Origin of the sequence: Gulosibacter sp. GYB002, assembly GCF_036577665.1 — a bacterium.
Taxonomy (GTDB): Bacteria; Actinomycetota; Actinomycetes; order Actinomycetales; family Microbacteriaceae; genus Gulosibacter; species Gulosibacter hominis.
The window spans coordinates 1-168,332 of record NZ_JARBDD010000011.1 but is presented as its reverse complement, the minus strand read 5'-3'; the positions used below and the strand labels follow the sequence as shown (position 1 = coordinate 168,332).

Genomic DNA, 168,332 nt, shown 5'->3' with positions numbered 1-168,332 from the left:
AGCTCAGAAACCCAACGCGTCGAGGCCTTCGATTCCTGGCTGCATCACTACAATCACCACCGAGCCCACACAGCACTCAAGGGACAACCCCCATCCGCTCGCGTGACCAACCTCTCCGGTCAGTACACCTAGGTCACAATTGGCCGATACGGCCCGCTGCCGACTAGGATGTCAAGATGTGTCCTTGCGGCACTCTGGAGGATTCGCCTAGTGGCCTATGGCGCACGCTTGGAAAGCGTGTTGGGTTAACGCCCTCAGGGGTTCGAATCCCCTATCCTCCGCGTTGGCTTGTTCCCCGGCCGTGTGCCGGGGAACAAGCCATTTTGGTGGGGTATGAGAACCCCTGGGTTGTGGGCCCCCGCTGCTGGAGGCTCGTCGTTCCGTTTGCGGAACGATGAGGGGCAGTTTGGGCCCCCGCTGCTGGAGGCTCGTCGTTCCGTTTGCGGAACGATGAGGGGCAGTTTGGGCCCCCGCTGCTGGAGGCTCGTCGTTCCGTTTGCGGAACGATGAGGGGCAGTAGGGGACTATCCTCCGCGTTGGCTTGTTCCCCGGCCGTGTGCCGGGGAACAAGCCATTTTGGTGGGGTATGAGAACCCCTGGGTTGTGGGCCCCCGCTGCTGGAGGCTCGTCGTCGAATCAACCAGCGTTTTCGATAGCCATCATCCTCGAGGATGATGGCCCTCAGTCTGTTAACCGAACTTTTACTAGGAGTAGACGGCGGGGCTGTCTGTGTGGGCTAGGCTCACCGACATGAGCGACCAGATGAACTCAAACCAGCCTCCGGCGAACCAGAATTTCGGAGGCCAGCACCAGGACTTCGGTGCGAATGCTCAGCATCCGCCGCAGGGTGCTCCCGCGCAGCAGCAGTACGGCAATATGAACCCGCAGCAGCCGCACTACGGCGCCCAGCAGCAGCCGCACTATGGTGGTCAGCAGCGGGGCCAGTTTGGTGCAATGGGCGCCAACCCCTATGGTGCCGCCCCCGGCCAGAGCGAGACCAAGCAGCTTCCTCAGCAGCTGCGCAGCATCGGCATGTCAGCCATCGGTATCGGTGTACTGCTCGCGATCTGGAACATTGTCAATGGTCTGAGCCTGCTCCCGTACATGAGCTTCTTTGAAGCCTTTTTCGTTGTCGAAAGCCCGATCCACTTCATCCAGGCCTACGGCAGTATCATCTGCATCGTCGTTGGTATTGGTCTGCTTATTGCGAGCGCATCCATCAAAAAGAAGTAACACCACCAGCCTCTCGCAAACTAGTGCGCGATACCATCGTGGTATCAGTGGACTAGTTTGCGAGAGCACCCAAAACGAAGGGGTTCGATCATGGGTTTTATCCAGGCAGCAGTAGGTGCGATTGGCGGAACGCTCGCGGATCAGTGGGTTGAATTCCTGGCGCCGCCCGAGCAGCTCGCTCCTACGGCCGCGATCTTCCCCGCCGTGGCATACGGCCAGAATCAGGGACGTGGTTCGAACACTCGCGGCTCTGCCAACATCATTACCGATGGCAGCAAAATCATCGTGCCCGAGGGATACGCTCTGCTCACGTTCCAGGAAGGGCGCATTACCGGCATTGTTACCGAGCCGGGTGCCTATGTGTTCGCACCGAACGATGCGAACTCGAAGTCGATTTTCACCGGCGGCGGTTTTGTCGACTCGCTCGTTAAGCAGTCGTGGGATCGTTTTAAGCACGGCGGCCAGCCGGCAGCGCAGCACCTGGCTTTTTACGTGAACCTGAAAGAGATTCCGAACAACCGTTTCGGTACGCAGTCGGAAATTTATTGGGATGACGCTTACCTGGGCGCGCAGGTTGGTGCGCTTACTCGCGGTACCTATTCGCTGCGCATCGTGAACCCCATCCTGTTCACTCAGCAGTTCGTGCCCTACACCTATCTCGGCCCGAACGCTTCAGTGTTTGATTTCTCCGACCTCGACAATGATGCGGCCTCACAGCTGTTCAACGAGGTTGTTTCGAGCCTCGCACCGGCGTTCTCGAACTACACGAATGACCCCAGTAAGGGCAACCGTATGGCCCGCATCCAGGGCGATTCGATCGGGTTCGCCCAGTCGCTTTCGAAGGCTGTCGAGGATGCCTACCAGTGGAATAGTGCTCGCGGTCTAGAAATTGTGAGCGTGGCGATCCAGTCGATCGAGTACGACGAAGACACTCGCGCGCTGCTCAGCGATGCCAAGAAGGCGGATGCACTTTCGGGCAGCCGTGGTCAGTCGTTCTTGCAGCAGTCGATGGCACGCGGCTTTGAAGCTGCCGGCGAGCACGGCGGTAGCGGTATTGCCATGATGGGAATGGGCGTCAACTCGGCCGGGTCGGCAGTGAACTTCCAGCAGCAGGGTCAGAACGCGCCCTACCAGAATCCGTTCCAGCAGCAGGCGCCTCAGCAGCAACAGCAGCAGGCGCCTCAGCAGCAGGCGCCGCAGCAGCAAGCGCCCGAGTCAAACGGTGTGGCGAAGCTCGCCGAGTTTAAGCAGATGCTTGACCAGGGGCTGATCACGCAGGAAGACTACGACGCTGCCAAGCGTCGCGCGCTCGGCCTCGAATAGGAGCGGCCATGTTTCCCGGAGCAAATGAACTGGGACGCTACATACGCCGCTTCGCGCAGGAACAGTTTGAACGTGGTGGGGTGACCAATAATCAGGGGTCACAGCAGCCGTACGGCAACCAGCCTTTACCGCCGTATGGCGTACCCGAGGCCGCGGGCGGGATCCCGCCGCAAGGCGGGCCCGACACTCAGAAGGCAGGTCCTCAACCGTCGCCGTTTGTAGAGGGCGGCGAGGTGAAATACATCGACACCTCGTCCGATAAAGCGCAGGGCATCAGCCGGTGCCCGCGCTGTGGCTCCACTGAAATATCGATGCGCGCTGCCACCGGCAAGCTCATTTGCCACTATTGCCGACACGAATGGCATGAGGGCTCGATGGAGCAGAGCTTTGGCCTCGACACCCCTGTCAGCGAGCTGCGCGGCACGGTGATCGCCTCGGGTGCCTCGAACATTCACGAATCAACCGAAGACGTGTTGACGCTGAAATGCCAGGCCTGCGGCGCCGAGGTGGTTGTCAACACGCAAGAAGCACTGCACGCTCGCTGCCACTGGTGCCGCAACACGCTGACCATTAATGCGCAGCTGCCCAATGGTGCGGTGCCCGACGGCATCCTGCCGTTTTCAATCACCCGCCAAGACGCAATTGCCCGCATTACCGAGTTCGTGAAAAAGCGTCGCTTCTTTGCGCATCCGCAATTTACCCGGCAGTTCGCACCCGAAGAAGTGGTGGGTGTGTATCTGCCCTATTTGACGATGGATGCGAACGCCCGCGTCACGGTAGAGGGCGAGGGTGAAATTCAGACCCGCAAATATCAGGTGAAAGTCGGGGACGATTGGGAAACCCGCTATGACGCCGACCGCTACCGCCTCGGCCGCGACTTCAACCTCTATGTGGACGATGTGACCATCGAGTCTTCGGCCGACCGTGCCAATATCGACCCCTCGCGCAACACGAACAACATCATCAACACCATCCTGCCGTTCGATACCAAGAACGCGGTGACCTATAACGCCAACTATCTGCGCGGTTTTACTTCCGAAAAGCGCGACGTAAACCTGGACGGAATTTCCCGGGATGCGTATGAGCGCGTGCTGTCGATCGGGCGGGCGCGCGCGAATGAGCTGATTCGCTCGTACGACCGTGGCGTGCGCTGGCAGTTTGAACGGTTGCGAGTGCGCGGAACGCGCTGGGTTTCGCTCTATCTGCCGGTGTGGTTGTACAGCTACTACGAGGAGCGGACCGGCTTGAAGCACTATGTTGCGGTGAACGGTCGCACGGGAGAGACCATGGGTTCGGTGCCGGTGCGCAAAGCGAAGCTGCTGGCGATATCGGGAATTATTGGTGTGGTTGGTCTTGCGCTCAGCTGCGCCGCGATCTGGTTCGTGGTGATGACATGATGTGGCTTGAGGCGTACCCAGTGCTGATGAGTGCCGCCGCGGTGCTCGCCGACTCGAGCGATAGCGACAGCGATGTGTTCTATCTGCTGGCGATTGGGCCGGCAGCAGCGGTGTTTTTTTACACGACCGTATACATGCGCTACCGCAACACCGACAAGCGGCACGAGTATGAGCGTGAAACGAGTTCTGAGATCGCGGATGTGCAGGGCTACGACACGAAAATTGATCACCTCACCGGGCTGCGAAATCGGCGGATGCGGGGAAGTAACGAACACACCCCGATTGAGCGTCTGGGTGCCAATACGACGATCGAACGCGAAGTCGACTAGCCGCGCGAGCCAGGGGTAGACCCCGGCGAGAGCCGTGCAGGGCTGCAGGATCCGGTAGTGTGCGGTCGCGAGGCATAAGAAAAGACCCCTCACGCACCCGCCAGAGCCCGGTTACCCTTGCTTCGTTTCCGACCTGGGGGAGTTGGCCTGGATGGCGCCACGTGAGGGGCCGTCTCTTAGTGTACCCGAGCGCGCGCGTCGCCGCGAAGCGTGCTAGGCGCTGTGCTCTTCAATCCACGACGCCACAAAATCGACGTCCTTGTCACCGCGGCCCGAAAGGTTGGCGACGATGATTGCATCCTGTGGCAGCTTGGGCGCGAGCTCATTGACCCAGGCGAGCGCGTGCGACGATTCGAGCGCGGGCAGGATGCCCTCGGTGCGCGCAAGCCGCTGGAAAGCGGCGATGGTTTGGGCGTCATCGGCCGCCACATATTCCACCCGGCCAATCGAGCGCAGGTAGGCATGCTGTGGGCCAACGCCGGGGTAGTCGAGTCCCGAGGCAATCGAGTGCACCGGTGCCGGCGCGCCCTCGGCATCTTGCAGCACCACAGTGCGCATACCGTGCAGCGTGCCCGGCTCACCGAGCGACATGGTTGCCGCGTGGCGCTGGGTGTGCAGCCCCTCACCGGCTGGCTCGACGCCGTAGATTTTCACCGATTCGTCGGCAAGGAACTCGGTGAACAGGCCCATCGCGTTCGAGCCGCCGCCGACCGCGGCGACCAGCGCATCCGGCAAGCGACCCTCGGCCTCGAGGATCTGTTCGCGCGCCTCACGGCCAACCACCGACTGGAAGTCGCGGACCATCGAGGGGAACGGGTCGGGTCCCACCACCGAACCGATCGCGAAAAAGTACTCGTCGTAGTTTTCGGCGTACACGGCGAAGGCCGAGTCGACCGCCTCTTTCAGCGACCGGCCACCCTCATCGACGGTGACGACCTTGGCACCCAGCAGCTGCATCCGCACCACATTGGAGTGTTGCTTGACGACATCGATCGAGCCCATGTGAATCTCACACTTCAGGCCCACCAGCGCTGCTGCGGTGGCGAGGGCAACACCGTGCTGACCGGCACCGGTTTCAGCGATCAGCGTGGTTTTGCCCATGCGCTTGGCGAGCAGTGCCTCGCCGAGGCAGTGGTTGATCTTGTGCGAACCGGTGTGGTTGAGATCTTCACGCTTGAGATACACCTTGGCGCCGCCGAGCGACCTGGTGAGGTTTTCGGCGAAGTACAGCGGCGAGGGACGCCCCACGTACTTTTTCAGCAGCTGTTCGTACTCGCGCAGATACTCGGGGTCGCGCCGCGCCTCAGCATAGGCGCGGCGCACCTCGGCCATGGGTTCAACCAGGAACGGAGGTAGTTCGGCGCCACCATACTCACCAAAAAAACCGTTGTCGTCGGCTTCAAATTCAGCTGGGATGGGGGCAAAACCGGTCATTATTCGTTCCTTGTTGATTTGGGTTGGTCATCCGCTGCGCGCGGAGTGTCGCTGGCGTTCGAAGATCCGTGTCGCATTGTTTCTACTTCGAGGCCGGGGCCAACGGTAATGATGTCACCGTCTGCGTCAATTACCTTGTTGAAACCCGTGACGGGTTCGTTCTCGTCGAAGCTGGCGATGGGCTTGCGGAACGCGCGGGTGAGCACCAGCAGGTAGATGGCGCCGGCGGCCATCCAGATGAGACCGCCAATGAGTGCCTCTTCGTGCAGGTTGAGCCACAGCACGGCGGTCATGAACACACCGATCGCGGGCATCACGATGTAGTTGAACACATCGGCGAAGGTCTTGCGGCGACCCTGACGGATCGCAAACCAGGCAATTACCGAGGCGTTCACGGCCGTGAAGGCGATCAGTGCACCGAAGTTGATGAAGGCCGAGATGAGCTCGAGCGAGAACGACATTGCGGCCAGCGAGACGATACCCACGAGCACGACGTTAAAGGTGGGGGTGTGGGTGCGGGGGCTCACGTAGCCAAACACGCGCTTGGGCAGCACCGAGTTGCGGCCCATCACCAGCAGCATTCGCGAAACGGATGCGTGCGAGGCGAGACCGGATGCCACGGTGGCGGTAAAACCTGCCGCAACGAAGATGGTCTGGAACACTTCGCCACCGACGATCAGACCGATCTGCGGGAGCGGGTCGTCAACGTAGTCGCCGAACGGGGTGTTGTCGGGGAAGCGCAGCTGCGCGAAGTAGCTGGCGATCAGGAAGATCGCGCCACCAATGATCACCGTGACGAGGATGGCGCGGGGCATGATCTTGGGGCTGCGCACTTCTTCGGAGTACATGGTGATGGCGTCGAAGCCGATGAACGAGAAGCACACCACGGTGGCTGCCATCAGCAACGATTCGGTGTTCATACCCTCGTGGATGAACGGGCGCGAGCTGAACACGGTGCCCAGGCCCTCGCCATTAACGAGCTGGTTGCATACGAGCACGATGAACACGATGATGACGGCCACCGAAAAACACAGCAGCAGCGCGTTGACGCGCGAAGTGCCGCGCATCGAGATGTATACGACTGTGGTCACAGCGGCGACGTACAGCACCACCCAGATCACCGGCGACACATCCGGGAAAATCTGTTCCAAATAGAGCCGGATGATCAGCGCGTTCACCATCGGTAGCAGTAGGTAGTCGAGCAGCGAAGTCCAACCAACAAAAAAACCGACGTTCGGGTGTATCGACCGGTGGGCGTAGGTGTAGGCCGAACCGGCGCTGGGGATGGCGCCGGCCATCTTGCCGTAGCTCACGGCAGTGAACATCATCACGACGAGCGCCACGATGTAGGCCATCGGCACGGCGCCGTCGGTGATGCCCGACACGATACCGAAGGTGTCGAATACAACGGTCGGCGTCATGTATCCCAGGCCGAGGCCGACTACGGCCCAGAGGCCGAGGTTGCGGCTCAGCGAGCCGGATACACGTGGGACTTTGGGTGTGGAGACATTCATTGGCTTGAACCCCTGGTCGGGCCCGCTGCTGCGGGCGGCGTGCAGCGACTTTGCTGTCCTTAGGGAGTATAGAGCATGGCGCGCGCTCTAGAGAAATCGCGGCCCGCGCATCCCGGCAGCGACGCCTCGGGATGCGGTATCTCGCAACCCGTCAGGCAGCTGTTTGCCTACAGCCAGTACCATGACCCCGTGACGACCAGCATCTACCTCACGGCATCCGAAGGTTTCTCTGGCAAATCGACCGTTGCGCTTGGCGTGCTCGAAACGCTCACCAAGCGCGTCGGGCGAGTGGGGGTGTTTCGCCCCATCGTGCAGGCACCCGAGCATGACGAACTGCTCGATATTTTGCTCGAACGCGTCGACCCCTCGCTGCAACTCGACACCGCCGAGTGCGCCGGGGTTACTTATGAGGCGGTGCACGAAAACACCGCGGCCGCGCTCGCCGAAATTATTGAGCGCTATGGGCGTCTCGCCCGCAAATGTGAGGCCGTGGTGATCGTTGGCAGCGACTTCACTGATATCGGCAACCCCGCCGAGCTCGGTATTAATGCCCGCATTGCCGCCAATCTCGGTGCCCCGGTGATGCTGGTGATTTCGGGCCGCGGCCACGATCTTTCGGCACGCAACCCCGAACAGCTCGCCTCGGCGGCGGCGCTCGCGGTTCCCGAGCTGGTTGCCGAACATGCCGATCTGCTCGCCTGCGTGGTGAACCGGGTTGAGCCGGCGGCGCTGGCTGCCGCGGCGAGCGCGGTTAGCGAATCGCTTTCGGAGGTGGGTAGCGAAGTGCCGGTTTGGGCGCTACCCGAAAACGCGCTGCTTTCGGCACCGACGGTGGGTGAATTGATCGGCTCGGTGCATGGCGAACTGCACTCGGGTGACGAGTCGCTGCTTGAGCGCGAAGTGCTCGGTGTGACGGTTGCGGGTATGGGGATGGAGCACGTCCTTGAGCGCACCTTTGAGTCGGGTGTGGTGGTGGTTGCTGCCGACCGCACCGAGACGCTGCTGGCGCTTTTGCTGGCACAGCGGGCCGAATCATTCCCAACGCTCGCGGCAATCGTGGTGAACGGGCCGTTCGAATTTTCTCCGGTTATTCGCCGTCTGCTTGAGGGCATCGACTCGAACCTGCCGATTTTGCGCACCCAGTTGGGCACCTTCGACACGGCGCAGCGCATCCTGGGCGCTCGCGGCGCGTTCACCACCCGCAGCGAACGCAAAATTGCCGCGGCGCTCGTTGATTTCACCACCCACATTGATGCTGATGCGCTCGTTGGCCTGCTCGATGTGCCCGAGCCGACGGCGGTGACGCCGCTGATGTTTGAATACCAGCTGCTCGACCGGGCCCGCGCCGACCGCAAACACATCGTGCTCCCCGAGGGAGATGACGACCGCATCCTCACCGCTGCCGCCACGCTGCTGGCACGCGAGGTTGCCGATCTCACGATTCTCGGCGAGGAGGATGCGGTACGCCGGCGGGCATCCGAACTGGGGCTGGATATTTCAAAGGCTCGGGTGCGTTCGACGAACGACCCCGAGCTGCTGGATGAATTTGCTGCCGAATATGCGCGGCTGCGGGTCCACAAGGGGGTCACGGTCGAGCAGGCTCGCGAAAAAGTGCAGGATGTGTCGTATTTCGGCACGCTGATGGTGCATCTCGGGTATGCCGACGGGATGGTTTCGGGTGCCGCGCACACGACCGCGCACACCATCAAACCGAGCTTTGAAATTGTGAAAACCAAGCCGGGCGTTTCGATCGTGTCGAGCGTGTTTTTGATGGCGCTGTCTGACCGGGTGCTCGTGTATGGCGACTGTGCCGTGAATCCCGACCCAACCGCCGAACAGCTCGCCGATATTGCGGTTTCGTCGGCGGAAACCGCAACCCAGTTCCGCATCGAACCGCGGGTGGCCATGCTGAGCTATTCGACCGGTGAGTCGGGTCACGGCGCTGATGTCGACAAGGTGCGCACCGCGACCGAGCTTGTGCGTGAGCGCGCGCCGCAGCTCGCGGTGGCGGGGCCGATGCAGTACGATGCCGCCACCGACGCCGCCGTTGCCGCAAAAAAGATGCCGGGTAGTGATGTTGCCGGTCGCGCCACCGTGTTTGTGTTCCCCGATCTCAACACCGGAAACAACACGTATAAAGCGGTGCAGCGCTCGGCTGGGGCGGTGGCGATTGGTCCGGTGCTGCAGGGGCTGAACAAGCCGATCAATGATCTGTCGCGCGGTGCACTGGTGAGTGACATCATCAACACCGTGGCGATCACCGCGATTCAGGCGCAGTCGTAGGCGGCGTTATTCTGCGGCTCGTGTTTCTGCGCGGGGATTTTGCGGCTCCAGGAGGGTGGATAGCTCCTCCTGGAGCCGTTTTTCCCTGAAGCAAACACCACCGCTGATGTATGACTTGCCGTAGTTTCAGGTTTGCGGCTACGAATGTGTGGCTAAAATCGGCTCACATGGCTGGCCGCTTCTCGATCGCGCGCGTAACCGTGGTGTTGGCGCTGATCACGGCGCTCGTCGCGGTGCGGCTACTCACCCCCGAGAGCGCCTTCGCCGGCCTCGACGCCCTCACCCGCGATGCGATCACCCTTGGCATCAGCGTCTTTGTCGAGTCGTTCCCCTTCGTGGTGCTCGGCGTGATCGTGTCGACCATCGTCGCGGTGTGGCTGCCGCAGAACGTGCTCGAGCACATCCTGCCGCGCAACCCGTGGCTGCGGCGCATGGTGATTAGCTGCTTCGGCGTGCTGTTGCCGGTGTGTGAGTGCGGCAATGTGCCGCTATCGCGCGGGTTGCTGCAGCGCGGATTTTCGGTGGGGGATGCGCTCACCTTCCTGTTGGCGGCGCCGATCCTCAACCCCGTCACCATCATCACCACCTATCAGGCGTTCGGTTTCGACGACGGCATCCTGCTCGGCCGCATCATCGGCGGTTTCGTGATCGCCAACCTCGTGGGGTGGCTGTTCGCGAGGCAGTCTGAGTCGACGCTCTTTCTCACGCCGGGGTTTGCGGCGAGCTGTCAGGCCGCGTCCCCGAGCCGCACGACGCGCTGGGGACGCAGCCTCGACCAGTTCGCCACCGAGATGACGGTGATGCTCCCGGCCCTCATGGTCGGCGCCGCGCTCGCCGCCGCGATCCAGACCGGGGTGTCGCGCAACCTCCTCATCGAACTCGGTGCCAACCCGATCTGGTCGGTGCTCGCACTGGCGGCTCTCGCCTTCGTGGTGTCGATTTGCTCGACCGTCGACGCCTTCTTCATCCTCTCGCTCAGCTCGCTCTTCCTACCCGGTGCTACCGTCACCTTCCTGGTGCTCGGCGCGATGATCGACATCAAGATGCTGGCGCTGCTGCGCACCACCTTCCGCGCCCGCACGCTCATCGTGGTGACGGCGGTGGTGGTGCTGGCATCGCTCGTGCTCGGATTCGGGGTGAACCTCATTGTCTAGCCGCTGGCGCCGCTGGTGGAGCGGCCTCGTACTCACCACGATCGCGACGATTGCGGTGCTGATGCTCGCCGCGCGCGGGAAGCTCGAGTACTACGTGCATCCCCGCTATGTCTGGTTTGAGATCGCCCTGGCGGCGATCGCCGGCGTGCTCGCGCTCGCGGCCCTGATCGCACCGGCAACCAGGCAACGCGACCACGGTCATGACGACCACGGCCATGACCACGGCCGCCCGCCGGGTTTCATCGCACAGCTCGGCGGCGTGATCATGGTGGCGGCCCTCGGCGCGACGCTACTGGCGCTGCCTCCGGCGCCCCTCTCATCCGCCACCGCCCAGCAGCGCAGCATCAACTCGAACATCCCCCTGCAAGACGAGGTGGTGTTCGCCAGCGGCGACGATAGCCTGCTCACCATCAAAGACTGGGCCGCGCTGCTGCGGCTGCAGGGCACCGATTTCTTCCTCGATCGCCAGCCGGTGCTCGAGGGCTTCGTGGTCGCCGACCCCGAGCGGGCGGATGTGTTCTATGTCAGCCGCTTTGTGGTCACCTGCTGTGCTGTGGATGCGCAGCCGGTGGGTGTGCCGGTGCGGCTACCGGGATGGGCTGGGGAATATCCCGTTGATAGCTGGGTGCGGGTGACCGGCGATTTCGTGCCGGCCGATGGCGCCCCCGAACCGGTGGTGGTTGAGCCCGAGTCGATTGAGAGGATCGAGCAGCCAGATGCGCCCTACCTCGAATAGCGCTCAGCGGCACGCGGCGGCGCAGACCGTGGCAGTGCGGGGTGAGATGGCTCAGGCTCAGGCCGACCGCCGCGCTGCCCGCGTCGGCATCCGTGCCACCGTCACGATCGCGCTACTGGCACTGCTGGCCGCGATGCTCGGCGCGGTGTCGGCGGCGTGCGGGCCGCAGCTGCGCGATATCAGCATCGACCTCGCTGCCGCCAGCACATCCCCGCGACAGCGCCTGCTCATCCGCACCGACCAGCTGCTGGCGCCGGTAACCGAAGCCGATGTGCGCATCGAACCGACCGCTGCCGCTCAGGTGAGCGTCGTCGACAACACCGTCGTGGTCGAGTTCTCGCGGGCGCTCGCAAGCGGCACCGAATACCGGGTGAGCTTTGCGGCGGTGGGGGAGCGCACCGGGCACACCACCGACATAAAGACCTCGTTCACCACACCACCGGCGGCACTCACGATGCTGCGCCGCGACGACAAGGGCTTCGACACCGTGGTGCAGGCCGAGATCGGCGCCGATGGTGCCGCCGAGCAGACACTGCTGGCCGCCCCACGGCTGCAGGAGTACGCCGTGGCCGGCACGAAGGTCATCGCCGTCTCGCTCGATGCTGCCGGCCGCGGCACGCTCGTCGAGTCGACTGGTGCCGGCGGATTCCAGGCGCGGGCGGATGCGCCGAGGGCACAGCGGTATCGCACCCTGCGTGGCAATCTCGAGGGCACCGCGCTCGGCTTTGTGGCCGATGGCGGTAACGACGACGAGAATGGCCGGCTGTACCTCATCGACGCCGAAACCAATGAGCTGTTCGAGGTCGAGAACCTGGGCGGCACGCACTCGGCGGTGGTCGAGTGGTCGTTCGTGCCGGGCACGCGCGCGGTGCTGGTGCAGGCCGCGAATCGGCAGGTGACGCTCGTCGACCCGATCGGCGGACGGGGGCCGGTACCGCTTGGTGAATACGACACCATCCTGGGCTTTTTCGCCGACGAAACCAGCGTGCTGCTGCAGACCGCCAGCGAATTCACCCGCATCAACCTGCGCACCGGCGAGCGCACGCCCATCGAGGTGCCCGACGCGGTTGCCGACCCCGCGGCATCCGAGGGACAGCTGCTGCCGCTGACGAACGACCTGTATGTGCGGCAATTCCAGACCGTCGATAACGCTGCCGGTGTGCAGCGCACCCAGCTCTACCGGTTGAGCGCCAGCGATGCCACGCTGCTTGCCGCGCCAGAGGACGACTGGATTGGCAATGTGTGCCGCTCGCCGAACGCCGAGTTCCTGGCGCTGCTGCGGGTGCCCGACCACCCCTCGATCGACTCGTATCCGCTGCAGCCGGGGTTTATTGGCAGCCAGCTCGAGATTGTCCGCGTCGATGACGGTTCGAGCGTGGCGACTTTTGATGGGCTGCAGGCCAATTGGTGCGGTTGGTAAGGGCGCGTTGCCGGGGCGCCTGCCAACCCTGTTAACCGTTTACGAGCCGAGCGTGAACGCCAACTAGGCTGAAAGACGCCGTAATTGAAGTCCATCCGCATGTCTGTCGATATTCCCTAACCGAAAGCCACCCAGGTCATGAGTGTTGTTCTCGTAGTCAACTCGGGCTCGTCGTCGCTGAAATATCAGCTCATCGACATGTCGGATGAAACCAAGCTCGCCTCCGGCAAGGTTGAGCGCATCGGTGAGTCGACGGGCATCGTGACCCACCGCACGGCGGATGGCGGCCACGAGACTGAAACTCCGGTTGCCGATCACGACGCCGCGTTTGAACAAATGCTGCGCGGTTTTGCCGAGTACGGCCCCTCGCTTGACGAGGTTCCGCCCGCGGTGGTCGGTCACCGCATCGTGCAGGGCGCGCGCCGCTTTTTTGGCCCGACGCTCATCGACGACAGTGTCGAGACCGATATTGAAGAGCTCATCCCGCTGGCACCGCTCCACAACGCCGCCAATCTGGCCGGTATCCGCAGCGCACGACGGCTGTTCGCCGACACCCCGCATGTGGCCGTATTTGATACCGCCTTCCACACCACGATGCCGGATGCGACCAGTCTTTATGCCATCGATCGCGAGGTGGCCGATAAATACCGCATCCGCAAATATGGTGCCCACGGCACGAGCCACAAATATGTTGCCGAGCAGGCTGCCGCATATCTCGGACAGCCGCTTACAGAGCTGCGCATCGTCGTGCTGCATATCGGTAACGGTGCCTCGGCCTGCGCGGTCGAGGGCGGTAAATCGGTCGATACCTCGATGGGGATGACCCCGCTGGAGGGGCTCGTGATGGGCACCCGCTCGGGCAACATTGACCCGGCGGTGCTGTTCCACCTGCACCGCAAGGCTGGCTACACGGTTGATGAGCTCGACACGCTGCTCAATCGACGCTCGGGGCTGCTCGGGCTGACCGGAACGAACGATATGCGCGATATTGTGGCGCGAGTTGAGGCCGGTGATGAGCGAGCCAGGGTGGGGCTAGACGTATATGTGCAGCGCCTGCGCCACTATCTCGGTGCCTACCTGGTGCAGCTCGGTGGTGGCGATGTCATTGTTTGGACAGCCGGAGTGGGCGAAAACTCGGCCGAGGTACGCCGCCGCGCCTGCGAGCGGCTGGAGTGGTTGGGTGTTGAGCTCGACCTTGAAAAAAATGCTGCCGCCGGCGGTGACGAGATCCAGGAGATTTCGACGGCGCGCTCGCGGGTGCGGGTGCTGGTGGTGCCCACCAACGAAGAGCTCGAAATTGCTCGCCAGGCGCTTGCCACGGTGGGAGGCGAGTAGTGCCTGGCTGGCGGCGGCTGCTCAGCTGCGCACCGCCTAGGATATGAGGCATGGTCGCAGCTCTCTACCGCCGGTATCGGCCCGAGAATTTTGCCGAGATGATCGGTCAGCAGCAGGTCACCGAGCCGCTGATGACCGCGCTGCGAACTGGGCGCATCAACCACGCCTACCTGTTTTCGGGGCCGCGCGGCTGCGGTAAAACCTCATCGGCCCGCATCCTCGCGCGCTGTCTGAACTGTGCGCAGGGCCCCACGCCGATGCCCTGCGGCGAATGTGATTCGTGCCGCGAGCTTGGCCGTGACGGCGGCGGTTCACTCGACGTCATCGAGATTGACGCGGCCAGCCACGGTGGTGTGGATGACGCCCGCGAACTGCGTGAACGCGCGGTAACAGCTCCTGCCCGCGACCGCTACAAGATTTTCATCATTGACGAGGCCCACATGGTGACCTCGCAGGGCTTCAACGCGCTGCTCAAGGTGGTGGAGGAGCCGCCCGAGCAGGTGCTGTTTATTTTTGCGACGACCGAACCCGAAAAGGTGATCGGCACCATCCGTTCGCGAACGCATCACTACCCGTTCCGGTTGATCGCGCCGGCGACCATGCTTGCCTATCTCGGTGAGATCTGTGAGCACGAAAATGTGGCCGCCGAATCGGGCGTGCTGCCGCTGGTGGTGCGTGCGGGTGGCGGTTCGGCGCGTGACACGCTTTCGCTGCTCGACCAGCTGATCGCCGGCACCGAGGGCAGCCAGATGCAGTACGAGATGGCTTCGCAGCTGCTCGGATTCACCGCATCCGGGCTGCTGGATGCGACGATCACGGCGTTCGCCGATGGTGACGCCGCCGAAGCCTACGGCGCAATTGATGATGTGATTCAGTCGGGTCAAGATCCGCGCCGCTTCGTTGAAGACCTGCTCGAACGGGTGCGCGATCTGATTGTTGCCAAGGCCACCGGCGATAGTGCCGGATCGGTGCTGCGCGGTGTGTCGGATGCCGATCTCAATCGGTTGCGCGACTCAGCGGCCCGGTTCCAGCCCGCACAGCTGAGTGCAATTGCGGATGCGGTGAACGTGACCCTGACCGAGATGGTTGGGGTGACAGCGCCGCGCCTGCAGCTTGAACTCATGGTGGCGCGCATCCTGGTGGCACTGCGGGCACGCTTTGCTGACACCGAAGGCGATGCTGATGCGGCGCTAGAACCCGGCGCAGGATCGAGCGGCCGGGTGGCGGCCGCATCCCGCGAGGCGAGCAAGCCCGCAGCCGCACCGCAGCAGCGCGGTGATTGGGCGGCGCCGGAACAGCCGGTAGCTGCCGCGCCGCAGGCTGAGCCATCGCAGCAGAGTGGGCCAGCGCAGCAGCAGGGTGGGACCGTGCAGCAGGGCGGGCCCTCGCAGTCGCCACAGCCCGCGCCGGCGCAGTCGAGTGAGCCCGCGCGCAAGCCGGCGCCCGCCGAGCCGGCGCCGAAGCTGAACGCCGCCGAGCAGGCGACTTCGGCCTGGGCGGCTGCAGCCACGCCGACAGACACCGCACCCGGCGAAACCTCGCCGCAACAAAACCGACCCACCGAGAGCTCACCACAGGAATCGACCGATGGCTCGACCCAGCCGACCGCATCCGGTTCACCCGCCGATGTGGATCTGCGCCGCGTGCGTGATGCCTGGCCCGATGTGCTCGAGCGGGTGCTCGAAACCGCGGGACGTTCGGCGTGGGCCGTTGTCGAACGGGTTGAACCGGTGGCGTGGCAGGGTAATTCGCTGCGGGTGGAGGTGCCGAACCGTGGCCTGTTTGAACAATTCAAACGTAAGGATGCCAGCGGGATGGCGCCGGGTCACCACCTGAAAGCGGCGCTGAGCCAGACATTTGGTTTTGAGGTGCTCATCTATCCGCGCGTGCTTGCCGATGGAACACCGCGCCACGACGGGCCCGCCGGTGATAGCTCCGCGGCCGGTCGCGATGATGCGGAGGGCGACCGATCTCGGCAGGTAGCTGAGAGCGCATCCCCGAGCCCGGCACCCGCGCCGAAGCAGCCAGCGAAAGCGCCCGCACGGCAGGCGCCAGAAACGCGGTCCGGTGCAATCACTTGGGATGTGGCCGAAATCCCGTCGGGTGCCGCCGAAGACGGCCCCGGTTCGGGGTGGGATGGCCTGGCTGCCGCAGACGATGGCCCGGCAGCCGAGGCGCCAGTGGCGGAGTCTGGTGCCGAGACTCCCGCACAGAACCCCGCCGAGCCTTCTGCAGAGAATGCCGCCGAGTCGGTGGCCGAGCCTGCCGTTGTGCCTGCCCCCGAGCCTGTCACCGAAACTGAACAGTCGACCGAACCGGCAGCTGAACCGGCGGCCGAGGAACGCATCCCCGAAGTCATCGCCGCCCGCGAGGCGATCGAAATGGAACGTGCCACCGCACCGCAGGCTCCGGTGATTCCGCCTCCGGCATCCCCCACGTGGGAGGTTGCCGAACTCGGTGGTGAGACCGAGCCGACACCCGAGCCCGAACCCGAAGTCGAGCCCGAGCCGGAGCGCCACCGACACCCGGCGCAGGCCGACCGCTACGGTGAATCGGTAGTTCGCGAATTGCTCAGCGCCCGATTCGTGGGTGAAGAAGCACTGCCCGAGCCGTCACCGTTCGGAGCGGGATCGGCGGCGGCCCCCGACGGGCCAAGCGACGCGGACGCGCCGGATGATTTTGAAGCACCACCTGAGGAGCGATAGTCGTGTACGAGGGCATCGTCCAAGACCTCATTGATGAACTCGGTCGGCTGCCCGGTGTGGGGCCAAAGTCGGCGCAGCGCATCGCTTTTCACATCGTGCAGACCCAAAACTTTGATGTGTCGCGGCTGGCAAACGTGCTGTTGCAGGTGCGCGACCGCGTCAAGTTCTGCCAGGTGTGCGGTAATGTTGCCGAGTCGGAACTGTGTCAGCTGTGTGGCGACCCCGACCGCGACCCGAGCTTGATTTGCGTCGTCGAAGAGCCAAAAGATGTGGCTGCGATCGAACGCACCGGTGAGTTCAATGGCCGCTATCACGTGCTCGGTGGGGCAATTTCGCCGATCGACGGTATTGGCCCCGACCAGCTCAATATCCGTTCGCTGATGCCGCGGCTCGAATCGGGGGAGGTGGCTGAGGTGATTATCGCTACCGACCCGAACCTCGAGGGCGACGCCACCGCCAGCTATCTTTCGCGGCTACTGGTGTCGATGGGAGTGAAAACCTCGCGGTTGGCGTCGGGGCTGCCGGTGGGCGGCGACCTCGAATACGCCGACGAAATTACGCTCGGACGAGCCTTTGCGGGCCGCCGCGTCATCGGCCAATAGCGCGACTAGCCGCTTTGAGCCATACCTTGACGCAGTGCAACGCAGCGAACTTCGACCGCATATTGCGGCGAGACTCTCGCGTGTAGTTAGATTCCCCTGAGTCACAGTTCGCAGTCTTTTCATAAAGGGTGACAGAATATGGCCGACCTATCGATTTCTGAAGCCGAGCTACTAGGCACCAGCCGCGATGTTGGCGATACCGGTGCCGAACTCTCCGGCTCTCACCTTTCGGCCTGCTATTAAGCCGAAACGCTGGCGATGCCCGGTGGTAATGAGGCCGATCTTGAATCAGTCACAACTGAGCTGGAGCGATTTATCCGCACTCTGGCGGAACGAGCTGAAGAAGCGAGTGATGCCTGCCATCGTGCCGCTACCGATTTTGCCGACGCTGATATTGACTATGCCGAAATCTTCAACACGATCCGAACGGGACAGCCATGACCACTTGGGCTGATCTGAGGCGTTGGAGTGATGCGCCGCTTGAAGATGCATTCCAAGAAGCGAAGCACCTGCAGGCCAAACTCGAGGGTGCCGGTGATGATCTCCACAGAGCTATGAAGGGCGTCACCAGTGAGGGTCACACCGCAGATGCGTTACGGGGTGCGCTCTACTCGCTGACCCACGATGAGGACGTCGCCGAGTCTGCATTGACACGGCTCATGCAAGCGCTCAATACCGCCGCAGAAGCGGTGGAGCAGATCGCGCTCGAAGTGGAGGCGACCGATGCGCGCATCACCGCGAACTATTTGGTGATCGATGAGATTGGCACCGTTTCGATTAGCCAGTACGCTCGTGATGCGCTCAGTGCCTCGGCGCCCACAGACCACGACGTAATGACCCAGAGTGGTCACCCCTACATAGTTGCAGGTGTCACACTTCCCATTCTGCAATCCGATGTAGATCGCATCCTGGCCGCGGCACGTGAGACTCGCCAGACATTGAAGCGCGACCTCGCCACGGTCGTAAAAATCTGCAGTGACCGCACTGTCGACGCTGAAGCTTCGGGAACGAGTGACTCACCTGTCTCGCGGCGTGATGTTGAACAATGGGCGAACAGGGATCCTGCAGCCGTTCGAGCGGCATGGGAGTCGCTCAGCAAGTCGCAGCAAGATCAGCTGCTCGAAAATTACCCAGATCTCATCGGAAATCTAGCTGGCATTCCATTCACAGTCCGAAAACTTGCTAACGATCAGAACATGCAGGCTTTTGTTGATGAAGCCTCTCAGCAGCTGAAGGAGGTCGATGCAGAAATCGCACAAATTAAGGATGATGCAGCTGCCAAGCAGACGAAAGACCCGTCCGGCACAGTCTGGCTACCTCGCTCTGTTCCGGTTTACACACCGGAGCAAAAGAATCGGTTATTCGAATTGGAGCGCGCCCGCGAGGATCTGCTTGCCCAGCGCGGAGCTGCCGAGCGACTGCTGGCAGGCGACGGTGCTGTAAAGTTCGACCCCGCCAATGACAGCATCATCGCCGTGAACGGTGATCTCACCAAGAACCCTGACATTGTGATTAGCTACGCTCCCGGAACTGACACAGATTTCGGAAGCTTCGCTAACGGAATTACCGACTTTCCACAGGCAATTGTGGAATGGCTCGAGCGAGCTGATGAATCGGCTCTGGAGTTCACCGTCAAGGACGGACAGTGGTCCACCTGGGGTGGCGAGGGTGCCAATTGGTCGTCAGCTGAAATGGCAGAACGCGGAGCGAAAGTATTCGAGTTCCAAAAACTCATCCAGATGGAGGACTATGCGGGTGATGTCACTACCGTGGCTAAAGGGCATAGCGCCGGTGTAACGAAGCTTACGGCAGCTGAGGCGCAGGGCATGGTGGTTGACAAAATGATTTCTGAGGCTGGGTCATACTTGCACCGTGATTGGATACCAAACCCAGGAACAGACTATACACATATACAATATGAGAACGATGGAATCAATTTTCTTGACAATTTCACACGAACTCCGCACGATAGCGATGCATTTGAGAATATAACCCTCGAACTGCCCGACGAAGACGGTGGGCCTGGAGGGCATAGGCGAATCGCTCAGGGTTCAGAAACTAATATGCCTGGAATTCGAGCTACCGTTCGGCAGCTTAAAGACTGAATGATGATAGGGCCTCCTTCGTGCTTGTGAAAAATGCCTCTCCAAAATTTCTATTGCCCGTAATTGCACCCCTGTTGGCAGTAGTTTTGCTCGTGGGTTGTGTGAACTCCGCTCATGATTCGCTCCGAGCCAGGCAAGTCGATGATCCGTCTCAGATGAAAGTAAGATCCATTGAGATTCAACAAGCGATCGCTGATATGATCCCCGATCGGTATACACACGCGAACGATCTTGCGGGGCCGTATGATGAGGATCAGAAAGCAAGTCTTCTCAAGTGCAAGCCGATTCTTTCGAGTGATTACTGGAATTTGGAGGATGAGGGGGAGGGAGTGCAGTACGCGGGTGGTTTCGCAGTTCGGTTGGATGAAGGTGCGCCGGCTGAAGATATCGTCGATCAAGTCTATACCGAAATCGTCGACTCGCCTAAGATTGGTATTGATAGACGATCGATACCAGGTAGTTTAACATCTGACACTATACTTTATACGACCGATGGTTATCAGGTCTCCGTTGGTTACTTTCTATCCAAGAAGGGTGGCCAATACCTCGTTGATGTTTATGTCTGGAGTCCTTGTTTTATCCCGGAAACCATGCCGCCGAGCCGTAAAATCTAGAGGTAGTTTTGGTGGTTGTGGATTGTTGGCGAGATGTGCTTGCTTGCTATTGGTGTCGCGTAATGGTGAACAGTATAGATACTGTGAGTGTGGGCATTCGCGGTAAGTCGTACGAGAGACCGGGAATTAATGCTGCAGTTAAAGAGATCAAAGACTAAGCCCATGCCCCACCATACGCGCCTTCCATCACCCCGGCCCACGCAAGCTGCCAGAAAACTGGTACTCATGGCGCCGCTACTGGTCGCACTACTCGCCGGCTGCGATAGCGCCGCCCGCACACCAGTGGCGACTACGCCGGTTGCTGACGCATACGACATGAAAGACCGATCACTGGAAATCCAGCGGCAGATTGCTGAACGTTTCCCTGACGAGTACACGACCAAGAACGAACTTGAAGGTCCAGATGAAGACTTCAAAATGACCCTTCTCAAATGTAAGCCGATCCTTTCCGAGGAATATTGGAGCTCAGAAGAGGATAACGACGGCGTTCAATACACAGGTGGATTCACGGTGCGACTTGACGACGGGGCACCTGTTGCGCAAATTGTTGATCAAGTCTATCAAGACATCATCCACTCGCCAGATATCGATATCGTAGAGGAACTCATCCCCGAAAATCCAACCGAAGACGACACTCTCTACACGGCCGATGGGTACGAGATCATGCTGAGTTACGTGCTCCCAGAAGAAAGCAGTAGACATATCGTTCTGATTTATGTCTGGAGTCCCTGTTTTATTCCGGAAACTATTCCGCCGAGCCACGAAATCTAGAGGACCGTTTCGGGAGTCGTGGAATGTTTACGAGATGCGCTTTGCTGCCATTTGATGTTGCGCAATGACAACGGCCACAGATGCTGTGAGTATGGGCATTCGCGGTCAGTCGTACGAGAGGCTGGGAATTAGTGTCACCGTTGAAGAGAGCGAGGACTGAGACTGTGCATTGCTATACGAATCTTTCGCCGCGGCGATCGGTGCAAGGGGTAGTGATGTTGGTATTCCTGGTGGCGCTAGTGTCGGTACTGCTTGCGGGTTGTGGTGGTGCTCATGCTCCAGTTGTGACCGCGTCGGTTGCGGATGCACATGAGGTGAAGGCTCGGTCGCAACAAATTCAGCGGCAAATTGCTGAACTTTTCCCTACGGAGTACACGACCAAGAACGAACTCGACGGGCCGGATGAGAGCTTCGAGCGCCTTCTGCTGAAATGCAAGCCGATTCTTTCCGATGAGTATTGGAATTCAGAGGACAAACAGGAGGGTGTTCAATACACGGGGTCGTTCGCGGTGCGGTTAGATGAGGGGGCGCCGGTTGCGGCCATTGTTGATCAAATTTATCAAGACATTATTCATTCGCCGGACATCGATATCGTAGAAGAGTTTATCCCCGAGAATCCCACCGAAGACGACACCCTGTATACAGCCGACGGGTACGAGATCATGCTGAGCTACGTACTCCCAGAAAAGCGCAACAGATACACCGTCCGGGTTTACGTCTGGAGTCCCTGCTTCATCCCAGAAACCATGCCGCCGAGCCGTAAAATCTAATTGAAGTTGAGGACTCGAACGTGCCCATCTGGTAGCCGTCTCGTAGTTGCTGAGCTGCTGCGATGCGGCTGGCACGTTGCTCGGTGCCTGTAGGTGTTCGAGCGGCAACCCCTGCGGGCCGCCGCATCATCGGCCAATAGCGCGACTAGAATTGCTGCAGGCACGCAATGCCGTGCGCCGTGACGAAGGGGAGATACGTGGCTCTGATTGTGCAGAAGTACGGTGGCTCATCGGTTGCCGACGCTGACAGCATCCGCCGTGTCGCAAAACGAATTGTCGACACCAAGCGGGCGGGGAACGAGGTAGTTGTCACCGTCTCGGCGATGGGCGACACGACCGACGAACTCATCGACCTCGCCCACGAAATCACCCCCATTCCCGACCCCCGCGAGTTCGACATGCTCGTCACCACCGGCGAACGCGTGTCGATGGCGCTGCTGGCGATGGCCATCAAATCAATGGGGTACGACGCTCGCTCGTACACCGGCAGTCAGGCCGGCATGATCACCACCGCCGCCCACGGTGACGCTCGTATCGTCGACGTCACACCGGTGCGCGTCCGCGAAGCGCTCGATGAGGGTGCGATCGCGATCGTTGCGGGTTTTCAGGGATTCAACCGCGACACTCGCGACATCACCACCCTCGGCCGCGGCGGTTCAGACACCACCGCAGTGGCGCTCGCCGCCGCGCTGGGAGCAGACAAGTGCGAGATCTACACCGACGTCGACGGTATTTTTAGCGCCGACCCGCGCCTGGTGCCGCTGGCCCACAAAATCGATGCGATCTCGAGCGAAGAGATGCTCGAACTGGCCGGCTCGGGCGCAAAAGTTGTGCACATTCGCGCCGTCGAATACGCCCGCCGGCAGGGAATGACGCTGGTGGTGCGGTCATCCTTTTCAAACGACCCCGGCACGATCATCTACGACGCCGAATCGGCAGAGGAGTACAACGTGGAAAATGCAATGATCACTGGTGTGGCGCACGACCTCAGCCAGGCAAAAATTACCGTTGTCGGCGTGCCCGATGTACCCGGATCGGCAGCCAAGCTCTTCGGCATCGTCGCCGAACAGGGCGCCAACATCGACATGATCGTGCAGAACGTGCAAACCCAAAACGACGGCGTCACCGACATTTCGTTCACAATGCCGCAGGTGATGGCAGATGCGGTGCTCACCGCGCTGCACAACGCCGAGGCCGAGCTCGGGTATGAGTCGATCCGCTTCGACGACCAGATCGGCAAGGTGTCGCTGGTTGGTTCGGGGATGCGCACCAACATTGGTGTTTCGGCGACACTATTCGACGCCCTCAGCAAAGCCGGCATCAATATCGACATGATTTCGACCAGCGAGATTCGCATCTCGATCATTGTTCGCGCCGATGTGGTGCCCGAAGCAACCCGGGCCATCCACAGTGCATTCGGCCTCGACGGCGAATCGGAAGCGGTCGTCTACGCTGGCACCGGACGCTAGCGGTTGCGGCGACTGAATCTCGAGGAGGAAACGTGACCAAGAAGTTCACCATTGCCGTGGTCGGCGCCACCGGACAGGTGGGTGGTGTGATGCTCAACCTGCTGGCCGAACGCAATCTGCCGGTGAGCACGCTGCGCTTGTTCGCGTCAGAACGTTCTGCCGGCAAACAGATTGAGTTTGCTGGCGAGACGATCACTGTTGAGGATGTGGCCACCGCCGATCTCAGCGGGATTGATGTGGCGCTCTTCTCGGCCGGTGGGGCCACCTCACGCGCCCAGGCTGAGCGCTTTGCCGCAGCGGGCGCCGTGGTCATCGACAACTCGTCGGCCTGGCGACTCGACCCGGACGTGCCGCTGGTGGTGAGCGAGGTCAACCCCGAAGATCTGCGCAACCGCCCCAAGGGCATCATCGCCAACCCCAACTGCACCACTATGGCCGCCATGCCGGTGCTGAAAGTGCTGCACGACGAGGCTGGTTTGAAGCGCCTGGTTGTTTCGACCTTCCAGGCGGTTTCAGGTTCTGGGCTCGCCGGCGCCAAAGAACTCTCTAGTCAGGTGATGGCTGCCGCCGAGCAGGGCGAGGATGCGCTGCTCGGGCTCGTTCATGACGGTAACGCCATCAAATTCCCCGAACCGGTGAAATACGTGCATCCGATCGCGTTTAACGTGGTGGCGCAGGCCGGCGACTTTGTGGATGACGGCAGCGGCGAAACCGACGAAGAACAAAAACTGCGCAACGAGTCGCGCAAAATCTTGCACATCCCTGACCTGCTCGTGAGCGGCACCTGCGTGCGCGTACCGGTGTTTACCGGCCACTCGCTCAGCATCCACGCCGAATTTGAGTGCGATATCACTCCCGAGCAGGCCACCGAGCTGCTCTCGCAGGCGCCGGGAGTGGCGCTCGCCGACGTGCCAAGCCCGCAGCTGGCCGCCGGTATCGATCCGAGCATCGTCGGCCGTATTCGCCGTGACCAGGCAGCCCCCGAAGGCAAGGGACTGGTGCTGTTCATCTCGAACGACAATCTGCGTAAGGGCGCGGCGCTCAACACCGTGCAGCTTGCCGAGCTCGTGCTCGATGAGCTCGCCGGCACCGATCACTAACGGCACCGTTCTATGGCCAACGTGAGCGGCTCATCCGATCGCGATTAATTGGGCGGGGATGCGCCGCCCGCCGCCGGTTTGCTTGTATGCATCCCATATTGAATTTGGTGCTTACCACAGCGTTTTCATGAAAGCTGTTCATTTTTCGGTGATCTAAGGTTTCGGGCGTAGACTGGAGACATGTCGAACCCGAAGATCTACGACGCCGTACTCATCGGTGGCGGCATTATGTCGGCCACCCTTGCATCGCTCATCCAGCAGCTCGAACCCAGCTGGTCGATCAAGATTATTGAGCGCCTCGATGATGTCGCTCAAGAATCGTCGAACCCCTGGAACAACGCCGGTACCGGTCACTCGGCACTGTGCGAGCTGAACTACACCCCCGAAAAAGACGGCAAGCTCAACGTCACCAAGGCAATTGCCATCAACGAGCAGTTCCAGGTATCACGCCAGTACTGGACCTCGCTGCTCGAGCAGGGTCTGCTCAAGGACGCAGCCGAGTTCATCAACCCGGTTCCGCACATGACCTTCGTGCGCGGTGAAGAAAACGTCGAATTCCTCCGCCGCCGCTACGAGGCGCTCAAGGATGAACCGCTGTTCGCCACCATGGAGTTCAGCGACGACCCGGCCAAGATTTTTGAATGGGCACCAACCCTGGTGGTTGGCCGCGACAAGAGTGAACCCATCGCCGCCACCTACGTCAAGCAGGGAAGCGACGTCGACTTCGGCGCGCTCACCCGCAAGCTCATCCAGTCGAGCATCGACAATGGCGCCGTCGTGCGCCTCGGCACCGAAGTGATCGACCTGCGCCGTCGCCCCGACGGTATCTGGCAGATCGCAACCCGCGTGCGTTCGGGAGCAAACCGCGGCCGCAAGAACGTGACCCAGGCCCGCTTCGTATTCGTCGGCGCCGGTGGTGGCGCACTGCCGCTGCTGCAGAAGTCGGGCATCCCCGAAGTCAACGGCTACGGCGGGTTCCCGATCTCGGGTGTGTTCCTGCGCACCGACAACCCCGCCGTTGTCGCCCAGCACCAGGCAAAGGTGTACGGCAAGGCCTCAGTGGGTGCGCCTCCGATGTCGGTGCCGCACCTCGACACCCGCGTGGTTGATGGCAAAAAGTCGCTCATGTTTGGCCCCTACGCCGGGTTCAACACCAAATACCTCAAAAACGGCACGCTGTTCGACTTCTTCAGCACGCTGCGCCTCGGCAACATCCCCACCTACATCTCGGCCGGGCTTAAGAACCTCGACCTCGTGGTGTACCTCGTTAAAGAGGTTTTCGCCTCGAAGAAGAAGCGCTTCGAACAGCTGCAGCAGTTCTACCCCGAAGCCAAGATGGAAGACTGGCGCCTTATCACCGCTGGCCAGCGCGTGCAGGTGATGAAGCGCGGACCCGAAGGCAAGGGCGGTGTGCTCGAGATGGGCACCGAGGTTGTGGCCCACTCGGACGGTTCAATCGCTGGTCTGCTCGGTGCTTCACCGGGCGCCTCGGTTGCCGTGCCCGTGATGATCGACCTGCTGCAGAAGTGCTTCCCCGAGCAGTACCGCGGTTGGGAACCCAAGCTGAAGGAACTTATCCCCAGCCTCGGTGAAGACCTCAACGCCAGCAGCGATGAGGCCGACAAATCACAAAACACCACCGCTGACGCGCTCGGCCTCGACAAGGTTTCGTAGTCGATTACCAGCCAGCAAAGCTAACCGGATGCGCCGTTTGCCCTCGGGCGGCGGCGCATCCGTTTTACTATCGAATGATGGCGGATGAGCGGGTACATTCCGCAACGACGAAAGTGAGTAGCCGTGACGTATGTGGTGGGAATTGCCGGCGGTACCGGAAGCGGAAAAACTGAACTCACCCGCATCCTGCACAGCAAATTTGCACCCGATGCGAGCCGGATGACGCACGACAACTACTACCGCCGTCAAGACAACCTCAGCTACGAAGAACGCTGCCAGGTGAACTACGACCACCCGGATGCGTTCGACAATGACCTGCTGGTTGAGCACCTCGACCAGCTGCTGGCCGGCAACCCAATAGACTCACCGCGATACGACTTTGCCAACCACAACCGCGCCGACGAAGTCGAACGCGTCGAACCCGCACCGGTGCTATTCATCGAGGGGCTGCTGCTATTCGCCGACCCGCGCCTGCGCGACCGCTGCCAGCTGAAAATCTACGTCGACACCGACGCCGATGTGCGCATCCTGCGGCGTGCAAAACGCGATGTGATCGAGCGCGGACGCACCTTTGAATCAGTGGAACGGCAGTATCTCGCCACGGTGAAACCGATGCACGAGCAATTTGTTGAAGCTACCAAGCAGTACGCTGACATCATCATCCCCGAAGGCGCGCACAATCTCGCCGCCATCGAAATCGTCGCGGGTGGGTTGGCAAATATGATCGCGCAAAAAACACAGCCGCAGCTGCCGCTGCTCTAGTTATGTGCGCCGCGTGAGGCGTCATTTCGGGCGCGCCGCAACTCGGCGATACCGCGCACCAAAAAACCAGCCCCGAACATCGCAATACCACCGAGCAGCGACTGCCAAGGGAGCGTAAACACCAGCAGCGCACACAGCACCATCCCCAGCACCTGCATCCAGCGCGGATAGCGACGATTGTCCGACTGCTGCGTGAACGCCGCTAGGTTGGCCACGAAATAGTAGGTCAGCACCCCTGCCGAAGAAAACCCGATGACCTCGCGCACATCACCCACCAAAATAAGCAGCGCAACCACCACGCCGAGCACGATCGTGGCGATATGCGGGACACCAAATTTTGGATGCACCGCGGCCAGCACCGGCGGCAGGTCATGATTGCGGGCCATCGCCAACGCCGTACGAGTGACGCCGGCAATACCCGCGAGCAACGCACCCAGCGCGGCGATAGCGGCCGTAATACGCACCAGCACGGCTGCCCAGGGAGCCGTACCCGCCGCATCCGCTGCATCCGCCAGGGGCGCATCACTCACCGCGATGCCGCCGGCGCCGAGCTTGGCGAGCAGTGTTAGCGCGACGACGGCATAGATCGCACCAACCACGAGCAGCGTGGTGATAATTGCGCGCGGAATATTGCGCTGCGGATCCCGCACCTCCTCACCGAGAGTGGCGATGCGGGCATAGCCGGCGAACGCAAAAAACAGCAGCCCCGCCGACTGCAGCACGCCATACCAACCGGATGCGGTGCTCAGGCGGGTGCCGATGCCAGCAAACATCGCTTCAAAGCCGGTGGGCGCGTTCGGGCCGGTCGAAAGCCACGCCGCCACCAGCACGACGGCAAGACCGGTGAGCACCAGCGCCACGATGATGCGAGCCGCCTGCGCGGTGCGGGTGACGCCCACAAGGTTCAGCACCACCATCACCACGAGCGCTGCCAACGCCACGGGTTTCAGCCAGGCTGCGGGGGCCGCATAGGCCGCGACCGTGAGCGCCATAGCAGCCGCCGAAGCCGACTTACCGACGACGAACCCCCATCCGGCCATGAAGCCCCACCACTCGCCGAGCCGCTCGCGCCCGTAAACATACGAACCGCCCGAGGTGGGATACTGGGCGGCCAATTGCGCGGTCGAGGTGGCATTGCAGGCGGCCACCACAAACGCGATCAACAGGCCCACCAGCAGCGCCGAACCGGCGGCTGCGGTAGCCGGGCCAAACGCCGAAAACAGGCCGGCGCCGATCATTGACGAAAGGCCGATCGCGATGGCGCCACCGAGTGTCAACTCGCGGCGAAGGCCCGGGCTTGACTGAGTGGGTGCGGTCACGGCGCCATGTTAACCAAGCGAAGCGACTAGCATCGAAACTCGGTTGCCAATAACAAGCCGAGAGGAAAAATCGCGTGGCCAAGCTGTACTTCCGCTACGGGGCGATGAACTCGGGCAAATCAACCATGCTGCTACAGACCGCTTTCAACTATGAAGAGCGCGGTCACCGGGTGTTGCTGGCCAAGCCCGAGATCGACACCAAGGGCGCCAACCAGGTGTCGTCTCGACTGGGCATGTCACGCGAGGTTGATCTGCTGCTGAGTGGCGACGATCATCCCCGCGATGAATTCGCGCGCTGCAATGCCGAGGGAACGGTATCGTGCCTGCTGGTCGACGAAGCGCAGTTTCTTAGCGAAGCGCAGATTGACGAGCTGTTTCAGATCGCCGTGCTCGATGATGTGCCGGTACTGTGCTACGGCATCCGCACCGACTTTCAAACGGCTGCGTTTCCGGGGTCGCGACGGCTGCTCGAGATTGCGCACTCGATTGAAGAGCTAAAAACCATTTGCCGGTGTGGGCGCAAAGCGATCTTTAATGGCCGCCGAATCGATGACCGGTTCGTGTTTGACGGCGACCAGGTGGCCATAGACGGTAATTCGGTGACCTACGAATCGATGTGCGGCCGCTGCTACCTGCTGGAATCGGGCGGCAGGCTGGCAAGTCACCTTTAGTGCTGGCCAGTCGCCGGTAATGTTTACAAGTTGCCGGTAATGTTGGCCGCCATTCACGCAGATGCGGTGGAATAGTCGCATGTCACGCTTAACGGGTGCGTGGCCGGGTGATTGGAGTGGCAAATGGTCGAAGGCTTCGAGCGCGTGAGCGCCGAGAACGTGACACTTGAGGGGCGCACCCTCACGGTGGGGCGCCTGATTCATGCGCCCGCAGAGGACATCTTTGCGCTGCTGGCCGACCCGAATCAGCAGGTGGAAGCCGACGGGATGGACATGGTGCGCGGGCCGGTGGCGGGAACCGAGCCTGTGACGAAGGTCGGCGACGTGTTCACGATGAATATGTACGCCGAAAAAATGGGTGGCGATTACCAGATGGAGAATCACGTCACTCGTTTTGAAGCCGACCGCGCTATCGGATGGATGCCGGCGCGTCCCGGAAGCGAACCGCACGGTGTGCAGTGGACCTGGGTGCTCGAACCCGAGAGCGACGACAGCACCTATGTGTCGCTGGTGTACGACTGGGATGCGGTTACGAACGAGAAGATGCTCGCCGGGAAGTTTCCACCGTTCCCGGTTGACGCATATCTCGAGTCGCTGCATGCGCTTGCTGACGCGGTGGAAGACGCGGACGACTGGGACGGCGAAGACGACGCGTTTGACGCGTTCGACGACTAGCGCTGTGCTGTCTGGGCTCGGGCTCGCGCCGGGCTCGCCCGCCCCGGGCTCGCCCGCCTGCCCCGCGCCCGCCTGCCCCGCGCCCTCCCTTCCGGCAAGTGACCCTCTAACTGCGAAGTGACCCTGTTATAGCAGGGTCATTTGCTGGCAACAGGGTCACTTGGTCTAGGTGTCGGCGTGGGGTTGGGCTTGATGCGGTGGCGGGGCTGAATCCAGATGCCGCGGGGACTGCGGAATTTTGTTTCCTGTGATCAGAATTTTGGCTGCAGAAAATGCATTTTGGGCCGAGAATCGGCCCAAAACCGGAGTTTTGCAGTCAGGAAACAAAAATCCGCATTGGGATGCAGTCAGGAAACAAAAATCCGCATTGGGATGCAGCCAGGAAACAAATTTCTGCAGAGGGGAAGAGGGCAGGCGGCGGGATGCGCGGGCTGCGTGGGGCAGCCAGCACCTGGGCAGTCCGGCGAGAAGGCGAGAAGGCGAGAAGGCGAGAAGGCGAGAAGGCGAGAAGGCGAGAAGGCGAGAAGGCGAGAAGGCGAGAAGGCGAGAAGGCGGGGAGGGGCAGCCGGGCGAGGATGAAAGCGCGCGGGCAGCAGAAAAGCGCGCGGGCAGCAGAAAAGCGCGCGGGCAGCAAAAAGGAGCCACCTCGCGGTGGCTCCTTGCTCAGTCGGGGTGACAGGATTTGAACCTGCGACCTCGTCGTCCCGAACGACGCGCGCTACCAAACTGCGCCACACCCCGTGATGCCTTTAACGGCAACTGAACCACTATATCGCATCCTGTGCCTGCATTGTGATCAACGATGCCTCCGGGGCGCAGAAGGTGCGTACAGGTGCATAAATCGAGGTGCCCAGGCCGCGCGAAACGTGCAGCGGCACACCGCGCCAATCATTGAGCCCGCCGGCATACTCTGGCGGTAGATCACAGTTCGACACAATCGCTCGACCTCCAGGCAGACACACCTGGCCACCGTGCGTGTGCCCGGCGAGCATCAGCGCCATACCGTCGAGCCCGGCGTATGCATCCAGAATGTGCTGGTAGGGGGCGTGCACGAGCCCCAGCACAATATCGGCTGGATGCGCCTGCAGTTCACTAAAGTGCTCCAGCGCCGTGGCGAGTCGGTCGCGCTTGATGTGGGGGTCATCCACCCCGATCGCGCGAATCCGACGCCCGGCCGCGGTGACCTCGACCGCGGTGTTGGTAAGGTCGCGCCAACCGAATTGATCGAATAGCAGCCAGCGCAGCTCATCGGTGTTGAGCTTTGGCTGTGTCGCGGGTTTGCGCTCGCCGGGGAATACATAGGTGAGCGGATTTTTCAGCACCGGTTCGTAGTAGTCGTTTGACCCGAACACCGAAATTCCTGGCACGTCACGGAAAGGTGCCAGGATTTCGACCAGCTCGGGGAATGCATCCCGGTGGCCGTAATTGTCGCCGGTGAGCACGACCAGATCGGGTGCGAGATCGGCGAGCTGCCGCACAAAACGGATCTTTTTTCGCTGCCCGGGGGCCAGATGAAAATCGGCCAGGTGCAGGATGCGCAGCGGTTCCGACCCTGCCGGAAGCGCCGGAATCTGATAGTTGCGCAGCACAAAACGGCGGCGTTCAATACCCGCGGCCCACCCGGTAACGGCGAGGCCGCCTCCAAAGATGGCGGCGGCCCCAATGCCGAGCGGACGGATGATTTTATTGACCGACATAGATGGTGATCTTCGCATCCTTCGTGAGCATCGACCCGGCGGGTGGGTCGGTGCGAGTGACCTTACCCGGCTGACCATTGCGGTCGGTGGCCTGGTACCAGTTGTTACCGCCGTTCACAAAGCCAGCGCTGCGGAGCGCCGACTGTGCTTCGTCGAGTGTCATACCGGTGACATCCGGCATGGCGTGGTCGCCGGCCGAGGGCTGTTGCCGCTGGTTGGGTTTGCGGCCGTTCGAGGGTGAAATCGTCACCTCGCTGCCCTTCGGAACGCTGGTGTTGGCAGCGGGGCTGGTCTTTGCCACCGTGTTCGCAGGCTGGCTGGAATCAACCGAGCTACCAACGGTTACCGCGAATCCGGCCTCTTCGAGCGCCGTGGTGGCGGCCTCGATGCTCATGCCGGTGACGTCGGGAACATTCGCCTTCGGGGTCTGTAGCGCCTCGGGGTTTGGTTCAGGCCAGTCGTTCGCGCCGTACTTCGGGATGGCGTAGGCGAGAATGTCGTGCGCGATGTAGTGACGGGCCTGCGTGCCACTCACGCCATTGAAACCAACGTTGTAGAGCGAAACCCAGTCGTAGTGCTTGTCGCCCGCATCATCGGTGTACATGTACTGCTTATCGGTGTTGCCAACCCACACCGCCAGTGAGATCCCGGTGCTGGACATGATGCTCCAGGTGTCACGGGCGTTGTCGCTGGTACCAGTCTTGCCGATAAGCGGGCCCATACCCGGGTTCGATGCGGTGCTGAAGCCTGAGGTGGTCACCTGTTTAAGCACGTAGTTAACGGCGTTGGCGACGTCCTTGCTGATGACCTGCTTACACTTCGACTCGGGTGGGGCGATCTCGGTGCCATCGCGGAGCGAAATCGATTCGATGGCCACCGGCGAGCATGACTCGCCCTGATTTGCGAAACCGGCGTAAGCCGTGGCCATCGACATCGGCGCGATTTCGTTGGTGCCGAGAATATCCGAGGGGTAGGAGCCGCTTTCTTGCCCGTCGGCGCGGTGCGCGCCCATACCAACGGCAATATCGCGCGTTACGCACTGGTCGAGTTGCTCGGCCATTGCAGCATATGCGGTGTTAATCGACTGTATCGTGGCTTGAACGGCCGATACCGTGCCAAACCGCTGGTTGCCGTCGTTGTTCACATCCCAGCCGCCGCCATAGGGCGCATCCTTACCGCAGGAGTCTTGGAAGTTTGCCTGGTCAAAAACACGATTTCGTGCGTTCACGGTTTCGTTCACCGAGTGCCCGGATTGAATCCAGTTGGCGAGTGTGAAGACCTTGTAGGTTGACCCCGGTGGGAAGCCTCCCGACTGGCCGTACTTTTTGTCGGCGTTGTAGTTCACCGAGGTAGCGTTCGGGTTTTTGGCGGCTTCGCTGGTTTCGTCAAAGTCTTTGTTTTGGGCCATGGCCAGGATGCGGCCGGTTCCCGGCTCGACAGCAGACACTGCGGCCCCGAGTTTCATATAGTCGACCGATTTCGGCACATACTGGTTGAGCACATTCGTGACTTGATCCTGCAGCTCGAGGTCGAGCGTGGTGTGGATCTGGTAGCCCTTTGACTGGAAGTTAAACAGTCGCTCTTCATAAGTGGCACCGAACGCGGGGTCGTTTTCGATGACCTTGCGCACATAGTCACAGAAGAACTGCGTGTTGTTTGTTGCGTTCATGCAGCCGTGACGGGCGGGCGTGATCTTCGGTTCGATCGCGGAGTCACGGGCCTGTTCGTACTCGTCCTTTTTGATCTTGCCTTCTTCATACATGCGGCGAAGCACATAGTTGCGGCGGTCGGTTGCAGCCGGGATGTTTTCTTCGTCGTCGATGCGGAAAGCGTTGGGTTCCTGCACCATGCCACCGATCAGCGCGGCTTCGGCCAGGGTCAGATCTTTCGCGGGCTTACCGAAGTAGTACTGGGCTGCCGACTCGACCCCGTAGATCTGGCCACCGAAAAGCGCGATGTTCAGGTACCCCTCGAGGATCTGGTCTTTTGAGTACTGCTTCTCAACACCGATGGCCAGGCGCATCTCCTGCAGCTTACGGCCGGCCGAACGTTCGGTCGCCTCGTTGAACGCCTGCTGGCGCTCCACCGGATCGAGGAGCGCTTCGGCGGCCTGTACGCGCTGGTTACGCACGTACTGCATCGTGATGGTCGACGCACCGCTACCGCTATCGCTCACAACTGACTCGAGCACCGCACGTGTCGCCGACATCACATCCACACCACCGTGCTCATAAAAGCGCGGGTCTTCGGTGGCGATGACTGCATCCTGCAGGTAGGGCGACATCTGGTCGAGCGGAACCTCAACGCGGTTCTGTGAGTAGAACTCGGCGATCTTCTCTTCCTTGTCGCCACGCTTCGCGTACAGCTCAGTTTTTTGCTGCAGCGGCGTGATTTCAAGGTAGTCGGGAAGTGATTCGAACAACGTGATCGTAGAGTTCGCGGTCACACCGGCGACAGCCAGAATTGGCGTCATCATCGCGGCCACGAGTACACCGGCGATCCCGCTCATGCCGAGCAGCCCAAGCACTGAGGCTAGGACATTGCGCTTCGGCGCAGTTGATGAGTTGGAAGGCATGACCTCTAGAGTAGTGGGGAACCGGTGTTTCGGACAGAAATCTTTGCTATCTCCAACCAGAGGCTGGTCAGCAAAGACCCAGTTCTACTGTCGCGAACCGCTGTAAAGACCGCGTCCACCAGCAGAAAAGGAATGACATGCAGAAGTGGGAGTACTTCATCACACCGCTGCCGCTGCACACTCCCGGAGCGATCCTCAATAACTGGGGAGCCAAGGGCTGGGAGCTCGTGCAGATCATCGTGAACGAGCAGGGAGGCACTGTCGCCTACCTGAAGCGTCCGCTAAGTGACGAGAGTGAGCAAAACGCATGAGCAAGATCGAAACCCGTCTCGCCGAACTCGGCATGGAGCTTCCCCAGGTAGCCGCTCCAGTTGCCGCCTATGTGCCGGCGATCGCAAAAAACGGCCGCGCCATCACATCTGGCCAGCTACCGTTCGTTGCCGGGCAACTGCCGGCAACCGGCAAGCTCGGTGCTGAAATTTCGCTCGAGCAGGCACAGGAATTTGCCGCCACCTCGGTGCTCAACGCGCTCGCTGCCATCAAAGCGGAAATCGGTGATCTCGACCGCATTACCCGCGTGGTGAAAGTGGTGGTGTTTGTCGCATCCGATCCGCAGTTCACGCAGCAGCCGCTGGTGGCCAACGGCGCCAGTGAACTGCTCGGCAAAATTTTTGGTGATCGCGGCCAGCATGTGCGTTCGGCCGTTGGCGTGGCGGTGCTGCCGCTGGATGCGCCGGTCGAGCTCGAGCTCGAGGTCGACTACCACTAGGGCGGTTGAGTCGCCAAAGACTTAGTTCTCGAAAAACGCTGCGCGCCCGTGGCAAAGCCGGGCGCGCAGCGTTTTATGCGGCTCTGGTTATGCGATGGCGCGATCGTCCGCAATCAGTTGCACGATCGCATCCATTACCGATGCATCAGTCAGCGTTGAAGTGTCACCAACCGGCTCATTGTCGGCGGCGTTGCGCAGCAACCGGCGCATGATTTTTCCAGAGCGTGTCTTTGGCAGCTCATCAACGACGTAAAGGTTGCGCGGGCGGGCGATTTTGCCGATGCGCTTGGCCACATATTCGCGCAGTTCTTGCGGTACATCCACACCGCTCGCGGCTTCCAGCTGCGACTGCTTGAGCACGACAAAAGCCACCACGGCCTGCCCGGTGGTTTCATCGCTGGCCCCGACCACGGCAGCCTCAGCGGTGAGCGGATGCTCGACCAGCACGCCCTCAATTTCGGTGGTCGACAGTCGGTGCCCCGAAACGTTCATGACGTCATCGACGCGGCCTAGCAGCCACAGGTCACCGTCGAGGTCGACTCCGGCACCATCGCCCGCAAAATAGCGGCCCGGGAACTGCGACCAGTAGGTTTCGATGAATCGCTCATCATCGCCCCAAATGCCGCGCGCCATCGACGGCCATGGCTCGGTGATGGTGAGCAGCCCCATCTCACCCGGGTCGACTCGCTCGCCCTGCTCGTTCACGACCTCAATTTCCACACCGGGAACGGGGCGCTGGGCAGCGCCTGCCTTGAGTGCATCCTGGGTGGGGATTGGGGCGATCATGTGTGCGCCGGTTTCGGTCTGCCACCAGGTGTCGGCAATCGGACAGCGCCCGCCGCCGATGACCTCGTGATACCACTGCCAGGCCTCGGGGTTGATGGGTTCGCCAACCGATCCGAGCAGACGCAGGCTCGATAGGTCGTGGCGAGCGGGGATGGTGCGTCCGGCGCGCATGAATCCGCGGATTGCGGTGGGCGCGGCATAAAAAATGGTGACCCCGTACTCTTCGATGATTTCGAACCAGCGGTCAAGGGAGGGGTAGTCGTGCGAGCCCTCGTACATCACCTGGGTGGCGCCGTTGAGCAGCGGGCCGTATACGAGGTAGCTGTGGCCGGTGATCCAGCCAACATCGGCGGTGGCCCAGTACACATCGTCGTCGCGCAGGTCGAAGCTGGTGCGGGTGGTGAAAGCGACCTGGGTGAGGTAGCCACCGGTTGAGTGCCACAGGCCTTTTGCTTTGCCGGTGGTGCCGGAGGTGTACAGGATGAATAGCGGATGCTCGGCAGGGAACGCTTCGGGGGTGTGTTCGGGGCTGGCCTTGGCGAACTCATCGTGCCACCACAGATCGCGGCCCTCGACCATGTTGACCTCGTGGTCAGGACGGCGCAGCACGAGAACGCGCTCAACCGAGTGGCCGGGTGTCTCGAGGGCGGTGTCGACGGCTTCTTTGAGCGGGAAAACTCGGCCCTTGCGGTTAGAGCCGTTGGCGGTGATCACAAATTTGACGTCGGCATCATCGAGGCGCTGGCGGATTGCTTCGGGTGAAAAACCACCGAAAATCACCGAGTGGGTGGCGCCGATTCGCGCGCAGGCGAGCATCGCCACCACCGTTTCGGGCACCATCGGAAGGTAGAGGGCGACGACATCGCCGGCTCGTACCCCCAGGTTCAGCAGCATATTGGCGGCCTGCTGCACATCGCGGTGGAGGTCGGAGTAGGTGATCGTGCGGGTGTCGCCAGGCTCCCCGATCCAGTGGATCGCAACCCGGTCACCGTTGCCGGCGGCGACGTGGCGGTCAACACAGTTCACGCTGGCGTTCAGAGTGCCATCGGCAAACCATTTCGCAAACGGTGGATTTGTCCAGTCGAGTGTCTCGGTGAAGGGTGTTTCCCACTTGAGTTCGCGTGCGCGCTCGGCCCAGAACTCGAGTCGATCGGCCTGCGCCTGGTTGCGGATATCACCGGGGATGTGGGTGCCGGCGATGAATTCATCCGCGGGCGGGTGCGATGCAATCGGGTTGGTGAGTTTTGCAATGCGCTCTTCAGCTTTTGTCAACTTCGGCTCCTTTGGCGAGATCGTGCGACCGAGTGTATACCCGCACTTTTTGTGGCGGATGATCGTGTCGCGAAATTACGGCGGTAGCGATTGGGGTGCGTGTGCGCGGCCGCCCGGGAGGGCTGGGGAAACCGGTTATCCACAGAGACCCCGTAGCCCGGGGCGGGTGGGGGACAGCTGCCGCTACCTTTGCCGCCATGAATGCCACAGCCGCAACACTTGACCGCTTTGTTGTCCAGCCCGCCGCCGACCGCCCAGCCAGCGTCGATCTGGCGCCGATTCCGGGACGCAGCGCCGACGAGCGCCCGCGCCGCCAGCTCACCCGCGGGCAGGCCGAGGCGTTCGGTCCACTGGCCGGTTTTATCTCGGATGCAGAAATAACCGACCTGTTCGTGAACGCAATGGACGGGCTGTGGATTGACCGCGGTGCCGGAGCGGTGCGAGTGGAGGGCTGGCAGGCGCCGCACGAGCGAGCAATTCGCGAATTGGCGGTGCGGTTAGTGGCGCTGGGTGGGCGGCACCTGGACGACGCCAACCCGGCTGTCGACGTGCGGGTGGGAGACGGCATCCGCGTGCACGCCGTGCTGCCGCCGGTGTCGGTGCGTGGCACGCTGCTGTCGATCCGGGCGCCTGGTGCCACCCGTCCAGATCTGCAGCAGCTCATCCGCTCGGGATATTTTTACGAGGGCGCGGCTGAGATCGTGCAGCGGGCCGTTGCCGACCGGGCAAATATTCTCATCACCGGCGCCGGCGGTTCGGGTAAAACCACGCTGTTGGGCGCGGTGCTGGCATCGGCCCCGGCGAGTGAACGCATCGTGGTGATCGAAGATGTCGCCGAGCTGCGCATCAACCACCCGCATGTGGTGAGTCTTGAGGCTCGCCAGGCCAATATTGAGGGCGCGGGCGAGGTGACGCTGGCCAGACTGGTGCGGGAATCACTACGGATGCGCCCCGACCGGCTGGTACTGGGAGAGTGCCGCGGAGCTGAGCTGCGTGAACTATTGGCCGCGTTGAACACCGGTCACGATGGCGGTGCCGGCACCCTGCACGCCAACTCACTGGCGGATGTGCCGGCTCGGCTCGAGGCACTCGGCGCCCTGGCAAATATGTCGGCAACCGCGGTGGCACGGCAAACGGTTTCGGCAATCGACCTTGTGATGCACGTGGAGCGCCGCGACGGACTGCGGCAGCTGGTGGATATGGGCGAGTTTTGGGTCGACGATGCCGGGCGGCTGCGGATCACCAGCGTGCGCAGCGGCAGCAGGATGGAGCGGGGCTGATGGCGGTCGCGCGATACCCGGCCGAACAGGTGGCGGTGGTGGTTGAGCGGCTGGCGACGCTATTGGCCGGTGGCGGTCCACCGGCGGATGCGTGGGCGCGGCTCGCGGCGTTCACCGAACACGAGCCCGAATCGCGCCCGCGGCGTCGGCGAGCCGCAGCCACCGTACCGATGGAGCAGCGGCTCGCGCGGGCCGTGGCGCAGGGTGAAGATCCAGCGAGCTTTTTGCGACAGGACGACCACGAGGCGTGGCGCGCACTCGGTGCGCTATGGCAGCTCACCGAACGAACCGGTGCACCGCTGGGCGCATCGCTACGACAGCTGGCCGCAGGATTTCGCGACCTCGGTGCATCCGAGCGCGAAATCGCCGTTGCCCTGGCAGGACCAGCAGCTACCGCGCGGCTGGTGATGGTGCTGCCATTTATCGGGATCGCTCTCGGCGGCGTGCTGGGCTTTGACACCTTCGGCGTGCTTTTTGGCGGGATCGTCGGCTGGGTGCTGCTGGCGACAGGACTGCTGTTGCTGCTGGCGGCCTGGTGGTGGAACCGGGTGCTCGTGCGTCGAGCCTCGCGGCATCCACGCACCCCCGGCTTCGGCCTCGATCTTGTCGCAACCGGAATGAGCTCGGGAAACGATGCCCGGCAGGTGCTGACCGAAACGGCGCACACACTGCGAGATTTTCAATTGGAACGTTCGGGGCTTGAACGGGCACAGCCAATCATTGAACTCGCCGCAGCGGCCGGGGTCGCCGCAGGCGAACTGCTGCGCGGTGAAGCCGCGCTGGAGCGGCGGCAGGCACGCACCGAAGCCGCGCAATCGGCGGCGCGGCTGGGAACTGCGCTGATGCTGCCGCTTGGTGCCTGCATCCTGCCCGCATTTTTGGCGCTGGGAGTGGCGCCGGTGCTCATCGCGGTGCTGCAGCACTCGATGGCCAAATAACTGCTGACCAAAGTCGTGCCGTGTCGTGATTCAGAAAGGAACCAAATGAACACCCAAAACGAATTCGAAACCGGCAATGCCGAAAACACCACGCCCGCTGTCGCGCGTTTGCTGCGGCCGCTGCAACGACTGCAGTGCGAAGAAGACGGTGCCGCCACCGCCGAGTACGCGATCGTGATCACCGCCGCGGTGGCGCTTGCTTCGGTGCTGGTGCTCGTGGCGCAGTCGGAGCCGGTGAAACAAATCATCGAAGACCTGCTGATCGGAGCGTTCGGCGGTTAGGGGCTGTGTGCCAACACGACGCAAAACCGGCCAGATAAGGAGGTAGCGAGGTGGTGCGAGTGCGGCAGCGGCGGTGGTCAACGTCGGTTCGCTGGTGCGCGCGGCGGGATGCGTTGCGGCACCAGCGGGGGTCGGTTTCGGCCGAGTTCGCTGTGGCGATGCCGGCTGTCGCGCTCGTACTCACCCTCTGCGCCGGTGCGGTCGTGGCGGTGGCGACACAGGTGGCAGTGCAGGATGCAGCCGGGGAAGCTGCCCGGTTGGCAGCGCGCGGTGATGAACCCGCGCTCGCGGTCAACCAACTTGATGGCGGGGCACTGGATGTATGGGATAGTGGCGAGCTTCGCTGCGCCAGGGTCAGTGTGGCGGTCACGCTCGCGGGTATTCCCACTGCCGCGCGGGCGCAGGCACAATCGTGCGCGCTGCGCGATATCGAATAGGCGGCGCAAGATGAGCAGTGCAGATCATGCGTTCGGTGCGGGCAGGCGAGCGATGCAGCTGCGCCAGTGGTATCGAGCTGAGCACGGCAGCGGCACGGTGCTCGCGCTGGCGATTATTGGCGTGGTGGTGACGACCACCCTCAGTGCGGTGCTGGTCGGGCAGTCGCTGGTGTCACTGGCTCGTGCTCGAGTGGCGGCGGATGCGGCCGCGCTCGCGGCAGCCGATACCGTGTCGGGGCGAGTGCGGGGGCCTGACCCGTGTCAGCGGGCGGCGCAGGTGGCGCAGGCACATGACGTAGTGCTCGAAGACTGCGAGGCGGCCGCCGCCCGAACACGCGTGGTTGTGCGGGCGAATGACCCCCTGCTCGAGATCCGGATCGAATCGGTTGCGGGTCCGCCGCCTTAGGTCTGGCTCCAGTGTCGGGCCCAATTAATGCGCGCATCCCAAACCGCCTCGTTGCGATCGGGGGTAGCGGCCTCGCCGTCCAAAAAAGCGACCACGAGGTCGCCGCAGTGTCGGCCGTACTCATAGGGCATGAGATCAAATGCGGTGATGTGTGGTGATGAGAGCTCGGTGATGGGGTCGCCGGCGGTTGACACCAGCCAGGGTACGGATGAATCGGGCTCGCCAAGCTGCAGATAGAGATTGGCAATACCGGCCCAGCGCTCGCCGGTGGAAACCAAAAGATCCGGCTGCTCGCGGTCGATGAGCGACTTGATCGCCGCGGCCACCTCATTGGCGGGGGTTCCGATCGCCAGATCAACGTGCGCGAGCGGTATGCCGTGGGCGGTGCAGGCAGCCTCGAGGGTCGTGTGTACGTCTCGCTGCCAGGCGACTCCGGGTAGCGAGCTCGACGACAGTAGTGCGGCTTTGCGCGCCCCCGCGGCAATCGCCCGCTTGGCGATTTCGGCGGTGAGGGCGGCATAGTTCGTTGAAAGAACCTTTGTCGCCGGTGCATCCGGTGAGGGGATGCCGTCAACGGCAAAGATTGGGATGCCCGCCTTGGCAAGTTGGTCGGGCGTGCGAAGATCGCTGCTCCAGTCGACAACGATGGCTGCATCCACCAGCGTGAGTGGGTTGGCGCGTGAATGTTCGTGGTCGAGCAATACGTCATAGCCTTCGCGGGAAACAACCGAACTCAATCCGAATGCGAAGTTCATGTAGAACTGCAGGTCGGAAGTGTTGGCTGGTAGATGCAGGCTGAGGATGCCGGTGCGGCCTCGGCGCAGCGCGGCGGCCGAGCGGTTGTGGAGGTACCCGAGACGTGCGGCGGCCTCGTGTACACGCTTGCGAGTGGCCTCGGCAACCGATGGCTTATTGTTCAACGCGCTCGAAACGGTGCCCACAGATAGGCCGAGTTCTGCGGCCAGCTGTGGAATCGTCATCCGTGATTGCGGCATGGGGTCCATCTAATCAGGTGTCACCTTGACTGGCATATCGACACGTGGCAGCATGTTGAAACGTTTCAAATCTGTACAGGTTGCAAGGATGCGGAATGAGGTCAACGTTGACAAACACAGTGGAAACCACATCGGATCGGGCGATTATCTACCGCGCGGCTACGGTGCTGCACGACGGGTTGCAAGAAGCCACCGCGATGCTCGTACGCGACGGCCGAGTTGCCGAGGTGGGGGATGCGACAGCTCTGACTACGCAGCATGGCAACGCTCAGGTGGTCGATTTTGGTGACGCCACCATTACCCCGGGCCTGATTGACGGCCACATCCACGCCATCTGGGGTGTTGCTCTCGCGCGCGGCGCCAATCTCGCCAACTGCACCTCCCTCGACGAAGTGAAGGATGCACTCCGCGCCGAAGCTGAGCGGATCGGTGCAGATGAATGGGTGTTCGGCTACGGCTTTGAACCGCACCTGCTGGGCGATGCCCCGGTGACCAACGACTTCATCCACGACGCGGTCGGCGCTGAACGGCCCGCGTATATCACCATGTTTGATGCTCACTCGGCAATTCTTTCGGCCGCCGCGCTGACGCTCTGCGGTGTTACCGAGCCGGCCACATTTACTGACGGCGGCGGTTTCACCGAGCGTGCAGATGCGGAAGACAAGCAGCTGGCAGGCGTTGGCCGCCTCACCGGACACGTGCTCGAATGGGTGGCGCTCGACCGGGTGCAAAAGCACGTGCCGCGCATCCCGGTGGCCGAACAAGCTGACACTATCTATGGCAACCTGCTCGAAATGGCGCGCACGGGGCTGGTTGGCGGCTATGTGCCCGACAATCAGAATCCGGATGCGTTCGCGGTGCTCGAAGCTATCGAATCCGACCGGGAGCTGCCGTTGCGTTTGCGCATCTCGCCCTGGTGTACACCGGCTATGTCGGAAGCCGAGGTCGACGCCCTCGCAGATATGAAACAGCATCGCGGCCGGCGCTGGGAGGTGGAGGGCGTGAAGCTTTTCATCGATGGCACGATCGACGGCGGCACGGCCTGGCTCGAAGAACCGGATGCGTTCGGTGAGGGAACCCGCGGATTCTGGCACGACCCCGAACAGTATGCGCGCAACCTTCGTCGCCTCAACGAACTCGGCGTGCCAACCATCACTCACGCGATCGGTGACCGCGGGGTGCGTTTTGTGGCCGAGACCATCGCCAGCCTGCCCAATAACGGCACTCGCCACCGCATCGACCACCTCGAACTCGTGGCCGATGAGGTCATCGAATTTATTGGCGAACACGACATCAGCGTCTGTGTGCAGCCAAACCACTGCACGCTGTTCATGCACGGCGACGGCACCGACACCTGGTCGAAGCGCCTGGGTGAGCCCCGCAATAAGCAGGGCTGGAAGACCCGCAGCTACCTCGAACACGGAATCACCGAAGCGCTCGCGAGTGACTGGCCGGTGGCGCCGTTCGACCCGCGCTCGATCATCGCCGATGCTCAGCTGCGTCACCCGCATGACCGCAACACCCCGCCCATTCACCCTGAACAGGCACTCACCGCCAGCGAAGCATTGACGGGCTACACCGAATCAGTACCCGCATCGGTGGGGCGAAGCGGTGCCGCGCTGCGCGTTGGTGAACCGGCCGATTTTACTGTTTGGGCCCGCAACCCCCTCGAAACCCCCGCGTCCGAGCTGGCCGATGTTGCCATCGTGGCAACCGCCATCGACGGATCACTCGTATTCAACGATCACCGCTGATCGCTTTACACGAACGGAGAATCACAATGCCAACCCCTCAAGGAATTGCCTCGCCCCGACTGCAGCGCGTGCTGGGAGTGCCTTCGCTGCTGTTTTTCGGGCTCGCCTACATGGTGCCGCTCACGGTGTTCAGCACCTACGGCATCGTTACCGATGTGACCGGCGGGCACCTCGCCGGTGCCTATGTCATCACCACCATCGCAATGCTGTTTACGGCGCTCAGCTACGCGAGTATCGTGCGGGCCGAACCCACCGCCGGTAGCGCCTACGCCTACGCCAAAAAGGCCTTCGGCCCCGGCGTCGGTTTCACCACCGGTTGGGCGCTGATGATCGACTACGCGCTACTGCCGATGATCAACTACATGCTGCTCGGGCTCTATATCAACGCGCAGTTCCCGGCCATCCCGGCCTGGATTGTGATTCTGGCGGCAATCATCATCGTCACCGCGCTCAACCTTTTCGGTATCTCGGTGGTGAAAAACGCCAACGCATTCCTGGTGGTGTTCCAGCTCGTATTCGTCGTCGCATTCCTGGTGGCGGCGTTCGGCAAGATGCAGCCGGAGGTGGCCGTCACTGACCCGTTCTGGTCGGGAAACGCCAGCCTGGGCGGGCTGATGGCCGGTGCTTCAATTCTGGCGCTGTCGTTCCTCGGCTTTGACGCGGTTTCGGCGATGGCTGAAGAAGCGAAAGACCCGCGCCGCACCGTGCCGCGCGCGGTGGTGCTCACCGTGCTCGTGGGTGGTTTGCTGTTCACCGTGATCACCTGGGCGGGTCAGCGAGTGTGGCCCGACTTCACCACCTTCACGTCGCTCGACACCGCATCCCTCGAGCTCATCAGCCACCTCGGCGGTGCCTTCTTCGAGGCATTCTTCCTCTCGGCCTACCTCATTGGTGCTTCAGCGAGTGCGATGACCTCACAGGCCGCCACCGCGCGCGTGCTCTACTCGATGGGGCGCGATGAACTGCTGCCCAAACGGGTGTTCGGGGTGCTGAGCCCGCGGTTCAAGACCCCGCGCAACGCGATCCTCGTGATTGCCGGGATCTCGCTGTTTGCACTCGTAGCACCGCTGGAAATTATCATCTCGATCATTAGCTTTGGCGCGCTCGCGGCGTTCTCGATGGTGAACCTTGCGGTGATCAAATACTTCATCATCGACCAGCGCAAGCGTGAGCCGCTCCAACTGCTGCGCTACGGGCTGCTGCCGGGTATCGGTCTGGCGCTGTGCGTGTGGCTGTGGTTCTCGCTGCACTGGACCGCGCTCGCGGTGGGCCTTGGTTGGGTGCTCATCGGCATTGTTTACCTGGCCTTTATCAGTCGCGGGTTCTCGAAGATGCCCAAGACCGTGGTGATCAATCTGGACGACGTCGAGTAATTGATAGGGAGCGGATGCGGGGCTGCGGCCCCGTATCCGCGTTCTGTGCTCTGCTGCCTGTAGGATCCTGCATCCTGCATCCTGCATCCTGCATCCTGCATCCTGGTGTGCGGATTTTTGTTTCCTGAAATCAGAAAATTGGCTGCAATTTGCTGCTTTTCGGGTGTTCTGGCACCCAAAAACGCTGTTTTGCAGCCAGGAAACAATTCTCAGCTGCGAACTGATGTCAGGAAACAATTTTCTGAGGGGAAGGCGGGGCCGGCCGGGAAGGCGGGGCCGGCTGGGCAGGGGGGCTGGCCGGGAAGGCGGGGCCGGCTGGGCAGGGGGGGGCTGGCCGGGAAGGCGGGCCGGCCGGGACGCGGGCCTGGATGCGGGCGCGGAAGGCGAGCCGGAGCTCGGCTTCCTGCGGTTCGCCGATAGCGGATGCATGGCTTCCAGAGGGCGCAGCAATGCGCCGTGGTATAGATTGTCCGGACACGGGCCAATCTGAACTGTCTTCCAACGCGAATGAGGAATCTCAACCTTGACCGGCAAAAAACTAGTGATCGTTGAGTCACCCACCAAGGTGAAAAGCATCTCGAAGTACCTCGGCGACGAGTACGTTGTCATGGCTTCAGTAGGGCACATCCGCGACCTGATCGAGCCCAAAAACCTTCCGGCCGAGCAGAAAAAGGGTTCGCTCGGCAAGTTCTCGGTCGACGTTGAAAACGGTTTCGAGCCCTACTACGTCGTTGCCGACAACAAGAAAAAAACCGTTACCGAGCTGCGTAGCGCCCTCAAAACGGCCGACGAACTCATCCTCGCAACCGATGAAGACCGCGAGGGAGAGGCTATCGCCTGGCACCTGCTCGAAGTGCTCAAACCGAAAGTGCCGGTCAAGCGCATGGTGTTCCATGAGATCACCCGCGAAGCGATCGAGGCCGCTAAAGACCAGACCCGCGACATCGACGAACACCTGGTGGATGCACAAGAAACGCGCCGCATCCTCGACCGGCTTTATGGCTACGAAATTTCGCCGGTGCTGTGGCGCAAGGTTGGTTCGGGACTGTCGGCGGGCCGCGTGCAATCGGCCGCAACCCGGCTCATTGTGGAGCGTGAACGCGAACGGCTCGCGTTCGTGGCGGCCAGCTACTGGGGTGTTGAAGCCACTTTCAGCGCCAAAGACCAGCCTTTCGAGGTGCGGCTCACCAAACTTGCCGGTGAGCGCGTAGCCACCGGCCGCGATTTCAACGACCACGGTGAACTGACCTCGGATGCAACCGTGCTCGGTGAGACGACCGCGACCGCACTCTCGGATGCGCTCACCGCCGGCGGTATCGAAGTCACCGTCGCCTCGGTTGAATCAAAGCCCTACACCCGCCGACCCGCCGCACCGTTCACCACGTCGACACTGCAGCAGGAAGCATCCCGCAAACTGCGTTTTTCGGCGCGGCAAACCATGTCGGTGGCGCAGTCGCTGTATGAAAACGGGCACATCACCTATATGCGTACCGATTCGCCGAACCTTTCGCAGCAGGCGATTAATGCCGCCCGCGGGCAGGCTCGCGAGCTGTACGGAGCCGACTCGGTTCCCGAAAAACCCCGCTACTACGGCTCGAAGTCGAAAAACGCGCAGGAGGCGCACGAGGCGATCCGTCCCGCCGGTTCTGAATTCAAGCATCCCCGCGAATTGACCGGCGTTGATGACCGCGAACGCAAACTCTACGAGCTGATCTGGAAGCGCACCGTCGCTTCGCAGATGGCTGATGCCAAAGGTCACACCGCCACGGTCGTGCTCAACGGTGCGCCCGTCGAGCTGCCAGATGCGAACGGCACGTTCGCGTCGATGAGCACCGAATACCAGGCCTCGGGTACGGTCATCACCTTCCGCGGGTTCCTCGCCGCCTATGAAGAGGGTAGGGATGAACAGCGGTCCGATAGCGGTGCCAGTAAAGACTCGAAACTCCCACCGCTCGAGCAGGGCGAAACGGTTGCCGTGGCTGAAGCCGAGGCAAAACCTCACGAGACCACGCCACCGCCGCGCTACACCGAAGCGAGCCTGGTGAAGATGCTCGACGAGCTCGGTATCGGTCGCCCATCGACCTACGCGTCAATCATCGCCACCATCCAAGACCGCGGCTACGTCACGCATCGAGGCACGGCGCTTGTGCCCAGCTGGACCGCGTTCTCGGTGGTGCGGCTGCTCGAACAGCACTTCCACGAACTGGTCGAATACGACTTCACCGCGCAGATGGAAGCCGACCTCGACCACATCGCCGCCGGCGATCAAGACCGCGTGGCGTGGCTGCACGACTTCTACTTTGGTTCGGCAGATCACCCGGGCCTGCGCGGTGTGGTCGACAACCTCGGCGAGATCGATGCGCGCGCACTCAACTCAACAAAACTCACCGATACCGCGACCCTGCGCATCGGCCGATACGGCCCATATATCGAGGTGATCGACCCCGAGCATCCCGATGCCGACCCGCGTCGCGTGAACGTGCCCGAAGATCTCGCTCCCGACGAGCTCACCGCTGAAAAAGCGCAGGAGCTCATTGATGCGCCGGTGGCGGGCGATCGCGTGCTGGGTCAGGATCCCGAAACCGGTCACGATATTGTCGTGAAAGACGGCCGCTTCGGTCCGTATGTTTCGGAAGTACTTCCCGAACCCGAAGCCCCCGCCAAGGGCGAAAAACCCAAGCGCCGCAAGGCCGCACCCAAGCCGCGCACCGCATCCCTGTTCAAATCGATGTCACCCGACACCGTCACCTTCGAGCAGGCCATGCAGCTGCTGTCGCTGCCGCGCGTGGTGGGTGTGGATGAAGAATCAGGCAACGAAATCACGGCCCAGAACGGCCGCTACGGTGCCTATCTCAAAAAAGGCACCGACACCCGATCGCTGCCAGACGAAGAGTCGATTTTCACGATCGATCTTGCCGGGGCGCAGGAGCTGTTTGCACAGCCAAAATATGCGAACCGGCAGTCGAAGTCGGTGCTGCTCGACTTTGAAAAGCCCGACCCTGTTTCGGGTAAGGGCGTGAAGGTGAAAGATGGCCGCTGGGGCCCCTACATCACCGATGGCGAAACGAATGTGACGGTGCCGCGCGGCACCGATCCGGCCACACTCACCTTCGAGCGGGCGGTCGAGCTGATCGCCGAAAAACGGGCTAAGGGGCCGGCGAAAAAGCGCACCACCGCGCGGAAGACCACGGCCAAAAAGACCAGCACCGCGAAAAAGGCCACGGCAACCAAGAAAGCCAGCACTGCCAAGAAGGCCACGGCAGCCAAAAAGACCAGCACCGCGAAGTCTGGCGCCGAGGAGTAGCCAGTGAGCGCATCGACCAGCACGGGCCTGTTCATCACCTTTGAAGGCGGCGACGGCACCGGCAAATCGACACACGCGATCCGGGTCGTCGAATATCTCCGCGAACTCGGGCACGAAGTGCTACACACGCGCGAACCCGGCGGCACGGATGTGGGGCAGCAGATTCGCAACATCGTGCTGCACTACGACGGTGATATCGACCCGCGTGCCGAAGCACTGCTGTTCGCGGCCGACCGCGCCCACCACATCGCCACCGTCGTGCGCCCAGCGCTGACCGCCGGCAAGACCGTCATCCAAGACCGCTATATCGATTCATCCGTCGCCTACCAGGGTTCGGGACGTGACCTCGGCGCGGATGAAGTGCGCGAACTGTCACTGTGGGGCACGCGCGGGCTGCTGCCCGACCTCGTGGTGCTGCTCGACCTCGACCCCGACATTGCACAGCAGCGGATGCGGACGGTGCGCGACGGCCTTGACCGGCTCGAACGAGAGGCGAGCGACTACCATCGTCGCGTCCGCGAACAGTTTTTGCGGCAGGCCGAGGCCGACCCCGAACGGTACGCCGTGGTGGATGCAAACCGTCCCCACGAACAGGTTGCCGACGAAATTCGCGCCCGTATCGACAAACTATTGGCAGCGCGGGCACAGTAATGACCAGCGCCAGCAGCACCGGTGGGGGAGTGTGGGCCGAAATCTTCGGCCAAACCCGCAGCGTCGAAACCCTTAAACGCGCGGTGGCAGCAGCGCATCCCGATGCCGAACACCGCGAGTGGTTCACCAATTCGTGGCTCATCACCGGCCCACCGGGATCGGGACGTTCCAATTGCGCCTACGCGTTCGCGGCAGCACTGCTGTGCCCCGATAACGGCTGCGGCACCTGCCCGAGCTGTCGGCAGGTGGCTGCCCGCACGCATCCCGATCTCACCGCGGTGGCGACCGAAACCGCCATCATCAATATTGGCACCGCCCGCAGCCTCGTCGAACGCGCCTGGCTCGCCCCAACCGTGATCGACTACCGAGTGATCGTGGTGGAAGACGCCGACCGCATGGTTCAACGCACCTCGAACACCCTGCTAAAAGCTATCGAAGAACCAGCATCAACCACCGTGTGGGTGATGTGCGCTCCCAGCAGAGCCGACCTTTTGCCGACAATTCGCTCGCGAGTGCGCGAGGTGTCGCTCACCACGCCCAGCCCCGAAGAGGTGGCGCAGCTGCTGGTGTCGAGGCACGGCGGCAGCCCCGAACGGGCACTGCGCGCTGCGGAAGAAGCACAGAGCCACGTCGGCATGGCATCGCGGCTCGTGACAACACCCGAAGCCTGGTCGCGACGAGATCGCGCACTGCAGGGCGTGCTGACACTATCGGGCGTGGGGGATGCGGTACGCAAAGCAGCTGACTGGGTGGCGATTGCTGAAGAAGACGGCAAAGCCGCCGCCGCAGACCGCGACGCGAAAGAACGCGCCGAAACCTTCCGCGCCCTGGGACTTGAACCGGATGCGACGATCCCGCGCCAGCTGCGTGGCATCTTCCGCGAACTCGAAACTCACCAAAAGCGTCGAGCCAAACGCGCCACGCTCGACGGTGTTGACCGTATCCTCACCGATGTGTCATCGCTGTGGCGCGACGTGCTGGTGACCGCCCTAGGTACATCCCAGCGACTGATCAACGAACGCCGCCGCCCCGAAATCGAAAGTGTTGCCGCATCCAGCAGCCCGGCACACATTCTCGCTAATATCGAGGCCGTTGCTGTCGCACGGCAGCGACTCGCCGCCAACGTGCCGCCGGCACTGGCGCTGGAAGAATTGCTCGTAGGAACGGTGATCGGGCACCAGGCCACAGGCAAAACCACAAGCTAATCCAACACATCGCGACTGACGAAGAACCGAGGACCTGCCAGTGAACCGACGAAGCGCACAACGCCTGCTTGCCGCCACCACTGCCGCTGTGGCCGCGATCTCACTGAGCGGATGCACGCTCATCCAGACGCTGCAAAACGGCGGTGGCCAGGTCGATCCGGCCGAAATCATCGACGCCGACCTCGCACCCGAGCTGCGGGAGTATTACGCGCAGGAACTCGAGTGGGGCCCGTGCCCCGATGATTCGGGAGCAGACAAAAAGGCCGAATGTGCAACCGCGCTCGCCCCGATGGACTGGGACAACCCCGATCAGGGCGAACCCGTTGAACTCGCGCTTGTTCGACAGCCCGCAACCGGCGACAACCCGCAGGGTTCGCTGTTTTCGAACCCCGGCGGCCCAGGCGCCAGCGGCTTCGACTTCGTGGCGCAGTCATACGGGTTCTTCTCGTCTGACCTGCGCGAAAACTTCGACCTCGTGGGCTGGGACCCGCGCGGTGTCGGTCGATCATCCGCGGTGCAGTGCCGCGACGACGCCGGGATGGACGAGTACTTCTACGGGGTGCCTGATAACTACGCGCAGATGACCCCCGAACAGCAACTTGAATGGACCGTGGCGAAATCACAGCGCTTTGGCGCCGACTGCATGGCCGGCACCGGTGAGCTGCTTGGCTATGTCGACACGAACTCAACCGTGCACGACCTCGACCTGCTGCGCGCACTCGTTGGTGACCCAAAACTGTTCTACTTCGGGCTGTCGTACGGCACCGATATTGGCGCCAAATACATCGACCAGTTCCCCGAACGAGTGGGCCGAGTGGTGCTCGACGGTGCCACCGACCCTACGGTGCCCGGCTTTGAAGTGGTGATCGACCAGCAAGAAAAATTTGCCGATTCGGTGCGCAGCTACCTGCAAGACTGCATCGAAGGACCCGAGTGCCCGTTCCAGGCGAGCACGGTTGAAGAGGCTGAAAAAGAGCTGCGGCAGATCGCCGAGGATGCCGACGAGACGCTCATGAAAAATGCCGACGGGCGAGTCTTTACCTCGAGCGTGCTGCAAATGGCCGTGATCGCCGCGATGTACGACCAGTCGACGTGGCAGTATTTGACGATTGCTTTTGACCAGTATCTCAACGCGAACGATCCTTCGACGCTGTTCTTGCTTGCCGACTCGTACTACGGCCGTGACCCGCAGGGCCACTACGACTCGAACATGTTCCAGGCTTTCACCGCCATCAACTGCCTCGACTACCCGCGCGAAACCGACCCCGCCAAGATTAAGGCGTTTAACCAACGGTTGAACCAGGTGTCGATCTTCCCCAGCGCGAGCACTCCCGAAGAGATGGAGATTGGTGACCTCGCCTGTGAAAACTGGCCGGTTGACACGAAGGTCGACAAGCTTGAGCCGGTGACTGGGGCGGGTGCCGACCCGGTGCTGGTGGTTGCCACCACGAATGACCCGGCGACCCCATTGAAGTGGGCGCGTGCGGTGGCCGAACAGCTCGAGTCGGCGCAGCTGCTCGAGTACGAAGGTGAGGGGCACATCGCCTACGACGAGCAAGATCAGTGTGTCAACAGCTACGTCGACAACTACCTGATCACCGGCGAGCTGGAGGATGCTGGCGAGACGAAGCACTGCTAGTTGCTAGGTGCCTGGTTTTGCACCAGGTTGTGCCTGCGGGGTGTCCGGCCTTGGGTCGGGCACCCCGTTCTTGTTGTGTTGCCTGCTTTCGCATCCCGGCCTTGAAGATTTTTGTTTCCTGGCTGCATCCCAGAGCTGAATTTTGTTTCCTGGCTGCAAAACCGGGGTTTTAGGCCGGTTTTGGGCTCAAAACACCGGTTTTGCAGCCAAAATTCTGATCGCAGGAAACAAAAATCTGCAGCAAGTGATCTGCAGCAAGTGATTTGCAGGGGATGCAGTGCAGGGGCGGATACGGCGCGTGGCGGTGCGGGGCGGCCCGGTCGGATACAGCGTTGGATGCAGCTCTGGGGGCAGCTAGGGACGCGAGGGAGGGGGCACGGGATGCGTCGGTGGGCTGGCGGTGAGGATCTGCGGTCGAAACGAGTCGCCCTCCGGAGCGCAGTGGGGTAAGCTTGGCTGGTCGCCCTCGTGCGGCAGGCCACCTTAGCTCAGTCGGCAGAGCGATTCACTCGTAATGAATAGGTCGCGGGTTCGATTCCCGCAGGTGGCTCAGATACGTCGACGGCGCAGTTATTGCACTCCGCTCGAGTTCTCGTCCGAAAGCGTTCTCTGAGCTGGTCATTGTTACCTGATTTCGTGCAGGCAGTGAGTGCAGCGGAAGATTTCCGTTCCAGGATGCATCCACACGCATCCTGCCCACAAAATCTTCCGCTGAACTCATCCTGATCCCGCAGTAATCGCACTCGGTCAGCTGGCGCAGCTACCCCAACGCCCTGAGGCACGACAGCTACTGAACGAGCTCACGACGCCGTTGCGAGCTGGCAAGCAGGTAGTACACGACCGCTGTCACGACGAACCCGGTGAGCCAGGCAATGTCAATTCCCTGCACGAACGAGGCGAGCGGCCCGGTGAAAAGCGGAGTAATCATGAACGGAATCTGCGCCACAATTCCAATTGCGTAGCACCAAAGCCCCACCGCGTTCCAGCGACCATAACGCCCACCGTCCTTGCGGAACATGTCATCCAGCGAGTAGTCACCGTGCCGCAGGGCGAAATAGTCAACGAGGTTGATGGCCGACCACGGAATCAGAACGTAGAGCAGCAGCGTCAGGAAGCTCTCGAAGTTCGCCATGAAATCACCCTGTCCAATGACAGCAATTATCGTGGCGATCGAACCCGAGATTACGGTAGTCCAGATGCGGACTCGGCTCGAAATGACGATGCCGAAATTCGATTGCATCACTGTCAACGCATTCATGACTGCCGAATAGAGCTCGACGCCGTTGATCAATGCAGAACTCACGGCAAAAATGAGGAGCACTATCAACCCAAATGTGCCCAAGTGTTCGCCGAGGGCAGCCAACGGATTTGACGCGTTGGCAGCGCCGAGTAGCACTCCGAGCATCATCACGAATACTGAGCTACCAACCAGGCCGATGTAGGTGGTCCAAAACGCGGTCTTTGGTCCGGTTTCTCGCGGGAGATAGCGAGTGTAATCCGACACATACGGAGCGTAAGCGAGCTGCCAGACAACACCGATGGCGAGCATCGCAAAGAACCCCTCGATGTTGAAGGCTGCATCTGCACGTACCGTGGTGATTTCCGACTTCGTCCACAGCAAGAACATGGATGCAGCAACGGCAATACCGATCAGTATTGAGAGCCACACCATCGTACTGCGAAGCAATTCGTATCCGTAAACACACAGTCCGATACCGAGGGCGGCGAATACCAGAATCACTACTGTCCCGTTTAATTCGGGGAATACTGCGAGCAGCGAGTCTTTAGCCACGATGAGGATGCTCGCAAAGAACCCCATAAACATGATGAAGGCAATGAGCGCGAACAGACTCGCACCGAGATACCCGAACTGGGCGCGAGCCTGCAGCATTTGTGGAACACCGAGATTGGGGCCCTGCGAGGCGTGCAGTGCCGCACCAAATGCGCCCACCACGTTACCGATGAGAATCGCGACAATACTCCAGCCGATCGGGAGCCCATAGGTGCCGCTCGCGACCGCGCCGGTTACGACCGCGAGCGGCATCATATTGAGCCCCACCCAGATCGCTATTTGTGACCAGGGATTTCCGGTTCGTTCGGTTTCTGGAATGGGCAAAATATGTTGCTGCTCAAAGCGCAGAAATGATGTTGTGACTGTGGGAGGCTCTCGACGCATTGGTGCACTCCTTTGTGCTCAGCCTGCAATATGGAGACCTCATATTGAGGCCTACAGGGTTTTGGGTTGTTAACTAGCGGCTGAGTTGCGCGCTATCGGCTGCGATTGTGAATGCCTTATCAAGCAGGCCTGCGATCTCGTCAATATCTTCGCGGGTGGACACGAGGGGCGGTGAGAGCTGCACGAGCGGATTCCCCTCGGCATCAATTGCCACCCGGCAAAGCAACCCAACCTCGTCCAGCGCAGGGTTGAGATGATTGTTGACAAAATCACCGGCGCTTACTCTCTCACTGTCCCAACGCCGGCTGTCATGGTTTGTTGACAACTCAAATGAGCGGTGAAGCCCATCACCACGATGATCGCCAACGATGTTCGAGTGGCGCTGCGCAACACGGTCAAGAGCTTCAGCAAAATACGGCGCGACGTCGGCCACATGCTCGACAACACCGAGGCGCTCCATGATTTCGAGATTCTTCAATGCTGCAGCACATGCGGCGGGGTGTCCGCTATAAGTGAGTGCGTGGTTAAACATTCCGACCGGGCCGTCAAGCACCGTCTCGATGATGTGGTCGCTCGCCACGAAGCCACCGAGGGGTACGTGAGCGGACGCAATTCCTTTCGCGAACGTGATGATGTCGGGCTGGAAACCGTAGTGGATTGAACCGAACCAGGAACCGAGCCGGCCAAACCCGGTGATCACCTCATCCGCAATGAACAAGATGCCGTATTTGTCACACAGCGCGCGCACCCTGGGGAAATAATCCGCAGTCGGTGGTGTGAGACTACCGCCGGCATTCTGCAGCGGCTCCATAAAGATTCCGGCAATCGTGTCTGGGCCCTCCTGAATAATCAACGACTCGAGTTCGTTGAGCAGGAAATCGGTGGTCTGTTGCGGAGTTTCGTTACGGGGACGACGGTAACGCTTGGTGTTGTGCGTGTGGCGCACCCCGTACATGAGTGGCTCGAACATTTTGCGCACATCCGTCATACCGTTCAGCGACATGGCCCCGAAACTGGTGCCGTGATAAGCGACGCGGCGAGCAATGAACTTCATCCGCGCACCCTCACCGCGGGTCACATGGTATTGGCGAGCCAGTTTGATCGCCGCCTCATTTGATTCACCACCGCCTGAAGCGAAAAAAACTCGATTCAGGTCCCCCGGGGCGAGCTGCGCAATTTTTTGTGCGAGCAGTGCGGCGGCAGGATGCGCCATACTCCAAGTGGTCTGGTAGGGGAGTTCAGCGAGCTGGTCGCGTACGGCTTGGCCGATTTCCGCGCCGTGGGAGTAACCGAGCTGCACGCAAAAAAGCCCTGCCAGCCCATCCACATAGCGCTTTCCGGTGTCGGTGAAGAGCGAAATGTGTTCGCCGCGAACGAAGACCGGAAGTTCCGCATCCCGATATTTATCGGCAGGAGTGAAATTCATCACCAGGTGACGTTTCGCCACATCGGTGAGCTGCGCCGTTGCAGCTGGATCGGCCGCGGTGTCGAAGTTCGTCGTCATTTCCTGTTGGAGCACCATGATCTATTTCTCTTTCTGTATGAACCTGCGTGAGTGAACGGATGCGCTGCGCAGCGACGAATTCAGCCCCACTGCATCCATGTGGTCTTTAAGTCGGTGTAGTTTTCGAGCGCGTGAATCGACAGGTCGCGTCCGAACCCCGACTGTTTAAACCCGCCAAAGGGGGTGGTGAAACCAAGCGCATCAACCGTGTTGACCGAAACCGTGCCGGCCACGAGGCGCTCAGACACTCGGTGCGCGCGCGATAGGCTCCCGGTCCACACGGATGCAGCCAGGCCATACTCAGTTTCATTTGCGCGTGTGATGGCTTCTTCTTCGTCGTCGAATGCATCGATAACGACTACCGGGCCGAAGATTTCGCGCGTGTGCAGCTCATGATCGGCGGGAACGCCGGTGATGATCGTTGGCTCGATGAACGCACGCGAACCGTTGATCTCGGGTCGCGACCCGCCACAGACGACCGTGCCTGTTTCGCGGGCCCGCTCGATAGTGTCCCAAACCGCATCCGCGTGCTGCGTTGAAACCAGCGACCCGATACCCGTATTCGGATCGAGTGGATCACCGGGTGCATATGCCTTAGCTGCCGCTACATAATACTCAAGGAACTCGTCGAGCACGCTGCGTTCGACCAGCACTCGAGAATTAGCCGAGCACACTTCACCCTGGTTGTAAAAGCTGCCGAAAGCTGCCTTCTGTGCAGCGAGTTCGAGATCTTCGCAATCGGCAAAAATCAGGTTGGCGCTCTTACCTCCAGCCTCGAGCGCGAGGCGTTTCATATTGGAGCGACCGGCATATTCTTGCAGCCGCTTGGCCGTCTCGGTCGACCCGGTAAAAGCGATCATGTCGATGTCTTCATGGAGGCCAAGCGCGGCGCCGGTGACAGATCCGGGGCCGGTGACGACATTGAAAACCCCCGGGGGGATGCCCGCCTCGACGGCCAGCTCGGCAAGACGCAGTGTTGAGTGTGGTGCCTCGACGGGCGGCTTCACGACCACCGAGTTGCCCGTGGCCAGCGCGGGCGCGATCTTCCAGGTGGCGATTTCAAGCGGATAGTTCCAGGGAACGATGATGCCGATGACGCCGAGCGGTTCGCGGGTGACAAGTGCGGTTGATCCCGGTGGCGTAACCGGAATGCGGTCTTCAAGTTTTTCGATGGCTTCGGCATAGAAGCGCATCAGTGCCGCCGATCCCGGCGCGTCAATACTGATTGCCTCACGGATTGGTTTACCCATATCAAGCGAATCGGCGAGCGCCAGCTCTTCTGTGTGTTGTTCCATCAGCTTCGCGAGCTCAAGAAGTCGTTCGCGTCGGAATCCGGCACCGGCCCTCGACCATTCGCCCGAGTTGTAGGCCTGTCGGGCTGAGGCGACCGCAGCGTCGACATCGCTGGGTTCGCAGTGATGCAGCTGTGACAGTTGTTCGCCGGTGGCCGGGTTGGTGGTGTTGATTGTTTTGCCAGAAGAGGCGTTGACACGCTCGCCGTGCCAGAAGGGCCGCCCGTCGAAGCGGATGGATTGTGCCGCGGATTTCCAGTATTCGTAGTCCTTCACCACGTGGCATCTCCTTCAGGGTTGTGCTGCCGGTGTAGCTGTGCACCGGGTCGGCGGTGTTTTGGGTCGACCGACTCGTGAGATGCAGCGGTGTACCTCAGGTCGGCTTCGGTCATGTTCGAATTGGAGCTCTTCGTTGAGCTGTCGCTTTTGACGAGGTGTGACCCAGTATTGAGGGCCTGAGGCCATCTGTAAAATAGTAAAAAGTGGATCGCACGATCACTCTTATTGATCTTGTTGCGATTGTCCTGGTGGATTGTGATGTCGAGGCCGTGCCCAGTCTGCTCGCTGGGCGGCCTTGTGTGTGGTTTAGCGGGATCTGTGTGTGTTCTGCCACATACAAATCCCGCTAAGGCACACACAAAGGCGCTGGTTCGCGGTGAAGGACGCGGAGAGTGGCGGAGCTGCGGCGAGGGATGCGGCGGCGTAGCGCTCGGTGCCACTGCTATGCAGCTTGCAGCCGTGCGGCTGTACTCTGGCACCCAGCCATCCACGAAGGAGTGCTGTCATGGTTACTGACTCGAAGCTCTCGCAAAATCGCCCCTATCAGCGGCTGCTCGTCGCGAAAGTCAGTAATGAGCTTTCGTCGGCAATTAGTTTGGTCGCGCTGCCACTGGCGATAGTCGCCGTCACACAGGATGTGGTGCTCGCCGGTGCGGTTGTGGCGATAACTTCAGGGGCACTCGTGCTTTCGCAAGCACTTACTGGTGCAGCTGTCGACCGATGGGGAGCATCTTTTTCGCTGCGAGTCTCGTCGGCGCTTCAAGCCTTGGGGTGGCTTCTGGTGCTGGTCGGAAGCTTTCAGACGAGTGTGTTTTTGATGTTTTTCGGTGCGCTGATTGCTGGCGCAGCTTCGGGAATAGACGGGCCCGCCGAACAGCGGCTCATGAAACTGGTGGTTGCACCTGCGCAGATGGGGCGGGCCAGCGCGGTGGGGCAGGGGCGCGAAGCGGCTGCAGAACTGCTTGGAGGCCAATTCGCTGGTTGGCTTTTCGCGATACAAGCGCACACGCCGTTTTTGGCGCAGATCATCTTGAACACCCTGGCAGCGTTCGCAACTCCGAAAGCAAAAGAGAAAGTAACTGTTCAGGGGGGGAGCTATTGGGTGGAACTTGCCGAGGGGTTTAAACATGTATTCGCTGACGGCGCACTGCGCGGTATCGCCCTGATCTCTGGCATCGCGAATTTAGCGATGGCGCTCACGCCACTCACCCTAATTTTCGAGTATCAACAATCAGGAATACCCGCACCGCTCATCGGCGCGCTCTCAACATTCTTTGGTGCCGGAGTGATTTTGGGTGCGCTTATGGCCGGATGGATGGTTGAACGGTTTTCGCTCGGGGCCCTTGGGATTGTGGCATTGAGCGGCTTCGCGCTCGCGCAGGCCGCGATTGCGTTCGGGTACCAAAATTTCTGGTTCACCTGCGCGATCTTTACGCTCTCAGCCGTACTGCTGCCACCGTTCAACGCATCCGTTGTCACCTACATGAACGTCACAAGTGACGAGAAGATTCTTGGCCGAGTGACGTCAGCAACCGGGGTGCCGGGGATGATTCTCATGCCCATCGGGTCGCTACTGGCGGGCCTGCTTTTTGAGTGGTCTGGTGCAGCTCCTGCACTCTATGTCAGTGCAATCGCGGCAATGATTGCCGCTATTTTCATGGGCATCGAGCCGCAGCTTCGTCGGATGCCGAAGCTGAGCGAGCTGTGCCCGGATGAGTAATCGCTCAGTCGCGGGCAGTGTGTGTCTTAGCGGCTTTTGTACGTGGTCTGCCACATACAAAAGCCGCTAAGGCACACACATGGGAAGGTGGCGGTGTCGGGAGGCGCGGACAGGGTCGGCGGGATGCGGTGAGCGGCGGGAAGCGGCGGGAAGCGGCGGGATGGTGCAGAGGCACAGCGGCAAATGCTGCACGGGCGCGCCGCGCCGCACGGGCACGCCATCACGGCAGATAGGATGCGTTCGGGGAAAGGACGTTGATGGCTGATGCGCGGATGATGCGCTGGTTCGGCGGCGCGGCAGCGCTGATTACCGGGCTGTTGCTCGGCGCCGCATCCACTCTGATCGTCCCGGCCACCAGTGCCGAAAATGTCAGCACCACATCCCCAACCCCTACACCGACGCCGGAACCCGCATCACTGCAGCGGGCCGATTTCCGCCAGTGCTCGTTGCAGACAGCAATTGACGCAGCCGGCGACCTCACAGTCCACGCCACATTCACCGATGATGCCACCGGGCAGCTGCTCGCCGAATTCCATGACGACGAACCGGTGCCAACCGCATCCGTCATGAAACTCGTCACCGCAGCCACCGCATATGAAGTGCTCGGTTCCGACTATCGCCTCACCACTCAGGTCGTACCCGGAGCGCAACCCGGCACCGTCGTGCTTGTCGGCGGCGGCGACCCGACCCTGCGCTCGGGTGACAACAGTTATTTCCCCGGCACCACCGCATCCATCGCCGACCTTGCTGCGCAGCTCGGCAATCAACGCATCGCCGCCGTTGGAATCGACACGCGCCGTTACACCGGGCCGCAATGGCATCCATCCTGGGAACCTGAAGACCGCACCCTTGGATATATGTCGCCCATCTCGGCGCTGATGGTCGACGGCGGGCGAGCCGACCCGGCGGCGCAAGAATCGCCGCGCAGCGAAGACCCCGCTTCCGATGCTGCCGCTGTGTTTGCGGCACAGACTGGTGCGTCGTTCGATCCCGCGCTCAAGCCGGCACCCGGGGGCCCGCCGCTGGCAACTGTCGAATCTCCCACGGTTGCCGAGCTCGTTGATCTGATGCTGCTTGAAAGCGACAACGTTATTGCTGAAGTGCTCGCCCGTGAGGTGGCGATCAAGCTCGGCACCGGCACCGATTTTGATGCGATCAATCAGGCGCAGCGCCGGGCATTGCTGTGGCTTGGGGTGGACGTGACCGGGTTCGTTGGCGCAGATGGGTCGGGTTTGTCGCGCGACAATCGTGCATCCGCTGAAATGATTGATGGTCTGCTGCGGGTGGTCAACACGCATGATGAGCTGGCGCCGCTGCTTGCGGGGTTGCCCGAAAGCCAGCGCTCCGGAACCCTCGAGCGGCGCTTTCCTGATCTGGCTGATGGTGCCGTGAATGCGAAAACCGGGCAGATTACCGAGTCGCTCGGGCTGGCCGGATGGATTGATGTCGACGGCGGGCGCGTGCGCATGGTGGTGATGGTCACCCGCCCTGTTGGTGGCGAAAATGCGCCGGTTTCGGTGGGCGTTGATCGGCCGCTGCTTGACAGTGTGGTGGCTCGCGCGCAGGAGTGTGGGCTGCAGCTTTCTGGTCTGTAGCCCTGCTGTTTTTGTGTGAGCTGCGGTGTGCTGCGGTGTCCTGCGGATTTTTGTTTCCTGCGATCAGAATTTTGACTGCAAAACCGGTGTTTTCGGCCCAAAACCGGCCTAAAACCCCCGTTTTGCAGTCAGGAAACAAAATTCAGTTCCGGGATGCAGTCAGGAAACAAATTTCTGCAGGGGGATGCAGGCGGATGCGGGGAGCTGGTGGGCTCTGGCTGCAGGTGGATGCGTGTGCTGCGGATTTTTGTTTCCTGGAATCAGAATTTTGGCTGCAAAACCGGTGTTTTCGGCCCAAAACCGGCCTAAAACCTCCGTTTTGCAGTCAGGAAACAAAATTCAGCTTCGGGATGCAGTCAGGAAACAGATTTCTGCAGGGGGATGCAAGGGGATGCAGGGGGATGCAAGAGGATGCAGGGGATGCAAGGGGATGCAGGGGGATGCAAGAGGATGCAGGGGGATGCAAGAGGATGCAGGCGGGGGCTCTGGATGCAGGGGGATAGAGGGATGCAGGGTGCAGGGCGCTGACTGCAGCGGACGCGGCGTGCTGGCCGCAGCGCACCAGCGCACCAGCGCACCAGCGCACCAGTGCACCAGCCCGCAGCGCACCAGCGCACCAGTGCACCAGTGCACCAGCGCACCAGTGCACCAGCCCGCAGCGCACCAGCGCACCAGCGCCGCAGCGCGCCGGCACGCGGGGAGGGGCGCACCCCTCCCCGCCCGCACCTACAGCTGGTTGCCGAGTTTGTAGCCCTGCGCGGTGTCGCCCTTGCGCGTGTATGAGAATCCATCGGCGCCGATGGTCTGCTCCATCTCAGAGTCGTCGGTGCGAGCCACCACCTCTTTGACGTTGCCGTCGAGATCGAGCACGAGCGACGCATCCGTGTACCACGACGGCACCACCGGGTTACCCCACCAGTCGCGGCGCTGGTTGTCGTGCACATCCCAGCTGACCACCGGGTTGTCGGGGTCGCCGGTGTAGTAGTCCTGCGTGTAGATTTCGACGCGGTGCCCGTCGGGGTCGCGCAGATACAGGTAGAACGCGTTCGAAACGCCGTGCCGTCCTGGCCCGCGCTCGATCATGTCAGAAATGCGCAGTGCCCCAAGCTTGTCGCAAATGTAGATGATGTTGTGTTTTTCGTGGGTGGCGAAGGCGACGTGGTGCATCCGTGGGCCGTCGCCGCCGGTCATCGCGGTGTCGTGCACGGTGGGTTTGCGGCGCATCCAGGCCGCGTATTCGGTGCCGTTTTCGTCGACGATGTTTTCGGTGACGCGGAAGCCGAGCGATTCCATATAGCGGGTGGCGCGCGGCACATCCGGGGTCACCTGGTTGAAGTGGTCGAGCCGCACGAGTGCCCCGGCACCGCACAGTTCGTAGCTCCAGGCGAGGCGCTCAACGTGCTCGGTTTCGTAAAAGAACTCGAGCGGGAATCCGATCGGGTCTTCGACGCGCACCGAGTCGCCGATGCCCTTCGTGAAGCCCTCGGCACGACGCTCAACGCGACAGCCGAGTTCTTCGTAGAACGCCTGCGCCCGGTCGACATCTTCGGGCGAGCGCACCCGGTACGAAAACGCGGCAACGGCGGCGACGTCACCCTTGCGCAGCACCAGGTTGTGGTGGATGAATTCCTCAAAGCTGCGCAGGTAGATGCTGTTTTCGTCCTCTTCGGTGACGACCAGGCCGAGCACATCCACATAGAACCAGCGTGATTTTTCGAGGTCGGTGACCACGAGTTCCATGTAGGCGCAGCGCAGAATATCGGGGGCGGGAGCAGCCGGGATCGGGATAGGAGTGCTGTTCATCGTTGAACTTTCTCTGAGCAAATGGATGGGTTACTGGGGCACCGCAAACGGATGGGTTACCGGGCACCGCAAATGGATGGGTTACTGGGCACCGCAAATGGGCGCCACGGACAAGTGGGTTAGTTGGCGCCAAAGCGCGCGGTGTGCACGTCGCCGAGGGTGATGTGCACCGCCTGCTGGTCGGTGTAGAAGTCGATCGAGCGGTAGCCGCCCTCTTGGCCGAGGCCGGATGCCTTCACGCCGCCGAAGGGCGAGCGCAGATCGCGCACATTGTGCGAGTTGAGCCACACCATGCCGGCGTTGATGTTTTGGGCGAAGTTGTGGCCGCGCTTGAGGTTTTCGGTCCACACATAGGCGGCGAGTCCGTAGCGGGTGTTGTTGGCCAATTCGAGGGCTTCGTCTTCGGTGTCGAAGGGTGTGATTGCGACGACGGGGCCGAAAACTTCTTCCTGGAAGATACGGGCGGTGGGTTCGACGTCGACGAACACGGTTGGCGCCACCCAGTTGCCTTCGGCGGGTGCGTCTTCGGGGCGGCCGCCGCCGGCAACACAGCGGCCCTCGTCCTTACCGATTTCGAGGTACGACATGACTTTTTCGTAGTGTTCGGGATGCACGAGCGCGCCCACTTCGGTGGCCGGGTCAAATGCATCCCCAACTTTGACGTTGCGTGCGCGGGCGGCATAGCGGTCGATGAATTCATTGTAGATGGTGCGCTGTACGAGGATGCGGCTGCCGGCGGTGCAGCGTTCACCGTTGAGCGAGAATACGCCGAACAGTGTTGAGTCGATGGCGGCGTCGAGGTCGGCGTCATCGAAGACGATGGCGGGCGATTTGCCCCCGAGCTCCATCGACATGCCTTTGAGGTTGGCGGCGCAATTGGCGTAGATGATCTGGCCGGTGCGCGATTCGCCGGTGAACGAGATGAGTGGCACATCCGGGTGTTTTACGAGCGCGTCGCCGGCGGTTTCACCGAAACCGTTGACGAGGTTGAACACACCTTTGGGTAGGCCCGCATCCTCGAAAATTCCGGCCCACAGCTGCGCGGATGCGGGCGTGAATTCGGCGGGTTTCAGCACCACGGTGCATCCCGAGGCGATTGCGGGTGCGAGCTTCCACGACTCGAGCATGAACGGGGTGTTCCAGGGGGTGATGAGCCCGGCGACGCCCTTGGGTTTGCGGTTGACGTAGTTCATCTGGGTGCCGGGCACTTTGAAGGCGTTGTCGTGCTGGGCGACGATGAGATCGGCGAAGAACCGGAAGTTTTCGGCGGCGCGGCGGGCCTGGCCCTTGGCTTGGGTGATGGGTAGGCCGGTGTCCCAGGTTTCGATTTCGGCGAGTTCTTGGTCGCGGGCTTCGACGGCGTCGGCGATGGCGTTGAGCACGCGCGCCTTTGCGCGGTTTTTCATGCGTGGCCAGGGGCCGTTGGTGAATGCTTCGGTGGCGGCGGCGACGGCGCGGTCGATATCGGCTTTGTCACCGGATGCGGCGGTACCGTAGGCCTCGTTGGTTTGCGGGTTGAGCACCTCGAAGGTTTCGCCCGAGATTGAGTCGACGAATTCGCCGTTGATGTAGTGCTTGATGTTGGTGGGAACGTTGGCGGGGCGCTGGGGCATTGGAGTCTCCTGACTGTCGCGTGGCTTCGTTAGTCGTGGTGGGGCTGGATGCGGGTGAGTACCGCATCCATGGTGTTGAGCCGGTGGGCTCGGGCGCTGGCTTCGATGTCAGCGGCGGGTGCACCGGTTTCGATGAGTTTGAGCAATTCGTCGTGTTCGGTTACCGATTCACGGGTGCGTTCGGGGACGAATCCGAACGATGATTCGCGCATGGTTTCGAGGCGGTGCCAGCCGCGTTGCACGAGGTCTGCGATGTGACTGTTGTTGCAGTGCTGGAAGAGCACTTCGTGGAAGCTGCGGTTGAGTCGGGTGAATTCGGCGGGGTCGAGGTCGGGTTCGTTGGCGAGCACGCGCATTTGGTCGTTGATGGCGCGGGCTCCGGCGAGATCGGATGCGGTGAGCTGCGGCGCCGATTGGGCGGTTGCGAATGCTTCAACAACGCTGAGGGTTTGCATGGTGTCGCGGTAGATGGTGCGGTCGGGGATGGCGACCTGGGCGCCGACATTGTGGGTGAAGGTGACTGCGCCCTCGGCTTCAAGCATCCGGATTGCTTCGCGTACGGGCACGGTGGAGCAACCGAGTTCGGTGGCGATTTTGCCGAGCACGAGCCGGTGGCCGGGGTTGAATTCGCCGGTGGTGATGCGCTCGCGTAGCCAGTCATAGGCGAGCTGGGTTTTGGATGCTTGGGGTGCGGAGAGTGTGGTCATGAGTCTTGTTGGGTTTGGCGCCACTGCTGGTAGCGGGCTTCCCATTCGCCGGTGGGCGGGAAGAGTCCTTCGATGGGGTTGCCGGCTTGCACCTGGTCGAACACCCAGCCGTCTTGGAGTTCTTGTTCGTAGGCGTCGCCCACGACCTCTTCGAATAGCGCTGGCGGGATGACGATGACGCCGTCGTCGTCGCCGACGATGATGTCGCCGGGTTGGACGGTGGTGCCGCCGCAGGCGATGGTGCCGTCGACTTCCCAGGGCACGTGCCGGCGGCCGAGTACCGCGGGGTGGTTGCCGGAGGAGTACACGGGGATGCCGAGTTCGGCGACCGCGGCCGAGTCGCGCACGCCACCGTCGGTGACGATGCCGGCGGCGCCGAGCACCTGCGCGCGGGCACCGAGCACATCGCCGAGGGTTCCGGTGCCGCGCTCGCCGCGGGCTTCCATCACCACCACATCGTCGGGCTGAACTGAGTCGATGGCTTGTTTTTGGGCGTTGTAGCCGCCGCCGTGCTGTTTGAAGAGGTCTTCGCGGTTGGGTACGTAGCGCAGGGTTTTGGCGTAGCCGAGGATGCGGCTGCCGGGATGGTTGCAGGTGACGCCGTCGATGGTGCAGTTGACGATGCCGCGTTTGCGTAGCTGCGCCCACAGGGTTGCGACGGCAATTTTTTCCACTTTGGCGCGCAGCTCGGGGGTGATGACGGTGCGGGGTTTGATGATTGGGTCGAGCCCGGCTGCCTCGCGCGAACCCCAGGCTTCTTCGCGCTGGGTGTCGTCGACCTTGGGTTGGGCGCCGAATGCGGGGATCGGGTGGGAGCTTTCGACCACGCGGGTGATGAGCCGCCCGGTGGTGGGTGCACCGGGGGCGGTGGGTGCGTCGACTTCGACTTCGACGGTTTGGCCGGGTTCGGCAACTGATGAGCCGGCGGGGGTGCCGGTGAGGATGATGTCGCCGGGTTCGAGGGTCATGAGCTGGGAGAGGTCGGCGACGAGCTGGCAGAAGGGGAATACGAGTTCGGCGGTGGTGTCGTCTTGGCGCAGTTCGCCGTCGACCCAGGTGCGGACGCGCAGTGCTTTCGGGTCGAGCCGGTCGGCGGGGATGATGGCCGGGCCGAGCGGGGTGTAGCCGTCGCCGGATTTGTTTTTGAGGTTGGAGCCTTTGTCGGCGTGGCGGAGGTCGTAGAGGCCCCAGTCGTTGGCGGCGGTGATGCCGGATACGTAGTTCCAGCCTTCGGCGGGGTCGACGCGGCGGGCGGTTTTGCCGATGATGAGTGCGATTTCGCCTTCAAATGCGAGCAGCTGGGTGCCCTTGGGGCGTTCGATGGTGTCTCCGGTTTTGGCAATTGAGGTGCCGGCTTTGAGAAAGTATCCGGGCGCTTTGGGCGAGCGGCCGCGCTGGGCGATGCGTGATGGATAGTTGAGGTGCAGTGCGATGATTTTGCCGGGGCGCTGCTTTGTGAAATCGGCGGGGGTGGGGATGATCGGCATGGTGAGGCTCCATCGTTGGCGTTTCATCGGGCTCATTGATGGGCCAGCGGGCTGCTTGACAGCTCACCGGGCGACACTGCCCGCGCAATATACGAAATAATATACGATCCGGGATGCGCGCCAAGGGGCGGGTGCCAATTGTCAGCCGGCTTTGAGGGTTGGCTGAGGGGTCGGTTCTGTTTTCTTTAGTCGTCGCGCACCTTCACACTGAGGGATGCGTAGTGCGTGCATTAAGGGGGCGCCGGTTTCCGACACCCCCTTAATGCACAGTTGGCAAACGTTGTTTAGACGTACTCGCCATTCAGGATGCGGCGAAGCACCTCCGTGACCATGGCCACACCCGCGAGCATGTCATTATCGTTGGTCAGCTCGCGCTCATTGTGGCTGATGCCTTCCACGCTCGGAACGAATAGGAAGACCGTGGGCGCAACATCCTTCAGGTTCGTCGAGTCGTGCCCGGAAAGGGTTTTGAGCACGGTGTGCGAAAGACCGAGCGAGTCGGCGGCCGACTTGGCAAGCTCAATGCCGGCTGCGTCGTATTCCTGCGCGGGCCAAGAGTGTTCGGGTGTGAGCTCGATTTCGACCTTCGCACGGGCCGCGGCCTCGTCAACACGCTTGCGGAACTCGGCAACTGCGCGGGTGAGCCGTTCTTTGTCTGCTGAACGAAAATCAACGCGCAGATCGACCTGGCTCGGCACCACAACTGGCGAATTTGGTGAGACATGGAATTCACCGCAGGCAGAATTGACGGGGGCCTGTTCATCGCTGAACTGCTCAGCCACTTCACGGGCTGCAGTGACGACAAGCGCGCCACCAAAGAGTGCATCGTGGCGATCCTCGAGCATGGTGGCAGCGGTATGGCCCTGATCTCCGCGAACCTGACACGTGAACTTCTCAGCACCCCATGTCGAATCGACAATACCGATTTGGGTACCGGCGGCTTCGAGCCGACGTCCCTGCTCAATGTGCACCTCTACATAGGCGGCAAGCTCAAGAGTGAAATCACCGGTTGCCGACATTGACGCCAGCGCATCACCCACGGATACTCCGGTCGCGTCCTTGACACGGAGTGCATCCTCAACGCGGAGCTTCTTGGTGAACACCGAACTTCCCATCATCGATGGTGGGAAGCGGCCGCCCTCTTCGTTGAACCAGTTGATGACGGCGATATTGAATTTGGAGTCGGTCTCGTCGCGTAGCCGGGCCGCTGCGTGCGCGCCCGCGAGCACACCGTAGGCGCCGTCGAATCGACCGCCGCGAGGTTGCGAATCGAGGTGCGAGCCCACCCCTACCCACGGCAGGCTCGGGTCGAACTCAAGCAGCGCGAACTGGTTGCCGATAGCGTCCTGTCGCACTTGGAAGCCCAGAGCTTCCATCAGGCCGCGGAACCACTGTCGGGTTTGGCCATCAGCGGGTGATCCCGCCTGTCGTTCGACACCACCGTTGGGGGTGGCGCCGATCGAGCTCATCGATTCGAAATGCTCGAGAAATGTTGCGTCGTCGATGTTCAAGGTGCCTCCTTTGGTCTTGAAAAGTGAATTGGGACGTCGTATGGAACGTTGTTTACTCATCGGCCGAATAGGTGCGCCGACCACCGACATAGGTTGCTTGCACATCGAGCTCATCGAGGCGTTCGGCGTGCAGCGGAGAACCACTCAGAGCCACGAAGTCGGCCAGTTTGCCGGCCGTCAGCGTTCCCTTGTCGTGGATGGTGCCCGTGGCAATGGCACCCCACTCGGTGTAGAGCCGCAGCGCCTGCTCTCGATCGAGTCCCTCGTTCTCACCGATGATCGAGCCGTCCTCCGAAACTCGATCGATGGCCGCTTGCATTGCGCGGCGGACGTTGATGTCGCAAACCGGTGAGTCGCTGGATCCGGCAACGATGACCCCCGCATCCACGAGCGTTTTGCCTCGATAGAGGGTGTCGCGGCGATGTTTGCCAATGCGGTCAACCATTTCGGCACCGAACAGATGAATGAATCCATGCTGCGGGGTAACTGCCACCCCGAGTTTGGCCGCTCGTGCAACCTGGTCGGGTCGGGATAGCCCAAAATGCTCAATCCGGTTCGGAGTTGAGCGCCGGCCATAGGTGTTCTGGCACTGCTCGATAATGTCGAGCGCCAGGTCGATTGCCGCATCCCCGATCGCGTGCAGTGCGAGGTTCCAGCCCGCCCGATAGGCGCGTGCCACGCGGTCGTGCAGCTCAGCCGCCGGAGTCAGCAGGTAGCCGTGGTTGTGGGGATGCCCGCAGAACGACTCGGTGACGGCGGCAGTTCTGCCGAGCAGCGACCCATCGGTGAACACTTTGACCGGGCCGAGCGAAATAAGTTCGCTGCCGATGCCAGTGCGGATGCCGAGCGAAAGCCCGGCAGCGTGTTGCGTGCCCTGGAAGTCTACGGTTGCGCCCTCAATATCTTCCAGCGCATCCAGGGCTGGCATGAGCTGCGCGCGCGCAAACAACTGACTGCTTTCGGCTGCGGTTTGGTAGGCGGCAATCTCGACCGGTGAGTGCCCAATCCAGCCACCACCAACACCCGCTTCGGTGAAACTCGTGATGCCCTGAGCCGCATACTCTTTCGTTGCGGTGTGCAGTGCGGCGACAATCTGGTCGTGCGAGTAGGGGAGGATCAGCTGCTGCAATAGCCCCTGGGCGGTTTCGTCAACCAGCCCCGTGAACTTGCCCGATTCATCCCGAACCAGCACCCCACCCTGCGGCGGTTCAAAGTCGGGGTCAAAGGCACCAACCATTCGGAGCGTCGCCGTATTGGTGAGTGATGCGTGCCCCGAAATATTTCGGATGTACATGGGGTGGTTGCCGGTGATTTCATCGACCACTCGGATGTCGGGCAGTTGCCCGCCGTGGTGCATCTCGCTGAAGCCGATCCCATATACCCACTCGCCCTCGTCGAGCTTGGCGACCGCGTCGCAGAGAAAGTCATAGAACTCATCCAAGCCGCGCGCCTCGGCGACCGGGATGCCGTTGAGGCCGAGTCCCCACCAGGTCGTGTGGCAGTGAGCATCAATGAAACCCGGCACGATGGTCTGGTCGGGATATCGATCGACCGGCACGGAGCTGAGGTCGAAACCATCGAGTTCCTCGTCGAACCCAATAATTCGACCGTTCGTGATTCCAAACCGTTTGGCTGTTGGGCGAAGTCGGTCGAGAGTCAAAATTTCGTTCGCTTCGATGATTAGATCAACCATGATTCTCCTCCAATTCCCCCTCGCAGCGTCGCTGCGGGCGGGCAATGCGCGGCATCGGTCTAGGTGCGGATGCACTTGCTATCGGATACGACTTCGATGTCGTATAGCCCTAGCGTGGCACTTTCCGAGCTGGTGCGCTAAGGGCATGCGCAACCGACCCAGTAGGATTCTTGGGTAGATGCACAATTTGCATGAGTTTTGGGGGAGATTTTTTTGGCCGGTGAGCTCTCGACGAAACCCGAAGCTATTGATCGGGAACGCTGGCTGGAACTCATTTCGCGCCTCGATATAGAGGTGCTCCTGGTCGACTTCATGGAGCGTCTCGACGAGATGCCCGAATATCGCGACGGCAAGGTGTCAATTGCTGAGCGCAGCCAGAATTCGCGGGAGGCTTTCACTGAAATCATTGCGCAAATGCGCGGTGAGGGTGATGACGAGAGTTTTCGTCGTGCCGGGTTCTCGCTCGGAGTTGCGCGGGCGCACAGCGGTATTTCGCGAGCCACGCTCAGTGCCGTTATTAACACCGACTACCTGGTTATTTGGAACGGGTTGGTTTCAGTGGCCGACCCCGAGGATGCGCCGCTATTGCTACGGCACGCCGATCTCGTTTGGGGCATTGTTGAAGAATATGGCCGAGCTGCGCAGGACGGGTATCTCGCCGAGCTCGAACTCATTGCGGATGAGCGGCAGTTCCGTGAGCGGACACTGCTCGTGGAACTCATCGACCACGACAGTGTGAGCGATTCGCGCTTGCGGGAGATCGCTGAAGTGCTGGGCCTGCCGGTTGACGGTGGGTTCGTAATTCTTGCTGCTGTCGGTGTGGAGGCGGTGGAGCTGCGGAAGGACCTCAATCCGAAGACGCGGGTAGACGGGACTGTTAGCTTCTTCTATCGGGAACGCACTCTGATGCTCATCGCATCCCGTTCCGCGTGGTGTACGTCGCCAGCACTTCGACAGGTTCGTGCTGCGGGCTATGGCGCAATAGTTTTTGTTGATCGTTTTAATGATGTGCGCACAGGGCCCGGCTGGCGCACGGGTTGGCGCAGCTGCCATCAAGGTCGGACCGGCAGCGACGCAGCCTCGATGACTGGCCGCAGCTGGTGAAACAAGAGCTACAAAAATCGCATCTGTCTGCGGTTGTCGAAATCGAAGCCGGCCTGGATGCGTGCAGCGAGACTGAGCGAGAATTGCTCGAGCGTTCAATACGCGCCTACCTTGAGACCGGCAGTGTCAGAGAAGCTTCGGAACAACTGTTTTGCCATCGCAATACGTTGACGAATCGCATGCGTCGATTTGCCGAACTCACCGGGCTAGACGTGACCGTGCCGGTGCAGGCCGCCAGAGTGGTGTTGGCCTGGGCATAAAAACAACCGCCTCGTGTGCAGGTGCACACTGGGAGAGTTGGGTCGGTGACACTTGCCTGTCGCGCGAGCGACACCAGAATTGGGATGCTCATACGGAGGCTGCAACGGTGCAGCAGCGCGTTTCGCGCGTGAGCCAATGGAGTAGGGAGCTTCACATGACCCAACAAACCCCTGAGTCGCTGGCAAAGGCAGAAACAGCGACAGTTAATGTCATCTCGCCAAAAGATGCGAAACGGGCAGCCTACGGTGCTCTCGCTGGCAACGTGCTTGAGTGGTACGACTACTTCTTGTTCAATACTGCTGCCGCGCTGGTGTTTAACGTCCAATACTTTGTGTCAGATAACGCGGCTGCCGCGTCGATGGCTTCTTTTGCCACCCTCGCTGTCGGCTTCCTGATGCGGCCACTGGGCGGGCTGCTATTCGGTTGGCTCGGCGACAAGATTGGCCGCAAGGCAGTGCTGATGATCACCGTGGTCGGTATCGGTGTCGCCACCGGCCTCATCGGTATCTTGCCGAACTATATGTCGATTGGTATCGCGGCGCCGATTTTCCTGATCATCCTGCGATTGTTCCAGGGGCTATTCATCGGCGGTGAGTGGGGTGGTGCGATGACCCTGGCGGTCGAGCACGCGCCGCTGAAGATGCGTGCCGCGATGGCGGCTATCCCGCAGCTCGGTTCGCCGATCGCCACGATTCTTTCTTCCGGTGGTATCTACCTGCTTGCTCTTTATCTGTCGAAAGACAGCTTCGATGCCTGGGGCTGGCGTATCCCCTTCCTCGCGGCAATTCCGCTGCTGCTGATCACTCTGTGGATTCGCGCGAAGCTCAACGAATCACCCGTATTCCGGCAGCTTGAAGAATCCGGTACGAAGGAAAAGACACCGGTGGCAGCTGTCTTCCGCACCTCGTGGCGACAGATGCTCGTAGGTGTGCTCGCCGCGCTGCTCGGAACCGCAGGTTTCTACATCGTCACCTCGTTCATCATGAACTACGGAACGCGTGTGCTGGGTATCGAAAAGGACGTCGTCCTTGGCGCAACCATGGTTGGCGCGATCTTTCAGCTTGGCGCGGTCATTCACGCGGGACGACTCGGGCAGCGCTTTGGTGCCTCGAAGATCATCATCTGGTCGGGTATCGCGGGTGCGCTCGTCGCATTCCCCTGCCTGATGCTGGTGCAGACGACCCAACCGCTTCTCGTTGTGGCCGGTGTCGTCATTGGTCTTGTGACGCTCACCTACTCCTTCGCTGCAACCGGGTCGGTGCTCACTGGCCTGTTCGCCTCGTCGGTTCGTCTGACCGGTGTGTCACTGACCTACAACACCTGCAACATCTTGGCGGGGCTGACACCGCTGATTTCGACGGCGCTCGTGACCTGGGCAAGTGACCACTGGTGGCCGGCTGCAGTGCTGCTCGTAATCTTCTCGCTGGCAAGTGCACTGGGCGGCTTGCTCGCTCCCAAGCTGAGCCAGCAGTACGAGGACTACACGCACTAGATACGTGCGCCGGGGCCGGGGATGCAGATCCTCGGCCCCGCTTTATTGCTCACTTATTGGCGATCCCGATGCGCCAGCCACGCGCGCAGGTTACCGAGCAGGTGCAGAACTAGCGAGACCACCAGGAACGCGATGACGACGTATCCCATCATGCTCATCACCCGGCCCCAGCCACCGTCGAGAGTGGGGTCAAGGAACTTGTAGGGGTACCAGCCGGCGATCGCGCCGCGAATCCAGGTGTAGGCGAGCCATGCAATCGGTAGCAATAGCCACACGAGCGACCGCCACCAGCGGGCGCGGCGCGTCATGGTAATCAGCAGCCATCCGAGTAGTGCCGCGACGGGCGCGACCCGGTGGGCGACGATGTTGTGCCACGGCAGATCCCAGCGTGCGAACTCACCGGGTTCGGCAACGAGCACTGCGTAGATGATGCCCGTCATCACCATCATGAACGTGAGCATGCCGCGCAGGTGGTCCCACCACACCGGCAGCTTCTTACGCATCGAAACCGCGCCGATCACGCACACGAGGCCGAACAGTGCGTTCGACACATTGGTGAAGTGCGAGAGCGTCTGAATGAGCGTGTGATCAGATGCGCCGGTGGCAGACCGCCACGCGTTGTACACCACCGAAGCGATTGCGAGCCCGCCGACTACTAGCCGCAGCAGCCGGATCCATGACCGATCGGGATGCAGGGCGTTATTGAGCTTTGGGGCTCGGTTTACTGCGGGCAGTGTTGGCGACGGCATGACAGACAGTCTGGCACGGGTGCCAGATCAACCTGCCATGTACAGGCCGCCGTTCACGTCGATTTGTGCGCCGCTGATAAATGACGAGCGCTGAGACAGAAGGTAGGTGACAGCATCGGCGACTTCGCCCGGGCGGCCGAGTCGTCCCAGTGGAGTTGCACGTTCGAGCTCGCCGTCCGATGCAGCAACAAGATCGTTAGTCATGGGTGATTCGATAATTCCGGGAGCAACAGCATTCGCCCGAATCCCGCGACCTCCCAGCTCAATGGCGATAGTGCGCATGAACGAGACGATCGCACCTTTTGTGGCTGCATAGTGGGCGTGATTTCGTGAGCCGCGTTCGCCGGCAATCGAAGCAAAATAAACCAGTGACGCATTGTCACGGATGTGAGGGAGAAGCGTCGAAGTGAGGGTGGCTACGGCGTCGAGGTTTATCGAGATCGTGGTGCGCCACTGCTCTGTGGTCATTTCTGCAAATGGATGTGCGACGTAGATTCCAGCAGCAGGCGCAAAGCCATTCACCCCACCAAGTTGCGCTCCGGCAGCCGCAATCGCTCGCTGAGTTTCGGGAAGCCGAACGTCTCCGCCCACGGTGAGCACGGTTCTACCGGTGGCTTGAGCTTCGGCAGCAATCGATTCGAGACTTGATTCATCGAGTTCGTGGAGCACGAGATTCGCGCCCTCATCGAGCAGCCGCTGGGCGAGTTCACGTCCAATTGCGCCGGCGGCTCCGGTGATGACGATGTTTTTATCTTTGAGATGAAGGTCCATGTTGGGTTCCTTTGCGAGCTATTCGTACCAGTTGCCGTCGATCGAGAGGCCGCCGTCAACGCGAAGTGTGTGTCCCGTGATGTAGGAAGCATCGTTGGAGAGCAGCCAAACGATTGGCTTGGCAATTTCTTGGGGTGAAGCGAAGCGGCCCAGGGGAGTGCGGTCAGTAATGGGCTTGGTCTGCAGCTTTCCCGCCGCGGCGAGGTCGTCGGTGAATGGGGTAGTGACGTACCCGGGAGCGACTGCGTTTGCCCGGATTCCATCGGGTGCCCACTCCACGGCAAGGGACCGGGTGAAGCCCTCGATAGCGGTTTTTGCGGTGTTGTAGCTTGCACGTTTCGGCATACCGAGTGCGCTGGCGATCGATGAAATAGTCACGATCGAGCCTGGTTCATCCCTGCGTAGCAGCTCGTATGCGGCGCGACATACCCGCATCGTGCCGTGGAGGTGGACGTCGATGAGTGACAGCCAATCGTCGTCAGTCATTTCCGCTGTTGCCACGGGGCGAGAAATACCAGCGCAAGCAACCAGTGCGGCGAGCGAGCCCTCAGCAGCTGCTATGTCGGCGAATGCGGCGTTGACTTCAGCGGTGCTGGTGATATCGACTTGAATACAGCGAGTCCGTTCCGCCAGGCTTTTCGGAAATTCAGCCATCGCGGATACGTTGCGGTCAAGGATGACCGCCTGTGCGAAAGGGGCGGATTGAAGCCAGGTTTCGGCCACGGCGCGACCAATCCCGCTGCTGCCTCCGGTAATCACTGCAGTGCGTTTTGGAGTGTTTATGCTGCCCACTTGACACCTCAATGTGTAGAACGGGTAGCAGTGGGGGTCAACGTCGACCTCACTGCCTTTTCCACGACACAATAGGTAAGTTTTGGATCCAAAACAAGCCATGAGCGAGGTTGAGTAATGAACGATGGGTTGGTCAACGGTGCGCTGTTTAACGGCGCCAGTGAGACCGCGCGTGTGGTGCATGAGCTGCGAGAACTCATTCTTCGAGGTTCGTTTACCCCGGGTGAGCGACTGGGGCAAGAGATGCTGGCAAAGCGTCTCCAGGCAAGTCGAATGCCGGTGCGGGCGGCGCTACAGCAACTCGAGCGCGAAGAGCTGGTCACGATTGTCCCGAACTCTGGCGCTTGGGTGACCAGAATGGATGCGGAGCAGATTGATGCGATCTATCGGTTGCGAGAGGTGATTGAACCGCTCGTAGTGCGAACGAGTCTTCCGAACCTCACTACTGAGCAGATTGAGCGTATACATGAGCTTGGCGACAAGGTGGATGAAGTTACCGAGAACCCTGAGCGGTTCGATGAGTTCATGGTCCTTGAGCGCGAGTTTCATATTGCAACGTTCGCGGGTGCGGACTTCCCCGGTTATCGAGACCGTGTCGAGCAGCTCTGGAACCGTACCCAGTTTTCTCGTGGCACGGTGGCTTGCCAATTCACCGCCGCCGATTGGGCTTGTACCCGAGCAGATCATCACTTGATGCGCTACTACATCGATAACTGCGATGCTGAAGCGCTTGGCGAGATCGTCAGGCTGCATATTCGCCGCACTCGGCGTCTGGGTGCACAGCTGGAGCTACTCAAGGACCAATCAATTGGATCCAATTGAGTTGACATCTTGTTCCATGCCCCGTACTCTCGCAGTCAACGAACTACTGAGGATCGTGTTAGTGCAATGACGCACCGGTGCTGAATAGCACCCAATGAGAGGGGCATTGACAATGACGTCAACCAACTGGTGGCCTTCATCCACCCAACCGTCAACTTTTTTGGCTCCACACCTCGTGGCAGGCGGGGCGGGAAGTGCGCGAAATCTTGCTCCGCTTCTTCGCAATGAGCTGCACATCGATGGTGGGAAAGTTTTCCTGGCGATCGATGATGCGGTGGATGCGGCCGGTCTGATCTCGCCGATTGCTGATTCGCTCAAATCGAGTGGTTTTGAAGTCGTCCAGCGCGGTGGGTTCGGGGCAGAACCCGTAGACGAAATCGTTGACGCTGCAGCTGCTGAGGCGCGAAGCCAAGACGTTACAGCTGTCATCGGCGTCGGCGGTGGTTCCGTGCTCGACTCGGCAAAACTGATCGCACTCTTGCTTCGCAACGAAGGCGGCTCGGCAGATTGGGTCGGAGCAGTTGAACCTGGAACTGAGGTGGCTCCGCTGCTGCTGATCCCAACCACCTGCGGAACTGGTTCCGAAACGACAAATATCGCGATGGTCACTGTCGCTGGTAACAAGCGATCCTCGGTGTGTTCCGGGTTTGTGCCTCCCGTTGCTGTGCTTGATCCAGAGCTAATTGCAAGCTTGCCGCCCAAGGTGATTGCGGCTACCGGTATGGATGCGCTTGCACATGCCGTCGAATCTCTGATGTCAACGCAGGCCTCGATGCTTTCGGCGCATGCCTCATTCCATGCGATGGAACTGCTCATTGGAAACCTCGAACGAGCTGTCGCAGGCGATAAAGAGGCATTGGCATACACACTCTGGGGCGCTCACCTGGGCGGCCAGTCGCTCAATGCTGGTGTGGTTCTGGGCCACTCAATGGCGTATAGCTTTGCCCACGCGACGCCGATGCCGCACGGGGTTTCCTGCGCGCTTGCACTCCCATATTGCATCGCCTTCAACCAAAACATTGATTCGCGGCTGGCTGAACGAATTGCGCTTGCTCTGACGGCAGGTAAGTCCGACTCGCTTCGCGAAGCAGCCCAGGAAGTTCAAGACCTAGCACGTCGAATCGGGCTGCCCACGACATACGCCGAAGCTCGTATCGATCCATCGCGTTCGGATGAACTCGCGGCATACTGCGCAGCGCAGTATCCCCGCCCCACGAACCCAGAGGGGATGGATGCAGAACGACTGCAAATTTTGTTCTCGGCGGTTGAAACCGGTGACCTGGACCTCGCGTTCAGCGCGACTGCATAGTGGCGGAATCGGAGAGGGGTATTGATATGAAATACGGTGAACTGCAGCTTCACATTGGTGCGCAACAGCGAGGTGCGTCCGAGGGTGGTCAGATTGAGGTGCTGAACCCGTCGAATGGTGAGGTGATTGCAAAAGTCCCCGCTCTGACCGCTGAGGATCTACCAGCTGTGTTTGCTGCGGCTGAGTCAGGAGCAGCTCAGTGGCGAGAAACAGACGGTATTGAGCGCGGACGCATCCTGCTGCACGCCGCGCAATTGGTTCGAGAACATGCTTCCGGACTCGCAGAGATCATCACCAGTGAGCTCGGAAAGCTACCTGCAGATGCGGCCGGTGAAGTTGAAAAATCCGCACAGTTTCTCGAGTATTACGGCGGCATGGGCCGCGATGAATTCGGCGGAATCATGTTTGATGGCCGGCCAAATACGGTGACTTCCCGAGTTCGTGAACCGCTCGGGGTGGTGGCGCTTATCACACCGTGGAATGACCCGCTGCTCACCCCCTGTCGGAAGCTGGGGCCGGCGCTGATCTCCGGCAATGCTGTCATTATCAAGCCGGCTTCCGCGACGCCACTTTGTGTCATGAAGCTGGCCGAGCTCTTGCGAGAAGCCGGGCTTCCGGATGGTGTCTTGACCGTGGTCACTGGCCGCGGAGATGCAGTGGTGCACGACCTCATTGACCACCCGGCTATCGCTGGCGTGTCTTTTACCGGTTCGACCGAAACCGGAATGTCGATCCAAAAGCAACTCGCCGGCAAAAACATCCGGGTCCAGACCGAGATGGGTGGGAAAAACACCCTGCTGGTCATGGACGATGCTGATCTCGACCTAGTGGAATCGGCTGTCGTAGCCGGGGGGCTCGGTCAAGTGGGGCAGCGGTGTACCGCGACGAGTCGAATTGTTGTACATGAAGCAATCGCAGATGAGTTGCAAGACCGACTCGTCAAGGTCTTTCAATCTCAACAGGTCGGTCCAGCAACAGCACCTGGAGTGACAGTGGGACCGGTTGTTGATTCGCGCGCACGCGAATCAATTCTGGAACATCGGGATCGTGCCGTTGCACAGGGAGCGCGAGTAATCGCAGCAGCGCCGCTAACCGACGGTCAACAAGACCGTGCTTTCCTCGTCGCTCCTGCCTTGTTGGAGGTCTCAACCAAGCAGGACATCTGGAACGAGGAAGTATTTGGTCCGATAATCGGGATGGCAAAGGTCGCATCTTTTGAAGAGGGTGTGGCAGCCGTTAATGATACGAGCTACGGACTTGCCGCCGCGATTTTCACACGATCACTAGCAAACGCATTCGAATTTGCTCGGCGTGCAAATGCTGGACAGGTTTCAATCAACCACCCCACAACCGGGTGGGATGTTCATCACCCGTTCGGCGGTTTCGGAGATTCGGGTTCGGGGTACAAAGAACAGGGCCGACAGGCACTCGAGTTCTATACGCGCTGCAAGACAGTCGCGCTGAGAAGCCATTAGGTGAGGTGTATGCAATGAGTGTTGTCGATCTACTTTCACTATCCTGCAAACGAGTGCTTGTGACCGGAGGTAGCCGAGGCCTTGGGCTCGGAATGGCTCGCGGCATGCGTGAAGCGGGTGCGGCGGTGGCGATCATGTCACGGACTGCAGAGCAGGTGCACGCAGCTGCGTCCGAGATTTCGGCGCTTCCGCTCGTGGCTGATGCCAACGGTGACCCGGCACAGATCCTTACAGAAGCTGAGGAGTTGCTCGGCGGTGGCATCGATTGTGTCGTTCACGCAGCCGGTATTCAGCACCGGGCCGCAGCAGAAGAGTTTCCGGCAGAAGAATGGGATAACGTTCTTCGTACGAACCTGACTGCCCCTTTCCGTCTCAGTCAAGAACTTGGGCGCAGGCAACTACAGGCGGGTTGTTCAGGGAGCCATATTTTTATCGGTTCGCTTACAAGCACACTATCGATTCGTGGAATTACCGCGTATACGGCGTCAAAATCGGCTATCTATGGAGTGATCCGAAGCCTGAGCACCGAATGGGCTGGCCGCGGGATTCGGGTGAATGGGATTGCCCCAGGATATTTCCGTACGAATCTAACCGAGTCGGTATTCTCTGATCCGGAGACGTATGCCAATATGCTTCGCCGTATCCCGATGGAGCGGTTCGGTGATCCAAAAGAACTCGCCGGACCAGCGGTATTCCTCGCATCGGATGCTGCTTCTTACATTACTGGGCAATTGATCACAGTCGACGGCGGCTGGACAGCCGCCTGACCCCTACCAAATTGGCAACCAAGAATCACGGAGTTGGCCATGTCTATTTTTCAACAACAGCTTTCACGTCGGGGCTTGTTGCGTGTCGGCGGAGGGCTGGCAGCGGCAGCAGCGGTCGGAACAAGCCTGGTTGGGTGCTCGTCTCCCGGAACCACGGATGACGTGCTGCGTATTGGCTGCATGCTTCCGATTACTGGCCCGAATGCTCTGCTCGGGCAGTCATCTTGGCGAGGCGTTGAACTCGCCGCACAGATGCGTAATGAAGCGGGTGGTATCGCCGGCAAGAAACTAGAAATTGTATTTGCCGATGTTCCCGATGTGCGTATGGCAGCTTCTGAGTCACGCCGACTGGTATTCAGCAAGAACATCAAGATCTCGCTGGGCACTTATGGATCATCACTGAGCCTGGCTGCTTCGGAGGTGTTTGCACGCACTGGCTATGCCTATGTCGAGCTGGGTGGTGTTTCGCCTGCGATTGTTAGCCGTGGGTATGAGCGGGTTTTCCGAATCAATCCAGATTCGAACAAGATGGCGATCAAAGCCTTGGAAATCATGAAGGACTTCGTGGCTCCCCAACTTGGTAAGTCACCGAGCGAGCTCAAAGTCATGGTGGTTCATGAAGACTCGAACTACGGGCAGTCGCTCGCGACAGCCGCTAAGAAGGCGGCCGAGCCACTTGGTATGAAGATCTTTGCCACCGAGGCGTATTCGGCCAAACAAACTGACGTGTCGTCAACTGTGGCCCGTATTAAGGCCGCAAAGCCCGATGCTGTCTTTGCCATCTCCTACGCTGCTGATGCCGTATTGCTCGGCCGGTCAATGCGGGACGCCGGAGTGAAAGTTCCCGCCTGGGTAGGTGGCGGTGGCGGCTACTCGATGCAGGAGTTTTCGAACGCTCTCGGAAGTGCAGCAGACGGTGTGCTTGACGCAGACTTCCCGCAGCCCCGGATGAACACCGAGCAGGCACCAGGACTGCCAGAGTTCTTGGAACGATACCGCGAGAAGTATGGTGTCGATCCCGACTCAGGGTATCCGCAGGTTAACTTCACAGGCGCCAGCCTGGTATTCGACGTGCTCGAATCGATCGGCGGTATCGATGACCCTGACGCATTCGCCCAGGCAATGCGTCAAGCTGCCTTCGCTGCGGGGCAGTCAGTGTGCGGTTGGGGTCTCCAAATCGGTGACGACGGGCAGAACACTCGTTCAGACCACAACGTTATGCAGTGGCGCGACGGAAAACTCGAAACTGTCTATCCGGCAAAGTACGCGGTTCGTGACGCTGAACTGATCACACCCTTTAGTCGGTAGGAGCGGATACTCATGGAAGCAATAATTCAGGCAGTTATGAGCGGCCTGTTGCTCGGTGGCGTTTATGCGCTTATCGCAACTGGTCTCAACATCATTTTCGGTGTGGTGAAGATCACGAACTTTGCCCATGGTGAACTGGTCATGATCGCTATGTACATGACCTGGTTCCTGTGGACATCGTGGTCAGTGAATCCCTATGTGTCGCTCTTCATCGTCACGCCACTCATGTTCTTGTCGGGTGTTGTGCTGCAGAAGGTCATCCTGGAACCGATGCAGGACTCCTCGGCGAATATGAAGATCTTTGTAACTCTGGGACTCTCGGTTTTCCTACAGAACCTGATGCTCTTCCTTTACGGCGGACAGTTCCGAACCGTCACCGTTGGGTGGGCTGACCAGACGATCACAATCGGCGGTATCACAGCAACCTACGGTCGACTGCTCGCGTTTGCTGTAGCCGTGTTGCTGGTGATCGGAATCTTCTACATCATGAACCGCACCATGGTCGGACGAGTGCTTGCCGCGGTTTCGGAAGATCGCGATACCGCGCGAATGATCGGTATCCCGGTGCGTAGGTTCTACCTGCTCGCAATGGGGCTCGGCGCGGCTATGACCGGCATCGCTGGTGTGCTCATCATCCCGTTCCAGGCTGCATACCCGATGGTTGGTGCCCACTACACGCTGATGGCGTTCGTGGTGGTAGTCATCGGCGGTCTCGGCAACATGACTGGCGCACTGCTCGGTGGTCTCACCCTGGGCATCATCGAGACCCTGACAGGTACGTTCATCGACCCCGCGCTGCAGCAGGTTGCGGTGTTCGTGGTCTTCATCATCGTGCTCATCGTGCGGCCCGCCGGCATTTTTGGTGGCTCGGCCCGTAACGCAGAAGTGGGGCTGAAGTAAATGTCGAAACGAAGCATTCTTGGGCTTGGTATAGCCGCTCTAGTGGCGCTCGTCTTGCCGCTTGCCGTCAAGGACCAGTACGTCCAGCACGTTGCAATTGTCACCTTTATCTACATCGGTATCACGGTTGCTTGGAACCTCATGGCGATTGGTGGGACGCTATCGTTGGGTCACGCCGCATTCTTCGGTGTTGGCGCCTACACGACGGCCATCCTGTTCATCAAGTTTGGGGTTAACCCATGGGTCGGCATTCTGTTGTCGATGGTGACATCCGCGCTTACTGCGCTGCTGTTGGTGGTGCCGCTGCTGCGACTTCGGGGGCCGTTCTTCACCCTCTCGTCGCTGGCATTCGTTGAGGTACTGCGATTGCTCGCGATTTGGGCGGTTCCAGTGACTAATGGTTCGTCGGGGCTCACAACGCCGTCCGATCAGGGCTTTGCCTACATCTCGTTTGAGAACCGGGAACCCTACTACTACATCGTGCTGGCGTTCGTGATCATCGTGGTGGCCTTCTCGGTTTGGCTCTACGGCTCGAAGGTTGGCTACCATCTGCGTGCCCTCAAGACGGATGAGCAGGCGCTTCGAGCACTCGGTGTCCGTACGAATGGGCTCAAGATCTCGATCATGGTGATCTCAGCGGCCATCACCGGCGCGTTTGGTGCGTTCTCAGCCATCTACTACTTCGTGATCGAACCGGAGACGCAGTTCTCGATGATGCTCTACTCGGTGCAGCCAGCGCTTAATGGCATCATCGGCGGTATGGGCACTGTTGTGGGTCCGATCATCGGCGCCGTGCTCATGACCCCCCTTGGCGAATGGCTGCACACGGCCTTCTCGGGAGCCCAGGGCGTGAACTTCATGATTTACGGTCTGGTGCTCATCGTGATTGTTCGTCTGCTACCGGGCGGTCTTGTCGATGGCTGGAACCGGCTGTTCTCGAGAAAGCAAACAAGCAAAATCAGCTCCGATGCGGCAGAGACTTCCGCTGCGAAAGGCGGTGAAGAGTAGTGACTAACGAAAATCTGCTCGAGGTTCGGGACGTATCGAAGCGTTTCGGTGGTGTACAGGCAGTCGGTGGTGTTTCACTCGACGTGAAACCCAACGAGATTGTCGGAATTATCGGCCCCAACGGAGCTGGTAAAACCACCTTCTTTAATCTCCTGTCGGGACTATTCATTTCGGATACCGGCAGCATCACTTTCGACGGACGCGACATCACGAAGGCTGATCTCGCTACCCGCGCGCGAATGGGGATCGGCCGTACGTTCCAGGTTGTGCGCCCGTTTGCTGGCATGACGGTTGCCGAGAACGTCATGGTGCCGTTGCTGGTGAACAACTCGAACGTTCGGGAATGCAAAACCCGAGCCCTAGAGCTGCTCGAAGAACTCGGTATTCCAGAGCTCGCCAACGTGCCCACCGAGTCGCTCACGCTCGCGCAACGCAAGCGCACCGAGGTGGCTCGTGCGCTTGCCACCGATCCGAAGCTGCTGCTGCTCGACGAGGTGCTGGCTGGCCTCAATAGCCGCGAGGTCGTTGAGGTACTGCCATTCGTTAACCGGGTGCGTGAGCGTGGCGTGGCAATCCTGATGATTGAACACATCGTGGCGGCTGTGACCGAAGTGTCCGACCGGATGATCGTGCTCGATCACGGACAGCTGCTGACGAGCGGTCTTCCGCATGACGTCATCAGCGACCCCAAGGTTATTGAGGCCTACCTCGGTACAAAACACAGCGCTGATACGACTGCCATCAAGATCATGAACGAGGCGAAGGGGGAGCAGTAACCATGCTGGAGATCAAAAATGTATCCGCTTACTACGGTGATGCACAGGCTCTCGAGGATGTATCACTGACGCTCCCTGACAGCGGCATTACTGCACTACTCGGTCCGAACGCGGCTGGGAAGACGACTACCCTGCGCGTGATTAGCGGCATTCTCAAGGCTGCTAGTGGCTCGATCACGTTCGACGGCGAAGATATCACCCACCTTCATCCGTCCGAGCGCGTGGAACGTGGAATTGTTCAGGTTCCGGAGGGACGTAAACTCTTTGGCTCACTTTCGGTAGAAGACAACCTGTTGCTTGGCGGATATGTCAGTCGAAAAGACCGAAAGACCAAGGAGCGCCTGGATGGCATCTATGAGCACTTCCCGCGCCTAAAAGAGCGGCGAAAACAAGAAGCTGGACTGCTTTCGGGTGGTGAACAGCAGATGGTTGCGGTTGGGCGTGGGCTCATGGCTGCACCGAAAGTGCTGATGATTGACGAGATGTCACTTGGCTTGGCGCCAGTGGTGGTCGAGCAGATGTTCCAGCTCGTCCGTGACATTGCGACTGAGAATATGTCAGTGCTCATCGTTGAGCAGCACGTGCAAAATGCGCTCGAGATCTCCGACCACGGCACCATCATCGAGGGCGGGATCACGCGAATGTCGGGAACTGCCTCAGAACTGCTGTCGAGTGACTTGGTAAGGGAATCGTATTTCGGCGGCTAGGGTGCTGGCGTTACCGGAAGTGAGGTTGAAAGCGGTATGAAGAACTCATCTGTGGCGGTGGTGGGCGCCGGCATTATTGGCGCAGCTACCGCAGCATTACTCACTGAACACGGGCACTCGGTAACGGTTTTTGAAAAAGAGCAAAGTGCGGCAGCACATCAAACCGGGCACAATAGCGGCGTCGTGCATGCTGGGCTGTATTACGAGCCAGGAAGTTTGAAAGCGCGGCTCACGCGGCGGGGCGTCGAACTTCTGCACGAATACTGTGAGAGACGTGGTGTGGCGTATCAGGCCTGCGGCAAGCTGGTTGTTGCGCATCGCGTCGACCAGCTTGAGCGGCTGAATCACATTGCTGAACGTGCTCGAGCAAATGGCGTGCCGGGAATTGAAGTTGTCGATGCCGAGCGCATCCGTGAGATCGAACCCAATAGTGTGGGAATTGCGGCGGTGCACTCACCAAGCACAGCGATAGTCGACTATCCGGGCGTCACACGAAGCTTGCTCGATGACGTAGTCCTCGGGGGTGGCGAGCTTCGTTTCGGAGACAGGGTCACGCGTGTTACAAAGCGTGGCCGCCAGCACGTTGTTGAATCCGAGCGAGGCGGAGGTGCGTTTGACTACGTCATCGTCTGTGGCGGGCTGCAATCCGATCGCATCGCCAAAAAATCCGGTGCCGACCCCTATCCCGCAATTGTTCCGTTCTACGGTGACTATTTCGAGTTGGCTGCCGACAAGACACACCTTGTCAACGGGCTGCTGTATCCCGTTCCTGATCCTGCCTATCCGTTCCTTGGCGTGCATCTCACAAGGATGATTGATGGGCGAGTGACCGTCGGACCCAACGCCTTTCTCTCGTTTGCACGCGAGGGATACACCCGATGGAGTCTCAACATTGGCGATCTGTGGCAGACCTCGACGTCGGCGGCGTTCTGGCGGTTCGCCAGCCAGAACATGCGTGCCGCTCGGGAGCAGATTGCCACCGCGAGCAAACGGTCGTTTGTTGAAGGTGCGCAGGAGTTCGTGCCGGAAATCGAAGCGTCCGACATGAAGTGGGGCGGCCGCGGGATTCGTGCGCAGGCGATGAATCGAGATGGTTCGCTGCTCGATGATTTTGCGATCGAGCGAATCGATAATGCGGTATTTGTGCGAAATGCGCCGTCCCCCGCGGCGACGTCGTCGCTCGCGATTGCCGAGCACATCGTGGAGCAAATGCTCCTGCAGTAAATGAGATTGACGATGGCAGCCAAGATCGGCATGATCGCGTTGTCTCCGGGCACATTCACAATTTTCAGGTGATTCATCAACTGATCTTGCGTCGTGGATATTCTTGGAGGGGCCCATTTCGCGTTTTAGAGGCACCCGCTCAACAAACGAACGCGCTGAGCAATCACTTATAGCCGCATGTGACGAATTACTGGTCGGTGTCGACACCGGCGTCGTTCTCACCATTGGCGCCCTTCCCTACCTGCCGAATGCGGCGTTGTAATCCGCCGGCGGTGATCAACAGGTAGAGAACAGCTGAAATTGACACACCCCAGCCGAGCCCAAAGGTTTGCCCCACCCAGGTGACGATCGGTGCCACCAGTGCTACGACCAGCGAGTGGGTCATCGACAGAATCGATACCGCCGTTGCACGCACGCCGTCCGGCACGCCCTGGTGAAAAAGCCCGGCAACCAGCACCTGCAGCATGCCTTGTAACGCAACATGAACGACGAACGATGCCCAGATCAGTACCGGACCGTCCGAGAGTGCAAACGCTACGGTTGCGGCAACGTTGATGATGGCAACGACCGCAAGGTGTGCGACGCGGATCTTCAGAATGCGCAACAGCATCGGCCCGACAAGGTTGGCAATGTTGAGCCCGAGGTAGCCGATGGCGAGAAACACGAGCGAGACCTCATTGAACTTCACTTGCCACAGGAAGAATGGCGCGACTGCGGCGGCGTTGGTGACGACTACGAGCCAGGCATGGGGCGCACGAACGGTCCCGAGCGCCTGGCGCGCGAACTTGGGCCAGGGCAGTTGGTGGTGGTCGGTGATTTTGTCGCGAAAAAACGCGATCACGATGCCTGCGGCGACAAAGAACACGATGGCGGCCAACCAGATTCCCTGTGGCCAGACCGCGAAAATGAGCACTCCGGTGAGGCCCCCGACAATGCCAGCCGCAGCCGACACATAGGTGATCTTGCCGTATGCCTTCGCAATCACGTCGGGGTCACGGCTTGGAAGCGAGTTGACGATGATTGCGTTCGAGGTGCCCGTCATTGCAGCTGTGGCTACACCCGCAATGATTTGTGCGAGCACGAGAGATGATTCGTTGAGGTTCGCGAAGAACAGCGCGAAGGCAGCGATGCGCAGTGCATTTCCGATTTGCAGGGCGCGTTTGTTTGAGTAGCGATCGAAGAGCACCGCGAAGGGAAGCTCCGCAGCGGTGAGCGCGATATTGAAAGCTGCCGCCATCAAGCCGATAAATGCGAGCGAATAGCCGAGTGTCTGAAAATAAACGACGTCGACTGCCGCAAAGCACGCAATACCAGCCGAGCTGAGAGCGATGAACGCGAATGCGTTGCGCATTGATACTTCCTACATGAAGAGTGGTCCAGTGTATGACAGTTGGGGTTCGTTGTGCATGAGAATTTCGGCAAACTCTGCAAGTCGATTGCATCCAGTAAAATAGGTGGCGTCAAGGATGCTAGCGCCACTGAGAAGAACCTTCACTACGGTAAAGCTGCCTTCCTCTGCTACGTTCATCTCAAATACCGACATATTTTGTAGGTGCGCGGAATCGATTAACTGTTCCAACGTCTGATGTTCGACGAAGAACTTGCCAGCTCGATCGAGGCTAGTTTTCGGCTCGCCACAGACAGTAAACATATTTGGGAAGATATGTTTGGATTCACCAGTAAACCATATAGATCTCATATCGGTATCGGTCGGCTCCACCTCAATCCCAGAGTCTAAAGAGTACAGCATTTGAACACATTCAACAAATGCGCGCCTAAGTGACTCTTGGGCTGTTTCAGAGTGTCCCGACCCTCTGGCGGTCTTGGTGTGGAAACCTGAGTCTGACTCAAATGAGACGTTTGCAACAGGGGCGTAAAAAGGATTTGGTAGGAGAGAGAATGTAAACTGTCCGGAAAACTGAGCCATGCGAACTCTTACATCAGCAGGCAAGTCTTCCTCGTCAATATGCAAGGGAGGTGCGCCAGTTCTTGCGTAATACCAGAATGCATCCCGTTCAATAATTTCACGCAAAGCTTGTAACCTCGCGTCAGTGCGATCTGCGCCAGCGGCAGCTCCGTTTGTGCTGCTTGACGAGATTGTGTGACCGTTTACAGCAGTGTAAGGGCAGAAAACAAAGTTAGCCGGAATTAAAACATCTCTTTCTGTGTATAAGTCCCGCGCCGGATACCATTCGACTGGTAACTCCGAGTGGTAAGCCACCAGTGATGGATGCGAGTCAGCCGAGGGGAGTCCAAATTTCGCAGCTGCATCGACCGCTGCCGGCATTTCGAGCTCGGTGCCTGTGCAAACATCATTGCGTGAGACTGTCGCCAGACAATATCTCTCAAGGCCCTCCCCGAGACAACTCGCTAGAGACTGCTCGATGCGCAAACCCTTGCCGCCGGAGATCTGACAGTCGGAAGCGCGACTTGCCGTTCGGATGGGTGCATTAACGATAGCAACGTCGTGACAATCTTGAACACGTACAGGATTGCCAAGAACGGATGCGAAGCCGATAGCCCACCTATTTGCCTTGATGAAGGCATCTGCGTCGACGGAGCGAAAACCCGCCGTGTCTGGCTGCGCAGCCGCATTGGATCCTAGTGTCATTGGTGCGGCACCAACTGCGGGTGGGGTTATGCTACCTCTCACTACTCCGCATCTCGCACAACTAGCAGCACCGGCAACACAAGACCAGTTCTGATCTCCAAAAGCATTCGTCACAGCAAGTGATAGGTCGTGCAGTAGGTAGAACAGCGAAATGAGCAGTATGGCCGAGTCATCGGTAAATTCTTGTCTGGCCGAATTTGGGTAGTAATACTCAATATAGTCAGGAATGCCAGACAAGCAGTCCAGGCATCCATCCCTGCGATCCTCGCGAATGAGAATCCATGTTTGCATATCGCTGGTACCAAGGCAAAATATCGCAGCGCCTTTTAAGGCCTTTGTCTCTACGCTCATGATAGCGGACTCGTCACATGGTGCGATCTGCAATTCGTCGCAAATGGCCAGATATGAGGTCAGCACCTCTGCAATTTCCATGGGATTTCACTCCCTTCAAAGTTGGGGAGACTCTTTCGAATCTCCCCAACTCACAATCAGGTGCCTAGACAATCGGCGGAGGTCCGTAACTCTGTGACGCTTGCCTTCCAGCAAAGTCTTTGTCCGAACCGGAAACTAGAATGTTACTAGATACCATTTGAGCTCCTTTGCTCTCCGTGAGCTTTGCCCCAGCTCACTTCTATCCGTCCTCGAGTGAGGCTCCTTCTCATTGAATCACATGTGGGCCATTGGTGCCAGTTCGTATTGTGTTACAGCACGCCAATCGACTCGCGTCCCTCTCAAGCAAGGCAGTCAGTGCAGCTCAACATGCCCCTCCTCTTGCAGGTGTATTTCTCTTGCCGTGACGGGCGTCTGTGGCCATAGCGCCGCCGTTGATAGCGCCGGCGAGTGAGTTGAGTGAAAGATCAGGGTGGACGTCTTTGTGTGCATCTGAGTTCCCGACCCTCCGAGTTTCCTCACACTTCCTCCTCGAAGACCCCCGCGGGTGGCTCGAAATGCACGCTGTTGGGCCTCGCTGGGCACAAGCGCGGAGTCCTGTAACCGTCGCGAGCTAGTAGTAACCGATCGACTTGTTGACGGGGCAACCTAGTCTTCGCGGATACACGCCACCGACGGCACACCATCGCGCGCCAGGCCGTGCGTGTCTCCCGCAAAACCGGGGAATTCATCGGCAATCGCCGACTCGACCACCAGGTAGTCGACCATCCGCTGGGTCACCCGCTCACCGGGCACCACCAGCGGAATCCCCGGCGGGTAGGGTGTCAACAGCACCGCGGTGATGCGGCCCGCCAGCTCGGCCAGCGGCACATGCTCCACCTTCCCCGAGGTCATCGCGGTCCACGCATCCGCGGGCAGCATCGCCATCTCGGGGTCGTCGAGATAAATATCGGTCGAGAGGTTCGCGAAGTCAGTCTCGCGGTAGCGTTCGTGCATCGCCTGGCACAGATCCGCCAGCCCGCGCCCGCGATAGCTTGGCTCTTCGGCACAGAATCGCGGCATTACCCGCTCAAGCGGCGCGTTCTCGTCAAAGGCGCGCTTGAACCGGTGCAGCTCGGCAATCAGCGTGTTCCAACGCCCCTTGGTCACACCGATCGTGAACAGCACAAACAGGCTGTACAGCCCGATCTTCTCAACCACGATGCCGTGCTCGGCGAGGTATTTCGCCAGTACCGGCCCCGGAATCCCAATCTCGCCAAACGAGCCGTCAAGGTTCAGACCGGGCGTGGTGAGCGTCACCTTCAGTGGGTCGAGCATCGTGAACTCGTTATCCACCGAGTCACCAAAGCCGTGCCAGGCATCCTGCGGCCGCAGCAACCAGTCGTTACGGTCGAGCTGATCGGCACCCTGCGAGGTTTCGGGGCCCCACACCTCGAACCACCAATCGCCGGGCTCGCGCTCGGCGCCGATGCGGGTGATGGCGCGGCGGAACTCGAGCGCTTCGGTGATGGCTTCGCCCACCAGCGCCCGGCCACCAACCCCGCGCATCATCTCGGCCGAAACATCACAGCTGGCAATGATCGCGTACTGCGGCGAAGTGGAGGTGTGGATGAGATACGACTCGTTAAAAATCTCGCGGTCGAGCTGGCGGGTGGCCGAGTCTTGCACCAGCACCTGCGAAGCCTGCGACAGTCCGGCGAGCAGTTTGTGGGTCGACTGCGTGGCATACACGAGCGACGATTCGGTGCGCTCGGCAGTGTTATCGACGGCGTGCATATCGCGGTACAGCTCGTGGAATGCGGCGTGGGGCACCCAGGCCTCATCGAAATGCAGCGCCTCGACATGCCCGTCGAGGATGCGCTTAATTTCGCTGGCGTTGTAGAGGATGCCGTCATAGGTCGACTGCGTCAGCGACAAAATCTTGGGCGTTGCGTCGGGGTTTTCAACCAGCGGATGGTTGCGGATGCGTTCGCGGATCGCTTCGGGGTCGAACTCGCTGCGCGGAATCGGACCGATAATGCCGGCTCGGTTGCGGGTCGGGCGCAGATAGATCGGCACGGCACCGGTCAGCATCAGGCTGTGGAGGATCGACTTGTGGCAGTTGCGGTCAACCAGCACCACATCGCCGCGGTTCACGCACGAGTTCCACACGACCTTGTTCGATGTCGAGGTGCCGTTCGTCACAAAAAACAGGTGGTCGGCGCGGAAGGTTTCGCTGGCGCGCTGTTCTGATTCGGCGATTGGCCCCGAGTGGTCGAGCAGCTGACCGAGTTCTTTCACCGAGCTCGACACATCGGTGCGCAGCATGTTTTCGCCAAAAAACCCGTGGAAGAGCGTGCCCACCGGCGACTTCAAAAAGGCGGTGCCACCCGAGTGGCCGGGGGAGTGCCACGAGTAGGCGCCGTCGTTTGAATAGTGAATGAGCGACTTAAAAAACGGCGGCGCAAGTTCGCGCAGGTAGTTGGCGGCTTCGCGCTGGATGGTGCGCGCCGCGAATGCCGGCGTGTCTTCGTGTGCGTTGACGACACCTTCGATTTCACTGAGCACCTCGACGGGGATGCGGCGAGCGGTGAGCTGTTCGCCATACAGGTACATCGGGATGCGTTCGTTCTGTCCCCGCACCACCGCGACAAATTCGCGCAGCGCATCCATATGCCGGTCATCCTCGCTGGTCATAGCGCGTGGATCAACCACGTACACGACAGCCGAGTTGTCGGTGGTGAGGCGGCCGAATGCGTTGGCGTCGTCAACCGTGTGGATGTGTTCAACGGTGGTGCCCGAATCACGCAGGGCGGTTTCGAGCGCGTCGAGCGCCGCCCAGGTTTCGGGGGCGGGCTGTACCGAATTGGTGACGATCGCGATGGGGAAGTCGATGGTCATGTCTTGCCTTCGCGGTGGGCGGTAACCGTGCGGGTTACCGGCGGGTGGACGCACAGCCACTTTGCTGTGCTCCAGCAGCCTAGCGTGAAATGTGAACGTCATTCGCATCCGATTTTGAGGTGCCGGGCACCATCTCGGGTGCGGATGCGTGCGTGTGCACAACCCTATTGTGTTGACCGGGTGCGCCGGCACTAAGGCGACGTTCTGGTTGCCGGTGTAGTTTCGATTCAGTGCATCCGTCAGCGTCGACCACCGTGTGGCGAGCGTAAACGCGGATCCGCATCATTTGGAACTTTAGAGAGGCACAGATGAGCTACCCCACCGAAGCAGAACTGCTCGCCAAACTCCCCACGCAGCTGTACATCAACGGCGAATGGGTTGACGGCGAGAACGAACCGTTCAGCGTCCACGACCCGGCCACCGGCGAAGAACTGGTCAAGGTCGCAAACGCCACCCCCGCTCAGGCAAAGGCAGCTCTCGACGCTGCGGTCGCGGTGAAGGACGAGTGGGCACGCACCACTCCGCGTCACCGCTCCGACCTGCTGCGCGCGGCATTCGACAAGATCAACGAGATGCGCGACGAATTTGCGCTGCTGATGACTCTCGAAATGGGTAAGCCGCTCAACGAGTCGCAGGGTGAGGTCACCTACGGCGCCGAATATGTGCGCTGGTTCTCAGAGCAGGCGCCGCGCGTGCTCGGCCGCTACGGCTCGACCCCCGAGGGCAACGCCCGCATGATCGTTTCGAAGCACCCGGTTGGCCCCTGCTTCCTCATCACCCCGTGGAACTTCCCGCTGGCCATGGCCACCCGCAAGATCGCTCCGGCGCTCGCGGCTGGTAACACCTGCGTGGTGAAGCCCGCATCGCTCACCCCGCTGACCACGCTGCTGTTCGTGAAGGTACTCGAAGAGGTTGGCGTTCCCGCCGGTGTGGTCAACGTCATCACCTCGCGCGACACCGCCGGTGTGTCGAACCAGATCATGGAAGACCCGCGCCTGCGCAAGGTTTCGTTCACCGGTTCGACACCGGTGGGTGTTGGCCTGCTCAAGAAGGCTGCCGACAACGTGCTGCGCTCGTCGATGGAGCTCGGCGGTAACGCGCCATTCGTGGTGTTTGAAGACGCCGACCTCGACAAGGCAGTTGAGGGTGTGCTCGCCGCGAAATTCCGCAACATCGGCCAGGCCTGCACTGCCGCCAACCGCATCTACGTGCACTCGTCGATCGCTGACGAGTTTGCGAAGCGTGTCGGTGAGAAGGTTGCCGCCTACAAGATGGGCCGCGGCACCGAAGACGGTGTGGTGATCGGCCCCCTCGTCGAGCAGAAGGCGGTCGACAAGGTCGACTCGCTCGTGCAGGATGCGGTGGCTCGCGGCGCCGAGGTTGTCACCGGTGCGAAGCGCGGTGAGGGCGCAGGCTTCTTCTACGAGGCCACGGTGCTCAACAATGTTTCGCCGGATGCGGACGTGTGCCGCGAAGAGATTTTCGGCCCGGTGCTACCGATCGTGCAGTTCGACACCGAGGACGAAGCCGTCGAGCTCGCCAACGGTTCGGAATACGGCCTTATGTCGTATGTCTACACCGAGAACTTCTCGCGCGGTCAGCGCATGATGGACCGCATCGAGGCAGGCATGATGGGCCTGAACGTCGGTGTGCTCTCGAACGCCGCCGCACCGTTCGGTGGTGTGAAGGCTTCGGGTCTCGGTAAGGAAGGCTCGTTCGAAGGTATCGAGGAATACCTCAACACGAAGTACACCGCGGTTCCCGACCCGTTCGCGGACCAGTAGTTCGCTAGCGTGCACCGCCCGCGGCTAGGCAAACCTCGAGTTGCCGGCCGCGGGCGGTTTGCGTTTCAATAACGAGCCCGGTGGGCCGGCTGGCCCGGCGAATCAGCTGGCTGGTCGGGTAACCCGGCGGGGCCGCGCTAGTTCGTATACACCAGCCGGTGACCCGCATCCATTGCGTCAAGATCACCGTCGTGACCCGCACGTGCCGCCCGATAGCCAAGCACATACGCGTAGGCCAGATAGCTCAGCAGCGCCACCGCGCCGATGCCGATTTTCACGGCCCACGGCCAGTTTTGGCGGGTGACAAAACCTTCGATCAACCCCGAGATGAACAGGAAGATCGTGGTGCCGACCGCGGCGATGACCAGCGTGCGTCCCGCGATTCCCGCGCTCACCAGGCGAGGCTGCGGCCCCGGCACGATGAGCGACCAAAACAGGGCAAAGCCGGTGCCGGCGGCGACGAAGATCATGGTCAACTCGAGCAGCCCGTGCGGTGCAATCCACAGGAAAAAAGCGTCGAGGTGGCCAAAGTGCGCCAGCACTGCGGCCGAGGTGCCCAGCGCGACAGCGTTCTGCACCAGCATCACGATCGGAAAGATGCCGGTAAAACCGAACGCGATACACAGCGCGGCAATCCAAGCATTATTGGTAAACACTCGTGCCGCGAACGCGGTTTCGCTGTATTCCGAGTAGTAGTTGATGAAGTCGTCTTCGGCGTATTGCTGCAGGCCAGCCTCAGTGCCATAAAACTGCAGCAGTTCGGGGTTCATTTGATGCCAGAAGAATGATCCCATCGCAACCAGCACGGTGAATAGTGCCGCCGCGAGCGTCCACCAGCGCACCCGGTAGAGGGATGCGGGTAGCTGTTCGACAAAAAATTCCTGCAGCGTCAGCAGGGGGTTGCGGCGGATGCGCGTAAACCGCATCCGGGCTTGTGACATGAAGACCGAAAGCGTGGCGGTTTGGGCCGATTCGCCATAGGTGGTGCGCATAGCCGAAATATCGCTGGCACCCGACTGGTAGCGGGCGATGAGTTCGTCGGCTTCAACGCCAGTGAGCTCGCGTTTATTCGCGAGCTGTCGCAAGCGCTGCCACTCTGCCTGCCGGGCTTCGGCGTAAATGTCCATGTCCATGTGGTGCAATCTTTCCATGACTACACGAGCGGACGCTGTCGGTTTGCCGACCGATTCAGACGAGATCATCGTCGGTGAGGGCGTTGCGCTGGCGGTGCCGCCCGCTGGATTCTTGTTGCGGGCGCTGGGATCGATCATCGATGTGGCGCTCATCGCGCTGGGCTATCTGCTCAGCCTGTGGCTGCTGGGGATGATTCTGGTTGCTTGGATACACGACACCGGCGTCATGATTGAAGACGCCTGGATTCCGGTGTTCATGATTATTTGGGCCGTGTTTTGGGGGCTGGTGGTGCCGGTCACGATCGAAACGCTGTCGCACGGCCGCTCACTGGGGAAGCTCGCGGTGGGGATTCGGGTGGTGCGCCTGGATGGCGGCTCGATCAACTTCCGGCATGCGTTTGTGCGCGGGCTGACGGGATTGGTCGAGATTTTTATGACCTTCGGTTCGGTTGCGGCGCTGACGGGTGTGCTGTCGCCGCGCGGTCAGCGGGTGGGCGATTTACTCGCCGGCACCTACGCGCAGCTGGAGCGGTTGCCGCGTCCGCAACCGCTGGTGTTGATGCTGCCACCGGGGCTCGAAAATTGGGCCGCGATTGCGGATGTTTCGCGACTTCCCGACCGGGTTGTGCGACGCATCCGTGATTTCTTTTTGCAGGCCGACAAACTCACTCCCGCAGCTCGCAGCGCGCTGGCGGCTGATTTGGCGCGTCAGGCGAAACCCTACGTGCATCCGGTGCCAGATGTGGGGGCCGAGGTGTTCCTGGTGGCCATCACGGTGGTGCGCCGCGAGCGTGAGCGGCGCGCTCTTGAAGCCCGCGCCCGACGCATCGCCCGCCTCACCCCAACCCTCGAACAGCTGCCGTATCAGCTGCCGAATCGTTAGACGGTTCGGCACAAGACCGGCACAGTGAAAACCGCGGTTAGCGGTTTTCGAGCAGACCAGCACAGTGTCGACCGTGCGGGCGAACCGGCAAATGCCGCAAGAGCTCGCCCGCGGGACCAGGTGCTTGACGGTTCATAGTCTGGTGGTAGTCTCTCTATGAACGCCCCGGTGATGCCTCTGTTTTGACATGCACCCGGGGCTCCTGTTTTCCTACAGCCGCCCGGCCTTCTTCAGTTCGAGGTATTGATCCGCCAGTAGGGGTGGCAGATCCAGTGGCGGTGCTGAAATTGGCACCGCACCCGACTGGGTAATTGCCCGCTCAACTCGCCGTGCATCCAGAGTTGCCCGTTCGGCAGCCGCGGCCCGCAGCACCTGTTCGCGATCGCCCAACGTGGTCACCAGCTCTGCCACGCTCGGGTCGCTTGCCGAAGCGACCACCACGAGGTGCTTTCGGGTGATGTCGGGCAGCATTTCGAGCAGCGGCCGCGATGCGGCGGCGTGCTCGGCAGTGGTGAGCAGCACCACGAGTGCCCGCTGCGTGGTGAATTCGCGCACCAGCCGGGGAATATCGTTCCACGCGGTTTCGATGAGCTCGGGTTCGACGGTTGCCATCGACTCAACCATTTTTGATAGCAGTGTGGCACCGCTGGCATCGTGCACCCGTGCCCGCACCCGGCGGTCGTAGGCGATCAGCGACACCCGGTCGCCGGCTTGGCTGGCCAGCGCGGCCAGCAGCAGGGATGCTTCGATTGCGGTGTCGAGGCGGGTTTCGTCGCCGATGCGGGCGGCCGCCGCGCGTCCGGTGTCGATGACAATAATGACCTGCCGGTCGCGTTCGGGTCGCCAGGTGCGCACCACGAGGTCTTGTTTACGGGCGGTTGCACGCCAGTCGATCGACCGCACATCGTCGCCGCGCACATAGTCGCGCAGCGAGTCGAATTCGGTGCCCTGGCCGCGCACCTGCAGGGTGGTGGCGCCGTCAAGTTCGCGCAGCCGCATCACCCGCGACGGCAGGTGCCGGCGCGAATTGAATGGCGGCAGCACCCTTACCCGGCCCGGTGCACTGATGGTGGCCTGTCGCGCCAGCAGATGCAGGGGTCCCCATGACCGGATCACCACGCCCGCGGTGGTGCGGTCGCCGCGACGCCACGGATGCAGCGTGTGCGTGAGCGCTCGACGCTCGCCGGCAGGGATGACGACACGATCACGCATCCTGCCCGCCCCGGCTGACGGTTCCCACAGATCACGGAACTGGGCGTGCATCCCGCGCCCCAAATTAGTGATCAGCACGCGCGACTCAACCGGTTCGCCGAGCCGCACTCGGCCGGGAAGCTCGCGTTCAACGCGCACTTTTCTCGCCGGTGCTGCCAAGCTCAGGTCGATGATGCCGAGCAGCAGCCAGCAACCGAGCACCGCGCCGAGGGTGCCAAAAGCGCTGCCCGGTGCATCCCCGAAAATCACCAGCGGGATGATGCCAACGAGCAGTAGCGCCGCGTAGAGAGGACTGATTGCCACTAGACCGGCACCCGCACCTGCTGCATGATCGACGCGAGCACCGAGTCAGCCGAGACACCCTCGAGCTCGGCCTCGGGCTCGAGCGCGATGCGGTGTCGCCACACCGGCTGCACCAGGTGCTGGATGTGGTCGGGCGTCACCGCGGGGTAGCCGTGCAGATAGGCGAGGGCCTTCGCAGCGCGCAGCAGCATGGTGGCACCACGCGGTGATACGCCCATTCGCACCGACGGTGACTGTCGGGTGGCGCGGGCGAGATCGACCATATAGGCGAGGATTTCGGGGCTGGCCTGCACCTGCTGCGAGGCCCGCTGTGCCTGCAAAATTTCGTCGCGGCCAATCACGGCCCGCACTCCGGCGGTGTTGAGATCGCGCGGCGAAAAACCGGCGGCGTGACGGCGCAGCACCTCAAACTCGGCATCGCGCGGGGGCAGATCGAGTACGAGCTTCATGAGGAAGCGGTCAAGCTGCGCCTCTGGAAGCGAATAGGTGCCCTCAAATTCGATCGGGTTCATGGTGGCGGCAACCATGAACGGTTCGGGCAGTGGTCGGGTGACACCGTCGGCCGACACCTGCCGCTCTTCCATCGCCTCGAGCAGTGACGACTGGGTTTTGGGCGGGGTGCGGTTGATTTCGTCGGCGAGCAGCAGGTTGGTAAATACCGGCCCTTCACGAAACTCGAATTCGCCGGTGCGGTTGTCGTACACGAGCGAGCCGGTGACATCCCCGGGCATCAGGTCGGGGGTGAACTGCACTCGCTTGGTGTCGAGGCTGAGCGCCTGGCTGAGGGTTCGCACCAGCAGGGTTTTGGCGGTGCCGGGCACACCTTCGAGGAGCACGTGCCCGCCGGCGAGTAGTGCCACCAGCAGGCCATCCACGGCTTCGTCCTGGCCGACGACGGCCTTACCGACTTCGGCGCGTACCTGCGCGAGTTGATTACGAATTGAATCGGTCATCTGGGTTCCTTCGCTCTCGAAGTGGGGCAAAAGTGGTGGGGGTTTCGGAAGCAGTATTGCCGCGATGCTTGGATTCACGGCCGACGGCGGCGCGTACACGACGTTCGAGCTCGGCGCAGGCATTGGCGAGATCGACCATCTCGCCGGCGTTTTCGGGGATGCGGGTGATCAGCACAGCGTGCGCATGGTCGCGGGGAACATGGGCAAGCGCGGCGCAGGCGTCGGCGACGGCTTCGGCACTGGTGTTGCGGCCGATTCCGGCGAGGTCGGCAATGCGGTCGAGGGTGCCGATTCGGATGGCGTCAAGTGCGTGGATGTGGGCGCCTGCCTGGCCGTAGAGTCGGGCGCGTCCCTCGATAGTTTCGTTAGCGGGCACCGCGACCGGTAGTCGTTCGGCGACCAGCGGGCCAAAACGGCGACCGTATGCCAGGCAGGCGGTGATGCCGGCAATTATTAGCAGGATTATTGCCGGTAGCTGCCACTGCGGCACATAGGCTGAACGCGCGGTCTGTTCGGGAAGGTCTTTCAGGCTCGGGACGTACCAGACCAGGTGGGGGTTTTCGCCGAGCACGTTGATGGCCATCGCCGCGTTGGCGTGGCTGGCGATGTTGCCGTTGGTGAGTACGAGCGGCTGCCCGATCACGGTCACTTTTGTGGCGGCGCCGTCGCCGCTACCGGTCACGAGTGCGTAGCCATTTTCACCGCGGTAGCAACCGTGGGCATCCTCTGTGGGTGAATATTCACTGCCGGAAGTGGTCGAGATGCGCGGGGCGCGGCTGCCGAGATCTCCACAGTCGCTACCGGCCGGCAGCGACTGCTCGGGATCGGACTCTTGGGCTCCGGCCACCTGCGCCACATCTTTCACCCATTGCCGGCCGGTGTAGTTGGGTGCGAGCACGATGAGGTGGTCGACATTGAGCTGCCGGATGCGTTCCCAATCGTCGCTATCGAGCAGCGTCGAGGTGTCAGACACCACGAGTGTTGTTTGGGGTGAGACGGCGTCTTCGGTGTCGTCGAGCGAGTCGGTTTGTTGCACGCTGACGCCGTGGTCTTGCAGCACCGATACGAGCGCTTTGGTGCCGCTGGGGCGCGGCGAATCGGGGCTGAGGGGGATGCCGTCGGCGCTGCTGACCTGAGCGCCTCGGATCAGCACCGTCACGAGGGTGAGTACTACGAGCCCAATACCGATATAGATCCAGGCGGATGACTTCCGCCACCACTGGCGCGGTGTTGGCGAGAGTGTGGCATTTGGTTCGACGGGATTGACCTTCTCGACCGAGCTGGTTTGGCTGGGTGGGGGCGATGTCGTTGCTGTGGTGGGTGTCACGGTGCCCCCGCTGGAGTGGTGTTCGCTGCGGCAAGCTCGGCGATTTTGGGCCGGGATGATTCGAGCCGCTCATCAAGCGCCCGCAGTGCCTCATAGCCCGTGCGGGTGCCGGCGACGCCGAGATAGCGCACCTCGTCGAAGCGGTCGGCTGCGCGGTGGAGCTCGCCCGCCTCAGCAGGAAACACGCGTACGGCGGCAGCGGCCACACCCTGCGCGGTGGTGCCGGGACGCAGGGCGATCAGGGTGCGGTCGCTCAGTGCGCGTGAGATGGCACGGAATCGTTCGGCGATTGCGAGGCTCCAGTCATTTTGGGATGCGGCTGCCTCGGCCGCTTGCCGGAGCTCGATGGCCGAGCGCGGGTCATCCTCGAGGAATACCGCACCGGGTTTCGCCGCGCGTCGAGCGATTGCGCGGGGCCGCCCCAGCAGCACGAGCCCGGCGATGAGCGCGATCAAGAGCACCAGCAGCACAATCGCCCAGGGGTTGATGCCGCTGCCTTTGAAGCCGCCGTCCATAACGAGGTTTGCGAGCTGTTCCCACAACCAGGCGAAAAATTCTTCAATGAAGTTTGGTTTTGCTTGCTGATATTCCTGTTTGCTCAGCTCTTGCAGCACCCAGTCGCGAGCCTCGGGCTCGTCGGGCATAAGCGGTGGGGTGGCGGCGGCGAAAAAAATCAAGATGATTGACCCGTGTTTTTAGTGTCGCCGCTACCCGCATCCGTACCTGTGGTGCGGTCAGTATCCGCATTCCCCGACGGCCGGGGTGAACCGTAGGGGGACACGGGCTGGTCGTACTGCGGAGCGGGGCCGGGCTGCGGGGCAGCTGGCTGGCTCGCATACGGTTGATTCGAAAATTGCTGGCTCGGGTATTGCGGGTCAGAGTATGACTGGCTCGGGTATTGCGGGCCAGGGTACGGCTGACCCGAATATGGCTGGCCAGGGTAGGGCTGCGGATATGGTGGTGCCGGATAGCCCGATTGCGGGCCCGTGTATGCCGGCTGAGCGGGTTCGGGAGCCGGCCCGAGATCCGGTGCCGTCCAGGGCTCGGGATCAACCGGCTCTCCGGCGGCGACCTGTTCGGCAGTGCGCTGCAGATGGATGTTGAGCCCCTCTTTTCGCATCCGCAAATCGGCATACATAATTACCGCGTTACCGCTGGTCAAAATGAGTGTCAGCGTGGTCACCAGCGTCGAAAACACCACCATGACGAGTGACGCAAAAATGGCCAGACCGGTGACCACCGGCTCTTGGCCGCTGGCAGCATCGCCGAACGGCACGAGCAGCTGAGTGAACAGTGGTACGAACACCGAGCCCAGCAGGCTGATCACCTGCGTGACCACGCTAATGATGATCCCGAGTACCAGCACTGTTCCCAGCGTGCGCCAAAAATATTTATTAGACAGTCGCCAGCTGCGCTTCAACGCAGCACCCGGGCCGAGGTTTTCAAGCGCGATTGCTGACGGGCCAAACAGCAGCTTGATCTGGAAAAAAGACACGGCGGCGGTTAACGCCAAGATGATGACAAACATCAAGACGATGACCGACACAATGACACCGACGTTCGGATCGCCGCCGGCTGATGAAGAAATCGACCAAAACACCAGTAGCGCGCCAAGTCCACCGGCAACCAGCACGATACCGAGCTGGATGAGCCCCATCAGCAGGATGTAGCCGATCATGGCCCACATCCGCTTTGTAGCTCGGCGCCACGCTTGGCCGAAGCGGAGCGGGCGATTGACCGCGGCTGCGGCAACCACCTGGGCGATGATCACCTGCAATAGTGCTGAACCGAGCAGGCCGATGAGGAAGCCCGGAACCATCGAAAGCAGCAACCAGAACGGAAATCCCAGCGCAATGGCGAGCCCGTCTTCACCGCCTGCTCGTGCCAGCCGATCGGCCGCCCAGATCACCGTCAGCAGCGGGCCCGCGATCATCAGCAGCGAGGTGACCGCATTAATGATCAGCCCCGAACCAACCGAAACCGCGGCATTGGTGCGTAACAGCTTAAATGTTGTGCCGAGAACCTCACCAAAATTGAGCGGCCGCAGCGGGAAAAGCCCCGGTGCCGGCGCTGCCACCCAGCCAGTAGGCCCCATCTGCGCCGACCCGGTGTCCCAGCTCGCAGAACTGCCATAAGCGTTGAACTGCGGCGGCGGCGGGGTCGGTTGCGAGTTCGTTCCCTGGTCGAATTGGTTCACACGGCAATGGTCGCACAGTAGCTTCCCCCAATCTCGAAAACTCCACAGCTAACATTGGAGGCAGATTATTGGCAGCGTGACGTGGTGCGCCGCCGACTGAACAGGCAGCCGACTCAATAGGAGGTTTCATGGCCGAGCGCATTCTGGTGGTCGACGACGACACTCCACTGGCAGAAATGATCGGCATCGTGCTCGAGTCGGAAGGATACGACCCCGACTACTGCGCCGACGGCGCCGCAGCGCTTGCCAAATTCCGCGAGGTCGACCCCGACCTGGTGCTCCTCGACGTGATGCTGCCGGGGATGGACGGCATCGAAATCTGCAAGCGCATCCGTGCCGAATCGGGGGTGCCCATCATTATGCTCACCGCTAAAGCTGACACCACCGACATCGTGCGGGGCCTTGAGGTTGGTGCGGACGACTACATCGTCAAACCTTTCAACCCGAAAGAGCTCGTAGCTCGAATTAAGACGCGGCTGCGGGGCAGCCAATCGGAGAGCCCGGAGCTGATCCGGGTGGGCGATATCACCATGAACGTGGCCGCCCACGAGGTGCTGCGCGGTGACGAACCGATTAACCTCACGCCGCTCGAATTTGACCTGCTGCTGACCCTCGCTTCGAAACCACAGAAGGTGTTCACTCGCGAAGAGCTGCTCGAACAGGTGTGGGGATACCAGTACAAATCCGATACTCGCTTGGTGAACGTGCACGTGCAGCGGCTGCGCTCGAAGGTTGAGCTCGACCCGGATCAGCCGAAGATCGTCACCACGGTGCGCGGGGTTGGGTACCGGGCGGGACACACACCCGCGTGACCGGTACATCCACGGAACTGGTGCGGGTCGAGCTCGACACCAGTACGCTCCGCGAAGAGTCAAACCGGTCGCTGCTGGGCGAACCACTGCCCGGAAGCTGGCTGCGTCCCACCGGGATCCTCGCGAATATGCGTTTTCTTTGGCGCACCTCGCTGCCGTATCGGGTCACCCTCGTGGCTGTGGGGCTGACCACGCTGACCGTGCTCGTCGTCGGTCTGGTGATGGGACACGCTATCGCGCGAGACCTCTACAGCTCGCGTGTGAGCGAGATCGTGAGTGAAGCCGATCGCGCTGGAACCGCCGCCCGGGCAGCGTTCGCTGCCGGCGCTGAAAGCGACGAGACCGTGTTGACCTCGCTGCGTCAACAGGCGCTACAGACCGCATCCGAACAGGCCGCAAACTCGCGCGGATACGCGTTCTATCGGGCGCCCCAAACCAGCAGCTCAGTTGGCCTGCAAAACATCGCCTCAGACGTGCAAGTGGCCGAACTCATCACCGACGAACTTCGCACCGCAGTGCGCGGAGATAGCGAGAATCTGCACTATCAATCGGTGGCGCTCCCCGGCCGTGAGGGCGAAGGCGACATTCCCGGAGTGATCGTCGGAACCGGGGTCAACGTCCCAACAGTGGGCATGTTCGAGTATTACCTGGTCTACTCGCTCGAAGGCTCACAACAAACCCTCGATTTTGTGCAGCGCACCCTCGTGGTTTCGATGGTCATCCTGGTGTTGCTGGTGGCGGTGATCGTCGGTGCGATTACTCGCGCGGTGATCCGCCCCATCCGCACCGCAGCGCGAGCCAGTCTCAAACTTGCGGATGGTGAGCTGGGCCAGCGGGTACCGGTGCGTGGTGAAGACGATCTCGGGGTGCTCGCTCGCTCGTTCAACCAGATGGCCGACAACCTGCAGCGTCAAATTGAGCAGCTCGAACACCTATCAAAGGTGCAGCAGCGGTTCGTTTCGGATGTGTCGCACGAGCTGCGAACCCCGCTCACCACTATTCGCCTCGCCGGCGGCATCGTGTATGCCCGGCGCGACGAATTCGACAAGGCGTTCGCGCGTTCCGCTGAACTTTTGCACGACCAGATCGGCCGCTTTGAACTGCTGCTCAATGATCTGCTTGAAATTAGCCGCTATGACGCCGGTGCCGTCGAAATGCTTCGTAAACCGAACAGCCTCGGTGCGATCGCTGATGATGTCATCGGCTCGATGAGCCAGGTGGCGCTCGATCACGGCGTGGAACTCATCTTCCTCGAACCCGAACGGTTGGTCGAGGCCGAGTTTGACGAGCGGCGCATCACTCGCGTGGTGCGCAACCTCATCGCCAATGCCATCGAGCACAGTGAGGGGCGACCCATCGTCATCACTGTCGACAGTAACGCCACTGCAGTCGCCATCTCGGTGCGCGACTACGGCCTCGGTATGGCGCCCAACCAGGCCGAACACGTGTTTGAACGCTTCTGGCGAGCCGACCCCTCGCGTAAGCGCACCATGGGCGGATCAGGTCTTGGCCTGGCTATTTCACAGGAGGATGCGCAGCTGCACGGCGGATGGCTGCAGGTGTGGTCGAGACCGGGAATGGGCTCAAATTTCCGACTCACGCTGCCGCGAACGGCGGGCGACAGTATTGTTTCGTCTCCGCTGCCGCTCGAGCCCGAGGACGCCGGTGCTGAATCATTCCAGGCGCCCAGCTACTGGGGATATGTTGTTCGTCGTATCGGGGCGGTCGACGACCCCGACCTGCCCGAAGTCAGCAACCACACCCCGAGTGCCGGCGAGCCGCCAGCATCCGGCGCAAGTGACCATCAGGGAGATCCGCAATGAAACGCGTTTCGCGTCTAGCTGCGCTCGCACTCGCCGGCACTGTGGCGCTGGCGGGATGCGCGTCGATCCCGATGGAGGGGTCGGTTGAGCTGGCTCGCCATGTCGAACAAGACCGAGAACAAGGCGTGCGCTATTTCCCGGCCGGGCCGCTGACCGGCGGTAGTCGCGAAGAAATCGTGCAGGGTTTCCTCGATGCCGGTACCGGTGTGCAGGATAATTTTGCGGTGGCACGCCAATTTCTCGCCTCCGAATCTGCCGACCAATGGCGTCCAGAGCAGCGCACCATCGTTGCCGGCGGCCAAGCATCCATGAAAACACTCGCCACCAACCTCGTTGAGGTGACGCTGCAAAGTTACGGTGAGGTTGACGCCGCCGGGAACTACACGTTCTATGTGCAACCCAAGAGCGTGACCCTGCAATTTAAACTGGCGCAGATCGACGGTGAGTGGCGCATCCAAGAGGCACCAGACGCGATCGTGCTGCAGCGGCAGGCATTTGTTGACCTTTTCCACTCGCTGACCCTCGAATATTTCGATAGCCAATTCACCTACACCACCGGTGACCTGCGCTGGGTTATGACAAACCGTGACGAAGCTACGCGCGCTACCCAGCTGCTGCTCGAAGGTCCGAACCAGTGGTTGGCTCAGGGTGGGGCGGTGCGCAGTGCAATTCCTGCCCAGGTGCGTCTGCTCGAACCGGTGCGCACCGAAGGCAATACCGCGATCGTGAATCTGAGCGATGAAATCTCACAGATGCAGCCCGATCAGCTGAGCCTGGTGCGGCTACAACTCGAGCAAACCCTCAAACCGGTGCTCGAAGTGGGAACGGTGGAAATCCGTGTCAATGGCGCCACACTTGATGTCCAGCTGCCGCAGCCCGGCCGTGTGTTGCTCGAAACCGAAGTGAAATCGGCACCGCTGGTGGCGCAGGGGCAGCAGGTCGGTTATCTCTACGGCACCGAGTTGCGTGAACCCCAGGGCGCGGCAAACGTTGAGTCGGTGGTGGTTGATCAGAAGGCGATTCGCGGTGCGCTGTCGCTTTCGCGTCAAACCGCGGCGCTGCTCACGAAGGATGCGACGCTGGCGATGCGTTTTGCCGACACCGAACCGCAGTTGATCGACACCCGACCCGGCCAGATCGAGCCGTCGCTCGACAACTGGGACTATGTGTGGACGCAGTCGACCGAGCAGCCGGGTTTGTGGGTCACCAAAATCGGCGAGACAAATTCTGAAGAGATTGCACTTCCCGAAGGGGTGCGGGATGATTTCATCTCGTTCCAGCCCTCGCGCGATGGTGTGCGGATGGCCTTCCTTTACAAGGACGATGACCGGGTCGTGTTGGCAATTTCACCGATTCAGCGGGATGAAGCGGGCACGCCGGTTGGATTTGGTGAACCGCTGCTGTTAAAAATGCCCGGTGCGGCGGCGGCCGATGTTGCCTGGGTTGATCGGAACACGGTCGCCATGCTGGTCGACGTTCCCGACGGCTCAACCGATGTGCGTATTTACCGTGTTGGCGGCGAGCTCACTTCGCTCGGCACCATTCAGGATGCGGTGCAGGTGGCGGGCTCGAATTCGCTTGCCGGGATGCGCATCATTGACCGCAATGGCACGCTCTACGCATCCCGCGGCACGGGGTGGCGATCGAATGCGGCCACCGTGAGCTTCCTATTCGCGCAGGAGTAGGGAATTGTTCGGCCAGCGCTGGGTAGACAGCGCGCGGGATGCGTTGGGGATGCTTTTCCCGGTGCGTTGCGCTGGCTGCGGGCAGCCCGACCGCGGTGTTTGTTCCCAGTGCCGTGAGGCGCTTGGCACCGGGGCGCCGGTGGTTGAGCTGCTGGCGCCGGAGCTGCCGCTGGTTACTTCGGCCGACTATGACGAGCGGATGAAACGCATCGTGGATGCCTATAAAGAACGCGGTCGGGTAGACACTGCGGCGGTGCTCGCGCCGTTTTTGCGGCAGTCGATTGCTGCGCTCGTGCATCAGCAGTGGTCGCAGGCGAGTGCGGGCGAGCTGCTTTTGGTGCCGGTGCCTTCGGCGCGTGCGGCCACCGCCAGGCGCGGCTATGACCATCTGCAAGTGCTGGCACAGCGGGCATTGCCGCGGGCAAAAACTGTGCGGGCGCTACGCCCGGCGAGGCGGGTGCAGGATCAGTCGACGCTGGGGCGGGATGCTCGTGAACGAAACCTGCACGGGGCGTTGGTGGCGCATCCCGCGGTGGCAAACCGGCGTTGCATCGTAATTGACGATCTGGTGACCACCGGTGCGACCGCTCGCGAAGCGGTGCGAGCACTACGGGCGGCGGGCGGTCAGCCGCTGGGTGTGGCGGCGATAGCGCGGGTGGCGAAGCGGTACGGCTGAGCCAGGATCGTAACTCGGAACGCCTTTGTTTAGGCAACCGCTAAGGAAACGGCGAGTAACCATCTTCTATAATTGAAGGACAATTCAACCCCGCGTGGGGATGCTCCAATCACAGACCTGGCGCCCCGCGCTCGAAGATGAGGAGGGTGCGATGGACATCACCATCTCCGGCCGTAACACCGAAATCCCCCAGCGCTTCCGGGACTACGCGGAAGAAAAAATTACTGCAAAGGTGCAGCAGCTTTCGGGTCGGGCCCAGGCCGTAGAAGTGAAACTTCGCAAACGCACCGACCGTGCTGGTAATGAGCTTGACCGGGGCAAGGTAGAGATTACGGTCTTTGGTCCCTTCCCCACTGTTCGAGCCGAAGCTGAGGGTGGCGACAAATATGCCGCCTTCGACATCGCCCTCGACAAGCTGGTTGAGCGTCTTCGCCGCATGAAAGACCGTCGTAAAGATCACCACGGTAAGAGCCTCACCGAGGCGACGGCCGAAGATTTTGCCGGTCTCGACATTGTGCCCGCTGACACCGGCGTGCTCGACATTGTTGCCGGTCGCGTGGCATCCAACCAAGAGGAGGCTGCCGAAGACGAGCAGTACCCCGCAGATGACTACAGCCCCGTGGTAATCCGCGAGAAGGTGTTCGCACCCAAGCAGATGACCGCTGAAGAAGCGGTTGACCACATGGAACTGCTCGGTCACGACTTCTACCTCTTCATTGAGGCGAAAAACCAACGTCCGGCCGTGGTGTACCGCCGCCGCGGTTGGGACTACGGTGTGATCGCGCTCGACGAGAACGGTCAGACTGACGTTTAGTCATTGATATCGCGCTTGGCCGCAGCTCCGCATCCGGGGAGTTGCGGCCAAATGCGTTCGCAGTCAACTTTTGTGCAACGCAAGACGAGTACCATTGAGCAAGTTCTTTCGAGCCCGCGCGCTCGAAATGCCAATAAGAGTGGCAGCAAGACCGTTTTGAGGAGTCGGCTTTGGCCAATTTTTTCGAGAAGATGCTTCGCTTCGGCGAGGGACGTCAGCTCAAGCGTCTGGAGCGCATCGCCGAACAGGTAAATAAGCTCGAAGATCTCTACCTGGATCTCAGCGATGAAGAGCTGCGCGCTCTCACCGACGACTTCCGCGAGCGGTACCAGGCCGATATTGATGCCGGTAAGAGCGAACAAGATGCGCTCGATGCGCTCATGCCCGAGGCGTTCGGTGCGGTGCGTGAAGCAGCCGGCCGCACGCTCGGCCAGCGTCACTACGACGTGCAGCTCATGGGTGGCGCTGCGCTTCACGGCGGAAATATCGCTGAAATGAAAACCGGTGAGGGAAAGACCCTCGTCGCCACCCTGGCCGCCTACCTCAACGCCATCCCCGGTAAGGGCGTGCACGTCGTCACCGTGAACGACTTCCTCGCCTCGTACCAGTCGGAGCTGATGGGGCGCGTGTATCGCGCCCTCGGTATGACCACCGGCTGCGTAGTTACCGGGCAGTCGCCGGCACAGCGCCGCGAGCAGTACGCCGCCGACATCACCTACGGCACCAACAACGAGTTTGGCTTCGACTATCTGCGCGACAACATGGCCACCTCGGTTGAGGAACGAGTGCAGCGCGGCCACCACTTTGTGATCGTTGACGAGGTCGACTCGATTTTGATCGACGAGGCGCGCACGCCACTGATCATCTCGGGTCCGGCATCAGGCGAGGCCAACAACTGGTATTCGGTGTTCGCCAAGATCGCGCGTCGACTCAAAGAAGACCGCGACTACGAGGTCGACGAAAAAAAGCGCACGGTGGGTGTGCTCGAACCGGGTATCGACAAGGTGGAAGACCTGCTCGGTATCGACAACCTCTATGAGCAGGCCAACACCCCGCTGATTTCATTCCTGAACAACGCCATTAAGGCGAAGGCACTGTTCCGCCGCGACAAAGAATATGTCGTGCAGAACGGCGAGGTGCTCATCGTTGATGAGCACACCGGCCGCATCCTGCCCGGCCGCCGCTACAACGAGGGCCTGCACCAGGCAATCGAGGCAAAAGAAAACGTGCAGATCAAGGCCGAGAACCAGACGCTCGCCACGGTCACGCTGCAGAACTACTTCCTCATGTACGACAAGCTCTCGGGTATGACCGGTACCGCCGAAACCGAGGCAGCCGAGTTCAACTCGACCTATCACGTCGGTGTGATCCCAATTCCCACCAACAAGCCGATGATCCGCATCGACCAGCCCGACCTCGTCTACAAGAACGAGGTGGTCAAGTTTGACCAGGTGGTTGAAGACATTGTCGAACGGCACGATGCCGGCCAGCCGGTGCTGGTGGGTACCACCTCGGTTGAAAAGAGTGAATATCTCTCGAAACTGCTCGCTCGCCGCGGCGTGAAGCACGAGGTGCTCAACGCCAAGAACCACGCCCGTGAGGCCGCGATTGTGGCGCAGGCGGGGCGTAAGGGCGCAGTCACTGTGGCCACGAATATGGCCGGTCGTGGTACCGACATCATGCTCGGTGGTAACGCCGAGTTCATCGCGGTTGCCGAGATGGCGGCGCTCGGGCTCGACCCCGAAGAAAACTCGGAAGAGTACGAGGCCACCTGGCCCTCGGTGCTCGACCGAGTCGAAGAAGAGGTCAAGGCCGAAGCACAAGAGGTTGCCGAACTCGGTGGCCTGTATGTGCTCGGCACCGAACGTCACGAATCGCGCCGTATCGACAACCAGCTGCGCGGTCGCGCGGGACGTCAGGGCGACCCCGGCGAATCACGTTTTTATCTGTCGATGAACGACGACCTGATGCGGCTGTTCAACACTGGTGCGGCCCGCGCACTCATGGCTTCGAGCTCGATTCCCGACGAGATGGCGATCGAGTCGGGCCTGGTGACAAAATCAATTCGGCAGGCCCAGACCCACGTCGAAGCTCGTAACGCTGAGATCCGCAAAAACGTGTTCAAGTACGACATCGTGCTGAACGAGCAGCGTGAGGCCATCTACTCCGACCGCCAGTCGATCCTCGAGGGTGACGATCTGCGCGACAAGGTGAGCGGATTCATCACTGGCGCGATCGATGCGATCGTTGCCGAACACACCAGTGCCGGCGCCCCGGATGACTGGGAAACTGAAACGCTCCAGGCCGAGCTCTCCCAGCTGTATCCGATGTCGGTGACGGTTGACGAAATTATCGAGGATGCTGGCGGGCTCGACCAGATCAGCGTTGAACGCCTCGAAGAAGAGCTGCACGCCGACGCAAAAATCGCCTATGAGCGTCGCGAAGAGGAGCTCGGCGAAGAGGTCATGCGCGAGCTCGAGCGTCGCGTGGTGCTGCAGGTTGTCGACCGCAAATGGCGTGACCACCTCTACGAAATGGATGCGCTCAAGGACGGTATCGGGCTGCGGGCCATGGCGCAGAAGAACCCGCTGGTTGAATACCAGCGCGAGGGCTTTTTGATGTACCAGCAGATGCTCGGTGCGGTGCGCGAAGAGTCGGTCGGCTTCCTCATGAACCTTGATGTCCAGGTCAACGAGGTCGAAGACGCCGACGGCAACACTCGCCGTCATCTGGTGATGCGCTCGAAGGGTCTCGAGCCGAAGGCGCAGACGAAGCTGAACTACTCGGCTGCCGACGAATCGGGCCAGGTGCGGGTCACTGACGGTAAGGGTGCGGTTAACGAAAAAGCCACCCGAGACGCGATGCGCCGCGAAATGGTGCAGGGCACGGCTTCGGCCATGCAGTCGGCGGCAGCCAGCGACGATGCCGAGAGCGAAGTAACCAAGCAGGCCGCAAAGTCGACCGGCAAATCGGCTAAGAGCCGCGGCAAGGCCAAACGCAAGTCGGGCAACCCCGGTAAAACCAATGCATCCCAGGGCCGCTCGGCAGCCGATCTCGCTCGCGAACAGGCGCAGACCAAAAAGGCGCGTGGCACTCGCGGCGCATTCGGCGAAAAGAAGTAGGCATGCGGCAGTGGGCGGGTGCGTTTAACGCCCGCGACCTTGCCGGCACCCCGGTGGGTGACGCAACTATCCGCCGGGGTGTGCTGTTTCGATCGGGTAAGCCAGAGGCATGGGTGCCACAGGGGTGGCAGGATGCCGCGGCTGACGGTGCGCGACGCGTAATCGACCTGCGCGATCCGCGCGAGCTGCGCGAACCGATTAGCGGTGCCGAAGCTGCCGGGGTGCGGTACGAGTCGATGCCGATCGAAGACCCGGACGACACCGAATTTCGCGAACTGATGGTGCCGTACATGATGCACACCAACCAGTACAGTGACTATTTGCGGCTGTTTGGTGACCGGGTGGCCGCGGCAGTGGCGCGTATCGCGAACGCCGGCCCCGGCACCGTGGTGTGCTGTTCGGCGGGCCGTGACCGCACTGGTCTTGTTACCGGCTTGCTGCTGCGTGCGCTCGGCGCCTCGCCGGCGACACTGCTGGCGGCAGATGAGCTTGCCACACGCACTATCAATGAGCGGCACAGGGTGTCGAACCACCCGTATGAGTCATTTCGTCCCGAACCCGCGCTCAGTGAGTGGGTCGCTTCGCGTGCAGCGGCGCTTGAACAGTTCTATGGCGAGGTAGATGCAGCGGAATTTTTGCGCGAGCACGGTGTGGCGGTCGAGCCCGCGCGCGAGTGGTTGTTTGACGAATGAATCGGCATCGCCCGGTTGTGATTGCGATTGTGGTGCAGCGCAGCGCCTCGAGCCGCTAAAGCACGTGGATGCGTTCGGCTCGCCAGCGGCCTCGCCACGATTCAAGCCGGATCGCAACCGCGCGCGCCCGTGCCCCGATATCCACCACAACAGTGCCCTCTACGACGCCCGGACGTGGCGACTGCCACAGGCATGCGCGTGCCCGCACGGTGGGGCGGCGCACGGCCAAACCTCGCAGTGCGCGTGAGCGTTTGGCGTGCTGGGCACGCTGCAGCACCTTCGAAAACACCTCCGGTGACACCCAGCGAGCGACCTGCTCGACCTCACGCACGCCGGCGATGATTTCGACAACGCTGCGGGCGAGATTTTGCAGCAGCGCATCCGGATTCGGAAGCCCGGTGTCGTCAAGCTGTCGGCTCAGGGCATAGCCACCGGCAGTGGTCTCGCTGGCAGTATCGTGCGTCACCGCCGTCAGACGAGGGCGGTTGGGGCTCGGGGCGGATGCTGTTACTGACTGGTTGAGTGATGCGGGCGCGGCACTGGTTGCGGGCATGGTTGGCTTCCGTCGTGTCGGTATCAGCTGGCGGCGTTGCGCAGCTCACTGAAATTTTCACCGTAGGAAGCAAATTTGGGGCGAAAAAATAGAAACTGTGGATAACTCGCGGATGCGATACCGTTATGGGTCACACTTTTTCTGTGCAATGGGACCACCTTTTTGAAGACCTCGCCGACCAGTTCTCGGCAGAGCGCGAAGAGGCTGAGCAGCGGGCCGCAATCGACGACGAGCGTCTCCGCATCGCCCGGCTCACGATCCGTGATCGACTGGCCGCACTAGCCGCCGGAATAAGACCCGGCGAGCGCATCGGCATGCAATTGCACACGGATGAACGCATCGATATCGTTCCGGTTGAGTTTGGCGCTGACTGGTTTGGTGCCGAACTGGCAGGTATCGGCGGCAGCTACGGGGCGTGTTTGGTGCCGATCGCCGGGGTCGCGGCGCTGCTGCTCACGCCCGACCAGGTGGAGCGTTCGCTCATACCGCAGCCGGCCCGCCCGAGCGTGACCGAACGGTTGAGCATCCACATCGCCCTGCGCGATCTGGGCCGTCGACGAACCGTGTGTGAGCTGTTAACCCCGGCCGGTGCAATCATCGGCACCATCGACCGGGTCGCCCGCGACCATCTCGATATTGCCGTGCACGACCCGGAAACTGTGCGCCGTAATCGCTCGGTGCGGGTAACCCGGATCGTGCCGCTGCGCGACATCATGCTCGTGCGCATCCACGCCGACTGACTGCGCTACTGCTCGGGTGCGGCAAACAGCTCGGGAATATCGGTGAACTCGCTCTGTGCGAACTGCGATTCGCGCTCGCGCCGCTCGTATTGGTCGGCGATGTAGTCGTCGAGGGCGCGCGGTTCGACGCGCCAGTGGCCGTGCTCACCAATACGGATTGCCGCCAGCTCGTTCGATTCGACCAGCTCGCGCACAACGCTGATATCAACATTGAGCACATCGGCGACATCCGCGAGCGAAAGAAAGCGCGCGAAGCGGGACGCCGCATTTGATGTCATGCTTTCATTATTCCCGCTGCCAGCGACACTTGCTGCCCTGTGGATAACTTTTCATGGTTCTTGTCAGACACGGCAAGATGACTTGCCGGGTGACATCGACCCGTCACTCAACACAGTCTGCTGTTGTCTGCAAGGATTCGCTATGTCCGCTAAACCCGCGCTCATTCGGCGCATCGACTCTCGACTCATCATCGGCATCCTGTTGGTTGTGGTGTCGATGGCGGCGGTGGCCGGCATCGTACTGGCCTCGCATCACACCCGCACCGTTTATGTCGCCAGCGATAATCTCGCACCGGGCGAGCCGCTCACCGAGGATCACTTGGCGCTGGTCGAGGTGCGGGTGGACGATACGACACCCCTCTATCTGGGTCCCGATCGGCTGCCGAGCGAGCCGATCGTGATTACCCGCGCTGTGGGCGCCGGCGAACTCATCCCGCTGAGTGCGCTGGGTGCAGCCGATCAGTCGACCGCGTCGGTGGTGGTGACACTCACCAGCTCACCGCCATCGGGCGTGGATGCAGGAAGTCGCGTTGAGCTGTGGGTGGCGCCGCCGGGGGAGCGGGCTGGTGAATATGCCGATCCGAGCGTGGTGGTGCCGGATGCCACTGTGGTGCGGCGACTCGAATCAGATCGACTCGTGGGGACAAACACGGTGGAACTCGAGCTGCGGGTGCCGAAGTCGCAGCTGAAGCAGGTGCTGGCGGCCACAACCGCTGAGGCGAGGATGCATGTGGTGCCGCTGCATCGTGAGCCAGCTACCCAACTTGGTGCCGAGGGGGAGTCATAAGCGTGGCACGCATCGTTTTGGCGCTCGATTTTGAGATCGAGGCGCAGTGGCTCGAAGCTATCGTCTTCGTGGGCCACGAAATAGTGGAGCGAGTTGTGGGTGCGGATGCGTTGATCGCGGCGGTTGAGCAGCACCGCCCCGATCTTGCGGTGGTGCAGGCCACACCAGAAACGCTCACCGCACGCAGCCTCGGCGCCTGCGATCGCAGCGGCGTGCGCACAATCGCGGTGACGGCATCGACGATCGAGCGGCAGACAGCCACCGCACTCGGGGTAATTGATCGGGTGGATGCGGATGCTGATTGGCAGCGGATCGAGCAGTTGCTGGGGGCTCGTGGGCGAGGCCAGGCGGATGAGCTGCCGCTACTGCAGCTGGATGAAAACGGCCAGCTGGCCGCATCCGCTTCTGAAACGAGCTCGAGCTCAAGCCCATCCGGTTCAAAACCCGGCCGGCATCGCACGCGACGCGAGCTGCGTCAGCGCGAGCGTGCCGGCGCGGCCGCCGAGCCCGCGCATCCGGTTACAAAAGCCGAGAACACCACCGCGGAAGCTGTTACCAATCAGCCGGCACCGCAACACGGGGATGCTCTACCAGTGGTTTCGCGGCCGTCGCGAGGTCGGGTCATCGCGGTGTGGGGGCCGCACGGGGCGCCGGGCCGGTCAACAATTGCCATCAATGTGGCCGCCGCGCATGCCGAGCGGGGTAAGCGAGTCATGCTCGTTGACGCCGATAGTTATGGTGGCGCAATTGGCACGCTATTGGGGATAACCGACAACACCCCCGGGCTTGCAGCAGCCTGTCGACTCGCGGGAGCCGGCTCACTGGATGCGAACGAACTGTCACGACTCGCAACGCGGGTCGGGCGCGAAGCTCAGGTTTTTGTGCTCGGCGGCCTCAATAATCCCGCGCGCTGGCCAGAATTGCGTGCTGACCGCATCCAGACCACCCTCGAACACTGCCGGAATATGGCCGATGTGGTGGTGGTTGACGTCGGTTTTAATCTCGAAACCGATGAAGAACTTGCCAGCGATTTTGTCGGCCCGCGACGTAACGCGGCCACGATCGCAACGCTCGAGCACAGCGACACTGTGATGGCGGTTGCTGACGCATCGCCGGTGGGTGTTTCTCGCTATTTGCGCGCCCGGTTGCAGTTGCACGAGCTGCTTTCACCGAACACCGAGGTGGTTGCGGTGGCCAATCGCGTGCGGCAAGGTGGCGCGGGAGGAGAACCCGCCCACCAGGTGCGTGAGGCGCTGCGACGGTTCGGGGGTATTGAGTCGGTGCAGTTGCTGCCACACGATGAGCGGGCCATCGCGCGAGCTCTGGCTGCCGGTGTTTCGGTGCTCGAGGCCGCGCCGCGGTCACGTTTTGCGCGTTCTGTTCGGGCCCTCGCCGAAGCTTCAGTAACCGTCAAATAAGCTGGCATGCGTGTCAAGCATGTCAAACCACCTCCTGCGGCACGGCGCACTCGACGAGGCCGACCGCGAATGGCTGATGTTGCTGTCTGCCGATTCGCAGCTGATCGCCGATCTCGCCACCGCCGACCTGGTGCTGTGGGTGCACACTCGTGACGATAATTTCACTGCTGTCGGGCAGGTTCGTCCGTCCAGCGCCCCGACACTGTTCTATCGCGACCTTGTCGGCCAGCAGATGCGCGAGCAGTGGGAGCCGGATGTGCGCCGCGCCTTTGAAGAGGGCCGCACGGTTCGTTCGACCGAACCCGACTGGTTTGACGAGATTCCCACTCAGCTCACCGTCACCCCGGTGTTTTCGTCGCGTCGCGTCGACGGTAAACGGGTGCGTTCTGAGCGACCGATCGCCATCTATACGCGCCACACCAATTTGCTCAGCGGTCGTCACCTCACCCGGCAAGAACACACCTTCCGGGAGTGCGCCGAAGACCTATTCGCCATGATTGAGGCGGGGGAATTCCCCGATCCGGACGCTCCCGAGTTTTCTCGCCGCGGCGCGCCCCGCGCCCACGATGGTCTGATTCGACTCAACCCCGAGGGCGTGGTCACCTTCGCCAGTGCCAACGCGCTATCGGCGATGAACAAGCTCGGATTCGGCGGCGAGCTCGAAGGTGAAGCGCTGTCAGACGTAGCCTCTTTGTTGGTTGATGACAAGCGGCATGTTTCGGTTGATGAAGCACTGCCGCTGGTGGTCACCGGTCGAGCGCCCTGGATGACCGATGTCGACTCAGGTGGCGTGACCGTGACGATGCGCGCCATTCCCCTGCATCGTGACGGCCAGCGGCTCGGCGCAATCGTGTTGTGTCGTGACACCACCGATGTTCGTCACCAGCAGCAGGAACTCATCACCAAAGACGCGACGATTCGTGAAATTCACCACCGGGTAAAAAACAACCTGCAGACCGTGGCCGCGCTGCTGCGCATCCAGGCGCGTCGTGTTCGCAGCGACGAGGCCCGTGAGTCGCTGCTGCAGGCGATGCGTCGAGTGTCATCGATCGCGGTTGTGCACGACACCCTTTCGAGCGGATTTTCGCAATCGGTTGATTTTGATGAGGTGTTCCTGCGGGTGATGAAGCTCGCTACCGAGGTGGCAGCCGGTGAGGGCGGGCAGACTATTCGCCCCGAGCTGCAGGGATCGTTCGGGGCGGTGCCGAGTGAATATGCCACGCCGCTTTCGCTGGCGCTCACCGAGCTGGTCACCAATGCGGTTGAGCACGGTCTCGATGCCGGTGCAACCGAGGGCCGGGTTGTGGTTCGTGTTGAACGCACCGACGAGATGCTTTCGATCGACGTGATCGATAACGGTAAGGGGATGGCTGAAACCGGCGTCGGTAACGGGCTCGGCACCCAGATTGTGCGCACGCTTGTGGAAGGTGAACTGGGCGGCACAATCGCCTGGAACCCCACGCCCGGTGGGGGCACTACAGTGGCGATTCGGGTGCCGCGACGCTGGGGTGTTTCGGCGACGACCGCGCAGCTGGCGGTTGTGCCGGGAGCCGATGGTCCCTTCCCCGAAAAATAAACTGGCTCATAAGGCTGAACCTGCCCGGGAAACTCGACCGGCCCGGAATACCAAGCCAGGGGCGCAGCTCAATCGTGCCCGCAAACCGGTTGCGGTCGTGTCAGCCTGTAGAGACTGCTTAGGATGCGCGGCGAGCGCGGGCCGCACGCCGTTTGAGGGCGCGACGCTCGTCTTCGGAGAGCCCGCCCCAAACGCCCGAGTCTTGGTTGGTCTCCAAGGCGTATTGCAGGCACTGCTCGGTGACCGGGCAGCGTCCGCACACCGACTTCGCGGCGTCGATCTGCTCGAGTGCTGGGCCGGTGTTGCCGACGGGGAAGAAGAGTTCGGGGTCGGCATTCATGCAGGCAGCAGACTCGCGCCAATCCATATTGAAAAGTCTCCTCGGTTCCAAAGCGCCGAAATTTCGGCGGCAGCTGTGCACAACGTGTCACGCTGCTGCGGGGCGAACGTGGCTACGCGCTGCGCTCTCGGCGGTTATTCAGCAGTCGCTGCCCTGATCTGAAGTATTATCTTGCCACGCAACCACGCTCTGATCAAGGAAATTTTTTGCCAGTGCATCCCGGAAACGAACCCGAAACTGATCTTCCGGCATTTGTCAACTCGCCAGTTCCGGTTCGATTGCTGGGGCTGGTGGTCGCAGCAGAGGCGCTGTTCATGCTGTTTGTGGCCGGGCTGCTCGTGGTTGAGCTCATGACCGAAACACCAAATTCGCTGGCCTCATCGATCGGGCTGGTGGTGATCGCGGTGATCGCTGTCGCCGCGTTGATTGCTGCGCTGGTGGGGATCGTGCGCCGGCAGAGTTGGACGCGCAGCTTCACGCTCATGTGGCAGGTGCTGCAGGTGGCGGCTGCGGTTGTGGTGTTGCAGGGAGATATGGCGGATGCGGTCGGCTGGGTGCTGGCTGCGGTGTCGCTATGCGGCCTGATCCTGGTGTTTAACCCGAGGGTGACGGCCTGGTTGCGCCCCGACGATGCGCCGGGGCGCTAACGCGGTCGGTTGGGTTATTTTTCGAGCAGTTTGAGTACGCGGTCGACGTGCCCCTTGGCTCGCACGTTGTAGAGCGCCTCGATGATTTTGCCTTCTTCGTCGATGAGGAAGGTGGAGCGAATCGACCCGATCACGGTCTTGCCGTAGTTTTTCTTTTCACCGTAGGCACCGTAGGCGGCCTGCACTTCGTGTCCGGGGTCGCTCAGTAGCCGGAAGGGGAGTTCGTATTCCTGTTTGAAATCGGCGAGTTTGGTGGCGGGGTCGGCTGAGAGTGCGAGTACTTCATAACCGGCGGCGGTGATGCGCGCCTCGCTATCGCGGAAATCGCAGGCCTCGGTGGTGCATCCGGGGGTGAATGCACGGGGGTAGGTGTAGAGCACGACCCTCTTGCCGGCGAAATCGCTCAGACTGACCGTGTTGCCGTCCTGGTCGGTGAGGGTGAAAGCGGGGGCGGTGTCTCCGGCCTGAAGGCGGATGGGTTCAGTCACTTCGACTCCTTAATCGTTGGCGACGCTGTTGTGGAGTGGCGGGCACTCGTCGCCATTGTCTCGTGTGGTTGCTGAGGGTTGAAGTGCGGGTGGTGCTGCGTGTCGTGCAATGGGTAAACAGGGGGTGAACTCTCTATGGGGGTATTCCATCGGGGAAATCTAACGCCTACTATTTGTTTTCAAGAGTCGAAACTTGAACAAGGAAGATCAAGATGAAGGTTTTTAAGAGGACATTTATTGGTTCTGTGGTCGGTCTCGCTCTCGCAGCAGGCGCATCCGTGACCTCGGCTCAGGCTGGCATCGTACTCTGGGAACACACTAACTGGAGCGGGCAGCGCTGGGCTACCGACTATTCAGTATCGAGCGTTGGCCCACTCGCCGGTAAGGTTTCATCACTGGAACGAACAGCCGGTGATCGGTACCGGCTCTATGACCAGTACGGCTACACCGGGCACTCAACCGACCAGTCACGTGATTACCAGGATCTACGGTTGATTGGCTGGAATGATCGAATTCGCAGCCTCAAGATCCTTTAATGAGGTCGCAAAAAATTGCCGCAGCGGCGGCGGTGTGCGGTCTGCTGCTAGTTGGATGCACAACCGATACCGCGGCTCGCGACAGTGCGGTTGAATTTGATTATGAACTAGGAAGAATTCGACTTCCGTTGGATGATTACCTGGGCACTTCGCCAGAAGATATCGCGGCGTTTGTGGCTGCTCGGGAGGTGGCTACCGCAGAGTGTCTGAAAAAAGCTGGATTCCAATACCACCTTCCCTCTGCTGCTGAACTACTTAAACCGGGGTATGACGATGATCGACGGTACGGAATCTGGGATGTGGAACACGCCAAGACCTTTGGCTGGAAGCTTGACAGCAGCGGGCACCTGCCGCCCGCTGCAACGGTGGTGAGCACCGATGCTCTCCCCGCCCTCGAAAAGTGTCAAGAGGGTTTAGAAGTCACACTTATTGATATTGGGGTGTTTGATAGCTCTACCGAAATTTCCCGTGCTCTCATGATCAATGACGAAACTCGGGCCCAGGCTGAGGCTGATCCGAAATGGGTTGAAGCGAACAATAAGTGGGGAGAGTGTCTCGAACGTCGGGGCCTCACCTATACCGAGGGGAGTCTGCTTTCGAATGAAGCAGAAGCGCTTCTCGCACGTGGCGTAGACGAAGCCAGCCCAGAAGAGATTCGGCTGGCGACCATTGAAGCGGAGTGTAATCAGGAAGTGCAAATGGCACAAACTATGGCTGACATCGAAGCTGGCTACCAGACGACCGCAATTCGTGAGAATGAAGCTGTTTTGAACGTCGAGCTCGCACAAGTCTCGCGCCAGCGCGAAGCCGCGACCACGTACGTCCGCGAACACGCATCGTGAGCACCCGTTTCCGGCATCGACTGCAGCGACCGTGGCTTGTCCTCTCAGCGGCGCTAACGATTGGGCTAGCGCTCATTGGAGCGTTTTTGCTCGGACAGCAATCGGCTCCCATCAACCGCGATGTGGTTGCAGCGCAGAACGCAACCATAGAGACGGTTGCGCGAGTAGAAAAACGGCCATTGGCTGCATCGGTAACTTTCTACGGAAACATCACTGAGAGTGAAAGTCACGCCCTTGTGCCAACTCAGTTGCCAGAGGCGGCTGTTGTGACAGAGTCACCGCTCAGTAGTAGTGACCGCATAGGATCTGCAACTTTTATTGGCGCAATCGCGAATACGCCGGTGTTCGCATTCTCTGGAGAGCTGGCGATGTATCGTGACCTCGCTGCCAACGACACTGGCGAAGACGTCAGACTCTTGCAACTGGCGTTCATTAGTGCAGGATTCGACATTGAAGCGAATGGCTGGGTCGACTGGGCAACCTTAGACGCAGCTGCGCAGCTGTTTGATCGGGTTGGATTTTCCTTACCAACGCGCGAAATCACAGCCCCTAGTACCGTCGAACCGGAATCAGATGGGGACGCTGAGACACAGCGTGAGCAACCAGCGCAACGAGAACCATATATTCCGGCAATGGCCTTTGTGGCAATTCCTGGCGATAGTGCTCTCGTGATTTCGGCGGCAGGTGTCGGCGACGTGATTTCAGCCGAGCACCCGCTCGCTACGGTGACGGTCGGCGAGCGCAGCATCGTTGCTCGAGTGGATAGCTCTACGGCCGCAGAGGTCGACGTTGCGGACGCATTTACGGCCATCGTTGCACAGCAGCAAGTCGATGTTCAGCTGGTGCGCATTGGTGACTTTGATAGTGGCGCGGATGGTCAAATACCTGGCCATGATCTCTATTTTTCTGTTGACGCAGAGAAAATTGAAAGTGTACCGGGTGGCACAACGGTCACTCTCGAACGCGTCGTTAGCGGGGATGCTGAACTCGTTGTGCCGTTGGGGGCAATCCGGAGTGATGCCGAGGGAACTTACGTTTTGCGGAAAACTGAAAAAGCAGGCGACCCCGAACGGGTATCGGTCAAGATTCTTGAAACAGGTGGCGGATGGGCGGCCATCGGTGACACGAAACTTCGTGAGGGTGAAAGCGTCCTGCTGTGAATGAACCACTGATTCGTCTCGAGCACGCCTACCGAACGTATGGTGCTGCTAGAGAGGGTGGCATTCGAGACGCAACCCTGGTCGTTAATTCCGGAGAATTTGTTGCTATCACCGGACCGTCAGGCTCGGGTAAGAGCACACTGCTCCATTTATTGGGACTGCTCGATAACCTGGACAACGGCGTCTACTACCTAGAGGGAATTGAAACAACCCAGCTGAGTGATCCGCAGCGAAACTCGATGCGCGCCCAGAACATTGGGTTTGTTTTTCAAGACTCGCAGGTGCTGGAGCACTACACGGCGCTAGACAACGCAAATCTCGGTTTGCGTATTCGGGGCGTTGAGCCGCGCATTTGCGCTGATGCCTCGAATGCTGCTCTCGGCCGTGTGGGCCTTCGTGACAAGGCTGAACAGCGCGCCGGTTCGATGTCTGGCGGTGAACGACAGCGCGTCGCAATTGCTCGTGCGATTGCCACTTCGCCGCAGCTTATTCTTGCGGATGAGCCAACTGGCAGTCTCGACAGTGAATCGAGCAAACGGGTTTTCCAATATCTCCGAAGTCTGCACAAATCGGGCGCCACCATAGTTACTGTCACCCATGATGAAGACCTCGCAGCCGAGGCTGACCGGCGCATTCGCATCCGAGATGGTCACATTGTCAGTGACTCGGGTCCTGTCGTCACCAGCGTGCGTGAGCGTGACTCATCGCCTGTCCAACAGGGCACCCTGCGGAATAGGGTACTTGGCGCGCTGGTCGATGGTATTAATGAGCTCCAGCTGAAATGGGTGCGAACACTCACACTATTGCTTGTATTCGCGCTCGGCGTTGGCAGCCTGGTAGCGGCTCTCGGTCTGAGCCAAACAGCTGCCGTGCAGATAGCGCATCGAATCGATTCGGCTTCGCTCGATAGTTTTCGTATCGGCTATAGCGGCGCCCCGCTGCTAGACGAATCGGGAGCGATAGCGGCATGGAAGCGGCGATTAGCACAGATGCCGCACGTGGAATCGGTGGGTTACACTATCGATTTCGCTCGGTCTGAGTTCTCGGTCGCACGGCTACCGGGCGAGCCGCCGGTGGAAGCGGAGAACCTTCGACTCGTGGTTGCTGACCAAGACTATCTGTCTCAACAAGAGCTGACCTTCCTCTATGGCAAGAGTCCCAATCTGCTTGCTGAAACAGACCTGGGGGTCGTGTCTTTTGTTGGACGATCAGCGGCGGACGTGCTGGGTATTGGCGAGCCAGGGACGGGTAAAAGCATCCTCATTAATGGCGTTTCTGTGCCGGTAGTGGAGGTGTTTGAATCCCGGGACGATGCGAGCTTGTTGATAGACAACAGCATCATCGTGAGTCGAGAGTTGCTGCCGTGGCTAACGGGCGGCGAGCTCACCATGCACGTCAAGACAGAACTTGGATACATTGGCGCTGTCGCAGAAGCAGCGCCAAACTGGCTTGACCCAGCGAACCCGACCAAGTTTCAGATAGAGACGATTGCCGATCTGCGCGAGTTGCGCGGACAGATTGCCACCGATGTCGAAAATCTTGTCGCTGCAGTGGGCGCAGTGCTCTTGCTGCTCGCCGCCGCCAGTATGTCTGCGCTGCTGAACGTATCCATTCAGTCGCGTCGGGGAGAGATTGCGCTTCGCAAAGCAGTGGGAGCAACTCGCTCGGACGTGGTGATCCTATTTGCATCGGAGGGTGCTGTGATCGGTCAGCTGGGTGGTGCAATCGGCACCTTTGCCGGAGCCTTGATCGTGCACGTCGTGGCAATACAGCGCGCTTGGGTGCCAAGCTACGAGGTGTGGATTCCGTTCGTGGCCTGGCTGCTCTCGTTGGTGGTGGGTGCCTTGGCCGCTGCGATTCCGGCAATTATCGCGGCGCGGCGGCCGCCCGTACTCGACCTGTAGCGTGAGCGTTGGAAATTAAAAGTGCGCCCCCAGGGACTCGAACCCTGAACCCACGGATTAAGAGTCCGTTGCTCTACCGATTGAGCTAGAGGCGCAGTTCGTCGCGTGAGCGACCTATGAATATTAGCATCATCACAGCGTCGGTGCAAATGTCGATTCTGTGCCGCGTTTTCGGCGGGATCAGTCAGAATAGAACGAACAGCAGGAAGGTGGAGCCCCCGTGGTGTCTTTGACAGTTTCGGCAAATACAAGTCTCGTTCAGCAGCGGGGCGGTGACGTCGCTATCGCCGGTGCTCGTACCGTGCGCCCGGCCAACCTGGCTGCCGTGATCGGTGAGGTGCTGGCGGCTCGGGATGCGGGCGAGACCATCGCCGTGGTCGGCACCGGATTCCCCGCGGCCACCAAAAAAGCCCACCTCGCGCTCGACATTTCGGCACTCACCGGTGTCGTCGACACGAACGCCGCCGCCAACACGGTGACGTTTTACGGCGGTACCACCGTGCGCGACGCCCGTGAGCTGCTGCACAAGCAGGGGCTCGACCTGATTGGCTCCCCAGCCGACGGGCGTCTCACGCTCGCCGGGGCCGCCAGCGCCGGTGCCCACGGCCTCAACCCCGCCGAACCAATTTTTTCGGGTGCGATCGCTGGGATTGGCCTGGTTACGATTGACGGCCAGCTGCGCAATATCGACGAACGCCGTGACGCCCAGCTCTGGCCGGCGGCAAAGCTTTCACTCGGCGCCCTCGGGGTGCCCGTGACCGTGACCGTTAAGGTGCGTCCCTACGTTGGTCTCGAGCTGCGTCAGCGCAAGCGCAACATCAACGAGCTTGTGTACGAGCTTGCTGAGGCACGCAACAAGACCGATTTTTACTGTGTCGACTGGCGGCCACTGGGAGCCGAAGCGCACCTCACCGTGGGGTGGTACAGCGACGAGCCAACGCAGCCGGCGGTCGCTGCCGAAAAGCGCGTGGAACTCACCGCTGCTGAGTCCAAGCGAAAAACGGGCCGTTTCCGCCGGTTCCGTGAGGCGGTGGCTCGCCGCCTGCCCTTCCTCGCCCCGGTGCTCACTCGTGCGGCGAACCGCTTTGACCGATTCGGTGAGCAGACCGAACTGCCCGCGGTGCTGGATGATGCCACCACCGAGTTCTATATTGCGCCGTCTCGGATGCCGTTCGTGGTTGAGGCGCTGCAAGAATTCGCCCGTGGCCACCGCGGGCTTGGCTCCGCACGGGTGCGCATCAGTCTGGTTGCTCCAGACGATGCCTGGGCTTCGGCCGCCTACCGCCGAGAGGTGGTCGCGGTGGCTGTAACGGTGCCGGCGGCAGACCGTGCCGCACTGGCCGAGGTTGAAGACCTGCTGCTGTGGCTCGGCGGTCTGCCGAACTGGGGCCGGTTCAACACGGTTACCGGTGCTGAAGCGGCCCACGTCATGCCGCGGTTTAGTGACTTCGTGCACATTTGCCACGACGTTGACCCCTACGGGCAAATGCAGAACCGGGTTGCTGCCCGCCTCATCGCCTAATAATCGACTCGCAATTTTTAAACGAACGGAATTTCACCCGCAATGGCCAAAAATGACCGCGACCAAATCCGCCGCCTTCGTGAAGAGGCAAACGCGCTGCGACAGCAGGCTGAGGCAAAAAAACGTCGCCAGCGGATGCTCGCCCAGGTGGGCACGATCGTCGGCGCCCTGGTCGTCGTTGCGATCATCGTTGGTTTTGCGATCATGGCGCCGCAGTGGTTCGGTAACCGTCACGTTCCCGAGGCCTCGGGCAATGTCAAGGTGACGAATACCGCCGGCAAGGACGTTGAGGTGCCGATCGCGCTGAATAATGACGGCGTAACCGTCGGTAAACAGGATGCTTCCGACACCATCGACTACTACCTCGATTTTTCGTGCCCCCACTGCCGCGAGTATCACAACGCCATGGACTCGACCTATCAGCAGCTCATTGGTGACGGCAAGATCAAGGTGCGGTATCACTTCATCCGCTTCGTTGACGACTACGGGATGCGTGCCGCTTCGGCAATGACTGCAGCGACTGAAGCTGAGCCGGCAAAGTTCTATCAGTTCGTGGATGACCTGTTCGAGGTGGCACCGCAGACGCAGGTTGCGTGGGGCGAAGCCGACTATGCAACCCATCTGCAGGGCCTCGGGGTGAGCAATTCGGGGGTTATCGAAGCCATCCAAGAGGGGAACTACAACTGGTGGATCCTCGATCGCACTCGTGATGCCCGCTCCAGCGGAGTGCGCGGTACGCCAAGCATCGGCCTCAACGGCGAACTGCTGCAAAACCTGCCGTCACCCGCCACGATCCAATACCTGCTTGACGGGTTGAGTGAAGAAGAAGCGAAGGCGAAGGCCGAACCGACCGAGACTTCGAAGCCCGCAGAGAGCGACAAGTCTGCCACCGAGACTCCTGCCGCTACCGAAACATCAGCGGGCCAGACGCAGGGGTCGGGCGAATGACGGGAGAAGCTGCGGCGGTAACCAAGCCTGCCGAACTGCCAAAGCTCTTGCAGCGCCCCACAATCGGCTGGGTGCTGTTGGTGTGCGGTGTCGCGGGGCTGCTGGCAAGCTTCATGCTCAACCTTGAGTACCTGCATCTGCTCACCGATAAGGATGCGGCACTCATCTGCGATATCAACCCGTTCATCACCTGCGGTCCGGCGATGCTTTCGAATGCGGCAGCTATTTTTGGCTTCCCGAACGTGATCGTTGGCCTCGTGTCATTCACCGTGGTGATTACCACCGGTGTTGTGCTGCTCGCCGGTGCGAAACTTCCCAGATGGTATTTCATCGGGCTGCAGCTCGGCCTGATTGGTGCCGCCGCAATGATCACCTATCTGCAGATCTTTTCGGTTTTTGAGCTCGGCAAACTCTGCCTGTGGTGCATGATCATCTGGACGTTCACCATTCCGCTGGTGACGCTGGTGACGATCTCGAACCTCGGGTACGGCGTCTTTGGCGAGGGGGCAGTGTCGCTCGGTGCACGGCTGGGACAGTGGGCCTGGGTTGTCGTGGCGCTCTGGTATCTCATCGTGATTGCGATGATCGGAGTGGGGATGGGGGAGGCGTTCGTCCTGGCCTTCCGTTACTAGCGCGACTGGATGCATCCAAGAGTTTGGCCTCGCACTCAAACGAGTGCGAGGCCATCGTTTTGTCGTCGCTAGCTTGCCTGCCGCAGTTCAGAGTCACCGTGCGGATGCTGGTGGCGGCGTGCGGTGAGCTCAGGGAGTGGCTCAGGGCGCTCCAGCTCGGCCGTATCGGCGATGGCGTTTTGTACGCGACGCACGAGGTCGACGGTGAGCATTTCAGCGAACATGGCGTCGTCACCCGGCTGGCGGTCGGCGCGCCACTCGAGACGGTAGCGGCCGGTGGGGCCGAACAGGTCGTCGAACAGGTGGAACAGTTCGCGTTGAATCTCGGGGCTGAGCGCGGCTTCGGGGTCGAGCAGCTGCGGGCCGTTGTCGGTCCAGCGAGCCAGTTCGAGCCCGGCAAAGTTGGGGTGCGCACTCATGGGCATGGCCGGCTGGGTCGAAGGTGCCGCCACAATGCCGCGTCGCTGGGCTGGGGGCTCGGTGCCAGCGGGCTCTTCGGCTACCGGTTCGCTCGGCGCCTCGATGGTGAGTTCATCCCCCTGGGTGAGGGCGGCGCGGCGGGCGCGGCGAGTTTGTTCTGCATCCGCAGCTTGGGCGGGTGTCGGTGCATCGACTGCCGGGAGCTGCTGCGGTTCGCTAGCCGGTTCGTTTGCGGCTACGGCTGGTGCAGCGGGTGTCAGCGTCTCGCGCTGTGGGCGCGCAACTTCGGGCACCGAGGGTGCGGGAGTGGTGGATTCGTTCTGGGCCGGCGGTGTTGCTTCGGTCGCCGACGCACGATTCGCGAGATTGCGGAACCAGCCGAACATGACGAGCCCCTCCTTCGACCTAATGTGACACTTCAGTCTGCAGACTACGGGGAAAGCGGCTGCGCCGTTACCCCGCCACGCGGAGTGTTGGCGTGTTTTTCAAGGTTGTCTAAAGGTCAGCTTGAGACTCTTCCTCGCGCTCGCGCTCCTCAACTACCTCTTCACGCACCGCGGCAACCGCGGCGAGGAGGGTGGCGCTCCATGCGAGCCAGGCGGCGACTTTTGCCGATCGGCTGCGGTCATCTGAGGTCTTTTTTAGGAGGGGGAGAAGTCCGAGGGTGGCGCTGATGATGCCACCATTCAGCAGAAATTTGCGCATGTGCTCAGCTTAATCGGCGGGGGATGCAGTGGGCTGAATGGCCGCCGGGCGCGCCGGATGCTTGAAAGTTGCTGAAAGTTCACTTTACGACCGGTAAGGATGTTCGTTACTATTTTCCAGTCATCCTTTACGATCGGTAAGTGGATGGGGTGAGGCGGTGCCGGTGCCAAACGGCGACCGATCACCGTTTGCCGCGAAACAGCAGCGCTCAAGACGGAAGGAACTTGGTTGAGCGACAGTAGTGAGCTGCGCGAGCGCATCCAAGAAATAGCGCTCCAGGAGTTTGCCGAAAAAGGATTTTTGGGCTCGTCACTGGCAGATATTGCCGGGCGTGCCGGATGCACCAAACAAAATATCATCTATCACTTCGGCAGCAAGCAGGGCCTGCTCGCCTCCGCCTGCGAGCGGGTCGACGAGCAGGCTGCACAAGTGATTCGCGACTATGAAGCCGGAAGACTGGACGATCTGCCGCAAACAATCGTCGACGTGGTCGCCGCCAACCCGTACGGCGTGGCGGCGCTGCTGTTCTACCACGACGCGCTTCCCGAGAATTGTTCACTCACCGGAATTCAAGAGCTGCTCGAACTTGCCGCCCAGGTGTACGCCCCCGGTGATGACACCGCACTGCTGCGAGTGACGGTCGCCATGACCGGAATTGCGTTTGTGCTGGTATCCGAGGCGCTCAGCGGTCACGGCCCCTCCAAACCACCCGTTTCGCCCGGTGTTGAACTCAGTCCCGATATTGCTGCGCAGCTGCTGCGCAGCCTTGTGAGCCCCGCATCCGAAACCACCGACCACCAACAGACCCAGGAGGCGTAATGGCTCTGCTTCTTTACCGAATCGGGCATTTTTCATATCGACGCCACTGGCAGGTGCTGTCGGCGTGGCTGGTGCTACTAGCGACCGCGCTCACGCTGGGTCTGACGCTCGGCGGTCAGATGGAAGAGAGCTTCGACATCCCCGGCACCGAGTCGCAGAATGCGCTCGACCGGCTCGAACAGGTTTTCCCGCAGGTTGCCGGCGAGAGCGCGCAGGTAGTGGTGGCCGCATCCGACAGCATCGACAACTATCGCGACGAGCTCAACGACATCGCGAAACAGATCGAAGAAGTGCCGCGAGTTGAACAGGCACTCGACCCCTATAGCGAATACGCCACCGGCACGCTGTCTGAAGATGGCAAAGCCGCGATCATCCAGGTGCAATTCGAATCGGTTTCGAAAGACCAGCTTGAAGAACCCGCCGACCAGGTGCGGGAGGTCGCCGATCAGCTGAAAGACCACGGCCTCAAGGTCGAATACGGCGGGATGCTGTACCAAAACCTCGAGTACGGTCTCACCGCCACCGAGCTGGTGGGCGTGGCATTTGCCGCTCTGGTGCTGTTTGTCGCCTTCGGTTCGGTGGCGGCAGCTGGTATGCCGCTGGCCGCCGCGATCACCTCGGTGGGGGTGACCATGGGCGTGCTGCTATTCATCACCCGATTCGTCATCGTGTCGAGTGCCACCCCGATGCTGGCGGTGATGATTGGTCTCGCCGTCGGTATCGACTACGCCCTATTCATCATCTCTCGCCATCGCAAACAGCTCGCATCCGGAATGGAAGCCAGCGAGTCGGCGGCGCTGGCAACCGGCACCTCGGGGTCGGCAGTGGTGTTCGCCGGTGCAACCGTGATGGTGGCACTGTTCGGGCTCACCATCGTCGGCATTCCTTTTCTGTCGGTGATGGGTATTGCCGCGGCGGCCGGTGTGTTTATGGCGATGCTCGTCTCACTCACGCTGGTGCCAGCGCTGCTCGGCATCGCCGGTGAGCGGCTGCGCCCCCGCGAGGGCTCGCGAGCGTGGAAACGCGAAACCGGCCAGAACAAACGGCCGACCATGGGTCGACGCTGGGTTCGCCTCGTGATGCGCGCACCGATCCTATTCGTGCTGCTCGTCATCGGGTTGCTCACCGTAGCCGCACTTCCCGCCCTGCACATGCAGACTTCGCTGCCGAGCGGTAAGGGTGAGGCCGAGGGCAACACCGCGCGCGACGCCTACGACATCGTGACCGAGCACTTCGGTGAGGGAACGAACGGCCCGCTGCTCGTGATGCTCGACATCACCCAGATGGACAACGACACACTGGTCGACGACCTCGAAAAGATTCGTGACGAGGTTGCCGCTGTCGATGGCGTTGAGCTGGCGGGGGATGCGTTGCCAAACCCGACCGTCGACTCGGCCATCATCCAGGTCATCCCGACCACCGGGCCCGACGACCCGGCAACCATGGACACGGTGCAGCGACTGCGCGACCTGGCACCGCAGATTGAAGACAACTACAACGCCGTCAGCTCGGTGACCGGTATGACCGCCGTGCAGATCGACATCACCGACCGCCTCAACGGCGCGCTGCTGCCATTCGCCGGCGTGGTGGTTGGCATCAGCGTGGTGCTGTTGACCATGGTGTTCCGTTCGCTGCTGGTGCCGATCAAAGCCGCGGTAAGTTTCCTGCTCTCGGCCTTCGCCGCGTTCGGTCTCACCGTGCTGGTATTCCAAGACGGAGTGGTTGGCGAAATTCTCGGCATCGTGCCCGGACCAATCATCGCCTTCCTACCGGTGCTGCTCTTGGCGATCGTGTTCGGGTTGGCGATGGACTACGAAGTGTTCCTGGTTTCGGGGATGCGTGAATCGTACGTGCACGGGCACACGGCCCGCGAAGCCATTGAAGAGGGCTTCGCCGGTGCCGCACGTGTGGTGACTGCCGCGGCACTGATCATGTTTTTCGTGTTCGCGGCCTTCGTGCCCGAGGGTGCGGGCGTGATCAAGGTGATCGCCTTCGGCTTGGCTGTCGGTATCTTCTTCGACGCCTTCCTGGTGCGGATGACGCTCGTTCCGGCACTGATGACGCTATTCGGCGATCGCGCCTGGACGCTTCCCAAGTGGCTCGAGCGCAAGCTTCCGAACCTCGATATTGAGGGTGAACAGCTGCGCGAGCACCTGGATGCAGCCCGCTGGGCGGCCGAACACTCGTCAGGTATTGCTTTCGATCAGCTGCAATTGCGGGCGGGTAAACGCGGCACCGAACCGCTGGATGTCGAACTGCCAGCCGGCGGCATCCTGCTCGCCAGTGGCGACCCGCTCGATCGGAAGCTGCTCGCCGACACGATTGCCGGCCGCCTCGAGCAGGGAAGCGGTTCGGGGCATGTGCTCGGGCGGTCACTGCCCGGCGACTCGCCCGCACTCGTCTCGCGCGTAACCCGTGTTGATCTCGGTAACCTCGACGACCGTAGCCGTGACCTTGACCTCGGACAGCTACTTGCCCGTCACGGTGCCTTCGCCACCCGAATGTTCCGTTCCGAAGCCCCGGCAGTGGCAACAAACGCGGCCCTGCAGCGCGCCAACGAGGTGCTCGCCGAGCTGGGCGAAACGCTCCGGCTCGACCGCTCCAGCCGCCTTGAACTCCTCGAACCGCTGCCACGAGCGGTGGCACAACTGAGCATCACGCTCGCCGAGCAACCCGAGGTGCTCGTTGTGGATCTCGGCCAGTTGGGGAGCGCATCCACCCAGTCATTGATCGCCGATATTGTGCGTGCGATCGACCTGCTCGCCGTCAACCAACGCTCTGGCCAACTTGTCACCGTTGTGGTGTGCGGCAGCCATCTCAATCTTCACTCCACCCAAACCGCGCTCGCACGTTCAACGCATCAGCGTGAGTCGCGTGAACTTGCGCTGATCGGAAAGGAGCTGCGCTAATGACCACCAAGAATCAATTTGCATCCGCGCGTGTGCGCAACCTACTGCTGGCGATCCTGCTGCCAATCATCCTGGTTCTGGTGGGTGCGCAGTCGGTTGCCAGCACCTCTGAAGCCTCGGGCCGGGTGCCCGCGCTGATCGTGAACAACGACGAGATGGTCGAACAGATCAATAAGGACGGTTCGACCACGCAGGTGGTGGCCGGCCGGTTGCTGGTCAGCTGGTTGACCAACCCCGATAACGCCGGTCAGTACGACTGGCAGCTGGCGAACCCCGAAACGGCGCAGCAACGTCTCGACGAGGGCAGCGCCTATGTGGTGGTGACCATCCCCAAGGACTTCTCCGAGTCGGTTGTTTCGGCGAGCACCGGTGACCCCAAGCCCGCAAAGGTCGAGATGGTGACCAGTCAGGCGCACGACTACCGCACCGGCGAGGTCACCCAGCAAATCTTCGACGGAATGATTGCCGAATTTGGTCAGGACATCACCAATCAGATTGCGGTTGGGCTCGCCGATGGTGTGAACGAGTCGGCGGATGGGTTGCAGCAGGCAGCCAATGGCGCCGGAAAACTGGCCGATGGCGCAGGCAAGCTCGGCAACGGTTTTGACCAGTACGCCGATGGTGCTGCGCAACTGGCTGATGGTGCCGGACAGAGCGCGGATGGCGCTGGTCGGCTCGCCGGTGGTGCCCGCGATCTCGACAGTGGTGCGCGGCAGTATGTCGACGGCGTTGAACAGTATGTTGACGGTGCCTCGCAGCTTGCGGGCGGTGTCGACCGGTATGTGGGCGGTGTCGACGAGTATGTCGGCGGCGTGAAACAGTATGTGGACGGCGTGAAGCAGCTCGATGGCGGCCTGCAGCAGCTGGCCGGTGGCGCCGACCAGTTGCGGGAAGCCAGCGGTCGAATCGACTCGGTGGGCGACAAACTTGACGGCATTTCAGGCAGTGCCGACCGGGTGCGTGAGCAGCTGGGGCAGGTTGAAGGTGTATTCGATCGGCTCTCGGAGCTCGACGCGAGCGAGCTGTACGGCATCTGCGAGCGCATTACCGATCCAGATTTGCAGGCCGAATGCACGGTATCGGTTGACACACTCATCGCACAGCTGCAAGCGGGCAGCTTCAACCCGGATGAAGTTCGACAGTTTCTCGACGAAGCCGACCAAGCCCTCGCGCAGCTATCGGATGCCGGCCCGCAGCTGAAGCAGCTGTCTGGTGGTCTGAACCAGTTCGCGGACGGAGTGACACAGGCGGCCGACGGTAGCTCACAGCTGGCGAGCAACGGTGACCGGCTGGTGTCGGGCGGTAACCAGCTCGCCGATGGCGGGAGTGAGTTACAGAGTGGCGCCAGCCAGCTCAGCGGCGGCGGCCAGCAGCTTTCGGGCGCCGGCGGGCAGCTGGTCGATGGCACCTCGCAGCTGGCAAACGGTGCTGGCGAGCTGTCGAGCGGTCTTGATCAGCTCGCTGACGGTGCTCAGCAACTAGATGAAAACAGCGGCCAAATTAAGGACGGTATCGGTCAGCTGCACGACGGCGCCGGCAAGATGCAGTCTTCGCTGCAGGACGGTGCTGACCAGGCGCGCAGCGCGATCAGCGACACGGATCGGTTCGCTGAGATGGTGTCGCAGCCGGTGCAGAGCACCAGTACCGTCACCCACAACCCCGGTTTTGGTGGCATCCTCGCCGCGATGCTGGTGCCGGTGGGTGCTTGGGTTGCCGGTTTTGTGACCGCGATTCGGCGCCGGATGCTCACCGATGATCTGCTCGATTCGAGCGTTTCGAATATGGGCATCCTCATTGCCGGTATCCGCCGGGTGTTTACCCCGGTGATGATTGTGGCGCTGGCACTTGCCGCGCTGGCGCATCTGGTGATGGATGTTCCGGCGCAGGCGATCGGTGGAACGCTGCTGTTCGCGCTGCTGGCTGGTTTCGCATCCTCGGCGCTCCACCTGATGTTTGCAGTGTTCTGGGCGCGGCGTAATGCGGCGATCGTGTCGCTGAGTGTGCTGCTGCTACAGCTGTTGACGCTGCGCGGCGTGATTCCGTTTGAGTGGCGGGCGCCGTGGGTTGGCTCGGTGTCGATGTTCTTGCCCGTTGGGCAGACCTCGGCAGGTCTCCAGGCGATCTATGCCGGCGGTAATGCTGCAACGGTGGTGGCTGCGGCGGCCGGGTTGATTCTGGTGACGCTTGCCGCGCTGGCGATCACGGCGGTGGCGATTGGCAGCCGTCGAAAAGCAAAAGTCACCGCGCTCGTCACCGAACCCAAAAGTGGTATTGCGGCACGGTTGAAGGCCTAGCAGTAGGGGTGTCGCCCTATTGTCGCTGCCTCCACTAGCAAATGACCCTCTTACTGCGAAGTGACCCTGTCGTAGGAGGGTCATTTGCCGGTAACAGGGTCACTTGGTGTGGAATCTGGGGTGCTCGTTCAGTTTGATCGGGCACCCCGCTGCCGTTCGTGCCGGCTAAATCGGTCCCAGGTTACGGCGCACAAATCTGCAATTCGAGAACTTGTGAGCGATTTAATGAATCGGATTCAAATTACGGATGGATTCTTGTGAATATTGCCAGCGTTTTATCAGGCGATAGAGTTAGCCTGATCGAGCACCTTTAGATAAGGGGTGAGTGTCCACTTTAGCGCTTCAATGAGGAAGTGAATGTCACGTCTAAAGTATATAGCAGCTCGAGTACTAAATGGAAAACGTGCCTACGGCCACTACCACTGGTACGCATGGCAGGGGTAGCTGGGGGTTATGAGTGACTCTTGGTGAGCTGAATGCCCGCGGGGCGGCTTTCTTGCTTGATGGCGAGCCGCTCCGCGGCTCTTCGGGCGAGCTTTATTGGTAATATTCGAATCTATGATCAGGATAGACTTGCATTTTTATTGAAGAATCAAGCAGATTTTGGAAATGTTTATCTCTTCGTTGAGAATGTTGCCTTCTGTTTTGATCTGTACCTAACTCGTGAAATACTAGCTGATACTAAAAACTTCGGCGTCACCCAAAACTTCCTCGCGGAAAGCGTGAGTGATCCGGGAGAGGAATGGTTTGCGATGCGTCGCAACCTTCACCGCCCTCTGTCGCCCAGTTCATCCGACGCTCAAATCACTAGAGTTAGCGACTATGTCAAATTGGGGTTGGATAGTCTTGCACGGCCGGGTGGTAGCTGCACCTGTGACATTAGCGGTCAGGCGTTTGTGGCCGGCGTCGCAATGAGATCGGCCTCTGAGCTTCTTTTTGGGCAGGCGCAACCACGTCTTGAGCTAGCCTGTCACAAACTGCTCAGTATCCTGGGCAGGGTTACCGGTAACGCTCTTGCCCTTCCAAGTGTGGTGCCGACGCCCGCGAGGCTTACGATAGGTTATCGCCATAAAGCAGCTCTTTCTGAAGTTCGTCGGGTTATGGACAAGGGTGAATACGCTCCTGGAAGCGCGTGTGATGCGCTCGTTAAAAATCTCCCGGAGGATTCAAAGGGTCGGTCGTCCGAGATGTTAATTGGGGCTATGCTTGCAGCCTATCGAGTGTCGGCTGCTGCAATGTCTTGGTGTATTTTTTACCTCTTGCAGAATGTGGAGTGGCTCGCAAAGTCTTACCGTGAGGCGGAAGCAGTGGGTGACAATGAAGTTTCTCTGGATGATATTCCCTCCATACATGCTGTCGTGATGGAAAGCCTTCGGCTGCGCCCGCCAACATGGCTGTTAGACAGGGTGGCGCTTCGCGACGTGGTTGTATGTAATCGCTTCTCTGTGCCCCGTGGGGGCACTGTCACAATGAGTCCGTTTCTGGTGCAACGTGGTACAGTCAATTTTGTTAGGCCACACGAGTTTGTTCCCGAACGATGGATCTCCAAATTCCCAGGCGACAACAACCAGGCTTTCCTTGCGTTTGGCGCGGGCAAGCGAACATGCCCGGGAAGGAATGCAACTGTCCGTGTCATCGCGGGGTTTCTCTTGGGAATACTTCAGTGGTCGTCGAACATTTCCGCGCGAGTTGATCTTCAATCGGTCAGGGTTCTGACACAGAACGCGCAAACACCCGAAGGGTTGTCGTATCGAGTTGTGAAGAGATGAACGCAGATGAAGCGAATATTTGTGGCCAGTCTCGGTGAAGGGGCGAGTGACGACCTCGTCCGCTCGCTAGCTCCGTTGATTGCTGTCACGGTGCTGAGCATGCAGTCTGAGCTCCTTGGCTTGCTCAACGCCATGCCTTTTCTGTGGTTCCTTCTTTTTGCAAAGCAAATCGGGGCGGCCGTTGATCGAATGGGCCCTGGCCGGGCACTCTTGATCGGAAACCTACTAAGAATCTGCATCATTTCATTCCTAGGAATCGGATTGCTCGCCGGCGTCATGTCGGCAGCACTCTTCCTAGTGGGGATGGCGTTCTTAGGGCTTGGTGATGCACTTTTCAACACTGGGCGGGCGGCGCTCTTGCCGGATACTGTCGGGCGCAAACACGTGCCCGAAGCCATGCAACGAGTCGAGTCAGCAAGCGCCATCGCAAGAGTCGGCAGCCCCGCCCTGGTGAGCGGTTTGCTGCGGCTGCTGTCGCAGCCGGCCGTTTTCATCTGCGGGATACTGGGGTACTTCATCAGCGCAGTTACGTTCGGCATGCTCATCCCCAAGCGCCATACGGGGCAGGCCACTCGAAAACGTGCCACGAACGACACCAAATCGGCCTGGAACGTGCGCCGAGTGCTGACGACACGGGGTCTCTCAGCCGTGGTGCTCTCAAACGGACTTGCCAATAGTGCGACCATGGTGAGTGCTGTCGCACTGATCTACTTTGCCCTTGACTACGTGGGGGTGGAGCCAGGAAACATTCCGCTAATCGGCGTCGCCACAGCTCTTGGCGGGCTTGTTGGTGCCGTCATGGTCACACCGCTACGTACTCGTTTCACCGAGGTGCGGGGCAAACTCTTGGCAGTTGGTCTCGCTGGACTGAGCGCACTTATTACACCAGCAGCAATCCTCATACCCGACTACGGGTTTTGGGTACTGGCAGCGGGTGCCTTCTTATTTTCGCTCTGGTTTACTGTGGGCAATGTTTTGGGCTCTGGTATTCCCGCCCTCGTAATTGAGCCCGAGCAATTGGGCCGTGGAACCGCTGCAATCACGGTGATTACCATCGGCGTGATGCCAGCTGCCAGCCTGCTCGGAGGTTTTCTCGTTGCCGCAGTCGAACCCCTGTTAACCCTCGTTATCGCGGCGGCTATTGTGCTGTGCGCTGCGATTCCGCTCTGGATGGCGCGAGACTGGCAGCCACCGCGACCCGATGACGACAGCGAAACGCCTGGCGAGGCTACGGCCGGTTAAATCTGCCCCAGGTGACGGCGCGCAAACTCGACCGTGCGCCGCAGGATGCGTAGGCGTTCGGTTTCCGATTTGGCACCGCGCGTGTTCACCTCGGCAACCACATGCCCCGACCACTGCGTGTCACGCAAATACTGCAGGGCCTCGGCAACCGGCTGTCCACCCTCGCCGGGTGCGAGATGCTCGTCAAAAATTTTTCCACTCGAACCGGGGGCCTGGCCATCACACAGATGGATGTGCCGCAGCCGGTGGGCTGCATCCCGAGTCATCTCAAGACAGTTTTGGCCCGCCAGCGCGGCATGCGAAAAATCAATCGTGATCGAGTCGCAATCCATCTCGATCGGGTTGATGCCGGGGGCATACATGCGGGTGCCATTACCTCCCACGTACCACGGAAACATATTTTCGACCGCGAGCGCAACTCCTGAACCGCGCTCGAGCCGGCGAATAATTTCAAGAAAACTCTGTGCATAGGTGGTCTGCCAACGAAACGGCGGATGCACGACCACCACATCAGCCCCCACCTCACGCGCCAGATCTACCGAACGTTCGAGTTTCATCGTGGGGTTCGTACCCCACACAAACTGCGTAAAAAACAGCACCGGGGCGTGAATAGCGAGCACCGGCAGATCGTGTTTGCGTGACAGCGCACGAATCGCCGCAGCCGAACGAGTAGCGGCCTCGGTCGACACCATGATCTCGATCCCGTCAAAACCGGTGCGCTTAGCGATTTTGAACGAGGTGTCGAGTGGTCTGCCGAAAGTGCACGAGGTGCTCATGCCAAGTTGAATCATTCCGTGCAGCCTACGCGTGCTTGGTTACAGCTTGGTGCCCGCGCGCTAAACCACCGATTCGATTAGAGCCAGTTGCTGCGCTTGAACAGCCAATACAGTCCCACGCCCATGACCACCAGCAGGATGTTTGACACCCACCAGGTTTCCGCCGAGCCGAACCCGGGAAACTCGACGTTCTGTCCGAAATAGCCGGTAACTGCCGTGGGCACGGCAATGATCGCGGCCCACGAGGTAACCTTTTTCATCACCTCGTTCATCTGGTTGCCTTGCAGTGCCACATTCGTTTCAAGAATCATGCTGATCTGATCGCGCAGCCCCTCAGCCCACTCGGCCGAGTGTAGGGTGTGGTCGTACACATCACTGAAATAGGGTTCGAGGCCGCGCACCGCTACGCGCGAATCGTTGCGCAACAACGTATTCACCACCTCGCGCAGCGGCAATGTGACATGCTGCATCCGCTGCACTGAGCGGCGCAGCACGAACGCGGTTTTTTGCACCTCAAATGTTGCGCGGGCATCGTCAAACATCAGGGCGGTGAGCTCATCGGTGTGGTCACTCACCTCGGCCAACACATCGACGTGGCCGTCAACCACGCAGTCGAGCAGGCCCCACACGATATAGCCGGCGCCGCAGCTGATCAGATCGTCATTGGCTTCGAGCCGTGCTGCCACTTCGGCCATCGGGAAATCGTGCTCACGCACCGTCACCACCAGTTTTGGCAGCAAAAACGTGGTGCAACGCGCCAGCTGAACCTCATGTGATTCTTCGAGGCGGGCAGCCGATAGCGTCATCAGCAGATGGGTAGAAAATCGTGAGATCTTCGGACGCTCGTGTGTGTTCAGTGCATCCTCGACGGCGAGCTGATGCAGATTGAGTTCGTCGGCCAGGTGCGACAGAGCCTCGGTGTCGTCGAGGGTGAGGTCAATCCAACCAAAATCAAACCTGTCTGACCGCATCCTGGCCAAAAAATCTGCGGCCGAATCAACCGTCCGTTGGTGACCATCCGCATAGACCCGAAAGCGTTCCATGCACTCAGCGTACGTCGACCACGAGTCGGATACTGCGCATTCGTGTAGACCGAGCTGACGGCCGAACCATGCGGCTGCATCGAACCGTTAGGATGTCGTGAGTAACGCGATGGACGGGGTGCTCATGCTGGCTTGGCTCGGGATTTTCCTGATTGCAAGCATCAGCATGCCGGCCCTGCGTCACATCCCCCGCAACGGTGCTTTCATCATCGCCAGTGTGGTTTCAGCAGCCGCCGCAATCTGGCTGGTCACCCTCGCTCCCACAGTCATTGCCGGTGGCGTCTACGAGCAACGTGTGCCGTGGATTCCCCAGCTCGACATCAATCTGAGCTTCCGCATCGACGCCCTCAGCTGGCTATTCGCGATGATCGTCACGGTGATCGGGGCGCTCGTGCTGGCCTATTGCGCCAGCTACTTCACCACCGATGAACCGGGGCGCGGCCGCTTCGCTGCGGTGCTGCTCGGCTTTGCCGGGGTGATGCTGGGGCTAGTGACCGCCGACAACATCTACCTCATGTTCGTGTTCTGGGAAGCCACGAGCGTGCTGTCGTTCTTGCTGATCGGCCACTACACGGGCCGCCGGGCCGCGCGCGGTTCGGCCATGCAGGCGCTGCTGGTCACCACATTCGGTGGCCTCGCCATGCTGGTGGGGGTCGTGATGGTGCACTGGGCGGCCGGCACCGCTTCACTGCAGCAGATCGTTGCCGCAGGGCTACCTGATTCGCCATTCGCGCGCACCGCCGCGGTGCTGGTGCTGGTGGGTGCAGCATCCAAATCGGCGCTCGTGCCATTCCACTTCTGGCTGCCCGGCGCAATGGCCGCCCCCACGCCGGTGTCGGCCTATTTGCACGCCGCCTCGATGGTGAAAGCCGGTATTTATCTCGTGCTGCGCTTGCTGCCAGGCTTCGGCGAAATCACCGGTTTCCGTGAAACGCTCATCGTCATCGGCGTGTTCACCATGCTCGTGGGCGGTTGGCGCTCGCTGCGGCAGTTCGACCTCAAACTCATCCTCGCCTACGGCACGGTTTCGCAGCTTGGCTTCATGATGACCATCGCCGGTTTTGGCACCAGGGATGCGGCGCTCGCGGCGGTTGCAATGGTGATCGCGCACGCGCTGTTCAAGGCCGCGCTCTTCCTTGTGGTCGGCACGATCGACCATCGCGCCGGCACCCGTGACGCTCGCAAACTCTCGGGAGTCGGTCGCGCCATGCCGGTGCTCACCACGTTTGCGGTGATCGCCGCGGCGTCGATGGCTGGGCTGCCGCCGCTGTGGGGTTTCGTCGCAAAAGAGGCCGCGTTCGGCGCCTTTTTTGACGCTATCAGCACCGGAGACACCTGGGGTCTTATCGCACTGGTGGGCACCGCCGCCGGCTCGATCTTCACCGTGGCCTACACGCTGCGCTTCCTCTACGGTGCCTTTGCGCGCAAGCCCGATCCGGAACTCGCCGAAACTAAGCTGGCCCCCGCATCCGTAATTGACGGTGTGGTGATCGGCACTCTCGTTGCAGCTACCGTGGTGCTGCCGCTGGTGGCTGTGCAGTGGGTCGATCGGCTTATTGCCGTGTATGCCGATACAGTTCCAGCCCTCGACTCTTGGGACCTTGCCCACCTGGCGCTGTGGCACGGCCCGGAACCGGCGCTGGCAGTGTCGGCCGTCACAGTACTGTTTGGTGCGCTGGTGTTCGTGGGTCGCGGCACCGTAGCACGCATTCAGGCGCTCGTACCCGCATGGGTCGATGGCTCAAAGACCTACTGGTTGGTGATGCGCCTGGTCGACCGCGGGGCAGCTCGCGTCACCGCGATGATTCAGCGTGGTTCGCTGCCGGTGTACCTCGCGTGGATTTTTGGTGTCTCAGTGCTCTCGATCGGGATCAGCGCTGCCCGGGTTGATTTTGCTGGGCTCGACCTCACGCTGCGAACGCCGTGGTGGAGCGTGGTGGTGCTGGTGATCATCCTGATCGCGTCATTTGCCACTGCGGTTTCTAAGAAACGTTTCCAATCGATGGTGTTGGTGGGTGTCACCGGTTACGCGATGGCAGCTGTTTTCGCGCTTTCGGGAGCCCCCGACCTGGCCACCACTCAGGCGCTGATCGAAACCATCTCGATGGTCGTGTTCGTGCTCGTGCTGCGTCGGCTTCCTGCCCTTCACTCAAATCTGGGTAGCAACCTACCCGGCTGGGTGCGCTGGGCGATCGGCGCAGCGGTCGGCCTCGGGATGGGGCTGGTCGCCATCATCGCGCTCGGTTCGCGAGCATTCCCGAGCGACGGACTGGCGCTGCCAGAGCTCGCAGTCAAGGGCGGTCACGGCGACAACTTCGTGAACGTCACGCTGGTGGATATTCGTGGCTGGGACACGATGGGTGAGCTGCTGGTGTTGGTGGCAGCAGCCACCGGTATCGCGAGCCTCATTTATCTGGATGCGCGCCGGTCGCGTCGCGAGCGCGAACTCGCGCGCACTCGCCTGACACCGAAGCAGCGTCGCCTCGAGGCTGAGCGTCAGCGCGCCGGCTGGCTGCTTGCCGGGCACACCATCGGCCCCGACCAGCGCTCAATCGTCGTCGAGATCGTGGTGCGGGTGGTTTTCCACGCGCTGCTCATCGCTTCGCTATTCCTGTTGTTCTCGGGACACAACGACCCCGGCGGTGGTTTCGCTGGCGGCGTTGTGGCGGGCCTCGCACTGGTGGCGCGCTATCTCGCCGGTGGTCGCGAAGAGCTCGATTACACGGTGCGCATTGACGCCGGTCGCCTGCTTGGTATCGGCATCGTGACGGTGGCGATCACCGTCATCACCCCGATTTTTTTCGGGTACCCACCGCTCACCTCATTCTGGATCGACCAGCAGATCCCGGTAGTCGGTCACTTCGTGCTCGTTACGTCAACGTTCTTTGACATCGGTGTGTATCTCGTGGTGATCGGTCTGGTGCTCGACATCCTGCGCTCGCTCGGTTCCGAACTTGACGCACAGGCTGAGGATGAAAACCTCGCCGCAACCAACCTCGGCGCGACCGTGCTCGACGAGGGTGAACTGCCTGGAGCTGAACCCGTGGTCGATGAACCGATCACCCGCCGCATCCAAATGGTGCGCATTGGCGGCCCGCGGAAGCGGAGGCGGGGTGCGCGATGAGCCTCGATATTGCGCTCTTGATCGCCATGGTGGCGATGTTTACCGTCGGTGTGTACCTGCTGCTCGAGCGCAGTGTCACCCGCATGATTTTCGGGGTGATCCTGCTCGCCAACGCCACCAACCTGCTGCTTTTCCTCACCGCGGGGAAGCCGGGGCTGGCGCCGCTGACCACCGAGGGTGCCGAGCCCGCCGACTACACCGACCCGCTACCGCAGGCGTTCATCCTGACCGCCATCGTGATCGGGATGGCAACCACCGCCTTCATGCTGGCGCTGCTGTACCGCTCGTGGTCGCTGGCCCGTGCCGATGTGGTGGCTGACGACCACGAGGACGTGTCGCTGCGCGAGGTGGATGTGGAAGCCGACGACGAGGTGTTCGACCTCGACGATGCCGGCGACACCGACTTCGAGCCCGAACATCTACCGGGAGACGAAGAATCGCCCACACCGGAAGACCAGGAAATCGCACTTGACGAGGAGGAGCTCGAATGAACGCGCTCGTTCCTCTGCTCGTGCTGACCCCGCTCTTCGGTGCCGCCCTCACCCTCACCGCTGGGCGCCGCCAGCGGATGCAGATCGCGATTGCCTCGCTGAGCATGGTGGTCAGCCTCGGGGTGGCGGTCACACTGCTGCTGGCGGTGCAGACAACCGGACAACCGCTGGTGATGCAGGTGGGTGGCTGGGCGGCCCCGTTCGGTATTTCGCTCGTCGTCGACCGACTTTCGGCACTCATGGTCGTCATCACCAGCATCGTGCTGCTGGCGGTGATGGTCTTTTCTATTGGGCAGGGCAACGTCGACCACGCCGACGAAGACACCGAAGAAGAAACCCCCGTTTCGATTTTTTACCCCACCTACCTGGTGCTGGCCGCGGGCGTGTATAACGCGTTCATTGCCGGTGACCTGTTCAACCTCTACGTGGGCTTCGAGATTTTGCTGGTGGCGAGCTTCGTGCTCATCACCCTCGGCGGCACCGTGACGCGCATCCGGGCTGGCGTCACCTACATCATTGTTTCGCTGGTGTCGTCGGTGCTGTTCTTGATCGCCATCGCCATGATTTTTGCGGCCACCGGCACCGTCAATATGGCCACGATCTCAGCCCGAGTGGGTGCGCTTCCCAGCGAAGTGCAACTGGTATTGCACCTGATGCTGCTGGTTGGGTTTGCAATTAAGGCGGCGCTTTTCCCGCTGTCGTTCTGGCTGCCCGACTCGTACCCATCGGCGCCGGCACCGGTCACCGCGGTATTCGCCGGCTTGCTCACCAAAGTGGGTGTGTACGCCATCCTGCGCACCGAATCGCTCATCTTCGCGGCCAACGATATTTCTGTGCTGCTGATGGTGGTGGCTATTGCCACGATGCTCGTCGGAATTTTTGGTGCCGTGGCACAGGCGGGTATTCGCCGGATGCTCTCATTCACCCTCATCAGCCACATCGGATACATGATTTTCGGTATCGCGCTGGGCACCGAGAGTGGCTGGTCGGCGACGGTGTACTACATCATGCACCACATTTTGGTGCAGGCGACGCTGTTCTTGGTCACCGGTCTGATCGAACGCGTGGCCGGAACCTCGACGATCACGCACCTTGGCGGGATGCTCAAACGGGCTCCCACAGTGGCGGTGCTGTTTTTTATCCCGATGCTCAACCTCGGCGGCATCCCGCCGTTCTCTGGCTTCCTTGGCAAGGTTGCGCTATTTATCGCCGGCGCCGAGGGCACCGGACTGGCGGTGCCGCAGTGGCTCGTGTGGGTCGGTATTGCCGCCGGGGCCATCACCAGCCTGCTCACGCTCTACGCGCTGATCCGCGTGTGGAACCTCGGGTTCTGGCGCGAGCTCGACGAAGTCGGCGATGTCGAATCGCCACTGACCATCGTGCTCGAAGAAGAACCCGACGCGGATATCGTCAGGGACGAGCGCAATAATTCGAAACTCATGAACTTCGCCACCGGGGGACTGGTCGCGGTCACCGTGGCACTCACCGTTTTTGCCGGTCCGCTGTTCACAATCGCCGACCAGGCGGGAGAAAACCTGCGCGACTCTGGTGCCTACATCCAAACGGTTACTAATGAAGAGGGGATCAAACCATGACCCCGCATTATGCAGCCACAAAACCAACCTCACGGCTGCGCACATTCACGCCGCTGGTGATTGTGCTGCTGTGCGTGTGGTTAACTCTCTGGCGGCAGTTTGACGTGATCAGCATCGTCACCGGAATCGTGTTTTCGGTGCTGGTGGTGGGGATGTTCCAGCTGCCGAATGTGCAGCTGATCGAGCGCGTCCATCCGCTGTGGTTGATCGTGCTCGCCGGCAGAGTGATTGGCTGGGTGGTGCTTTCGTCGCTCGAAGTGGCATGGCTCACCGTTCGCCCGCAACCAAAACCGAAGGCGTCAATCATCGCCTATCGGATGCGTGCGCGCTCCGACTGGCTGCTCACCCTTGCCGCCCTCATCAATATGTTTGTGCCCGGTAGCGTGGTCGTTGATGTTGACCGTACCCGCGGCATCATCTATTTGCACCAGTTCGCGGCCGAAGGGCCCGACGGTATTGCTGCGGCGCGACGGGCCGCCTATCGCATTGAAGATGCGATTGCGCTCGCCTTCGCCAGCCACGAAGATCTCCACCACATCAACCGCTGGCGGGCGGAGCACGAGTATCCGCCGCTGTGGGCATCGCGTCGTCAGCGCGCTTTTGAAGCCGCGGTTGAGCGCGACCGACTGCGTCACGAAACCGAGTGGGAGGAAGAATCATGAGCGCCACGGCAGTGACGATTGTGACGCTGATCGTCGGCAGTTGCTTTGCTGCCGCCGCCATCCTGTCGGTGATCCGCATTGTGCGAGGCCCGTCACTTATCGACCGGATGGCCGCATCCGACACCCTGCTCACAGTGCTGATGTGCGTGCTTATCGCCGAGATGGTGATTAATGGCCACCTGCACACGCTGCCGCTGGTGGTTGGGTTGGCGATGACCGCCTCGGTTGGCACGCTCACCGTGGCGCGCTTTGCCTCGCGAGCTGGAAGGCGGAAAAATTGAGCGGAAATATTTGGCTGGATGTGCTGTCGGCCATTCTGCTGATCGCCGGAGCCGCCATGTCGCTGACCGCCGGAATCGGTTTGCTGCGGTTTGACGACATCATGACCCGGCTGCACTCGCAGTCGAAGCCGCAGTCATCGGGATTGATCTACCTGCTGATCGCTCTGGGCCTGCAGCAGGGCAAGTGGGAGCTGGTGCCGCTACTGGTGCTGGTGATCGTGTTCCAAATGCTCACCACACCCGCCGCATCCATCGTGCTAGCTCGCGCCGGGTATCGCTCACGGCACTACGACGGTGTAGATCTCGCGCTGGATGAACTGCGCGACGATGTGCAGCGCGCTGAGCGAGCCACCGGCGTTGAGGAAGAACGTGCCGCGCTTGCCGCGCGCGAAGCCGACTCTGACAACAGCGATCACGCCGGGTGAGCGAGGGTGTCGGCTGGCGCGACTAGACTGGGTTCATGGCCGAACACGAGATCGATATGAAACCGAAGTCACGCGCTGTTACCGACGGCATTGAAGCCACGGCCGCGCGTGGGATGCTTCGTGCCGTGGGCATGGGCGATGACGACTGGGACAAGCCGCAGATTGGCGTCGCGAGCTCGTGGAATGAGATCACGCCATGCAACCTTTCGCTCGACCGCCTTGCTCAGGCCGCTAAAGAGGGCGTGCACAGCGCCGGCGGCTACCCGCTGCAATTCGGCACCGTGTCGGTGTCGGACGGTATTTCGATGGGGCACGAGGGGATGCACTTTTCGCTCGTGTCGCGCGAGGTGATCGCCGACTCGGTTGAAGTGGTGATGGAAGCCGAGCGGCTCGACGGCTCAGTGCTGCTGGCCGGTTGCGATAAATCGCTACCCGGCATGCTGATGGCCGCGGCCCGCCTGAAGCTGCCGAGCGTGTTCCTCTACGCCGGCACCATCATGCCCGGTCACGTGCGCCTTTCGGACGGCACCGTCAAAGACGATGTCACCATCATCGACGCGTTCGAAGCGGTCGGAGCCTGCAAGGCCGGACTCATGTCGGAAGAAGATCGCAAGAAGATCGAAGAAGCCATTTGCCCCGGTGAGGGTGCCTGCGGTGGTTTTTACACCGCCAACACCATGGCGGCTGTCGCCGAGGCGCTCGGGCTGTCGGTTCCCGGATCAGCCGCGCCGCCGTCGGCCGACCGTCGCCGCGACTACTACGCGCGCAAATCGGGTGAAGCGGTTGTTAACCAGCTGCGTCTGGGGATCACCACCGCCGATATCCTCACCAAGAAGGCGTTTGAAAACGCCATCGCAGTGGTGATGTGCATGGGCGGGTCAACCAACGCGGTGCTGCACCTGCTTGCCATCGCCCGTGAGGCCGAAGTCGACCTCACCCTTGACGATTTCAACCGCATCGCCGACCGCGTCCCGCACCTGGCAGACATGAAGCCCTTCGGCAAATACGTCATGAACGACGTCGATCACGTCGGCGGTATCCCGGTGGTTATGAAGGCACTGCTCGACGAGGGGCTCATCCACGGTGATGCGCTCACCTGCACCGGCAAAACCGTTGCCGAAAACCTCGAAGAACTCAACCCCGACCCGCTCGATGGTGAGGTCATCCACACGCTCGACAACCCCATCCACGCAACCGGTGGCCTATCGGTGCTGTCGGGTTCGCTCGCACCAGAGGGCGCGGTCGTCAAATCGGCCGGTTTTGACCTCGAGGTGTTTGAGGGCCCGGCGCGCGTGTTCGAGCGCGAACGGGAAGCAATGGATGCGCTCACCCGCGGCGAAATCAAACACGGCGATGTCGTCGTGATTCGCTATGAGGGCCCCAAGGGTGGCCCCGGTATGCGCGAGATGCTCGCCATTACCGCAGCCATCAAGGGTGCGGGCCTCGGTAAGGATGTACTACTCTTGACCGACGGACGATTCTCGGGCGGCACAACCGGCCTGTGCATCGGCCACGTCGCCCCAGAGGCATCGGATGGAGGTCCGATCGCATTCGTGCGCGACGGCGATCTGATTCGGGTCAACATTGCAGCTCGCACCATCGACCTACTCGTTGATGAGGCCGAGCTTGCCACCCGGCGAGAGGGCTGGGAACCGCTTCCTCCGCGATACACGCGCGGCGTCTTGGCGAAATTTGCCAAGCTCGTGCGTTCGGCGTCAGAGGGCGCGATTACGGGATAACGCATCCGGTGCTGTCGACACCACACGTTGGCAGTCACCAATCGGTGCGTGCATCCGCAATATTCGACTAACGATCAGGAATGCAGATAGTTCATGTCAACTGAAGCTGACAAGGCAGGTATCGGCGAGCGCATCACCGGCGCCGAAGCGGTTGTTCGGTCACTCGAACTGCTTGGGGTGACGGATGTGTTCGGTCTGCCAGGCGGCGCCATCCTGCCCGCATACGACGCGATTCTCGATGCGCGCACGATCAACCACGTGCTCGTGCGCCACGAACAGGGCGCCGGGCACGCTGCTGAGGGCTACGCCACGGCATCGGGCAAGGTTGGCGTGTGCATCGCCACCTCGGGGCCGGGCGCAACCAACCTGGTGACGGCGCTCGCCGACGCGTATATGGACTCGGTGCCGGTGCTGGCGATCACCGGGCAGGTGTTCTCAACCCTCATGGGTACCGACGCCTTCCAGGAAGCCGACATTGTCGGCATCACCATGCCGATCACCAAGCACTCATTCATGGTGAAATCGGCCGAAGAAATTCCGGGGGCACTGGCCGCCGCCTACGAACTCGCAGGAACCGGTCGTCCCGGCCCGGTGCTGGTCGACATCACGAAGGATGCTCAGCAGGGCGAGTTCGAATTCCACTGGCCACCGAAGGTTGATCTGCCCGGCTACCGGCCCATCACCAAGGCGCACGGCAAGCAGATCCTGGCCGCCTGCGAAGCAATTGCCCAAGCATCCAAACCCGTGATTTATGCGGGTGGCGGCATCATCCGAGCCGGCGCATCCGCCGAGCTCATCGAATTCGCCGAGCGCACCGGCGCACCCGTGGTGACCACGCTTATGGCCCGCGGTGCTTTCCCCGACGGCCACCCGCAAATGCTCGGTATGCCGGGGATGCACGGCACCGTTCCGGCGGTGCTGGCGCTGCAAGAGGCCGACCTGGTGTTCGCAATCGGTGCGCGATTCGACGACCGCGTCACCGGTAAGGCCGAACTGTTCGCGCCCAACGCCAAGGTCGTACACGTCGATATTGACCCCGCCGAAATCTCCAAGATTCGCTTCGCCGATGTGCCCATCGTGGGGGATGCCCGCGAGGTGCTCACCGACCTCAACCGGGCCTACAGCACCGAGCGATTCCCCGAACGCGCCGACCTCGAACAGTGGTGGAACTATCTCAACGGGCTGCGCACCGAGTTCCCGCGCGGCTACACGCCCACCACTGACGGGCTCATCGCACCGCAGAAGGTTATTGAACGCATCAGCGAACTCACCGGACCCGAAGCTATCTACGCCACCGGCGTGGGACAGCACCAGATGTGGTCGGCACAGTTCCTCACCCTGCAACGGCCGGGATCATTCCTCAACTCGGGCGGTGCCGGCACTATGGGATATTCGGTTCCGGCCGCCATGGGCGCCAAGGTGGCGCAGCCCGACCGGGTGGTGTGGGCGATCGACGGCGACGGATGCTTCCAGATGACCAACCAGGAGATCGCCACCTGTATGGTCAACAACATCCCGATCAAAATCGCCGTCATCAACAACTCGTCGCTCGGTATGGTGCGCCAGTGGCAGACACTGTTCTACGACGGCCGCTACTCGAACACCGAACTCAACACCGGGCACGGGTCGATTCGCGTACCCGACTTCGTGAAACTCGCCGAAGCCTACGGTGCGCTCGGTCTGCGTGTCGAACGCGAAGACCAGATCGACGACACCATCAAACAGGCACTGGAGACCAACGACCGCACCGTGGTCATCGACTTTGTCGTATCGGCCGACGCGATGGTCTGGCCGATGGTGCCGCAGGGCGTGTCGAACAGCTTTATCCAGTACGCCCGCGACGCCAGCCCGGCATATCAGGGGGAGTAATAAGCATGCCGAAACACATCCTTTCGCTGCTGGTGGAAGACAAGCCCGGTCTGCTCACGCGAGTCGCCGGCCTTTTCGCCCGTCGCGGATTCAACATCGCATCGCTCGCAGTGGGGCAGTCGGAAGTGCCCGGCCTCTCGCGGATGACGGTCGTTGTTGATGTTGATAGTTTTCCACTCGAACAGGTCACAAAACAGCTCAACAAGCTCGTCAACGTGATCAAGATCGTTGAGCTCGAACCCGACTCATCCGTCGAACGCGAGCACATCCTCGTCAAGGTGCGTGTCGATAAGCAGACACGATCCGAGGTGATTGAAGCGGTCAACCTTTTCCGCGCCCGCGTCGTGGACGTAACGCACGATTCGCTCGTCATTGAAACCACCGGTGACAGCGGTAAGGTGCAGGCACTGCTGCGCATGCTTGAGCCGTACGGTATTCGTGAACTCGTACAGTCGGGGCTTATCGCAGTGGGGCGCGGGCCGAAGTCCATCACCGAACGAGTGGGCCGCGCATAGGCCACCGTTCGCTATCGCAACAGACATCGAACACTACAAGGAGCACAGCAAATGGCAGAGATCTACTACGACAACGACGCCGACCTCTCGATCATCCAGGGCAAGAAGGTCGCGGTCATCGGCTATGGCTCGCAGGGCCACGCGCACGCGATGAACCTGCGCGACTCGGGCGTCGAGGTGGTTATTGGTTTGCGTGACGGATCGAAGTCGGTGAAGAAGGCGCAGGAGGACGGCTTTGAGGTGAAGTCGAACGCTGACGCTGCCGCCTGGGCCGACCTGATCATGATCCTCGCCCCCGATCAGACCCAGCGTTCGCTCTACGCGGCTGACATCGAGCCGAACCTGGCGCCGGGCAAGACCCTTGCCTTCGCACACGGTTTCAACATCCGCTTCGGCTACATTCAGGCGCCCGAGGGCGTCGACGTGATTCTCGTGGCACCGAAGGCTCCCGGCCACACCGTGCGCCGCGAGTTCGTTGCCGGGCGTGGTATCCCCGACATCATCGCCGTTGAGAAGGATGCATCGGGCAGCGCTTGGGAGACCGCCAAGTCGTACGCCAAGGCAATCGGCGGCACCCGCGCTGGTGTGATCAAGACCACCTTCACCGAAGAGACCGAAACCGACCTGTTCGGTGAGCAGGCTGTGCTTTGCGGTGGCACTTCGAAGCTGGTGCAGTACGGCTTTGAGACCCTGGTCGAGGCTGGCTACCAGCCCGAGATCGCCTACTTTGAGGTGCTGCACGAGCTGAAGCTGATCGTCGACCTCATGTGGGAGGGCGGCATTTCGAAGCAGCGCTGGTCGATCTCCGACACCGCCGAGTACGGTGACTACGTTTCGGGCCCGCGCGTGATCGACCCGAGCGTAAAAGAAAACATGAAGGCAGTGCTCGCCGACATCCAGTCGGGTGCATTTGCGCAGCGCTTCATCGACGACCAGGATGCGGGCGCGCCGGAGTTCAAGAAGCTGCGCGCTGAGGGCGAGGGCCACCCGATCGAGAAGACCGGTCACGAACTGCGCAAGCTGTTCTCGTGGTCGTCAACCGATGACGACTACACGGACGGTTCGGTCGCTCGCTAGCGATCGACTAACCCGGAGGGTCGCGCGTAGTGCGCGGCCCTCCTGCTTTTCCCTGCCGGCTGTTGGCAGCCTGCCCGAGCCTGCCCGAGCCTGCCCGAGCCCTGCCCGAGCCTGCCCGAGCCCTGCCGAGCCTGCCCGAGCCCCTGCCGAGCCTGCCCGAGCCCTGCCGAGCCTGCCCGAGCCTGCCGGGCCCTGCATCCCCCTGCACCCCTGCGCAGCTGCTGCCGGGTCCAGACACCCTGCATCCCCTGCTGGCTCTGCCGGCACTGCCGCACCCCTGCTGGCTCTGCCGGTACTGCCGCACCCCTGCTGGCTCTGCCGGCACTGCCGCACCCCTGCATCCCCCTGCAGATTTTTGTTTCCTGGATGCAGTTGCTTGCGGAGTTTTGTTTCCTGGCTGCAAATCGGGCCGGTAGGGCATACAAATCCGGGTTTGAGGCGGTTTTTGCAGTCAATTTTCTGATTTCAGGAAACAAAAATCTGCAAACCCAGGCCAGAGCGGCGCAAACCCGGGCCAGGGCAGCGCAAACCCGGGCCAGGGCGGCGCAAACCCCGGGCAGGGCGGCGCAAACCCAGGCTAGGGCAGCCCACAACCCAGGCGCCGGGGCAGGCCAGCGCAAAGTCGACCCAGACGAGCGCCAGCCCTACAGTCGCGGGGTGCGGGTCGGCTCGGTGCGGCGCGGGCGCAGCGCTTCAAAGGCCGCGCCATAGCGCAGCAGCGCAGTGTCATCCCAGCCGCGGCCCGCGAAAGTGAGCCCCACGGGCATCCCGATATCGTGCATCGTGCCCATGGGCACCGTCACAGTCGGGATCCCCAGGTGTCGCCACACGAGATTGCCATTGGCAACCCAGGTGCCGTTGCGCCACCCCAGATCGGCCGACGCCTCATTCACATCCATATCAGCTGGCCCCACGTCGGCAACCGCCGGTAGCACCACACCATCGAGCTGCAGTCCCGCAAGCCACTCGTCGAAGTCAATGCGGCGGGTTTTGTTCAGCCCGCGCACGCCATCGGGAATCAACGGGATCTCGGTCAGCTCCGGCACCCCGTTCGCGCGCGCATAGCGGGTGTACTCCTGCACATCGAAATCGAGCTCGGCGTAGCGGTCGGGGAGCGCGCCCTCTGGATGCGGGAAGATTTTCGCGCCATCCACCTGCGTCATGCTGTTGAGATTCGGGTCGCCATTGGTCTGCAAAAACTCGTTCCACGACCACAGCGACAGCTCGAGAATTTCACGGTCGAGATAGCCTTCGGGAACCAGTCCGCGCGTCCCAATCGTGGGTGCGCCGGGCCGGTCACCCTCATAGTTCGACACCACCGGGAAGTCGACCTCGACCACCTCGGCACCGGCTGCTTCGAGATCTCGCCGTGCGGCCTCCCACAGCTCGATAACGGATGCGCGCGTTTCGATGGGATGCCCGGTGGGGCCACCGAACCGCGGCTGGTCACCGGTGCCGGCGATCGGGTCGGCGTTGATGTACATGCGCGGCACACCGAAACGCTTGCCGCGCAGCACTTCGGTGGGTTCGGATGCGGCGAGCGCCGGGTAGCTTTCGGGTCGCAGTTCGTGCACGGGCGGGATTTCAAGCCACGGCTGCACGCGCCAGAAATCACCTCGCGTGGTGTGGTCGTCGGCGACGATCACATCGAGCACCTCGAGCAGGTCTGCCATGGTGCGGGCGTGGGGTGCGACCACATCCATGGTGGGCACGAGCGGCCAGTTACCGCGAATCGAGATGACGCCCCACGAGGGGGTATAGGTGCACAGCGCATTGTTTGAGGCCGGCCCGCGACCTGACGACCACGTTTCTTCGCCGAGCCCGAAAGCGGCGAAGCTGGCGGCGGTTGCGGTGCCCGAGCCGTTCGACGAACCCGAACCGAACGGGGCGGTGAGGTAGTCGGCGTTGTAGGGGCTTTCGGCACGGCCGTAGACGCCGCGCTGCATGCCCCCGTTGGCCATGGGTGGCATATTGGTGAGCCCGAGAAGAATTGCACCGCCGGCACGTAGCCGCTCGATTGTGAATGCATCCCGGCCCGCAATCAGGTGCTCAAACGCTGGAGATCCGGCGGCGACGGTGAGTCCGCGCGCCGCGTAGCTGTCTTTAGCGGTGAAGGGGATGCCGTCGAGTGGCCCGAGTAGCTCGCCGGCGCGGCGGCGAGCGTCGGATGCGGCGGCTTCATCGAGCGCGTCGGGATTGTCGACGACGATCGCGTTCAATCGGATGCCGGCACGGTCGTAGGTGTTGATGCGGTCTAGATAGGCGCGCACCAGGTCGACACTCGTGACTTTGCCGGTATCGAGGTCATGGCGCAATTGCGCGATCGGGGCCTCGACAACGTCGTACTTCGCCGCCACTCGCCACTCCTTCGTCTGCGGGTTGGGTCGCTGTGTTGCGTTGCCGGGACGGCTGCTGCGCACAGCGGCTAAACGTTCGTCATTTTCGCAGGGGTGTCGGTGTGGCGCAAATATTACGCCGCGCCACGGCCGCGGTGTACAGTCGCCTAAATGCGGTCACTACTTCGTCTTATCCGGTTTACGAACGAGCTTCGAGGCCTGTACCTGATTATCATCGTCTGCTCGGTAACGGCCGCGATTGGTACTTTGGCGGTGCCGTTCATTATCGGTGCGGCGACCGATGTCATCGTTGACGTCGTCAATGGCAGGGTCGCATTGGCTGACGGCCTCGTCGCCACCATGTGGTTTGCGGTGGCTTTTTTGGTCGCTGAGTTGGCAGTCACGCTCATCACTTCGGTCGGGGGATGGTTTGGTGACCTGATGAGTGAGCGGATGCGGCAGATTCTATCGAACCGCTATTTCGACAAGCTACTGCAGCTGCCGCAGCGCTATTTTGATGACAATCTCACCGGCACGATTGTTTCGCGACTTGACCGAACGTTTACCGAGGTGACGCATTTTGCGAAGTCGTTCGCCAACAATTTTTTCACCATGATTATCACTACTGTCGCGGTGCTGGTGATTTCAGGGTTCTATGCGTGGCCGTTGGCGCTATTGCTGCTGGTTATTTTTCCGGTGTACGTGTGGCTTACCACGCTGACTTCGCGTCGCTGGCAGGTGTATGAGGGCGAAAAGAACGCTGAGGTGGATGCGGCGCGTGGCCGGTTTGCCGAGGTAGTCAGCCAGATGCCGGTGGTGAAATCGTTTGCGCAGGAGCGTCGTGAACGGGACCATTTTCATGACCGCTTTGCGCGCACGGTTGCGATTACTCGCCATCAGTCGCGGCACTGGCACCTCATGGATGCGTTGCGTCGCGCTGCCTTGAACCTCATATTTTTCGGTATCTATGCGATTATTTTCGTGCTTACTGCGCAGGGGCAGTTCACCCTCGGAGTGATGGTGCTGCTGATTCAGCTGATGAATATGGCGCGACAGCCGGTGACCATGATGAGTTACATTATCGACACGGCCCAGCATGCGCTGGCGGGGTCACGTGACTATTTCAGTGTGATGGAGCTCGAGCCCGATCCGCGTGAACTGCTCGATCGAGAATTGGCTGACGACGAGTTGGTGCCGAAGCCGGGAAGTGCGGCTATCGAGTTTTCGCACGTGAACTTTGCTTATGATTCTGATCCGGTGCTTCGCGATCTGAGTTTTTCGGTTGCGGAGGGTGAGCGAATTGCGCTGGTGAGTGAGTCGGGCGGTGGCAAGTCGACGATCGTGAGCGTTTTGCTCGGGTTTTATCCGGTTGCTGATGGTCATGTTCGTCTCTTTGGTCATGACACGGCCAAATTGCACATGAAAAAATTGCGCGAGAAAATCGGTGTGGTGTTCCAGGATGCGTCGCTGTTTTCGGGCACCATTCGCGAAAACATTGCCTATGCTCGCCCCGATGCGAGTGATGCAGAAATTATTGCGGCGGCGAAACGCGCCAATGCCTGGGCATTTATTGCTCGGTCGCCGGAAGGGCTCGACACGGTTATTGGTGAGCGCGGCCTGAAACTTTCGGGTGGGCAGAAGCAGCGTATTGCGGTGGCGCGGGCCATGTTGAAGGATGCGCCGGTGCTAATACTCGATGAGGCCACCTCGGCGTTGGATACCAAGTCTGAGCGGTTGGTGCAGACGGGGATTGATGAGCTGATGCGGGGTCGAACCAGTCTGATTATCGCGCACCGGTTGTCGACTATTTCGTCGGTTGATCGCATCATTACCCTGCGTCACGGTGAAATTGATGAGGTGGGATCGCCGGCCGAGTTGGCAACCACCGGCGGTATTTATGCCGAGCTTTTGGCGCTGCAGCAGGAAGGAACTGCCCGGTCAAAGAAAGCGCTGCGTGATCGCTACGGTATTCGAGGCTAGGGCGGCGCTGTCGTCATTATTGGCGGCGTGTGCTCGTGAATTTCTAATCTGAGGCACATCCCTCTTTCGGAGGTAAGTATCGGTCACTAGACTGCGGAAAGTGGTGATCTTGCGGCGAGCTGCGATCACTGCGCCTCAACCACATCAATGGAGATGGCAATGACAGATCCGAAAGTGCCCGACTACCTCGAAGATCTTCGACCTGACCCCGCCAAGGGCCGGGATGTCCACCAAAAATCGCCTGGTGAGCTGAGCCCGGGAATCGACAAGCGCAGCAACATCGTGCGCTGGATCGGTTTTGCCGGCGGTGTTGTGCTGGCGCTTGCCCTGTTCTTCTTACTGCCGCACGAAGTTGACCACAATGCTCGCCTCACGGCCGCGGTAGCCGGTTTGATGGCGGTGTGGTGGATGACCGAGGCGCTACCGATCCCAGCAACCGCGCTCGTGCCGCTGGTGGCGTTCCCAACGCTCTCGGTGCCGGTGGACGTCGAGGGCGAACTCGTGCCGATCGGATTCGACCAGATTGGTGCCTCATACGGCAATAACGTTATTTTCTTGTTTATGGGCGGCTTCTTCCTCGCCCTGGCCATGCAGCGCTGGAACCTGCACCGTCGTATCGCGCTCGGTGTTATCAAGATCATGCCGAACAAGACGGGCGCAATGATCGCCGGTTTCATGATCGCCACTGGGTTTTTGTCGATGTGGGTGTCGAATACGGCCACGGCCGTGATGATGCTGCCGATCGGCATGTCGGTGCTGTCGCTAGTGAACCAAGAGCTCCACAATCCCGACAAAGACCACCCGAAAACCGGTTCGGTTGCCTACGATGCCGAGGGCAATATTGTCACCGAGGTCGCGGATGCGCTGAAAACAAATTTTGGTGCCGCGCTCATGCTCGGTATCGCCTACTCCGCTTCGCTGGGTTCACTCGGCACCATCATCGGTACGCCCCCGAACACTTTCCTGGCCGGTTTTTTGCAGGACAATTACGACATTCAAATCGGTTTCGGGCAGTGGATGCTCGTGGGCGTGCCGCTGTCGATCGTGTTCATGGTGCTGTGCTGGTTCGTGCTGGTGAAGGTACTGTTTAAGCCTGAAATCAAGGAAATTCCCGGTGGTAGCGAGCTGATTCGCCGCGAACTCGACAAGCTTGGTCCGATTTCGAGCGGGGAGATTCGAGTGCTCGCGGTCTTCGTTCTCACCGCGATTACGTGGATCACCGTGCCGCTGGTGTTCGAAGAGCCCGCGATTGGTGACGCCGGCATCGCAATGCTCGCCGGGTTGTTGTTGTTCCTGTTGCCAGCGGGGGCCGAGCGCGGCGTGAAACTGCTCGACTGGCAGAGCGCCAAAGAACTGCCCTGGGACGTACTGCTGCTGTTTGGTGGCGGGCTCGCACTTTCGGGCATGTTCAAAACCTCGGGGCTCACCGAGTCGATTGGTGAGCTGGCCAGCGGTATGGCGGGTCTGCCCATCTTGCTGATCGTGCTGCTGCTGGCTGCGGCCATCCTGTTCCTCACCGAACTCACCTCGAATACTGCAACCGCGGCCACCTTCATCCCGGTAGCCGCCGGTATTGCCATGGGGATGGAAGTGGATGTGCTGCTCCTCACGGCGCCGGTTGCGCTCGCGGCCACTTGCGCGTTCATGCTGCCGGTGGCGACGCCCCCGAACGCGGTCGCGTACGGTTCGGGATATGTGACCATCGGGCAGATGGTGCGCGGCGGTGTCTGGTTGAACCTGGCTGGGATCGTGCTCATCACCATCACCTCGATGACGCTGCTCGCGCTGGTTTTCGGGCTGACGGTTTAGTCATCCGGCAGTAGCTGACGGTTCGCATCCAGATATCGGATGCGAATCGTCGGCTGCCGTGGGCACGAACGCGTCGGTGGAGCGGAGTAGGCTGGGGAGAACAAACTTCAGCGCTGAAAGGATGCGGTGTGGCACGCGAGTCTCTAGATCTGGCCATTATTGAGGGCGACGGTATCGGCCCCGAGGTGATTGGTGAGGCCCGCAAGGTGCTGCGGGCGGTACTGCCCGAGTCGGTGCAGCTCACCGAAACCGAATATCCTTTCGGGGCGTCGCACTACCTCGCCACCGGTGAGGTGCTGAGCGATGAGTCGCTCGAAAAACTGCGCGGCCACGACGCGATCCTGCTGGGGGCAGTGGGTGGCGACCCCAACGACCCGAAGCTTGCCGGCGGCATCCTCGAGCGTGGTCTGCTTTTGAAGCTGCGGTTCGCGTTTGATCACTACATCAATCTGCGCCCCTCGCGACTGTGGCCGAGTGCGGTGAGCCCACTGGCGAACCCCGGCGAAATTGATTTTGTGGTGGTGCGAGAGGGTACCGAGGGGCTGTATGTCGGTAATGGCGGCAGCGTTCGCGTGGGAACCGAACACGAGATCGCCAACGAACTCTCGGTCAACACCGCGCACGGTGTGGAGCGCACCGTTCGCTACGCTTTCGAACTCGCGATGACCCGCAATAAGCGCCTGACACTGGTGCATAAGAAAAACGTGCTCGTCTACGCGGGCGCAATGTGGAACCGCATCGTCAACGAGGTGGCCACCGAATACCCCGAGGTGACGGTCGACTACCTGCACATTGATGCCGCAACGATCTTTTTCGTGACCAATCCATCACGCTTCGATGTGTTGGTGACCGACAATATTTTTGGTGATATCATCACCGACCTCGCCGGTGCCGTGACTGGCGGCATCGGCCTCGCTGCATCGGGCAACCTCAACCCCGAGGGCAAGTTCCCGAGCATGTTCGAGCCGGTGCACGGCTCGGCCCCCGATATCGCCGGCACCGGCAAGGCCGATCCCACGGCGGCCATCCTCTCGGTGGCACTGCTGCTGCGGCACTTCGGTTTTACTGCCGAAGCCGACCGTGTTGAGGCGGCCTGTGAGCGCGACCTGCGCAACCGCATCGATGCCCCAGCTCGCACCACCGGTGAAATCGGCTCGGCAATCACCGAGCTATTGACGGCATAGCCGCCGCCGGCAAACAATTTTTTCTACATCTACGAAAGCTGAATTATGACCGCCGCGAACTTCCGTATTGAACGCAACCCCAACCTGGCAAGTGATGCCGACCTTGCCAAGGCGTTTGAAAACCCCGGCTTCGGCAACTATTTCACCGATCACATGGCGGTGATCGACTGGACCCTCGCCGACGGCTGGCAGGATCCACGTATCGTTCCCTACGGTCCGCTCACGCTCAATCCGGCCAATGCGGTCTTCCACTATGGCCAGGAGATTTTCGAGGGGCTCAAGGCCTACCGCCACGCTGACGGTTCAGTGCACACCTTCCGGCCCGAGCGCAACGCCGCCCGACTGCAGGCCTCGGCCCGTCGCCTGGCGCTGCCCGAGCTTCCCACCGAATTGTTCGTGGAAGCGATTCGCCAGCTGGTGCAGGTGGACGAGCGCTGGGTGCCGCCGCATGGCAAGCAGCAGTCGCTGTATCTGCGTCCGTTCATGATTGCGAACGAAGACTTCCTGGGTGTGCGCGCCGCCGAAACGGCAACGTTTATGGTGATTGCCTGCCCGGTGGGTTCGTATTTCAGCGACCCCACGCGTCCGGTGAACATTTGGCTCGAAACCGAATATTCGCGCGCCGGCCGCGGCGGCACCGGTTCGGCAAAGTGTGGCGGGAACTATGCCGCTTCGATGCTGCCGCAGCGAATCGCCTACGACAAGGGATGCGAGCAGGTGCTCTTCCTCGATTCGTGCAGCGAAACCTATCTCGAAGAGCTCGGTGGGATGAACGTGGTGCTTGTGCTTGATGACGGCACAGTGATCACCCCCAAATCAGACTCAATCTTGCCGGGGATCACGCGCGACAGCGTGCTCGAACTTTGCGAGCAAGCTGGCCGCAAGGTCGAGCGCCGTCAGATTTCGATTGCCGAGTGGCGCGAGGGCGTTGAGTCGGGTCGGGTGGCAGAGGCGATCGCCATCGGTACCGCCGCGGTGATTTCGCCGATCGGTGAGCTGCGCGCCCCCGACTTCACAATCACCAACCCTCCGGTGACCGAAGAATCATTCTCGATGCGGATCCGGTCGCTGCTCACCGGCATCCAGAATGGTATCGAGCCTGACACCAACAATTGGCTGGTGAAGCTCGTTTAACGCAACCCGACCACATGGAGTGAACACATGGCAGCGACCAACCCAAGCGATAATTCTCGGTTCCCCGTTGCCCGGATGGTGTCAATTGCGGCGCTGGTGGTAGTGGCAATCGCTTGGTTGACGCTCGTTGGAATGGTCGCGCAGGAAAAACCGCGCGCCAGTATCGGCGGAGCGGAGGAGGAGCTTGTCTGCGCGTCGATCGGTGGTGCCTCGTATGTGTACCCCGTGGTTGAGGGGTTGGGGCAGGCTCGCGGCGACCGAGATCTTTCTGCCTCGGTCGCAGAACAGCGACTGGCGGAGATTGCTGCCGAGCAAAAACTCCTCGCACGCTGCGAAATGGCCCGCGAAAATCAGCAGGTGAAATTCAATACTGTGCTCGTGGTTGGCGCCACCGTCACCGTGGTGACGGCGATGCTGTGCATCCGCCCGAAGCGTTCGCGCGATTAAGCAGCCGCTACTAGCTGCGGTTGAGTCGCCGCGCGGTGCGCGCCAGGGTGAGCTGCACCGCATCCGGGGTGCTGCGCGGGTCGAGGCCGGTGAGTCGGTAGATCTGCTCGATGCGATAGCGCACCGTATTGCGGTGGGTGCCGAGTTTTGCCGCAACCTCGTTGATCGCGCCCGAGTGGTTGAGTACGGCATCAAGGGTTTCGACCAGTTGCGAGCCGTGTTCGGCGTCGGCGCGCTCGAGCGGTTCGAGCACCGATGCCGCAAATTCGAGCACGGGAGCTTTCGCGGCCGCGAGCATAAGCGAGGCAATCGACAGTCTGCCCGCGGTTGAAATCACGTCGTCAGCATTGCGGTCGAGGGCATCGATCGCTTCAAACCAGCTCCATCGCAGTGGCGCTGCGGCGGGGTATGGGCCGCCGATGCCGATGCGCGCGCCGATACCGGCGGCGCGGGTTGCGGCCAGCAGCGCCTCGGCCGCTTTGCGCGGGGGATGCGCGGCCGGAACCGCGACGGCCAGCTTGTTTTCATGCATCCCGGCCGCCAGGCCATCGAGCGATGACGGCAGTGGCAGGGATGCGAGCGCATTGGGCCGCTTGCCATCATCGGCGACGACGATGAGCCGGTAGCTCGTTGTCGGGTCGAGGCCGATTGATTCGAGTCGGGGTGTGACACGTTCGTCTGGCAGCCGGCCTTCGATGAGGTCGCTGAGCACCTGCCCGTTTCGTTCGCGAAGTTTGCGCAGATCGCGCGTGACCTGCGCCAGGTGGAGGCCGATGAGCGAGCGCGCAGAAAGTAGCAGCGCGCGGTTGCTGTGGGGGAGTGATACGTGCAGGGTGGCTTGTGCGCGTGAGCCCACCGCGATGGGCATTGCCTCCCAGCCGGTGATGCGGTTGTCGTCCACTTCGAGGCTGCCCGAAACGATTTCGCCGTTGAAACTCAGTGCGATATGGGCGCTGGTATCGTGGCCGAGCCGGTCGAGCATTGCGCCAATGCCACCATCGCCCAGTAATGCTTCAACCAGTCGCTGTTGGCGCCGGTGCTGCGATTCGAGTCGGGCAAACTCTTGTGTGGCCTGTGCTGCGGCAACTTTGCGGGCGATTGCGGTGAATGAGAGTTTGGCTGGCACTTCGAGCACCGGTAGGTCGCGGCGACGAGCTTCGTCGAGCAGCACCTCGGGTATTTCGGCATGGGTGAACCCCACCCCGAAAGCGACCCCGCACGAACCCGCCTGCCGAACCGCCTCGAGGAAGATGCGGATCGAGCGGATCGAGCGCAGCCGCATCCCGGTGGTGCACACCAGCTCACCACCGGTGAGGAACTGTGAGGGATCGACGAGCTCGGTTGCGGCAGCCCATTCCACCGGCCGCTGCAGAAGTGTGCCGCCGCCGCTGCGCAGCTTCAAACCGAGTTGGGGGTCGGCGACGAGATCCGCAATCGTGATGGCCATAGTCCAAGTCTAGTTGGGTGTCGTGCGGATGCACGACAGACACCATGGATGTGGTGCACCTGCCCATCTGATGCTGTCAACGTTGCGGCGTACAGTTGTGCCAAACGTCGCAGAGTAGCGAAAGGAATAGGGACATGGAGTTCCGTCTAGAGCAGAAGCGCAGCATCGTTACCGAGCTGCCCGGCCCCAAGTCGAAGGAAATTGCAGCACGCCGCGAGCAGTACGTCAGCAACTCGATCGGCTCGTCGCTGCCGAGCTACATCGAGGCCGCGGACGGCGCCATCCTTCGCGACATCGATGGCAACCAGTTCGTTGATTTCGGTTCGGGTATAGGTGTGACCTCGGTTGGTAACTCGAACCCCAAGGTTGTTGCCGCTATCAAGGAAGCTGCCGACGCCGGTTCGCACTTCCAGATCAACACCGCTCCCTACGAGAGCTACATCGACCTCTGCCAGAAGCTCACCGAGCTCACCCCCGGCAGCTTCCCCAAGAAGGCCGCGCTGTTCAACTCGGGTGCTGAGGCGCTCGAAAACGCCGTGAAGATTGCCCGTAAGTACACCGGTCGCGATGCGATTGTCGTGTTCGACCACGCCTTCCACGGCCGCACCAACCTCACCATGGCAATGACTGCCAAGGCCGCCCCCTACAAGGACGGCTTCGGCCCGTTTGCCCCCGAGGTCTACCGCATGCCGGCCAGCTACCCCTACCGTGACGGTCTCACCGGTGAAGAGGCTGCCGCCCGCACCATCAGTGCCATCGAAAAGCAGATTGGTGCCAAGAACGTTGCCGCCATCATCATCGAGCCGCTGCAGGGCGAGGGTGGCTTCCTCGTTCCCGCCGAGGGCTTCCTGCCCGCACTCGTGAAGTTCGCCAACGAGAACGGCATCGTGTTCGTTTCGGACGAGGTGCAGGCTGGTATGTGCCGTACCGGTAAGTGGTTCTGCTCGGAGTGGGAGGGCATCGAGCCCGACCTGGTTACCAGCGCCAAGGGTATTGCCGGTGGTATGCCGCTGTCGGCCGTTATCGGTCGTGCCGAGATCATGGATGCACCGCAGCCCGGTGGCATCGGCGGTACCTACTCGGGTAACCCGATCGCGAACGCTGCCGCGCTCGCTACGCTCCAGGCCTACGCAGACGAGAACATGGCCGAGAGCGCGCAGCGCATCGAAGCCAAGATCCGTGAGGTTCTCGAGCCGCTGGTTGCCGAACTCGACACCGTCGGTGAAGTTCGTGGCCGTGGCGCCATGATGGCAATCGAACTCGTGAAGGGCGAGTGCAAGACCCCGAACGCCGACCTGGTGAAGACCGTTGTCGATGAGGCGCTCAAGCAGGGTGTCATGTTCCTCACCTGCGGTACCTACGGCAACGTCATCCGCTTCCTCCCGCCGCTGGTCATCACCGACGAGCTGCTCGAAGATGCGCTCGGCGTGCTCGTTGAGCTGCTGCGCAAGCACTCCTAAGCGCTAGCAAGCATAACGGCGAGGTGAGCCGGCTACCCTCGGGTAGCGGTTCACCCCGCCGTTCGTTTCAGTTGCTTTCAGCCGTGGCGGCTCTAGTCGACACCGAGACGTTTGGCAGTCGACTCGACGATGGCGTTAAAACCGATGTCGAACAGTTCGTCGTTGATATCGCGGAGGTTTCGACCACGCTGCGACGCCTCCACCGCCGCAACAAAGTTGGGGGCCACATCCCCCTCATCCCCGGGGTCAAAAATATCGGCCGGTGCGAGCTCATTGAACGCAGCCCCGTAGATAAACGACTCGAGCGCGGCAATGAACGGCAGGCAGGCCTCAAACGGGAAGCCCGCGCGGTGCAGGCCACTCACGACCTGCTCATACATGGCTACGGTGCGCGGTGAATCGGTGACTTCAATAGTTGCCACCGACGAGATCAGCTCGGCATGAGCGACCATTACATCGCGATAGCTTGCGGCCCAGGCTCGGGTTGCCTCGCGCCAGGGTTCGCTGTCGAATGCCGAAGCATCCACCTCGCCCATGATCGAGTCGACAATCCAGCGCAGAATCTCCTGCTTCGAGGTTGCGTGGTTGTAGAGGGCTGACGGGGTGACCGACAGCCGCTGGGCGAGTCGGGTCATGGTGAGCGCTGGCACGCCGTCACTCGTAATGATGCGTCGTGCCGCATCCGTGATCACCTCGCGATTAAGAATGCGCGTGCGCGGCCGCCCAGCGGGACGTCGGTTACCAACCATGTGTTGCCTCCTTGCCACTCAAGCTTAAGGCCAAGCGCGACATAGTGATGGCGCTCGAGCCACAGCAAAAATGGTCCATCTTCGCTACGATGATTGTGACAGCGCGTATTCGCAGCAGATTCACGCCTTTTCAGAGCGATCGCCAACTGTCGTGGCTGGCCCGCGACTCTGCCCGCCAGCATCCATCTGTGCTGAAAGGGGTACAGGCACGTGCCTGACACGAGTAACTACCGCACCATCACTCCCACCGGTACGGTGCAATCGAAGGGCCTCAGTGCTGGCAAGGTTGGTGTAATTGGTGGCGCGGTTATCGGCGTCTCGGTGGTCGCTCCCGCCTACACCCTCACCTCAGGGCTCGGGCCGACGGTGTCGGTTGCCGGGCTGCAAACGCCGGCAATTCTGCTGATCGGCTTTGTGCCGATGCTCATGGTGCTGTTCGGCTACCGCGAGCTCAACCGTGCGGTTCCCGACTCGGGCACCTCGTTCACCTGGGCCTCGCGCGCGTTCGGGCCCTGGATCGGCTGGATGAGCGGATGGGGGCTGATCGCAGCCACGGTGCTGGTGCTGTCGAACCTCGCCGCAGTTGCCACCGACTTCTTTTTCATCCTGCTGGGGCAAATCTTCCAGAATGATGCGCTGGCCGGCATCCCACAAGAAAACCTGCTGGTGAACATCCTCGTCACCACGGTATTTGTTGCCGCGGCAACGTATATCGGCTACCGCGGTGTTGAGGCCACGCAAAAAGTGCAGTGGGGGCTGGTCGTTTTCCAGCTGCTCGCCCTGATCTGGTTCTCGGTGGCAGCGATTGTTTCGGCGACGAACGGCAACGCCTACGACTACACGCAGCCTGACCTCTCCTGGTTCAACCCGCTGCAGATCGAGAGCCTGTCGATTGCGGTTGCCGGTGTATCGCTGTCGATCTTCATGTTCTGGGGTTGGGACACCGTCATCACCATGAACGAAGAGGCAAAAGACCCCGCCCGCACGCCGGCTCGCGCGTCAGTCGTGACCATCGTCACGATCATCGCCCTCTATCTGCTCATCACCGTCGGTACTCTCATGTGGGCAGGTATCGGCACCGGTGAACTCGGTGCCGGTAACCCCGAAAACCAAGAGTCGATCTTCGCGGTGCTCGCCCCGCACATCATGGGCCCATTCGCCATCCTGATGTCGATCGCCATTCTGACTTCGTCGCTCGCGTCGCTGCAGTCGACCATGGTTTCACCTGCTCGTACCCTGCTGGCAATGGGGCACTACGAGGCCTTGCCCAAGGGGTTCGCGCACGTGGATAAACGCTACAAGTCGCCCTCCACCGCCACCTTTTGGGCCGCCGGTGCATCGCTCGTGTTCTATGTGGCGATGCGTCTGGTGAGTGAAAACGCGCTGTGGGACACGATCACTGCGCTCGGCATGATGGTTTGCTTCTACTACGGTGCGACCGGTCTGGCTGCGGTGTGGTACTTCCGCAAGAGCTGGTTTAAGAGCGTCCGCAACTTCTTCATGCGCCTGCTGCTGCCGCTGCTCGGTGGCCTCACGCTCGTGTGGATGTTCGTGCAGACGATCGTTGATTCGATGGACCCCGACTACGGCTCAGGATCGTCGATCGGCGGCCTCGGGCTGGTGTTCATCCTCGGTGTGACCGTGATGGTGCTGGGCGTGGTGCTGATGGTGATCATGCGCTTTGTCAACCCGTCATATTTCAAGGGTGAGACACTGCCGGTTTCCGAACACGAGTATGACAAGCAGGTCGGTGTGGAGGTGCTCGGCGAGTAGTCGAGCCCAATACCAATACTGCTGGGACGGGGCCGGATGCGCTGCATCGCGGCCCCGTTTTGCATCCCGGATCACGGTCGGGGAGCGCGGATCACGTTCTGGGGAGCAACCGGCAGGCGGATGCGGTTAGACTCGGCGCATGAAAATCGCGCGCTACGAACACCAGGGAAAACTTGCCTACGGCATCCTCGACGAAACGGCCGATGAACTGGTCGAACTGCACGGCGACCCAATTCTTGGCACGATCGACCCGAGTGACAATCGAGTCGCACTGAAAGATGTGCGGCTACTTGCCCCGGTGATTCCCCGCTCAAAAGTGGTGGCATTCGGGCGCAACTATGCCGAACACGCTCGCGAACACGACAGTGAAGTTCCGGTCGAGCCGATGATGTTTTTGAAACCGAACACGGCAATTATCGGCCCCGACTATCCGATCGTGCTGCCGCCGCAGTCGCAGCAGGTGGAGCACGAAGTCGAGCTGGCAGTGGTGATCGGCCAGGTTGCGCGCAATGTGCCAGCAGCCGACGCACACCAGGTGATTTTCGGTTACACGATCGCGAATGATGTCACGGCTCGTGACCTGCAGCGCTCAGACGGACAGTGGGGTCGAGCCAAGGGTTTTGACACTTTTTGCCCGCTCGGCCCGTACATCGAAACCGAACTCAACACCGAAGAGGCGGTGGTCGGATGCAAGGTGAACGGCGAGACCCGTCAACTCGGTAATCTCAACCAGATGGAACGCACGGTGGCGACCCTGGTTGAGTTTGCCTCGAGCGTGTTCACGCTGCTTCCCGGCGACGTGCTACTCACCGGCACCCCGGCTGGAGTTGGCCCGCTGGTTGACGGCGACGAAGTGGTTTGTGCGATTGAAGGTATCGGGGCGCTACGCAACCCGGTTACGTCCGCAGCTCACTAGCTATTGTCATCCGCATCTTCACGGGCGGGGCGCTGCGCCGACGGTGCCTCGCCCGTTTGTGCTGCCAATAGGAGCTGCCGAATTTCGCCGAGCTCTTCGCGCATCTCTGCGATTTCGTGACTCACCGTAAATGCTGAGCCGCTCACGGGTCGTTCGCCTGCCTGCACCGGTTCGGGGTCGGAAACTGTGCCCTCGGTTGTGGCGCCAAGATTCGACATGGTGTCAATAATGACCGCGACGAACAGGTTGAGCATCACGAATGCCGAAACCAGGATGAACGGCACAAAAAACATCCAGGCCTCGGGGTACACCTCCATAACCGGGCGGACAATCCCCATCGACCAGCTCTCGAGCGTCATGATCTGAAACAGCGAGTAGAGCGATTGAAAAACCGAACCGAACCACTCAGGGAAGCGTTCGGCGAACAGCGCGGTAGCCATGACGGCCGCGACGTAGAAGACGAGCCCCATGAGCCCGGCGATGGCGCCGATGCCGGGGATCGCGCGGATGATGGCGGTGGCAATGCGGCGCAGCTGCGGCATGCGGTTGGCTAGGCGCAGCACCCGCAAAACGCGCAGCGAGCGCAGCACCGATAGCGGGCCGACAGCAGGTATCAGTGAGATGGCGACCACGAAGAGGTCGAAAATATTCCAGCCGTCGACAAAAAATCGCCGGCCGAGCGCGGTGATTTTTAAGACGATTTCCACCACAAATACGCTGAGGCAGAACACATCAATGATGTGCAGCACAGTGTCGAAGTGGGCCATTGCTGCCGGCGAGGTCTGCAACCCGAGCACGACCGCATTAACGATGATGAGCACCAGGACGACTGTCTGGACGGTCGAAGACAACACAAATTCGCCGATCTTGCGGCGCCATCCGTGAACGCTGTCAGGGAGTGAATCGGCTGTCAGGCTGGGGTCGATACTGGGGGATTGTCGGTTCACATCGGCAGTTTACGAAGCGTTAGGAAACCGTCAGTAGCACCCAGCTAATGATTTGGGATGCGACAAAAGTTGCGTCTGAACGGCTCAGCGGATGAGCCTAACCGGAGCTGACTGGAGTGCGCGACCCCTTTCCCAATCTGCCGCGGCCTAGACTGGAGTCATCATGACTGCAGTTTCACTCGCGCCCGTGACCGAGGCCGCCGGCGCAGATACTCGTGTTCGTTTCTGCCCATCCCCGACCGGCACACCGCACGTCGGGCTGATCCGTACCGCCCTGTTTAACTGGGCCTACGCCAAGCACACCGGCGGAACGCTCGTGTTCCGCATCGAAGACACCGATGCCGAACGCGACTCGGAAGAAAGCTACGAGATGATTCTCGAGGCGCTTCGCTGGCTGGGGCTCGACTGGGATGAGGGCATCGATGCTGCCGGTGAGCACGGCCCCTACCGGCAGTCGCAGCGCGGCGAAATCTATGCCGAGGTCATCGAAAAGCTCAAGGGCGCCGGCTACCTCTACGAGTCGTTCGCAACGGCCGAAGAAATTGAGGCCCGCAATATTGCCAACGGTCGTGACCCACGTCAGGGCTACGACAACTTTGAGCGTGACCTCACCGAAGAGCAGCGGGCCGCCTATCGGGCCGAGGGTCGGCAGCCGAGCCTGCGGTTGCGCGTACCCGACACCGATCTGTCATTTGACGACCTGGTGCGTGGCGAAATCACTTTTAAGGCCGGTTCGTTCCCCGACTTCGTGGTCGTGCGGCCCAATGGTAAGCCGCTCTACACCCTCGTAAACCCCGTCGATGATGCGCTCATGGGCATCACCCACGTGCTGCGCGGTGAAGACCTGCTCTCGTCGACTCCGCGACAGATCGCCCTCTATCACGCGCTCTATCAGGTTGGTGTTGCCGAATTCATCCCGCGCTTCGGCCACCTGCCGTACGTGATGGGCGAGGGGAACAAAAAACTTTCAAAGCGCGACCCCGAATCGAACCTCTTCCACCACCGCGACCGTGGCTTCGTGCCCGAGGGCCTGCTCAACTATCTGGCGCTGCTGGGCTGGTCGATCGCGCCCGACCGCGATGTGTTCACGATGGACGAGATGTGCGCGGCCTTCGACGTGCACGACGTCAACCCGAACCCGGCACGTTTTGACCTCAAGAAGGCCGAAGCAATTAATGGTGAACACGTGCGTCGCCTCAAACTTGCCGATTTCGCGCAGCGCCTTGAGCCGTACCTGGTTGCAAGCGGTGTGGTGAGCGATCCGATTACCGATGACCAGCGCGCCACGGTGCTCGCGGTCGCGCCGCTCGTGCAAGAACGGATGCAGCTGCTGCGCGAAGCCCCCGAGCTGATTGCCTTCCTGTTTGAGACGACCGAAGACCTCGAATACCGCGAGGATGCGCTCAAGACGCTGAAGGATGGCGCTGCTGACACACTGCGCGCCACCAGCGAGGCGCTCGAGCAGTTGGCCGATTGGAACACTGAGGCGATCGAGGCGGCAATGCGGGCCAAGCTGATTGACGAGCTGGGGTTGAAACCGCGGCTTGCATTCGGCCCGGCACGTGTGGCGATCTCGGGGCGCCGGATTTCGCCGCCGCTGTTTGAGTCGATGGAGCTGCTCGGCCGTGAGGCCACGCTCGCCCGCCTCGCCAAGCTCACGGAACAGCTCGGCTAATTTTTCGCGCTGCCTGCAGCATCCCGCTATGTCACCGATAGGAGTCTGACGTGACCGACGCAACCGAGTTCGCCGCCGACGACCGCTACGAAGTCGTCATAATTGGTGGCGGTCCCGCGGGGCTGCAGGCAGCGCTATTGCTTGCGCGGCAGCTGCGCCGGGTGCTGGTGCTCGATAGCAACCGACCGCGCCACTCGGCAACGCTCGAAGCGCACGGCTTTTTGTCACGTGACAATATCCCGCCGAACGAGCTGCGGGCTGCCGGGCGAGCTTCGGTGGAGGAGTACGAGACGGCCGAGATTCAGTTTGCAAATGTCACGCGGGTGAGCCGCAGCGGTGATGGTTTTGAGATTGCCGCATCCGGTGTACGCGGCACCCGGAACCGTCACGTGTGGGCCGAACGAGTCATCTTGGCGACCGGCCTGCGCGAGGTCCATCCGCAATTGCCATCGCTGCGCGCCTATTACGGCACCCACATTCACTCGTGCGTGGTGTGCGACGCCTGGAACCGTAAGGGCGCGCGCATCGCGGTGTTTGGTGTTCCGGAGGCAAAAACGCTTGCCTATCGCGCCGGTCAGCTCGCGCGCATCGGTTCGCATGTGGTGCTGTTCGCATCCGAACAGCAGGTGAGTGAGGCGGATGCGCAGCTCTTGCGCGAGCGCGGGGTGATCGTTGACCGTCGCGAAATTGAGGATGTGGTGGGCGAGCGGGCTGATCTCACCGGGATTCGCACGGTTGACGGTGAAATCACACCGGTGGATGCGGCCTTTGTGCTGAACGGGTTCGTCGCGAACCTCGGCTTCCTCGACGAAGAGCTGCGTCCGCCGCTGACCGAGGACGGGTTCGTGGCGGCCGATAATTTTGGTCGCACGGCCGTGCCCAACCTCTATGCCACCGGAGAGCTCACCGCACCCGGGCCCGAAGTGCTGATTATTTCGGCGGGCAAGGGGGCGCGCACCGCGATTGCCGCGCATCGGGATGCGATCGGGTTTTAGCGGGCGGTAGACGCAACTTCCGGCGCGGTCGGCACGGGCTGCCTGGCGCATGTGGTGGCGGTTATTTGTGCCGAGTGGTGGCTGCTGGTGATTTGTCTGCGCGACAAGTTGCCATATGCGGCTCTGGTGGGATAAGCTCGTCTGGTGCGCCCGAGAGGGTGGCAGCCCTTGGGGTATGGTGTAATTGGCAACACGGCTGATTCTGGTTCAGTTGTTCTTGGTTCGAGTCCAGGTACCCCAGCAAATGACTTCCGGCCCTTCGGTCGGAAGTTTCTTGTTTTCCAGCGAGCATCCGTGGCGTCACGATCGTGCGCCGCATCCGCTCCGCGCTCACCGCTCACCGTCTCCGCGCTGCCGCGCGTTCGCCGCATCCGCTCCGCGCGCCGCATCCGCGCCGCTCACCGCCTTGTGTGTGGGTTCGCGTCAAATGTGTGTGTTCTGCCACATACATTTGACGCGAACCCACACAAAACCCGCTCAGAGCATCGTGAAATGCGCGGATGTGGACGTGGTGGGGCGCGTGGTGGGTGTGGTGAGTGTGAAGCGCGCTCGGGGCGTCGTGAAGCGCGCGAGCGTGAGCGCAGCTCGGGATCCGAGCTCCGCACGCATCCCAAGATTTGGTTAACCCGGCAACGTAGTGTGCTGCGCATGAGCATCGTGTTGACCGCCTTCGCGACTGTTGCGCATCCCGTGCCGTTCTCCGGCAATGCTGCCCCGGGTGAGACCGGTTCGGCACCGACCTCGTTCTACTCGCTCGCAACCATGGAAAGCATGGAAGACGCGCACGCTTTCATCCTGAACCTGAGCGGTTTGGAAAACTACGTGGCCGAGCGCGGCTGGGAGGCTTTCGGCGGGATGACGCCGCAGCTGTACGCCCTCATCCAGCACATCCGCGCCGTCAAAATCGAGTACCGCTTTGAACGGCCCGATAACTATTCCGCTGCCGACCTGCGCGAGTTCGCCGATTGGGCGGCCCAGGCCAACGCCATTTTTGTGCTGCCAGACGGCAGCGTTCGGGATGCGCAGGGTCGCGACCTCCTCGACCCGGACGCAGGCGGCGTGGTCCCGCGTACCGGTGCATCCCTCCACCGCCGCGACCAGGTTCGCAGTCAGCTCGCCGAACGCGGCGTGATCGTCCCCGGTCACCTCCCGCCCGTGCGCTCCGAGGTCGAACTCACCCCGGCCGACCCGGCCGAGGTTCTGAACCGTGCGGTGGTGCTCGCGGTAGTCGCTGGTCTGAGCGAAGAAATCTACCGCGGCGACAGCATTGATCTGGATGATGTGGTCGATCTGCAGAGCAGCGGGGAGGTCACCGAAACCGAGGCGGAGTTCCTCGAACAGCTGCTTGCCGAAGCTCGCGGCGGCGGCAAATGGTCGGACGATTTGCGATCGAAGGCGCTCAATCACTCGTGGGGATTCGTGGCCGCCCACACGCTCGCCGGGGCGCTCGGGCTCGTGCCGATGGATCCGTATGAGCTGCAGCCCGCCGATGTGTCCGCACTCAAGGACGCGTTGGAGACTGCCGTGGCCACCAATCAGCCCCAGCTTCGCGAGCTGGGCGAGCTGTGCGATGCGTGGGAAATCACCTATTCATGCCGCTGGTATGCCGTTGACCAGGAGTACCGTCAGGGGCAGCCGGGAGACCGGTTCGAGTTTGACGGCATGCAGAAGTCAGTGCTTATCGAGCGGCAGCGGGCATTCGCCTGGCTGCTGCTGCAGGATGCACCCTACGACCAGGTTTCGCTCGACACCTAGCCGTCAGCTAACACCGAGCCGCCGCCAACTAACACCGAGCCGCCTACTAACACCGAGCACCTGCCGCCGGCCGGTCAAATGCGGCTACGCGATCTGCACGACGCGGCAGCGCGCGCACAGCGGGTAGCTGTCCAGGAACGGCTGGATGCGCTCGCGCATCTCCTCAAAGCTCTGGCCGTACATGTAGAGCACGGTCTCCTCAGGGAGTTCCAGGTGGGAATTAATCCGGCCGATGCCCTGGATGAGACGCGTGCACTCGTCGTAAACCTCCCCGGCACTGGTGGATGCATACACCTCTTCGGGCAGGTCGGTGTCGTTGAGGTAGAGGGCCAGTCCCTCCATGGTGCCGAACGGCTTTGGATCGTCCTCGTCGCCGAGACTCCAGGTTGAACCTTTGGGTGCGAGCATCGCACCCAACACCTCGAGAACCTCCGGTACCAGATGCGCGCTTTCAACTTGCAGCTCGATGTCGGCGGCCTCGACTTCACCGGCTTGCTTGTTGAATACGGTGCCGCCGCCAACCACAGCGACGCCCCATCCCTGTTCTTGACAAAACTCAACGAGGGCATCCTCAAGCTCATGTCGGTGAACCGGCTGGAGCCGGGCAGTCAAACGAACATGCAGCTCAACGGTGCGCGGCTTCCGGAACCGGTCGAACATCGACGTTCGCCTACTTCATGTCAAGCTGCAGCGCGGTGA

General features: G+C 61.1%; 138 protein-coding genes, 5 tRNA genes, 1 other RNA gene and 1 pseudogene. 100 read left to right on the top strand and 45 right to left on the bottom strand.

Translation table 11 applies throughout. The features are described from left to right. The 6 genes and pseudogenes from PV375_RS07085 to PV375_RS07060 all read left to right on the top strand — a co-directional run. Window positions 1-132, top strand: a pseudogene (locus tag PV375_RS07085) (integrase core domain-containing protein); the annotation flags it as partial. 64 nt (window positions 133-196) lie between these two features. Further along, window positions 197-281, top strand: a tRNA-Ser gene (locus tag PV375_RS07080). 469 nt (window positions 282-750) lie between these two features. After that, a complete protein-coding gene (locus PV375_RS07075) occupies window positions 751-1,233 on the top strand; it encodes a hypothetical protein (protein ID WP_332106714.1) in 483 nt (160 codons plus the stop codon). Between the two features lie 90 nt (window positions 1,234-1,323). Continuing rightward, window positions 1,324-2,556, top strand: a complete 1,233-nt coding sequence (locus PV375_RS07070; protein ID WP_332106713.1) for an SPFH domain-containing protein — start codon at window positions 1,324-1,326, stop codon at window positions 2,554-2,556. A gap of 8 nt (window positions 2,557-2,564) precedes the next feature. Beyond that, the gene (locus tag PV375_RS07065) at window positions 2,565-3,953 is read left to right on the top strand and encodes a TFIIB-type zinc ribbon-containing protein (RefSeq protein WP_332106712.1); all 1,389 of its coding nucleotides are present in this window, start codon (window positions 2,565-2,567) and stop codon (window positions 3,951-3,953) included. Beyond that, window positions 3,950-4,282 (top strand): hypothetical protein, encoded by a 333-nt coding sequence (locus tag PV375_RS07060; RefSeq protein ID WP_332106711.1) that lies wholly within the window; start codon window positions 3,950-3,952, stop codon window positions 4,280-4,282. Before PV375_RS07065 ends, PV375_RS07060 begins: the two co-directional genes overlap by 4 nt. A 77-nt stretch (window positions 4,283-4,359) precedes the next feature. Here PV375_RS07060 and ffs read toward each other — a convergent pair. The 3 genes from ffs to PV375_RS07045 form a co-directional block, all read right to left on the bottom strand. Further along, window positions 4,360-4,456, bottom strand: an RNA gene (ffs, locus tag PV375_RS07055) — signal recognition particle sRNA small type. 39 nt (window positions 4,457-4,495) lie between these two features. Beyond that, the gene (gene trpB, locus PV375_RS07050; protein ID WP_332106710.1) at window positions 4,496-5,716 is read right to left on the bottom strand and encodes a tryptophan synthase subunit beta; all 1,221 of its coding nucleotides are present in this window, start codon (window positions 5,714-5,716) and stop codon (window positions 4,496-4,498) included. Then, entirely contained in the window at window positions 5,716-7,230 is a 1,515-nt protein-coding gene (locus PV375_RS07045; protein ID WP_332106709.1) for an APC family permease, read from the bottom strand. The genes trpB and PV375_RS07045 overlap by 1 nt, the downstream gene beginning before the upstream one ends. Before the next feature lie 189 nt (window positions 7,231-7,419). Between PV375_RS07045 and pta the strand changes: the two genes are divergently transcribed. The 7 genes from pta (at window position 7,420) to recR (ending at window position 17,465) form a co-directional block, all read left to right on the top strand. Next, on the top strand, window positions 7,420-9,513 hold the full coding sequence (gene pta, locus PV375_RS07040) for a phosphate acetyltransferase (protein WP_332106717.1): 2,094 nt from the start codon (window positions 7,420-7,422) through the stop codon (window positions 9,511-9,513). A gap of 167 nt (window positions 9,514-9,680) precedes the next feature. Then, window positions 9,681-10,667, top strand: a complete 987-nt coding sequence (locus PV375_RS07035; protein WP_201521154.1) for a permease — start codon at window positions 9,681-9,683, stop codon at window positions 10,665-10,667. Next, window positions 10,660-11,403 carry a TIGR03943 family putative permease subunit gene (locus PV375_RS07030; RefSeq protein ID WP_201614806.1) on the top strand — a complete coding sequence of 248 codons (744 nt, stop codon included), beginning with the start codon at window positions 10,660-10,662 and terminating at the stop codon, window positions 11,401-11,403. Before PV375_RS07035 ends, PV375_RS07030 begins: the two co-directional genes overlap by 8 nt. A 46-nt stretch (window positions 11,404-11,449) precedes the next feature. Further along, entirely contained in the window at window positions 11,450-12,823 is a 1,374-nt protein-coding gene (locus tag PV375_RS07025; RefSeq protein WP_332106708.1) for a hypothetical protein, read from the top strand. Window positions 12,824-12,961: 138 nt separating this feature from the next. Then, complete coding sequence (locus PV375_RS07020; protein WP_332106707.1) at window positions 12,962-14,158, top strand: acetate/propionate family kinase; 1,197 nt, start codon at window positions 12,962-12,964, stop codon at window positions 14,156-14,158. Window positions 14,159-14,208: 50 nt separating this feature from the next. After that, complete coding sequence (locus tag PV375_RS07015) at window positions 14,209-16,863, top strand: DNA polymerase III subunit gamma and tau (protein ID WP_332106706.1); 2,655 nt, start codon at window positions 14,209-14,211, stop codon at window positions 16,861-16,863. Window positions 16,864-16,865: 2 nt separating this feature from the next. Beyond that, window positions 16,866-17,465 carry a recombination mediator RecR gene (gene recR / locus PV375_RS07010; RefSeq protein ID WP_332106705.1) on the top strand — a complete coding sequence of 200 codons (600 nt, stop codon included), beginning with the start codon at window positions 16,866-16,868 and terminating at the stop codon, window positions 17,463-17,465. A 288-nt stretch (window positions 17,466-17,753) separates the two neighbouring features. Here the strand turns inward: recR and PV375_RS07005 are convergent, their stop codons facing one another. Further along, entirely contained in the window at window positions 17,754-17,957 is a 204-nt protein-coding gene (locus tag PV375_RS07005; protein WP_332106704.1) for a hypothetical protein, read from the bottom strand. A gap of 62 nt (window positions 17,958-18,019) precedes the next feature. Between PV375_RS07005 and PV375_RS07000 the strand changes: the two genes are divergently transcribed. From PV375_RS07000 to udk, 8 genes are all read left to right on the top strand, one after another. Then, window positions 18,020-19,570, top strand: coding sequence for a hypothetical protein (locus PV375_RS07000; RefSeq protein ID WP_332106703.1), 1,551 nt, complete (start codon window positions 18,020-18,022; stop codon window positions 19,568-19,570). Window positions 19,571-19,590: 20 nt separating this feature from the next. After that, complete coding sequence (locus PV375_RS06995; RefSeq protein ID WP_201518502.1) at window positions 19,591-20,184, top strand: hypothetical protein; 594 nt, start codon at window positions 19,591-19,593, stop codon at window positions 20,182-20,184. A 225-nt stretch (window positions 20,185-20,409) separates the two neighbouring features. Further along, window positions 20,410-20,955, top strand: coding sequence for a hypothetical protein (locus PV375_RS06990; protein WP_332106702.1), 546 nt, complete (start codon window positions 20,410-20,412; stop codon window positions 20,953-20,955). Between the two features lie 212 nt (window positions 20,956-21,167). Further along, complete coding sequence (locus PV375_RS06985) at window positions 21,168-21,725, top strand: hypothetical protein (RefSeq protein ID WP_332106701.1); 558 nt, start codon at window positions 21,168-21,170, stop codon at window positions 21,723-21,725. Between the two features lie 197 nt (window positions 21,726-21,922). Continuing rightward, window positions 21,923-23,194: an aspartate kinase gene (locus PV375_RS06980; RefSeq protein WP_332106700.1), complete on the top strand. Its 1,272-nt coding sequence runs from the start codon at window positions 21,923-21,925 to the stop codon at window positions 23,192-23,194. A gap of 32 nt (window positions 23,195-23,226) precedes the next feature. Beyond that, window positions 23,227-24,294, top strand: a complete 1,068-nt coding sequence (locus PV375_RS06975; RefSeq protein ID WP_332106699.1) for an aspartate-semialdehyde dehydrogenase — start codon at window positions 23,227-23,229, stop codon at window positions 24,292-24,294. Window positions 24,295-24,474: 180 nt separating this feature from the next. Then, window positions 24,475-25,968, top strand: a complete 1,494-nt coding sequence (locus tag PV375_RS06970) for a malate:quinone oxidoreductase (RefSeq protein WP_332106698.1) — start codon at window positions 24,475-24,477, stop codon at window positions 25,966-25,968. Window positions 25,969-26,091: 123 nt separating this feature from the next. Then, a complete protein-coding gene (gene udk, locus PV375_RS06965) occupies window positions 26,092-26,730 on the top strand; it encodes a uridine kinase (RefSeq protein WP_230972589.1) in 639 nt (212 codons plus the stop codon). Here udk and PV375_RS06960 read toward each other — a convergent pair. Further along, window positions 26,727-28,049, bottom strand: a complete 1,323-nt coding sequence (locus PV375_RS06960; protein ID WP_332106697.1) for an APC family permease — start codon at window positions 28,047-28,049, stop codon at window positions 26,727-26,729. The genes udk and PV375_RS06960 overlap by 4 nt on opposite strands. A gap of 74 nt (window positions 28,050-28,123) precedes the next feature. Here PV375_RS06960 and PV375_RS06955 point away from each other — a divergent pair, with 74 nt between their 5' ends. Together PV375_RS06955 and PV375_RS06950 are read left to right on the top strand one after the other, a co-directional pair. Continuing rightward, window positions 28,124-28,720, top strand: a complete 597-nt coding sequence (locus tag PV375_RS06955) for a thymidine kinase (protein ID WP_201518496.1) — start codon at window positions 28,124-28,126, stop codon at window positions 28,718-28,720. Between the two features lie 123 nt (window positions 28,721-28,843). Next, window positions 28,844-29,395, top strand: a complete 552-nt coding sequence (locus tag PV375_RS06950) for a polyketide cyclase (RefSeq protein ID WP_332106696.1) — start codon at window positions 28,844-28,846, stop codon at window positions 29,393-29,395. 667 nt (window positions 29,396-30,062) lie between these two features. Here PV375_RS06950 and PV375_RS06945 read toward each other — a convergent pair. The 3 genes from PV375_RS06945 to PV375_RS06935 form a co-directional block, all read right to left on the bottom strand. Next, a tRNA-Pro gene (locus PV375_RS06945) sits at window positions 30,063-30,136 on the bottom strand. Window positions 30,137-30,162: 26 nt separating this feature from the next. Beyond that, entirely contained in the window at window positions 30,163-31,092 is a 930-nt protein-coding gene (locus PV375_RS06940) for a metallophosphoesterase (protein ID WP_332106695.1), read from the bottom strand. Further along, window positions 31,079-33,667: a transglycosylase domain-containing protein gene (locus PV375_RS06935; RefSeq protein ID WP_332106694.1), complete on the bottom strand. Its 2,589-nt coding sequence runs from the start codon at window positions 33,665-33,667 to the stop codon at window positions 31,079-31,081. The genes PV375_RS06940 and PV375_RS06935 overlap by 14 nt, the downstream gene beginning before the upstream one ends. Window positions 33,668-33,804: 137 nt before the next feature. Between PV375_RS06935 and PV375_RS06930 the strand changes: the two genes are divergently transcribed. Beyond that, entirely contained in the window at window positions 33,805-33,978 is a 174-nt protein-coding gene (locus PV375_RS06930) for a hypothetical protein (RefSeq protein WP_201518492.1), read from the top strand. After that, window positions 33,975-34,436 (top strand): RidA family protein, encoded by a 462-nt coding sequence (locus tag PV375_RS06925; protein WP_201521169.1) that lies wholly within the window; start codon window positions 33,975-33,977, stop codon window positions 34,434-34,436. Before PV375_RS06930 ends, PV375_RS06925 begins: the two co-directional genes overlap by 4 nt. 87 nt (window positions 34,437-34,523) lie before the next feature. Here the strand turns inward: PV375_RS06925 and acs are convergent, their stop codons facing one another. Beyond that, on the bottom strand, window positions 34,524-36,494 hold the full coding sequence (acs, locus tag PV375_RS06920) for an acetate--CoA ligase (RefSeq protein ID WP_332106693.1): 1,971 nt from the start codon (window positions 36,492-36,494) through the stop codon (window positions 34,524-34,526). Between the two features lie 197 nt (window positions 36,495-36,691). Here acs and PV375_RS06915 point away from each other — a divergent pair, with 197 nt between their 5' ends. The 5 genes from PV375_RS06915 to PV375_RS06895 are packed head-to-tail and all read left to right on the top strand — an operon-like array spanning window position 36,692 to window position 39,837. Beyond that, the gene (locus PV375_RS06915) at window positions 36,692-37,774 is read left to right on the top strand and encodes a TadA family conjugal transfer-associated ATPase (protein ID WP_332106692.1); all 1,083 of its coding nucleotides are present in this window, start codon (window positions 36,692-36,694) and stop codon (window positions 37,772-37,774) included. Further along, on the top strand, window positions 37,774-38,712 hold the full coding sequence (locus PV375_RS06910) for a type II secretion system F family protein (RefSeq protein ID WP_332106691.1): 939 nt from the start codon (window positions 37,774-37,776) through the stop codon (window positions 38,710-38,712). Before PV375_RS06915 ends, PV375_RS06910 begins: the two co-directional genes overlap by 1 nt. A 45-nt stretch (window positions 38,713-38,757) precedes the next feature. After that, window positions 38,758-38,994: a DUF4244 domain-containing protein gene (locus PV375_RS06905; protein ID WP_332106690.1), complete on the top strand. Its 237-nt coding sequence runs from the start codon at window positions 38,758-38,760 to the stop codon at window positions 38,992-38,994. A 59-nt stretch (window positions 38,995-39,053) separates the two neighbouring features. Further along, a complete protein-coding gene (locus PV375_RS06900; protein WP_332106689.1) occupies window positions 39,054-39,431 on the top strand; it encodes a TadE family type IV pilus minor pilin in 378 nt (125 codons plus the stop codon). Window positions 39,432-39,441: 10 nt separating this feature from the next. Next, window positions 39,442-39,837, top strand: coding sequence for an Rv3654c family TadE-like protein (locus PV375_RS06895; protein WP_332106688.1), 396 nt, complete (start codon window positions 39,442-39,444; stop codon window positions 39,835-39,837). Here PV375_RS06895 and PV375_RS06890 read toward each other — a convergent pair. Further along, the gene (locus PV375_RS06890; protein ID WP_332106687.1) at window positions 39,834-40,832 is read right to left on the bottom strand and encodes a LacI family DNA-binding transcriptional regulator; all 999 of its coding nucleotides are present in this window, start codon (window positions 40,830-40,832) and stop codon (window positions 39,834-39,836) included. The genes PV375_RS06895 and PV375_RS06890 overlap by 4 nt on opposite strands. Before the next feature lie 107 nt (window positions 40,833-40,939). On the opposite strand from PV375_RS06890, the gene PV375_RS06885 reads away from it, so the two are divergent. The 7 genes from PV375_RS06885 (at window position 40,940) to PV375_RS06855 (ending at window position 51,308) form a co-directional block, all read left to right on the top strand. After that, window positions 40,940-42,586, top strand: a complete 1,647-nt coding sequence (locus PV375_RS06885; protein ID WP_332106686.1) for an amidohydrolase — start codon at window positions 40,940-40,942, stop codon at window positions 42,584-42,586. Between the two features lie 26 nt (window positions 42,587-42,612). Next, a complete protein-coding gene (locus PV375_RS06880; protein WP_332106685.1) occupies window positions 42,613-43,959 on the top strand; it encodes an APC family permease in 1,347 nt (448 codons plus the stop codon). Between the two features lie 523 nt (window positions 43,960-44,482). Beyond that, window positions 44,483-47,263 (top strand): type I DNA topoisomerase, encoded by a 2,781-nt coding sequence (topA, locus tag PV375_RS06875; RefSeq protein WP_332106684.1) that lies wholly within the window; start codon window positions 44,483-44,485, stop codon window positions 47,261-47,263. A gap of 3 nt (window positions 47,264-47,266) precedes the next feature. Then, entirely contained in the window at window positions 47,267-47,914 is a 648-nt protein-coding gene (tmk, locus tag PV375_RS06870) for a dTMP kinase (protein WP_332106683.1), read from the top strand. Beyond that, on the top strand, window positions 47,914-49,119 hold the full coding sequence (locus PV375_RS06865; protein ID WP_332106682.1) for a DNA polymerase III subunit delta': 1,206 nt from the start codon (window positions 47,914-47,916) through the stop codon (window positions 49,117-49,119). The genes tmk and PV375_RS06865 overlap by 1 nt, the downstream gene beginning before the upstream one ends. 40 nt (window positions 49,120-49,159) lie before the next feature. Beyond that, entirely contained in the window at window positions 49,160-50,758 is a 1,599-nt protein-coding gene (locus PV375_RS06860; RefSeq protein WP_332106681.1) for an alpha/beta hydrolase, read from the top strand. A 477-nt stretch (window positions 50,759-51,235) separates the two neighbouring features. Further along, window positions 51,236-51,308, top strand: a tRNA-Thr gene (locus PV375_RS06855). Window positions 51,309-51,545: 237 nt separating this feature from the next. On the opposite strand, the gene PV375_RS06850 is transcribed toward PV375_RS06855, so the two are convergent. The 3 genes from PV375_RS06850 to PV375_RS06840 all read right to left on the bottom strand — a co-directional run bounded on the left by PV375_RS06850 (window position 51,546) and on the right by PV375_RS06840 (window position 56,009). Beyond that, window positions 51,546-52,934, bottom strand: a complete 1,389-nt coding sequence (locus PV375_RS06850) for a purine-cytosine permease family protein (protein ID WP_332106680.1) — start codon at window positions 52,932-52,934, stop codon at window positions 51,546-51,548. A gap of 73 nt (window positions 52,935-53,007) precedes the next feature. Next, complete coding sequence (locus PV375_RS06845; protein ID WP_332106679.1) at window positions 53,008-54,456, bottom strand: aspartate aminotransferase family protein; 1,449 nt, start codon at window positions 54,454-54,456, stop codon at window positions 53,008-53,010. 62 nt (window positions 54,457-54,518) lie between these two features. Beyond that, window positions 54,519-56,009 (bottom strand): aldehyde dehydrogenase, encoded by a 1,491-nt coding sequence (locus PV375_RS06840; protein WP_332106677.1) that lies wholly within the window; start codon window positions 56,007-56,009, stop codon window positions 54,519-54,521. 505 nt (window positions 56,010-56,514) lie between these two features. Here PV375_RS06840 and PV375_RS06835 point away from each other — a divergent pair. Next, window positions 56,515-57,729 carry an MFS transporter gene (locus tag PV375_RS06835; protein ID WP_332106676.1) on the top strand — a complete coding sequence of 405 codons (1,215 nt, stop codon included), beginning with the start codon at window positions 56,515-56,517 and terminating at the stop codon, window positions 57,727-57,729. A gap of 257 nt (window positions 57,730-57,986) precedes the next feature. Beyond that, complete coding sequence (locus PV375_RS06830) at window positions 57,987-59,324, top strand: D-alanyl-D-alanine carboxypeptidase/D-alanyl-D-alanine-endopeptidase (RefSeq protein WP_332106675.1); 1,338 nt, start codon at window positions 57,987-57,989, stop codon at window positions 59,322-59,324. A 726-nt stretch (window positions 59,325-60,050) separates the two neighbouring features. Here PV375_RS06830 and hpaD read toward each other — a convergent pair. The 6 genes from hpaD to PV375_RS06800 form a co-directional block, all read right to left on the bottom strand. Continuing rightward, complete coding sequence (gene hpaD, locus PV375_RS06825; RefSeq protein ID WP_332106674.1) at window positions 60,051-61,127, bottom strand: 3,4-dihydroxyphenylacetate 2,3-dioxygenase; 1,077 nt, start codon at window positions 61,125-61,127, stop codon at window positions 60,051-60,053. A gap of 119 nt (window positions 61,128-61,246) precedes the next feature. Further along, complete coding sequence (hpaE, locus tag PV375_RS06820; protein WP_332106673.1) at window positions 61,247-62,740, bottom strand: 5-carboxymethyl-2-hydroxymuconate semialdehyde dehydrogenase; 1,494 nt, start codon at window positions 62,738-62,740, stop codon at window positions 61,247-61,249. Between the two features lie 29 nt (window positions 62,741-62,769). Further along, complete coding sequence (locus PV375_RS06815; RefSeq protein ID WP_332106672.1) at window positions 62,770-63,447, bottom strand: GntR family transcriptional regulator; 678 nt, start codon at window positions 63,445-63,447, stop codon at window positions 62,770-62,772. Continuing rightward, window positions 63,444-64,934, bottom strand: coding sequence for a fumarylacetoacetate hydrolase family protein (locus tag PV375_RS06810; RefSeq protein WP_332106716.1), 1,491 nt, complete (start codon window positions 64,932-64,934; stop codon window positions 63,444-63,446). Before PV375_RS06810 ends, PV375_RS06815 begins: the two co-directional genes overlap by 4 nt. A gap of 284 nt (window positions 64,935-65,218) precedes the next feature. After that, window positions 65,219-66,445, bottom strand: coding sequence for a M20 family metallo-hydrolase (locus tag PV375_RS06805; RefSeq protein WP_332106671.1), 1,227 nt, complete (start codon window positions 66,443-66,445; stop codon window positions 65,219-65,221). 52 nt (window positions 66,446-66,497) lie between these two features. After that, window positions 66,498-68,138 (bottom strand): amidohydrolase, encoded by a 1,641-nt coding sequence (locus PV375_RS06800; protein WP_332106670.1) that lies wholly within the window; start codon window positions 68,136-68,138, stop codon window positions 66,498-66,500. Window positions 68,139-68,351: 213 nt separating this feature from the next. On the opposite strand from PV375_RS06800, the gene PV375_RS06795 reads away from it, so the two are divergent. The 3 genes from PV375_RS06795 (at window position 68,352) to PV375_RS06785 (ending at window position 70,995) form a co-directional block, all read left to right on the top strand. Then, window positions 68,352-69,242 carry a hypothetical protein gene (locus PV375_RS06795; RefSeq protein WP_332106669.1) on the top strand — a complete coding sequence of 297 codons (891 nt, stop codon included), beginning with the start codon at window positions 68,352-68,354 and terminating at the stop codon, window positions 69,240-69,242. Next, complete coding sequence (locus PV375_RS06790) at window positions 69,239-69,502, top strand: helix-turn-helix domain-containing protein (protein WP_332106668.1); 264 nt, start codon at window positions 69,239-69,241, stop codon at window positions 69,500-69,502. The genes PV375_RS06795 and PV375_RS06790 overlap by 4 nt, the downstream gene beginning before the upstream one ends. Window positions 69,503-69,657: 155 nt before the next feature. Continuing rightward, window positions 69,658-70,995, top strand: a complete 1,338-nt coding sequence (locus PV375_RS06785; RefSeq protein ID WP_332106667.1) for an MFS transporter — start codon at window positions 69,658-69,660, stop codon at window positions 70,993-70,995. Between the two features lie 53 nt (window positions 70,996-71,048). Here the strand turns inward: PV375_RS06785 and PV375_RS06780 are convergent, their stop codons facing one another. From PV375_RS06780 to PV375_RS06770, 3 genes are read right to left on the bottom strand one after another with little or no spacing between them, the layout of a single operon-like run. Continuing rightward, window positions 71,049-71,744, bottom strand: a complete 696-nt coding sequence (locus PV375_RS06780; protein ID WP_332106666.1) for a Pr6Pr family membrane protein — start codon at window positions 71,742-71,744, stop codon at window positions 71,049-71,051. 27 nt (window positions 71,745-71,771) lie between these two features. Further along, the gene (locus tag PV375_RS06775) at window positions 71,772-72,515 is read right to left on the bottom strand and encodes an SDR family NAD(P)-dependent oxidoreductase (RefSeq protein ID WP_332106665.1); all 744 of its coding nucleotides are present in this window, start codon (window positions 72,513-72,515) and stop codon (window positions 71,772-71,774) included. Window positions 72,516-72,533: 18 nt separating this feature from the next. Beyond that, a complete protein-coding gene (locus PV375_RS06770) occupies window positions 72,534-73,274 on the bottom strand; it encodes an SDR family NAD(P)-dependent oxidoreductase (RefSeq protein ID WP_332106715.1) in 741 nt (246 codons plus the stop codon). A 150-nt stretch (window positions 73,275-73,424) separates the two neighbouring features. On the opposite strand from PV375_RS06770, the gene PV375_RS06765 reads away from it, so the two are divergent. From PV375_RS06765 to lhgO, 10 genes are all read left to right on the top strand, one after another. Further along, window positions 73,425-74,129 carry a GntR family transcriptional regulator gene (locus PV375_RS06765; protein WP_332106664.1) on the top strand — a complete coding sequence of 235 codons (705 nt, stop codon included), beginning with the start codon at window positions 73,425-73,427 and terminating at the stop codon, window positions 74,127-74,129. Between the two features lie 112 nt (window positions 74,130-74,241). Beyond that, complete coding sequence (locus PV375_RS06760) at window positions 74,242-75,438, top strand: iron-containing alcohol dehydrogenase (protein WP_332106663.1); 1,197 nt, start codon at window positions 74,242-74,244, stop codon at window positions 75,436-75,438. Window positions 75,439-75,464: 26 nt separating this feature from the next. Continuing rightward, window positions 75,465-76,913, top strand: coding sequence for an aldehyde dehydrogenase family protein (locus PV375_RS06755; RefSeq protein ID WP_332106662.1), 1,449 nt, complete (start codon window positions 75,465-75,467; stop codon window positions 76,911-76,913). A 14-nt stretch (window positions 76,914-76,927) separates the two neighbouring features. Beyond that, window positions 76,928-77,680, top strand: a complete 753-nt coding sequence (locus PV375_RS06750; RefSeq protein WP_332106661.1) for an SDR family oxidoreductase — start codon at window positions 76,928-76,930, stop codon at window positions 77,678-77,680. A gap of 39 nt (window positions 77,681-77,719) precedes the next feature. Beyond that, window positions 77,720-78,988 (top strand): ABC transporter substrate-binding protein, encoded by a 1,269-nt coding sequence (locus PV375_RS06745; protein ID WP_332106660.1) that lies wholly within the window; start codon window positions 77,720-77,722, stop codon window positions 78,986-78,988. 12 nt (window positions 78,989-79,000) lie between these two features. After that, window positions 79,001-79,888, top strand: a complete 888-nt coding sequence (locus PV375_RS06740; protein ID WP_201517314.1) for a branched-chain amino acid ABC transporter permease — start codon at window positions 79,001-79,003, stop codon at window positions 79,886-79,888. After that, on the top strand, window positions 79,889-80,896 hold the full coding sequence (locus PV375_RS06735) for a branched-chain amino acid ABC transporter permease (protein ID WP_332106659.1): 1,008 nt from the start codon (window positions 79,889-79,891) through the stop codon (window positions 80,894-80,896). After that, a complete protein-coding gene (locus PV375_RS06730) occupies window positions 80,896-81,672 on the top strand; it encodes an ABC transporter ATP-binding protein (RefSeq protein ID WP_201517316.1) in 777 nt (258 codons plus the stop codon). Before PV375_RS06735 ends, PV375_RS06730 begins: the two co-directional genes overlap by 1 nt. A gap of 2 nt (window positions 81,673-81,674) precedes the next feature. Next, window positions 81,675-82,379, top strand: coding sequence for an ABC transporter ATP-binding protein (locus tag PV375_RS06725; RefSeq protein ID WP_201517317.1), 705 nt, complete (start codon window positions 81,675-81,677; stop codon window positions 82,377-82,379). Between the two features lie 36 nt (window positions 82,380-82,415). Then, window positions 82,416-83,603 carry an L-2-hydroxyglutarate oxidase gene (lhgO, locus tag PV375_RS06720; protein ID WP_332106658.1) on the top strand — a complete coding sequence of 396 codons (1,188 nt, stop codon included), beginning with the start codon at window positions 82,416-82,418 and terminating at the stop codon, window positions 83,601-83,603. Between the two features lie 187 nt (window positions 83,604-83,790). On the opposite strand, the gene PV375_RS06715 is transcribed toward lhgO, so the two are convergent. The 3 genes from PV375_RS06715 to PV375_RS06705 all read right to left on the bottom strand — a co-directional run bounded on the left by PV375_RS06715 (window position 83,791) and on the right by PV375_RS06705 (window position 89,484). After that, window positions 83,791-84,954: an MFS transporter gene (locus tag PV375_RS06715; RefSeq protein ID WP_332106657.1), complete on the bottom strand. Its 1,164-nt coding sequence runs from the start codon at window positions 84,952-84,954 to the stop codon at window positions 83,791-83,793. A gap of 9 nt (window positions 84,955-84,963) precedes the next feature. Continuing rightward, the gene (locus PV375_RS06710; RefSeq protein ID WP_332106656.1) at window positions 84,964-86,646 is read right to left on the bottom strand and encodes a YcaO-like family protein; all 1,683 of its coding nucleotides are present in this window, start codon (window positions 86,644-86,646) and stop codon (window positions 84,964-84,966) included. Between the two features lie 606 nt (window positions 86,647-87,252). Continuing rightward, on the bottom strand, window positions 87,253-89,484 hold the full coding sequence (locus tag PV375_RS06705) for an Orn/Lys/Arg decarboxylase N-terminal domain-containing protein (RefSeq protein WP_332106655.1): 2,232 nt from the start codon (window positions 89,482-89,484) through the stop codon (window positions 87,253-87,255). A 308-nt stretch (window positions 89,485-89,792) separates the two neighbouring features. Here PV375_RS06705 and PV375_RS06700 point away from each other — a divergent pair, with 308 nt between their 5' ends. Next, on the top strand, window positions 89,793-91,268 hold the full coding sequence (locus tag PV375_RS06700; protein WP_332106654.1) for an NAD-dependent succinate-semialdehyde dehydrogenase: 1,476 nt from the start codon (window positions 89,793-89,795) through the stop codon (window positions 91,266-91,268). Between the two features lie 137 nt (window positions 91,269-91,405). Here PV375_RS06700 and PV375_RS06695 read toward each other — a convergent pair whose 3' ends face one another. Beyond that, complete coding sequence (locus tag PV375_RS06695) at window positions 91,406-92,401, bottom strand: stage II sporulation protein M (RefSeq protein ID WP_332106653.1); 996 nt, start codon at window positions 92,399-92,401, stop codon at window positions 91,406-91,408. Window positions 92,402-92,417: 16 nt separating this feature from the next. Between PV375_RS06695 and PV375_RS06690 the strand changes: the two genes are divergently transcribed. Continuing rightward, the gene (locus PV375_RS06690; RefSeq protein WP_201517323.1) at window positions 92,418-93,284 is read left to right on the top strand and encodes an RDD family protein; all 867 of its coding nucleotides are present in this window, start codon (window positions 92,418-92,420) and stop codon (window positions 93,282-93,284) included. Window positions 93,285-93,494: 210 nt separating this feature from the next. Here the strand turns inward: PV375_RS06690 and PV375_RS06685 are convergent, their stop codons facing one another. The 5 genes from PV375_RS06685 to PV375_RS06665 are packed head-to-tail and all read right to left on the bottom strand — an operon-like array spanning window position 93,495 to window position 99,276. Beyond that, on the bottom strand, window positions 93,495-94,799 hold the full coding sequence (locus PV375_RS06685; protein ID WP_332106652.1) for a DUF58 domain-containing protein: 1,305 nt from the start codon (window positions 94,797-94,799) through the stop codon (window positions 93,495-93,497). Then, entirely contained in the window at window positions 94,799-95,752 is a 954-nt protein-coding gene (locus PV375_RS06680) for an AAA family ATPase (RefSeq protein WP_201521199.1), read from the bottom strand. The genes PV375_RS06685 and PV375_RS06680 overlap by 1 nt, the downstream gene beginning before the upstream one ends. Further along, window positions 95,733-97,079 (bottom strand): DUF4350 domain-containing protein, encoded by a 1,347-nt coding sequence (locus PV375_RS06675; RefSeq protein ID WP_332106651.1) that lies wholly within the window; start codon window positions 97,077-97,079, stop codon window positions 95,733-95,735. Before PV375_RS06675 ends, PV375_RS06680 begins: the two co-directional genes overlap by 20 nt. Then, window positions 97,076-97,756, bottom strand: a complete 681-nt coding sequence (locus tag PV375_RS06670; RefSeq protein ID WP_332106650.1) for a DUF4129 domain-containing protein — start codon at window positions 97,754-97,756, stop codon at window positions 97,076-97,078. The genes PV375_RS06675 and PV375_RS06670 overlap by 4 nt, the downstream gene beginning before the upstream one ends. Beyond that, window positions 97,753-99,276, bottom strand: coding sequence for a hypothetical protein (locus tag PV375_RS06665; RefSeq protein WP_332106649.1), 1,524 nt, complete (start codon window positions 99,274-99,276; stop codon window positions 97,753-97,755). The genes PV375_RS06670 and PV375_RS06665 overlap by 4 nt, the downstream gene beginning before the upstream one ends. Window positions 99,277-99,404: 128 nt before the next feature. Here PV375_RS06665 and mtrA point away from each other — a divergent pair, with 128 nt between their 5' ends. From mtrA to PV375_RS06630, 7 genes are all read left to right on the top strand, one after another. Then, window positions 99,405-100,088: an MtrAB system response regulator MtrA gene (gene mtrA, locus PV375_RS06660; protein WP_201517329.1), complete on the top strand. Its 684-nt coding sequence runs from the start codon at window positions 99,405-99,407 to the stop codon at window positions 100,086-100,088. A gap of 128 nt (window positions 100,089-100,216) precedes the next feature. Further along, window positions 100,217-101,911, top strand: a complete 1,695-nt coding sequence (mtrB, locus tag PV375_RS06655; protein ID WP_442903939.1) for an MtrAB system histidine kinase MtrB — start codon at window positions 100,217-100,219, stop codon at window positions 101,909-101,911. Beyond that, entirely contained in the window at window positions 101,908-103,596 is a 1,689-nt protein-coding gene (locus PV375_RS06650; RefSeq protein WP_332106647.1) for a GerMN domain-containing protein, read from the top strand. The genes mtrB and PV375_RS06650 overlap by 4 nt, the downstream gene beginning before the upstream one ends. A 4-nt stretch (window positions 103,597-103,600) precedes the next feature. Next, complete coding sequence (locus PV375_RS06645; RefSeq protein ID WP_332106646.1) at window positions 103,601-104,272, top strand: ComF family protein; 672 nt, start codon at window positions 103,601-103,603, stop codon at window positions 104,270-104,272. 100 nt (window positions 104,273-104,372) lie between these two features. Beyond that, window positions 104,373-105,086, top strand: a complete 714-nt coding sequence (hpf, locus tag PV375_RS06640; RefSeq protein WP_332106645.1) for a ribosome hibernation-promoting factor, HPF/YfiA family — start codon at window positions 104,373-104,375, stop codon at window positions 105,084-105,086. A 170-nt stretch (window positions 105,087-105,256) separates the two neighbouring features. Next, entirely contained in the window at window positions 105,257-108,208 is a 2,952-nt protein-coding gene (secA, locus tag PV375_RS06635) for a preprotein translocase subunit SecA (RefSeq protein ID WP_332106644.1), read from the top strand. A gap of 2 nt (window positions 108,209-108,210) precedes the next feature. Beyond that, window positions 108,211-108,900, top strand: a complete 690-nt coding sequence (locus tag PV375_RS06630) for a tyrosine-protein phosphatase (protein WP_332106643.1) — start codon at window positions 108,211-108,213, stop codon at window positions 108,898-108,900. 55 nt (window positions 108,901-108,955) lie between these two features. Here the strand turns inward: PV375_RS06630 and PV375_RS06625 are convergent, their stop codons facing one another. Continuing rightward, window positions 108,956-109,453 (bottom strand): Rv3235 family protein, encoded by a 498-nt coding sequence (locus PV375_RS06625; RefSeq protein ID WP_332106642.1) that lies wholly within the window; start codon window positions 109,451-109,453, stop codon window positions 108,956-108,958. Window positions 109,454-109,596: 143 nt separating this feature from the next. On the opposite strand from PV375_RS06625, the gene PV375_RS06620 reads away from it, so the two are divergent. Beyond that, on the top strand, window positions 109,597-110,193 hold the full coding sequence (locus PV375_RS06620) for a hypothetical protein (protein ID WP_332106641.1): 597 nt from the start codon (window positions 109,597-109,599) through the stop codon (window positions 110,191-110,193). 5 nt (window positions 110,194-110,198) lie between these two features. On the opposite strand, the gene PV375_RS06615 is transcribed toward PV375_RS06620, so the two are convergent. Beyond that, window positions 110,199-110,471: a helix-turn-helix domain-containing protein gene (locus PV375_RS06615; protein ID WP_332106640.1), complete on the bottom strand. Its 273-nt coding sequence runs from the start codon at window positions 110,469-110,471 to the stop codon at window positions 110,199-110,201. A gap of 142 nt (window positions 110,472-110,613) precedes the next feature. Between PV375_RS06615 and PV375_RS06610 the strand changes: the two genes are divergently transcribed. From PV375_RS06610 to PV375_RS06600, 3 genes are read left to right on the top strand one after another with little or no spacing between them, the layout of a single operon-like run. After that, window positions 110,614-111,258, top strand: a complete 645-nt coding sequence (locus PV375_RS06610; protein WP_332106639.1) for an SAF domain-containing protein — start codon at window positions 110,614-110,616, stop codon at window positions 111,256-111,258. A 2-nt stretch (window positions 111,259-111,260) separates the two neighbouring features. Continuing rightward, entirely contained in the window at window positions 111,261-112,676 is a 1,416-nt protein-coding gene (locus PV375_RS06605; protein ID WP_332106638.1) for a P-loop NTPase, read from the top strand. Between the two features lie 10 nt (window positions 112,677-112,686). After that, window positions 112,687-114,252, top strand: a complete 1,566-nt coding sequence (locus PV375_RS06600; RefSeq protein WP_332106637.1) for a sensor histidine kinase — start codon at window positions 112,687-112,689, stop codon at window positions 114,250-114,252. Between the two features lie 118 nt (window positions 114,253-114,370). Here the strand turns inward: PV375_RS06600 and PV375_RS06595 are convergent, their stop codons facing one another. Continuing rightward, complete coding sequence (locus tag PV375_RS06595) at window positions 114,371-114,619, bottom strand: WhiB family transcriptional regulator (protein ID WP_201517340.1); 249 nt, start codon at window positions 114,617-114,619, stop codon at window positions 114,371-114,373. A gap of 185 nt (window positions 114,620-114,804) precedes the next feature. Here PV375_RS06595 and PV375_RS06590 point away from each other — a divergent pair, with 185 nt between their 5' ends. After that, a complete protein-coding gene (locus PV375_RS06590; RefSeq protein WP_201517341.1) occupies window positions 114,805-115,239 on the top strand; it encodes a hypothetical protein in 435 nt (144 codons plus the stop codon). 14 nt (window positions 115,240-115,253) lie between these two features. On the opposite strand, the gene bcp is transcribed toward PV375_RS06590, so the two are convergent. Then, window positions 115,254-115,727 carry a thioredoxin-dependent thiol peroxidase gene (bcp, locus tag PV375_RS06585; RefSeq protein ID WP_332106636.1) on the bottom strand — a complete coding sequence of 158 codons (474 nt, stop codon included), beginning with the start codon at window positions 115,725-115,727 and terminating at the stop codon, window positions 115,254-115,256. 212 nt (window positions 115,728-115,939) lie between these two features. Between bcp and PV375_RS06580 the strand changes: the two genes are divergently transcribed. The 4 genes from PV375_RS06580 (at window position 115,940) to PV375_RS06565 (ending at window position 120,169) form a co-directional block, all read left to right on the top strand. Next, the gene (locus tag PV375_RS06580) at window positions 115,940-116,263 is read left to right on the top strand and encodes a hypothetical protein (RefSeq protein ID WP_332106635.1); all 324 of its coding nucleotides are present in this window, start codon (window positions 115,940-115,942) and stop codon (window positions 116,261-116,263) included. Beyond that, the gene (locus tag PV375_RS06575; RefSeq protein WP_332106634.1) at window positions 116,263-117,105 is read left to right on the top strand and encodes a hypothetical protein; all 843 of its coding nucleotides are present in this window, start codon (window positions 116,263-116,265) and stop codon (window positions 117,103-117,105) included. The genes PV375_RS06580 and PV375_RS06575 overlap by 1 nt, the downstream gene beginning before the upstream one ends. Window positions 117,106-117,191: 86 nt before the next feature. Then, window positions 117,192-118,265, top strand: coding sequence for a hypothetical protein (locus PV375_RS06570; protein ID WP_332106633.1), 1,074 nt, complete (start codon window positions 117,192-117,194; stop codon window positions 118,263-118,265). Beyond that, the gene (locus tag PV375_RS06565; protein ID WP_332106632.1) at window positions 118,262-120,169 is read left to right on the top strand and encodes an ABC transporter ATP-binding protein/permease; all 1,908 of its coding nucleotides are present in this window, start codon (window positions 118,262-118,264) and stop codon (window positions 120,167-120,169) included. The genes PV375_RS06570 and PV375_RS06565 overlap by 4 nt, the downstream gene beginning before the upstream one ends. A 22-nt stretch (window positions 120,170-120,191) precedes the next feature. Here the strand turns inward: PV375_RS06565 and PV375_RS06560 are convergent. Beyond that, window positions 120,192-120,264 (bottom strand) — tRNA-Lys (locus PV375_RS06560). Window positions 120,265-120,389: 125 nt separating this feature from the next. Between PV375_RS06560 and PV375_RS06555 the strand changes: the two genes are divergently transcribed. The 3 genes from PV375_RS06555 to PV375_RS06545 are packed head-to-tail and all read left to right on the top strand — an operon-like array spanning window position 120,390 to window position 123,271. Then, a complete protein-coding gene (locus PV375_RS06555; protein WP_332106631.1) occupies window positions 120,390-121,691 on the top strand; it encodes an FAD-binding protein in 1,302 nt (433 codons plus the stop codon). Between the two features lie 42 nt (window positions 121,692-121,733). After that, entirely contained in the window at window positions 121,734-122,639 is a 906-nt protein-coding gene (locus PV375_RS06550) for a DsbA family protein (RefSeq protein ID WP_332106630.1), read from the top strand. Continuing rightward, window positions 122,636-123,271, top strand: coding sequence for a vitamin K epoxide reductase family protein (locus tag PV375_RS06545; RefSeq protein WP_332106629.1), 636 nt, complete (start codon window positions 122,636-122,638; stop codon window positions 123,269-123,271). Before PV375_RS06550 ends, PV375_RS06545 begins: the two co-directional genes overlap by 4 nt. A gap of 68 nt (window positions 123,272-123,339) precedes the next feature. On the opposite strand, the gene PV375_RS06540 is transcribed toward PV375_RS06545, so the two are convergent. After that, window positions 123,340-124,077: a hypothetical protein gene (locus PV375_RS06540; protein WP_201613930.1), complete on the bottom strand. Its 738-nt coding sequence runs from the start codon at window positions 124,075-124,077 to the stop codon at window positions 123,340-123,342. A gap of 109 nt (window positions 124,078-124,186) precedes the next feature. Then, on the bottom strand, window positions 124,187-124,396 hold the full coding sequence (locus PV375_RS06535) for a hypothetical protein (protein WP_332106628.1): 210 nt from the start codon (window positions 124,394-124,396) through the stop codon (window positions 124,187-124,189). A gap of 228 nt (window positions 124,397-124,624) precedes the next feature. On the opposite strand from PV375_RS06535, the gene PV375_RS06530 reads away from it, so the two are divergent. The 5 genes from PV375_RS06530 (at window position 124,625) to PV375_RS06510 (ending at window position 133,429) form a co-directional block, all read left to right on the top strand. After that, window positions 124,625-125,215, top strand: a complete 591-nt coding sequence (locus PV375_RS06530) for a TetR/AcrR family transcriptional regulator (protein WP_201613932.1) — start codon at window positions 124,625-124,627, stop codon at window positions 125,213-125,215. Next, window positions 125,215-128,124, top strand: a complete 2,910-nt coding sequence (locus tag PV375_RS06525) for an MMPL family transporter (RefSeq protein WP_201613934.1) — start codon at window positions 125,215-125,217, stop codon at window positions 128,122-128,124. The genes PV375_RS06530 and PV375_RS06525 overlap by 1 nt, the downstream gene beginning before the upstream one ends. After that, a complete protein-coding gene (locus PV375_RS06520; protein WP_332106627.1) occupies window positions 128,124-130,418 on the top strand; it encodes a YhgE/Pip domain-containing protein in 2,295 nt (764 codons plus the stop codon). Before PV375_RS06525 ends, PV375_RS06520 begins: the two co-directional genes overlap by 1 nt. A 584-nt stretch (window positions 130,419-131,002) precedes the next feature. Then, the gene (locus tag PV375_RS06515) at window positions 131,003-132,187 is read left to right on the top strand and encodes a cytochrome P450 (RefSeq protein WP_332106626.1); all 1,185 of its coding nucleotides are present in this window, start codon (window positions 131,003-131,005) and stop codon (window positions 132,185-132,187) included. Window positions 132,188-132,193: 6 nt separating this feature from the next. After that, window positions 132,194-133,429, top strand: coding sequence for an MFS transporter (locus PV375_RS06510; RefSeq protein WP_332106625.1), 1,236 nt, complete (start codon window positions 132,194-132,196; stop codon window positions 133,427-133,429). Here the strand turns inward: PV375_RS06510 and PV375_RS06505 are convergent. Then, the gene (locus PV375_RS06505) at window positions 133,426-134,220 is read right to left on the bottom strand and encodes a sugar phosphate isomerase/epimerase family protein (protein WP_332106624.1); all 795 of its coding nucleotides are present in this window, start codon (window positions 134,218-134,220) and stop codon (window positions 133,426-133,428) included. The two genes, PV375_RS06510 and PV375_RS06505, sit on opposite strands and share 4 nt — an antisense overlap. Window positions 134,221-134,282: 62 nt before the next feature. Next, window positions 134,283-135,248 (bottom strand): magnesium transporter CorA family protein, encoded by a 966-nt coding sequence (locus PV375_RS06500; RefSeq protein WP_332106623.1) that lies wholly within the window; start codon window positions 135,246-135,248, stop codon window positions 134,283-134,285. Between the two features lie 97 nt (window positions 135,249-135,345). On the opposite strand from PV375_RS06500, the gene PV375_RS06495 reads away from it, so the two are divergent. From PV375_RS06495 to ilvC, 10 genes are all read left to right on the top strand, one after another. Further along, on the top strand, window positions 135,346-138,372 hold the full coding sequence (locus PV375_RS06495) for a Na+/H+ antiporter subunit A (RefSeq protein WP_332106622.1): 3,027 nt from the start codon (window positions 135,346-135,348) through the stop codon (window positions 138,370-138,372). Then, window positions 138,369-138,863 (top strand): Na(+)/H(+) antiporter subunit C, encoded by a 495-nt coding sequence (locus PV375_RS06490; protein WP_332106621.1) that lies wholly within the window; start codon window positions 138,369-138,371, stop codon window positions 138,861-138,863. The genes PV375_RS06495 and PV375_RS06490 overlap by 4 nt, the downstream gene beginning before the upstream one ends. Further along, entirely contained in the window at window positions 138,860-140,458 is a 1,599-nt protein-coding gene (locus tag PV375_RS06485) for a Na+/H+ antiporter subunit D (RefSeq protein WP_332106620.1), read from the top strand. Before PV375_RS06490 ends, PV375_RS06485 begins: the two co-directional genes overlap by 4 nt. Beyond that, entirely contained in the window at window positions 140,455-141,120 is a 666-nt protein-coding gene (locus PV375_RS06480) for a Na+/H+ antiporter subunit E (RefSeq protein WP_332106619.1), read from the top strand. The genes PV375_RS06485 and PV375_RS06480 overlap by 4 nt, the downstream gene beginning before the upstream one ends. Then, window positions 141,117-141,401 carry a monovalent cation/H+ antiporter complex subunit F gene (locus tag PV375_RS06475; protein WP_332106618.1) on the top strand — a complete coding sequence of 95 codons (285 nt, stop codon included), beginning with the start codon at window positions 141,117-141,119 and terminating at the stop codon, window positions 141,399-141,401. The genes PV375_RS06480 and PV375_RS06475 overlap by 4 nt, the downstream gene beginning before the upstream one ends. Further along, window positions 141,398-141,826, top strand: coding sequence for a monovalent cation/H(+) antiporter subunit G (gene mnhG, locus PV375_RS06470; RefSeq protein WP_201517359.1), 429 nt, complete (start codon window positions 141,398-141,400; stop codon window positions 141,824-141,826). The genes PV375_RS06475 and mnhG overlap by 4 nt, the downstream gene beginning before the upstream one ends. 35 nt (window positions 141,827-141,861) lie before the next feature. Further along, the gene (gene ilvD / locus PV375_RS06465) at window positions 141,862-143,565 is read left to right on the top strand and encodes a dihydroxy-acid dehydratase (protein ID WP_201521222.1); all 1,704 of its coding nucleotides are present in this window, start codon (window positions 141,862-141,864) and stop codon (window positions 143,563-143,565) included. Between the two features lie 93 nt (window positions 143,566-143,658). Further along, window positions 143,659-145,434 carry an acetolactate synthase large subunit gene (locus tag PV375_RS06460; protein ID WP_332106617.1) on the top strand — a complete coding sequence of 592 codons (1,776 nt, stop codon included), beginning with the start codon at window positions 143,659-143,661 and terminating at the stop codon, window positions 145,432-145,434. Window positions 145,435-145,439: 5 nt separating this feature from the next. Continuing rightward, window positions 145,440-145,949, top strand: a complete 510-nt coding sequence (gene ilvN / locus PV375_RS06455; RefSeq protein WP_201517362.1) for an acetolactate synthase small subunit — start codon at window positions 145,440-145,442, stop codon at window positions 145,947-145,949. A 51-nt stretch (window positions 145,950-146,000) separates the two neighbouring features. Next, on the top strand, window positions 146,001-147,026 hold the full coding sequence (gene ilvC / locus PV375_RS06450) for a ketol-acid reductoisomerase (RefSeq protein WP_201517363.1): 1,026 nt from the start codon (window positions 146,001-146,003) through the stop codon (window positions 147,024-147,026). A gap of 644 nt (window positions 147,027-147,670) precedes the next feature. Here the strand turns inward: ilvC and PV375_RS06445 are convergent. Next, window positions 147,671-149,383, bottom strand: a complete 1,713-nt coding sequence (locus PV375_RS06445; protein ID WP_332106616.1) for an amidase — start codon at window positions 149,381-149,383, stop codon at window positions 147,671-147,673. 150 nt (window positions 149,384-149,533) lie between these two features. On the opposite strand from PV375_RS06445, the gene PV375_RS06440 reads away from it, so the two are divergent. The 5 genes from PV375_RS06440 (at window position 149,534) to PV375_RS06420 (ending at window position 155,916) form a co-directional block, all read left to right on the top strand. Then, window positions 149,534-151,342, top strand: a complete 1,809-nt coding sequence (locus PV375_RS06440) for an ABC transporter ATP-binding protein (protein WP_332106615.1) — start codon at window positions 149,534-149,536, stop codon at window positions 151,340-151,342. 159 nt (window positions 151,343-151,501) lie between these two features. Then, window positions 151,502-153,151 carry an SLC13 family permease gene (locus tag PV375_RS06435; protein ID WP_332106614.1) on the top strand — a complete coding sequence of 550 codons (1,650 nt, stop codon included), beginning with the start codon at window positions 151,502-151,504 and terminating at the stop codon, window positions 153,149-153,151. Between the two features lie 128 nt (window positions 153,152-153,279). Next, entirely contained in the window at window positions 153,280-154,335 is a 1,056-nt protein-coding gene (locus PV375_RS06430) for a 3-isopropylmalate dehydrogenase (protein ID WP_201517365.1), read from the top strand. A gap of 45 nt (window positions 154,336-154,380) precedes the next feature. Then, a complete protein-coding gene (locus PV375_RS06425; protein ID WP_332106613.1) occupies window positions 154,381-155,469 on the top strand; it encodes a branched-chain amino acid aminotransferase in 1,089 nt (362 codons plus the stop codon). Between the two features lie 27 nt (window positions 155,470-155,496). Next, the gene (locus PV375_RS06420; RefSeq protein ID WP_332106612.1) at window positions 155,497-155,916 is read left to right on the top strand and encodes a hypothetical protein; all 420 of its coding nucleotides are present in this window, start codon (window positions 155,497-155,499) and stop codon (window positions 155,914-155,916) included. 10 nt (window positions 155,917-155,926) lie between these two features. Here the strand turns inward: PV375_RS06420 and PV375_RS06415 are convergent, their stop codons facing one another. After that, entirely contained in the window at window positions 155,927-157,363 is a 1,437-nt protein-coding gene (locus PV375_RS06415) for a PucR family transcriptional regulator (protein ID WP_332106611.1), read from the bottom strand. A 134-nt stretch (window positions 157,364-157,497) separates the two neighbouring features. Here PV375_RS06415 and gabT point away from each other — a divergent pair, with 134 nt between their 5' ends. Further along, window positions 157,498-158,823, top strand: a complete 1,326-nt coding sequence (gene gabT / locus PV375_RS06410) for a 4-aminobutyrate--2-oxoglutarate transaminase (protein ID WP_201517373.1) — start codon at window positions 157,498-157,500, stop codon at window positions 158,821-158,823. A 92-nt stretch (window positions 158,824-158,915) separates the two neighbouring features. Here gabT and PV375_RS06405 read toward each other — a convergent pair whose 3' ends face one another. After that, a complete protein-coding gene (locus tag PV375_RS06405; RefSeq protein WP_201517374.1) occupies window positions 158,916-159,572 on the bottom strand; it encodes a TetR/AcrR family transcriptional regulator in 657 nt (218 codons plus the stop codon). A gap of 210 nt (window positions 159,573-159,782) precedes the next feature. Here PV375_RS06405 and PV375_RS06400 point away from each other — a divergent pair, with 210 nt between their 5' ends. Further along, window positions 159,783-161,345 (top strand): APC family permease, encoded by a 1,563-nt coding sequence (locus PV375_RS06400; protein WP_332106610.1) that lies wholly within the window; start codon window positions 159,783-159,785, stop codon window positions 161,343-161,345. A gap of 139 nt (window positions 161,346-161,484) precedes the next feature. Further along, a complete protein-coding gene (locus tag PV375_RS06395) occupies window positions 161,485-162,261 on the top strand; it encodes a fumarylacetoacetate hydrolase family protein (protein ID WP_332106609.1) in 777 nt (258 codons plus the stop codon). Here the strand turns inward: PV375_RS06395 and PV375_RS06390 are convergent. Then, window positions 162,258-163,208 (bottom strand): ion transporter, encoded by a 951-nt coding sequence (locus PV375_RS06390; protein ID WP_332106608.1) that lies wholly within the window; start codon window positions 163,206-163,208, stop codon window positions 162,258-162,260. The genes PV375_RS06395 and PV375_RS06390 overlap by 4 nt on opposite strands. Window positions 163,209-163,371: 163 nt before the next feature. On the opposite strand from PV375_RS06390, the gene gltX reads away from it, so the two are divergent. From gltX to PV375_RS06370, 4 genes are all read left to right on the top strand, one after another. Beyond that, entirely contained in the window at window positions 163,372-164,883 is a 1,512-nt protein-coding gene (gene gltX, locus PV375_RS06385; RefSeq protein WP_332106607.1) for a glutamate--tRNA ligase, read from the top strand. Window positions 164,884-164,933: 50 nt separating this feature from the next. Continuing rightward, window positions 164,934-165,878, top strand: coding sequence for an NAD(P)/FAD-dependent oxidoreductase (locus PV375_RS06380; protein ID WP_332106606.1), 945 nt, complete (start codon window positions 164,934-164,936; stop codon window positions 165,876-165,878). 169 nt (window positions 165,879-166,047) lie between these two features. Next, window positions 166,048-166,119: transfer RNA gene (locus PV375_RS06375), tRNA-Gln, on the top strand. Window positions 166,120-166,526: 407 nt separating this feature from the next. Continuing rightward, window positions 166,527-167,633, top strand: a complete 1,107-nt coding sequence (locus tag PV375_RS06370) for a DUF4272 domain-containing protein (protein WP_332106605.1) — start codon at window positions 166,527-166,529, stop codon at window positions 167,631-167,633. Window positions 167,634-167,717: 84 nt separating this feature from the next. Here the strand turns inward: PV375_RS06370 and PV375_RS06365 are convergent, their stop codons facing one another. Further along, on the bottom strand, window positions 167,718-168,293 hold the full coding sequence (locus PV375_RS06365) for a hypothetical protein (RefSeq protein WP_332106604.1): 576 nt from the start codon (window positions 168,291-168,293) through the stop codon (window positions 167,718-167,720). Window positions 168,294-168,332: the final 39 nt, after the last annotated feature.

Coding starts and splice junctions, on each gene's coding strand:
- PV375_RS06510 (WP_332106625.1), top strand. CDS start 132,194: ATGAAGCGAATATTTGTGGCCAGTCTCGGTGAAGGGGCGAGTGACGAC.
- PV375_RS06750 (WP_332106661.1), top strand. CDS start 76,928: ATGAGTGTTGTCGATCTACTTTCACTATCCTGCAAACGAGTGCTTGTG.
- PV375_RS06405 (WP_201517374.1), bottom strand. CDS start 159,572: ATGGTTGGTAACCGACGTCCCGCTGGGCGGCCGCGCACGCGCATTCTT.
- mtrB (WP_442903939.1), top strand. CDS start 100,217: ATGCGTTTTCTTTGGCGCACCTCGCTGCCGTATCGGGTCACCCTCGTG.
- PV375_RS06365 (WP_332106604.1), bottom strand. CDS start 168,293: ATGTTCGACCGGTTCCGGAAGCCGCGCACCGTTGAGCTGCATGTTCGT.
- PV375_RS06705 (WP_332106655.1), bottom strand. CDS start 89,484: ATGACCATCGACTTCCCCATCGCGATCGTCACCAATTCGGTACAGCCC.
- PV375_RS06525 (WP_201613934.1), top strand. CDS start 125,215: ATGGCTCTGCTTCTTTACCGAATCGGGCATTTTTCATATCGACGCCAC.
- ilvN (WP_201517362.1), top strand. CDS start 145,440: ATGCCGAAACACATCCTTTCGCTGCTGGTGGAAGACAAGCCCGGTCTG.
- ilvC (WP_201517363.1), top strand. CDS start 146,001: ATGGCAGAGATCTACTACGACAACGACGCCGACCTCTCGATCATCCAG.
- PV375_RS06695 (WP_332106653.1), bottom strand. CDS start 92,401: ATGGACATGGACATTTACGCCGAAGCCCGGCAGGCAGAGTGGCAGCGC.
- PV375_RS06815 (WP_332106672.1), bottom strand. CDS start 63,447: ATGACCACACTCTCCGCACCCCAAGCATCCAAAACCCAGCTCGCCTAT.
- PV375_RS06505 (WP_332106624.1), bottom strand. CDS start 134,220: ATGATTCAACTTGGCATGAGCACCTCGTGCACTTTCGGCAGACCACTC.
- PV375_RS06715 (WP_332106657.1), bottom strand. CDS start 84,954: ATGCGCAACGCATTCGCGTTCATCGCTCTCAGCTCGGCTGGTATTGCG.
- PV375_RS06540 (WP_201613930.1), bottom strand. CDS start 124,077: ATGTTCGGCTGGTTCCGCAATCTCGCGAATCGTGCGTCGGCGACCGAA.
- PV375_RS06485 (WP_332106620.1), top strand. CDS start 138,860: ATGAACGCGCTCGTTCCTCTGCTCGTGCTGACCCCGCTCTTCGGTGCC.
- PV375_RS06625 (WP_332106642.1), bottom strand. CDS start 109,453: ATGCCCGCAACCAGTGCCGCGCCCGCATCACTCAACCAGTCAGTAACA.
- PV375_RS06740 (WP_201517314.1), top strand. CDS start 79,001: ATGGAAGCAATAATTCAGGCAGTTATGAGCGGCCTGTTGCTCGGTGGC.
- gltX (WP_332106607.1), top strand. CDS start 163,372: ATGACTGCAGTTTCACTCGCGCCCGTGACCGAGGCCGCCGGCGCAGAT.
- PV375_RS06610 (WP_332106639.1), top strand. CDS start 110,614: ATGTCCGCTAAACCCGCGCTCATTCGGCGCATCGACTCTCGACTCATC.
- PV375_RS06735 (WP_332106659.1), top strand. CDS start 79,889: ATGTCGAAACGAAGCATTCTTGGGCTTGGTATAGCCGCTCTAGTGGCG.
- hpaE (WP_332106673.1), bottom strand. CDS start 62,740: ATGCCCCAGCGCCCCGCCAACGTTCCCACCAACATCAAGCACTACATC.
- PV375_RS07025 (WP_332106708.1), top strand. CDS start 11,450: ATGGCTCAGGCTCAGGCCGACCGCCGCGCTGCCCGCGTCGGCATCCGT.
- PV375_RS06785 (WP_332106667.1), top strand. CDS start 69,658: ATGACCCAACAAACCCCTGAGTCGCTGGCAAAGGCAGAAACAGCGACA.
- PV375_RS06615 (WP_332106640.1), bottom strand. CDS start 110,471: ATGACATCAAATGCGGCGTCCCGCTTCGCGCGCTTTCTTTCGCTCGCG.
- PV375_RS06775 (WP_332106665.1), bottom strand. CDS start 72,515: ATGGACCTTCATCTCAAAGATAAAAACATCGTCATCACCGGAGCCGCC.
- mtrA (WP_201517329.1), top strand. CDS start 99,405: ATGGCCGAGCGCATTCTGGTGGTCGACGACGACACTCCACTGGCAGAA.
- PV375_RS07020 (WP_332106707.1), top strand. CDS start 12,962: ATGAGTGTTGTTCTCGTAGTCAACTCGGGCTCGTCGTCGCTGAAATAT.
- PV375_RS06725 (WP_201517317.1), top strand. CDS start 81,675: ATGCTGGAGATCAAAAATGTATCCGCTTACTACGGTGATGCACAGGCT.
- PV375_RS06420 (WP_332106612.1), top strand. CDS start 155,497: ATGGCAGCGACCAACCCAAGCGATAATTCTCGGTTCCCCGTTGCCCGG.
- PV375_RS06930 (WP_201518492.1), top strand. CDS start 33,805: ATGCAGAAGTGGGAGTACTTCATCACACCGCTGCCGCTGCACACTCCC.
- PV375_RS07005 (WP_332106704.1), bottom strand. CDS start 17,957: ATGCATCTTCAAGCGGCGCATCACTCCAACGCCTCAGATCAGCCCAAG.
- PV375_RS06475 (WP_332106618.1), top strand. CDS start 141,117: ATGAGCGCCACGGCAGTGACGATTGTGACGCTGATCGTCGGCAGTTGC.
- PV375_RS06700 (WP_332106654.1), top strand. CDS start 89,793: ATGAGCTACCCCACCGAAGCAGAACTGCTCGCCAAACTCCCCACGCAG.
- PV375_RS07065 (WP_332106712.1), top strand. CDS start 2,565: ATGTTTCCCGGAGCAAATGAACTGGGACGCTACATACGCCGCTTCGCG.
- PV375_RS06550 (WP_332106630.1), top strand. CDS start 121,734: ATGGCCAAAAATGACCGCGACCAAATCCGCCGCCTTCGTGAAGAGGCA.
- PV375_RS06830 (WP_332106675.1), top strand. CDS start 57,987: ATGGCTGATGCGCGGATGATGCGCTGGTTCGGCGGCGCGGCAGCGCTG.
- PV375_RS06970 (WP_332106698.1), top strand. CDS start 24,475: ATGTCGAACCCGAAGATCTACGACGCCGTACTCATCGGTGGCGGCATT.
- PV375_RS06745 (WP_332106660.1), top strand. CDS start 77,720: ATGTCTATTTTTCAACAACAGCTTTCACGTCGGGGCTTGTTGCGTGTC.
- PV375_RS06845 (WP_332106679.1), bottom strand. CDS start 54,456: ATGGTGCTCCAACAGGAAATGACGACGAACTTCGACACCGCGGCCGAT.
- PV375_RS06780 (WP_332106666.1), bottom strand. CDS start 71,744: ATGCCGTCGCCAACACTGCCCGCAGTAAACCGAGCCCCAAAGCTCAAT.
- PV375_RS06990 (WP_332106702.1), top strand. CDS start 20,410: ATGGCGCCGCTACTGGTCGCACTACTCGCCGGCTGCGATAGCGCCGCC.
- PV375_RS07015 (WP_332106706.1), top strand. CDS start 14,209: ATGGTCGCAGCTCTCTACCGCCGGTATCGGCCCGAGAATTTTGCCGAG.
- hpaD (WP_332106674.1), bottom strand. CDS start 61,127: ATGAACAGCACTCCTATCCCGATCCCGGCTGCTCCCGCCCCCGATATT.
- PV375_RS07045 (WP_332106709.1), bottom strand. CDS start 7,230: ATGAATGTCTCCACACCCAAAGTCCCACGTGTATCCGGCTCGCTGAGC.
- PV375_RS06925 (WP_201521169.1), top strand. CDS start 33,975: ATGAGCAAGATCGAAACCCGTCTCGCCGAACTCGGCATGGAGCTTCCC.
- PV375_RS07000 (WP_332106703.1), top strand. CDS start 18,020: ATGAAGGGCGTCACCAGTGAGGGTCACACCGCAGATGCGTTACGGGGT.
- PV375_RS06710 (WP_332106656.1), bottom strand. CDS start 86,646: ATGGAAATTGCAGAGGTGCTGACCTCATATCTGGCCATTTGCGACGAA.
- PV375_RS06440 (WP_332106615.1), top strand. CDS start 149,534: ATGCGGTCACTACTTCGTCTTATCCGGTTTACGAACGAGCTTCGAGGC.
- PV375_RS06575 (WP_332106634.1), top strand. CDS start 116,263: ATGAGGTCGCAAAAAATTGCCGCAGCGGCGGCGGTGTGCGGTCTGCTG.
- PV375_RS06810 (WP_332106716.1), bottom strand. CDS start 64,934: ATGCCGATCATCCCCACCCCCGCCGATTTCACAAAGCAGCGCCCCGGC.
- PV375_RS06545 (WP_332106629.1), top strand. CDS start 122,636: ATGACGGGAGAAGCTGCGGCGGTAACCAAGCCTGCCGAACTGCCAAAG.
- trpB (WP_332106710.1), bottom strand. CDS start 5,716: ATGACCGGTTTTGCCCCCATCCCAGCTGAATTTGAAGCCGACGACAAC.
- PV375_RS06835 (WP_332106676.1), top strand. CDS start 56,515: ATGGTTACTGACTCGAAGCTCTCGCAAAATCGCCCCTATCAGCGGCTG.
- PV375_RS06425 (WP_332106613.1), top strand. CDS start 154,381: ATGACCGCCGCGAACTTCCGTATTGAACGCAACCCCAACCTGGCAAGT.
- PV375_RS06460 (WP_332106617.1), top strand. CDS start 143,659: ATGTCAACTGAAGCTGACAAGGCAGGTATCGGCGAGCGCATCACCGGC.
- PV375_RS06865 (WP_332106682.1), top strand. CDS start 47,914: ATGACCAGCGCCAGCAGCACCGGTGGGGGAGTGTGGGCCGAAATCTTC.
- PV375_RS06850 (WP_332106680.1), bottom strand. CDS start 52,934: ATGCGTCGAGAGCCTCCCACAGTCACAACATCATTTCTGCGCTTTGAG.
- PV375_RS06520 (WP_332106627.1), top strand. CDS start 128,124: ATGACCACCAAGAATCAATTTGCATCCGCGCGTGTGCGCAACCTACTG.
- lhgO (WP_332106658.1), top strand. CDS start 82,416: ATGAAGAACTCATCTGTGGCGGTGGTGGGCGCCGGCATTATTGGCGCA.
- PV375_RS06630 (WP_332106643.1), top strand. CDS start 108,211: ATGCGGCAGTGGGCGGGTGCGTTTAACGCCCGCGACCTTGCCGGCACC.
- PV375_RS06765 (WP_332106664.1), top strand. CDS start 73,425: ATGAACGATGGGTTGGTCAACGGTGCGCTGTTTAACGGCGCCAGTGAG.
- PV375_RS06690 (WP_201517323.1), top strand. CDS start 92,418: ATGACTACACGAGCGGACGCTGTCGGTTTGCCGACCGATTCAGACGAG.
- PV375_RS06915 (WP_332106692.1), top strand. CDS start 36,692: ATGAATGCCACAGCCGCAACACTTGACCGCTTTGTTGTCCAGCCCGCC.
- PV375_RS06490 (WP_332106621.1), top strand. CDS start 138,369: ATGAGCCTCGATATTGCGCTCTTGATCGCCATGGTGGCGATGTTTACC.
- PV375_RS06595 (WP_201517340.1), bottom strand. CDS start 114,619: ATGGATTGGCGCGAGTCTGCTGCCTGCATGAATGCCGACCCCGAACTC.
- PV375_RS06895 (WP_332106688.1), top strand. CDS start 39,442: ATGAGCAGTGCAGATCATGCGTTCGGTGCGGGCAGGCGAGCGATGCAG.
- PV375_RS07070 (WP_332106713.1), top strand. CDS start 1,324: ATGGGTTTTATCCAGGCAGCAGTAGGTGCGATTGGCGGAACGCTCGCG.
- PV375_RS06935 (WP_332106694.1), bottom strand. CDS start 33,667: ATGCCTTCCAACTCATCAACTGCGCCGAAGCGCAATGTCCTAGCCTCA.
- PV375_RS06755 (WP_332106662.1), top strand. CDS start 75,465: ATGAAATACGGTGAACTGCAGCTTCACATTGGTGCGCAACAGCGAGGT.
- PV375_RS06395 (WP_332106609.1), top strand. CDS start 161,485: ATGAAAATCGCGCGCTACGAACACCAGGGAAAACTTGCCTACGGCATC.
- PV375_RS06760 (WP_332106663.1), top strand. CDS start 74,242: ATGACGTCAACCAACTGGTGGCCTTCATCCACCCAACCGTCAACTTTT.
- PV375_RS06650 (WP_332106647.1), top strand. CDS start 101,908: ATGAAACGCGTTTCGCGTCTAGCTGCGCTCGCACTCGCCGGCACTGTG.
- hpf (WP_332106645.1), top strand. CDS start 104,373: ATGCTCCAATCACAGACCTGGCGCCCCGCGCTCGAAGATGAGGAGGGT.
- PV375_RS06370 (WP_332106605.1), top strand. CDS start 166,527: ATGAGCATCGTGTTGACCGCCTTCGCGACTGTTGCGCATCCCGTGCCG.
- PV375_RS06905 (WP_332106690.1), top strand. CDS start 38,758: ATGAACACCCAAAACGAATTCGAAACCGGCAATGCCGAAAACACCACG.
- PV375_RS07075 (WP_332106714.1), top strand. CDS start 751: ATGAGCGACCAGATGAACTCAAACCAGCCTCCGGCGAACCAGAATTTC.
- gabT (WP_201517373.1), top strand. CDS start 157,498: ATGGAGTTCCGTCTAGAGCAGAAGCGCAGCATCGTTACCGAGCTGCCC.
- PV375_RS07035 (WP_201521154.1), top strand. CDS start 9,681: ATGGCTGGCCGCTTCTCGATCGCGCGCGTAACCGTGGTGTTGGCGCTG.
- PV375_RS06910 (WP_332106691.1), top strand. CDS start 37,774: ATGGCGGTCGCGCGATACCCGGCCGAACAGGTGGCGGTGGTGGTTGAG.
- PV375_RS06680 (WP_201521199.1), bottom strand. CDS start 95,752: ATGACCGATTCAATTCGTAATCAACTCGCGCAGGTACGCGCCGAAGTC.
- PV375_RS06435 (WP_332106614.1), top strand. CDS start 151,502: ATGACAGATCCGAAAGTGCCCGACTACCTCGAAGATCTTCGACCTGAC.
- PV375_RS06580 (WP_332106635.1), top strand. CDS start 115,940: ATGAAGGTTTTTAAGAGGACATTTATTGGTTCTGTGGTCGGTCTCGCT.
- PV375_RS06535 (WP_332106628.1), bottom strand. CDS start 124,396: ATGCGCAAATTTCTGCTGAATGGTGGCATCATCAGCGCCACCCTCGGA.
- PV375_RS07060 (WP_332106711.1), top strand. CDS start 3,950: ATGATGTGGCTTGAGGCGTACCCAGTGCTGATGAGTGCCGCCGCGGTG.
- ilvD (WP_201521222.1), top strand. CDS start 141,862: ATGGCCGAACACGAGATCGATATGAAACCGAAGTCACGCGCTGTTACC.
- PV375_RS06500 (WP_332106623.1), bottom strand. CDS start 135,248: ATGGAACGCTTTCGGGTCTATGCGGATGGTCACCAACGGACGGTTGAT.
- PV375_RS06950 (WP_332106696.1), top strand. CDS start 28,844: ATGGTCGAAGGCTTCGAGCGCGTGAGCGCCGAGAACGTGACACTTGAG.
- PV375_RS06415 (WP_332106611.1), bottom strand. CDS start 157,363: ATGGCCATCACGATTGCGGATCTCGTCGCCGACCCCCAACTCGGTTTG.
- PV375_RS06800 (WP_332106670.1), bottom strand. CDS start 68,138: ATGGTTGATCTAATCATCGAAGCGAACGAAATTTTGACTCTCGACCGA.
- PV375_RS06880 (WP_332106685.1), top strand. CDS start 42,613: ATGCCAACCCCTCAAGGAATTGCCTCGCCCCGACTGCAGCGCGTGCTG.
- PV375_RS06890 (WP_332106687.1), bottom strand. CDS start 40,832: ATGCCGCAATCACGGATGACGATTCCACAGCTGGCCGCAGAACTCGGC.
- PV375_RS06480 (WP_332106619.1), top strand. CDS start 140,455: ATGACCCCGCATTATGCAGCCACAAAACCAACCTCACGGCTGCGCACA.
- PV375_RS06940 (WP_332106695.1), bottom strand. CDS start 31,092: ATGTCGGTCAATAAAATCATCCGTCCGCTCGGCATTGGGGCCGCCGCC.